This is a genomic window from Roseomonas sp. USHLN139, from assembly GCF_037145735.1.
Classification (GTDB): Bacteria; Pseudomonadota; Alphaproteobacteria; order Acetobacterales; family Acetobacteraceae; genus Pseudoroseomonas.
In genome coordinates, this window is sequence record NZ_JBBCWY010000003.1 from 1 (window position 1) to 221,281 (window position 221,281).

208 protein-coding genes, 1 tRNA gene and 1 pseudogene (1 of these 210 cut by a window edge) are annotated in these 221,281 nt (G+C 72.1%); 95 read left to right on the top strand and 115 right to left on the bottom strand.

Annotation, left to right across the window (positions count from 1 at the left end; translation table 11 throughout):
- Both WFI16_RS10470 and WFI16_RS10475 read right to left on the bottom strand, forming a co-directional pair.
- The coding region (locus tag WFI16_RS10470) for a hypothetical protein (protein WP_419897783.1) at positions 1-196 on the bottom strand (196 nt) is incomplete at its 3' end.
- Between the two features lie 1,392 nt (positions 197-1,588).
- Positions 1,589-2,926, bottom strand: coding sequence for a tyrosine-type recombinase/integrase (locus tag WFI16_RS10475; protein ID WP_419897784.1), 1,338 nt, complete (start codon positions 2,924-2,926; stop codon positions 1,589-1,591).
- Positions 2,927-3,545: 619 nt separating this feature from the next.
- Between WFI16_RS10475 and WFI16_RS10480 the strand changes: the two genes are divergently transcribed.
- Positions 3,546-4,520 carry a hypothetical protein gene (locus tag WFI16_RS10480; protein ID WP_419897785.1) on the top strand — a complete coding sequence of 325 codons (975 nt, stop codon included), beginning with the start codon at positions 3,546-3,548 and terminating at the stop codon, positions 4,518-4,520.
- Here WFI16_RS10480 and WFI16_RS10485 read toward each other — a convergent pair.
- Complete coding sequence (locus WFI16_RS10485; protein WP_419897786.1) at positions 4,517-6,280, bottom strand: methyltransferase domain-containing protein; 1,764 nt, start codon at positions 6,278-6,280, stop codon at positions 4,517-4,519. The genes WFI16_RS10480 and WFI16_RS10485 overlap by 4 nt on opposite strands.
- A 175-nt stretch (positions 6,281-6,455) precedes the next feature.
- Here WFI16_RS10485 and WFI16_RS10490 point away from each other — a divergent pair, with 175 nt between their 5' ends.
- On the top strand, positions 6,456-7,130 hold the full coding sequence (locus tag WFI16_RS10490) for a class I SAM-dependent methyltransferase (protein WP_419897787.1): 675 nt from the start codon (positions 6,456-6,458) through the stop codon (positions 7,128-7,130).
- Positions 7,120-8,769 carry a polysaccharide pyruvyl transferase family protein gene (locus tag WFI16_RS10495; protein WP_419897788.1) on the top strand — a complete coding sequence of 550 codons (1,650 nt, stop codon included), beginning with the start codon at positions 7,120-7,122 and terminating at the stop codon, positions 8,767-8,769. The genes WFI16_RS10490 and WFI16_RS10495 overlap by 11 nt, the downstream gene beginning before the upstream one ends.
- Before the next feature lie 10 nt (positions 8,770-8,779).
- Here WFI16_RS10495 and WFI16_RS10500 read toward each other — a convergent pair whose 3' ends face one another.
- From WFI16_RS10500 to WFI16_RS10545, 10 genes are all read right to left on the bottom strand, one after another.
- Positions 8,780-9,940, bottom strand: a complete 1,161-nt coding sequence (locus WFI16_RS10500; RefSeq protein WP_419897789.1) for a cytochrome P450 — start codon at positions 9,938-9,940, stop codon at positions 8,780-8,782.
- Entirely contained in the window at positions 9,937-10,821 is an 885-nt protein-coding gene (locus WFI16_RS10505) for a phytanoyl-CoA dioxygenase family protein (protein ID WP_419897790.1), read from the bottom strand. The genes WFI16_RS10500 and WFI16_RS10505 overlap by 4 nt, the downstream gene beginning before the upstream one ends.
- Positions 10,806-12,506, bottom strand: a complete 1,701-nt coding sequence (locus tag WFI16_RS10510; protein ID WP_419897791.1) for an AMP-binding protein — start codon at positions 12,504-12,506, stop codon at positions 10,806-10,808. The genes WFI16_RS10505 and WFI16_RS10510 overlap by 16 nt, the downstream gene beginning before the upstream one ends.
- Positions 12,455-13,294, bottom strand: a complete 840-nt coding sequence (locus WFI16_RS10515) for a phytanoyl-CoA dioxygenase family protein (RefSeq protein ID WP_419897792.1) — start codon at positions 13,292-13,294, stop codon at positions 12,455-12,457. The genes WFI16_RS10510 and WFI16_RS10515 overlap by 52 nt, the downstream gene beginning before the upstream one ends.
- Before the next feature lie 2 nt (positions 13,295-13,296).
- Positions 13,297-14,178 carry a glycosyltransferase family 2 protein gene (locus tag WFI16_RS10520; protein ID WP_419897793.1) on the bottom strand — a complete coding sequence of 294 codons (882 nt, stop codon included), beginning with the start codon at positions 14,176-14,178 and terminating at the stop codon, positions 13,297-13,299.
- The gene (locus WFI16_RS10525; protein ID WP_419897794.1) at positions 14,175-14,456 is read right to left on the bottom strand and encodes an acyl carrier protein; all 282 of its coding nucleotides are present in this window, start codon (positions 14,454-14,456) and stop codon (positions 14,175-14,177) included. The genes WFI16_RS10520 and WFI16_RS10525 overlap by 4 nt, the downstream gene beginning before the upstream one ends.
- Entirely contained in the window at positions 14,434-15,729 is a 1,296-nt protein-coding gene (locus tag WFI16_RS10530; RefSeq protein WP_419897795.1) for a polysaccharide pyruvyl transferase family protein, read from the bottom strand. Before WFI16_RS10530 ends, WFI16_RS10525 begins: the two co-directional genes overlap by 23 nt.
- On the bottom strand, positions 15,726-17,465 hold the full coding sequence (locus tag WFI16_RS10535) for a hypothetical protein (protein WP_419897796.1): 1,740 nt from the start codon (positions 17,463-17,465) through the stop codon (positions 15,726-15,728). Before WFI16_RS10535 ends, WFI16_RS10530 begins: the two co-directional genes overlap by 4 nt.
- 58 nt (positions 17,466-17,523) lie before the next feature.
- Positions 17,524-20,586 carry a glycosyltransferase gene (locus tag WFI16_RS10540; RefSeq protein WP_419897797.1) on the bottom strand — a complete coding sequence of 1,021 codons (3,063 nt, stop codon included), beginning with the start codon at positions 20,584-20,586 and terminating at the stop codon, positions 17,524-17,526.
- Between the two features lie 227 nt (positions 20,587-20,813).
- The gene (locus tag WFI16_RS10545) at positions 20,814-21,266 is read right to left on the bottom strand and encodes a hypothetical protein (protein WP_419897798.1); all 453 of its coding nucleotides are present in this window, start codon (positions 21,264-21,266) and stop codon (positions 20,814-20,816) included.
- Positions 21,267-21,333: 67 nt separating this feature from the next.
- On the opposite strand from WFI16_RS10545, the pseudogene WFI16_RS10550 reads away from it, so the two are divergent.
- Positions 21,334-21,516: pseudogene (locus WFI16_RS10550) on the top strand (Na+/H+ antiporter NhaA); the annotation flags it as partial.
- Positions 21,517-21,639: 123 nt separating this feature from the next.
- Here WFI16_RS10550 and WFI16_RS10555 read toward each other — a convergent pair.
- The 4 genes from WFI16_RS10555 to WFI16_RS10570 form a co-directional block, all read right to left on the bottom strand.
- Positions 21,640-22,944: a TRAP transporter large permease gene (locus WFI16_RS10555; RefSeq protein ID WP_419897799.1), complete on the bottom strand. Its 1,305-nt coding sequence runs from the start codon at positions 22,942-22,944 to the stop codon at positions 21,640-21,642.
- Positions 22,941-23,462 carry a TRAP transporter small permease subunit gene (locus WFI16_RS10560; RefSeq protein ID WP_419897800.1) on the bottom strand — a complete coding sequence of 174 codons (522 nt, stop codon included), beginning with the start codon at positions 23,460-23,462 and terminating at the stop codon, positions 22,941-22,943. Before WFI16_RS10560 ends, WFI16_RS10555 begins: the two co-directional genes overlap by 4 nt.
- A 62-nt stretch (positions 23,463-23,524) precedes the next feature.
- Positions 23,525-24,523: a TRAP transporter substrate-binding protein gene (locus tag WFI16_RS10565; RefSeq protein WP_419897801.1), complete on the bottom strand. Its 999-nt coding sequence runs from the start codon at positions 24,521-24,523 to the stop codon at positions 23,525-23,527.
- 485 nt (positions 24,524-25,008) lie between these two features.
- Positions 25,009-25,407 (bottom strand): (R)-mandelonitrile lyase, encoded by a 399-nt coding sequence (locus tag WFI16_RS10570; protein ID WP_419897802.1) that lies wholly within the window; start codon positions 25,405-25,407, stop codon positions 25,009-25,011.
- Positions 25,408-25,617: 210 nt separating this feature from the next.
- Between WFI16_RS10570 and WFI16_RS10575 the strand changes: the two genes are divergently transcribed.
- Positions 25,618-27,687, top strand: coding sequence for a GAF domain-containing protein (locus tag WFI16_RS10575; RefSeq protein WP_419897803.1), 2,070 nt, complete (start codon positions 25,618-25,620; stop codon positions 27,685-27,687).
- Positions 27,688-27,734: 47 nt separating this feature from the next.
- Here the strand turns inward: WFI16_RS10575 and WFI16_RS10580 are convergent, their stop codons facing one another.
- Both WFI16_RS10580 and WFI16_RS10585 read right to left on the bottom strand, forming a co-directional pair.
- Positions 27,735-29,084: a globin-coupled sensor protein gene (locus tag WFI16_RS10580; RefSeq protein WP_419897804.1), complete on the bottom strand. Its 1,350-nt coding sequence runs from the start codon at positions 29,082-29,084 to the stop codon at positions 27,735-27,737.
- A 193-nt stretch (positions 29,085-29,277) separates the two neighbouring features.
- A complete protein-coding gene (locus tag WFI16_RS10585; RefSeq protein ID WP_419897805.1) occupies positions 29,278-30,015 on the bottom strand; it encodes an SDR family NAD(P)-dependent oxidoreductase in 738 nt (245 codons plus the stop codon).
- Between the two features lie 187 nt (positions 30,016-30,202).
- Between WFI16_RS10585 and WFI16_RS10590 the strand changes: the two genes are divergently transcribed.
- The 8 genes from WFI16_RS10590 to WFI16_RS10625 all read left to right on the top strand — a co-directional run bounded on the left by WFI16_RS10590 (position 30,203) and on the right by WFI16_RS10625 (position 36,503).
- A complete protein-coding gene (locus tag WFI16_RS10590) occupies positions 30,203-31,393 on the top strand; it encodes a CaiB/BaiF CoA transferase family protein (protein ID WP_419897806.1) in 1,191 nt (396 codons plus the stop codon).
- A gap of 11 nt (positions 31,394-31,404) precedes the next feature.
- Entirely contained in the window at positions 31,405-32,565 is a 1,161-nt protein-coding gene (locus WFI16_RS10595) for an acyl-CoA dehydrogenase family protein (RefSeq protein ID WP_419897807.1), read from the top strand.
- A complete protein-coding gene (locus WFI16_RS10600; protein ID WP_419897808.1) occupies positions 32,562-32,972 on the top strand; it encodes a MaoC/PaaZ C-terminal domain-containing protein in 411 nt (136 codons plus the stop codon). Before WFI16_RS10595 ends, WFI16_RS10600 begins: the two co-directional genes overlap by 4 nt.
- On the top strand, positions 32,972-33,415 hold the full coding sequence (locus WFI16_RS10605; RefSeq protein ID WP_419897809.1) for a MaoC/PaaZ C-terminal domain-containing protein: 444 nt from the start codon (positions 32,972-32,974) through the stop codon (positions 33,413-33,415). Before WFI16_RS10600 ends, WFI16_RS10605 begins: the two co-directional genes overlap by 1 nt.
- Positions 33,412-34,326 (top strand): dihydrodipicolinate synthase family protein, encoded by a 915-nt coding sequence (locus tag WFI16_RS10610; RefSeq protein WP_419897810.1) that lies wholly within the window; start codon positions 33,412-33,414, stop codon positions 34,324-34,326. Before WFI16_RS10605 ends, WFI16_RS10610 begins: the two co-directional genes overlap by 4 nt.
- Positions 34,323-34,631, top strand: coding sequence for a hypothetical protein (locus tag WFI16_RS10615; protein WP_419897811.1), 309 nt, complete (start codon positions 34,323-34,325; stop codon positions 34,629-34,631). The genes WFI16_RS10610 and WFI16_RS10615 overlap by 4 nt, the downstream gene beginning before the upstream one ends.
- Before the next feature lie 45 nt (positions 34,632-34,676).
- Positions 34,677-35,534, top strand: a complete 858-nt coding sequence (locus tag WFI16_RS10620) for a LysR family transcriptional regulator (protein WP_419897812.1) — start codon at positions 34,677-34,679, stop codon at positions 35,532-35,534.
- Between the two features lie 117 nt (positions 35,535-35,651).
- Positions 35,652-36,503 carry an ABC transporter substrate-binding protein gene (locus WFI16_RS10625; protein WP_419897813.1) on the top strand — a complete coding sequence of 284 codons (852 nt, stop codon included), beginning with the start codon at positions 35,652-35,654 and terminating at the stop codon, positions 36,501-36,503.
- Positions 36,504-36,691: 188 nt separating this feature from the next.
- Here the strand turns inward: WFI16_RS10625 and WFI16_RS10630 are convergent, their stop codons facing one another.
- Positions 36,692-37,570, bottom strand: a complete 879-nt coding sequence (locus WFI16_RS10630) for a dihydrodipicolinate synthase family protein (protein ID WP_419897814.1) — start codon at positions 37,568-37,570, stop codon at positions 36,692-36,694.
- A 12-nt stretch (positions 37,571-37,582) separates the two neighbouring features.
- A complete protein-coding gene (locus tag WFI16_RS10635) occupies positions 37,583-38,515 on the bottom strand; it encodes a dihydrodipicolinate synthase family protein (RefSeq protein WP_419897815.1) in 933 nt (310 codons plus the stop codon).
- A 140-nt stretch (positions 38,516-38,655) separates the two neighbouring features.
- Here WFI16_RS10635 and WFI16_RS10640 point away from each other — a divergent pair, with 140 nt between their 5' ends.
- From WFI16_RS10640 to WFI16_RS10675, 8 genes are all read left to right on the top strand, one after another.
- A complete protein-coding gene (locus WFI16_RS10640; RefSeq protein ID WP_419897816.1) occupies positions 38,656-39,696 on the top strand; it encodes a LacI family DNA-binding transcriptional regulator in 1,041 nt (346 codons plus the stop codon).
- A 1-nt stretch (position 39,697) separates the two neighbouring features.
- A complete protein-coding gene (locus tag WFI16_RS10645; protein WP_419897817.1) occupies positions 39,698-40,075 on the top strand; it encodes a tautomerase family protein in 378 nt (125 codons plus the stop codon).
- 9 nt (positions 40,076-40,084) lie between these two features.
- Positions 40,085-41,227: an acyl-CoA dehydrogenase family protein gene (locus WFI16_RS10650; protein WP_419897818.1), complete on the top strand. Its 1,143-nt coding sequence runs from the start codon at positions 40,085-40,087 to the stop codon at positions 41,225-41,227.
- The gene (locus WFI16_RS10655) at positions 41,227-42,831 is read left to right on the top strand and encodes an acyl CoA:acetate/3-ketoacid CoA transferase (RefSeq protein WP_419897819.1); all 1,605 of its coding nucleotides are present in this window, start codon (positions 41,227-41,229) and stop codon (positions 42,829-42,831) included. The genes WFI16_RS10650 and WFI16_RS10655 overlap by 1 nt, the downstream gene beginning before the upstream one ends.
- Complete coding sequence (locus tag WFI16_RS10660; RefSeq protein ID WP_419897820.1) at positions 42,822-43,289, top strand: MaoC family dehydratase; 468 nt, start codon at positions 42,822-42,824, stop codon at positions 43,287-43,289. Before WFI16_RS10655 ends, WFI16_RS10660 begins: the two co-directional genes overlap by 10 nt.
- A 115-nt stretch (positions 43,290-43,404) precedes the next feature.
- Positions 43,405-44,256, top strand: a complete 852-nt coding sequence (locus WFI16_RS10665) for an ABC transporter substrate-binding protein (RefSeq protein WP_419897821.1) — start codon at positions 43,405-43,407, stop codon at positions 44,254-44,256.
- A gap of 23 nt (positions 44,257-44,279) precedes the next feature.
- Positions 44,280-44,996 (top strand): amino acid ABC transporter permease, encoded by a 717-nt coding sequence (locus WFI16_RS10670; RefSeq protein ID WP_419897822.1) that lies wholly within the window; start codon positions 44,280-44,282, stop codon positions 44,994-44,996.
- Between the two features lie 11 nt (positions 44,997-45,007).
- Positions 45,008-45,760, top strand: a complete 753-nt coding sequence (locus WFI16_RS10675; RefSeq protein WP_419897823.1) for an HpcH/HpaI aldolase family protein — start codon at positions 45,008-45,010, stop codon at positions 45,758-45,760.
- Here the strand turns inward: WFI16_RS10675 and WFI16_RS10680 are convergent, their stop codons facing one another.
- The 5 genes from WFI16_RS10680 to rpsU form a co-directional block, all read right to left on the bottom strand.
- The gene (locus tag WFI16_RS10680; RefSeq protein WP_419897824.1) at positions 45,761-47,140 is read right to left on the bottom strand and encodes an MFS transporter; all 1,380 of its coding nucleotides are present in this window, start codon (positions 47,138-47,140) and stop codon (positions 45,761-45,763) included.
- Positions 47,141-47,251: 111 nt separating this feature from the next.
- Positions 47,252-48,931 carry a solute carrier family 23 protein gene (locus tag WFI16_RS10685; RefSeq protein ID WP_419897825.1) on the bottom strand — a complete coding sequence of 560 codons (1,680 nt, stop codon included), beginning with the start codon at positions 48,929-48,931 and terminating at the stop codon, positions 47,252-47,254.
- A 96-nt stretch (positions 48,932-49,027) separates the two neighbouring features.
- Complete coding sequence (locus tag WFI16_RS10690; RefSeq protein WP_419897826.1) at positions 49,028-52,108, bottom strand: efflux RND transporter permease subunit; 3,081 nt, start codon at positions 52,106-52,108, stop codon at positions 49,028-49,030.
- A gap of 12 nt (positions 52,109-52,120) precedes the next feature.
- A complete protein-coding gene (locus WFI16_RS10695; protein ID WP_419897827.1) occupies positions 52,121-53,284 on the bottom strand; it encodes an efflux RND transporter periplasmic adaptor subunit in 1,164 nt (387 codons plus the stop codon).
- Positions 53,285-53,557: 273 nt separating this feature from the next.
- Positions 53,558-53,761: a 30S ribosomal protein S21 gene (gene rpsU, locus WFI16_RS10700; protein ID WP_007006360.1), complete on the bottom strand. Its 204-nt coding sequence runs from the start codon at positions 53,759-53,761 to the stop codon at positions 53,558-53,560.
- A gap of 239 nt (positions 53,762-54,000) precedes the next feature.
- Between rpsU and def the strand changes: the two genes are divergently transcribed.
- The 5 genes from def to WFI16_RS10725 all read left to right on the top strand — a co-directional run bounded on the left by def (position 54,001) and on the right by WFI16_RS10725 (position 58,179).
- A complete protein-coding gene (def, locus tag WFI16_RS10705; RefSeq protein ID WP_419897828.1) occupies positions 54,001-54,528 on the top strand; it encodes a peptide deformylase in 528 nt (175 codons plus the stop codon).
- On the top strand, positions 54,525-55,157 hold the full coding sequence (locus WFI16_RS10710) for a COQ9 family protein (protein ID WP_419897829.1): 633 nt from the start codon (positions 54,525-54,527) through the stop codon (positions 55,155-55,157). The genes def and WFI16_RS10710 overlap by 4 nt, the downstream gene beginning before the upstream one ends.
- A gap of 149 nt (positions 55,158-55,306) precedes the next feature.
- On the top strand, positions 55,307-55,762 hold the full coding sequence (gene purE / locus WFI16_RS10715; protein ID WP_419898196.1) for a 5-(carboxyamino)imidazole ribonucleotide mutase: 456 nt from the start codon (positions 55,307-55,309) through the stop codon (positions 55,760-55,762).
- Positions 55,759-56,895 carry a 5-(carboxyamino)imidazole ribonucleotide synthase gene (locus WFI16_RS10720; protein WP_419897830.1) on the top strand — a complete coding sequence of 379 codons (1,137 nt, stop codon included), beginning with the start codon at positions 55,759-55,761 and terminating at the stop codon, positions 56,893-56,895. The genes purE and WFI16_RS10720 overlap by 4 nt, the downstream gene beginning before the upstream one ends.
- Before the next feature lie 177 nt (positions 56,896-57,072).
- Positions 57,073-58,179 (top strand): OmpA family protein, encoded by a 1,107-nt coding sequence (locus WFI16_RS10725; RefSeq protein WP_419897831.1) that lies wholly within the window; start codon positions 57,073-57,075, stop codon positions 58,177-58,179.
- Positions 58,180-58,330: 151 nt separating this feature from the next.
- Here the strand turns inward: WFI16_RS10725 and WFI16_RS10730 are convergent, their stop codons facing one another.
- The 4 genes from WFI16_RS10730 to WFI16_RS10745 all read right to left on the bottom strand — a co-directional run bounded on the left by WFI16_RS10730 (position 58,331) and on the right by WFI16_RS10745 (position 61,414).
- Positions 58,331-58,867, bottom strand: coding sequence for a hypothetical protein (locus WFI16_RS10730; RefSeq protein WP_419897832.1), 537 nt, complete (start codon positions 58,865-58,867; stop codon positions 58,331-58,333).
- A gap of 149 nt (positions 58,868-59,016) precedes the next feature.
- Positions 59,017-60,249 carry a M20/M25/M40 family metallo-hydrolase gene (locus WFI16_RS10735; RefSeq protein ID WP_419897833.1) on the bottom strand — a complete coding sequence of 411 codons (1,233 nt, stop codon included), beginning with the start codon at positions 60,247-60,249 and terminating at the stop codon, positions 59,017-59,019.
- 78 nt (positions 60,250-60,327) lie between these two features.
- Entirely contained in the window at positions 60,328-61,182 is an 855-nt protein-coding gene (locus tag WFI16_RS10740) for a helix-turn-helix domain-containing protein (RefSeq protein WP_419897834.1), read from the bottom strand.
- A 31-nt stretch (positions 61,183-61,213) separates the two neighbouring features.
- On the bottom strand, positions 61,214-61,414 hold the full coding sequence (locus WFI16_RS10745; protein WP_419898197.1) for a YdcH family protein: 201 nt from the start codon (positions 61,412-61,414) through the stop codon (positions 61,214-61,216).
- 265 nt (positions 61,415-61,679) lie between these two features.
- On the opposite strand from WFI16_RS10745, the gene WFI16_RS10750 reads away from it, so the two are divergent.
- Complete coding sequence (locus WFI16_RS10750; RefSeq protein WP_419897835.1) at positions 61,680-61,850, top strand: YdcH family protein; 171 nt, start codon at positions 61,680-61,682, stop codon at positions 61,848-61,850.
- 228 nt (positions 61,851-62,078) lie between these two features.
- Positions 62,079-62,333 (top strand): DUF3126 family protein, encoded by a 255-nt coding sequence (locus tag WFI16_RS10755; protein ID WP_442970665.1) that lies wholly within the window; start codon positions 62,079-62,081, stop codon positions 62,331-62,333.
- 122 nt (positions 62,334-62,455) lie between these two features.
- Here WFI16_RS10755 and WFI16_RS10760 read toward each other — a convergent pair whose 3' ends face one another.
- Positions 62,456-63,019 carry a DUF1013 domain-containing protein gene (locus WFI16_RS10760; protein WP_419897837.1) on the bottom strand — a complete coding sequence of 188 codons (564 nt, stop codon included), beginning with the start codon at positions 63,017-63,019 and terminating at the stop codon, positions 62,456-62,458.
- Between the two features lie 188 nt (positions 63,020-63,207).
- On the opposite strand from WFI16_RS10760, the gene WFI16_RS10765 reads away from it, so the two are divergent.
- The 5 genes from WFI16_RS10765 to fzlA all read left to right on the top strand — a co-directional run bounded on the left by WFI16_RS10765 (position 63,208) and on the right by fzlA (position 71,935).
- A complete protein-coding gene (locus WFI16_RS10765; protein WP_419897838.1) occupies positions 63,208-64,158 on the top strand; it encodes a complex I NDUFA9 subunit family protein in 951 nt (316 codons plus the stop codon).
- 248 nt (positions 64,159-64,406) lie between these two features.
- On the top strand, positions 64,407-65,846 hold the full coding sequence (locus WFI16_RS10770; RefSeq protein ID WP_419897839.1) for an NAD(P)-dependent oxidoreductase: 1,440 nt from the start codon (positions 64,407-64,409) through the stop codon (positions 65,844-65,846).
- Positions 65,846-66,427, top strand: a complete 582-nt coding sequence (locus WFI16_RS10775; RefSeq protein ID WP_419897840.1) for a DUF2059 domain-containing protein — start codon at positions 65,846-65,848, stop codon at positions 66,425-66,427. The genes WFI16_RS10770 and WFI16_RS10775 overlap by 1 nt, the downstream gene beginning before the upstream one ends.
- Before the next feature lie 61 nt (positions 66,428-66,488).
- Entirely contained in the window at positions 66,489-71,090 is a 4,602-nt protein-coding gene (gene gltB / locus WFI16_RS10780) for a glutamate synthase large subunit (RefSeq protein WP_419897841.1), read from the top strand.
- Between the two features lie 176 nt (positions 71,091-71,266).
- Positions 71,267-71,935: an FtsZ-binding protein FzlA gene (gene fzlA / locus WFI16_RS10785; RefSeq protein WP_419897842.1), complete on the top strand. Its 669-nt coding sequence runs from the start codon at positions 71,267-71,269 to the stop codon at positions 71,933-71,935.
- A 212-nt stretch (positions 71,936-72,147) separates the two neighbouring features.
- Here fzlA and WFI16_RS10790 read toward each other — a convergent pair whose 3' ends face one another.
- Positions 72,148-73,035, bottom strand: coding sequence for a polysaccharide deacetylase family protein (locus WFI16_RS10790; RefSeq protein ID WP_419897843.1), 888 nt, complete (start codon positions 73,033-73,035; stop codon positions 72,148-72,150).
- A gap of 115 nt (positions 73,036-73,150) precedes the next feature.
- Between WFI16_RS10790 and cydD the strand changes: the two genes are divergently transcribed.
- Positions 73,151-74,830, top strand: a complete 1,680-nt coding sequence (gene cydD / locus WFI16_RS10795; RefSeq protein ID WP_419897844.1) for a thiol reductant ABC exporter subunit CydD — start codon at positions 73,151-73,153, stop codon at positions 74,828-74,830.
- 5 nt (positions 74,831-74,835) lie between these two features.
- Positions 74,836-76,494: a thiol reductant ABC exporter subunit CydC gene (gene cydC, locus WFI16_RS10800; protein ID WP_419897845.1), complete on the top strand. Its 1,659-nt coding sequence runs from the start codon at positions 74,836-74,838 to the stop codon at positions 76,492-76,494.
- Between the two features lie 67 nt (positions 76,495-76,561).
- Here the strand turns inward: cydC and WFI16_RS10805 are convergent, their stop codons facing one another.
- Genes WFI16_RS10805 through WFI16_RS10815 form a run of 3 tightly spaced genes read right to left on the bottom strand, consistent with a single transcriptional unit; the run spans position 76,562 to position 79,497 of the window.
- A complete protein-coding gene (locus tag WFI16_RS10805; RefSeq protein WP_419897846.1) occupies positions 76,562-77,323 on the bottom strand; it encodes a tetratricopeptide repeat protein in 762 nt (253 codons plus the stop codon).
- A 48-nt stretch (positions 77,324-77,371) separates the two neighbouring features.
- Positions 77,372-78,310: a hydroxymethylglutaryl-CoA lyase gene (locus tag WFI16_RS10810; RefSeq protein WP_419897847.1), complete on the bottom strand. Its 939-nt coding sequence runs from the start codon at positions 78,308-78,310 to the stop codon at positions 77,372-77,374.
- Complete coding sequence (locus tag WFI16_RS10815) at positions 78,307-79,497, bottom strand: CaiB/BaiF CoA transferase family protein (RefSeq protein WP_419897848.1); 1,191 nt, start codon at positions 79,495-79,497, stop codon at positions 78,307-78,309. The genes WFI16_RS10810 and WFI16_RS10815 overlap by 4 nt, the downstream gene beginning before the upstream one ends.
- Before the next feature lie 63 nt (positions 79,498-79,560).
- Here WFI16_RS10815 and WFI16_RS10820 point away from each other — a divergent pair, with 63 nt between their 5' ends.
- Positions 79,561-80,211, top strand: a complete 651-nt coding sequence (locus WFI16_RS10820; protein WP_419897849.1) for an IclR family transcriptional regulator — start codon at positions 79,561-79,563, stop codon at positions 80,209-80,211.
- A gap of 8 nt (positions 80,212-80,219) precedes the next feature.
- Here WFI16_RS10820 and WFI16_RS10825 read toward each other — a convergent pair whose 3' ends face one another.
- The 4 genes from WFI16_RS10825 to WFI16_RS10840 form a co-directional block, all read right to left on the bottom strand.
- Complete coding sequence (locus WFI16_RS10825) at positions 80,220-80,879, bottom strand: hypothetical protein (RefSeq protein ID WP_419897850.1); 660 nt, start codon at positions 80,877-80,879, stop codon at positions 80,220-80,222.
- 145 nt (positions 80,880-81,024) lie between these two features.
- Complete coding sequence (locus WFI16_RS10830) at positions 81,025-81,852, bottom strand: ABC transporter permease (protein ID WP_419897851.1); 828 nt, start codon at positions 81,850-81,852, stop codon at positions 81,025-81,027.
- Positions 81,849-82,793: an ABC transporter permease gene (locus WFI16_RS10835; RefSeq protein WP_419897852.1), complete on the bottom strand. Its 945-nt coding sequence runs from the start codon at positions 82,791-82,793 to the stop codon at positions 81,849-81,851. Before WFI16_RS10835 ends, WFI16_RS10830 begins: the two co-directional genes overlap by 4 nt.
- A complete protein-coding gene (locus tag WFI16_RS10840) occupies positions 82,778-84,448 on the bottom strand; it encodes a peptide ABC transporter substrate-binding protein (protein ID WP_419897853.1) in 1,671 nt (556 codons plus the stop codon). Before WFI16_RS10840 ends, WFI16_RS10835 begins: the two co-directional genes overlap by 16 nt.
- An 86-nt stretch (positions 84,449-84,534) precedes the next feature.
- Here WFI16_RS10840 and WFI16_RS10845 point away from each other — a divergent pair, with 86 nt between their 5' ends.
- Positions 84,535-84,948, top strand: coding sequence for a DUF4345 domain-containing protein (locus WFI16_RS10845; RefSeq protein ID WP_419897854.1), 414 nt, complete (start codon positions 84,535-84,537; stop codon positions 84,946-84,948).
- A gap of 161 nt (positions 84,949-85,109) precedes the next feature.
- Here WFI16_RS10845 and WFI16_RS10850 read toward each other — a convergent pair whose 3' ends face one another.
- Positions 85,110-85,823 carry an orotate phosphoribosyltransferase gene (locus WFI16_RS10850; RefSeq protein ID WP_419897855.1) on the bottom strand — a complete coding sequence of 238 codons (714 nt, stop codon included), beginning with the start codon at positions 85,821-85,823 and terminating at the stop codon, positions 85,110-85,112.
- A 53-nt stretch (positions 85,824-85,876) separates the two neighbouring features.
- Between WFI16_RS10850 and WFI16_RS10855 the strand changes: the two genes are divergently transcribed.
- The 3 genes from WFI16_RS10855 to WFI16_RS10865 all read left to right on the top strand — a co-directional run bounded on the left by WFI16_RS10855 (position 85,877) and on the right by WFI16_RS10865 (position 88,389).
- Positions 85,877-86,824, top strand: coding sequence for a mitochondrial fission ELM1 family protein (locus WFI16_RS10855; protein WP_419897856.1), 948 nt, complete (start codon positions 85,877-85,879; stop codon positions 86,822-86,824).
- A gap of 107 nt (positions 86,825-86,931) precedes the next feature.
- Entirely contained in the window at positions 86,932-88,005 is a 1,074-nt protein-coding gene (locus WFI16_RS10860; RefSeq protein WP_419897857.1) for a tartrate dehydrogenase, read from the top strand.
- Between the two features lie 144 nt (positions 88,006-88,149).
- Positions 88,150-88,389, top strand: a complete 240-nt coding sequence (locus WFI16_RS10865; protein WP_076955470.1) for a hypothetical protein — start codon at positions 88,150-88,152, stop codon at positions 88,387-88,389.
- A gap of 96 nt (positions 88,390-88,485) precedes the next feature.
- On the opposite strand, the gene WFI16_RS10870 is transcribed toward WFI16_RS10865, so the two are convergent.
- Positions 88,486-89,265 carry a hypothetical protein gene (locus tag WFI16_RS10870; protein ID WP_419897858.1) on the bottom strand — a complete coding sequence of 260 codons (780 nt, stop codon included), beginning with the start codon at positions 89,263-89,265 and terminating at the stop codon, positions 88,486-88,488.
- A gap of 63 nt (positions 89,266-89,328) precedes the next feature.
- Between WFI16_RS10870 and WFI16_RS10875 the strand changes: the two genes are divergently transcribed.
- Complete coding sequence (locus tag WFI16_RS10875; protein ID WP_419897859.1) at positions 89,329-90,915, top strand: YcjF family protein; 1,587 nt, start codon at positions 89,329-89,331, stop codon at positions 90,913-90,915.
- A 55-nt stretch (positions 90,916-90,970) separates the two neighbouring features.
- Positions 90,971-91,429: a MarR family winged helix-turn-helix transcriptional regulator gene (locus WFI16_RS10880; protein ID WP_419897860.1), complete on the top strand. Its 459-nt coding sequence runs from the start codon at positions 90,971-90,973 to the stop codon at positions 91,427-91,429.
- On the opposite strand, the gene WFI16_RS10885 is transcribed toward WFI16_RS10880, so the two are convergent.
- Positions 91,411-92,241 carry a sulfite exporter TauE/SafE family protein gene (locus tag WFI16_RS10885; protein ID WP_419897861.1) on the bottom strand — a complete coding sequence of 277 codons (831 nt, stop codon included), beginning with the start codon at positions 92,239-92,241 and terminating at the stop codon, positions 91,411-91,413. The two genes, WFI16_RS10880 and WFI16_RS10885, sit on opposite strands and share 19 nt — an antisense overlap.
- 124 nt (positions 92,242-92,365) lie before the next feature.
- Here WFI16_RS10885 and WFI16_RS10890 point away from each other — a divergent pair, with 124 nt between their 5' ends.
- Together WFI16_RS10890 and WFI16_RS10895 are read left to right on the top strand one after the other, a co-directional pair.
- Positions 92,366-93,130, top strand: coding sequence for a sulfite exporter TauE/SafE family protein (locus tag WFI16_RS10890; RefSeq protein WP_419897862.1), 765 nt, complete (start codon positions 92,366-92,368; stop codon positions 93,128-93,130).
- Entirely contained in the window at positions 93,127-93,843 is a 717-nt protein-coding gene (locus tag WFI16_RS10895) for an aspartate/glutamate racemase family protein (RefSeq protein ID WP_419897863.1), read from the top strand. The genes WFI16_RS10890 and WFI16_RS10895 overlap by 4 nt, the downstream gene beginning before the upstream one ends.
- Positions 93,844-93,846: 3 nt before the next feature.
- On the opposite strand, the gene WFI16_RS10900 is transcribed toward WFI16_RS10895, so the two are convergent.
- Entirely contained in the window at positions 93,847-94,341 is a 495-nt protein-coding gene (locus tag WFI16_RS10900) for an ankyrin repeat domain-containing protein (protein ID WP_419897864.1), read from the bottom strand.
- A 114-nt stretch (positions 94,342-94,455) separates the two neighbouring features.
- Between WFI16_RS10900 and WFI16_RS10905 the strand changes: the two genes are divergently transcribed.
- From WFI16_RS10905 to WFI16_RS10915, 3 genes are all read left to right on the top strand, one after another.
- Complete coding sequence (locus tag WFI16_RS10905; protein WP_419897865.1) at positions 94,456-95,205, top strand: gamma-glutamyl-gamma-aminobutyrate hydrolase family protein; 750 nt, start codon at positions 94,456-94,458, stop codon at positions 95,203-95,205.
- Positions 95,202-96,905, top strand: coding sequence for a gamma-glutamyltransferase (ggt, locus tag WFI16_RS10910; protein ID WP_419897866.1), 1,704 nt, complete (start codon positions 95,202-95,204; stop codon positions 96,903-96,905). The genes WFI16_RS10905 and ggt overlap by 4 nt, the downstream gene beginning before the upstream one ends.
- Positions 96,906-97,050: 145 nt before the next feature.
- Positions 97,051-97,938: a DMT family transporter gene (locus tag WFI16_RS10915; protein ID WP_419897867.1), complete on the top strand. Its 888-nt coding sequence runs from the start codon at positions 97,051-97,053 to the stop codon at positions 97,936-97,938.
- A 52-nt stretch (positions 97,939-97,990) separates the two neighbouring features.
- On the opposite strand, the gene WFI16_RS10920 is transcribed toward WFI16_RS10915, so the two are convergent.
- Positions 97,991-99,046: a glycosyltransferase 61 family protein gene (locus WFI16_RS10920; protein WP_419897868.1), complete on the bottom strand. Its 1,056-nt coding sequence runs from the start codon at positions 99,044-99,046 to the stop codon at positions 97,991-97,993.
- A 317-nt stretch (positions 99,047-99,363) separates the two neighbouring features.
- On the opposite strand from WFI16_RS10920, the gene WFI16_RS10925 reads away from it, so the two are divergent.
- The 4 genes from WFI16_RS10925 to WFI16_RS10940 all read left to right on the top strand — a co-directional run bounded on the left by WFI16_RS10925 (position 99,364) and on the right by WFI16_RS10940 (position 103,080).
- Positions 99,364-100,314, top strand: a complete 951-nt coding sequence (locus WFI16_RS10925; protein WP_419897869.1) for a 2-hydroxyacid dehydrogenase — start codon at positions 99,364-99,366, stop codon at positions 100,312-100,314.
- Positions 100,314-101,084, top strand: coding sequence for a class II aldolase/adducin family protein (locus WFI16_RS10930; protein WP_419897870.1), 771 nt, complete (start codon positions 100,314-100,316; stop codon positions 101,082-101,084). Before WFI16_RS10925 ends, WFI16_RS10930 begins: the two co-directional genes overlap by 1 nt.
- 104 nt (positions 101,085-101,188) lie before the next feature.
- A complete protein-coding gene (locus WFI16_RS10935; RefSeq protein ID WP_419897871.1) occupies positions 101,189-102,100 on the top strand; it encodes a hypothetical protein in 912 nt (303 codons plus the stop codon).
- A complete protein-coding gene (locus WFI16_RS10940; RefSeq protein WP_419897872.1) occupies positions 102,097-103,080 on the top strand; it encodes a glycosyltransferase family 2 protein in 984 nt (327 codons plus the stop codon). Before WFI16_RS10935 ends, WFI16_RS10940 begins: the two co-directional genes overlap by 4 nt.
- Before the next feature lie 125 nt (positions 103,081-103,205).
- On the opposite strand, the gene WFI16_RS10945 is transcribed toward WFI16_RS10940, so the two are convergent.
- Entirely contained in the window at positions 103,206-104,813 is a 1,608-nt protein-coding gene (locus tag WFI16_RS10945; protein WP_419897873.1) for an ABC transporter substrate-binding protein, read from the bottom strand.
- Between the two features lie 351 nt (positions 104,814-105,164).
- On the opposite strand from WFI16_RS10945, the gene WFI16_RS10950 reads away from it, so the two are divergent.
- The 8 genes from WFI16_RS10950 (at position 105,165) to WFI16_RS10985 (ending at position 114,757) form a co-directional block, all read left to right on the top strand.
- On the top strand, positions 105,165-105,947 hold the full coding sequence (locus WFI16_RS10950; protein WP_419897874.1) for a class II aldolase/adducin family protein: 783 nt from the start codon (positions 105,165-105,167) through the stop codon (positions 105,945-105,947).
- On the top strand, positions 105,944-107,605 hold the full coding sequence (locus WFI16_RS10955) for an amidohydrolase (protein WP_419897875.1): 1,662 nt from the start codon (positions 105,944-105,946) through the stop codon (positions 107,603-107,605). The genes WFI16_RS10950 and WFI16_RS10955 overlap by 4 nt, the downstream gene beginning before the upstream one ends.
- Positions 107,606-107,609: 4 nt before the next feature.
- The gene (locus WFI16_RS10960) at positions 107,610-108,551 is read left to right on the top strand and encodes an ABC transporter permease (protein WP_419897876.1); all 942 of its coding nucleotides are present in this window, start codon (positions 107,610-107,612) and stop codon (positions 108,549-108,551) included.
- A 3-nt stretch (positions 108,552-108,554) separates the two neighbouring features.
- Entirely contained in the window at positions 108,555-109,448 is an 894-nt protein-coding gene (locus WFI16_RS10965) for an ABC transporter permease (protein WP_419897877.1), read from the top strand.
- Positions 109,449-109,633: 185 nt separating this feature from the next.
- On the top strand, positions 109,634-111,226 hold the full coding sequence (locus tag WFI16_RS10970) for an ABC transporter substrate-binding protein (protein ID WP_419897878.1): 1,593 nt from the start codon (positions 109,634-109,636) through the stop codon (positions 111,224-111,226).
- A 32-nt stretch (positions 111,227-111,258) separates the two neighbouring features.
- Entirely contained in the window at positions 111,259-112,692 is a 1,434-nt protein-coding gene (locus WFI16_RS10975; RefSeq protein ID WP_419897879.1) for an amidohydrolase family protein, read from the top strand.
- Positions 112,692-113,693 (top strand): ABC transporter ATP-binding protein, encoded by a 1,002-nt coding sequence (locus WFI16_RS10980; protein ID WP_419897880.1) that lies wholly within the window; start codon positions 112,692-112,694, stop codon positions 113,691-113,693. Before WFI16_RS10975 ends, WFI16_RS10980 begins: the two co-directional genes overlap by 1 nt.
- On the top strand, positions 113,690-114,757 hold the full coding sequence (locus WFI16_RS10985; RefSeq protein WP_419897881.1) for an ABC transporter ATP-binding protein: 1,068 nt from the start codon (positions 113,690-113,692) through the stop codon (positions 114,755-114,757). The genes WFI16_RS10980 and WFI16_RS10985 overlap by 4 nt, the downstream gene beginning before the upstream one ends.
- A gap of 37 nt (positions 114,758-114,794) precedes the next feature.
- Here WFI16_RS10985 and WFI16_RS10990 read toward each other — a convergent pair whose 3' ends face one another.
- From WFI16_RS10990 to WFI16_RS11015, 6 genes are read right to left on the bottom strand one after another with little or no spacing between them, the layout of a single operon-like run.
- Positions 114,795-115,070, bottom strand: a complete 276-nt coding sequence (locus WFI16_RS10990) for a hypothetical protein (RefSeq protein WP_419897882.1) — start codon at positions 115,068-115,070, stop codon at positions 114,795-114,797.
- Between the two features lie 17 nt (positions 115,071-115,087).
- Positions 115,088-115,516, bottom strand: a complete 429-nt coding sequence (locus tag WFI16_RS10995) for a Nif11 family protein (protein ID WP_419897883.1) — start codon at positions 115,514-115,516, stop codon at positions 115,088-115,090.
- A 54-nt stretch (positions 115,517-115,570) separates the two neighbouring features.
- On the bottom strand, positions 115,571-116,734 hold the full coding sequence (lpxB, locus tag WFI16_RS11000; protein ID WP_419897884.1) for a lipid-A-disaccharide synthase: 1,164 nt from the start codon (positions 116,732-116,734) through the stop codon (positions 115,571-115,573).
- Entirely contained in the window at positions 116,731-117,618 is an 888-nt protein-coding gene (locus tag WFI16_RS11005; RefSeq protein ID WP_419897885.1) for a carbon-nitrogen hydrolase family protein, read from the bottom strand. Before WFI16_RS11005 ends, lpxB begins: the two co-directional genes overlap by 4 nt.
- A complete protein-coding gene (locus tag WFI16_RS11010) occupies positions 117,615-118,214 on the bottom strand; it encodes a GNAT family N-acetyltransferase (protein ID WP_419897886.1) in 600 nt (199 codons plus the stop codon). Before WFI16_RS11010 ends, WFI16_RS11005 begins: the two co-directional genes overlap by 4 nt.
- A gap of 50 nt (positions 118,215-118,264) precedes the next feature.
- Positions 118,265-119,869: an ABC transporter substrate-binding protein gene (locus tag WFI16_RS11015; RefSeq protein WP_419897887.1), complete on the bottom strand. Its 1,605-nt coding sequence runs from the start codon at positions 119,867-119,869 to the stop codon at positions 118,265-118,267.
- 225 nt (positions 119,870-120,094) lie between these two features.
- On the opposite strand from WFI16_RS11015, the gene WFI16_RS11020 reads away from it, so the two are divergent.
- Positions 120,095-120,766, top strand: a complete 672-nt coding sequence (locus tag WFI16_RS11020; protein ID WP_419897888.1) for a GntR family transcriptional regulator — start codon at positions 120,095-120,097, stop codon at positions 120,764-120,766.
- Positions 120,767-120,828: 62 nt separating this feature from the next.
- Complete coding sequence (locus WFI16_RS11025; protein WP_419897889.1) at positions 120,829-121,890, top strand: 2OG-Fe(II) oxygenase family protein; 1,062 nt, start codon at positions 120,829-120,831, stop codon at positions 121,888-121,890.
- 100 nt (positions 121,891-121,990) lie between these two features.
- Here the strand turns inward: WFI16_RS11025 and WFI16_RS11030 are convergent, their stop codons facing one another.
- The 5 genes from WFI16_RS11030 to hisI all read right to left on the bottom strand — a co-directional run bounded on the left by WFI16_RS11030 (position 121,991) and on the right by hisI (position 125,603).
- A complete protein-coding gene (locus WFI16_RS11030) occupies positions 121,991-122,422 on the bottom strand; it encodes a lysozyme inhibitor LprI family protein (protein ID WP_419897890.1) in 432 nt (143 codons plus the stop codon).
- 92 nt (positions 122,423-122,514) lie between these two features.
- Positions 122,515-123,198, bottom strand: coding sequence for an SDR family oxidoreductase (locus WFI16_RS11035; RefSeq protein WP_442970666.1), 684 nt, complete (start codon positions 123,196-123,198; stop codon positions 122,515-122,517).
- A gap of 113 nt (positions 123,199-123,311) precedes the next feature.
- Entirely contained in the window at positions 123,312-123,962 is a 651-nt protein-coding gene (locus tag WFI16_RS11040) for a GOLPH3/VPS74 family protein (RefSeq protein ID WP_419897892.1), read from the bottom strand.
- A gap of 152 nt (positions 123,963-124,114) precedes the next feature.
- On the bottom strand, positions 124,115-125,206 hold the full coding sequence (locus WFI16_RS11045) for a CobW family GTP-binding protein (RefSeq protein WP_419897893.1): 1,092 nt from the start codon (positions 125,204-125,206) through the stop codon (positions 124,115-124,117).
- Positions 125,196-125,603, bottom strand: a complete 408-nt coding sequence (gene hisI, locus WFI16_RS11050; protein ID WP_419897894.1) for a phosphoribosyl-AMP cyclohydrolase — start codon at positions 125,601-125,603, stop codon at positions 125,196-125,198. Before hisI ends, WFI16_RS11045 begins: the two co-directional genes overlap by 11 nt.
- A gap of 94 nt (positions 125,604-125,697) precedes the next feature.
- Here hisI and WFI16_RS11055 point away from each other — a divergent pair, with 94 nt between their 5' ends.
- Positions 125,698-126,198, top strand: coding sequence for a Fur family transcriptional regulator (locus tag WFI16_RS11055; protein ID WP_419897895.1), 501 nt, complete (start codon positions 125,698-125,700; stop codon positions 126,196-126,198).
- Between the two features lie 64 nt (positions 126,199-126,262).
- Positions 126,263-126,685, top strand: a complete 423-nt coding sequence (locus tag WFI16_RS11060) for a cupin domain-containing protein (RefSeq protein ID WP_419897896.1) — start codon at positions 126,263-126,265, stop codon at positions 126,683-126,685.
- Positions 126,686-126,721: 36 nt separating this feature from the next.
- On the opposite strand, the gene WFI16_RS11065 is transcribed toward WFI16_RS11060, so the two are convergent.
- Together WFI16_RS11065 and WFI16_RS11070 are read right to left on the bottom strand one after the other, a co-directional pair.
- A complete protein-coding gene (locus tag WFI16_RS11065) occupies positions 126,722-127,600 on the bottom strand; it encodes an NAD(P)-dependent oxidoreductase (protein WP_419897897.1) in 879 nt (292 codons plus the stop codon).
- Between the two features lie 74 nt (positions 127,601-127,674).
- Positions 127,675-128,622, bottom strand: coding sequence for a DMT family transporter (locus WFI16_RS11070; protein ID WP_419897898.1), 948 nt, complete (start codon positions 128,620-128,622; stop codon positions 127,675-127,677).
- 40 nt (positions 128,623-128,662) lie between these two features.
- Between WFI16_RS11070 and WFI16_RS11075 the strand changes: the two genes are divergently transcribed.
- The 6 genes from WFI16_RS11075 to glgX all read left to right on the top strand — a co-directional run bounded on the left by WFI16_RS11075 (position 128,663) and on the right by glgX (position 135,501).
- Complete coding sequence (locus WFI16_RS11075) at positions 128,663-129,307, top strand: NUDIX domain-containing protein (protein WP_419897899.1); 645 nt, start codon at positions 128,663-128,665, stop codon at positions 129,305-129,307.
- A complete protein-coding gene (locus WFI16_RS11080) occupies positions 129,304-130,017 on the top strand; it encodes an alanyl-tRNA editing protein (protein WP_419897900.1) in 714 nt (237 codons plus the stop codon). Before WFI16_RS11075 ends, WFI16_RS11080 begins: the two co-directional genes overlap by 4 nt.
- A 7-nt stretch (positions 130,018-130,024) precedes the next feature.
- Positions 130,025-130,867 carry a sulfurtransferase gene (locus WFI16_RS11085; RefSeq protein WP_419897901.1) on the top strand — a complete coding sequence of 281 codons (843 nt, stop codon included), beginning with the start codon at positions 130,025-130,027 and terminating at the stop codon, positions 130,865-130,867.
- On the top strand, positions 130,867-132,114 hold the full coding sequence (metC, locus tag WFI16_RS11090) for a cystathionine beta-lyase (RefSeq protein WP_419897902.1): 1,248 nt from the start codon (positions 130,867-130,869) through the stop codon (positions 132,112-132,114). The genes WFI16_RS11085 and metC overlap by 1 nt, the downstream gene beginning before the upstream one ends.
- Positions 132,115-132,241: 127 nt before the next feature.
- The gene (locus tag WFI16_RS11095) at positions 132,242-133,219 is read left to right on the top strand and encodes a Bug family tripartite tricarboxylate transporter substrate binding protein (RefSeq protein ID WP_419897903.1); all 978 of its coding nucleotides are present in this window, start codon (positions 132,242-132,244) and stop codon (positions 133,217-133,219) included.
- A gap of 128 nt (positions 133,220-133,347) precedes the next feature.
- Entirely contained in the window at positions 133,348-135,501 is a 2,154-nt protein-coding gene (glgX, locus tag WFI16_RS11100; protein WP_419897904.1) for a glycogen debranching protein GlgX, read from the top strand.
- A gap of 60 nt (positions 135,502-135,561) precedes the next feature.
- On the opposite strand, the gene WFI16_RS11105 is transcribed toward glgX, so the two are convergent.
- Positions 135,562-136,005 carry a GNAT family N-acetyltransferase gene (locus WFI16_RS11105; RefSeq protein ID WP_419897905.1) on the bottom strand — a complete coding sequence of 148 codons (444 nt, stop codon included), beginning with the start codon at positions 136,003-136,005 and terminating at the stop codon, positions 135,562-135,564.
- Between the two features lie 6 nt (positions 136,006-136,011).
- Entirely contained in the window at positions 136,012-136,644 is a 633-nt protein-coding gene (gene parA, locus WFI16_RS11110; protein ID WP_419897906.1) for a ParA family partition ATPase, read from the bottom strand.
- A gap of 119 nt (positions 136,645-136,763) precedes the next feature.
- Here parA and WFI16_RS11115 point away from each other — a divergent pair, with 119 nt between their 5' ends.
- Entirely contained in the window at positions 136,764-137,177 is a 414-nt protein-coding gene (locus tag WFI16_RS11115; RefSeq protein ID WP_419897907.1) for a rhodanese-like domain-containing protein, read from the top strand.
- 146 nt (positions 137,178-137,323) lie between these two features.
- Here WFI16_RS11115 and WFI16_RS11120 read toward each other — a convergent pair whose 3' ends face one another.
- Positions 137,324-138,169, bottom strand: coding sequence for a transporter substrate-binding domain-containing protein (locus WFI16_RS11120; protein ID WP_419897908.1), 846 nt, complete (start codon positions 138,167-138,169; stop codon positions 137,324-137,326).
- Positions 138,170-138,317: 148 nt separating this feature from the next.
- The gene (gene mtnA, locus WFI16_RS11125; RefSeq protein ID WP_419897909.1) at positions 138,318-139,424 is read right to left on the bottom strand and encodes an S-methyl-5-thioribose-1-phosphate isomerase; all 1,107 of its coding nucleotides are present in this window, start codon (positions 139,422-139,424) and stop codon (positions 138,318-138,320) included.
- Between the two features lie 144 nt (positions 139,425-139,568).
- On the opposite strand from mtnA, the gene WFI16_RS11130 reads away from it, so the two are divergent.
- On the top strand, positions 139,569-141,218 hold the full coding sequence (locus WFI16_RS11130) for a hypothetical protein (protein ID WP_419897910.1): 1,650 nt from the start codon (positions 139,569-139,571) through the stop codon (positions 141,216-141,218).
- A 14-nt stretch (positions 141,219-141,232) separates the two neighbouring features.
- On the opposite strand, the gene WFI16_RS11135 is transcribed toward WFI16_RS11130, so the two are convergent.
- Together WFI16_RS11135 and WFI16_RS11140 are read right to left on the bottom strand one after the other, a co-directional pair.
- A complete protein-coding gene (locus WFI16_RS11135; RefSeq protein WP_419897911.1) occupies positions 141,233-141,703 on the bottom strand; it encodes a UPF0262 family protein in 471 nt (156 codons plus the stop codon).
- The gene (locus WFI16_RS11140) at positions 141,696-142,181 is read right to left on the bottom strand and encodes a DUF983 domain-containing protein (protein WP_419897912.1); all 486 of its coding nucleotides are present in this window, start codon (positions 142,179-142,181) and stop codon (positions 141,696-141,698) included. Before WFI16_RS11140 ends, WFI16_RS11135 begins: the two co-directional genes overlap by 8 nt.
- A 130-nt stretch (positions 142,182-142,311) precedes the next feature.
- On the opposite strand from WFI16_RS11140, the gene WFI16_RS11145 reads away from it, so the two are divergent.
- Positions 142,312-142,992 carry an aspartate/glutamate racemase family protein gene (locus WFI16_RS11145; protein WP_419897913.1) on the top strand — a complete coding sequence of 227 codons (681 nt, stop codon included), beginning with the start codon at positions 142,312-142,314 and terminating at the stop codon, positions 142,990-142,992.
- 58 nt (positions 142,993-143,050) lie between these two features.
- Here WFI16_RS11145 and WFI16_RS11150 read toward each other — a convergent pair whose 3' ends face one another.
- The 5 genes from WFI16_RS11150 to WFI16_RS11170 form a co-directional block, all read right to left on the bottom strand.
- A complete protein-coding gene (locus WFI16_RS11150; protein WP_419897914.1) occupies positions 143,051-144,043 on the bottom strand; it encodes an N-carbamoyl-D-amino-acid hydrolase in 993 nt (330 codons plus the stop codon).
- Between the two features lie 77 nt (positions 144,044-144,120).
- The gene (locus tag WFI16_RS11155) at positions 144,121-144,333 is read right to left on the bottom strand and encodes a hypothetical protein (RefSeq protein ID WP_419897915.1); all 213 of its coding nucleotides are present in this window, start codon (positions 144,331-144,333) and stop codon (positions 144,121-144,123) included.
- Position 144,334: 1 nt separating this feature from the next.
- The gene (locus tag WFI16_RS11160) at positions 144,335-144,538 is read right to left on the bottom strand and encodes a hypothetical protein (protein WP_419897916.1); all 204 of its coding nucleotides are present in this window, start codon (positions 144,536-144,538) and stop codon (positions 144,335-144,337) included.
- Entirely contained in the window at positions 144,538-145,929 is a 1,392-nt protein-coding gene (locus WFI16_RS11165; RefSeq protein WP_419897917.1) for a dihydroorotase, read from the bottom strand. Before WFI16_RS11165 ends, WFI16_RS11160 begins: the two co-directional genes overlap by 1 nt.
- 157 nt (positions 145,930-146,086) lie before the next feature.
- On the bottom strand, positions 146,087-147,382 hold the full coding sequence (locus tag WFI16_RS11170) for a D-alanyl-D-alanine carboxypeptidase family protein (protein ID WP_419897918.1): 1,296 nt from the start codon (positions 147,380-147,382) through the stop codon (positions 146,087-146,089).
- A gap of 495 nt (positions 147,383-147,877) precedes the next feature.
- Between WFI16_RS11170 and WFI16_RS11175 the strand changes: the two genes are divergently transcribed.
- Positions 147,878-149,404 carry an MmgE/PrpD family protein gene (locus tag WFI16_RS11175; protein WP_419897919.1) on the top strand — a complete coding sequence of 509 codons (1,527 nt, stop codon included), beginning with the start codon at positions 147,878-147,880 and terminating at the stop codon, positions 149,402-149,404.
- 130 nt (positions 149,405-149,534) lie between these two features.
- Positions 149,535-150,659: a bifunctional 2-methylcitrate synthase/citrate synthase gene (locus WFI16_RS11180; protein WP_419897920.1), complete on the top strand. Its 1,125-nt coding sequence runs from the start codon at positions 149,535-149,537 to the stop codon at positions 150,657-150,659.
- A 265-nt stretch (positions 150,660-150,924) separates the two neighbouring features.
- Here WFI16_RS11180 and WFI16_RS11185 read toward each other — a convergent pair whose 3' ends face one another.
- The gene (locus tag WFI16_RS11185) at positions 150,925-152,121 is read right to left on the bottom strand and encodes a hypothetical protein (protein ID WP_419897921.1); all 1,197 of its coding nucleotides are present in this window, start codon (positions 152,119-152,121) and stop codon (positions 150,925-150,927) included.
- On the opposite strand from WFI16_RS11185, the gene WFI16_RS11190 reads away from it, so the two are divergent.
- The 4 genes from WFI16_RS11190 to WFI16_RS11205 all read left to right on the top strand — a co-directional run bounded on the left by WFI16_RS11190 (position 152,084) and on the right by WFI16_RS11205 (position 154,912).
- Positions 152,084-152,392 (top strand): hypothetical protein, encoded by a 309-nt coding sequence (locus WFI16_RS11190; RefSeq protein WP_419897922.1) that lies wholly within the window; start codon positions 152,084-152,086, stop codon positions 152,390-152,392. The genes WFI16_RS11185 and WFI16_RS11190 overlap by 38 nt on opposite strands.
- 142 nt (positions 152,393-152,534) lie before the next feature.
- Positions 152,535-153,521, top strand: a complete 987-nt coding sequence (locus WFI16_RS11195) for a 2-hydroxyacid dehydrogenase (RefSeq protein WP_419897923.1) — start codon at positions 152,535-152,537, stop codon at positions 153,519-153,521.
- Positions 153,515-153,979, top strand: coding sequence for a GNAT family N-acetyltransferase (locus WFI16_RS11200; protein WP_419897924.1), 465 nt, complete (start codon positions 153,515-153,517; stop codon positions 153,977-153,979). Before WFI16_RS11195 ends, WFI16_RS11200 begins: the two co-directional genes overlap by 7 nt.
- A gap of 33 nt (positions 153,980-154,012) precedes the next feature.
- A complete protein-coding gene (locus tag WFI16_RS11205; RefSeq protein ID WP_419897925.1) occupies positions 154,013-154,912 on the top strand; it encodes a diacylglycerol/lipid kinase family protein in 900 nt (299 codons plus the stop codon).
- A gap of 116 nt (positions 154,913-155,028) precedes the next feature.
- Here WFI16_RS11205 and WFI16_RS11210 read toward each other — a convergent pair whose 3' ends face one another.
- From WFI16_RS11210 to WFI16_RS11270, 13 genes are all read right to left on the bottom strand, one after another.
- On the bottom strand, positions 155,029-155,409 hold the full coding sequence (locus WFI16_RS11210) for a methylglyoxal synthase (RefSeq protein ID WP_419897926.1): 381 nt from the start codon (positions 155,407-155,409) through the stop codon (positions 155,029-155,031).
- Entirely contained in the window at positions 155,406-156,659 is a 1,254-nt protein-coding gene (gene otnK / locus WFI16_RS11215) for a 3-oxo-tetronate kinase (protein ID WP_419897927.1), read from the bottom strand. The genes WFI16_RS11210 and otnK overlap by 4 nt, the downstream gene beginning before the upstream one ends.
- An 89-nt stretch (positions 156,660-156,748) precedes the next feature.
- The gene (locus tag WFI16_RS11220; protein WP_419897928.1) at positions 156,749-157,585 is read right to left on the bottom strand and encodes a class I SAM-dependent methyltransferase; all 837 of its coding nucleotides are present in this window, start codon (positions 157,583-157,585) and stop codon (positions 156,749-156,751) included.
- A complete protein-coding gene (locus WFI16_RS11225; protein ID WP_419897929.1) occupies positions 157,582-158,631 on the bottom strand; it encodes a glycosyltransferase family 4 protein in 1,050 nt (349 codons plus the stop codon). The genes WFI16_RS11220 and WFI16_RS11225 overlap by 4 nt, the downstream gene beginning before the upstream one ends.
- A complete protein-coding gene (locus WFI16_RS11230) occupies positions 158,628-159,029 on the bottom strand; it encodes a 6-pyruvoyl trahydropterin synthase family protein (protein ID WP_419897930.1) in 402 nt (133 codons plus the stop codon). The genes WFI16_RS11225 and WFI16_RS11230 overlap by 4 nt, the downstream gene beginning before the upstream one ends.
- 21 nt (positions 159,030-159,050) lie before the next feature.
- Entirely contained in the window at positions 159,051-160,046 is a 996-nt protein-coding gene (locus WFI16_RS11235; protein ID WP_419897931.1) for a zinc-dependent alcohol dehydrogenase, read from the bottom strand.
- Positions 160,043-160,855: a RibD family protein gene (locus WFI16_RS11240; protein WP_419897932.1), complete on the bottom strand. Its 813-nt coding sequence runs from the start codon at positions 160,853-160,855 to the stop codon at positions 160,043-160,045. Before WFI16_RS11240 ends, WFI16_RS11235 begins: the two co-directional genes overlap by 4 nt.
- Before the next feature lie 55 nt (positions 160,856-160,910).
- Positions 160,911-161,468, bottom strand: a complete 558-nt coding sequence (locus WFI16_RS11245; RefSeq protein WP_419897933.1) for a VUT family protein — start codon at positions 161,466-161,468, stop codon at positions 160,911-160,913.
- Positions 161,461-162,195: a 7-cyano-7-deazaguanine synthase QueC gene (gene queC / locus WFI16_RS11250; protein ID WP_419897934.1), complete on the bottom strand. Its 735-nt coding sequence runs from the start codon at positions 162,193-162,195 to the stop codon at positions 161,461-161,463. Before queC ends, WFI16_RS11245 begins: the two co-directional genes overlap by 8 nt.
- A gap of 59 nt (positions 162,196-162,254) precedes the next feature.
- Complete coding sequence (locus tag WFI16_RS11255; protein WP_419897935.1) at positions 162,255-163,463, bottom strand: Zn-dependent hydrolase; 1,209 nt, start codon at positions 163,461-163,463, stop codon at positions 162,255-162,257.
- A gap of 104 nt (positions 163,464-163,567) precedes the next feature.
- The gene (locus tag WFI16_RS11260; RefSeq protein ID WP_419897936.1) at positions 163,568-164,338 is read right to left on the bottom strand and encodes an SDR family NAD(P)-dependent oxidoreductase; all 771 of its coding nucleotides are present in this window, start codon (positions 164,336-164,338) and stop codon (positions 163,568-163,570) included.
- On the bottom strand, positions 164,335-165,312 hold the full coding sequence (locus tag WFI16_RS11265) for a 3-hydroxyacyl-CoA dehydrogenase family protein (protein WP_419897937.1): 978 nt from the start codon (positions 165,310-165,312) through the stop codon (positions 164,335-164,337). The genes WFI16_RS11260 and WFI16_RS11265 overlap by 4 nt, the downstream gene beginning before the upstream one ends.
- Positions 165,309-166,988: a thiamine pyrophosphate-binding protein gene (locus WFI16_RS11270; protein WP_419897938.1), complete on the bottom strand. Its 1,680-nt coding sequence runs from the start codon at positions 166,986-166,988 to the stop codon at positions 165,309-165,311. Before WFI16_RS11270 ends, WFI16_RS11265 begins: the two co-directional genes overlap by 4 nt.
- 137 nt (positions 166,989-167,125) lie before the next feature.
- Here WFI16_RS11270 and queA point away from each other — a divergent pair, with 137 nt between their 5' ends.
- From queA to queG, 4 genes are read left to right on the top strand one after another with little or no spacing between them, the layout of a single operon-like run.
- Entirely contained in the window at positions 167,126-168,217 is a 1,092-nt protein-coding gene (queA, locus tag WFI16_RS11275; RefSeq protein ID WP_442970667.1) for a tRNA preQ1(34) S-adenosylmethionine ribosyltransferase-isomerase QueA, read from the top strand.
- Positions 168,214-169,338, top strand: coding sequence for a tRNA guanosine(34) transglycosylase Tgt (gene tgt / locus WFI16_RS11280; RefSeq protein WP_419897939.1), 1,125 nt, complete (start codon positions 168,214-168,216; stop codon positions 169,336-169,338). Before queA ends, tgt begins: the two co-directional genes overlap by 4 nt.
- A complete protein-coding gene (gene queF, locus WFI16_RS11285; RefSeq protein WP_419897940.1) occupies positions 169,335-169,799 on the top strand; it encodes a preQ(1) synthase in 465 nt (154 codons plus the stop codon). The genes tgt and queF overlap by 4 nt, the downstream gene beginning before the upstream one ends.
- Positions 169,800-169,842: 43 nt before the next feature.
- On the top strand, positions 169,843-170,871 hold the full coding sequence (queG, locus tag WFI16_RS11290; protein ID WP_419898199.1) for a tRNA epoxyqueuosine(34) reductase QueG: 1,029 nt from the start codon (positions 169,843-169,845) through the stop codon (positions 170,869-170,871).
- Positions 170,872-170,912: 41 nt separating this feature from the next.
- Here queG and WFI16_RS11295 read toward each other — a convergent pair whose 3' ends face one another.
- From WFI16_RS11295 to WFI16_RS11325, 7 genes are all read right to left on the bottom strand, one after another.
- A complete protein-coding gene (locus WFI16_RS11295) occupies positions 170,913-171,770 on the bottom strand; it encodes an SGNH/GDSL hydrolase family protein (protein ID WP_419897941.1) in 858 nt (285 codons plus the stop codon).
- Positions 171,771-171,777: 7 nt separating this feature from the next.
- The gene (locus WFI16_RS11300; RefSeq protein WP_419897942.1) at positions 171,778-172,971 is read right to left on the bottom strand and encodes an OpgC family protein; all 1,194 of its coding nucleotides are present in this window, start codon (positions 172,969-172,971) and stop codon (positions 171,778-171,780) included.
- A 166-nt stretch (positions 172,972-173,137) separates the two neighbouring features.
- Positions 173,138-173,998 carry a transglutaminase family protein gene (locus tag WFI16_RS11305; protein WP_419897943.1) on the bottom strand — a complete coding sequence of 287 codons (861 nt, stop codon included), beginning with the start codon at positions 173,996-173,998 and terminating at the stop codon, positions 173,138-173,140.
- Positions 173,995-176,532, bottom strand: a complete 2,538-nt coding sequence (locus WFI16_RS11310; protein WP_419897944.1) for a circularly permuted type 2 ATP-grasp protein — start codon at positions 176,530-176,532, stop codon at positions 173,995-173,997. Before WFI16_RS11310 ends, WFI16_RS11305 begins: the two co-directional genes overlap by 4 nt.
- 13 nt (positions 176,533-176,545) lie before the next feature.
- Positions 176,546-179,992 carry a transglutaminase family protein gene (locus WFI16_RS11315; RefSeq protein WP_419897945.1) on the bottom strand — a complete coding sequence of 1,149 codons (3,447 nt, stop codon included), beginning with the start codon at positions 179,990-179,992 and terminating at the stop codon, positions 176,546-176,548.
- Positions 179,993-180,120: 128 nt separating this feature from the next.
- A complete protein-coding gene (locus WFI16_RS11320; protein WP_419897946.1) occupies positions 180,121-180,648 on the bottom strand; it encodes a hypothetical protein in 528 nt (175 codons plus the stop codon).
- Positions 180,649-180,727: 79 nt separating this feature from the next.
- Complete coding sequence (locus WFI16_RS11325; RefSeq protein WP_419897947.1) at positions 180,728-181,384, bottom strand: hypothetical protein; 657 nt, start codon at positions 181,382-181,384, stop codon at positions 180,728-180,730.
- A 203-nt stretch (positions 181,385-181,587) separates the two neighbouring features.
- On the opposite strand from WFI16_RS11325, the gene WFI16_RS11330 reads away from it, so the two are divergent.
- From WFI16_RS11330 to WFI16_RS11345, 4 genes are all read left to right on the top strand, one after another.
- A complete protein-coding gene (locus WFI16_RS11330) occupies positions 181,588-182,733 on the top strand; it encodes an ATP phosphoribosyltransferase regulatory subunit (protein ID WP_419897948.1) in 1,146 nt (381 codons plus the stop codon).
- Positions 182,734-182,735: 2 nt separating this feature from the next.
- Positions 182,736-184,025 (top strand): adenylosuccinate synthase, encoded by a 1,290-nt coding sequence (locus WFI16_RS11335; RefSeq protein WP_419897949.1) that lies wholly within the window; start codon positions 182,736-182,738, stop codon positions 184,023-184,025.
- 262 nt (positions 184,026-184,287) lie between these two features.
- Complete coding sequence (locus tag WFI16_RS11340) at positions 184,288-184,788, top strand: hypothetical protein (protein ID WP_419897950.1); 501 nt, start codon at positions 184,288-184,290, stop codon at positions 184,786-184,788.
- Positions 184,785-185,144 carry a DUF3140 domain-containing protein gene (locus WFI16_RS11345; protein WP_419897951.1) on the top strand — a complete coding sequence of 120 codons (360 nt, stop codon included), beginning with the start codon at positions 184,785-184,787 and terminating at the stop codon, positions 185,142-185,144. The genes WFI16_RS11340 and WFI16_RS11345 overlap by 4 nt, the downstream gene beginning before the upstream one ends.
- A gap of 78 nt (positions 185,145-185,222) precedes the next feature.
- Here the strand turns inward: WFI16_RS11345 and rpoH are convergent, their stop codons facing one another.
- Both rpoH and WFI16_RS11355 read right to left on the bottom strand, forming a co-directional pair.
- Positions 185,223-186,110 carry an RNA polymerase sigma factor RpoH gene (gene rpoH / locus WFI16_RS11350; RefSeq protein ID WP_419897952.1) on the bottom strand — a complete coding sequence of 296 codons (888 nt, stop codon included), beginning with the start codon at positions 186,108-186,110 and terminating at the stop codon, positions 185,223-185,225.
- 227 nt (positions 186,111-186,337) lie between these two features.
- Positions 186,338-187,378, bottom strand: coding sequence for an RluA family pseudouridine synthase (locus WFI16_RS11355; protein WP_419897953.1), 1,041 nt, complete (start codon positions 187,376-187,378; stop codon positions 186,338-186,340).
- Between WFI16_RS11355 and WFI16_RS11360 the strand changes: the two genes are divergently transcribed.
- The 3 genes from WFI16_RS11360 (at position 187,365) to WFI16_RS11370 (ending at position 188,013) form a co-directional block, all read left to right on the top strand.
- Positions 187,365-187,652 carry a DUF6476 family protein gene (locus tag WFI16_RS11360; protein ID WP_419897954.1) on the top strand — a complete coding sequence of 96 codons (288 nt, stop codon included), beginning with the start codon at positions 187,365-187,367 and terminating at the stop codon, positions 187,650-187,652. The genes WFI16_RS11355 and WFI16_RS11360 overlap by 14 nt on opposite strands.
- Positions 187,653-187,706: 54 nt before the next feature.
- Entirely contained in the window at positions 187,707-187,892 is a 186-nt protein-coding gene (locus WFI16_RS11365) for a DUF2256 domain-containing protein (RefSeq protein ID WP_419897955.1), read from the top strand.
- A gap of 45 nt (positions 187,893-187,937) precedes the next feature.
- Positions 187,938-188,013: transfer RNA gene (locus WFI16_RS11370), tRNA-Glu, on the top strand.
- 91 nt (positions 188,014-188,104) lie between these two features.
- On the opposite strand, the gene WFI16_RS11375 is transcribed toward WFI16_RS11370, so the two are convergent.
- From WFI16_RS11375 to WFI16_RS11410, 8 genes are all read right to left on the bottom strand, one after another.
- Entirely contained in the window at positions 188,105-188,428 is a 324-nt protein-coding gene (locus WFI16_RS11375; protein WP_419897956.1) for a hypothetical protein, read from the bottom strand.
- A gap of 39 nt (positions 188,429-188,467) precedes the next feature.
- Entirely contained in the window at positions 188,468-188,704 is a 237-nt protein-coding gene (locus WFI16_RS11380; protein ID WP_419897957.1) for a hypothetical protein, read from the bottom strand.
- Positions 188,705-188,852: 148 nt separating this feature from the next.
- A complete protein-coding gene (locus WFI16_RS11385; protein WP_419897958.1) occupies positions 188,853-189,584 on the bottom strand; it encodes a M50 family metallopeptidase in 732 nt (243 codons plus the stop codon).
- A gap of 99 nt (positions 189,585-189,683) precedes the next feature.
- The gene (locus WFI16_RS11390) at positions 189,684-190,337 is read right to left on the bottom strand and encodes a hypothetical protein (RefSeq protein ID WP_419897959.1); all 654 of its coding nucleotides are present in this window, start codon (positions 190,335-190,337) and stop codon (positions 189,684-189,686) included.
- A gap of 317 nt (positions 190,338-190,654) precedes the next feature.
- A complete protein-coding gene (gene gltA / locus WFI16_RS11395) occupies positions 190,655-191,962 on the bottom strand; it encodes a citrate synthase (protein WP_419897960.1) in 1,308 nt (435 codons plus the stop codon).
- A gap of 224 nt (positions 191,963-192,186) precedes the next feature.
- Positions 192,187-192,747: a thermonuclease family protein gene (locus WFI16_RS11400; protein WP_419897961.1), complete on the bottom strand. Its 561-nt coding sequence runs from the start codon at positions 192,745-192,747 to the stop codon at positions 192,187-192,189.
- A 94-nt stretch (positions 192,748-192,841) separates the two neighbouring features.
- Positions 192,842-194,374 (bottom strand): CYTH and CHAD domain-containing protein, encoded by a 1,533-nt coding sequence (locus WFI16_RS11405; protein ID WP_419897962.1) that lies wholly within the window; start codon positions 194,372-194,374, stop codon positions 192,842-192,844.
- A gap of 5 nt (positions 194,375-194,379) precedes the next feature.
- Positions 194,380-194,913, bottom strand: a complete 534-nt coding sequence (locus WFI16_RS11410; RefSeq protein WP_419897963.1) for a SixA phosphatase family protein — start codon at positions 194,911-194,913, stop codon at positions 194,380-194,382.
- Between the two features lie 370 nt (positions 194,914-195,283).
- Between WFI16_RS11410 and WFI16_RS11415 the strand changes: the two genes are divergently transcribed.
- Both WFI16_RS11415 and WFI16_RS11420 read left to right on the top strand, forming a co-directional pair.
- On the top strand, positions 195,284-197,365 hold the full coding sequence (locus WFI16_RS11415) for a methyl-accepting chemotaxis protein (protein WP_419897964.1): 2,082 nt from the start codon (positions 195,284-195,286) through the stop codon (positions 197,363-197,365).
- 64 nt (positions 197,366-197,429) lie between these two features.
- The gene (locus tag WFI16_RS11420; RefSeq protein WP_419897965.1) at positions 197,430-198,980 is read left to right on the top strand and encodes a cryptochrome/photolyase family protein; all 1,551 of its coding nucleotides are present in this window, start codon (positions 197,430-197,432) and stop codon (positions 198,978-198,980) included.
- 45 nt (positions 198,981-199,025) lie between these two features.
- On the opposite strand, the gene WFI16_RS11425 is transcribed toward WFI16_RS11420, so the two are convergent.
- From WFI16_RS11425 to WFI16_RS11455, 7 genes are all read right to left on the bottom strand, one after another.
- Positions 199,026-200,204, bottom strand: a complete 1,179-nt coding sequence (locus WFI16_RS11425) for an alpha-hydroxy acid oxidase (protein ID WP_419897966.1) — start codon at positions 200,202-200,204, stop codon at positions 199,026-199,028.
- Positions 200,205-200,303: 99 nt separating this feature from the next.
- On the bottom strand, positions 200,304-201,038 hold the full coding sequence (locus WFI16_RS11430; protein WP_419897967.1) for a metallophosphoesterase: 735 nt from the start codon (positions 201,036-201,038) through the stop codon (positions 200,304-200,306).
- A complete protein-coding gene (locus WFI16_RS11435) occupies positions 201,035-202,465 on the bottom strand; it encodes a cryptochrome/photolyase family protein (protein ID WP_419897968.1) in 1,431 nt (476 codons plus the stop codon). The genes WFI16_RS11430 and WFI16_RS11435 overlap by 4 nt, the downstream gene beginning before the upstream one ends.
- Positions 202,462-203,190, bottom strand: coding sequence for a ligase-associated DNA damage response endonuclease PdeM (gene pdeM / locus WFI16_RS11440; RefSeq protein ID WP_442970668.1), 729 nt, complete (start codon positions 203,188-203,190; stop codon positions 202,462-202,464). The genes WFI16_RS11435 and pdeM overlap by 4 nt, the downstream gene beginning before the upstream one ends.
- Before the next feature lie 112 nt (positions 203,191-203,302).
- Entirely contained in the window at positions 203,303-205,852 is a 2,550-nt protein-coding gene (locus WFI16_RS11445) for a ligase-associated DNA damage response DEXH box helicase (RefSeq protein WP_419897970.1), read from the bottom strand.
- A 135-nt stretch (positions 205,853-205,987) separates the two neighbouring features.
- Positions 205,988-206,482 (bottom strand): hypothetical protein, encoded by a 495-nt coding sequence (locus WFI16_RS11450; protein WP_419897971.1) that lies wholly within the window; start codon positions 206,480-206,482, stop codon positions 205,988-205,990.
- Positions 206,479-206,976 (bottom strand): hypothetical protein, encoded by a 498-nt coding sequence (locus WFI16_RS11455; protein ID WP_419897972.1) that lies wholly within the window; start codon positions 206,974-206,976, stop codon positions 206,479-206,481. Before WFI16_RS11455 ends, WFI16_RS11450 begins: the two co-directional genes overlap by 4 nt.
- Before the next feature lie 168 nt (positions 206,977-207,144).
- Between WFI16_RS11455 and WFI16_RS11460 the strand changes: the two genes are divergently transcribed.
- Positions 207,145-209,202 carry a methyl-accepting chemotaxis protein gene (locus WFI16_RS11460; protein WP_419897973.1) on the top strand — a complete coding sequence of 686 codons (2,058 nt, stop codon included), beginning with the start codon at positions 207,145-207,147 and terminating at the stop codon, positions 209,200-209,202.
- Between the two features lie 39 nt (positions 209,203-209,241).
- Here WFI16_RS11460 and pcaB read toward each other — a convergent pair whose 3' ends face one another.
- The 7 genes from pcaB to WFI16_RS11495 all read right to left on the bottom strand — a co-directional run bounded on the left by pcaB (position 209,242) and on the right by WFI16_RS11495 (position 216,396).
- Complete coding sequence (gene pcaB, locus WFI16_RS11465) at positions 209,242-210,597, bottom strand: 3-carboxy-cis,cis-muconate cycloisomerase (RefSeq protein WP_419897974.1); 1,356 nt, start codon at positions 210,595-210,597, stop codon at positions 209,242-209,244.
- Between the two features lie 19 nt (positions 210,598-210,616).
- Positions 210,617-211,774: a bifunctional 3-oxoadipate enol-lactonase/4-carboxymuconolactone decarboxylase PcaDC gene (gene pcaDC / locus WFI16_RS11470; protein ID WP_419897975.1), complete on the bottom strand. Its 1,158-nt coding sequence runs from the start codon at positions 211,772-211,774 to the stop codon at positions 210,617-210,619.
- A gap of 69 nt (positions 211,775-211,843) precedes the next feature.
- A complete protein-coding gene (locus WFI16_RS11475; RefSeq protein WP_419897976.1) occupies positions 211,844-213,166 on the bottom strand; it encodes a TRAP transporter large permease in 1,323 nt (440 codons plus the stop codon).
- Positions 213,163-213,651 carry a TRAP transporter small permease gene (locus WFI16_RS11480; protein ID WP_419897977.1) on the bottom strand — a complete coding sequence of 163 codons (489 nt, stop codon included), beginning with the start codon at positions 213,649-213,651 and terminating at the stop codon, positions 213,163-213,165. Before WFI16_RS11480 ends, WFI16_RS11475 begins: the two co-directional genes overlap by 4 nt.
- Entirely contained in the window at positions 213,644-214,678 is a 1,035-nt protein-coding gene (locus WFI16_RS11485) for a TRAP transporter substrate-binding protein (RefSeq protein WP_419897978.1), read from the bottom strand. The genes WFI16_RS11480 and WFI16_RS11485 overlap by 8 nt, the downstream gene beginning before the upstream one ends.
- 85 nt (positions 214,679-214,763) lie before the next feature.
- On the bottom strand, positions 214,764-215,597 hold the full coding sequence (locus tag WFI16_RS11490; protein WP_419897979.1) for an ABC transporter permease: 834 nt from the start codon (positions 215,595-215,597) through the stop codon (positions 214,764-214,766).
- The gene (locus WFI16_RS11495; RefSeq protein WP_419897980.1) at positions 215,587-216,396 is read right to left on the bottom strand and encodes an ABC transporter ATP-binding protein; all 810 of its coding nucleotides are present in this window, start codon (positions 216,394-216,396) and stop codon (positions 215,587-215,589) included. The genes WFI16_RS11490 and WFI16_RS11495 overlap by 11 nt, the downstream gene beginning before the upstream one ends.
- 173 nt (positions 216,397-216,569) lie before the next feature.
- Between WFI16_RS11495 and WFI16_RS11500 the strand changes: the two genes are divergently transcribed.
- Both WFI16_RS11500 and WFI16_RS11505 read left to right on the top strand, forming a co-directional pair.
- Positions 216,570-218,018, top strand: coding sequence for an NAD(P)H-hydrate dehydratase (locus WFI16_RS11500; RefSeq protein ID WP_419897981.1), 1,449 nt, complete (start codon positions 216,570-216,572; stop codon positions 218,016-218,018).
- Positions 218,019-218,095: 77 nt separating this feature from the next.
- Positions 218,096-219,493, top strand: coding sequence for a malonyl-CoA decarboxylase (locus WFI16_RS11505; protein WP_419897982.1), 1,398 nt, complete (start codon positions 218,096-218,098; stop codon positions 219,491-219,493).
- 39 nt (positions 219,494-219,532) lie between these two features.
- Here the strand turns inward: WFI16_RS11505 and WFI16_RS11510 are convergent, their stop codons facing one another.
- Positions 219,533-220,312: an EAL domain-containing protein gene (locus tag WFI16_RS11510; RefSeq protein WP_419897983.1), complete on the bottom strand. Its 780-nt coding sequence runs from the start codon at positions 220,310-220,312 to the stop codon at positions 219,533-219,535.
- Positions 220,313-220,575: 263 nt separating this feature from the next.
- On the opposite strand from WFI16_RS11510, the gene WFI16_RS11515 reads away from it, so the two are divergent.
- Positions 220,576-221,281 carry the start of a 1-deoxy-D-xylulose-5-phosphate synthase N-terminal domain-containing protein gene (locus tag WFI16_RS11515; RefSeq protein ID WP_419897984.1) on the top strand. The gene runs 1,697 nt beyond the window's last position, so 706 of the gene's 2,403 nt are visible here — the first part of the coding sequence; its start codon is at positions 220,576-220,578; the stop codon falls past the right edge of the window.

The window sequence follows — 221,281 nt, forward strand, 5'->3', positions numbered from 1 at the left end:
CGTCGGCCATGGATGCCGTGGCTAAGTCCATCTTCTCCGAGGCCGCAGCGCGGGCCTCTGCGGAGCCCTGTTGCTCATTGCTGGCGGCCTGCAGGAACTGCCCGAGGTCATCGTGGAGGGTTTGCAAAGGAAGCGCAGGAGCCTCGGCGGCAGCGTCGCGGACGTCTGTTCTCGCAGCAGGTTGGCGATCGCGCACCTTGCCTCTGCGGCTCGCTGAGCGCTGCCCGTTCCCTGACTTCATGCTGTAACCGCCTCATGCCGGCTCCCCATACAGAAAGAGACGGCGCGGCGGGCCGGGCATGAGGAACCGGCTTTCGGCGGCCAAACCTAGCCGCGCCGGGGCAGAGCATAGTCAGCGGCAGCGAGAACGGGAAGGGAACTTGACACAGGGGCAGCGGTCCGACGTGTGCGGCCAGGGACCAGAAAAAAAGTTCTGCGGATATCGCGGGGCCGCACGGATGCCCCCAGCACGGTCCGGCCCCGTCTTCCGGCAGAGATTTATTCTCCCCCTCCGCGTCACGCCCGGGCCATGCACAGCAGTGGCTGGGCAGAGTTGGCTGCTGCAGGGCAAACAGGCCCGGTAAGGCATGGCGACAGCTGGCCGGAGGAATTCCGGCCATCAGTCCAAATTTCCGCACAGCAACAAGAACGGCAAGAGAAAGCCGAAATTTTTTCTACAAACTCCCCCTCTAACCGGGCCGCGAATTACTCCCGGTTGGGGACCTTGGCAGGAAGGACCCAAATGGGGGGGGTACCCCCTCTGAGGCCCCGCAAGCCACCCTGCCGTCAAATCGACAGCTGAGTACCCTGCCTTCGCGACACCACCACGGCGCGATGCAGCCAAACGGCTCTAGGTTCATACGGGCACTCAGCCAACCGGCTTAGCCGCAGCGATGTGCGGGCATGCAGGCAGCGGGGCATGAGGACATCGGGCGATGCGGGCACCGAGGCATACCCGCAAACGGCCACACGACGATGCAGCCATACGGCCATAGGTCCATACGCCCATACGGGGACACCGCAGCTGGCTTACGGCGCAGTGATGTGAGGGCATGCGGGCAGCGGGGCATGAGGGCATCGGGCGATGTGGACACTGAGGCATACCCGCATACGGCCACACCGCGATGCAGCCATACGGCCATACGTCCATACCGGCACACAGCCAGCTGGCTTGCGGTGCAGCGATGCGAGGACGTGCGGGCAGCGAGGCATGAACCCGTGGTTCGTGACAGACGGAGGCCCAGATGCTGAGCCGATAGACCCATGCGCCGAGTACGTGCCTTTGGGTGTCAGTCATGCAGGGAACGGATATCGGAACGGCTGGAACGGTAAATGAATTTTAACCGTTCCCGTATTTCGATGATTTATCAGTCTCTTGTCCTGTGGAGGAACGGCAGGAACGGCGGAACGGCACCATCTTTTTATAGTCTGGAAAGAAAGAGGGAGAGGGAAAGCAGGCCTAAACCCCGCCGGAACAACGCTCTACGTGTCGCCACACGGCCGAAAACCTCCCACCTTTTCTGGCACGGCCGAAGGCTTGGGTGGGGGCCGGGGAGGGAGATAGGAGCCGCAGCAGACGGTGAGCTGGTCAGGCCGGTCGGTGGCGGTGAATGACGACAAGCTCGCCTGGCGTCTTGCTGCACCACTCGCCCCAGGCGTCCATCAGGCCGCGTCGCCGGTCCAGCAGGTCGCTACGTGCATAGGCGGCTTCGGCCTTGTCCCGAACCACATGGGCTAGTGCAGCCTCGGCCACCTCTCGACCTTCCGGCCGCGTCTCTCCTGCCCAGTCCCGGAACGTCGAGCGGAAGCCGTGGGGGACGATGGATCGACCCTCGGCATCTCGCCACCGTGGCTGATCGCCACCGCAGCCGTCGTTCATTCGCCGCAGCACCGCACTCAGGGTCATGTCGCTCAGTGCCGCGCCGGCACGGGTAGCGCTAGGAAAGATCAGGCTGGAACTACCGCGGGCGTGCTGCTGGACGGCTTCCAGCACAGCCAAGGCGGCGGGTGAGAGGGGAACGCGGTGGCGACGCTTCGCCTTCATCCGCGCCGCCGGCACCGTCCACACCGCCTGTGCCCAGTCGATCTCGCTCCACCGAGCCAACCGCACCTCGCCCGTCCGCGCTGCTGTCAGGATGGCGAAGGTGAGCGGATGGATGCCCATGCCAGACCGTTCGCGGAGCGCGGCCATGAAGGCCGGCATTTCGCGCCAGGGCAGGGAAGGGCGATGCTCTGGCAGCTTCACCTTGCGTGGCTTGGGCAGGATCTCCGCCAGGTGTCCACGCCACCGAGCCGGGTTCTCTCCCTCGCGCCAGCCGCGTGCCCGAGCGAAGTCCAGAACAGCTTCGATGCGGCCCCGCACCCGGGAGGCCGTCTCGGGCGTCTTGGTCCAGATCCCCCGCAGGACGTTCAGCACGTCGTCGGTGCTGATGTCGTCCACCGACTTCGAGCCAAGGTGCGGGAAGGCAAGCGTTCGCAATGTGCTCTCCCACTGCGCCCGATGCTTCGAGCTGGACCAGCCGCCTTCCTTCTCCGCCAGCATGCCTTCGGTGACGGCTTGAAACGTCAGGGGCGTCGCAGCCAGAGCAGCTGCCTCTTCTGCCGCGCGTCTGGCGGCCTCTTCGGCCTGGCGCGTGTCGAGGGGATCGAAGCCATCCCGCACCAGCTTGCGAGCGGTGGCGGCCTTCTCCCGCGCTTCGGCCAGGGTGACGCCGCCGCTGCGCCCATCCGGGTCCGCACTGCCCAGCCCCATCTCCCTGTCGCGATCCCGGACCCGGTACCGGAAGAGCCAGGACTTGCCGCCGCCGGCAGCTATCTGGAGGTAGAGGCCGCCGCCATCGCCCAGCCGCACCGGCCGCTTGTGAGTGCCCGGATGCTTGGCGCTCGCCACCGCCCGCACCGTCAGTGCGTTTCCTTTGCCCGCCATGCCTACCCCCAATTCGTGGCTGCCGCCGTTGGGGGTAGAGGGGGGCATTTTCGAAGCTACCCCCAACGCTACCCCCAATGCGGCATGCGCTTCAGTGATAACAGGTGAGCCCCGATGATACGATATGAGGCGATAGGTCCCTGAAAAGGCTGAGGGTCATGCGTCTTCGTGAGCCTCGGTGAATATCGGTGATATTCGGGGATGGCAGACACCCTCTCCGCCAGCGGCCCGGCTTCCATCGGGCATGCCCTCTGGCTCCCTATTGGCCGGTTTCCCTTCGACGGTGGCGTTCCGCGTCTTTCCCGCGTCCAAAGCGCCCCGGATGCATTGTCAACGGCGGGCGTCCCGACAACGGGGCGGGTGACGTGCCCCGGCTGAGCCCCGCTACCCTTCGTTAGCCAAAAAGTGGTCTGCGCGCTCCGCGTCGCGGCCGGACCCCTTGTTCCGCCATCGTCCTTTGAGCGGGGGTATCCCGGCCCGACCGGAAGCGGCCGAGGCCAGGGCAAGGGCATGTCACCCGGCTGCGCTGGCGTCTCCCCGCCTGCCGCCTTCTTGAGCGCTGTCCCGCTGCCCTCTAGCGTCAGGTTCCCCTCCTTCCGGGCGGAGAGACCGCAGCAGCATGTCCCGCCTTCTTGTCATGGGTTTCTCCAACACGGCGCTGAACACGGGCTATACGGTGCCGCTGCGCCGCCTGCTGGCGCAAAGCCATACGGCGCTGGACGTGCGGGTCTGCGGGCTGGGCGGGCTGGGTCCGCAGGTCCTTCCCGTCATGTTCGACCGCCTGCATCGCCTGCATGGCCCGTTCACCCATGTGCTGCTGGAGGTCGCCACATCGGCCTATGCCACCAGCAGCCCGGATGGCCCGGCGCAGGCGGTGGACCTCATTGCCGACTGCCTGAACCGGGTGGCTGAAACCGGCGCCAGGCCGGCGCTGCTGCACCTGCTGCGCACCGATCTGGCCGGGGCACGGCTGCCCTTCACCGCCCTGCTGACCGCGGCGGCCGAGGCCCAGGGCTATCCCGTGGTCGATCTGGCGGAGGGGCTGATCGCCCGGAAAGGCCGCGATTTCGCCCTGGGGCTGCTGCGTGACACCGTCCACACCACGCCGGAGGGCAGCCTCTACCAGGCCACGGCAACCGCCGAGGCCCTGGCGGGCTGGCTGCGCCAGACCGAGCCTCCCTCGGTCCCCAAGAGGCCGCTTCGGCGGCGCCAGGCACTCTCCCTGGCCTCCTATGCCCGCGAGCAGGATCGCTATGTCTGGCAGGATCTGGACTGCGTGGTCGCGCTGCTCCGCGCCGACGAGACGCTCCGCGTGCCGCTGGCCGAACCGCTCCAGATCTGCGGCCTGAGCTACATCATGGGGCCGCGTTCCGGCCTGCTGGAGGTCCGGCTCGGCGAGCGCAGCCTGTCCGTGCCGGCCTATGACGAGCACTGCTTCTACCAGCGGCTGGGCTTCCGCCAGCTGCCGCCGGGGCCGCAGCGCGCCATCGCGATCCGGCAGGATCCGGCGCTGCCGACGCAGCCTTTGCGGCGCGGGAAGCCCGACTTGTCGCCGCGCGAGGCGCGGCCGGTCGATCTCTTCTACTTCGCCTAGGAGGCCGCTGGCGCCGGCCTGACCGAGATCAGCGTGGCGCCGGCCAGCCGCTCCTCCCTGCTGAGCAGCCGCTCGAAGCTCGTCGGCAATCCCTGTGCGGCCAGCAACCGGCCGATGTCGCGGCCAAAATCGGTATAGACCAGCGACAGGCCCGCGCCGCCCGAGCCATGATAGACCGGCGGCAGCAGCATCACATCCTCCGGCCCGCTGGTGTCGACGCGCGGGCGTGTCGCCTCCAGCCGCCAATCCAGCGGCACCGTCCAGACATGCAGGCCGCCCGGCCGCAGGATGCGGCGGATCTCCGCGAAGGCCGCAAAGGGCCGGCGCACATGCTCGAAGATGTCGGAGGTGACGACGAGGTCGAAACTGTTCTCGGCGAAGGAGGTCGCCATCAGGTCCTGGCAGGTCATGCCGTCGCGCGGCGTGCCGCTTCGCAGGTCAGGGTCATAGAAGGATTGCTCGTAGCGCCCGGCCTGGCGTAGCCAGGGCCGCAGCGGCCCGCTGATGCCCGGCTCGAAGATGGCGAGCGAGGCCAGCGCGCCGCCCTCCGCAAGCGCGGCCAGCGTCGCGAAGCGGCCGCCGCCCAGACGCTGGACCAGCACCTCCGCCTGGCCGCGATAGCGCAGCGTCGCGCGGCAGGAGCGGCAGGACAGCGTCTCCCGCTCGCTGCGATGGGTGCGGCGGAACCGCCCCTCCCAGCCGCACAGGCTGCAGCGGCCGGGCAGTTCATAGGCCTCGTAGCGCTCGGCGCCATTGGCGGCCTCCAGCCGCTGCAGGAAGGGGGCGGCGAGCAGCGGGCCGGAATCCGTGGCGGGCATGGCCGCGGGGCTGGCGGGGCAGAGGCGGATCTCGTTGCCGAGGCTGCGGCCCGGCCCGGAGACCAGCTCGGCCGGCGCGGCGCCGGCCGCGGCCGGGCGCAGCCGGATCGTGCTGTCGCGCAGGCCGAAGCCGCCCTTCAGCTGGACGGCCGGCGCTGATGGCGGGGCGGCCGGCAGCTGCAGCTCGATCTCCACCGCCCGGGCATTGGACAGCAGCACCGCGCAATCCTCCCAGGCGGCGGCCTCGATCCGCGCCCGCAGCCCGGTGGCCGGCCTGGGTGAACGTGCGATCACCGACAGCGCGCGCTGCACCTGCGCGGCGCGGATCCGCAGCCGGGCGTCGAGGCGGAGCGGCCCGGCCTCGCTCTGCTCGACCGTCACGGCGCTGCCCTGCGCCTGCTCGATCTCGGCCTCGACCGAGAAATCCGTGCAATCCACCAGGCGGATGGCCGGGGCGGCGACACGCCGGGCGATGTCCCGCCCGCGCAGGCGCAGGCGCAGCGCCTGGCAGCGCCGCGCCAGCACCGCCTCGCGGCCCAGCTCCCCGGCGATCAGCCCCTCGGCGACCAGGCCGCGGCAATCCTCCACGGTGATGCCGCTGCCCTGGGCGAGCAGCAGCGCGACCTGCTCCAGCCGGCAGTCATCCGCGCCGATGGCGAGCAGCGGCGCCTCGCGATGGCCGCTGGCGGTCAGCGCCACATCCTCGATCCGGCAGCCCGCCGCCGCGACCGACAGGCCGCAGTGGCCATGGGCCAGGTGCAGGATCGGCGTGCCGGGATACAGGCCGCGCAGCGTCAGCCGGCGGGCCAGGACCAGCGGCGCGGTGATGCGGTAATGCGCCGCGTCGAGGCCGATGACGGCACCCTCCGGCGCCTCCGCCACCAGCCGGGCCAGGGAGTCGCCGCAGCCGGCGGTCAGCGGCGGCGGCACCGTGCCGGGCATCAGCCGGCCGTCGCGGCGCCGGGGAAGGGGAGTGGCTCGGCCATGCGATTCCTGGGGCTGGGACAGGCAGGCTAGCGCGCCGCCCCTTGCCGGCCTAGCCGCGCGACGGCGATGGTTGACAAGGGTGGCAGGCCTGGAATGCTCGCCCGGCGCATCGAGAAGGAATCAGGCCGCCATGCTGGAGAAGCTGACCGACCCGGCCAACCGGCATATCTCCGAGCCGAACCGCCACGCCCTGATGCTGCTCGAGAAGGTGCTGGAGCAGGAGCCGCAGCCGGTGATCTGCGAGGTCGGTATCGGCGTCGGCGCCACCGTCTCGGCGATGTGCCGGGTGCTGGCCCATCGCGGCCAGTACCACCTGTTCGACTATTCCAGCCGGCTGGACGACCTGAAGCCGGATCTCGACGGGCTCGGCTTCACCAATGTAGTCTATCACGGCAACACCCGCCGCAAGCTGGACAGCTACAACTGGGCGCTGGCGCGCATGCTGCAGGCGCGGCGCGAGGCCGGCGGCGACGTGCCGCTGTTCGACTTCGCCTTCCTCGACGGCGCGCACGCCTTCCACCACGACGCGCCGGCGGCGCTGCTGCTGAAGGAGCTGCTGAAGCCCGGCGGCATCATCCTGCTCGACGACTACGACTGGTCCTTCGCCATCTCGCCCACCATGAATCCCTCGGTCATGCCGCGCATCCTCGAAGCCTATACCGAGGAGCAGATCGAGATGCCGCATGTGAAGCTGATCTGCGACCTGTTCTTCGACCACGACCCGGCCTACCGGAAGCTCGACATCGGCTATGGCGCGCGCGAGCACCGCCGCGCCTACCGCAAGCTCGCCCCGGATGCCGGCTGAGGCGCCGGCCGCCGGCGCCCCGGCTCCGGCTCTGAGCCTGGCCCCGGCGGGCCAGGGTGTCGCCCTGTTCGGCACCTTCGATGTCGCCAATTACGGCGACCTGCTGTTTCCGCATGTGGCGGCGCATCTGCTGCGGCTGGGGGAGGGGGCGCTGCGCTGCTACTCGCCGCGCGGCGGCGCGCCGGCCTGGGCGGAATGCTGGCCGGCCCGCCCGGTCGCCGGTTTCGCCGCCGATCCGCCGCCGGCGCTGTGCCTGATCGGCGGCGGCAACATCATCCACGCCAATGCGACGCCGCTGCCGGATTATGCCGGGCTCTTCGGCCGCTCCGACTTCGTCTATGCCTCGCTCTGGCTCGGCGCCTCGCTGCTGGCGGCGCGGGCGGGGGCGAGGCTGGCCTGGAATGCGCCCGGCCTGCCCCGGCCGGTCGAGGGCGGCTGGGCGCGCGCCCTGCGCGACCTCGCGCTGCCGGCGGCCGAGCATGTCGCGCTGCGCGACGCGGCCAGCCAGGTGTTCCTCGGCGCCCCGGACAGCCCGGCCGAGCGGGTGCCCGACACCGCGCTGGCGCTGGCCGAGGCCTGGCCGGCCGCGCCGCTGCGGGCGGTGGCGGAGGCCGCCTTCACCGCGCGTGGCCTGGCGGTGCCGGAGCGCTGGATCGCCGTGCATCTGAACGACCGCTACATCGGTGGCGACCTGCCCGCGGCCTGCGCCGCGGTGGGCCGCATCGCGGCGCGGCTGCAGGCGGTGCCGGTGCTGCTGGCGATCGGCCCCTGCCATGGCGACGACGCCCTGGCACGCCAGGCGGCGGCGCTGCTGGACGGGCCGGTATTGCTGGCCGACCGGCCGCAGGGGCTGCGCGAGATCGCCGCGCTGATCGCCCATGCCGTGGCCTATGCCGGCTCCTCGCTGCACGGGCTGATCACCGCGCTCTCTTATGGCCGGCCGGGCCTGGTCGTCGCCCAGCCGCGCATGGTGAAGTTCCTGGGCTTCCTGGAGCCGCTGGGCGAGGCGGCGCGGCTGCTGGAGAGCTGGGCCGAGGCGGCGGCAGCGGCGGCGCAGCTGCTGCGCCCGCTGCCGCCGCCGGTGCTGGCGCGGCTGGAGGCGGCGCGGGCGCGGATCGCGGCGCATGCCGCCGCGCTGCGCGGCGTGCTGGCAGCGCCGCCCCGGCCGGAGGCGGCCGCCGCCCGGGCGCGGCTGCTGGCCGCCGTCACGGCGGCGGACGCACCGCCGGAATGGGCGCGGCTGCACCAGGCGCTGGCCGGCGGCACGGCACTGCCGGACCAGCCGGACGCGCATGCCGAGGCGCTGGCCGTGGCGCTGCGCGGCCCGCCCGACGCAGCGCTGCAGGCGCGCATCGCCGCCGCGCGGCAGCGCTGGCCGCACCATCTGCGCCTGGCGCTGCTGGAGGCCGAATGGCTGGAACGCACGAGCCAGCCCGGCCTGGCGCGCGAACGCCTGGCCGGGCTGCAGCAGCGGCATCCGGAGAATCCCTGGCCCACGGTGCGGCTGGTCCGCCTGCTGGCGGCGCAGGGCGAACTGGAGGCGGCCCGCGCGCTGCACGACCAGCGGTTGCGCCAGGCCGGGCTGCCCGCCAGGCTGCAGCTGGAGCTGGCCCATTTGCTGGGCGGGAGGGCCGGGTAGGCCGCCCGGCCTAACCGGCGGCCGGCTCCAGCAGCAGCGGCAGATGGGTGAAGCTGCGCCAGTCCGGATGCGCCAGCAGCGCGCCACGCGCCGCCGCCGGGCGCGGCGCGTAGCGCGCCAGCACCGCGCGCAGCATCACCTCCGCCTCCTGCGTGCCGAGCAGCGGGCCCTGGCACATATGCGCGCCGCCGCCGAAGGCCAGCAGCGCCGCGCCGCGTCGCGCCGGGTCCACCATGCCGGGCTCGGGGAAGGCCGCCGGGTCGCGATGCGCGCGGTCGGTCGGCAGCAGCATCAGGTCGCCCGGCAGGATGCGGGCGCCGCCGATCTCTGCCTCGGCCACCGCGATGCGGCGGCTCAGGCGGCGGATCGGGCCGGCCAGGCGCAGCGTCTCGCGCAGGAAACCCGGCCAGAGCGCCGGCTCCTGCGCCAGCCGGACCTGCAGCGCCGGTTGCCGCGCCAGCATGTCCAGCCCGGCGGCGATGGTGCTGGCGACGGTGTGGCCGCCGGCCAGCAGCAGGAAGGCGGCGAGGTCGGCGGTCTCCGCCGGGTCCTCCGCCGCCAGCCCGGCGCAGCGCAGCGCGCCGGAGCCGGCGGCGTGCAGCGCGGCGCGCAGCTCCGCCGCCAGCGCCTCCAGCTGGTCCAGCTCGCGCAGCGCCACGACGTCGAGCCAGCTGCGGCTCACCGCCAGCGTCCGCTGCTGCAGATCGAGGCAGAGCGCGGGCGGCAGGCCGAGCAGCCCGGCCACCAGCCGGCTCGGCAGCGGCTCGGCCAGGCTGGCGACCACCTCGGTCTCGCCCGGCCGGTCGGGCAGGGCGGCGACGATGCGGTGCGCCTCCGCCGCCAGCCGCGCCGCCGGCCAGGCGGCCATCGCTGCCTCGACCACCCGGCGCATCCGGGCGCGACTGTCGCGATGCAGCGCGTCATTCTGGAAGATCATGCTGCCGCGCAGCACGGCGAGCAGGTTGCCATAGTCGCGGCCCGTGCGGCCGGCGATGCCCCGGATGCGCTCCTCCACCGAGGTGGCGCGGAAGGCGGGGGAGCGCAGCACCGCCAGCAGATCGGCATGGCGGCTCACCGTCCAGACGCGGCCGCCGCCGAGCGGCTTGACCTGCAGCCGGGGCGGCTCGGGCGGGGCGGGCGGCGCGTCCGGATCGGTGAGGGTGGCGCTCACCGCCCCGCCTCGTCCGGCGCGGCGCCCGGCGCGTTGCCCGGCGCGTTGCCCGGGGCGGCGCCGGTGCCGGGCCCGGGCCGGCCGAAGATCACCGCCATGCCGTGCCGGATCGACTGGGCATGGTGGCGCACCGCATCGGGATGGAAGGCGGCCTGCGGCGGCTGCTCCAGCGCGAAGGTCCCGTGCTCGCGGCCGCGCACCAGCGTCGCGTAGTTGCGCATCCCGTCGCGCTGGCCGATATCGGCCGGGATGTAGCGGATGGCGAAGCCGATGCGCCGCCCCGCCGAGCGGTTGGGCGGCGAGCCATGCACGATCAGCGGGTCGTGCAGCGACATCTCCCCGGGCGCCAGGGTGATGTCGATGGCCGCGGCCTCGTCCACCTCGGCCAGCACCTCCTCGCGCCGGCCGAGCATGTTCTGGCGGTCGCCATTGTCGCGGTGCGGCAGGATGGAGCGGTTGCTGCCGGGCAGCATGCGCATGCCGCCATTCGAGGTGTCGCTGGCGCTGAGCGCCAGCCAGGCGGTCACCGCGCGCGGCTCGGTCAGGCCCCAATGCGTCTGGTCCTGGTGCCAGGTGACGTAGCGGTCGCTCGGCCCGTTCTTGATGATGAAGCTGGTGCCGAAGCAGAGCAGGTCGGGGCCGAGCAGGTCCTCGACCGCGTCCAGGATCGCCGCGTGATGCACCAGCTGCCACAGCCAGGGCAGCAGCAGATGCGGCTTGGCGTTCATCGCCGGCGGCAGCCGCCCGGCGCGGCTGGCCTCCACCGCCTCCAGCGCGGCGCGGTGCCCCTCGGCCTCGGCCGCGGAGAGGATGCGCAGCGGGAAGACCACCCCGTCGCGCCGGAAGGTGGCGATCTGCTCGCCGGTCAGGCGCTTGCCCATGCCGCGTCCTCCATCGTCTCATCCGCCGCCAGCGGCGCCAGCCCGCCTGCCAGGAAGGCCGCGCGGGTCGCTTGGTGGCGGATCTTGCCGCTGGTGGTGCGCGGCAGCGCGCCGGCGCCGAGCAGCACCACCTCCGGCAGCAGGCCGCAGCGCAGCCCGACCTGCTCGGCGATGCGCCGGCGCAGCGGGCCGGCGGCGATCCCGCGCCGCCCGGCCAGCGGCAATTCGCAGAGCAGCACCAGCCGCTCGCCTGCCGGGCCGGGCAGGCCGATGGCGGCGGCGCCCGCCAGCGCCAGCCCGGCCGCCTCGAAGGCGGCGGCCTCGGCATCGGCGGCATAGACGTTGCGGCCATGCACGGTGACCATGTCCTTCAGCCGGTCCAGCACCACCAGCCCGGCCTCGGTCAGCGCGCCGACATCGCCGCTGCGCAGCCAGGTGCGGCCCTCGGCCTGCAGCAGCGCCGGCAGCGGGGCGATGCCGCCCGCCGCGCCGCGCCACAGGCCGGAGGCCAGATGCGGCCCGGCGATGCAGATCTCGCCCGCCGCGCCGGGCGGCAGGGCGGCGCCCGTCTCCGGGTCGCGGATGCTGACCGTGCCGCCGCCCGGCGGCACGCCGCAGGACACCTGCGGCCGGCCGGAGGCGCCGATCGTCACCTCGCGCAGCCCGGCGCCCTTCGGCATGCCGGTGACCAGCAGCGTCGCCTCCGCCATGCCGTAGCAGGGCAGCAGGCTGGACGGGTGGAAGCCGGCGGGGGCGGCGTGGGCGGCGAAGCGGCGCAGGCTGTCGGCGCGCACCGGCTCGGCGCCGCAGAAGGCGACGGAGAGGCTCGACAGGTCGAGCCCGGCCATCTGCTCGGCGCTGACGCGGCGCAGGCACAGCTCGTAGCCGAAATTGGGCCCCCCCGCGACGGTGCCGCGATGCGCGGCGATGGCGGCCAGCCAGCGCAGCGGCTTCTGCAGGAAGGCCATGGGCGGCATCAGCACCGCCGTGGCGCCGAGGAAGAGCGGCTGCAGGATGGCGCCGAACAGCCCCATGTCGTGATGCGGCGGCAGCCAGTTCACCGCCACGCTCTGCGGCCCCATGCCGAAGGCCTCGGCGATCATGCGGTGGTTCGCCAGCATGGCGGCGTGGCTGATCACCAGCCCGGCCGGGGCGCGGGTGGAGCCAGAGCTGTACTGGATGATCGCCGGCGCCTCCTGCGGCGGCGGCGGCTGGTCGGGCACTGCCTGCAGCGTGGCGGGGTCGAGCCGGCGCAGCCCGCCGGGATCGAGCGCCGCCTGCGGCGCGGCCAGCACCGCGCCATCCCCGCCCAGATCGGCGATCACCCGGCGCAGCCGGTCATGGCCCTCGCCGGTGGGCGGGAAGGGGACCGGCACGGCGATGGCGCCGGCGCGCAGGCAGGCCAGCAGCGCCACGACGAAGTCCAGCCCCGGCGGCAGCGCCAGCACCACCGGACGGCCGCGCAGCCCCTCCCGCAGCAGCCCGCCCGCCAGCGGCGCCAGGGCGGCGGCCAGGCCGGCATAGCTGGCCTCGGCCGTCACCGCCTCGCCGCGCGCCAGGAAGCGCAGCGCCGGATGGCCGCCGCGCGTGCGGGCGTGCTGCTCCAGCAGCTCCGGCAGGGTGGCGGCGGCGCTCACCGCGCGGCGCTCCCGCCGCCCATGCGCGGCATGACGATGCGCATCCATTGCCGGATCACCTGCTGGTAGCGGCGCAGCGCCTCCGGGTGGAACGGCGCCTCGGGCGGCTGCTCGCGTTCGAAGCCGCCATGGTCGCGGCCGCGCACCAGCGTGGCGCTGCCGCGCAGCCCCCCGGTGGTGGTGACATGGCCTGGGATGTAGCGGATGGCGAAGCCGCAGCGGCGCAGGGCGGAGCCGTTCGGCCGCGAGCCATGCACCAGCAGCACGTCGTGCAGCGACATCTCGCCTGGCCGCAGCACGATGTCGACGGCGCTGGCCTCGTCCACCGCGACCTCCACCGTCTCGCGCCCCGGCAGCATGGCGGTGTTGTCGCCGGTGTCGGCATGCGCCAGCACCGTGTGGTGCGTGCCGGGGCTGACCCGCATGCAGCCATTCCCGACCTGCGACGGGGTGAAGGCGACCCAGGCGGTGATCGCCTCGGGCGAGGACAGGCCCCAATAGGTGGCGTCCTGGTGCCAGGGCACGTGCTGCGGCGTGCCGGGCCGCTTGTCGAAGAAGCCGGCGCCCCAGCACAGCAGGTCGGGGCCGAGCAGGTCGGCCACGGGGCCGAGGATGGCCGGGTGGTGCACCAGATCCCACAGGAAGGGCACCAGCAGATGCGCCTTGACGTTCTGCGACGGCACCATGCGCCCGGCGCGCTGCGCCGTCAGCGCGTCGAGCTGCGCCAGCAGCGCGGCCATCGCCGCCTCCTCCATCACCCGCAGCGGCGAGAGGTAGCCCTCCTCGCGGTAGCGGGCGATGGCGGCGGCGTCGAGATGCGGTTCGGGCATGCTCATGCTTATGCTCTCGGCAGCGTGGCGAGGCAGGCGCCCTGGCGGGCATCGAACAGCCAGCCGGGGTCGCGCAGGGTGCGCAGCGGGCGGCCGCGCCGCCGCAGGTAGAGCCGGCTGCCCTGCTGCAGCACCGCCATGGCCGCGGCCGGGGTGCTGGTGGAGACGCCGCCATGGATCTGGTGGAAGGTGGCCTCGCCCAGCACGCGGATCTGCTGCGTGCCCGGCAGCGCGCAGGCGCGCAGATAGGTGTCGGGGTTGACCACGCCGCCGCCCGGCTCGGTGAAGGCCGGGTCGTAGCCGCCCAGCTCCTGCCAGAGCGCGCGCGGCAGGAACAGCGCGTTGCTCTCCAGCATCGGCCCGGCCGGGCCGGCGCGCAGCTCGCTGGTGGCGATGTCGAACAGCCGGTAGCCATCGGCGGGCCAGCCGATGCCCTCCAGCAGCCGGTCCTCCGCCGCCTGGTCGTAGCCGTGCCGGGCGCTGTCGAACTGCAGCGCGGGGCCGAGCTGGTAGTTCAGCGTGGCGATCACCGGGCGCGGATGCAGCCGCGCCGCCGCCAGGCAGGCGGCGACCAGCCCGGGCGAGGCCATGCGCGCGCCATCGATCCAGACGCCGACCAGCCCGCCGCGCGCCGCCGCTAGGCCGGTGTTGACCGCCGCCACCGGCGAGGCGCCGGGCGCCGCCTGGCGCAGGAAGCGGATCGTGGCGCCGAGCCCGGCCGCCAGCGCCGGCCCGGGCGGCTGGCGCGAGCCATTGTCGACCACGAGGATCTCCAGTGCCCCCGCCGCCAGCCCGGTCTGGTAGGGCGGGGTCAGCGAACGCAGCGTCCGCGGCAGCTCACGCCCCATCTCGTAGCAGACGAGGACGATCGACACCGCGGGGGCGGTCACGCGGCGGGCTCCGCCGGCAGCGGGCCGGTGCCGTCGCTGGCGAAGGCGGCGCAGAAGGCGTCGATGCTCGGATGCTCGAGCAGCTGCACCGGGTCCACCTGCACGCCGAACTCCTCCTCCATCACCCCCGCCATCACCACCGCCTCGACGCTGTCGAAGCCGTAGCTGTCGAAGGTGGCGGCGGTGGGCACGCCCTCCGGCAGGGTCAGCACCCCGCCGATATAGGCGACCATCCAGTCGCGCAGCGTGGCTTGGTCACAGGGCAGGCGCTGGTCCATCATCGGTCTCTCGGTGGGTCTGTGGAGCCGGCGGGCGGCGCATACGGCGGTTCAGGAAGGGGGCCATGGCCCAGGCCGGGCCCTCGGCGGCGACCGCCTCGCGCAGCAGCGCGGTGGCGAAGGCCTGGCGCGGCGCCGCCCGGGCGGCGGGGCCGGCGGCGAAGGCCGCGGCCACGCGCGCCCAATGCGTGTCCAGCGCGGCGGCCAGGGCCGCGGGCAGCAGCGCGCCCTCGTCCGGCCGGCGCGCCGCGGCCAGGCGCAGCGCCTGCGCCCAGTCCTGCGCCAGGTCCTGCGGCCGCCCGGCATGGGCGAGGAAGCCGGCGAACTTGTTGTAGCGTGGCCGCGCCACCAGCACGCCCGGCACGTCATAGGCGGTGGCGACGATGTAGCCGTGCAGCGAGGCGCCGACATAGAGCGCGCTGTGCGCCAGCGCGGCAGTGATCTCGCGCAGGCTGGCCGGATCGTCCAGCATCAGCACCGGGCCGCCCATGCGCGCCGCCAGCTGCCGCGCCACCGCCGGGTCGTCATGGCTCTCGCCCACCGCGACCAGCATCGGCAGCAGCCCCTGCGCCGCGGCGAAGTCGCGCAGGGAGGCGGCGATCGTGTCATGGTCGAGCCCGGCGATCGAGCGGTTGCGCAGATGCAGGGCCAGCAGCCGGGTCTCCGGCGGCACGCCCTTGCGCGCCAGCAGCGCGCGGTAATCGGCGGCCAGCGCGGCGCGCGGCCACAGCCGCGGCAGGCCGGCGATCGGGTCGGGCACCACCGGGACATCGGCCGCGCCCTGCGGGTCCAGCAGCCGCCGGCTGCCCGCGTCGCGCACCGAGACATAGGAGGCGGCGCGCAGCGCGGCGTCGACCAGGCGCTGCTGCCGGGCGGAGAAGGGATGCGGCACCCCGGGCGCGTTCCAGGCCAGCGGCACGTCGCGCAGCGCCGCCGCCAGTGTCGCGCCCAGCCACAGCCCGGCGCCGCACCAGCTGCCCAGCCCCTCGCCGGCATAGTGGTCGAGGAAGGCGAGCGAATGGGCGTGGATGATGTAGCCGCCGCCGATCAGGATGCCGGCGGCGGGCGCCCCCCCGGCGTCCAGCATCGCGGCGATGTCGAGGCAGGGCAGGGCGTCGGCGAAATCCGCCCGGCCGCCGGCCGGCGCCACCGGCTGCAGCGCGTAGCCGGCCTCGGCCAGGCGCTGCTGCGCCACCAGCGGGAACAGCAGGTCGCCGTAATTGTTCATGTCGAACATGCCGGAGACCAGGATGGTGCCGCGTGTCGTGCTCACGGCGCCGCCGCCCCGGCCAGCGCGGCATCGAGAATGGTGAAGAAGTTGCCGCTGGCGATGGCGTGCTCGATGGTGAAATGGTCGGCGCAGCCCGGCTCGGGGTGCAGCACCGCATTGGGCAGCGGCTGCAGCAGCCGCGCGGCGGCGACGTCGGGCTCGAAACCGGTGCCGAAGCACTGGTGCACCGTCAGGCCAGGATGGGCGCGCAGGGTCGCCACTATGTCGGCCTCCGCCCCGGTGAAATGGCTGAACAGCGCGGCCCGCGTGCCGCTGGGGGCCCCGGCCGGGGCCGCCTCCTCCTCGGTCATGTCCTGGCCGAGATTGACCGGCCCGGCGAAGGAGATCGCCACCTTGGCCGGCATCGCGGCGGCGGCGCGGATGGCGGCGACGCCGGCGATGGAGGATCCCATGGTGACCACCGGCACACCGAGCGGCTGTGTCATCCGCCGCAGGGCCGCGACCATCGCCGCATGGTCGGGGCCGAGGCCCTGCACGCCGCTGGTGAAGGCGCGGTGGTTGCGGTCGCGCAGATACAGCACATGCACCGGGCGCTGCCGCAGCAGCCCGTCGGCCATGCCGAAGGGCAGGTAGCCGAGCCCGCCGGCGACGCTGGAGAACAGGATCACGGTGGCCACCGCGCCGGGCTGGCGGAACAGCTGGACGTCATCGTCGCAGGCATTGCTGACGCCGCGCGGGTTCGACCAGCAATCCAGCGGCTGCGCCGCCAGCGCCGCGTCGAGCGGACCGGCCATGTGCCCGGTCGTCGCCGAGCCCACCAGCGGCCGCACCCTGGCCACGGCGTCCGCGGCGGCCTCGTGCCGCAGGCTGGCCAGGGCGTATTGGAACAGCCAGCGATCCTGGCCGGCCATGGCCGGCCGCCGTTCCGACAGGGCGGCGAACAGGGCGCGGTCGGCGGCGCCGGGCAGCGGGCAGCGATTGTAGCGGAACAGCAGCAGCCAATCCCCGGGCCAGCGTTGCAGCGCGGCCTCCAGCAGGGCCACCGCCTCCTCCGTGCGATCCAGGAACAGCGCCGCCTGGATGGCGCGGCGGGCGTATTCCACCCGCTGCGGATGGCGGGCGCAGAGATCCTGCGCCGTGGCATAGGCCTCGGCGAAGCGGGCGGCGGCGAAATGCAGCTCCAGCTGCACCTGCAGCGCTTCGTCGGTGATCGGGCCAAGCGCCGCGGCCTCGGCGAACAGCGCATCCGCCCCGGCGCGGTCCTTCTGACGGAAGCGCAGCAAAGCGAGCTTGGAGAGCGGGAAACGGTCCTCCGCATCCTGGCGCAGCAGGCCGCGCAGATGCGCCTCGCGCGCGGCCGGGTCCTGCAGCGCGGCGGTGGTCTGCGACAGCAGCCGCAGCCGGGTCGGCTCGGGCACCTTGCTGGCCCAGACCCGCTCGCGGAACCAGCGGCAGGCCGGCTCGGCGCGGCGCAGCTGCAGCAGCAGGTCGACCAGCCGCAGCGCCGGCCAGGGGCTGGTGGGATGCTCGGCGCAGGCCGTGGCGTAGCATTCGGCCGCCGCCTCGGCCTGGCCGGACGCTTCCAGCCAGCCGCCCTGCAGCAGCCGGGGGCGCAGCTCGCCCGGCCAGCATTCGCGGGCGGCCTGGATGCGGGCGCCGGCCGCGGGCGCCGCGCTGCCTTCGGTGGCGAGCAGCTGCTCGATCGCGGCGATCTCCGCCTGGAGGGCGCCGGTGCCGGATCGGCGCGCAGCCGGGGCGTTCTGCGTCGGGGCGGTCATGGGCAGACTGTCATCAAGAGGCCGGCGGCATGCTGCGCCGTCGCGCGGTGCTGCGGTGTCATCGCAGCAGGGCCTGCTGGCAGAGGCCGACCATCTCGGTCACGCGCTTCGGCCAGGAGATCGGCCACAGCGCATCGGGCGAGGGCGGCTGGCTCGGGCCGGTGAAGCCGCGCCGCGCCACCGCGGCGTCCAGCCGGGCCAGGAAATCCTGCGCATCGGCGGCGACCGCGATGCGGTCGCGCAGCTCGTCGATATTGGCGACGTCGCTGCTGACGACGGGAATGCCGAGGGCGACATAGACATAGAGCTTGAGCGGGTTCATGCGCTCGCTGATGGCGTTGCGCAGATGCGGCATGATCGCCACGTCGAAGCAGCGCATATAGCCCAGCGCCTGCTCGTAGACCTTCGGGCCGAGCAGCCTGACATTGGGATGGCGCCGCAGCCGCGGGATCTCGCTGTCGCCATGCGCCGAGCCGATCAGCACGAAGGTCCAGCCGGGCCGCGCGGCGATGATCGATTCCAGCAGGGCGGTGTCGATGCGGGCGCGCAGATTGCCGACATAGCCGATCACCGGGCCATCGATGCCCTCCAGCTCGGCCGGGCGGCCGCCGATCGCGCCGTAGAACTCGCAGGCATTCGGCACGACATGGACCGGCGCCGGGCTCAGCGGCGCGAAGGCCTCGCGCACCGCCTCGCAATTGGCGAAGACCAGGCCGGCGCCCTGCAGGGTGCGGCGATAGGCCTCCTCGGCGACGGCCGCGCGCGCCTCGTCGGTGGCCATGACGCGCTGGTCGTCGACCAGGTCGACGACCTGCAGGTCGAAGTCCAGCGCACCGGCGATGTCGGCATAGAGCGGCGCGATCGGCCAGCTCCAGCCCACGACATTGCCGGTGCAGTGCCGGGCGATCACCCCCGCCACATAGTCCTGGTATTCCTCCAGCTGCGGCAGGCCGCGGCCGAGATAGCTGGTGCCGCGCTCGCGCGAATGGACGAAGGTGCGGCGCAGCAGCCCCGGTTCGTCATCAAGCTCCAGGAAGCGGCGCGCGGTGGCGTCGGCGATCAGCTTGCCATGGTGGAAGGGCGAGCCCTGCGCCGCCTCCTGCTCCTTGCGCAGCCGGTCGACCCGCATCGGCGCGTCGAACTGAATGATGGTGCCGACATGCTCGCTGCGGCGGAGGTATTTCAGCAGCATGTCGTGGCGGCGGCCATAGATGCCGGTGTCGTTCTGCTTCCAGAAGCAAACCAGGTCGATGGGCCGCCGGCGGCGCAGCGCCGGCGCGGTGCGGGCGGGGCGCTGCGCCCAGGCCGGCGCTGCCTCCGGCAGGGTGCTGCCGAAGCGCCGGTTCAGCGCCTGGAACAGCTGTGTCCATTCCTCGCGCCAGACCACCGGCCGCTGCAGCGCGGTGGCCAGGGCGTGCCCGGCGCGGGCGGCATTGACGGCGTAGCTCAGCTCGGCGCCGAACCAGTCCAGCCGGCGCTGCCGCCCGGCCGCGCCCTCGCGCCCCTCGGCGATGCCGCGCAGCCAGTCCTGCAGCCCGGCCTCGTCCTCGATCAGCGTGACCAGGCCCTGCCGCCCCAGCTCGGCCACCGCCGGCACCGGCGTCGCCGCCACCGGGATGCCGAGCGACAGCGCATCGGAGAGCTTGGCAGGGGACTGGTAGTGCGAGACCGGGGAGTCGAGATCCTGCAGCAGGCAGACACCATCAGCGATCTGCAGCATGGCCGGCAGCTCGGCAAAGGCGATGTCGGGCAGCAGCCGCACCCGCGCGCCGGGCTGCGGCATCAGCTCCCGCGCCATGTCGCGGTCGCGCACCGAGCCGGCCACCACCAGGATCAGCCGCGGATCGGCCAGCGCGGCCATCGCCGCCACCAGCCGGCCCAGCCCCTTGTGGCGGCGCGGCGTGCCGGCGAACAGGATGACGCGGTCGGTGTCGAGCAGGCCGAGCCGGGCGCGCATCTCGGCGCGGCGGGCCGGATCGGGGTGGAACACCGCCTCGTCCCGCCCATGCCGCACCAGCATGCCGCCGAAACGATCGGCCAAGCTCGGCCCGGCGACGCTGCGGGTCTCGAAGCTCGGGATCAGCGCCTCGGCCACGGCGGTCCAGAAGCCGCCCTGCGGCCGGTCGAGCCCGGTGGCCTCGGCCTGCGCGGCGGCCGTGTCGATCTCCTCCAGCCCGATCGCCCCCGGCTGCGCGGCGAAGAAGGACAGCTCATGGTCATCGATGTCGAGGACGAGGGGGCAGCCCAGCCGGTGCACCACCAGCAGCGCCAGCACCATGCCGGGCAGCCGCGCCTTGGAGAGATAGGCGATCTCGCATTCGACGCCCTCGGCGAAGGCCTGCGCGGCGGCGAGGAAGGCGGCCATGCCGCCGCCGCCACGGAAAAACCGCACCGGCAGGCCGCAATCCTTCAGCGGCGGCCAGATGCCGGAATCCGCCCGCATGAAGTGGCTGCCGAGCAGCTCGACACCATGCTGACGGGCCAGCATGTCGGCCAGCACATGGGCGCGGCCGAAGGGGTTGTCGCCGACCTCCCAGGTCAGCACGGCGACGCGCAACGGCCGGCCCTGGCCCGGCTCGGCGGCTGGCCGGCGGCTGGAGCGCGCCGTGGCCGGGCGCAGCATGGCAGGCGCCGGCGTCGCCTCCAGCGTGGCACCGGTCAGGGTCAATGCCGGCTCGCCGGCGCGGAAGCGCAGCTCCAGCAGATGCTGCCCCTTGGCCGCCGGCCAGGCCAGGCTGGCGCGCAGCCGCAACCCATCCGCCCCGTCCGGCTCCGCCAGGTCGCCGCCGAGGGTGAGGAGCACCGTATGCCGCCCCTTGCTACGGATCCGCAGCAGCCGCGCCTGCTGCAGGGCGGCTTGCAGCTGGCGGGGTTCCGGCGAGCGCAGGGTGACGGTCAGCGTCAGGCCGGCGCCCTCTGCCTCGACCGGGATCGCCAGCTCCGCGGTCATCAGCACGGCCTTGGCTGCCGCTGAGGCGACCAGCTGCAACCCCGCCGGACCCTGCGTGACCTGCAGCGCTTCGTCGGTCATCTGGGGGGCCAGAGTCCAGACGCCGAACACCGGCGGGGTGGTGATGCTCTGGTCGCGTTCCGGATCGGCGGTGGTGGTCAGCAAAGCCATAGTAAGACGAAATCTCCCGGGGCACCCTGGACGGCTGACAACCAGGGTTGCGGGCACGGGCAGGCAGGCTGTGCCCGGCCGGGCCGTTGCCTCTTCGCTCTTTAACCAATTTCGTTAACCAATCGTGCGGCACGATGGTGAGCCGATCAAGATGCGAGGCCGGATTTTTGTGAGATGGAGCGAGGCTCCCCCTTGCCACGGCACCCGCTGCGACAAGCCCCGTCGGCTCAGCGGCGGCGACGGCCGTTCCGGCGCTTCGGCGTGGGCTTGGGCTTTTTTCCGGCCTTCCTCTCCCGCTTCGTCTCCCGCTCCGTCTCTGGCGGCGCCAGACGCAGCGGCTTGGCCTCCGGAATGCCCTCGGGCCCGGCATAGCGCTGCAGCGTGGCGCCGGCTGCCAGATGCGGATAGGCCTCAGACCCGGCCGGCCAGGTTCTGGCGAAGGAGGCGACCTCCGCCTGGTCATGCCGGCGGATCCCCTCGACCATGAAGCTCGCCGCCTGAGCCGGCCGCAGCCGGTGCTGGCGCAGCAGATGCTGGTGCCATTCCCGGGCGCGCAGCGGGCACCAATCCACCAGGGATTCCTGCAGCGCCCGCCGCACCTCGAAGGGCAGTTCCTCATAGGCGCGATAGGCATCGCCCTTCAGCGTGCTGTAGGGCCTGGTGGCCATGCTGTTGTCCATGGCCGCCTTCTAGCCAGGGCAGCGCCGGCGCGAAACAGGCGCGCCATCCGCCCGGCGCTCGGCACCCATGCGGCGCCGGCTCCTCCTCGGCCACGGCCCAGGCAGGCCGGGAGACGATCCGGCCGGCAACGCGCTGCTCTGCGGCATCGGCTTCACCATGAGCCTGTTCATCACCCTGCTGGCCTTCCCGGCCGACCCGCTGCTGCAGGCCGAGGCAACGATTGGCCTCCGGGGCGGCTCGCGGGTCGCGGGGCTGCCGGGCGACCTGGTGCGGCGGATCGCGCCGCAGGACTGGCCCTGCAGGCCTTCTCGCGGGCATGAAAAAAGGGGCGCCCGCCGGAAAGGGGGCGCCCCTCTGGTCCAGCGACCGCCTTCAGCCCAGCAGCAGCGAGGGCATGATGCTGACGATGCCGGGGAAGACCACCAGCAGGAACACGAACAGCATCATGATCAGCAGATAGGGCAGGGTGACGCGGGCGATGGTGCTCAGCGGCTCCCTGGTCAGCCCCTGGATGACGAAGAGGTTGAAGCCGACCGGCGGCGTGATCTGCGCCATCTCGACCGCGATCACCAGGTAGATGCCGAACCACAGCTTGTCGAAGCCGGCCGCCAGCACCAGCGGCAGCACCACCGGCAGGGTCATGACGATCATCGAGAAGCCGTCGAGGAAGCAGCCCAGCACCAAATAGAGCAGGGTCAGCGCCACGATCAGCATCAGCGGCGACAGGCCCCAGCCGCCGACGATCTCGGCCACCTGGCGCGGCACGCCCAGGATGGCGGCGACATTGCCCAGGATCGAGGCGCCCAGCACGATGATGCCGATCATGCCGCAGGTCTGCGCGGCGCCGAGGCCGATCGAGCGCAGCACCGGCCAGCTCAGCTCGCCCTGCATCCCGCTGACCAGCACGGCGCCGAGCACGCCGACCGCCGCTGCCTCGGAAGGCGTCGCGATGCCGGCATACATCGAGCCCAGTACGCAGACGATCAGGAACAGCGTCGGCGCCAGCTCGCGCAGGGCGGCGAAGCGCTGGCCCCAGCTGAGGCCGCGCTCCTCGGCGGTGGGCGCCGGCACCAGAGTCGGGTCCATCCGGCTGTGGATCATCACCCAGCCCATGAAGCAGGCCGCCAGCAGCAGGCCGGGCAGGAAGCCGGCGGTGAACAGCCGCAGCACCGATTCATCGGCCAGCACGCCATAGATGATCATCACGCTCGACGGCGGGATCAGGAAGCCCAGCGTGCCGGCGCCGGCCAGGCTGCCGATGGCGATGCGCTTGTCATAGCCGCGCTTGTTCAGCTCATCGAGCGCGATGCGCCCGACCACCTGGGTGGTCGCGGCCGACGATCCGGAGATGGCGGCGAAGATGGTGCAGCCGATGACGTTGACATGCACCAGCCGCCCCGGCAGCAGCGCGGCCCAGGGCGAGAGCCCGTTGAACAGCGAGCGCGACAGCCGGGTGCGGAACAGGAACTCGCCCATCAGGATGAAGAGCGGCAGCGCCACCAGCTCCGGCGTGGTCAGGATGTTGAAGGTGTATTGCGCCAGCAGCCGGTCGACGGGCAGGGTGCGGAAGCTCCAGAGCAGCACCAGCGAGGTCGCGATCAGCGCGACGCCGACCCAGACGCCCACGGCCAGCAGGCCGAACAGCGCGCCGAACAGCGCGCCCATCACCGCGGTCATTCGGTCACGCTCCCGGCCTTCAGGCTTTCATCCTCGGTCGCCTCGCCCAGCAGCAGGCGCAGCAGCCGCACCAGCATCTGCATCGCCAGCAGCAGCGCCCCCAGCGCCAGCGCGGCGTCGGGGATCCAGAGCGGCGTCAGGCTGCCGCTCGACAGCTGCCCGTTGCGGAAGGCGCGCAGCGTGAAGTTGAACAGCGACCAGGCCATGAAGCCGGTGACGAACAGCCCGATCAGCGTCGAGAGCATCTCCAGCACGAAGGTCGGACCGCGCCCGGCGCGCGCCAGCAGGATCGCGACCCGCACATGCGAGCCGGCGCGCAGCCCGGCGGCAGCGCCGAACATGAAGACGGCGCCCATCAGATAGGCGCTGTACTCCCAGGCGATCTCGATCTCGCCGCTCCATTCCGGGTTGATCTTGCCCAGGAGGCCGCGGCCGATGCCGGCCAGGATCAGCACCAGCAGCGCCACCAGGCAGAGCATGGCGAAGACGCCGCTGGCCGCGGCGATCCGGTCCGACACCTGCAGCAGCCCTTGCCCCCGCCCGACCGGGCGGGAGGGGGCGTGCAATTTGCCGGAAGCGCTCACGCGCGCCCCACGTCGCGCAGATAGGCCTCGATGATCGGCTTCGAGGCAGGGACGCGCTTGATGAAGTCGTCCTTCATGGCGGCGGTGCGCTTGCGCATCTCGGCCAGCAGCGGCGGCTCGACCGACAGCACCTGCATGCCGCCCTCGGTCAGCTTCCTGGCGCTGGTGGTGTCGTCATTGGCAGCGACGTCCCAGAACTGCGGCTGCATCGCCTTGGCCACCGCCTCGATCTTGGCGCGGTTGGCGGCCGAGATCCCGCCCCAGGTATCGAGATTGATGCTGACCAGCTGGCTGGAGAAGGTGTGGTTGGTGCGGTAGGCGACCTTCAGGAATTCCCAGAAGCGGCCGTCGACGCCGGAGGTCGCCGAGGTGCAGACGCCCTCGATGCGGCCCGAGGCGAGCGCCGGCACCACCTCGCCCCAGGGCATCATGGTGCCCGAGGCGCCCAGCATGTTGCACATGTCGGCGGTCGCCTTGTCGGAACTGCGGATGCGCTGGCCGCGCAGCCCCTCGATGCCGGCAATCGGCGCCTTGATGTGCAGGTACTGCGTGGGCCAGGGCACGATGTAGAGGAACTTCTGGTTGTTGGCCCGCGCCACCCGCTCGTATTCCGGCATCAGGTGCTTGTGCAGCACCTTCAGCTCGTCGAAGGAGCCGACCAGGAAGGAGATGCCCTCGATGCCCATCGTGGGCGCATCGCCGATCTGCTGGTTGTTCAGCACGTCGGCCATCGGCACCAGCCCGTCGCGCACCGAGCGCAGCAGCTCCGGCCCCTTGAAGCCCAGCGCGCCGCCGGCCTGGACGTTGATGGTGACGGCACCCTCGGTCGCCTTGGCCACTTCGGCGGCGAATTTGCGGGCATTCTGCGTATGGAAATTGCCGTCCGGCCAGACGGTCGCCAGGTCGAGGGCGGTCGCCGCGCGGGCCTGGCGCAGCACCGCCGGCGCCGCCAGCGCGCCAAGCATCGAGGACATCAGAATACGACGTGTGGTCATCCAAGTCTCTCCTGTGAAGCCTCGGCGCCGGCTGCATCGGCCTGGCGCCGTTGTTGCGGAGGGCAGTCTATCCCTGTTGCGCGAGGCCCGTCATGATGCCTTCGCCACGCGGCCGAAGCGGTGCGGCCCCGGGCGGTGGCGTCGCGCCATCGCTTCGATCGGGGCGGACCAGCAAAGCGCGTGCCATGGCGGCCCTGCGGCCGATGCGGCGCGGCACGGCCGGCGCGACACAGGGGAAGCGGCCGTCCGATCGGATCATGGAAAGCGGCCCTCGGCGCCGCGGGCGATCGCCGCTCCTGGTGCATGGCGGTGGCGCACCGCTCTCGCCTCCGGGCGGCCCGGAACGCGGCGACCGACAGGTCAGCGGCGGGGCGGCATCGGCGACGCGGCCCCCTCGAGGACGGCGCGCCGTCCCTTCCGGCCGCCGCCCGCCGTCTCGTCGCGGATCGCCCGGCTGCGACAGCGGCATCGCGCCGGGGGAGGGCTCAGCCGCCGGCGTATTCCGCGTCGGTGACCGGCTCCAGCCAGTCGACCGCCTTGCCGTCGAGGCGCTCCTGGATGGCGATATGCGCCATGGCGGTGCCCGGGGCGGCGCCGTGCCAGTGCCTTTCCCCCGGCGGGAACCAGACGACGTCGCCGGCATGGATCTCCTCCAGCGGGCCGCCCTCGCGCTGCACGCGGCCGCAGCCGGCGGTGACGATCAGGGTCTGGCCGAGCGGATGGGTGTGCCAGGCGGTGCGGGCGCCCGGCTCGAAGGTGACCAGCGCGCCGGCGCTGCGGGCGGGATCACCGGCCTGGAACAGCGGATCGATACGGACCCGTCCGGTGAACCACGCGGCCGGGCCGATATCCGAGGGCCGGCTGCCGTTGCGAAAGATCTCCATGGCGGGCCTCCTGTTTGCCGGGGCGCAGTCTAGGCGGGGCGGCCGGCGCTTGTTAGCCGTCTTCCCCAGTGCCCCGCCGGACCGGGACGGCCTCGGCCCTGCGCCAGGCCGGCGAGCCAGGGAGGCGGGCCGGGATTCGCTGGCGGGTCGTGGCCGGACCTGCCACAAGCCCCCGGCAAGGCATGGCGGAGCGTCGCCGGCCCGCCAGCCATGAAGAGAGCCGTCGCCCTGCCCGCTGTTCCGCCTGATGCCGCCGAGGCCGCCCGACTGGCTGCGCTGGACGAATGCGCGGTGCTGGACACGCCGCCGGAGCCCGCCTTCGACGGCATCGTGCAGCTCGCGGCGCGGCTCTGCGCCACGCCGATCGCCCTGGTCAGCCTGGTCGCCGAGCAGCGGCAGTGGTTCAAGGCGCGAATCGGCCTGGAGGTCCGCGAGACGCCGATCGGCCAGGCGGTCTGCGCCCATGCGATCCGTGGCGAGGGCGTGCTGGTGATCCCCGATCTGGCGGCCGATCCGCGCACCGCCGACAACCCGCTGGTCACCGGGGCGCGGGGGATGCGCTTCTATGCCGGGGCGCCGCTGCGCAACCGGGCCGGCCAGGCGCTGGGCACGCTCTGCGTCATCGACCTGGTGCCGCGGCCCGGCGGCCTGACCGCCGACCAGGAATTCGCCCTCCAGGCGCTGGCGGGGCAGGTGATGGCGCTGCTGGAACTGCGCGGCGCGGCGCAGGATCGCGGCCGCCTCGCCGTCGCCGCCAGCCGCGCCAAGGCCGCCGCCAGCCAGCGCGCGGCGCGCAGCGAGGCCGAGCGCCGCCTGGCGCTGGAGGCGGAGACCCGGGCCCGCATCGCCCAGGAGGCGGGCGGCATCGGCACCTTCGAGATGGCGGTGGGCAGCGGCCGGATGCAGGTCTCGGCCGAGTTCTGCCGGCTGTTCGGCCTGGCCGAGCGGCCCGGCTACGACGCCGCCGTGCTGGAGCAGCTGGTGCTGCCGGCCGACCGGGCCCGCCGCTCCAGCGCGGCCAGCCGCAGCGATGGCTCGGCCGAGGGCGATGTCGAATACCGCATCCACCGGGCCGATGACGGGGCCTTGCGCTGGCTGAGCCGCCGCGCCGTCTTCCAGCGCGACGAGGCCGGCCGGGTGGTCGCCATGTTCGGCACGGTGCACGACATCACCGAGCGCAAGCTGGACCAGATCCGCCTGGCGGCGACGGTGGCGCTGGGCGACGCGCTGCGCGACGCCGGCACCGCCGCCGAGGTGGCGCAGGCGGCCACGACGACGCTGGGCGAGGCGCTGGGCGCGCTGCGCGCCGGCTATGCCGAGTTCGACCTGCGCGCCGGCACCGCGCTGCTGCAGCAGGACTGGGTGGCCCCCGAGGCGGCCGGGACGGCGAGCCTGGCCGGGCGCCGCTCGATCGCCGGCTTTCCCGGGCTGGTGGCGCAGCTCTCCGCCGGCCAGGTCGCGGTCATGGCCGACCGCGAGGCCAGCGCGATTCCCGCCGCCGACCGGGCGGGCTTCGCCGCCATCGGCGTGAGCGCCCAGGTCACCGTGCCGCTGCGGCAGCGCGGCGAGCTGACGGCGGCGCTCTTCGTGCAGGACGGCCAGCCGCGGCGCTGGTCGCAGGGCGAGATCGACTTCGCCCGCGGCGTCGCCGACCGCTGCCACGCCGCCCTCGAACGGCTGCGCGGCGAGGCGGTGCAGGCGGTGCTGAACCAGGAGCTGAGCCACCGGCTGAAGAACAGCCTGGCGATGGTGCAGGCGATCGCGGCGCAGACGCTGCGGGGCGTGACGCCGCGCGCGCCGGTCGAGGCGCTGGAGAGCCGCATCCAGGCGCTGGGCGCGGCGCATGCCGTGCTGCTGCAGGAGCAGTGGCGGGCGGCGTCGCTCGACGCCGTGGCCGAGCAGGTGGCCGGGCTGATCGGCCAGCGCGACCGGCTGTGCATCCAGGGTCCGGCCGTGTCGCTGGGGCCGCGCTGCGCCCAGGGCGTGTCGCTGCTGCTGCACGAGCTCGGCACCAATGCGCTGAAATATGGCGCGCTCTCGCGGGATGAGGGGCGGGTCGCCTTGCGCTGGACGGTGCGCGGCGCGGGCGCGGCGGCCGAGCTGGTGGTCACCTGGCAGGAAAGCGGCGGGCCACCGGTGACGCCGCCGGCCCAGCGCGGCTTCGGCTCGATGCTGATCGGCCGCGGCCTGGTCGGCGAGGGCGGCACCCGGCTCGATTTCCTGCCCGGCGGCCTGCAGGTCGAGCTGGTGGCGCCGCTGGACGAGGTGCAGGCGATCTAGCCTGGCTTGTCCGGCGGGCGCTGCATCCCGCCGCGCCCCCGTCTGCTTCAGCCGGCGCGGATCTGCTGGACGAAGGCGGCGACCTCGTGGCGCAGGTTGGCGGCCTGGCGCTCCTGGTTCTCGGCGACGCGCAGCGCCTGGGCGGCGGCCTCGCCGGTCTGCTGCACCCCCTCGCCGACGCGGGAGATGTTCTCGGTGACCTGGCGGGTGCCGGCCGCGGTCTCCTGCACGCTGCGCGAGATCTCCCGCGTCGCCGCGCCCTGCTGCTCGACCGCGGCGGCGATGGCGGTGGCGACCTTGTTCAGCTCGTTGATGGCCGCGGTGATGCCGCCGATCGCCTCGACCACGTCGCGGGTGGCGGCCTGCATCTCGTTGACCTGCTGGCCGATCACCTCGGTCGCCGAGCGGGTCTGGCCGGCCAGCGACTTCACCTCGGAAGCCACGACGGCGAAGCCCTTGCCCGCCTCGCCGGCGCGGGCCGCCTCGATCGTGGCATTGAGCGCCAGGAGATTGGTCTGGGCGGCGACGGTGTCGATCAGCCCGACCACCTCGCCGATCTTCTGCGCGCCGGTCGCCAGGGCGCGGACGAAGCCGTCGGTGCGGTGGGTGGTCTCCACCGCCTGCTGCGTCATGGCCGAGGAATGCGCGACCTGGCGCGAGATCTCGTCGACCGAGCTCGACAGCTGCTCGGCCGCGGCGGCGACGGTGTTGACGCCGCCGGCGGCGTCGCGCGCTGCATTGGCGACCAGGCCGGCCTGCTGCGCCGCCTGGCGGGCGGTGCTGCTCATGGTTTCGGCGGCGCCCTTCAGCGCAGCGGCCTGGCTGGCCACCTCGCCGACCAGGGGGCCGACGCGGCTCTCGAAGGATTCCGACAGGCCGCCGATCTTGCGGTCGAAGGTGGCCTTGTTCTCCTCGAGATAGATGGAGATGGCCAGGTCCATGTCCAGCATCGCCGCCTGGTTCAGCGCGCGCAGCAGCGCCGCCGTCTTGGCCTGGGCGGCGGCGGGGTTCAGGCGGCTGGCATGGGTGCGGCAGGCCGCGGCATAGAGCTGGTTCAGGATGAAGGCATAGCCGCCGATGTAGAAGCGCGGCTCCAGCCCGATGCGGCTGTGCATCAGGCCGATGCGGCGGACGCTCTCGGTGTAGCCGGCGTCGAAGCGGCCGGAGAAGAGCTTGGTCCAGTGATCGGCCTGCGCCTTCTCGGCGCGGGCGGTGGAGGCCGGCCCGTCGAACATCCGCGTCAGCTCCGGCCAGCTCGCCAGATGCGCGTAGAAGCCCTTCAGGATCGCCGGCAGTTCGCGCTGGATGACCGGCATGAACTCGGCCAGAGCGCTGCGGGTGGCGCCGTCGATGCCCAGGAAGCGCAGGCGATCGCTGATGTCATGATGAGGGGCCACGGGCTTTGCCTTTTTTGGCGGAGGACGATCGGGCGGGACGGGGACGGAGCAAATCGTCCCCATGAAAGCAAAAATTCGTGAACGTCGCGTTACCCGCTCCGGCTCCGCTGCCAGTCTCCGCCGCCAGTCTCCGCCGCCCCTGGCCCTGGGGCGGCACCCGTCTCGACGGGCAGGCGCAAAGTTTAAGTAAGTATTACGGCATATAGCTGCCGCCGTTGATGTGATAGACCTGCCCGGTGATCCAGCCGGCCGCGGCCGAGGCCAGGTAGACCGCCATGGCCGCGATCTCCTCCGGCCGGCCCATGCGGCCGAGCGGCAGGGCGCGCGCCATCTCCGCCAGCTCGCCCTCGTCATTGCCGAAGCGCGGCTGCGCGGTGTCGGTCAGGCCGGGGGCGATGGCATTGACCCGGATGTTGTGCGGCGCCAGCGCCAGCGCCATGGCGCGGGTCAGGCCGACCAGCCCGGCCTTGCTCGACGAATAATGCGCGCCCAGCGGATTGCCGCGCACCGCGCCCGAGGAGAGGTTGATGATGCAGCCCGGCAGCCCGGCCTCGATCATCGCCCGCGCCGCCGCCTGGCCGCAGAAGGCGCTGCCCTTCAGGTTGACGTCCAGCACCGCGTCCCACTGCGCCTCCTCCATCTCCAGGAAGGGCACGCGCGGGAAGATGCCGGCATTGTTGACCAGCACCTCGGGCACGCCGAGCGCCTCGCTCGCCTGCCGCACCAGGGCGCGGGCGGTGGCCACCTCGCGCACGTCGCCGGGCAGCGCCACGGCGCGGCGGCCGCGGGCGCGGATCTCGGCGCAGACCGCCTCGGCGGCCGCGGCATCGTCGAGGTAGTTCACCGCGACATCCGCGCCGGTCGCGGCGAAGGCCAGCGCCATCGCCCGGCCGATGCCCTGCTGCGCCCCTGTCACCAGCACTGTGCCCATTCTTCCCTGCCTCCTGCTGCGCGACGCCACCTGCTGCGCCAGGCCGCAGTCTCGGCGGCGGCGGCGGCGGCGTCCAGGGCAGGGGAGGCGGGTATCAGCGGCGATTATACCCCGCGGCCATCTTCGAATTGGCCCGCCGCGGCACGGCGCGGCCATGCTGCCGGCCAGGGATCCGGGGATTGCCGCAATGAACCTCCTGGCCGGCGTGCGCGTCGTCAGCTTCAACCATTTCCTGGCGGGACCGGCGGCGGCGCAGGTGCTGGCCGATCTCGGCGCCGACGTCATCGCGCTCGAGCCAATCGAGGGCGCCTTCCACCGCAACTGGGCGGTGGCCGGGCATTTCGTCGGCGGGCAGAGCGTCAACTTCCTGACCACCGGCCGCAACAAGCGCAGCCTCTCGGTCGATCTCAAGCACCCCGAGGGCCGCGCGGCGGTGGCGAAGCTGATCGCCTCGGCCGATGTGGTGATGGAGAATTTCCGCCCCGGCACCATGGAGAAGCTCGGCTTCGGCGCCGCCGAACTGCGCGAGCGGCATCCTCGGCTGATCTATGCCGCGGCGACCGGCTTCGGGGCCAGCGGCCCCTATCGCGACCGGCCGGGGCAGGACCTGCTGCTGCAGGCGATGTCGGGCCTGGCCGCGCGCAGCGGCCGCGCCGACGGCCCGCCGACGCCGGCCGGCGCCGTGGTGGTCGACCAGCATGCCGCGGTGATCTACGCCATGGCAGTGCTGGCCGCGCTCTTCGCCCGCGAGCGGACGGGGCAGGGCCGGCTGGTCGAGGTCAATCTGTTCCAGGCGGCGCTCGACCTGCAGACCGAGGCGCTGACCGCCTGGATGAACGGCGCCCGCGCCGCCACGCCGCGCGCGCCGGGCGGCCTCGCCGCCTGGTTCAGCGCCGGGCCCTACGGGATCTATCCGACCGCCGACGGGCATCTGGCGCTGTCGATGTCGCCGCCCGGCGTGGTCGGCCAGGCGATCGGCTGCGCGGAGCTGGCCGCCATCCCGGAGGCCGAGGCGCTGGCCCGGCGCGAGGAGATCGCTGCCCTGGTCACGCGGACCCTGGCCACGGCGCCCACCGCCGCCTGGCTGCCGGCGCTGGAGGCAGCGCGGATCTGGCACGCGCCGGTGCAGGATTACGACGACCTGCCCGACGACCCGCAGCTGCAGCATCTGGGCGCCTTCGCCACCCTCGACGGCGCCGCCGGCGCGCCGGTGACGCTGGTGGCGCATCCGGCCCGCTATGACGGCGAGGTGCCGAAGGTGCGGCTGGTGCCGCAGCCGCTCGGCGCGCAGACCGCCGAGATCCTGGGCGAGCTCGGCTACGACGCCGGCGCCATCGCCGCCCTGGCCGCCTCCGGCGCCATCCGCACCGCCGGCTGAGGAGCAGGATCATGGATTTCACCACGCCCGAGCACATGCAGGACCTGGTCGCCACGGTGCGCCGCTTCGTGACGCAGGAGGTGCAGCCGCTGGAGGCCGAGGTCGAGGCCGCCGGCAGCGTGCCGCTGGACAGGCTTTCTGTCCTCAAGGCAAAGGCGAGATCGCTCGGCCTCTACGCGATGAACATGCCGGAGGAGGTGGGCGGCGGCGGCCTCTCGACGCTGGAGATGTGCCTGGTCGAGGAGGAGCTGGGAAAGACCTCGGACGCGCTGATCCGCCGCGTCTTCGGCCAGGTCTATCCGATGCTGCTGGCCTGCCAGGGCGCGCAGCGCGAGCGCTACCTGCTGCCCACCGTCGCCGGCGAGAAGATCTGCGCCATGGCGATCACCGAGCCGGGCGCCGGCTCGGATGCCGCCTCGATCGCCACCACCGCGCGGCTGGAGGGCGATGAATGGGTGCTGGATGGCACCAAGCACTATATCAGCGATGGCGACATCGCCGACTACACCATCGTCATGGCGCTGACCGACCGCGAGAAGCGGGCGCGCGGCGGCATCACCCTGTTCCTGGTCGACCGCGACACGCCGGGCTTCAGCATGACCCGCAAGCAGCCGATGATGGGCCATCGCGGCTATGGCCATGCCGAGCTGGCCTTCCAGGGCTGCCGCATCCCGCGCGATGCCGTGCTCGGCGAGGTCGGCGGCGGCTTCCGGCTGATCATGGGCACCGTCGCTGGCATCCGCCTGGCCCATATCGGCGCCCGCTGCACCGGCATGGCCAGCCGGGTCCTCGAGCTGATGCGCCATCAGGCAACCGAGAGAAAGCAGTTCGGCCAGCCGATCGGCGAGTTCCAGATGGTGCAGCAGATGCTGGCCGACAGCGCCGCCGAGATCTTCGCCACCCGGATGATGGTGCTGAACACCGCCTGGGAGCTCGATCAGGGGCGCGACCCGCGCGACAAGGTCTCGATGGTCAAGGTCTATGCCTCGGAGATGCTGGGGCGGGTGGCCGATCGCGCCATCCAGCTGTTCGGCGGCGCCGGCTATTCGAAGGACCTGCCGCTCGAGCGCATCTACCGCGATGCCCGCGTCACGCGGATCTATGACGGAACCTCGGAGATCCATCGCATGCTGATCGCCCGCGGCGTGATGAAGCACGGGCTGTCGCTGTGAGCGCGACCGTCCCCCCGGCGCTGCAGCCCGGCGCCCGCCTCGCCTTCCGCAAGACCCTGACCGTCGCCGAGCAGGCGATGTTCACCGGCATCTCCGGCAATCTGGCGCCGCTGCATGTCGATGCGGCGCGCGCCCGCGCCGCCGGCGCCCCCGACATGCTGGCCTTCGAGCTGGTGGTGGGCGCCCTGGTCACCACCTGCCTGAACCGGCTGGCCGGTCCCGGCCACCGCATCGCCGCGCTCTCCCTCGACTTCGCCGCCGCCGTGCCGGTCGGCGCCAGCATCGAGGCCAGCGCCGAATTCCTGGGCGAGGCGGATGGCGCGCTGGCTTTCCGCGTGGCCGCCAGCCAGGACGGCGCCGGCGCGGTGATGCAGGGCAGCGCCACGCTGGTCCCGGTCGCCTTCTGATGTACGACGCGAAACCCTTCGACAGCCTGGCCGTCGGCGACCGGGTCAGCCTGGCCAAGACGGTGACCGAGGCCGATGGCGCGCTCTACATCGCCGCCACCGGCGATTTCGGCCCGGTGCATATCGACGAGGGCTATGCCGCCGGCACCCGCTTCGGCCGCCGCCTGGCGCCCGGCATCATGGTGGCCGGGCTCTGCACCAGCGTGCTGACCGCCGAGCTGGCCGGCACGCTGGGCATCTCGATCGAGGACCGCTTCTGGTTCACCGGCCCGGTCTTCTACGGCGACACCCTGACCATCGAGGTCTGGATCGCCGAGCGCGACCCGGCCACCCGCACCCTGGTCTGGGAGGCCAGCGCCCGCAACGAGGCGGGGCTCGAGGTGCTGAAGGCCCGCGCCACGCTGAAATACCCGCGTCCCAGGCCAGGGGTGGCCGCCGCATGAGCGTCGACGGGATCTACGCCTCGATCATCTGCCCGATGACGCCGGACGGCGCCATCGACCCGGCGGCACTGCGCGACCATGCCGCGGCCGTGCTGGCCTGCCCGGGGATCCACGGCCTGCTGGTCAACGGCCATGCCGGCGAGAATTTCCTTCTCACCCCCGACGAGATGGCCCTCGTGCTGCGGGAGACGCGGGCGGTGGCCGGGGCCAGCCCGATCGTCGCCGGGGTGGTCGCCGACTCCTCTGCCGCCGCCGCCGCCCAGGCGCGCCAGGCCGAGGCGCTGGGCGCCGACGCGATCATGATCTTCGCGCCGTTTTCCTGGGCAATCGGCGTCGATCCGCGCCTGGTGATCGCGCATCACCGTGCCATCCACGACGCGACCGGCCTGCCGGTCTTCCTGTTCCAGGGGTCGCACCGCTCGGGCGGGCTGCATTTCCCGGCCGATCTGCTGCGCGCGCTGCTGGAACTGCCGCGGGTCGCCGGCATCAAGGAGGGCAGCTGGGAGACCGCCGCCTATGACCGCACCCGCCGCATCGCCGCCGCGGCGCGGCCCGATGTCGCGGTCATGGCCTCGGGCGACGAGCATCTCTTCCCCTGCTTCGCCATCGGCAGCCGCGGCAGCCTGGTCAGCCTGGCGGCGGTGACGCCGGAGCTGGTGGTCGCCCTCGACCGCGCCGTGCGCGCCGGCGACCTGGCCGCGGCCCGCGCCCTGCACGCGCGCATCACCCCGCTGGCCGAGGCGATCTACGGCGCCGCCCCGCCCGGCCTGGCGACGCCGCGGCTGAAGGCCTGTCTGCAGCTGCTCGGCCGGCTGGACAGCGCCACCTGCCGCGCGCCGCTGCCGGCGCTCGACGCCGCCGAGATCGCGGCGCTGCGGCGCGCGATGACCGAGGCCGGGGTGCTGCCGTGAGCGGGCCCTGGCTGCACATCGTCCGCGTCGATGTCGACCCGGCGCAGGAGGCGGAGTTCAACCGCTGGTACGAGGCGGAGCATATCCCGGCGCTGCTGGCCTGCCCCGGCTGGCTCTCCGCCCGGCGCTTCACCGTCGAGGATGGCGGCCCGCGCCATGCCGCCGTCTATGAGATCGCCGGCCCCTGGGTCTACGACACCCCCGAATTCCAGGCGGCCAAGGGCTTCTTCCACCTGACGCCACATGTGCGGAACTTCATGCGGCAGGTGCTGGCGCCGCTGCCTTCTGGCGTGGATCCTGCTTGACCCAAAGGGCGCGCCGGGGACGGCGCGCCGGCAGGGGAGGCGGCGATGCTCAATCTGCGACAGCTCGAGGTGCTGCGGGCGGTGATGCGGCTGCGCACCACGGTCGGCGCCGCCGCCGAGATCGGCATGTCGCAGCCGGCGGTCAGCAACGCCATCAAGAACATGGAGCAGCAGCTCGGCTTCCCGCTGTTCCACCGGCTGAACAACCGGCTGGTGCCGACCGAGGAGGCGACAAGCCTCTATCTCGATTCCGAGCCGCTGTTCCTGATGTTCCAGGGCATCCGCCAGAAGGCCGGCGACCTGCGCGCCAGCCGCAGCGGCCGGCTGCGCGTCACCGCCACCTCGGAACTGTCGGATTCGCTGGTGCCGCGGCTCTTCGCCCGCCTGGCACCTCGGCATCCGCAGGTGGCGCTGTCGATCGAGACCCGCTCGATGACCGAGATGCTGGATGCGCTGGAGGCCGGCATCACCCATCTCGGCCTGGTGATGGAGCCCGATCCGCGCCCCGGCATCGATGCCCGCCCGCTGCTGCAGCTGGAGATGGTCTGCGCCTGCCCGGCCGACAGCCCGCTGGCCGCGCTGCCCTTCGTCACGCCGCAGGACCTGCAGGCCAGCCCGCTGATCGCCGCCCCCGCCGGCACCCGCATCCAGGCGCTGGTGGCCGAGGCCTTCCGCCGCGCCGCACAGCCCTTCGCCCCGGCGATCGAGACGCGCTTCATGAATGTCGGGCTGCGCCTGGTCGAGCAGGGGCTGGGCGCCAGCATCGCCGATCCGCTGACCGCCGCCGCCGCCGATCCGCGCCGCATCGCCATCCGGCCGTTCCGTCCCGGCGTGCCGGTCACCCTCTATGCCGTGCTGGCGCTGCGCGAGGCGCTGCCAGAGGCCTATTCGCTGGAGGCATAGCGAGGCCCCGACTTCTGATAGAGCCGATGCTTGGGGTCGGCAAAGTTTCAGTCCTAGGCTGACATCTTGCGAAGCCGTGGCGGCCAGCACCTGGCCGCGCCAACCACCGGAGCTCCGATGCCGATATCCCGCATCCGCCTTAAGCTGGCGCTGGCCGCGGCGCTGCTGCTCGCGCCCGGCCTCGCCGTCGCGCAGGGCTGCACCCCCGTCGCCGCGGTGAAGCCCGAGGCGCTGGTCACGCCCGGCAAGCTGCAGCTCTCCATCAACCCGACCCTGCCGCCGCAGCAATTCGTCGACAGCAAGGGCGAGCTGCAGGGGCTGAATGTCGAGCTCGGCCGCGCCATCGCCGCCAAGCTCTGCCTCGAGATGAGCTTCGTGCGGATGGACTTCCCGCCGATGATCCCGGCGCTGCAGGCCGGGCGCTTCGACGGCATCCACACCGGCATGTTCTGGACCGAGGAGCGCGCCAAGCTCTTCGCGCTCGTCCCCTATTCGCTGCAGGCGATCAGCATCGCCGTGCCGGCCAATGGCAGCCTGCAGATGAGCGCGCCCGACGACCTGGCCGGCAAGGCGGTGGTGATCGAGGTCAATACCTACCAGGAGCGCTGGCTGCGCGCGCTGAGCGACGACCTGGTCAAGCGCGGCAAGCCCGCCGTCACCATCCGCGGCTTCACCACGGCGACCGAGGCGATGACCGCGCTGCGCGCCGGCCAGGGCGATGCCGCCGCGCTGCTGGACTACATGGCCGTCGACACCGCGCGCCGCGGCATGACCCGCACCGCGCTGGAGCGGCTGGGCGGCGCGCCGAGCGCCATGGCCTTCCGCGACCGCAGCGTCGCCGAGGCGGTGGCCAAGGCGCTGACCGCGCTGCGCGAGGATGGCACCTATGCCAAGCTGTTCGAGCGCTTCGGCCTGACGCCGCTGCCGGCGGACCAGGTCTTTGGCATTCGCGGACCGAGCGCTTCGTAAGGGAAGACCATGCCCACGTGCGGAGGGGGCGAAGCGGCCCGGCTGCAGTGCGACCTGCACTGCCGCCCCGCCATGATGCCCTCGTGTCGCTTTAGGTGAAGGCGCCGGTCATCAAACGGCCGGTGATCAGAAGGAAGAAGGGGGTTCGGGGGAATTCATTCCCCCGACCTGCCCCTGATCTTTCCGTGTCACAGCTTCAGTTTTTCCACGATCGCCTTCGCCAGCGCATCCCGATCCGCTGGCAGGGGGAGGCGGGGCGGCCGCGGCGCGCCGACCGGGCGGCCCATATGGCGCAGCAGGGCCTTGGTGCCGGCGACGTAGTACTGGCCACCGACGAACTCGATCAGCGGCAGGTAGCGCAAATAGAGCTCGCGCGCCTCCAGCAGCTTCTGCTCGTCGGCGACGAGGGAGAACAGCTTCGCCAGCGGCCCCGGCGCCAGGTTGGAGGCGACGGCGACCCAGCCCTCGGCGCCCTCGACGAAGCTCTCGAAGCCGAGGATGCCGCCGAACACCGTCATCCTGTCGCCGCAGAGCCGGATGATGTCGCGCACCCGCGTCACCTCCAGCGTCGATTCCTTGATGTAGAGGCAGTTCGGGATTTCGGCGAGGCGCGCGACCAGCGCCGGCTTCAGGTCGACATTGGCGGTCGCCGGGTTGTTGTAGACCATGATCGGCAGGCCGATGGCGTCGCCCACGGTGCTGTAGTGGTGGAACAGCTCGTCGTCGGTCGGCGTCGAATAGAAGGGCGGGATGATCATCACCCCGTCGGCGCCGAGTTTTTCGGCGCGACGGCTGAGGCGCACCACCTCGCGCGTGTCCTCCGCGCCGGTGCCGACCAGCACCGGCACGCGCCCGGCAGCCTGGCGGATGACGGTCTCGGCGACGGCGACATGTTCGTCGTCCGACAAGGACAAAAATTCGCCGGTGGAGCCGAGCGGGATCAGCCCGTGGATGCCCTGCGCGATCTGCCAGTCGACGAAGTCACGCAGGGCCGGCAGGTCGAGCGCCCCGTCCTCGGTGAAGGGGGTGATCATCACGGTATAGGTGCCGCGGAAGCTCTTGGTCACGGGTCGGTTCCTTCAGGCGGCCAGCAGGCCGGCGGCGACCAGGGCAGCGCGGATCTCCTCGCGCTCGGCCGCGGTGATCGGCAGCAGCGGCGGTCGCGGATCGGGATGCGGCAGGCGGCCCAGCAGGTGCAGCGCCGTCTTCATCCGGTTGTGCATGTCGAGCCCCGGACGGCGGTAGAAGACGCGGGCCAGCGGCAGCAGCCGGTCGTTGGCGGCGCGCGCGGCGGCGATGTCGCCGGCCTGGCTGGCCGCGAACATCTCCGCCAGAATGTCGCTGGCGACACTGCCGATGCCGGACAGGATGCCGTCGGCGCCGTAGCTCAGCGAGGCGAAGAGCCAGCCATTGTTGGTGGTCAGCACGGTGACCGGGCGGTCGCATTCCCGCAGCGCGCGCAGATTGTCCTCGTAGACGGCGGGGATGTCGCTGCCTTCCTTGACCGCGATGATCTGCGGCACCTCGGCCACCAGCCGCGCCAGCAGCGGCGTCGCATAGCCGAGGCCCGAGGCGCGGGAGAGCTGGAACAGCACGATCGGCAAGGGCGTCGCGGCGGCCACTTCCTTGACGAAGGCCAGCGCCATCTCCGGCCGCGCCTCGGCGCCATTGGCGAAGAGCAGCGGCGGGAACAGCAGCAGCGCGTCGGCCCCGGCCGCGGCGGCGTCGCGCGCCAGGGCGCAGGCGCCGCGCGTGTCCTCGGCGACGATGCCGGCGACGACGCCGACCGTGTCGCCGGCGGTGTTGCGCGCGGCGCGGATCACCAGCGCGCGCTCGGCGGCGTCGAGCGAGGTGGCCTCGCCGGCATGGCCGTTGACCACCAGGGCGCGCACGCCGGGCACGCCGGCAAGCTGTGCCAGATGCGCGGCGAGGGCGGCCTCGTCGATACGGCCATCCGGCGCGAAGGGGGTGAGGGAGGCGGGCCAGATGCCGCCAATTCCGGTCAGGTCCATGCCCCGCCTTTCAAGTCCGGTCGCAAACGTTTGCGGCGCCAGTCAAATTCATTTCCGCCAGAATGGTCAAGGGAGATTCCAGAGCGCCTCGAATGATTCGGACTTGCGCCCGCAAACGATTGCGAGCGATGCTGCGCGGCATGCAGGAGACGCTTCCTCCCTCCGGTCCGGCTGCGGTGACGCTGCGCGACGTGGCGCGGGCGGCCAAGGTGTCGGTCAGCACCGCCTCGCGCGCGCTGGCCGGCGGGCTGACCAGCCGCGCCACCGAGCAGCGGCTGCAGCGCATCGCCACCGAGATGGGCTACCGCCCCAACACCCTGGCGCGCGGGCTGAAGACGCGCTCCTCGCGCCTCGTCGGGCTGGTGGTGCACAACCTGACCAATGCCTCCTTCCGCGTGCTGGCCGAGGTGGTGCAGCAGCGGCTGCGCGCCGCCGGCTACCAAGCGATCCTCTGCATCACCGCCGACGATCCGGAGCAGGAGGCGGCGACCATCGCGACGCTCTCCGACCAGCGGGTCGACGGGCTGATCATCTGCCCGACCGGGCGCAACGGCGCGCAGCTGGCGGCGCTGGAGCGTGCCGGCGTCCCCGTCACCTGCGTCGTCCGCCGCGACGAGGGGACGCGGCTGGAGACGGTGCTGGCCGCCGATCCCGAGGGCGCCTATGCCGGCACGCAGCACCTGATCGGCCTTGGCCATCGCCGCATCGGGCTGATCGTCGGGCGGCAGGAGACCACCTCGGGGCGCGAGCGCCTCTCCGGCTATCGCCGCGCGCTGGAGGAGGCCGGCATCGGCTTCGATCCCAGCCTGGTGCATGCCGGGCGCTATGCCCCGGAGACCGGGCTGGCCGGCTGCCGGCAGCTGCTCGACCGCGACGACCGGCCGAGCGCGCTGTTCGTCGCCAACCATGAATCCGCGCTCGGCGTGCTGCGCGGCCTTGCCGAGCGCGACATCCTGGTGCCCGAGCAGCTGTCGTTGCTCTGCTACGAGGACATGCCCGGCTTCGCCTGGCAGCGCCCGGCGATCAGCGTGGTCGACAGCGGCGCCGAGGCAATGGCGGAGCTCGCCGCCGACCGGCTGCTGCAGCGGCTGCGCGGCGAGGGCGGCAGCCGCGCCGCGCCGGAATACCGCATCGGCGCCCGGCTGATCGAGCGCCAGTCCTGCCGCCGGCTGGAGGCGTGACATGCCCTATCTCGAACTGCTCGCCCCGCCGCTCGACGCCGCCAGCCGCGCCGTGGTGGTCGGCGAGGCGACGGTGGCGGTCTGCACGGCCTTCGGCGTCGGGCCGGAAACCGTCTCAATCTATTTCCTCGACGTGCCCGCCTCGCATTACGGCCATGCCGGCCGCATGGGGGAGGCCGGGCCGCAGCGCATCCTCGCCAAGCTGCACGCCTATCGCCGCGACGCCGCCGCGCGGCGGCGCGCGGCCGGGCTGCTGACCCCGCTGCTGGCGCGCCATTACGGCGTGCCGGCGCAGACGCTCGCCGTCTATTTCTTCGACCGCGCGCTGGACGAGGTGGCGCATGGCGGCCGCCTGTCCAGCGACGCCGAGCCAGGCTGAGATCTCGCCATGCACCGCTTCATGACCGACGCCGAGACGGCGCTCCGCGACACCGCCCGCCGCTTCGCCGAGAAGGAGATCCTGCCCCGCGCCGCGGCGATCGACCGCGAGGACCGCTTCGATCGCGGCCTCTACAAAGGCATGGCCGAGCTTGGCCTGTTCGGCGTGGCGCTGGAGGAGGCAGCGGGCGGCGCCGGCATGGGGGCGATCGGCGCCTGCATCGCCATGGAGGAGCTGGCGCGCTGCTCCGGCGCGGTGGCCAACGCCTTCGCCATCCCGGTCGAGGCGGCGGTGTTCCTGCATCAGCACGGCAACGAGCGGCACCGTTCGCTGATTCCTGGCATCCTGGCGGGCGACATCATCCCGGCGACCGCGGTGACCGAGCCCGACCATGGCTCCGACGTCGCCGGCCTGCGCACCACGGCGCGGCGCGACGCCGAGGGTTGGGTGCTGGACGGCACCAAGGCCTGGGTGACGCTGGGCGGCGTGGTCGATGCGCTGATGGTCTTCGCCCGCAGCGGCACAGAGGGCGGCCACAAGGCGATCAGCTGTTTTCTCCTCGATGGCGCCTCGCCGGGACTGATCCGCGGCAAGAACGAGGAGCTGCTCGGCATGCACGGGCTCGAGGATTGCATGATCACCCTGGACGGCGTGCGCGCGCCGCCGGACGCGGTGGTCGGCCCCGAGAACGGTGCCTTCAAGATGGCCATGGGCAACTTCAATTTTTCCCGCCTCATGATGTCGGCGATGGCCTTGGGCATGGCGCAGGCCGCCTTCGAGGACGCCGTCGCCTATGCGAAATCGAGAAAACAGTTCGGCGGGGCGATCATCGGCTTCCAGGCGGTGCAGTTCATGCTGGCCGATATGTCGACCGACATCGCCGCCGCCCGCCTGCTGATCCACCACGCGGCGCGGCTGCATGATGCCGGGCACGGCATCGCCAAGGAGGCGGCGCAAGCAAAACTCTTCACCACCGACATGGCGATGAAGCACGTCTCCAACGCGCTGCAGATCCATGGCGGCAACGGCTATTCGCGCGAGTACCGCGTCGAGCGGCTGTTCCGCGACGTGCGGCTGGCGCAGATCTACGAGGGCACCAACCAGATCCAGCGGCTGATCATCGCCCGCCAGGTCGAGAAGGAGATGGCCTGATGGGCGCCACTGCCCCGCGCGTCATCTCCGCCGAGGCCGCCGCCGCGCTGGTGCAGGATGGCGACTTCGTCATCATCGGCGGCAATGGCGGTACCGGCACGCCGGAGGCGGTGATCGAGGCGGTGGAGCGCCGCTTCCTCGACGGCCATGGCCCGCATGATCTGACGCTGTTCCACGTCACCGGCGTCGGCGCCATCAGCGAGCACGGCATGTGCCATTTCGCGCATCCGGGGCTGGTGAAGCGGGTCTATGGCGGCCATTACGGGCTGCAGGTGCCCTTCATGGCGCTGATCGACGGCAATCATGTCGAGGCCTACAACTTTCCCCAGGGCGTGATGACCGGGCTGTGCCGCGCGCTGGCGGCCGGGCAGCCGGGGGTGCTGACCCATGTCGGGCTCGACACCTACATGGATCCACGGCTGGGCGGCGGGCGGATGAACCCGCGCACCACCGAGGAACTGGTCGAGACCATCTCGCTGCGCGGCCGCGATTTCCTGTTCTACCGCGTCGCCGAGACGCCGCGCATCGCCCTGATCCGCGGCACCACCGCGGATGAGGACGGCTATGTCAGCATGGAGCACGAGGCGACCACCCGCGAGGACCTCTCGATCGCCCAGGCGGTGCACAATGCCGGCGGCATCGTTATCTGCCAGGTCAAGCGCATGGTCCGTCGCGGCAGCCTGCATCCGCAGATGGTCAAGATTCCCGGCTTCCTGATCGACTACCTGGTGGTCGAGCCCGGGCAGATGCAGACCTTCGGCACCGTCTTCGACCCGAGCCGCTGCGGCGAGACGCGCATCCCGACCTCGGCCATCCTGCCCGACCCGATGAGCGAGCGCCGCGTCATGGCGCGCCGCGCCGCGCTGGAGCTGCGCCCTGGCGACGTGGTCAATCTCGGCGTCGGCGTCTCGGCAATGATCCCGAATGTCGCGGCGGAAGAGGGCATCGAGGACCTGATCACCCTGACCGTCGAGGCCGGGGTGATCGGCGGCGTGCCCGGCCATGCCCGCGAATTCGGCACCGCGATCAATCCGCGGGCGATCCTCGACCAGGGCTACCAGTTCGATTTCTACGATGGCGGCGGCCTGTCCTGCGCTTTTCTGTCGTTTGCCCAGGTGGACCGCCACGGCAATGTCAATGTCACCCGCTTCGGCAACCGCTTCGCGGGCTCCGGCGGCTTCATCGACATCACGCAGAACACCCGGCGCCTGGTGTTCAGCGGCACGCTGACCGGCGGCGGCCTCGATCTCTCCGTTACCGGCGAAGGCATCGCCATCACTCAAGAAGGCAGAATCAAAAAGTTCCTGCAGGAGGTCGAGCAGGTCAGCTTCAGCGGCGCGCAGGCGCGGCAGAAGGGCCAGCAGGTCAGCTTCGTCACCGAGCGCGCCGTCTTCGAGCTGGTGGAGGAGGGCCTGCTGCTGACCGAGCTGGCGCCGGGCATCCGGCTGCAGGAGGATGTGCTCGACCAGATGGCGTTCCGCCCCGCCATCAGCCCGCAATTGCGGCCAATGGACGGCCGGCTGTTCCGCCCCGGCCCGATGGCGATCCGCGACGAGTTCCTGCGCCAGGCGGCGCGGCCAAGGGTGGCGAAGCCATGCGCCTGACCACCCCGCCCGCCTCCAGCCTGTTCCTCGAGGACATCGTCATCGGTCAGGAATGGCAGACGGCGTCGCACCGCGTCACCGCGGAGGATATCGCCGGTTTCGGCCGGCTGACCCTGGACGAGCATCCGCTGCACAAGGATGAGGCTTATTGCCGCAGCCGCGGCTTTTCGGCGGTCATCGCGCACGGTCTCTACGGCCTGGCGCTGATGGAAGGGCTGAAGACCGGGCTGCGGCTCTACGACGAGAGCTCGATCGCCTCGATGGGCTGGGACAAGGTGCGCTTCCGCCAGGCGGTGCTGGCCGGCGACGAACTGCATCTGCGCTTCCGCTTCACCGCCGCGCGGCCGAGCCGCCAGCCCGGCCGCGGCCTGGTCACCGAGTTCCTCGAGCTGGTCAACCAGGATGGCGCGGTGGTCATCGAGGCCGAGCATGTCGCGCTGATCCTGGCGCGCGGCTGATTCGCGAAGTTCCGTGCCGGTGGCACGCGGTTTGCTGGACCAACTGATTCCTGTCGTGAGTGGTGGCCGCAGCGATCGCGGGTGGCCAGGCAATTCGAGCAACGGGATACAAGCCATGCTGATGCGTCGCCTTTTCGCCGGTCTTGCCGGCGCCCTCCTGCTGGGCGGCGTCGCCCAGGCGCAAGCCCCCGCCGCCGCCTGCGCGCCCAGGGTGCCGGCGGCGAATCTGCTGGAAGCCGGCAAGTGGCAGATGTCGATCAACCCGACCCTGCCGCCGCAGCAATTCGTCGACCGCAGCGGCGAGCTGCAGGGCCTCAATGTCGAGCTGGCCCGCGCCGTCGCGCAGAAGCTCTGCCTGGAGCCGGTCTTCCTGCGCATGGATTTCCCGCCGATGGTGCCGGGCCTGCGCGCCAACCGGTTCGATACCATCAACACCGGCCTGTTCTGGACCGAGGAGCGCTCGCGCCTGTTCTACATGGTGCCGCATGCGCAGCAGGCGATCAGCGTCTACACCCTGCCCACCAGCACCCTCACCATCACCAGGTTCGACGACCTGGCCGGCCGCGTCGTCGGCATCGAGAGCGCGACCTACCAGGAGCGCAAGTCGCGCGAGGTGAATGCCGAGATGGTGGCGCGCGGGCTGAAGCCGATCGATTTCCGCACCTTCTCCACCGCCAGCGAGACGGTCGCCGCGTTGCGCGCCGGCCAGCTGGAGGCCGCGGTCAACATCGACGAGACCGCGAATGATCTCGTGCAGAAGAAGGTCGCAAAAATCCATCTGAGCGGCCTGTTCGGCACCGACATCACCTTCGCCTTCCGCGACCGGGTGATGGCCCAGGCCTTCGCCGATGCGCTGAACGCGCTGAAGGCCGATGGCACCTATGACCGGCTGTTCGACAAGTTCGGCATGACCCGGCTGGCCGGCAGCAGCTTCGCCATCCGCGGCCCCGGCCCCGGCGGCAGCTGAGGCAGGGGCAGGGGATCCGGCCGATGTTCGACGTCAACGCCTTCCTGTCCTATCTGACCAATGCCTATCTGCTGCAGGGCGTGCTGGTGACGATCGGGCTGACCGTCGCCACCATGGGCATCGGCCTGGTCCTCGGCACCGCGCTGGCCCTGATGCGGATGTCGCGCAGCGTGGCACTGTCGCTGCCGGCGCGCGGCTATGTCTGGGTGTTCCGCGGCACGCCGCTGCTGGTGCAGCTGGTGCTGATCTATACCGGCCTGCCGCAGCTGGGCATCAAGCTCGGCGTGCTGCCCTCGGCGCTGCTGGCGCTCAGCCTGAACGAGGCGGCCTATCTGTCGGAGACCATCCGCGGCGGCTTCCAGGGCGTCGCCAAGGGCCAGCGCGAGGCCGCCCATGCGCTCGGCCTGTCGCGCTGGAACACGCTGCGCCTGGTGCTGCTGCCGCAGGTGGCGCGGCTGATCATCCCGCCGCTGGGCAACTCGCTCAACGGCCTGCTGAAGGCGACCTCGCTGGCCTCCGTCATCTCGCTGGAGGAGCTGATGCGCCGCAGCCAGGTGCTGATGCAGGAGCGCTTCGAGGTGCTGGAGCTCTATTGCGTCGCCGCCGTCTACTACCTGGTGCTGACCACGCTGTGGAACCTGGTGCAGGTCCGGCTGGAGGCGCATTACGGCCGCGGCTATGCCGAGACTGCCTCGGCGCCGCGGCCCGGCGCCGCGGTGCCGGCGGCCAATCCGGCATGATGCGCCGCGCTTTGACAGGGCCGCGCCCGCTGCTCGGCCTCGCCGCCTGCGTGCTGCGCGAGCCGGAGATCGTCGCCATCACCCGCAGCGCCGGCCTCGACTGGCTGCTGGTCGATACCGAGCACGCCGCCTTCGACCTGGCCGCCATCGCCCGCATCACGCTGGCGGCGCGGCTGGCCGGGCTGCCCTGCCTGGTGCGCGCCACCGGCCCACGGCAGCCGGACCTGGCCCGGCTGCTCGACATTGGCGCCGAGGGGCTGGTGATCCCGCATGTCGACAGCGCCGCCGAGGCGCGCGACATCGTCGCCCGCTGCCGCTTCGCGCCCATTGGCGGGCGCTCGGTGCCCGGGCCGCTGGCCGGCTTCGGCTTCGCCAATCCGCCGGTGACAGCGATGATGGCCGCCGCCGAGGCGGAGACCACCCTGGTCGCCATGATCGAGAGCGCCAATGGCCTGGCCGAGGCCGCGGCCATTGCCGCGACCCCCGGGATCGACGCGGTGATGGTGGGCGCCAACGACCTGGCGAACGATCTCGGCCATCCCGGTCTGCTGGACCATCCGGCGGTGCGCGACGCCTTCCAGGCCATCGCCGCCGCCACCCATGCGGCGGGCAAGGTCTTCGGCGTCATCGGCCTGCCGCCGGCGCTGCTGCCCTCGCATGCGGTGGCACTCGGTGCCCGCCTGGTCGTCGGCACCAACGACATCAACCTGCTGGTCGACGGCGCCCGCGAGCTGGCCGGAAAACTGAAAGAAAACTTCGGCTGATCAGCGCTGCACGATGTCCTCGCCGGCCTCCTTTGGCAGGCGCATGGCCAGCGGCGCCGCCAGCAGGGTCAGCAGCGCGCCGGTCAGGAAGGCGGCGGTGAAGTCGGGCATCGCCGCCACCTCCCGCCCGCCCGCCGCGACGCTGATCTGCAGCGCCGCCGAGGCCACCACCACGCCGAGCGCCAGCGGCAGCTGCTGCGCCGTGCTGTAGAGGCTGGTCGCGGCCGAGAGCTTCTCCTGCGGCACATCGGCATAGGCCAGGGTGTTCAGCGTGGTGAAATGCAGGCTGCGGAACAGCCCGCCCAGCAGCAGCACGACGAAGACCGCCGCCATCGGCCAGCCGGGGCGGAAGGCGCCGCAGGCGGCGATGGTCAGCGCGGCGCAGACCGCGTTCCAGATCAGCACGTTGCGGAAGCCGAAGCGGCGCAGCGCGAATTTCGCCATCGGCTTCATGGCAAAGGCCCCGAGGGCGGTGGCGAAGCTGATCATGCCGCTCTGCGAGGCGCTGGCGCCGAAGCCCAGCTGCAGGGTCAGCGGCACCAGGAAGGGCACCGCGCCGGCACCGACCCGGAAGATGGTGCCGGCCACGTTCGGCACCCGGAAGCTCGGGATCGCCAGCAGGGAGAAATCGAGGGCGGGGTTGGCGGCACGCAGGCAGTGCCGCACCGCGACGAAGCTCAGCAGGAGGCCGGCGGCCAGCGCCGCCTCGGCCAGCCAGGGCGCGACCAGGCCGCGGCCCAGCGTCTCGAAGGCGAACATCAGCGCGGCCAGCGCGGCGCCGACCAGGGTCAGCCCGCGCAGGTCGGGCGGCGGCGGCAGGCTGCGCGGCAGCGCCGGGATGACCCGCCAGACCAGCAGCAGCCCGAGCAGCCCGACCGGGACATTGATCCAGAACACCGCGCGCCAGGAGATCAGGTCGGTCAGCAGCCCGCCCACCGGCGGCCCCAGCAGCGGCCCGAGCAGCCCCGGCATGGTCAGCCAGGTGGTGACCGAGAGCAGTTCCTCCTTCCGCACCCGGCGCAGCAGCAACAGGCGTCCGACCGGCACCATCATGGCGCCGCCCAGCCCCTGCAGCACGCGCGCCGCCACCATCTCGGCCAGGCCGCTGGACAGGCCGCAGAAGGCCGAGGCCAAGGTGAAGGTGGCGATCGCCACCATGAAGACCTGCTTGGCGCCGAAGCGGTCGGCGACCCAGCCGGAGAGCGGGATGAAGACGGTCAGCGCCACCAGGTAGGAGGTGATGGCGACGCCCATCACCAGCGGGTCCTCGCCCAGCGAGCGCGCCATGGCGGGCAGGGCGGTCGCCACCACGGTGCTGTCCAGGTTCTGCATGAACAGGGCGCTGGCGACGATCGCGGCCATCACCCGGGGGTCGGGCATCTTCGGTTCGGGTAGCGCGTCTTCCTGGGGCATCAGGCTCCGCCGGGCAGCTAGGATTGGTGCCAAGCTAGCCCTGTCGGCGGCGCCCGGCCAGACGCGGCGGCCGCAGGGCTAGTCCTCGATCTCCGCGGTGATCCGGCCCGGCGCCAGCTGCGTCCGGTCGGCCAGATGCTCCAGCAGGCGGCGGGCGAGGGCGATGGCGCCGCTTTCCTCCTCCAGCGACTCGGCACCCTGCCAGGGCGCCTCCGGCACCGCCTCGCCCTGCCAGGAGAGCGTCAGCCGCACCGTGGTGCCGAGCAGCGCCAGGTCGAGCCGCAGCGGCGTTCCCGGCGCCGCCAGCAGGGCGGCGACCTCGCCGAGCTCGGCCGCCACCATCGCCATGCGGGTCGCGGTGTCGGCGCGCAGCCCCCAGCCGCGCGCCGCACCCTCGGTCAGCGCGGCGAGGTCGGGGGGCAGGTCGCCGGCGCGCCACTCGAGCCGGCTGCGCGGCGCCGTGCCGATCTGCAGTACCGCGTTCAGCGCCAGCGCCACCACCACCGACAGCGCCAGCGAGGAGCTGACCAGGCCGCGCGCGAAATCCGGCAGTCCGGCATAGAAGCCGGGCAGGGCGTCGAAGGACAGGCCGAGGATCAGCGCCGCGCCGATCACCAGGATGCGCCGCGTGTCCAGCACGCGCTGCGTCAGGATGCCCATCCCGGCCATGACGATATGGGTCGCGGCGAAGAACAGGCAGGCGGCCACCACATGCAGCGGGATGGCCAGCAGCAGCCGCGCGCTGCCCGGCACCAGCCCGACCAGCAGCCAGCCGGCGGCGATGCCGAAGCCGACGCGGCGCGACAGCACCCCGGTGGCGCGGGCCAGGCCGACCGAGGCGGAATAGGTGTTGACGCCCACGGTGCCCAGGATGCCGGCCGCCAGCGTGCCCAGCCCGTCGGCCAGGACGCCGGCGCGGATCGTCTCGAAATCCGGCCGCCGCCAGCGCGGATCGGCCGCCTGCTGGCTGACCACGATGTCGCCCGCGGCGCGCAGCGTGCAGGCGACGGCGCCGACCAGCACCCCCGGCACCAGCACCAGGTCCAGGCTGGGCACCGCCAGCGGCCAGACCACCCATTCCAGCGGCAGGGCCGGGACCGCCGGCGTCGTGCCGCCGGCCAGCAGCGGCAGCAGCAGGTGGGTCGCCGTGCCGCCGGCCATGCCCAGCAGCATCGCCGCCCGCCGCCAGGCCAGCCCGCCCCAGACCGCGGCGCCGACGGTCAGCGCCAGCGTCACCCCGACCGTGGCGCCGTAGAACTCGGCCTGGCCGCGGCCGGCGACATCGCCGCCGGTCAGCATCAGCCGCACCGCGATCAGCCCCAGCGTGATGCCGATCTGCAGCACCACCAGCCCCATGATCTCCGGCGGCAGCAGCCGGCGGATGCGGAACAGCAGGCGCGACAGCAGGATCTGGGTCAGCCCGGCGACCATGATCAGCCCGGCCGCGGCGCCGAGGCCGCCGCCCTTCGCCGCGGCCAGCAGCGGCGGCAGATAGGCGGCGCTGAACACCGCCGGCAGCAGGAAGCCGCTGCCGATGCCGCGCCAGCGCAGGCATTGCAGGAAGCTGGCGACGCCGATGGCGATCATCGACAGCGTCACCAGCCGTGCGGTGGTCACCAGGTCCAGCCGCGCCGCATCGGCGACCAGCAGCGGGAAGATGAGGATGATGCTCATCAGCCCCATGTGCTGCAGCACGGCGACCAGCAGGGTGCCGAAAGGGACGGCGTCGTCGCGGCCGTAGCTGTCCAAGCGTGTCATCCCCCCGGGCTCTGGCGGCAGGATGGACCGGGACGCGCGGGCAGGGAAGGGTGGCCGGCAGCCGGGGGGCAGTGCCTCCCCCCGGACCGCTCTGGCCTATTCCGCCGGCTGCGCCGCCACGCCAGCGCGGCTGAACTTCCGCGCGAGGCCGTCGAAGGCGAGATAGAGCACCGGCGTCACGAACAGGGTCAGCGCCTGCGACACCGCCAGGCCGCCCACCACCGCGAGGCCCAGCGGCTGGCGCAGCTCGGCCGCGGCGCCCCAGCCGGCGGCGATCGGCACGGCGCCGGCGGCGGCGGCCAGCGTCGTCATCATGATCGGGCGGAAGCGCAGGATCGAGGCCTCGCGCACCGCGACCAGCGCATCCTCGCCGGCGCGCTGCCGGGCGAGGGCCACGTCGACCACCATGATGGCGTTCTTCTTCACCAGTCCGATCAGCAGCAGCACGCCGATCACCGCGATCACCGACAGGTCCAGCCCGAACAGCCACAGCGTCGCCAGCGCGCCCAGCGCCGCCGGCGGCAGGCCGGAGAGGATGGTCAGCGGATGCACCAGGCTCTCATACAGCACGCCCAGAACGACATAGACGATCAGCACCGCGGCGATCAGCAGCGCCCCCTGGCCGGCCAGCGCCTGCTGGAAGATCTGCGCCGTGCCGGCATAGCCGGAGACGATGGTCGGCGGCAGGCCGAGCTCGCGCTCCACCGCCGCGATGGCCTCGGTCGCCTGGCCCAGCGCGACCCCCGGCGCGGTGTTGAAGCCGATGGTCACCGCCGGCAGCTGGCCTTGATGCGCCACCGTCAGCGGCCCGACCCGGCGCTCCAGCGTGGCGATGCCGGCCAGCGGCACCAGCCGCCCGCCGCTGCCGCGCAGATAGATCTTGGACAGGCCGGTCTCGTCCATCTGGTCGCGCGGCAGCGCCTCCAGGATGACCGAATAGCTGTCCGAGGCGCCGAAGATGGTGCTGATCTGCCGCGCCCCGAAGGCGGAGTAGAGCGCCTGGCGCACCTGGTCGACGGTGACGCCGAGCGCCGCCGCGCGGTCGCGGTCGACATTCACCGAGAGGATCGGCGCCGCCATCTGCAGGTCGGTGTTGACGTCCTGCAGCATCGGCAGCCGGCGCAGCGCCTCGGTCATCCGCTCCGACCAGTCGTAGAGCTCCTCCGAGCGCAGCCCCTGCAGCGTGTACTGGTAGAGGGTGCGCGACTGACGGGCGCCGAAATTTAGGTTCTGGATCGGGTTGTAGAAGACCCGCATGCCGGGGATGCCGCCGGTCTGCCGCCGCAGCTCCTGGATGATCTCGGTCACCGGCTTGCGCTGGGCGCGCGGCTTCAGCTGCACGAACATGCGGCCCTGGTTCAGCGCCTGGCTGCTGCCGCTGATGCCGACGATCGAGTTCACCAGCTCCACCGAGGGGTGGTTGCGGATGATCTCGGCGATGCGCGCCTGGCGCTGGCCCATGTCGTCGAAGGAGGCGTCCTGTGGCCCCTCGGTGCCGACGCTGAGCAGGCCGGTATCCTCGACCGGGAAGAAGCCCTTGGGGATGGTCACCGCCAGCCAGACCGACAGGCCGATCGAGGCCAGGAACACCACCCAGACGCCGAAGCGGAAGCGCAGCGTCACGTCCAGCATCCAGCCATAGCCGCGCTCGACGGCGCGGAAGCCGCGCTCGAGGAAGGCGTCGAAGCGGCTGGGCTTGCCATGCGCCGGCAGGTAACGGGCCATCAGCGGCGTCACCGTCAGCGAGACGACGCAGGAGACGACCACCGCCAGCGAAACGGTGGCGGCGAAGGCGTTGAAGACGCGCCCCACCACGCCGCCCATCATCAGGATCGGCAGGAAAACCGCGACCAGCGACAGGGTGATCGAGATGATGGTGAAGCCGATCTCCTTGGCGCCGCGGATCGCCGCCGGGAAGGGGGCCATGCCCTCCTCCATGTGGCGGACGATGGCCTCCAGCATGACGATGGCATCGTCCACCACCAGGCCGACCGCCAGGGTCAGGCCGAGCAGGGTGATGTTGTCGATGCCGTAGCCCAGCGCGTACATGACGCCGAAGGTGCCGGCCAGCGAGATGGGCACGGCGATGCCCGGGATCAGCGTGGCGCTGACCTTGCGCAGGAACAGGAAGATCACCAGCACCACCAGGCCGATGGCGATCATCAGGTGGTGCTGCACGTCATGCACCGCGTCGCGGATCGAGACCGAGCGGTCCAGCATGACCGTGACCTCGGCCCCCGGCGGCAGCGCGGCCTGCAGGCCGGGCAGGGCGGCGCGGACGCCGTCCACCACCTCGACCGTGTTGGCGTCGGGCTGGCGCTGCACCGCCAGGGTCAGGCCGCGATCGCCGTTCATCCAGGCGGCGACCCGGTTGTTCTCCACCCCGTCGACCACGCGGGCCACGTCCTGCACGCGGATCGGCGACGTGCCGCGGCCGCCGATGATCAGCCGGCCGAAGGCCTCGGCATCCTGCAGCTGGTCATTGGCGCGCAGGGTCAGCTGCTGGCGCGGGCCGTTCAGCGTGCCGACCGGGGTGTTGCTGTTGGCGGCCGCGATCGCCCGCTGCGCCTCGTCGAAGCCGAGGCCCAGCGCCGCCACCCGGTCCGGGTCGAGCTGCACGCGCACGGCGTATTTCTGCTCGCCATAGGTCACCACCTGGGCGACGCCCGGGATGCGCGACAGGGCGGGCGAGATCAGCACCGCGGCGATCTCGTTCAGCCGGTAGAGGGGGACGTCGCCGCCGCGGAGATTCAGCAGCACCACCGGCGCATCCGCCGGGTTGGTCTTGCGGAAGCTCGGCGGGTTGGTCATCTCGGCCGGCAGCCGCCGCTGGGCGCGGCTGATCGCCGCCTGCACGTCGAGCGCCGCGGCGTCGATGCTGCGGCCGAGCACGAATTGCAGGGTGATCTGGGTGGTGCCCTGGCCGCTGGTGGACGACATCTGGTCGATGCCGGCGATGGTGGAGAATTCGCGCTCCAGCGGCAGGGCGACCGAATTGGCCATGGTCTCCGGGCTGGCCCCCGGCAGGTTGGCCGAGACCGAGATCACCGGGAAGTCGACCCGCGGCACCGCGGCGACCGGCATCTGGAAATAGGCGACGATGCCGGCCAGGATCGCGGCCGCCGCCAGCAGCCCGGTCATCACCGGGCGGCGGATGCAGAGCTCGGAGATATGCATCCCGGCGGTTCCTCAGCTCTGCGGTCGGCTGGCGGGGCGCTCGACGACGCGGGCGCCGTCGGAGAGCAGCTGCGCCCCCTCGATCACCACCTTGTCGCCGGCGGCGATCTCGGCCTGCAGCACGGCGCGGCCGCCGACCACCCGCTGCAGCGTCACGGCGCGGCGACGGGCGCGGCTCTCGCCATCGACCACATAGACGTAGCGGCTGTTGCCCGAGCCGGTCTGCACCGCCTGCACCGGCACGCTCAGCGCGTCCGGCTCGACCCGCGGCACCAGCACGACATTGACGTACTGGCCCGGCCACAGCGCGTTGTCCGGGTTCGCGAAGCGCGCCTTCATCTGCACCGTGCCCGAGGTGGTGTCGACCTGGCTGTCCAGGAAGACGACGCTGCCCTGCACCGGCGGGTGGCGGTCGCCCGGCGGATGCGCGGTGACCATCGGCCGGCCGCCACGCAGCGCCGCCTGCACCTCCGGCAGCCAGCGCTCGGGCACGGCGAACTGCACCTGGATCGGGTCGGTCTGGGTGATGGTGGCCAGCGGCGTGTTCTCGCCGGCGCGCACCAGGTTGCCCTCGGTCAGCGGCAGGGCGCCGAGCCGGCCGCCGATCTCGGCGCGGATGCTGGCGAAGTCGAGCGTCAGCCGGGTCTGGCTGATCAGCGCCTCGCCGGCCTTGACCGTGGCCTCGGCGGCGGCGGCATCGGCCTGCGCCTGCTCGTAGCGCTGGGCGGCGGTGAAGCCCTCGCCGCGCAGCGAGGCGTAGCGGTTGGCATCCGAGCGGGCGCGCACCGACTGGGCGCGGTCGCGCGCCAGCTGCGCTTCCTGCTGCGCCAGCAGCGCCTGGGTCATGCGCGAATCGATGGTGAACAGCAGTTGGCCCCGCTCCACCCGCTGGCCTTCCTCGACATGCTGCTTCTCGATCTGGCCGTCGACGCGGCTGCGCACCGAGACCGTGGCCTCGGCGACGACATTGCCGTTGACGGTGATCTCGAGCGGCACCGGGCCGCGCGCCGCCGGGCTGACCACCACCGGCAGGGTGGGGCCGGCAGAAGGGGCGGGGGTGGCGCTGGGCGCGGCGGTCTGCGCCCGCAGCGGGGTGGCGCCGCTGGCCAGCAGCGACAGGAGGCCGGCGCTGAACGCGCCCGCCAGGAGGGGGAGAAGCGAACGCGGGGGCATCATGACCCATGGCATTAGGCTGCCATGCCGGCAGCGCAAAGCGACGGTTGCCCGCTGTTACATTAAATCATCAAAATAACCGGAGCCGCAGCCGTTCCCGTGCTGCAGGCCTGCCATTCTGCGGAAACATGGCCGCCCGGATGGCCGATCCGGCCGAAAACGACAAAACCGCGGATGGCAGGCCCGGAAGGGCCCACCCCGCGGCTGTCGAGTCGCTCCCAGGACCTGGCCGGGTCCCCGCCTGCGGCAGGGGCGCCGGCCGGGTCCTGACGGACGTCAGAAGCCCTCGCGCTCCAGGCGCTTGCGCTCCACCTTGCGGGCGCGGCGGACGGCCTCGGCGGCCTCGCGGGCGCGGCGCTCCGACGGCTTCTCGTAGTGGCGGCGCAGCTTCATCTCGCGGAAGACGCCTTCGCGCTGCAGCTTCTTCTTAAGGGCCTTGAGGGCCTGATCGATATTGTTGTCCCGAACGACGACCTGCACGCTGTGCGGTCTCCTCTACTGAGCAAGTCCCGGCACCAGGTCCTGGCACGGCGGGGAATGTGGAAAAGGAAGCACGAAGCGCCGGTGCAAGCGCCGGTGCCTTCCTGCAAGGTGCCGCTGCCCTTAGCATGCCGGGCCGGCGGAATGAAAGCCCTTCCCGCGGGCGCGGCGGTTCCCAATCTAAGCCCATCGCCGCCCTGTCATCCGCACCCTGTCGCCCGCAACGGAGGACGTCCGCCATGGCCATCCTGAAAATCGCCCGCATGGGCCACCCCGTCCTGCTGCAGCGCGCGGCGCCGGTCGAGGATCCGCGCGATCCGGAGATCCGCCGGCTGATCGCCGACATGGCCGAGACCATGCTCGACGCCCAGGGACTCGGCCTGGCGGCGCCGCAGGTGCATGTGCCGCTGCGCCTCTTCGTCTGGCGCAACGGCGACAGTGTCGCCGCGCTGATCAACCCGGAGATCGAGCTGCTCGGCCCGCCCGACCAGCGCGGCTGGGAGGGCTGCCTCTCCATCCCCGGGCTGCGCGGCAATGTCGAGCGCGCGCACCGCGTCGCCTTCCGCGGCATCGATGTCGACGGCGATGCGGTGGAAGGCGAGGCCGAGGGCATGCTGGCCCGCGTCATGCAGCATGAATACGACCATCTGGACGGCATCCTCTATCCGAGTCGGATGACCGACCATGCCCTGTTCGGCTTCACCGAGGAGCTGGCCCGTGCCGCCGCCGCCCAGCACGTCCCGGCCCCGGCGGAGACCGCGCGGTGACCGGCATCCCGGATCCGCTCCCGGGCCCGGCGCCGAGGCGCTGCCCGGCCGGGGGGCTGGAGCGCAGCGCCGAGCGCGACGCGGCGCTGCGCGCCCTGCTGCCGGAGGTGCCGCGCCTGGGCTGGAGCCTGGCGGCCCTGCGCGCCGGCCTGCTCGCCGCGGGGCGCGACCCGGAGGGCGCCGAATCGCTGTTCCCCACCGGGCCCGTCGGCCTGGTCGAGGCCTGGTGCGACCTGGCCGATCGCGACATGGCCGCCGCCGCCGCGGCGCAGGGGCTGGAGACGCTGCGCATCCCCGCCCGCATCCGCGCCCTGGTGGTGCTGCGGCTGCAGCAGGCGGCGCCGCATCGCGAGGCGGTGCGCCGCGCCGGGGCGCTGCTGGCGCTGCCCTGGAATCTGGGCGCCGCCACCCGGGCCACCGCCCGCACCGTGGATGCCATCTGGCTGGCGGCGGGCGATGCCTCCACCGACCTGTCCTTCCACACGCGGCGGATGATCCTGGCCGGGGTCTATGGCAGCACCCTGGCCTTCTGGCTGCGGGCCGAGGACATGGCGGCGACGCTGGACTTCCTCGACCGCCGGCTGGCCGATGTCGCCCGGCTGCAGAAGCGGCGGCCCCGCGCCGCCTGACCAAGCCGTGCCGCGCAGGGCTTCCCGCGCTGAGCTTTCCCGCACGCTTTGGACTTGCAAGCAGGGGCGAGTCGCGGCACAGGCCGCCCCTTGCTGCAAGGATCTCCCGCGTGACCGAGACCTCCTCCGCGCCGCTGGTCGGCATCATCATGGGCAGCCGTTCCGACTGGGAGACCATGCGGCACGCGGCCGAGACCCTGGACAAGCTCGCCATCCCGCATGAGACGCGGGTGGTCTCGGCGCATCGCACGCCGCAGCGGCTCTATGACTATGCCCAGGGCGCGGCCGGGCGCGGCCTGCGCGCCATCATCGCCGGTGCCGGCGGTGCCGCCCACCTGCCGGGCATGGCCGCCGCCATGACCCGCCTGCCGGTGCTCGGCGTGCCGGTCGAGAGCCATGCCTTGAAGGGCATGGATTCGCTGCTCTCCATCGTGCAGATGCCGGCCGGCATCCCGGTGGGCACGCTGGCCATCGGCCGTGCCGGCGCGGTCAATGCCGCGCTGCTGGCCGCCGCCATGCTGGCCACCACCGATGCGGCGCTCGCCGCCCGCCTCGACGACTACCGCGCCGCCCAGACGGCGTCCGTCGCGGAGGAGCCGGCATGAGCGGCACCGCCCCCTCCGCGCCGCTGCCCCCCAATGCCACCATCGGCATCCTGGGCGGCGGGCAGCTTGGCCGCATGTCGGCGCTCGCCGCCGCCGAGCTCGGCTATCGCTGCCACATCTATGCGCCCGACGCCGATTCGCCCGGCATGCAGGTGGCCGCCGCCAGCACCGTCGCCGGCTACGAGGATGTCGAGGCGCTGCAGGCCTTCGCCGCCGCCGTCGATGTGGTGACCTTCGAATTCGAGAACGTCCCCGCCCGCACCCTGGAGATCCTTTCTCCTCTGGTGCCCTGCCGGCCGGGTTGGAAGGCCCTGGCGGTCTGCCAGGACCGTCTTCTGGAAAAGGAATTCCTGGAGAAGGCGGGGGTGCCCGTCGCCCCCTGGCGCGCGGTCCACAGCCTGGCGGAGCTCGAATCGGCGGTCGCCGAGATCGGCCTGCCGGCGGTGCTGAAGACCACCCGGCTCGGCTATGACGGCCGCGGCCAGGCGGTGCTGCGCGAGGCCGCCGACCTCGCCGCCGCCTTCGCCCGGCTCGAGCCCAAGCCGCTGATTCTCGAGGCTTTCGTGCCCTTCACCCAGGAGCTCTCGGCGGTCGCCGCGCGCGGGCTGGACGGCACCACGGCGGTCTATGACGCGGTGGAGAACCACCACCACCACCATATCCTCGACCTGTCCTTCGCCCCCGCCCGGGTGCCGCAGGCCGCCGCCGAGGCCGCCCGCCGCCATGCCGGCCGGGTCGCCGAGGCGCTGGAGCTGGTCGGCGTGCTGGCGGTCGAGTTCTTCCTGCTGCCCGATGGCAGCCTGCTGGGCAACGAGATCGCGCCGCGGCCGCACAATTCCGGCCACTGGACGATGGATGCCTGCCTCGCCAGCCAGTTCCACCAGCATGTCCGCGCCGTCGCCGGCCTGCCGCTCGGCAGCCCCGAGCGGCACTCCGACGCGGTCATGCGCAACCTGGTCGGCGCTGAGGGCATGGCAAAGCTGCCGGCGTTGCAGGGCGACCACAGCGTGGCCCTGCATCTCTATGGCAAGGCGGCCGCGCGCCCGGGGCGGAAGATGGGCCACGCCAACCGGGTCATCCCCCTTAATACTCTGAAAAATATGGAAGATTCCGAGGTGCTCGCGGGTCTGTGACCAAAATGCCCATGGTGCCTGTGGCGCGGATGCCACAGGTGGTGGGAAACGTGGCACAGCATACTGCAAGCGGCCGCAGAGAGTGCTACTTCAGGGTTCACGCGGCGCCGTGACTCGGGGGGGATCTTCGTGGATGCGCGCTGCGAGCATGCCTTTGGTGGATCGAGGAGAATTCTAATGAGCCTCAAGAAGGCGCTTCTGGCCGCGACGGTTCTGTCGCTGCCGCTCGCGGCTCAGGCGCAGCCGATCACTGGCGTCTATCTCGGCGCTGGCGCTGGCTACAACTACCTGCAGGACGCGGACATCACCGCTTCCGGCTCGACCGCTGCGATGCAGACGGCCCGTGGCGCCACCCGCAAGATCGAGGGTGAGTTCGAGCACGGCTTCGGCGGCGTTCTGAGCATCGGTTACGGCTTCGGCAACGGCCTGCGCGCCGAGGTCGAGGGCAACTACCGCCAGAACGACGTTGACACCCTGAAGGCCGGCGGCACGCTGCCGGGCATCGGTGGCACCGTCCGCACCTATGGCGCGATGGTCAACGCCCTGTACGACTTCAACCTGGGCCTCCCGGTTGTTCCGTATGTCGGCGCGGGCGTCGGCTATGTGTGGCACGACTACGACGTCGTCCGCAGCCGCGGCGCTGGCGCCTCGCGCGTGACGATCGATGGTGACGACGGCCAGTTCGCCTTCCAGGGCATCGCCGGCGCCGCCTTCCCGATCGCCGCCGTTCCGGGCCTGGCGATCACCGCCGAGTACCGCTTCCTGGGTTCGCTGGACCCGGAGTTCACCGCGGTCTCGCGTAACGCTGCTGGCGTGACCACGGCCCGCACCAAGGTCGACTCCGAGAACTACAACCACTCGGTGTTCCTGGGCCTGCGTTATGCCTTCAACGCCCCGGTCCCGCCGGCGCCGATCCCGGTGGCCGCCCCGGCCCCGGCCGCTGCCCCGGCCCCGGCCCGCACCTACCTGGTGTTCTTCGACTTCGACCGCGCTGACCTGACGGACCGTGCCCGCCAGATCATCGCCGAGGCCGCGCAGAACTCCGGCCGCGTGCAGGCGACCCGCATCGAAGTGGCCGGCCACGCCGACCGCGCCGGTTCGCCGCAGTACAACCAGCGCCTGTCGCAGCGTCGCGCCGACGCCGTGGCCGCCGAGCTGGTCCGCCTGGGCGTCGCCCGTTCGGCCATCACGGTCCAGGCCTTCGGCGAGAGCCGTCCGCTGGTCCCGACCGCCGACGGCGTGCGCGAGCCGCAGAACCGCCGCGTCGAAATCGTCCTGCGCTAATCCGCAGGCCGGTTTCCCGGCAAAGAGAAAGGGCGCCCCTCGGGGCGCCCTTTTTTTGTCTGGCCGCCGCCGTCTGGCGGCGAAGGTGGGACGCAAAAAGGGCCGCCCCTTCGCAGGGGCGGCCCTTTTGCCAGCGCGGCCGGGACGAGGCTTAGCGCGCCGCCACCTGGGTCGGCGTGGCCGGGCTGCTGCGGCGCGGCGCGCTGGCGCTGCGGACCGCCGGCGCCGGGCAGATCTGCGCCTCATAGGGGTTGGTCACCTGCTGCGACACCGACAGCGCCGCCAACTCGGCCATACCCGGCTGGGCCAGCGCCTGCTGGAACAGCGGCGCGACGTTCTGGCAGAAGAAGGAACCCTGGCGGATGCCCTCCTGGCTCTGCGCATTGGCCAGGCTGGTGATGTAGATGTCGAGCTGCTTCTGCGCGTTGCCGCCATGCACCCGGCGGAAATGGCCGCTGACCGCGCGATAGGCGGTGCCCAGCTCCTTCTGGTAGCGGGTGACGAAGGCATTGTACTGGTCATGCTGGCCGCAGCTCAGGGCGGCGACCATCAGCTGGCTCTGCAGCGCCCGCACATCCATCGCCGTCTTCTCGGCGGATTGCAGGCAGGTCTGCGCGGCGGCGGGCAGGGCGATGGCCACGCCGGCGGCGAGGGCAAGCCCCGCCAGACGCTGATGAATGCGGAACATGCGGCGAATCCCCCGACCCCGTGCGGGCCGGCTCGGCCCGTTACGAAGCTACATCAAGGCCGCAGGGTTACGGAAGCGTGATCGAAATGATGATTTGGCAATCTCTTGCGGGCGGTCCCGCAGATTCTGCCTGAAGGTCGGCCGGCCGGTCAGGCGCCGGCCCTGATGGCGGATTGCAGCGCCGCGAGACCGGCCAGGAAGTCCTCCAGCGCCATGGCCTCGGCCGGGTTGTGGGAGCCATGCTCGTTGCGGACGAAGACCATGGCCGCCGGCACGCCGCGCCGGACAAACTCGGCCGCGTCATGCCCGGCGCCCGAGGCCACCGGCTGGACCCCGGGCAGGGCGGCCTCCAGCGCCGCGCGGCCGCCGGCATCCAGCACCACCGGCGCCGCCGTCACGGGCGGGCCGAGATCGAAGGTGACGCCCCGCCGCGCGCCGATCTCGGCGCAGCGCCGCGGCAGCAGCGCCGCCAGACCCGCCAGGGTTTCCTTCTGCGTGCTGCGCAGGTCGAGGCTGAAGCTGACGACATCCGGAATGCGGGTGGTCGCCGCGGTCGTCGGGTCAACCAGCAGCTGCCCGGCGGTGAGCACCAGGTCGTCGCCCTCCTGCAGGCTGCGGGCCCAGAGCGTGTCGAGATCGTGCAGCAGCTCGGCCACGGCGAGCGCCGGGTCGCGCCGCAGATGCCGGGGCACCGCGCCGGAATGCCCAGCCTCGCCCCGGCAGCGGGCGGTGGGGAAGCGCAGATGCCCGCGCACCGCCGAGACCGGGGCGGCCGGCAGGGCGCGGTCGACCAGCACCGGCCCCTGTTCGATATGCAGCTCCCAGAAGAAGCGCGTTCGGGTGATCTCGGGCAGCGGGGCGCCGCTGCCGGCGGCGGCCGGGTCGCCACCCTGCTCGGCGATGTGCCAGGCCAGGCTCTGCCCCGAGTCGCGGCGCGGGATGGCCAGCTCGGCCGCCGAGAGCGCGCCGAAGGCCGCCCGCAGCCCGACATGCGGTGCGCCGAACCAGGGCGATTCCTCGCCGCGCAGCGCGACGGCGCGCAGCGCCCGGCCCTCGCGCATCGCCTGGCGGGCGCAGAGGAAGCCGGCCACCACCCCGGCGGCGCCGTCGAAATTGCCGCCCTGCGGCACCGAATCCATGTGGCTGCCGCAGGCCGGGGCCAGGACCTCGCCCAGCCCGGGCGGCTGCATCCAGAGATTGCCGGCAGCGTCCGACCAACTTTCCAGCCCCTGCTCGGCGGCGATCGCGGCCAGGGCCTGCAGGCAGGCGGTCTCGGCCACGCCATAGGCCGGGCGGGTGACGCCCTCGCCCTCCGCCGACAAGCGGCGGAACAGCGCCAGGAGATGGGCGGCCAGGGCAGAATCGGAATCGGGAGCCAGCATCGAATCCATTGAACCGGAAAAATCCATTTTGCTGGACTCTCCGGGCAAGTCAATGCTGGGCCGTGTCGCGCCGGCGGGTCAGCCGGCCAGCAGCTGGCGCAGCCGGGCCGCCGCGCGCTCGCCCTTCAGCGCCCCGTCCCAGAGCCGCCGCGCCAGCCCGGCATAGAGGGCGACGGTCGCCGGCTCGGCCGAGAGGGTGGCGATGCCGTCGGTGACATTGGGGTATTCGCCGAGGCGGAAGGGGCTGACCGCCACCCGCTCGGTCGGGCCGCCGAGCAGCACCTCGAAGGTCTGGCTGGGGGGGACCGCTTCCAGCAGGCCGATCTGCACGCCGATGGCGGGCGCTTCCAGCCGCGCGGCGATGGCGGCGACCTCCTCCCGGGCCCAGCGACGGCGTTCCGCCAGCGCGTCGGGCGACCCCCCGTCGCGGCCGACCAGCCCGGTCTGCAGCAGTTGCGCCAGCCGGGGCAGGGCGACCAGCGCGGTCAGCGGCCGCGGCCGGCCGGCCTGCTGGGCGCGACGTTCTTCCAGCATCGCCAGCGCGCGGGCCGTGGCGTCGCGGTCGCCGCCGGGGGCCTCCTCCAGCATCTGCCGCAGCCGCGCCGGATAGGCGGGGGAGGCGAGCAGGATCGAGATCGGGTCGAAACACGCCAGAATCTGGTCGGCCTCGGCCTCGGCCTGGCGCATCCGCTCGAAGAAGCCGGCACAGGAAGAAAAGTGCTCGACCTCGATGCCGATCAGCGCGGCGAGCGAGACGCCGAGCAGCGCCGCCGCCCGCTCCAGCAGGTCGAGCCGCGGGATGCCGTCCTTCTCATAGGTATAGAGCGCGGCGCGCGAGACGCCGAGCCGCGCCGCCACCACATCGGGCGCCAGGCCGGCGCCGAGCCGCCAGGCGCGCAGCCGCGCGCCGATCTGCCGCATATCCAGCGCCATGCCGCCGCCGCTTATCGTGATGGAAAGCCGTTCAGGCGATGATGTCGGGCACCAGCCGGCTTTCCAGCCAGGCGATCTCGTCCTTCAGCTTCAGCTTGCGCTTCTTCAGGCGCTGCACCTGCAGCTGATCGGGCAGCGACAGGGCCAGGGTGGCGATCACGGTGTCCAGATCGCGGTGTTCGCTGCGGAGCTCGTGCAGGCGACGGAGCAGGCTGTCACGGTCGGCCAGGATGGGCCTCATCGGTTGATCGGTTTGAGTCGCATCTGGGCGCAGAAAGGCCATATCATGTCCTGGCGTGGTCGCACAGCACGGTCTGACCATCAGCCCCGCTTCCTGTCGCGGTCTGGTTTGCGGCGTGGAGGAGGGGGCCTTCTGGCAGAGGGCTGGCGGCCCGTCCCGGGGGACGGCCCGGACCGGCTCACCCTGCCGCCAGGCGGGTCAAGGCCCGGTTTCCCCGTCCCTTTGGCTGTTTCAACCGCTGGAGGATCGTGTGCCGATGACGCAGCAGCCTCGCCTGCTCAGCCTGCAGGAACGCCATGCCACTCTCGAACGGCAGATCGCCGCCGAGGGGGCCCGGCCGCAGCCGGATGCCCTGTCGCTCGGCCGCCTGAAACGCGCCAAGCTGCGGCTGAAGGAAGAAATGCAAAGGCTGCGCCCCGCGCGCTGACGCCACTAGACGGCCCCCTTCTCGGGGGATTTCCGCGGGGCCGCCCTGGCCCCGCCCCACCGGGCCCGGCCCGGGGCTCCCTGGCGGGAAGCACCGGGCCACCCGGGCGAGGTCCCGCCCCGTCGCATGCCTGTGAAGGCGAAACGGCGAATGCGAAACGGTTGCAGGCACTAGGTGCCTCGCCGCGACGGGACTATAACCCCGGCTTCCCCTATGGCTTGGAGCTTGATGGACGGCATGGACGCCACCGATATCACGCGCGTGCAGACCTATCTGCGGCGCCTCTTCGGCACGGACCGCATCAACCTGATCCGCCCGGCCCGGCCGGGCCTGTCGGTCGAGGTCGCGGTCGAGGACGAGGTGGTCGGCACGCTGCACCGCGATGCCGAGGATGGCGAGGTCTCCTACGCCCTGCACCTGACGATCCTCGAGGAGGATCTGCCGCCGCCGCCGAAGAAGCCCGCCGCCGCCCCGCGCCGCTGAGCGGCCGCGCGGCCGTCCCCGCCCCGTGGCGGGGCGGCGCGCCGGGTCCGGAAGGCCGGACATGAAAAAGGGGGCACGCGGTGCGTGCCCCCTGGCAGCGTCATCCGGACCGGGCGGCGGAATCAGGCGACCTCGTCATCCTCGGCCGGGGCCAGCGGCGCCGAGGGATTGCCGCCCGAGGCCAGCACCGCCGCGTTCAGGTCGGACTGGCTGCACAGGCCCAGGATCACCGGGTCGCGCGGCTTGATATTGGCGCTGTTCCAATGGGTGCGGTCGCGCACCTTGGCGATGGTGTCCTTGGTGGTGCCCAGCAGCTTGCCGATCTGCGCCTCGGTCAGCTGCGGGAAGTTGCGCAGCAGGAAGGCGATGCCGTCCGGCCGGTCGTTGCGCTTCGAGACGGGGGTGTAGCGGGCGCCCTTGCCGCGCGCCTTCGGCACCGGCGAGGCCGTCTCCATCAGCCGCAGCCGGGCATTCGGATCGGCCTCGCAGCGCAGGATCTCCTCGCGCCGCAGCTGGCTGTTCTGCACCGGATCATAGCCGACGATACCCTGCGCGACTTCGCCATCGGCGATCGCCTGCACTTCCAGCGGATGCATGCCGACGAAATCGGCGATCTGCTCGAAGCTGAGGGACGTCTTCTCGATGAGCCACACAGCGGTGGCCTTGGGCATCAGCGGCAGGGTCATCGGAAACCTTACGAGTCGGTCGGGCTGGCGCGGGGACAGCCCCGGTTCGCACTGCATATAGAGAGGGGGAGGTATGGGGTCAAAGTCCTAGCGTCGCGGCCGGCCCGCCGCCAGCGTGGCACGGCATGCTTGGCGGCGCGGCATGGCAGGCCATATCGTTGCGCAGGGCTACCTCACAGGAGATCGGCATGGCGACGCGGCGACTGGCCACGGTGTTCGGCGGCACCGGCTTCATCGGGCGGCATCTGGTCTCCCGCCTGGCGCGGCTCGACTACGAGGTGCGCGTGGTCACCCGCCATGCCGAGGCCGTGCGGCCGCTGATGACCCAGGGCAATGTCGGCCAGGTGGTGGCGGTTCGCGCCGATCTCGCCCAGGACGCGGCGCTGGCGCGCGCGGTCGCGGGCGCCGGGCTGGTGGTCAACACGGTGGGCATCCTGGCCGAGCGCCGCCCGGGCGACTTCCAGCGGCTGCAGGGCGAGCTGCCGGGCCGGATCGGCCGCGCCGCCGCGGCGGCGGGGGTGGCGAAGCTGGTGCATCTCTCGGCGATCGGCGCCGATCCGGCGAGCGAGAGCGCCTATGCCCGCAGCAAGGCCGCCGGCGAGGCCGCGCTGCTGGCGGCCTTTCCGCGCGCCACCATCCTGCGGCCCTCGGTGATCTTCGGCCCCGAGGACCATTTCTTCAACCGCTTCGCCGGCATGGCGCAGCTGCTGCCCTTCATGCCGGTGGTCAATGGCGCCACCCGCTTCCAGCCGGTCTATGTCGGCGACGTGGCCGAGGCCGTGCTCGCCGCCGCCCGCCGCTCCGCCGCCGAGGGGCAGGTCTTCGAGCTGGGCGGCCCGCGCGTCGCCAGCTTCCGCGAGCTGATGGGCTATGTGCTGGAGGTGACCGGGCGGCCGAAGCGGCTGGTGGCGCTGCCGCCCGGGCTGGTGCGGCTGCAGGCCCGGCTGGGCGAGTTCCTGCCGAACCCGCCGCTGACCCGCGACCAGCTGATCCTGCTGCAGAAGGACAATGTGGTGTCGCCCGGGGCGAAGGGCTTCGCCGAGCTGGGCATCGCGCCGCAGGCGATGGAGGCGGTGGTGCCCGCCTATCTGACGCGGTTCCGCCCCGGCGGGGGACGCCGCGCCGCCTATCCGGTCTGAAAGTCCGGATCGGACCTTTATATCCGGATGTTCCGGCGGGAGGGCCAGGGTAGGAACAGGGCTCTAGGAAATAGGGACAGTAATGCTGTCCTTATGGCGTAAATAGGACTGGCAACCCCTGGGTGAGTGTGGCAAAGCTGCGCGCAACGGGGTGGCAGCCCCGCATGGCCTCGCAGGGCCCTGCGGCGGGCGCCCCCTGGCTCCGCCTGACCTGAAAAGAAGCCTTCCTGCCCGAAGGAACCCGCCCGATGGCCGAACGCATGCTGCAATTCGTGCGCTTGTCGCAACAGACGCCGGACAAGCGCAAAGCCACCGAGCGCCGGGCCGATTTCGGCGAGATCTACCAGCGTTTCAGCGCCGAGCGCGCGACCGAGCAGGCCAGCCGCTGCAGCCAGTGCGGCGTGCCCTTCTGCTCGATCCACTGCCCGCTGAACAACAACATCCCCGACTGGCTGAAGCTGACCGCCGAGGGCCGGCTGGAAGAGGCCTATGAGGTCTCCTCGGCCACCAACACCTTCCCCGAGATCTGCGGCCGCGTCTGCCCGCAGGACCGGCTCTGCGAAGGCAATTGCGTCATCGAGAAGGGGTTCGACAGCGTCACCATCGGCGCGGTCGAGAAGTACATCACCGACACCGCCTGGGAGCAGGGCTGGGTCAAGCCGCCGAAGCCGCGGCGCGAGGTCGACCATTCGGTGGGCATCATCGGCGCCGGCCCCGCCGGCCTGGCGGCGGCCGAGCGGCTGCGGCTGCGCGGCTGGAAGGTCACGGTCTATGACCGCTACGACCGCGTCGGCGGGCTGATGATCTACGGCATCCCGAACTTCAAGCTGGAGAAGGAGGTCGTCCTCCGCCGCCACGCGCAATACGCCGAGGCCGGCATTGAGTTCGTCCTCAACTGCCGCGTCGGCATCGACATCTCCATGGCCGATCTGCGGGCCAAGCATGATGCGGTGCTGGTGGCGACCGGCGTCTACAAGGCGCGCGACATCGGCGGGCCGGGCTCGAACCTGGCCGGCATCGTCCCGGCGCTGGACTACCTGACCGCCTCCAACCGCGAGAATCTGGGCGACCAGGTGCCGGAATTCATCGACGGCACGCTGAACGCCGCCGGCAAGAAGGTCGTGGTCATCGGCGGCGGCGACACCGCCATGGACTGCGTCCGCACCGCCATCCGCCAGGGCGCCGCCGCGGTCACCTGCCTCTATCGCCGCGACAAGGCCAACATGCCCGGCTCGATGCGCGAGGTCGCCAATGCCGAGGAAGAAGGCGTCGTCTTCTCCTGGCTCTCCGCCCCGGAAGGTTTTGAGGGTGAGGGGCATGTCACCGGCGTCCGCGCGGTGAAGATGCATCTCGGCCTGCCGGATGCCACCGGCCGCCAGCAGGTCGAGCCGATCCCCGGCAGCGGCTTCACCGAGCCGGCCGACCTGGTGATCAAGGCGCTGGGCTTCGACCCCGAGGACCTGCCCAGCCTGTTCGGCGAGCCCGGCCTGACGGTCAGCCGCTGGGGCACGCTGACCATCGACCGCCGCAGCATGATGACCAAGCTGGAGGGCGTCTTCGCCGCCGGCGACATCGTCCGCGGCGCCTCGCTGGTGGTCTGGGGCATCCGCGACGGCCGTGACGCCGCCGACCAGATCGAGGCCTATGTGCTGGCGAAGAAGGCCGCCCCCGCCATGGCGGCCGAGTGATGCGCGCGCTCGTCCCGGGCCTCGCCCTGCTGCTCGCCGCCGCACCGGCCTTCGCCCAATCCGGCCCGTCGCAGTTCCAGGGGCCGGGCGCGACCCCGGCGCCCCAGGCTGCGCCGGCCCCCAAGCCCGCCCCGCCGGCGGCCGCGCCGCAGGGCAGCGACCGCGCCGAGGCGCTGGCCGCCGCGAGAGAACTGATCGAGGCCAGCGGCTCCCAGGCGCAGGCCGAGGCCGGCATCCATGGCAGCATGGCGCAGATGGCGCAGATCGTGGCGCAGCAGAGCGGCCAGCCGGTGGCCCGCGTCACCGAGATTTTCGAGGGCATCCTGCTGCCCGAGTTCCGCGCCCGCCTGCCGGAGCTGCTCGATGCCATGGCCGCTTCCTGGGCCAGCCATCTGGGGGCGGCCGACCTGCGCGCGCTGACCGAATTCTACCGCTCGCCGCTGGGCGAGCGGCTGAAGGTCGCGACCCAGGCGGTCACCCAGGAAAGCCTGGCCTTCGGCGCGCAATGGGGCCAGCGCATCGGCCTCGAGGCGCTGACCAAGCATCGCGAGGCGCTGCGCGCCCGCGGCCTGAAGATCTGAACCGAACACGACGTCGTTCCGGGCTCCCCTGTCCCGGCCGCGAATCCAGAGGGATCGCACCATGAGCCACCTGCCTTTGAACGGCCAGACCGACGCCCTGTCCAAGACCGGCGACCTGGCCGAGACCGATGCCCTGTCCGAGACGGGCGCCGCCTTCGCCGAGCGTTTCCGCCGCAATGCCGATCTGCTGAACAGCGCGGCGCATGTCGACACCATGGAGCATGATGCCTGCGGCGTCGGCCTGATCGCGGCGCTCGACGGCCGCCCGCGGCGCGACGTGGTGCAGGCCGGCATCGACGCGCTGAAGGCGGTCTGGCACCGCGGCGCGGTGGATGCCGACGGCAAGACCGGCGACGGCGCCGGCATCCATATCGAGATCCCGCAGGATTTCTTCGCCGAGGTTGTCGAGCGCGGCGGCGACCGGCTGCGCCCGGGCCGCATCGCGGTCGGCCAGGTCTTCCTGCCGAAGACCGATCTGAGCGCGCAGGAACGCTGCCGCCAGATCGTCGAGACCGAGATCCTGAACGCCGGCTACAGCATCTATGGCTGGCGCCAGGTGCCGATCGACGTCTCCTGCATTGGCGAGAAGGCCAATGCGACGCGGCCCGAGATCGAGCAGATCCTGATCTTCGACCCCGAGCAGCGCGACCCGGCGACGATGGAGCGCGACCTCTACGTCATCCGCCGCCGCATCGAGAAGCAGGCGATCGCCGCCCAGGTGCCGGAGCTCTATCTCTGCAGCCTGTCGACGCGCTCGATCGTCTACAAGGGCATGTTCCTGGCGGAGAACCTGACCGACTTCTACCCGGACCTGCTGGACGAGCGCTTCGTCAGCCGCTTCGCCATCTATCACCAGCGCTATTCGACCAACACCTTCCCGACCTGGCGCCTGGCGCAGCCGTTCCGGATGCTCGCCCATAACGGCGAGATCAACACCGTCCACGGCAACATCAACTGGATGAAGAGCCACGAGACGCGGCTCGCCCATGACCTGCTCGATCCCTTCATGGAGGACATCAAGCCGGTCGTGCAGGCCGGCGGCTCCGACACCGCGACGCTCGACAATGTCTTCGAGCTGCTGGTGCGCGGCGGCCGCGACGCGCCGATGGCCAAGGCGATGCTGATCCCCGAGAGCATCGGCAGCAACGCCACCATGCCGCAGGCGCATCGCGACCTGTTCATGTATTGCAACGCGGTGATGGAGCCCTGGGACGGGCCGGCGGCGGTCTGCGCCACCGATGGCCGCTGGTGCATCGCCGGCCTCGACCGCAACGGGCTGCGGCCGATCCGCTACAATGTCACCGCCGACAGGCTGCTGATCGTCGGCTCCGAGACCGGCATGGTGAAGCTGGCCGAGGGCGACATCGTCGCCAAGGGCCGCGTCGGCCCCGGCCAGTGCATCGCCGTCGACCTGGAAGCGCCGCGCTTCTACGCCGATACCGAGCTGAAGGACATGCTGGCCGCGCGCCATCCCTTCGGCGACTGGGTCAACCGCACCACCAAGATCGACAGCATCGTCCGCGCCGAGGTGGACGAGATCCCGGTGCTCTCGACCGAGGAACTGCGCCGCCGCCAGCTGGCGCTGGGCATCACGCTGGAGGATCTCGAGACCATCCTGCACCCGATGGCCGAGGACGGCGCCGAGGCGGTGGGCAGCATGGGCGACGACACGCCGATCGCCGTGCTCTCCGCCCAGTATCGCGGGCTGCACCATTTCTTCCGCCAGAGCTTCGCCCAGGTCACCAACCCGCCGATCGACAGCCTGCGCGAGACGCGGGTGATGACCATCAAGACCCGGCTGGGCAATCTGGGGAACATCCTCGACGAGGATCCGACCCAGTGCGACATGCTGCAGCTGGAGAGCCCGGTGCTCTCCAACGCGGAATTCGCCGCCATGCAGGAATACATGGGCAGCACCGCCTGCACGGTCGACGCCACCTTCCCGGTCTCCGAAGGCGAGCCCGGCCTGCGCCGCGCCCTGGAAAGAATCCGGCGCGAGGCGGAGGAGGGGGTGCGCTCCGGCTGCGCCCATGTCGTGCTGACCGACGAGGCGCATGACAGCGAGCGCGCCGTCATCCCGATGATCCTGGCGGTCGGCGCGGTGCACACGCATCTGGTGCGCCACAGCCTGCGGACCTTCACCAGCCTGAACGTGCGCTCCGGCGAATGCATGGATGTGCATTACTTCGCCGTGCTGATCGGCGCCGGCGCCACCACGGTGAATGCCTATCTGGCGCAGGAGAGCATCGCCGACCGGCATCGCCGCGGCCTCTTCGGCGGCGATTCCATGGCGGATTGCGTGGCCCACTACCGCAAGGCGGTCGACAAGGGCCTGCTGAAGGTGATGTCGAAGATCGGCATTTCCGTCCTGTCCTCCTATCGCGGCGGCATGAATTTCGAGGCGATCGGGCTGTCGCGCGCCCTCGTCGCCGAATTCTTCCCCGGCACCCAGTCGCGCATCTCCGGCATCGGCCTCTCCGGCATCGCCCGGCGCGTGCTGGGCATGCACCGCAAGGCCTGGGGCGCCGACACGGTGACGCTGCCGATCGGCGGCCTCTACAAGCTGCGCCGCAAGGGCGAGGCGCATGCCTTCGACGGCAGCCTGATCCACCTGCTGCAGAACGCGGTGGAGTCCGACAGCTACCAGACCTTCAAGCGCTATTCCGAGGCGGTGCGGAAGCTCCCCCCCGTGGCGCTGCGCGACCTGCTGGACTTCCGCGCCGAGGTGGCCAAGCCGATCGCCATCGAGGAGGTCGAGAGCATCACCGAGATCCGCAAGCGCCTGATCGCGCCCGGCATCTCGCTCGGGGCGCTGAGCCCCGAGGCGCATGAGACGCTGTCCATCGCCATGAACCGCATCGGCGCCCGTTCCGACAGCGGCGAGGGCGGCGAGGACCCGGAGCGCGCCAAGCCGCGCGCCAATGGCGACAACGCCAATTCGGCGATCAAGCAGATCTCCTCGGGCCGCTTCGGCGTCACTGCCGAGTACCTGAACAACTGCCGCGAGATCGAGATCAAGGTCGCCCAGGGCGCCAAGCCCGGCGAGGGCGGCCAGCTGCCCGGCTTCAAGGTCAGCGGCATCATCGCCCGCCTGCGCCACTCGACGCCGGGCGTCACGCTGATCTCGCCGCCGCCGCACCACGACATCTATTCGATCGAGGATCTGGCGCAGCTCATCTACGACCTGAAGCAGATCAACCCCGAGGCCTCGGTCTGCGTGAAGCTGGTCGCCCGCTCGGGCATCGGCACCATCGCCGCCGGCGTCGCCAAGGCCAAGGCGGATGCCATCCTGGTCTCCGGCCATTCGGGCGGCACCGGCGCCTCGCCGGTCAGCTCGATCAAGTATGCCGGCCTGCCCTGGGAGATGGGGCTGTCCGAGGCGCACCAGGTGCTGCTGCTGAACCGGCTGCGCCACCGGGTGAAGCTGCGCACCGATGGCGGGCTGAAGACCGGCCGCGACGTGGTGATCGCCGCCATGCTGGGCGCCGAGGAATTCGGCATCGGCACCGCCAGCCTGGTCGCCATGGGCTGCATCATGGTGCGGCAGTGCCATTCCAACACCTGCCCGGTCGGTGTCTGCACCCAGGACGAGGAGCTGCGGAAGAAGTTCGAGGGCTCGCCCGAGAAGGTGATCAACCTCTTCTCCTTCATCGCCGAGGAGATCCGCGAGATCCTGGCGGGCCTCGGCTTCCGCAAGCTGGAAGAGGTGATCGGCCGCACTGAGCTGCTGAAGCAGGTCAGCCGCGGCGCCGAGGATCTCGATGACCTCGACCTCAACCCGCTGCTGGTCCAGGCCGATGCCGGGCCCTTCCCGCGCTACTGCACGCTGGAAGGCCGCAACGAGGTGCCGGAGACGCTGGATGCCGACATGATCCGCGACGCCGCGGCGCTGTTCGAGCGGGGCGAGAAGATGCAGCTCGCCTACAACATCCGGAACACCCACCGCGCCATCGGCACCAAGATCAGCAGCAAGATCGTCCGCAAGTTCGGCATGAACGGGCTGCAGCCGGGCCATCTGACGGTGCGGCTGCGCGGCAGCGCCGGCCAGTCGCTCGGCGCCTTCGCGGTGCGCGGGCTGAAGCTGGAAGTCCTGGGCGACGCCAACGACTATGTCGGCAAGGGCCTCTCGGGCGGCACCATCGTCGTCCGCCCGGCGCCTTCCTCGCCGCTGGTCTGGAACGAGAACGCCATCGTCGGCAATACCTGCCTCTATGGCGCGACCGCCGGCGAGTTCTTCGCCGCCGGCCAGGCCGGCGAGCGTTTCGCGGTGCGCAATTCCGGCGCCACCGCGGTGGTCGAGGGCGTCGGCGCCAATGGCTGCGAATACATGACCGGCGGCACGGTGGTGATCCTCGGCGCGGTCGGCGACAATTTCGGCGCCGGCTTCACCGGCGGCCAGGCCTTCATCCACGACCGCGACGCCACCTTCGAGCACCGGCTGAACCCGGACACGCTGCTGTGGAAGCGGCTCTCCTCCGCCCATTGGGAGAGCGTGCTGCAGGGTCTGATCGGCCGCCACGCCGCCGAGACCGGCTCGCGCCACGCCGCCCGCCTGCTGAACGACTGGGCCTCGGAGCGCGGCCATTTCTGGCACGTGGTGCCGAAAGAATACGCCAAGTACCTGCCCCAGCCGATGGAGCAGGTCGCCATCGCCGCCGAGTGATTTCTGTCGGTTCGACCGGTCCCGCCGGGACCGGTCGCCACCCGAGCGCCCGTGTCAAACAGCCCGGCTAACGCCTTAAAAATGTTAAGCCTGGGCAAGATGGCGTGATGCTCGGCTAGGCGCTCACGGATGGGCATGCGATAAGCGCCCCCCCTGACCTTGCCGCGGCGTTGTGCATGAGAATCCTCTATCACCAGCCCCTCTGCCCCTATTCGCGCAAGGTTCGCCTTGTCCTGAGCGAGAAACGCATCCCCTTCGAGGTGCGGATCGAAAGGGTCTGGGAACGGCGGGAGGAATTCCTGGAAATGAACCCCAGCGGCACCGTGCCCGTGCTGGTGGAGGAGAACGGCCTGATCCTGGCCGACAGCTACGCCATCTGCGAATACCTCGACGAGGCCTATCCGGACCTGCCGCTGATGGGCCGGACGCTGGGCGAGCGCGCCGAGGTGCGCCGCCTGGTCGCCTGGTTCGACGGCAAGTTCGCCCGCGAGGTCACCGACAACCTGCTGGTCGAGAAGCAGTGGAAGCGCCTGATGGGCCGTGGCAGCGCCGATGCCGCCGCCCTGCGCGCCGGCTATGCCAATCTCAAGCCGCATCTGGACTATCTCGGCTGGCTGGCCGAGACCCGCCTCTGGCTGGCCGGCAATTCGCTGTCGCTGGCCGACCTGGCGGCCGCCGCGCATCTCTCGGCGCTGGACTATATCGGCGACCTCGACTGGTCGCTGAACGATGCCGCCAAGGACTGGTACGCCCGGGTGAAGTCGCGTCCGGCCTTCCGCCCGCTGCTGGCCGATCGCGTCAGCGGGGTGAACCCGCCGCCGCATTACGCCGACCTGGATTTCTGATTCTTTTTCGGACTGCCGTGTCCGGGTGGTGACGGTCGGTGAAACGGCCCCTCAACAGCGCGACCTGTGAGGGCGCGCTGTTCTTAGGTCAGGCGTCCCACCGTGATGCCCGGGTGACGGCACCGATGATGCGCAGGCCCCCCACGGCCGTTGATCAGAAAGAAGAAGGGGTCCAGGGGAATTCATTCCCCTGGCCTGCCCCTTGCTTCTCTTCAGGGCACCAGCCCTTCCTTCAGCCCATAGACATGCTCGCAGATCGCCCCCGCCGTGGTGATCCAGACCGTGTCGCGCTGCGCCGCGATATGCTGCAGGGCCTCGCGCAGCGCGCGCAGGCGGTAGGGCTGGCCGACGATATAGGGGTGCAGCGCGATGCCCATCACCTGCGGGCGGTTGTCGCGCACCTGGCGGCGGCGTTCCTCGAAATCGGCCAGGATCATGGCGGCGAACTGCTCGGCGCTGTCCTTGCGGGCGCCGATCGCGGGGATGTCGTTGATCTCCTGCGGATAGGGGATCGAGAGCAGCCGGCCCTCGCGGGTCTTCAGCCAGGTCGGCTGGTCGTCGTGGCACCAGTTCAGGGTGTAGCGGTAGCCGGCCTCGACCAGCAGCTCGGGCGTCGACAGGGTCTCGGCGATCCAGGGGGAGAGCCAGCCGACGGGGGGCTTGCCTTCCGCCTCGGTGATGGCGGCGGTGGCCTCGGCGATCAGGGTGCGCTCCTCCGCCTCGCTCATCAGCGACTGGCGCTCGCTGTTGGTGCGGCCATGGCCGGCGATCTCGTCGCCGCGGGCGCGATGGGCGGCGACCAGGCTGGGGGCGTGGTCGTACATCGCGCTGTTCAGCAGCACGGTGGCGGGCAGCTTCAGCTCGTCCAGCATCTCCAGCAGCCGCCAGGCGCCGACCCGGTTGCCATAGTCGCGCCAGGCGTAGTTCAGCACGTCCGGCTGCGGTCCGCCGGGGGCCAGCGACATGCCGAGGCCTTCGCCGAAGGCGAAATGCTCAAGATTGATGCCGAGATACACCGCCAGCTTCTTGCCGGCCGGCCAGCCATAGGCGGCCCGCGACGGCCAGGAATGGTAGTCGTAGCGGCCGTGGATCGGCAGCATCGGGGGCCTCCTCGAAGATATCCGGTGCGGCGGCATAGCAAGCGCCGGACCAGCCTGAACCAAGCTTCTTGCTGCGCGGTTCCCGCGGCGCCAGAAACCCGCTAGAAGCCGCTGCATGTCCAAGCCCCCGCCGGCCGAGGCGGCGTCGGCGCGTGCCCTGCTTTCAGCCACCGCCCGTCAGGGCCGGTCGCGGCTGGCGCGCCCTGTTCTGCTCGGCCTTGCCTCGATCGCCTGCGGCCTGGCCCAGGCCTGGTTCATCGCCACGCTGCTGGCCGCGCTGCTCGGCCATGGCACGGCCGGGTGGGGCGAATTCGCCGCCGCCGCCAGCCTGGCGCTGCTGTCGATCGCGCTCGGCGTGGCGCAGGAGCGGGCCCAGGCCGCCGCCGGCGCCGCGGCGCGCGCCGATCTGCGCCGCCGCGCCTTCGACCAGCTGCTGCAGGCGGGCCCGGCCGATGAGCGCCCGGTCGGCGAGCGCGCCGCCCTGGTGGTCGACCGCATCGAGGCGCTGGACGGCTATTTCTCCCGCTGGCTGCCGGCGGCGGTCCTCGCCGCGGCGGGGCCGCTGCTGATCGCCTGCGTGGTCGCGCTGGAGGACCCGCTGAGCGGGCTGATCCTCTTCGTCGCCGGCGCCATGGTGCCGGTGGGCATGGCGGTGACCGGCATCGGCGCGGCGCTGGCCAGCCGGCAGCAGTTCGACGCGCTGCAGGCGCTGTCCGGCCGCTTCCTCGACCGCATGCGCGGCCTGCCGCAGCTGGTGCTGTTCCGCCGCGAGGCGGCCGAGGCCGAGGCGCTGGGCCAGGCCGCCAATGAGCTGCGCCGCCGCACCATGAAGGTGCTGCGCGTCGCTTTTCTGTCCGGCCTGACGCTGGAGGTGATCGCCGCCGCGGTGCTGGGCTGCCTCGCCTGGCGGCACGGCAACCTGCTGGTCGGCGGCCATCCCGACCCGGCCGCCGCGCTTTTCTGCCTGTTGATGGTGCCGGGCTTCTTCGCACCGTTGCGGGCGTTTTCCGCCGCCTATCACGAGCGCATGGCGGCCAATGGCGCCGCCGCCGCCCTGGCCCCGCTGCTGGCCGCCCCCGAGTCGGAACCCGGGCTGCAACTGGCCGAGATCCCGCCGACGGTGGTGGTGACCTTCGAGCAGGTCGGCCTGACCTATGACCCGGCCCGCGGCCCGGCCCTGACCGATCTCTCCTTCAGGGTCATGCCGGGGGAAACCCTGGTGCTGGCAGGCCCCTCGGGCTCCGGCAAGTCGTCGGTGCTGCGGCTGCTGATGGGTTTCTGCCAGCCGGATGGTGGCCGCATCGCGCTGAACGGCCGCGACGCCACCGCGCTGCGCCCCGAGGAGCTGCGTCGCCTGTCCTCCTATGTCGGCCAGAAGGCGCATCTGTTCCGCGACACCATCCGCGCCAATATCGCCATGGCCCGGCCGGACGCCGCCGACGCCGAGGTCGAGGCGGCGGCCAGGGCGGCCCATGTCGCCGATTTCGCGGCCAGCCTGCCCGAGGGGCTGGACACCATGATCGGCGAGGGCGGCTACGGCCTCTCCGGCGGCCAAGCGCAGCGGGTCGCCATCGCCCGCGCCTTCCTGCGCAACCGGCCGCTGGTGCTGCTGGACGAGCCCACCGCGCATCTCGACCCGGCGACCGAGGGCGAGCTGCTCGACAGCCTGCGCCGCCTCTGCGCCGGGCGCACCGCCATCATCGCCACCCATTCCCCCGCCTTGCGCGCCCGCTTCGGCCGCGTGCTGGAGCTGGAGAAGGGCCGCGCCGGCCTGCCGCGGATGGCCGGGGAGTGAGCCGCATGATGCTGACCGATCTCCGCCGCGTGCTGGGCCTCTGGCACGCGCGCCGCGCCTGGCTGTGGTCGGGCGCGCTGGTCGCCGTGCTGGCGACGCTGGCCGGGGTGGCGCTGCTGGCGCTGGCCGGGCGCGGCGTCTCCGAGGGCCTGCGCACCGGCGCGCTGGCCGGCATCGCCGTGGGTTCCCTGCTGCTGCTGCGACCGCTGATCTTCCTCCGCCCGGCCGCGCGCTATCTCGAGCGGCTGGTGACACATTCGGCGACCTTCCGGGCGCTGGCCGATACCCGCATCTGGTTCTTCCGCCGGCTGGCCGAGCGGCTGCCCGGCGGCATCGGCCATCGCGGCGCCGGCGACCTGCTCGGCCGGCTGGTCGCCGATGTCGAGGCGCTGGACGGGCTCTATCTGCGCGCGCTCATCCCCGGCATCGCGGCGCTGGCCGTCGTCGTCGCCGTGGCCGTGCTGCTGGGCGTCGCCGGGCCGGGCCTCGCCGTGCTGGTGGCGCTGCCGCTGGCGCTGGCGCTGCTGCTGCCGCCGCTGCTGGCGCCGGGCGCGGCGCGGGCCGCCGGCGAGGTCGCCGAGGCGCAGGGCGCGCTGCGCAGCGCCGCCGTCGATCCGCTGCTCGGGCTGGAGGACGTGCTGGCCGCCAATGCCGAGCCGCGCGTCGCCGCCCGCCTGGCCGAGAGCGGCGCCGCCCTGGCCGCGACGCAGAACCGCCTGGCCCGCCGCGGCGCCTGGGGTGGCGCCGCCGGCAGCCTGCTGGCCCAGGCCGCGCTCTTCGCCGCGCTGGGCTATGGCCTGGCCGGCGGTCCCGGCGCGGTCGGCGGCACCATCATCGGGCTGTTCCTGGCGCTGGCCGCCGGCGAGGCCCTGGCCGGGCTGCCGCGCGCCGGCGCCGCGCTGGCCGCCGCCGGCGCCAGCGCCCGCCGCCTGTTCGAGGCCGCCGACACCCCGCCGCCGGTGGCCGAACCCGCCATCCCGGCCGAGGCGCCGCGCGGCCATGCGCTGCGCGCCGAGGGCGTCCGCTTCGCCTGGACCGCGGACCGCGAGCCGGTCTTCACCGATCTCAGCTTCGACCTGCCGGAAGGCGGGCGGCTGGCGCTGCTCGGGCCCTCGGGCGCCGGCAAGTCGACGCTGGCGGCGCTGCTGCTGAAGCTGGCGGCCCCCCAGGAAGGCCGGCTGCTGCTGGGCGGCGTCGATCTCGCCGCCCTCCCGGCCGATGCGGTGCGGGCACGCATCGCCTGCCTGACCCAGGATGCTCGGCTGTTCGACGACAGCATCGCCGCCAATCTGCGCCTTGCCGCGCCCGAGGCCGATGACGCCGCGCTGTGGCAGGCGCTGGAGCGGGCCGGCGTCGCCGATGTGGTGCGCGTCTTGCCGGAAGGCCTGGCGACGCGCTGCGGCGAGGGCGGCGCCCGCTTCTCCGGCGGGCAGGGGCGGCGGCTGGCGCTGGCGCGCGCCCTGCTGGCGCCGGCCGATATCCTGATCCTGGACGAGCCCGGCGCCGGTCTCGACCCTGAGGCCGAGCGCGCCTTCCTGGAGACGCTGGAGACGGCGACCGCCGGCCGCAGCGTCATCCTGATCGCGCACCGGCTGCTCGGCGTCGAGCGGCCGACCCGCATCCTGCGGCTGATCGGCGGCCGCGCCATGGCGGCAATGGGCTGAACGGGCGCGGCGCTGGAGACGGCGCCGTTCGCGGCGGCCCTGGCCGCATTGGTGTATCGCCGCCTGATCAGGCGCCGAGCTTCCGCCGGATCTCGGCCGACAGCGCCTGCAGTTCCGGCTCCGGCCGCTGGCCCAGCGCCGCGGCCATCTGACCCAGGAAGCCCGGCGATCCGGTGGCGGCGGCCTTGGTGAACCAGTCCAGCGCCGCTTCCGTGGTCGTGGCCAGCGTGCCCATGTTGAACTGCGCCCGGAAATCGCCGAGCGCCGCCGCCCGGGCATAGAGCGCCCGCGCGGCTTCCGGGTCGCGCGGCGTCTCCCAGCCTTCCTCCAGGTAGCGGCCGAGCACGGTCATCGACTTGGCATGGCTCTGCTCGGCGGCGGCGCGGAACCAGCGGAAGGCCTCGGCCCGCTGCCCGTCGCGGGCCAGCAGGCTGGCCAGGTTGTATTGCGCCCAGTCATAGCCGCGCTGGGCGCCGGCCGCGTAGATCGCCAGCGCCTTCGGCAGGTCGATGGGCGTGCCCCAGCCGAGCTCGTGGCAGCGGCCGAGCATGGTCTCCGCCTTGATGTCGCCGGTGCTCGCCGCGGTCCTGAACCAGCCGAAGGCGGCGGCCGGGTCGGCCGGGACGCCACGGCCTTCCAGCAGGATCTGCCCGAACAGGATCTGCGCCTCGACCATGCCGGCGCGGGCGGCGGCGGCGATCCAGCGGGCGGCCTCCTGCGGTGGGCCGGCGAAGGCGGCGGCCAGCTGCGCGGCCGTCGCCTCGCGCACCACGGCGGGGGCGAGGGGCGGCAAGGCGGGCGCGGGGGCGGGACGGCGGCGGCGGAACATGGCAGGGGTTATGCTGTTGCGATCCACTCGCAACAAGAGGCAGAAAGTTCAGACCGCCAGCAACCCGCCCTGCTTGGCGCGGCCGGGCAGGGGATGGCCGACCACCTCCTCGGCCAGCCGGCCGCATTCCAGCAGCGCCGCCAGGTCGAGCCCGGTCTCGATGCCGGATTCGGCGCAGAGCAACGCCAGGTCCTCGGTGCAGATATTGCCCGCTGCCCCGGCATGCTTGCCGAAGGGGCAGCCGCCGAGGCCGGCAATGGCGGCATCAAACCGCGCCACGCCGAGCCGCATTCCCTCCCAGGCATTCACCATGGCCAGGCCGCGGGTGTCGTGCAGATGCAGCGACAGTTCCAGATCCGGCCATTTGTCGCGCACCGCGCCGACGACTTCAGCAATCCGGCGCGGCGTGGCCCAGGCCATGGTGTCGGCGAGGGAAATGACCGGCGGCGCCAGCCCGACGCCGCCCGCCAGAGCGAGGATCGCGGCGATGCGGTCGATGACGGCGGCGACCGGCACCTCGCCCTGAAAATTGCAGCCGAAGGCGGCCATGATGGTGGCGCGGGCGAAGGGCACGCGGTGCTCGGCATAGAGCGCCATCAGCGCCGCGGCGGCGGCCAGGTCCTCCTCGCGGTCGCGATTCTGGTTGCGCTTGCCGAAGGCCTCGGAGGCGGAGACCGAGACGCTGCCGTCGATGGTGAGGTGCGGCGCGACCAGGGCCCGCAGAAAACCCTTGGCATTGAGCCAGAGCGCGCCGAAGGTCACGCCCTCGACGTCACGCAGCCCCTGGCAGACCATCTCGGCATCGGCCATGCCGGGCACGCGGCGCGGATCGACGAAGGAGACGGTCTGGATGCGCCGCAGCCCGGTCCCGGCCAGGGCCTGGATCAGCCGCAGCTTGTCGGCCGTGGCGATCGGGCCCTTCTCGAACTGGAAGCCTTCGCGCGGGCCTTCCTCGCGGATCTCGATGCGGGCGGGCAGCTGGGTCATGGCGCGTCGTCCGGAAGGGTCAGGATGCCCCGCTCGGCCAGGGCCTGTCGTTCATGCGCCCCGATGCCGAGGCTGTCGAGCAGCGCCGCCCCCCCTTCGCCCACCGCCGGCGGCTGGCGGTCGAGGCGGATCTGCGCCGCCTCGAAATGCAGCGGCGTCATCGGCAGGGCGGCGGTCAGCCCCTCGGCCAGCCGGGTCGCGCCCATGATGCCGCTGGCCGCCAGATGCGGGTCGTCGAACAGGTCCTCGGGATGGGCGACCGGGGCGCAGGGGATCAGCACCTCGCGGCCCAGCGCCTGCACCTCGGCCACCGTCATCGCGCCGAAGATCCTTTCCAGTTCCGGCATGATGCGCTCGCGCCCGGCGACGCGACCGGCATTGGTCGCCAGCGTGGCATCGGCCGCGAGATCGTGCAGGCCGAGGCGGGGCGCCAGCCGCTGCCAGTGCTGGTCGCTGGTGACGCCGACGAAGACCTGGCCGTCGCGCGCCTGGAAGACGTCGTAGATGCCCCAGGTGATGCGCCGCGCCGTCATCGGCGGCACCCGCTGCCCGGCGATGGCGCCGGCGGCCATGTGCTGGCCGACCATGAAGGCGACGCTCTCGAACAGCGCCGACTGCACCTTCTGGCCAAGCCCGGTGGCCTCGCGCTGGCGCAGCGCCGCCAGGATGCCGACCACGCCGAAGACGCCGCCCATGATATCGACCACCGAGGTGCCGGCGCGCAGCGGCCGCCCCGGCAGGCCGGTCATGAAGGCGAGGCCCCCCTGCATCTGCACCACCTCGTCGAGGGCGGGCAGGTCCTCGTAGGGGCCGGGGAGAAAACCCTTCAGCGCGCAATAGACCAGGCGCGGATTCTGTCCGCGCAGCTGCTCCCAGCCGAGGCCGAGCCGCTCCATCGTGCCGGGGGCGAAATTCTCGATCAGCACGTCGGCGGTCGGGATCAGTCTTTCCAGCACCGCCTTGCCGTCGGGGTGCTTCAGGTCGAGCGCCAGACTGGTCTTGTTGCGGTTGTAGGTGGCGAAGAAGCCGGTGCCGAAGCCGCCCAGCCGCCGGGTACGGTCGCCCTCGGGCGGCTCGATGCGGATCACCTCGGCGCCGAGATCGGCCAGCACCACGCCGCAGGAGGGCCCCATCACCGTATGGCCGAAATCCAGCACGCGCAGCCCGGTGAGCGGCAGGGGGTTCATTGACACAGCGGCGTTCCGTCTGACAGAATTTCTTTTCGTCAGACAGAATGAGGGTTTCTGGCCATGGCCGTCAAGCCGGCAGCCCCCCCGGAAGGGGTGGGCGCGGTCGACCGCGCGCTGTCCATCCTGCTGGCTTATCGCGCCGGCGAGGCCGCGCTGTCGCTGGCCGAGCTGGCCCGCCGCACCGGCCTGTACAAGAGCACGCTGCTGCGGCTGATGGCCTCGCTCGAACGGGCGGGGATGCTGCTGCGCGAGGGGAGTGCGGCGGAATGGCGGCTTGGCCCGGCGCTGGTCGGGCTCGGCCTGCGCGCCGCCGCGTCGGAGTCGCTGCTGGAGGCGGTGCTGCTGCCGGTGCTGCGCCGCCTGGCCGAGGAGACCGGGGAAAGTGCGAGTTTCTATGTCCGCGACGGCGAGAACCGCCTCTGCCGCTTCCGCATCGAAGGACGCCATGCGGTGCGCGACCACCTGCCGCCGGGCAGCCTGCTGCCGCTGGACCGCGGCGCCGCCGGCCATGTGCTGCGCGGCGCCGGGCTGACGGTGACCATCGGCGAGCGCGACCCGGAACTCGCCGCGGTGGCGGCCCCGGTCCATTCCGCGAGCGGCGCCCTGCTGGGCGCGCTGTGCCTGTCGGGGACGGCGACCCGCTTCATGCAGAAGCGGGAGGCCCTGTCCGCCACCCTGGCCGCGGCGGTGGCGGCGCTGCGCGGGCTCTGAGCCCCCGGTCAGACCGGCTTGGCGGGCGGCAGCACCTCGGTGATCAGGTTCGAGGCGAGCATGAAGGCGACGGTCGCGCGGTCGCGCAGAGTCACCCGCGTCTTGACGAAGCGCCCGTCGCGCACCGTCAGGCAGACCGCCTCGCCGACCCGGGTGCCGCTGTCCGCCAGCGTGGCGGCAAAGGCGCGGCAGCGCGTGCTGCCAGGGCCGGTGGCGGGGCCGCCGGACAGGATCTCGCTGGGCGGGCCGTCATTGACGCTGGCCGTGACTCTGCTGACGTCACGCAGGCGACCGGCCCTGGCGACGGCGAGGATCTCGGCGGCGCTGACTTCCAGCTCCCGCAGCACCTGCGGATTGTCGGCGCCTTCGGCGCTCAGGGTGTGGCCGCGGTCATAAACATAGACAGTGGCATGGCCGGGCAGGCCGTTGATGCCAACATAGCGTACCGCGGCGCCCAATCCGCGCAGGCCGCCCGCCTCTAAGTCGATCACCGGCTCGGTACGCTGCAGGAAGGGCATCTGCTGGCGGAAGCCCTGCACGACGGCCAGCGGGCTGGGCCGGCCAGCGGCATTGGCCGCGGTCTCCGGTGCGGCAGGGGCGCCCGGTGTGGTGCCCGGGGTCGTGCAGGCGGCCAGGGCAAGCAGGCCAAGAAGCAGGGCAGGGCGCATCGACGGTCGGTTCCGGAATGATCCGGGCCGTGATCTAGCCGCCGCGCGGCACGGCGTCCAGGCGACCGGGCTCAGCCCGCCGCCAGCCCAGCCGCGCCGTCCAGGGCGGTCATCCAGGCCCCTGGCGCCGCACCCCGCAGGCCGTTCAGCGCCGCCCGCGCGACAGCCCGTCGGCCACCAGGCTGCAGCCGGCGACGGCCGCCAGGATGGCCAGGCCCGGCCAGAGCGCGGCCAGCGGCGCCTCGAACACCGCCTCCTGCGCATTCGCCAGCATGTTGCCCCAGGAGGGTGCCGGCGGCTGGATGCCGAGCCCCAGGAAGCTGAGCACGCTCTCGGCCAGGATGGCGCCGGCGACGGCGAGCGCGCCGGCGACGGCGACCGGCGCGCGCAGCCCCGGCAGCACATGGCGCAGCAGCAGCCGCCGCTCGGAGACGCCGAGCGCCCGCGCCGCGCGCACATAGTCGCTGGCCAGGATGGTGATCGCCCCGGCCCGGGCGAGGCGCGCCACGCCGACCCAGCCGAACAGCACCAGGATGGTGGTGATGCGGATCATGTCGGTCATCGCCTCGCCGCGCGGCAGGCCGAAGCGCGCCGGGTCGATGGCCGCCAGCAGCACCAGGATGGGCAGCGCCGGCAGCGCCAGCAGCCCGTCGGCCAGCCGCATCAGCAGGGCGTCGACCCAGCCGCCGCGCCAGGCCGCCAGCAGCCCGATCGCCGTGCCCAGCAGGGTCGCCGCCAGCGCCGCCGCCAGCCCGACGCCGAGCGAGACGCGCGCGCCATAGAACAGCCGCAGCAGCAGGTCGCGCCCCAGCTCGTCGGCGCCGAGCGGGAAGTCCGGCCCCGGCGGCGCGTAGCGGGCGAAGAGGTCGGGCGCCAGCGGGTCGCGCCCCAGCCAGCCGGCCAGCCAGGGGGCGGCCATGGCGGCCAAGGCCAGCAGGACGAGGAGAAACAGCCCGAGGCGCAGCCGGGTCATCGCGCCTCGATCCGCGGGTCGAGCCAGAGCTGCGCCAGGTCGGCCGCCAGCGTCGCCAGCATGGTCATCAGCGCCACCAGCAGCAGCGCCAGCAGCGCCAGGTTGTAGTCGTTGCCCATCACCGAATCGTAGAGCAGCTTGCCCATGCCGGGCCGGGCGAAGAGCGTCTCGGTGACCAGCGCGCCGGAGACCAGGGCGCCGGCATCCAGCGCCAGCAGGGTCAGCAGCGGCACGGCGGCATTGGGCAGGGCATGGCGCCAGACCACCCGCGCCTCGCCGGCGCCGCGGGCACGGATGCTGGTGATGAAGGGTTTTTGTAATTCGGCGCCCAGCGCGGCGGTGGCGTGGCGGGCGTAGCCGGCCAGCTGGCCGAAGGCGATGGTGGCGACCGGCAGCACCAGGAAGGGCAGGGCGGACGACCCCGGCTCCGGCAGCCCGCCCGCCGGCAGCCAGCCAAGCTGCACGGCGAAGAAGATGATGAGAAGAATACCGAGCCAGAAGCTGGGCACCGCCTGGCCGAGCAGCGCGAGGCCATCGACCAGCGGCGCCAGCCGCGGCCGCAGCGCCGCCAGCGCGCCCAGCACCACGCCGATCACGGCGGCCAGGGCCACCGCCGTGCCGACCAGCGCCAGGGTCGAGAGCAGCGCCGGCCAGAGCACCGTCCAGACCGGCTGGGCGAACAGCCGGGAGAAGCCGAGCTCGCCACGCAGCAAGCCGCTCGCCCAGGCCGCGTACCGGGCGAGCAGGGGCTGGTCCAGGCCATGCAGCGCCCGCAGCCGCTCGACATCGGCCGGCGTCAGCTTCGGGTCGGCCATCATGGCCAGCGAGGCCGGGTCGCCCGGCATCAGCCCGATGGCGAACCAGGCCGCCAGCGACAGCAGCACCAGGGTGAGCGCGATCTGCGGCAGCCGCGCCGCCGCGAGCCTCAGCGCACCCGCCATTCGGTCACCCACAGCGAGGAATAATTCTGGTGGCCGGTGGGGCGAACGCCCTCCAGCCAGCGCGGCCAGACATGCGCATCCGAACGGTGCCAGAGCGGCAGCGCCGGCAGGTCGGTGGCGATCCTGCGCTGCAGCGCCGCCCACATCGGCTGGCGCTTCGCCGGATCGAGCTCGACGGGGATCGCCTCGATCAGCCGGTCGACCTCGGCATCGCGATAGCCGGTGTAGTTCTGGCCGGACCAGTTGCGCTCGGCGCGCGGGATCTCGTCGGAATGGAACAGGCTGCGCGGCACATTGGCCGGGCTGCTGACCCAGGCGAACATCGCCAGCGCCTCGAAGCGGCGGCGGCTGACCGTCTCGGCGAAGAAGACGCGCGGCGGCTCGTTGCGGATGCGCGCCTCGACGCCGATCGCCCGCCACATGCCGGCCAGCACCTGCTGCACCTGCTCGCGCGCCCGGTTGCCAGCGGTGGTCATGAACTCGAAGGACAGTTTCTGCCCCTCGGCATTGCGGCGGATGCCGTCGGGCCCGGCCTTCCAGCCGGCTTCCTCCAGCAGCGCCACGGCGCGGGCCGGGTCGAAGGGGTATTGCGGCACGTCGGGGTCATAGACGGTGTCGCGCGGGTGCACGCCGCCGGCCGCCACCTGCTGCCGGCCCTGGTAGAGCCGCTCGACGATCTGCGCCCGGTCGGCGCCGTGCAGCAGCGCCTGGCGCACCCGGCGGTCGGCCAGCACCGGATTGTCCAGGTTGAGGTCGATGTGCTCATAGGTCAGGCCGGGGACGTATTCGACCCGGAAGCGGTCGCCGGTGCGGCGCTGCAGCGCCACCGCCTGTTCCAGCGGCAGGCCGAGCTCGCCGGCCACCATGTCGAGCTGCCCGGCCAGCAGCTGCGCCTCCAGCGCCGCGCTGTTCTCCACCGTGCGGATGGCGATGCGCTCGAAGGCCGGCGCCGGGCCTGACCAGTGCGCGTTGCGCTCCAGCGTCACCCCGGCGCCGGGCTGCACGGCGGTGATGCGGTAGGGGCCGTTCCACAGCCCGGGATTGGTGGTCTCGGTGTCGTAGGCAGTGCGGCTGCGATAGGTCTTCGGGTCGGATTCCCAGCGCGGCCGCTCGATCCGGGCGGGCAGCGGCTGGAAATCGCCCATCGCGGCGAAGTCGTAGGTCACCTTGTCCAGCCGCAGCGTCACCGTGCGCGGATCGACCACGATCAGCTCATAGGCCGAGCGGTAGAATTCGGCGCCGCCGAAGCCGGTCTCGAAGCTGCGCCCGGCCTCCCAGGCGAAGCGCAGATCCTCGGCCGAGACCGGCGTGCCATCGGCCCAGCGCTCGCCCTCGCGCAGGCGATAGGTCAGGCGGATGCCATCCTTGCCGTCCGGCGTGCGCTCCAGCACCGCATCGCCATTCTCCAGCGTCGGCAGCCGCTCGCAGGCCAGGCAGGTCAGCTGCCAGTCGGCGTCATAGGCGGTGATCGGCCGGCGCGCGAAGCCCAGGATATAGGACTTGGCCGCCATCGCCTCGATATTGGGGTGGAAGGTCGAGGGGTATTGCGCCAGGCCGATGGTCAGCCGCTCGCGCGGCGCCTGGGCGGCGGCCGGAAGCGCCAGGCCGAGCGGCACCAGGCTGGCCAGGATCGCGCGACGCCAGGCATGAGCCATCCAGCAAACCTCCTGCTTGCGGCAACCGCAGGCCGCGCTGCCTGCTTACCCGGATAGCGTCAGCGCCGAAGGAACGCCAAGCCCGAATGACCGCATCGCAACACAGGCGCTGGCTGCGCGCTGCCGTGGCCCTGGCCGGGCTGGTGCCCGTCAGCGCCGGCCTGGCCGGGCTGGTGCTCGGCACCGCCATGCTGCCGGAGAATGCCGCGCCGCAGCCGGTCAACCTCGACAGCCACTACCGCTACCTCTCCGGCCTGCTGCTGGGGATCGGCCTGGCCTTCTGGTGGAGCCTGCCGCGCATCCACCAGCACGGCGCCCGCTTCCGCCTGCTGGGCTTCATCGTCTTCCTCGGCGGCATCGCCCGGCTGTTCGGCCTGGTGATCGACGGGAATCCGGGGGCGGGGATGCTCTTCGGGCTGGCGATGGAGCTGGGGGTGACGCCCCTGCTCTGCCTCTGGCAGTGGAAGGTCAGCCAGATCAGCCAGGAGGAACTTCTTTGAGACTGCCGTGTCCAGGTGGAGACAGGCGGTGAGGCGGCCAATCGGCAGCGCGACCTGTGGTGTCGATGCCGGCGAGGCGCCGGTCTCCAAACGGCCGGTGAACAGAAAGAAGAAGGGGGTTCGGGGGAATTCATTCCCCCGACCTGTCCTTCCTCGTCGCGTCAGCCCGCCGCCTTGATCTCGTCGACGCTGCCGATGCCGCCATGCTCCTTCGACCACCCCGTCGGGTTCTCCAGGAACTTGCGCACTTCCTTCAGCGCGTTCTCCGAGAAATACGGCCGCTCGCGGCAGACCTCGAGCACGTCCCACCAGGTGCAGAGATGCAGCAGGTTCAGGTTGATCTCCTTCAGCCGCTCCTGGCCGCCCGGGAAGACGCCGTAGAAGAACACCACGAAGGTGTGGTCGCAGATCGCGCCGGCATCGCGCAGCGCCTGGGCGAAGCGGATCTTCGAGGCGCCGTCGGTGGTCAGGTCCTCGACCAGCAGGGTGCGCTTGCCCTCCGGCACGTCGCCCTCGATCTGGGCGTTGCGGCCGAAGCCCTTGGGCTTCTTCCGGACATAGGACATCGGCGCCATCATGCGGTCGGCGATCCAGGCCGCGTAGGGGATGCCGGCCGTCTCGCCGCCGGTCACCGCCTCGATGGTCTCGTAGCCGATGTGGCGGCCGATCTTCTCCACCGCCAGGTCGCAGATGCGGTTGCGGGCGCGCGGGAAGGAGATGATCTTGCGGCAGTCGATATAGACCGGGCTCTTCCAGCCCGAGGTGAAGGTATAGGGCTCCTCGGGCCGGAAGTTGACGGCCTTGATCTCCAGCAGGATGCGGGCGGTGGTGAGCGCGGCGTCGCGGTCCCAGTCGGAGGCGTGGGTCGAGGGCATGGCAGGGGGTCTCCTTTGGTCGGGGTTGGTAACGCCGGGCGCGCGGCGCGTCCATGACGGAAGCGATTCTGCGTGCCGAGTCGCGCCTCTGGGTCCTGGCTGATCCGCGGGCCGGCACGGCGGCCCAGGCGCTGGGCATCGCCGAGCGGCTGGACCGGCCGTTCCGCACGATTCCGCTGGAATGGGGGCGGCTGGCGGGGCTGCCCTGGCCCTGGCCGACACGGGCCGGGCTGACTGCCAGCGCGCAGGCGCGGCTGGTGGCGCCCTGGCCGGAGCTGGTGATCTCGGCCGGGCGGCGCTCGGTGCCGGTGGCGCGCTGGCTGGGGCGGCGCGGGGCGCGGCTGGTGCATTGCATGCGCCCCGGCACGGGGGCGGCCGATTTCTCCCTGCTCGTGCTCGGGCGGCATGACGCGCCGAAGCCGGCCGGGAATGTCCTGCCGATCCTCGGCGCCTGCCACCGGGTGTCGCCGGCGGCGCTGGCGCGGGCGCGGGCCGAATGGCCGGCGCTCGGCGCGCTGCCGGGGCCGCGCGTCGCGCTGCTGCTGGGCGGCGCGGTGCGCGGGCAGGGGCTGGACCCGGCGCTGGCCGCGACCCTGGCGGCGCAGGCGGCGGGCTTCGGCGGCAGCGTCCTGGCCACCACCTCCCGCCGCAGCGGCGAGGGCGCCACGGCCGCGGTGGCGGCGGCGCTGCAGGGCGTGCCGCACCGGCTGCACGGCTGGGGCGCTGACGGGCCGAACCCCTATCTCGGCTTCCTGGCCTGGGCGGATGCCATCGTGGTGACGGGCGATTCGGTCTCGATGCTGAGCGAGGCGCTGGCCACCCGCGCCGCCCTGTTCATCGCCGAGACCACCGACGCCCCGCGCCACCGCCGGCTGTGGCAGAGCCTTTTCGACAGCGGCCAGGCAAGACCCTTCGGTGCGGCGGCGGCGCTGTTCGACCGCGCCCCGCTGGACGAGCCCGCGCGGGTCGCCGCCGAGATCCGCGCGCGCGGCTGGGCCTGAGGCAGCGGCCGCCGACACGGCCATGCCCGGCGGGCAGGGGAGACCTTGCCCTGCCGCCCCGGCCCGGTCACCTTCGCGGCCCTGATCAGGATCGGAGGGAAGCCCGCATGTCGCGCAAGTACCGCATCGCCGTCGTGCCCGGAGACGGCATCGGCAAGGAAACCGTGCCCGAGGGCCTGCGCGTGCTGGACGCCGCGGCGCGCCGCTTCGGCTTCGAGATCAGCCTGAGCCATTACGACTGGTCCTGCGAGACCTATGCCCAGACCGGCCGCATGATGCCGGAGGACGGCATCGACCAGCTGCGCCAGAGCGACAGCATCTTCCTGGGTGCCGTGGGCTGGCCGGGCGTGCCCGACCATGTCTCGCTCTGGGGCCTGCTGATCCCGATCCGCCGCGAATTCGACCAGTATATCAGCCTGCGCCCCTGCAAGCTGATGCCGGGCGCCAAGACGCCGCTGGCCAACCGCACCCCGGCCGAGATCGACTTCTACGTGGTGCGCGAGAACACCGAGGGCGAGTATTCCTCCTCGGGCGGCAGGATGTTCGCCGGCACGGACCGCGAATTCGTCAGCCAGGATGCCGTCTTCACCCGCAAGGGCGTCGACCGCGTGCTGAAATACGCCTTCGAGCTGGCGCAGACCCGGCCGCGCAAGAAGGTGACCAGCGCCACCAAGTCGAACGGCATCATCCACACCATGCCCTATTGGGACGAGCGCTTCGCCGAGATGGCGAAGCACTACCCGGGCATCGCCACCGACCAGTTCCACATCGACATCCTCTGCGCGCATTTCGTGCAGCATCCGGACTGGTTCGACGTGGTCGTCGGCTCCAACCTGTTCGGCGACATCCTTTCGGATCTGGGCCCGGCGGTGGCGGGGTCGATCGGCATCGCGCCGTCCGCCAACATCAACCCCGAGAAGGCGCATCCCTCGATGTTCGAGCCGGTGCACGGCTCGGCCCCCGATATCGCCGGCAAGCACATCTGCAACCCGATCGGCCAGATCTGGTCCGGCGCCATGATGCTGGAGCATCTGGGCGAGAAGGAAGCCGCCGACGCCATCACCCGCAGCATCGAGAAGCTGCTGGCCGAGGGCGGCCCGCGCACCCGTGACATGGGCGGCCAGGCGGCGACCTCGGATGTCGGCCGCGCCCTGGCCGAGGCGGTTGCCCAGGGCGGCTGAGGGGGCGGCTGAGTCGCCGTTGCGCGCCAAGGGCTTAGGGGGAGGGTGGAGAGCGAACTTGAACCCTCCCCCGGATGGGCCTATAAAACGGCGGGATGAGTTGCGAGTTATTCTCAATTGGCTCGCAACTGCAGGAGAATGCGGATGGGCAATGACTTCAGCCACATCACCCGCCGTTGCGAGCGGGCTGTGGTGACCGCGTACCGCGAGCTGCGGGAAACCGGCAACAACGACCTGTCGTCGTTCCGGGCCTGCACGGCGCTGTACCGGATCCACCACCCCGAGGCCTCGGTGAACGAGGCGCGCCGGCTGGTCTCCGAGTGGATCGACCACCATATCGTGCGCGGCGAAGCCGGGCCGACCGACGGCTGCGAATGCCCGTGAGCTGAGCTGCGCCGCGCCGGTGGCGCGGCGCATCAGGCCGCAGGATGGAACCGCCCGCGAGGGCGGTTTTTTCGTCTCTGGCCCTCGCCGCCGGCCTCAGGGCACCGGGGAGGGGCGCAGCAGCAGGGTGCGCAGGCCGGTATCGGCCACGGCATCGACCAGGGCGGCGAAGGGATAGACGGCGATCGACCAGGGCCCCGCCCCGGTGAAGGCCAGCAGCCCCGGATAGATCGCCAGCCGGTAATACAGCAGCGCCCCCGCCACCGGTGCGGCGAGCAGGAAGATCCGGCCGAGCAGATGGCCGAGCAGGATCGGCGCCAGGTGGTCGGCCAGCGCATAGGCGGCGCGGTCCGGCGTCAGGCCCAGCCGGCGCTCCAGCACCAGCAGCGTCTCCTGCAGCACCTGGGCGCCGAAGCCCTCGCGCGGCAGCTCGTCGCGCAGCTCGCGATGCTGGGCGCGGATCAGCTGGAACAGCAGCAGCCGCGTCTGCGCCACGGGCGGCAGCCGGGTGACCAGCCAGAATCGAAGCTGTGGCCAGGCCAGGCGGGCGGCGGCGACCAGCCCATAGGCGGTCCAGGCCAGCGCCGCGAAGACCACCAGCCCGGTGCAGATCCGCTCCACCTCCGGCAGGCCCAGCGCCACCGTGCCGCCATGCAGCAGCAGCAGCGCCGCCAGCAGCGCGAAGGAGGGCCAGAGCGCGCCGACCACCTGGTCGACCACCACCGTGTCCAGCAGCGCGCGGGCCAGCGGGCCGGTCAGCCCCTTGCCGTTCTCGAAGGCGTCCTTCAGCTGCCCGCCCCAGCGGGCGGCCAGCCAGTCGCCCAGCTGCCGCCCGGCCGCGGCCGCCGCCGCCCCCGTCAAAGCCCCATCCGCCATGCCGGCTCCTCGACCTTTCGACCCAGTTTGCTAGCCTGGGGGCTGAACGCAACCGGCTGGCCGATGGATCACCCTGCTTCGCTGCTGCTCGACCTGCCTGGCCTGTTCCTGGCCGTCCCCGCCGCCGCCCTGGCGCCGGTCGAGGCGGCGCTGCGCCGGCTCGGCCCCGACCCCGCCCATCCGCCGCCGCCGCCCGGCGCGCCGCATCTGCTGGCCGAGGCGCTGGAGCATCTGGGCCGCGGCCTCGCCGAGGCCGGCGGCTTCGGCGAGCCGCAGGCCGATCTCGCCGCCGCCGCGCTGCTCGCCGCCGACCAGCCGGTGCCGGGCCGCGCCACCCTGGCCGAGCTCGAGGCCGAGGTGCTGGCCCGGCTGTCGATCACCGACCCGGCGCCGCTGCAGGCCCTGGCGCTGGCGGTGGCCGGGCTGCGGCAGGAGCGGCTGCGGCGGGCGCAGCGTCTGGGCCTGGCGCCGCCGGCGCCGGTGCTGGCGCGCAAGGCCGGCGCGGGCCGGCGGCTGGCCTCGGCGACCGCGGTCTTCGAGGCGTTGCGCGGCCTGGTCGGCAACAACCCGCTGTTTGCGGATTTCCAGCAGAAGGCCGAGGAGGAGCGACGCCGCATGGGACGGGTGAACATCCTGATCGCCGGCAAGACGGGCGTGGGCAAGAGCACGCTGGTCAATGCCGTCTTCGGCGACCAGGTGGCGCTGACCGGCATGGGCCGCCCCGTCACCCAGGACATCGCCTGGTACGAGCCGCCGCAGCTGCCGCTGCGGCTCTGCGACACCAAGGGGCTGGAGATGGCGGAGTTCTCCGCCACCCTGGCCGCCCTGGAGGCGGAGATCGAGAAGGGCAATGCCTCCGGTGATTTCGACCAGCGGCTGCATATCCTGTGGCTCTGCATCTCCGAGCCCGGCGCCCGCGTCGAGGCGGGGGAGCGCGCCGTGGTCGAGCTCTGCGCCCGCCACGGCATCCCGGCGCTGGTCATCCTGACCAAGGCGATCGGCCCGCGCGCCTTCGAGGAGGTGGTGCGGCGCGAGCTGCCGGCCGCCCGCGCCATCGTCCGCGTGCTGGCCGAGAACTGGGACGACCGCCCGCCCTTCGGCCTCGACGCCCTGATCCAGGCCACCGAGCGGATCCTGCCCGAGGCGCGCCAGGCCGCCTTCATCGCGGCGCAGCGGGTCGATGTCGAGCGCAAGCGCAAGCGCGCCATGAAGATCGCGGCCGGCGCCGCGGCCTCGGCGGCCGGCGCCGCGGCGGTGCCGATCCCGCTGGCGGATGCCGCCGGCATCTTCGCCATCAATGTCGGCATGGTGGCCGGCATCGCGGTGGCCATGGGCGTCTCGATGGACCGCGACAGCATGATCGCCATGGCGGCGAGCCTGGCCGGCGCCCTGGCCACCTCGGCCGGCGGGCGGATGATCGCCGGACAGGTGCTGAAGCTGGTGCCCGGCATCGGCAGCATCGCCGGTGGCGCCATCACCGCCGCCGTCGCCGGCAGCGCCACCTATGGCCTGGGCTACGGCTTCACCGAATATCTCTGCCGCTTCCATGCCGCGAAAGGCCACATGCCGGCCGGCGACGAGCTGCGCGAGGGCTTCCGCAAGTTCTGGGAAAGCTGGGGCGAGAAGGAGAAGGCACCCCCGCGCGGCTGAAGCCGTGCTAGGCTCGCCGGCGTCGGGGAGACGCATCGGGCCAGCGGAGGCTTGCATGACGGTCGAGGACCAGGAGGCCGCGGCGATCCTGCGCGCGGTGCTCTCGCTGGCGCGGCGGCTGCGCACGGAGCAGCCGGCCGGCGGCCTCTCGCTGTCCGGCATGGCGCTGCTCGGCACGCTGAGCCGGCAGGGGCCGATGCCGGCGACCCGCCTGGCCGAGGCCGAGGGGCTGCAGGCGCAGTCGCTGACCCGGCTGATCGCCGGGCTGGAGCGCGGCGGCTGCATCGCCCGCCGCCGCAGCCAGGCCGACCGGCGGGAGATCGTCATCGCGCTCACCGATCGCGGCCGCGGCGCTCTGGCCGAGGATCTGGCGGCGCGCTGCGCCTGGCTGCAGCGCGCCATGGCCGAAATCCTGGCGCCGCCCGAGCGCGCCGCCCTGCAGCAGGCGGCGGCGGCGATGAGCAAGCTCGCCGGCCACCGCCCCGGCCTGCCGCGTCAGGAGAACAGCGCGTAGAACATCCGCACCGCGGTGATCGCCAGGAAGACGGCGAAGGCGCGCTTCAGCATCAGCGGCGGGATGGTGTGCGCCAGGTGCACGCCCCAGGGCGTCGCCAGGATCGAGCTCGGCACGATCAGCGCGAAGCCGACCAGGTTGACATAGCCGACCGAGAAGGGCGGCAGGTCCGCCACCCCCCAGCCGCCGTAGAGAAAGCCGAGCGTCGCCGGGATCGAGATGATCAGCCCGAAGACCGAGGCGGTGGCGACGGCCGAGCGGATCGGCGTGCCGAACATCGACAGGATCGGCACGCCGACCGTGCCGCCGCCGATCCCCATCATCGCCGAGACCGTGCCGATGAAGCCGCCGATGCCCCAGAGGCCGGGGCCGCGCGGCGTGGTCTCGCGGATTTTGAAGTCGACCCCGGTCAGCCCCATGTTGAGCGCCACCAGCAGCGCGATGGTGGCGAAGACCGCCGACAGCGCATCGCCCTTCAGCCAGATCGCCAGGATGGTGCCCAGCACCACGCCGAGGATCATCGACGGCCAGATCGCCTTCAGCAGCGCCATGTCGATGGCGCCCTTGGCGTGGTGCTTGCGCGCCGAGACAATCGAGGTCGGGATGATGGTGGCCAGGCTGGTGCCCACCGCCAGCTTCATCTGCACCGCCTCGGGGATGCCGAGCAGCGGGAAGACGTTGAACAGCACCGGCACGATGACGATGCCGCCGCCGACGCCGAGCAGCCCCGCGAGGGTGCCGGAGAGCAGGCCGGTCAGCGCCATGGCGAGCGCGAGGCCCGCGAGCCAGAGCGGGTCGGACATATGTTCCATGCAGGGGATACCTTGGCGGCGGGGTCTGGACGTTGCAGGCTGGGCTGCAGTTTCGTGGTTCGCGGGCTTCGCCGCCTGAGCTGCTTACACCCCCTGTCCGGTTCCGTCAGCCCGTGCCCTCCCGATGCCTCCCCTGATCACCGATCCCTGGTTCTACGCGCTCGCCGTGCCCGCCCTGCTGCTCACCGGCATCAGCAAGGGCGGCTTCGCCTCCGGCGGCGGTAATCTCTCGGTTCCCGCCATGGCCCTGCTGCTGCCAGCGCCGCAGGCCGCCGCCATCTCGCTCCCCGTGCTCTGCGCCATGGATATCGCCGGGCTGCGCGCCTGGTGGGGGCGCTGGAGCAAGCGCGAGATGCTGGCGATCATCCCCGGCGGGCTGCTCGGCATCCTCCTCGGCAGCCTGGCCTTCGGCGCCATGAGCGACCGCATGACCCGGCTGATGGTGGGCGGCATCGCGCTGGCCTTCCTGGCGCGCAGCCTGTGGCTGGCACGGCGCGGGACCCTGCCGCCGCCGGCAGCCCCCAGCCGCTGGCGCGGCGGCTTCTGGTCGACCGTCTCCGGCTTCACCAGCACCATCGCCCATGCCGGCGGGCCGCCGCTGGCCGTCTATCTCTACCCGCTGCGGCTGGAGCGCGCCCAGCTGGCGGCCACCACCGTCGTCTTCTTCGGCGTGGTGAACTACGTGAAGCTTGTGCCCTATGCGGCGCTCGGGCAATGGAGCGCCACCAACCTGCTGACCAGCCTGGTGCTGCTGCCGCTGGCGCCGGTCGGCGTCCGGCTCGGCGTCTGGCTGCAGGGTCGCATCAGCGACAAGGTCTTCTATCGGGTGATCCATGTTCTTCTGGCGGTCACCGGCATCAAGCTGGTGGCGGATGGGGTGGGGCTGTGAGCGTTTTTCCTGAGACGGCTTTTCTCGGCGTGCTCGGCGGCATGGGGCCGCTGGCCAGCGCGCAGTTCATGCTGCGCCTCACCCTGCTGACGCCGGCGGCGCGCGACCAGGACCACCTGCCGGCGCTGCTCTGGTCCGATCCGCGCATCCCCGACCGCAGCGCCGCGCGCCTGGCGGGCGGCGAGGACCCGCTGCCCTGGCTGGTGCGCGGCATCCGCGGGCTGGAAGCGGCCGGCTGCGGCGCCATCGCCATCCCCTGCAACACCGCGCATGGCTGGTTCACGGCGATGCAGGCGGCGACCGCGCTGCCGATCCTGCACATCGTCGACGCCGCCGCCGACGAGCTGGCGCGCCAGGGCATCCTGTCCGGGCCGATCGGGGTGATGGGCACCGCCGGCACCCTGGCGATGCGCCTCTACCAGGACCGGCTCGAGGCCCGCGGCTATTCCTGCCTGTTGCCGACCGAGGCGGAAATGGCGGCGCTGGTCTCGCCGGGCATCGCCCTGGTCAAGGCCAATGACGTCCAGCAGGCCTATGCGCCGCTGGCCGAGGCGGCCTCGGCCCTGAAGGCGCGCGGCGCCGCGGCGGTGGTGCTGGGCTGCACCGAGATCCCGCTCGGCATCCTGGCCGGTCCGCATGCCGAGATCGGCCTGCCGCTGATCGACACCATCGACGCCCTGGCCCTGGCCGCGCTGCGCTGGGCCGGCCGGTAGGGGCTATTCCAGCAGGGCGAGGGCGTTCCTCGCCCCCATCGACCGCGCCATCTCGGCCGCCGTCTTGCCGGAGGCATCGCGCCGCTCCTTGTCCGCCCCGGCATCGAGCAGCCGCTGCACCAGCATGTCGCGGTTGAACATCGCCGCCAGCATCAGCGCGGTGCGCCCGTCCGGCCCCACCGCGTCGGGCTGCGCGCCGCCCTGCAGCAGCGCCTCGACCACGCCCGTCGCCTCCTTGAAGACGGCGCCGGCCAGCGGCAGCTGGCCCTGGTCGTTCGCCCGGTTCGGATCGGCCCCGCGCGCCAGCAGCAGCCGCACCGCCGCCTCGCGCCCGTGATAGGCGGCGAGCATCAGCAGCCCGTCGCCGCGCTCGTTGCGGATCTCCAGCGGCAGGCCATGCGCCAGCGCATCCTCGAGCAGCGCCGTGTCGCCGGCCCGCGCCGCGTCGAAGATCCTGCCCGCCAGCGCCTGGAGGGCGGCGGTGTCGTCCTGGCTCATGCGAGCGGCTCCGTGGTCATTGCCCGGCCAGATGTAGCGAGGCGCCCCCCCTGGACAAGCCGGCAGCGCGGCGCGAGCCTGTCTGCCCTGCCGATCCGCGGAGACGCCGCCGCCTTGACCGCCCTCCCTGCCGCCCGCCGCCCCTGGGTGGGCGTGCCCGCCTGCCACCGCGAGCTCGGCGGCCATTGGCAGCACGCCACCCCCTCGCGCTACATGACCGCCCTGGCCGAGGGCGCCGGCGTCCGCCCGGTGCTGCTGCCGCCGATGGGCGCCGAGGAGGCCGAGGGCTATCTGGAGCGCCTCGACGGGCTGCTGGTGCCGGGCTCGCCCAGCAACGTCCAGCCCGCCCTCTACGGCGGCCCCGCCGCGCCCGAGGGCGAGCTGGAAGATCCCGACCGCGACGCCAGCAGCCTGCCGCTGATCCGCGCGGCGCTGGCCCGCGGCCTGCCGGTGCTGGCGATCTGCCGCGGGCTGCAGGAAATGAACGTGGCCTTCGGCGGCAGCCTGCATGGCCGGCTGCACCAGGTCGCGGGCCGCCAGGATCATCGCGGCCAGGGCAGCACCGCCGCCGAGCGCTATGCCCACCGCCACATGGTCGCGACCGAGGGGCTGCTGCGCGCCGTCACCGGGCTTGCCGCCATGCCGGTCAATTCGGTGCACATGCAGGGCGTCGACCGCGTGGCCGATGGGCTCGCCGTCGAGGCCCTGGCCCCCGATGGCACGGTCGAGGCGCTGCGGCCCATCGCGGCCACCGGCTTCCAGCTCGCGGTGCAATGGCACCCCGAATGGCGCTTCGACCAGGATGCGCCGAGCACCGCCCTTTTCCGCGCCTTCGGCGCCGCCTGCAGCGGGATTGCCCCATGACCTCTTCGCCCTCCACCGCCTGGCGCGACCGCGCCGGCAGCCTCTTCGCCCGCGAGAAGCAGCCGGCGCTGGCCAGCAAGGGCATGGTGGTGACCAACCATCCGGTGGCCTCGGCCGCCGGCGCCGAGATGCTGCTCTCCGGCGGCAATGCCATCGACGCCGCCATCGCCGCGCTGTTCACCCTGACCGTGGTCGAGCCGATGATGGTCGGCACGCTGGGCGGCGGCGTCGCCCATCTCCGCCTGGCCGATGGCCGGCATGTCGTGCTGGACGGCCTGTCCACCGCGCCGGCGGCGGCGAGTGCCGACATGTACCGCCCGCTCTCCGACACGCTGCCCGACTACCAGGAGACCGAGGGGCGGAAGAACGCGGTGGGCGTGCTCGCCATGGGCGTCCCCGGCGCGCTGGCCGGCTGGTGCAAGGCGCTGGCCGAGCACGGCAGCCTGCCGCTGGCCGAGGTGCTGCGCCCCGCCATCCGCGCCGCCGCCGAGGGCTTCCGGGTCACCGCCTATCTGACCGGCGCCATCACCGACGCGGCGGCCGACCTGGCGCGCGATCCCGGCCTCGCCGCCACCTTCCTGCCCGGCGGTGCGCCGCCGCAGCCCGGCAGCCTGCTGCGCCAGCCGCAGCTCGCCGACAGCCTGCGGATGATGGCGGAGCAGGGGCCCGCCGTCCTCTATGGCGGGCAGATCGGCCGGGCTTTGGCGGACCACATGGCGGCCAGCGGCGGCCTCATCACCCTGGCCGACCTCGAGGCCTATGCCGTCATCGAGCGCGCCCCGATCGTCGGAAAATATCGTGGCTTCGAGGTGCTGGCGCCGCCGCCGCCCTCTTCCGCCGGCGTGCACATGACGCAGATGCTGAACCTGCTGGAGGGCTACGACCTCGGCGCGCTCGGCTCCGGCAGCGCGGCCACCATCCATCTCCTGGCCGAGGCGCTGAAGATGGCCTTCGCCGACCGCGGCGTGGCGACGGCCGACCCGGCCTTCATCAAGGTCCCCGTCGAGCGCCTGACCGCGAAGGACTACGCCGCCGAGCGCCGCGCCCTGCTGAAGCTCGATGCCGCGCAGGACTGGACCCCGGGCATTCCGCCGGCGGAATCGGCCAACACCACCCATGTCACGGTGGCCGATTCCGCCGGCAACATCGTGGCCACCACCCAGACGATCAACAGCCTGTTCGGCGCCCGCTTCTCGATCCCCGGCACCGGGCTGATCGCCAACAACTACATGTTCAATTTCGACCCGCATCCGGGCAAGGCGCTCTCCGTGGCGCCCGGCAAGCGCGTCTTCACCTCGATGGCGCCGACCATCGTCCGCCGCGACGGCAAGCCGGTCTTCGCGCTCGGCCTGCCCGGGGGCCTGCGCATCTTCGGCTCGGCGATGCAGGCGGTGATCAACCTGATCGACCACGGCATGGAGCTGCAGGACGCCGTCGAGGCGCCGCGCATCTGGACCAATGGCCATACCCTGGAGCTCGAGCCCACCATCGACACCCGCCGGGACGCCGAACTCTCGGCGCTCGGCCACAAGGTCCAGCGCATGAAGCATATCGGCGGCGGCATGGGCGCGGTGCGCTTCCATGATAACGGCATGATCGAGGGGGCGGCCTGCTGGCGCGCGGATGGGACGCCGGTCGGCATCTCGGGCGGGCTGGCGCGGGCGGATGTGCGCTTCGATCCGGAAGTCGGGCGCCGCTAGAAAGCAAAGGCCAGGGGGAATGAATTCCCCCTGGAACCCCCATCTTTTTTCTGTCCGTGCTGCCGCGCGCCAGCATTCCACGCTAAGCACCACCTCGTCGGCTCCCCCCAACGCCGGGTGAGAAGGGCCGCACGGGAAGATCGCTGTGTCTCTACGCCTGCGCCTGCCTTCCGGCGCCTCCGGCGGCATCGCCCTGATGCTGCTGGGGGTGCTGTTCTTCGCCGTCAACGACACCCTCGGGAAGTGGCTCGTCGGCGCCTATTCCGTCGGCCAGCTGCTGCTGGTGCGCAGCATCTCCGGCCTCTGCGTCATGGCGCCCTTCATCCGCCGCGTCGGGCCCATCCCCTTCCTGCGCCCGGCCCGCCCCGGCATCCAGCTGCTGCGCATCGCCTTCTCGACGCTGGAAACCTCGCTCTTCTTCTGGGCGCTGACCGAGCTGCCGCTGGCCGAGGTGATGACCTACTACATGGCCGGCCCGATCTACGTCACCGCGCTCTCGCCCTTCCTGCTCGGCGAACAGGTCGGCTGGCGCCGCTGGACCGCGGTGGCGGTCGGCTTCGGCGGCGTGATCCTCGCACTCCACCCCTCGCCGGGCAGCCTCGGCTTCGGCGCGGTCTGCGCGCTCGCCGGCAGCTTCAGCTACGCCTGCTTCATGGTCGCCACCCGCAAGCTGGCCAGCACCCGCGGCGAGGTGCTGATGACCTACCAGCTGACCGCGGCGCTGCTCTTCGGCGCCGTCTTCGTCGCCCTCGAAGGCTGGGTGGCACCGGGTCCGGTCGATCTGGTGCTGATGCTGTTCCTGGGCGTCGGCTCGCTGGTCGGCAATCTCTGCGTCAACCAGTCGCTGCGCATCGCGCCGGCCTCCGCCGTGGTGCCCTACCAGTACACGCTGATCCTCTGGGGCATGCTGTTCGGCTTTGTGTTCTTTGACGAGGTGCTGAGCCCGCTCACCATGGCCGGGGCCGCCATCATCATCGGCGCCGGGCTGTTCATCTTCCTGCGCGAGCAGCAGCTGCGCGGCAGGCCGCGCTGACCGCATCAGGGTTGCGCGAGGCCCTGCGCTCCGGAGCGTCCCGGCCGCTGTCCTAAGGCTGGGCCTGCCGGATGGCCGAGAACCCCTGGCGAAGGGAATCGAGGCTGCAGGTGAAGGCCCTGACAAAGCCGGGCGAAGGCGCGACCTTCTCGGAGTCCACGAGGAAGAACCTGTCCCCGAACGCCAAGGCCACGTCCAGATTGAGGAAATTGATGTGGAGTGCTTCCTCGACCGAGGGGATCAGGAAGTACAGCGGCGTGCTGAACCGGGACAATATCTTCAGGTGGAAGAAGGAGCTCGGCATGCCGCATACGTAATCATGGTCGCTCAGGATCTGCATCTGCTCCCTGAAGCTCATGGTTTCGGGATGGAAGACGGCGAGCCCGTGGTCACGCGCGCAGGCATCGACCTCCAGCGAGTTCCTGACCTCGGAGGTACCGGCCTTGAGGTGGGAGCGTGAGATGAAGGCTCCCCCCCGGCCTGTCGCGCCGCCCGCGCTCCTGGCGGTCCTGAAGAAGTTCCTGGCTGCGAACAGCCCGTCGAAGAACATCGAATCCGAAAGGACGAGGTTCCGGATCTTCACCGGCTGCTCGATCGTCCGCACCCTGCCGGCGTCCAGGCCGATATGCTCGAGGATGTCGATATACTTCTGGCTGAGCAGCAGGCTCGGCCGTCCATGGGGCCGGTATTCGTGGAACAGGATGTCCATGCCGTCGAAGCGCGCCGAGCTGACGATGTTGTAGACCCGCGACAGGGAATCCAGCAGGAAATGGCCGAAATGGTCGTAGATCGTCCCGCCATAGATGGCGGCTTCTTCCGTCCTGGGTGACGCGTCCTGCTTCAGGCGCTTGGCGATCGCGGCGCCGGGCCACCAGATGAGGCGGTCCTGCCGGCGATCCGACTGGCTTTCGATATGGTTGAGGTCGCTGTCGAAGACGCCCTGTTCCCGCCGCAGCCACCACTGCGGCACTTCCTCGGCGTAGATGTTGGGAAACAGCAGGCAGTCGCGCGCATGCTGGATCGGACCGGCCGCCGACACGCAGATCCGGTCGCCGAAGACGACCTGCCTATGCCGTTCGAGAAAATCGGTCGCGCTCAGCAGCATCATCGGCCCCCCGCTAAAAGTTGTTCAATCGAAATGATGATTAGCAGACCCTCCGCGGGGGAAATAGATCGGATGTCTTGCCGGGCCGCCGATCCACTTCCTGGTTGGCGGCGGCTTCGCCCGCCATCCTCATGCCGGAAGCGGCGGGGCAGGGGATGCCGGTACGGCGGCGCCGGCCGCATTGCCCATATTTTGTCCATCCTGGGCAGAGCGCTGGCGGCACGCCACGCGCGGAGGCGAGAAAGCCCCGCTGCCCCGCCCCCCGGCCCCTGGACGCGGCGGCGCCCCGCGGGCAGGCTCCGGCCGCTTGAGGAGAGGGTATGCGGGACGTGGTGACGGTGCTGGTGAAGTCGGGCGGCGAGGCGGCCGTGCCGGAATGGCGCGAGGGATTCCAGGCCCATGACCCGCGGGTCAGTGCGCATTGGTGGGAAGATGCCGGCGTGGCGCCGGAGGCGGTGGACTATGTGGTCGTCTGGGAGCCGAAGCCCGGCTGGCTGAAGACCCTGCCGAACCTGAAGGTGGTGTTCTCCTCAGCCGCCGGCGTCGACCACATCACCTGCGACCCTGACTGGCCGCGCCACCTGCCGCTGGTCCGCATGGGCGGCGACGCGGTCGCCCAGCGCATGGGCGAGTTCATCGTCTGGTCCTGCCTGTCGCTGCTGCGCGACACCCGCCACTATGCCATCGGCCAGGCGATGAAGACCTGGTCGGTGCGCGAGGGCTGCTTCACCGCGCCGCAGCGTCGCGTCGGCATCATGGGGATGGGCAATCTGGGCAGCCAGGCGGCGCGCATGCTGCAGGGCGTCGGCTTCCAGGTGCAGGGCTGGGCGCGCTCGCGCAAGGAGCTGCCGGGCGTGGTCAGCTTCGCCGGCGCGGCCGAGCTGCCCGCCTTCCTGGCCAGCACCGACATCCTGGTCTGCCTGCTGCCCTCGACCCCCGAGACCGCCGGGCTGATCAATGCCGGCCTGCTGGCCCAGCTGCCGAAGGGCGCGGCGGTGGTCAATGCCGGGCGTGGCGCGCATCTGGTGGTGCCCGACCTGCTGGCGGCGCTCGATTCCAACCATCTCTCGGGCGCCGTGCTCGATGTCTTCGAGGTCGAGCCGCTGCCGGCCGACAGCCCGCTCTGGGCGCATCCGAAGATCATCGTCACGCCGCACGCCGCCTCGCTGCCCAGCCGCATGGACCGCGCCCGCTACGTCGCCGGCGCCATCGCCGATTTCGAGGCCGGCCGGCCGCTGCCCAATCTCTTCGATCCCGAGCGAGGCTACTGATGCCGCTGCCCCCGCCACCCGTCCGCCCCGACCCGAACCGCCAGGCCACCGAGCAGGAGCTGCGCGAGGACCTCGCCTGCGCCTACCGGCTGCTGGCGCATTTCGGCATGACCGACCTGGTCTATACCCATCTCTCGGTGCGGATCCCGGGGGAGGGGCACCGCTTCCTGGTCAATCCCTACGGGTTGATGTTCGAGGAGATCACCGCCTCCAGCCTGGTCGCGGTGGATGCCGAGGGCGAGCCGCTGCAGCCGACCAGCTGGCCGGTGAACCCGGCCGGCTTCGTCATCCACTCCGCCGTGCACCGCGCGGTGGAGCGGGCGCAGTGCGTGATGCACACCCACACCCTGGCCGGCATGACGGTGGCCGCCCAGGCCGGCGGGCTGCTGCCGCTGAACCAGATGAACATGGAGCTGCACGACCGGGTCGCGATCCATGACTACGAGGGCATCGCCGCCGACGACAACCTGGGCGAGCGCGAGCGGATCGTCGCCGACATGGGCGACAAGCCCTGCCTGATCCTGCGCAACCACGGGCTGCTGACCATCGGCCGCACGGTGGGCGAGGCCTTCTACTGGATGTACTACCTGGAGCAGTCCTGCCGCATCCAGGTCGCCGCCCAGTCCACCGGCGTCGCGCTCTCCCTGCCGCCGGCCGAGATGGTCGAGCGCGTGCGCGCCCAGGCGAAGGACTCGCCGGTGAAGGGCTGGCTGCCGTGGCAGGCGCTGAAGCGGAAGATGGACCGGGAGCAGCCGGACTATCGCGACTGAGGCGCGGAAAGCGGCAGCAGCGCGGCCCCGGCCGCGCTGCGCCTCCTCTCCCCGGGGAGCGCCGTGCTAGGGAGGCAGGCGCCCCAGGGGAAACATCCCGCATCATGCCTGCCGACTTTGCCCCCTCCGTCGCGGGGCTGCCCCTGACGACCCTGGCCTATTGCCGGTCGCTGCCGCATCTGGGCGAGGCGCGCGACCCCGGCGCATCCGGCATGCCGCTGATGATCCGGGAGATCCCCGGAACCGGCCTGCGCGATGCCGTCGGCCCCTGGCCCTATGGCGGCGCGCCGACCGCGCAGGCCTTCGCCGGGCTGCTCGCCCGCCTGCGCGAGGAGGGGCTGGTCTCCCTCACCCTGTTCATCCGTCCGGACGAGGACGAGGCCGCCCTGGCGGCGCTGCGCCGCTGGGCGGAGGTCCGGCCGCTCAAGGAGCATTTCGTGCTGGACCCGCTGCTGCCGCGCCCCGCCCCCGGGCCCAGGACCCGGCGGAACCTGGCCCGGGCCGGCCGCTGTTGCAGGATCGAGGCCCTTCCGGCCCATCGGCTCGCGGCGCTGGGCCCCGTCTTCCAGGCCGCGTTGCGGGCGCGGCGCGTGCTGAGCGGCTATGCCGACGTGCCGCCCGAGCACTTCGCCGCCCTGGCCGGGATGGAGGGCGTCGCCGTCATGGCGGCGGTGGATGCGGAGGGGCCGGCCGCCCTGCTGGTGGCCCTCCGCGCGGCGGGGGAGACGCATCTGCTGCATCTCCTGTCCCTGCCGCGCGCCGTGCCCAGCTGCGCGACCTATCTGCTGGTCGAGACCGCCCTGCGCGACTGGTCGCGGGACGGGCGGGTCTATCTGGGGGGCGCGCCATCCTCCGCCGACGGGCCGGGCATTGCGCGCTTCAAGTCCCGGTGGTCGAACCGGACGGCGCCCGTGCATCTCCTGGGCGCGATCCTCGACCCCGCGGCCTATGCCTCCCTGGCCCGTGGCCGGTCGCCGGGCTCGTTCTTTCCGGCCTACAGGGACATGCGGCGATGAAGCCTGGCGCGGAAATCCTCCGGCACGAACCGGCCGCCCCGCCGGAGCTCACCGTGCTGATGCCGGTCTACATGTCCGAGAGCATGGTGGCGGAGGCGATCGCGTCGGTCCTGGCGCAGCAGGGCTGCGTGATGGAGGTGATCATCTCCGACGACGCCTCGACGGATGGCACCCTGCAGCGGGCGATCGAGGCCTGCCGGGACTATCGCGGACCGCATGCCCTGCGGCTGCTGGCATCCCAGGAGAGGGCCGGCATCGATCATCTGGGCCGGCTGATCGGGCTGGCCCGCTGCGACTTCCTGGTCGAGGCGCATGGCGATGATGTCAGCCTGCCCGGCCGGATGGCCCGGCTGCTGGCGCTGCATCGCGAACAGGGCGCCGCGCTGATCGTCAGCGCGGTCGAGGTGCGGGACGGCGCCACGGAGACGGTCACGCCGGAAGCGCCGGTGGAGGGCTTCCGGACCGGCTGGCTCGCCGTCGATCGCTGCATCCCGCCGCAGGGGAACGGGGTCCTCGTCGGCGCCCGCTATGCCTTCCACCGGATGATCCACGACGCCTTCGCCCCGCTGGACTCGCGTTTCATTCCCTCGAGCCATGACCGCGTGCAGGCCTTCCGCGCGGCCCTGCTGGGGAAGCTCTGGCTCACCGAGGAGCCGCTGCTGCAGTACCGCCGGCACGACCGGCAGGGCTCCAAGGCGCTGGCGGACCTGCAGAACAGGTCGACGCGGAGCTTCGGCTGGAGCCTGCGGCACCTCTCGGCCCTCCGGGCGATGCAGAAGGACACCCGCCATGCCGGGCAGCGGGGCCTCATCCCGCCGGAGGAGGTGGAGCGCGTGACGGCGCTGCTGCAGGCAGGGTCGGCGACCTTCCTGTCGCAGCTGCTCGACAGCCGCGATGCCCTGGTGCGCGCCCGGCAGCAGGCGATGTGGGTCTCCGAGGATGCCTTGCGGGAGAACAACACGCGCCCGCCCAGGCCCTGACGCGCCCCGCCGCGATGCCCGGGCGACAGCGCCGTTGATGCGCCGGTCGCCGAACCGCCGACAGACAGAAAGAAGATGGGGGTCTGGGGGAATTCATTCCCCCAGCCTTTTCCAGAAACCTGCCCCTACTTCCGCTCGACGTTCCAGAACACCGGCACCGTGGCGGCGAGGATCCCCGAGAGGTTGCTCCGCCAGGCCGAGCGCGTGCGGAACTGGCCGGCATTGATATAGGGCAGCACCTCGTAGGCGCGGGCATGGACCGCCTCCAGGAGGGCGGCGCGCTTGGTCGCGTCGGCCTCTTCCCACCAGGCGCGGCGCAGCTCTTCCAGCTTGGTGTCGCAGGGCCAGCCGGTCAGCCCGCCCTCGCAGGGGCTGGCCAGGTAGAAGTTGGACAGCGGGTTGCCGGCGTCCAGCGCGTTGGCGATGGTGACGAAGGCGTTCCAGCCGCCCTGGCCCGGCGCCTCGCGCCGGTTGCGGCGGACGGTGACGGTGGCCCAGTCCAGCGTCTGCACGTCCATGGCCAGGCCGGCGCGCTTGAACTGCTCGGCCAGCACCAGGGTGGCGCCGTGGTTCAGCGGGTTGTCGGCGGCGTCGAGGAAGACCACCGGCTGGCCGGCATAGCCAGCCTCGCGCAGCAGGCTGCGGGCCTTCTCCGGATCGGCGTCGCGCAGGCCGACGGCGCCGGCGGCGCTTTCGATCGGCGTGCCGCACATGAAATAGGCCGGGCAATAAGGCACCTGGTCGGCGGCCGGGATGCCCATGCCCTGCAGCACCTCCTTCTGGTCGATGGCGTGCAGCAGCGCCTGGCGCACCCGCGGGTCGTTGAAGGGCGGCTGGCTGTGGTTCAGGCGCAGCCAGACCATGCTGCCGATCGGGTTGATCAGGCCGACGGTGACGCCGCGGGAGCGCTGCAGGAGCGGCAGCAGGTCGGGGGCGGGGTGCTCGATGAAGTCGATCTCGCCATTGGTCAGCGCGCTGCCGGCGACGGCGGCGTCCGGCATGGCGATCCATTCCAGCCGCTCGATCTTCACCACCTTGCCGCCGGCCAGGCCGCTGGCGGGCTCGGGGCGCGGGCGGTAGTTCGGGTTGCGGCGATAGACGGTGCGGTCGCCGATGCGCCAGGCGCCGGGATCGAGGATGAAGGGCCCGGAGCCGGTCGGATCGGTGATCGCGGTGGTGGCCGGCGTCTGCGCGATGCGCTCGGGCATGACGAAGAGGGCGCTGCCGGTGGCGCGCGCCAGGGATTCGACGACCGGGCCGAAGGGGCGCGACAGCTTCAGCTCGAAGGTCCGCTCGTCGACCACGTCGAGCGAGGCGGTGGCGGCGAGCAGCGCCTTGCCCACCACGTCGCGGGCGCCCCAGCGGCGGATCGAGGCGACGGCATCGGCGGCGCGCACCGGCTGGCCGTCATGGAAGGCCAGGCCCTCGCGCAGGGTGAAGCGATGCGTCATGGCATCGGCCGAGACGGTGTGGGCGCCGACCATCTGCGGCTGCGGCAGGCCCTTGCCGTCGAGCGCGAAGAGCTGGTCGTAGACCATGAAGCCGTGGTTGCGCACGAAGGCGGCGGTGGAGACCACCGGGTCGATGCTGGTCAGCTCATTGCTGAGCACGACGCGCAGCGTGCCGGTAGGCGCCGGCGCGGTCTGGGCCTGCGCCAGGGCGAAGGGCAGCGTGGCAGCGAGGCCGACTGACAGAAGCGCGCGGCGCGACGCGGAGTGAAGGCGCTGGAGCACGGCGAGGGGCATCCTTGCGAGAGGCTGGCGAGGGGGCGGCGATTCCGCGTCGTTTCACCCTATCAGGGTCGCGAAGTTTGCAGCAGGGTGGCAGCAACTTGGGGCCCGACAAAAATGTTGCGCTGCCGGTTGCGGGATTGGCCGGACGGGTCCATCCTCGGGCGGTATCGCAGGGCGCGCAGCCTGTTTCGCCGCAGTGCAGCGAAATGCCCCTGCCTTGGGCGCGTAAAGCACGGATTTGCCTGGAGCACGGGCAAGTCCGTTTCGTGCTGCGTTGCACAACTCCCAAGCCCGGTTGACGCGGCCAAGCGCGGCGTTGGACAGTCCCTCCGACAAAGGGAGTTGGGGCTCATGAACATCGCAACGCCGCCGGCACGGCTTGCCTGCTCCGAGGAAGAGTGGCGCGTCCGCTGCGACCTCGCGGCGCTGTATCGCCTGGTCGCGCATTTCCGCATGACGGACTTCATCTACACCCATATCAGCGCGCGCGTGCCGGGCCCCGAGCACCACTTCCTGATCAACAAGTATGGCGTGCTGTTCGACGAGATGCGCGCCAGCGACCTCGTCAAGATCGACCTGCACGGCAATGTCGTCGAGGAAGACGGCGAGTCCAAGCCGGTCAATGCCGCCGGCTTCACCATCCATTCCGCACTGCACATGGCGAAGGAGGACGCCTTCTGCGTCGTCCACACCCACACCGCCGCCGGCATCGCCGTCTCGGCGCAGAAGCACGGGCTGCTGCCGATCAGCCAGCATGCGCTGAAGTTCTACGGCCATCTCGCCTATCACGGCTATGAGGGCATCGCGCTGGACCTCGACGAGCGCGACCGGCTGGTCGCCGATCTCGGCCCGCACAAGGCGATGATCCTGCAGAACCACGGCCTGCTGGTCGCCGGGCGCAGCATCCCCGAGGCCTTCAACCTGATCTACTACCTGGAGCGCGCCTGCCAGGCGCAGGTGGCCGCCCTCTCTGGCAGCGGCCTCGACCAGCTGGTGCTGCCGCCCGAGGAAGTCCGCCAGCGCACCGCCGCGCAGTTCAACGGCAATCCCGAGAAGTCGCTGGCGCACAGCGAATGGGCCTGGGCCTCGGCGCTGCGGCTGATCGAGGGCAGCAGGCTGGACTGGCGCGCATGAGCGCCGACCTCCTCATCACCGGCGGCCGCATCTTCCGCGGCCTGAACGGCGGCTTCGCCGAGGCCATCGCCATCAAGGACGGGCGCGTTCTGGCGGTCGGCGATGCTGCCAGCGTCGCGGACGCCGCCGGTGCGGCGACGAAGCGCATCGACCTGGCCGGCCGCGTCGCCGCCCCGGCGCTCAATGAAGCGCATATGCACCTGCTCTCCTACGGCCTCGGCCTGAGCCAGGTGAACCTCCGCGCCGAGGAGGTCCGCACCCTCGACGAGGTGCTGTCGCGCATCGCCAAGGCCGCCAAGGCGACGCCGAAGGGCCAGTGGATCCTCGGCCGCGGCTATGACCATGGCGAGCTCGATATCGGCCGCCACCCGCTGGCCGAGGAGCTGGACCGCGCGGCGCCGGACCATCCGGTCTTCATCACCCGCACCTGCGGCCATGTCGCCGTCGCCAATACCGCGGCGCTGCGCCTGGCCGGCGTCAGCCACAACACCCCCGACCCCGAGGGCGGCGCCATCGAGCGCAAGGGCGGCAAGCTCACCGGCCTTTTCGCCGAGCGGGCGATGCGCCTGGTGCGCGACAGGATGCCGCCGCCGTCGGAAGCGCAGATGGTCGATGCCATCGAGGCGGCCGGGCGCAACCTGGCGGGGATGGGCTTCGCCTCGGCCTCCGACATGAATGTCGGCATGACCGCCGGCATGGCCGAGATCGGCGCCTTCCGCCGTGCCGCCGCCGACGGGCGCCTGCTGCAGCGCATGTGGCAGGTGCTGGCCGGCAATCCGGAAGGCATCGCCGACGAGGCCTATGCCGCCGGGCTCCGCCCCAATTTCGCCCGCGGCGAGGCGGCCGAGGAGCTGCTGGCCTGGGGCGCCGTCAAGGTGTTCGGCGACGGTTCCGCCGGTGGCCTGACCGCCGCCTTCTTCGATCCCTATCTGGAAAGCGCCGGCGGCGGCACCGGCATCTTCTGCTTCCCCGACGACAAGATGCACGCCCTGCTGGCCAAGTTCCACGCCCAGGGCTGGCAGCTCGACATCCACGCCATCGGCGATGCGGCGATCGAGCAGGTGCTGGTCGGCATGGAGCAGGCGAGCTCGGCGGAGATGCCGATCGACGGCCGCCGCCACCGCATCGAGCATTGCGGCTTCCTCAACCGCGACCAGCGGCGGCGGATGCTGAAGCACGGCATCATCCCGGTGCCGCAGCCGGTCTTCATGTACGAGTTCGGCGATCTCTACGTGAAGAACCTCGGCCTCGAGCGCACCGAGGTGGCCTATCCGATGCGCACCTGGCTCGATGAGGGCCACCATCCGGTCGCCTCCTCGGACAGCCCGGTCTGCACGGTGGACCCCTTCATCAACCTCTATGCCATGGTGACCCGCAAGACCAACCGCGGCACCGTGCTCGGCGCCGACCAGGTGCTGACGCCGGAGCAGGCGATGCATTGCTACACCTGGTGCGGCGCGCATGCCCAGTTCGCCGAAGGCGACCGCGGCACGCTGGAGCCGGGCATGCAGGCCGATATCGCCGTCTTCTCGCGCGATCTTTTCGCGTGTGCGCCGGAAGACATTCTCACGACCAAGGCGGACATCACCCTCCGCGGCGGCCGTGCCATCTTCGATCGCCATGGCGAAGCCGCGGCGCTGGCTGGGGCTGCGGACTAAATCCATGTTGCGTCATGTGCTGCAACGCCTGCTGCTGACCGTCCCGGTCATGCTGGGCGTGTTGTTGATCGGCTTCCTGCTGATGCAGGTGGTGCCGACGGACCCTGCCATCGTCCGCGCCGGCCCCACCGCCACGGTGGAGCTGGTCAACGAGATCCGGCGCGAGCTCGGCCTCGACCAGCCGCTCTACGTCCAGTTCGGCATCTATCTGTGGAAGCTGCTGCAGGGCGACCTGGGCGTTTCCATCATCAACAATGTCTCCGTCACCCAGGAGCTGGCGGGGACCATCGGCCCGACGCTGGAGCTGATGTTCGCCTCGCTGTTCTGGTCGATCCCGATCGGCATCAGCCTCGGCACCGTCGCCGCCTATTGGCGCGGCTCGGTGCTGGACCGCGCGGTCACCGCCTTCTCGGTGGCCGGCGGCTCGGTGCCGGTGTTCTTCCTCGGCCTGATGCTGATCTGGTATGTCGGCTTCCAGTGGCAGCTGCTGCCCTTCACCGGCCGCGGCGGTCCGCTCTGGACGGTCGAGGGCTGGCAGGCCATCGCGCTGCCGGCGCTGACGCTCGGCGGCACCTTCATCGCGCCGGTGGCCCGCATGACCCGCACCGCGGTGCTGGAGGTGCTCGGCGCCGAGCATGTCCGCACCGCCCGCGCCAAGGGCCTGGGCGAGGGCGCCGTGGTGCTGCACCACGCGCTGCGCAACGCGCTGATTCCGGTCGTCACCCTGATCGGCCTGCAGATCGGCTTTCTGCTCGGTGGCGCGGTGGTCACCGAGACGGTCTTCTCCTGGCCGGGCGTCGGGCGGCTGGCGGTCGGCGCCATCCTGTCCTCCGACTTCCCGATGGCCCAGGGCACCATCATCGTGCTGTCGCTCGGCTTCATCATCGTCAATCTGGTGGTCGATGTGCTCTATGTCGCGCTCGATCCGCGCATGCGGGGGCACTGAGTCATGGCCAGCGTGAACTCCACGGCGGCCACGGCGGCGACCCCCGTTGCGGCCTCGATGCCGAAGCGCCCGGGCATGCTGAAGCGCCTGCTGCGCGAGCCGGTGGCGGCGATCGCCTTCGCCCTGGTCGTGCTGCTGATCGCGGCGGCGGTCTTCGCCCCCTGGCTGGCGCCGACCGATCCCTTCGACAACGACCTGGCGAATGCCATGGCGGTGCCGGGGACCGAGGGCCTGCCGCTCGGCGCCGACAGCCAGGGCCGCAACATGATCACCCGCCTGCTCTACGGGCTGCGGGTGACCATGACGATGGGCCTGGCCTCGGTGGTGCTGGGCGGGCTGGTCGGCGCGCTGATCGGCTTCACCGCCGCCTTCTACAGCCGCATCGACGGGCTGCTGATGCGGCTGATGGACGTGCTGCTCTCCTTCCCGGCGATCCTGTTCGGCTTGGCCATCGCCGCCATCTTCGGCCCCGGCATCCCGGCGGTCGTGCTGGCGCTCTCGGTCGCGACCGTGCCGCTGATGGCGCGTATCGTCCGCGGCGCCGCGCTGGTGGTCATGCGCATGGACTATATCGAGGCGGCGCGCTCGACCGGCATGAGCGACGCGCGGCTGATCCTGCGGCATCTGGCGCCGAACTGCCTGTCGCCGATCTTCGTCTTCGCGACGCTGCGCTTCGGCCAGGTGATCCTGCTGGGCTCGGCGCTGTCCTTCCTCGGCCTCGGCGCCCAGCCGCCGCTGGCCGAGCTCGGCGCCATGGCCTCCGAGGGCCGCAACTTCCTGTTCTTCGCCCCGCATATCGCGGTCATCCCCTGCGTGCTGATCTTCGTGGTGGTGCTGGCCTTCAACGTGCTGGGCGACGCGCTGCGCGACGCGCTCGACCCCCGGCTGCGCAGCTGATTCCTTTTGCGGGTCCGGTCCGCCTGTCGGCGGACCGGACCATCGAGCTTTCCGGCGGGGCTCGCCCCGATCCCCGCCGGCACCAGGGTCAAGAAGGCCCGGACGGTTTGGCGCGGCCCGCGCGGGTGGGCCCGATCCTTTCAGCGAGAACGGGTCCCCTGAGAGGGATCCGCAGGAGAGGCGTGATGAAGAAGACCCTGGCGGCAGCCATGCTGTCGCTGGCCGCGGTGGCGCCCGTCGCCGATGCCCTGGCCCAGGCTGCCCCGCGCGACACGCTGGTCGTGCTGCGCGAATACGATGCCGACCGCTACGACCCGGCGCGCTCCACCGCGCGCAGCGCCGGCGAGGTCATCTACATGATGTCCGACACGCTGGTCTCGCTCGACTTCGACCAGAAGACGGTGCGCCCCGGCCTGGCCGAGAGCTGGACGGTCAGCCCGGACGGCAAGCTCTACACCTTCAAGCTGCGCCAGGACGTCACCTTCTGCGACGGCAAGAAGATGACCGCGGCCGACGTGGTCTACACGATCAACCGCTGGATCGCGCCCGAGACCCGCAGCCCGGTGCGCTGGCGCGCCGGCCCGGTGAAGGAGGTGCGCGCCGTCGACCCCTACACCGTCGAATACGAGCTGACCGAGCCCTATGGCGAGCTGCTCTACCAGCTCACCCTGTTCTTCGCCTCGATCGTCGACAAGGACAATGTCGAGAAGCTGGGCGCCAATTTCGGCGTGCAGGGCTTCAACGGCACCGGCCCCTATTGCTGGGCCAGCTGGACGCCGCGCCAGGACATGGTGCTGACGCGCCACCCCAACTACACCTGGGGCCCGCCGATCTACCAGAACCGCACGCCGCAGATCGGCCGGGTGATCTGGCGCATCATCCCCGAGGCGAACACCCGCCTCGCCGCGCTGCAGACCGGCCAGGGCGACATCACCCAGTACATCCCGCCCTTCGCGGTGGCCCAGCTGCAGCGGGTGCCGACCGTCAAGGTGGCGACCCAGCCGAACTACTTCTGGGACTTCTTCCTGGGCTTCAAGGTCGACAAGCCGGTGGTCGACGACCCGGTGATCCGCCGCGCCGTCAACATGGCGATCAACCGCGAGGCCATGGTCAAGGCCGTGTTCTTCGGCGCCGCCCAGCCGGCCGACGCCTATGTCAACCCGAACACGCTGGGCTATGACGCCGAGGCCGCCAAGCTGGTGCCGGGCTTCGACCCCGAGGCCGCCAAGAAGCTGCTCGACCAGGCCGGCTGGGTGCCGGGCCCGGATGGCATCCGCTTCAAGGATGGCGAGCGCGCCTCCTTCAACGTCTATGGCATCCAGAACGCCGAGTGGCGCCGCCTGACCGAGGCGATGCAGGCCGACCTGCGCCGCGTCGGCATCGAGCTGCGCATCCAGCTCTGGGACGCGACGGTGGCCTGGGGCAAGCTGGCGACGCAGGAATTCGACAGCTTCGTCATGTCCTATCCCTATATCTCGGCGACCGACGGCTTCGCGCTCTACTTCGACGGCGCCAACCGGCCGACGCCGAACCGCATGAACTGGAACGACCAGCGCACCAACGAGCTGCTGGCCACCGCCAAGACCGCGCTGGCCCCCGAGGCGCGCGCCGCCGCGATCGGCGAGGCGCAGCGCATCATCGCGCAGAACAACGTCTGGTTCCCGATCGCGCGGGAGAACCTCTACGTGGCCTCCTCCCAGCGGGTCGAGGGCGCGCGGGCGCACGGCATCTACGGCGCGGGCCTCTACAAGGGCCTCGACCTGCGGCTGACGCGCTGATCTAGAAGCAAGAAGAAGGAAAGGGCAGGGACATGGCCACCACCGTCATCCGCAACGCCGACCTGGTCATCGCCTGGGACGCGACCGAGAAGCAGCACATCTATCTCACGGATGCGGAGGTGGCCTACCGCGACGGCCAGATCACCTTCGTCGGCCGCGGCTATGACGGCCCGGCCGACGAGGTGCTGGACGGCAAGGGCATGATGGTCATGCCCGGCCTGGTGAACATCCACTGCCACCCCTCCTCCGAGCCGATGAACAAGGGGCTGATCGACGAGATCGGCTCCCCCGGCCTCTACAATTCCTCGCTCTACGAATACATGCCGATCTTCCGGGCGGATGCGGAGGCGGTGCCCTCCTGCGTCCGCGTGGCCCTGTCGGAGCTGCTGCTCTCCGGCGTGACCACGGTGGCCGACCTCTCCATGGCGCATCCCGGCTGGCTCGACCTGCTGGGCGAGAGCGGCATGCGGGTCTGCATCGCGCCGATGTTCCGCTCGGCGCGCTGGGCCACCAAGAACGGCCACACGGTCGAATATGCCTGGGACGAGGCCGCCGGCGAGAAGTCGATGGCCGAGGCCTTCAGCCTGATCGAGCGCGCCGAGCAGCACCCCTCGGGCCGGCTCTTCGGCATGGTGGTGCCGGCGCAGATCGACACCTGCTCCGAGACCCTGCTGCGCGAGAGCTTCCAGGAAGCCGCCAAGCGGAACCTGTCCTGGCAGATCCACGCGGCGCAGAGCGTGCACGAATTCCACGAGATCACCCGCCGCAGCGGCTTCACGCCGATCGGCTGGCTCGACAGCATGGACCTGCTCTCCGAGCGCTCCATCATCGGCCACGGCATTTTTCTGGACGATCATCCGCGCACCAAGTGGCACACCGAGAACGACCTGGATCGCCTTGCCGCGACCGGCACCACGGTGGCCCACTGCCCGACGGTCTTCGCCCGCCGCGGCATCGCCATGCGCAGCTTCGGCCGCTACCGCAAGCGCGGCGTCAACATGGGCGTGGGCACCGACACCTATCCGCACAACATGCTCGATGAGCTGCGGCTGGTCTCCTACCTGGCCCGGACCCAGTCCGAGGACCCGCGCAGCCTGAGCTCGACCGACCTGTTCGATGCGGCGACCATCGGCGGCGCCCAGGCGCTGAACCGCGACGATATCGGCCGGCTCGCCCCCGGCTGCCGCGCGGATTTCGTCATGGTCGATGTGACGCATCCGCAGATGCGCCCGGCCCGCGACCCGATGCGCAGCCTGATCTACGCGGCGGGCGACCGCGCCATCCGCTCGGTGCATATCGACGGCCAGGCTGTCGTGAAGGATGGCAAGGTGCTGACCATGGACTACGAAGGTGCCGCCGCGCATCTCGATGAGGCCCAGAAGAGAATCATCGCGCGGGCGCCGCAGCAGGACTGGGCGCATCGCCCGGTCGACAAGATTTCCCCTCCCACTTTTCGATGGGCGTGATGCAGCCGGATCTTCTGCGTATCGAAGGCCTTCGCACGGTCTTCAAAACCTCCTCCGGCCTGGTGCGTGCGGTCGACGGCGTCGACCTGTCGGTCCCCCGCGGCCGGACCCTGGGCATTGTCGGCGAGAGCGGCTGCGGCAAGTCGATGCTGTCGCTCTCGATCATGCGGCTGGTGCCGCCGCCGGGTAAGACCATTGAGGGCCGCGTGCTGCTGGAGGGCCGCGACCTGCTGCAGCTCTCCACCAGCGAGATGCGCCAGGTGCGCGGCGGCCAGATCGCCATGATCTTCCAGGAGCCGATGACCTCGCTGAACCCGGTGCACAGCATCGGCCGCCAGCTGGTCGAGGCGATGCAGGTGCATTCCGGCCATCTCTCGGCCGCCGATCTGCGCGCCAAGGGCATCGCCGCCCTCAAGCGCGTGCGCATCCCGTCGCCCGAGCGGCGCTTCGACGAGTACCCGCACCAGCTCTCGGGCGGCATGCGCCAGCGCGTCATGATCGCCATGGCGCTGGCCTGCGAGCCGCGGCTGCTGATCGCCGACGAGCCGACCACGGCGCTCGACGTCACCGTGCAGGCGCAGATCCTCGACCTGCTGCGCGAGCTGCAGCAGGAGACGGGCATGTCGATCATCCTGATCACCCATGACCTCGGCGTCATCGCCGAGATGGCCGACGAGGTTGCCGTCATGTATGGCGGCCGGGTGGTCGAGCGCACCACGGCGCGCGAGCTGTTCGAGGACCCGCAGCACCCCTATACGCTCGGACTGCTCGGCTCGGTGCCGCGCCTCGACGAGGATCGCGAGCGGCTGCTGGCGATCGACGGCTCGGTGCCGCCGCCCTTCGCCTTCCCGCCCGGCTGCCGCTTCAACCCGCGCTGCCCCTTCGCGATCGGACCCTGCCGCACCGACATGCCGAGCCTGCGCGAGATCGCGCCCGGCCACGAGGCCGCCTGCCTGCGCGCCCCGGTCGAGAATTCCCTGGCCATGGAGATGCCGGCATGAGCACCCCCCTGCTCGAGGTCACCGGCCTGGAGAAGCACTATCCGGTCAAGAAGGGCCTGATCCTGCAAAAGCAGGTCGGCGCGGTGAAGGCGGTGGACGGCGTCTCCTTCAGCGTCGGGCGCGGCGAGACCCTGGCGCTGGTGGGCGAGAGCGGCTGCGGCAAGTCGACCACGGCGCGGTTGGTGCTGCGGCTGATCGAGCCCACCGGCGGCCGCATCCGCTTCGACGGCCAGGACGTCACCAAGGTCACCGGCGGCGCCATGCGGCTGCTGCGCCGGCGCATGCAGATCGTCTTCCAGGACCCCTATGCCAGCCTCAATCCGCGGCTGACTGTGGGCGATGCCATCGCCGAGCCGATGGTGGTGCATGGCATCGGCAATGCCGCCAGCCGCGCCGCCAAGGTGCAGGAGCTGCTGCGGCTGGTCGGCCTGCAGCCCTTCCATGCCGAGCGCTACCCGCACGAGTTCTCCGGCGGCCAGCGCCAGCGCATCGGCATCGCCCGCGCCCTCTCGGTCGAGCCGGAGCTGGTGGTCTGCGACGAGCCGGTCTCGGCGCTCGACGTCTCGATCCAGGCGCAGGTGGTCAACCTGATGAAGGACCTGCAGGCCCGGCTCGGCCTGTCCTATCTCTTCATCGCGCATGACCTGGCGGTGGTGAAGCACATGGCCGACCGCATCGCCGTCATGTATCTCGGCGCGGTGATGGAGATCGGCACCAAGCGCGAGCTCTTCGCCATGCCGCGCCACCCCTATACGCGGGCGCTGCTGGCCGCCATCCCGCATCCCGATCCGGCGCGGCGCGGGCGGGTGACGCCGCTCGGCGGCGACGTGCCCAGCCCGATGGCGGTGCCGCCGGGCTGCCGCTTCCACACCCGCTGCCCCTTCGCGCAGGAGCGGTGCCGCCAGGAGGTGCCGCAGCTCCGCCCGATCGGCGAGGGCCAGCAGGTGGCCTGCCACTTCTCGGAGACGCTGCCGGATGCCGGGCTCGACTATACCGGCGGGCTGACCGAGGCGGCCTCGCGCCGGCTCGCGCTCTACGACGCGGCGCGGCGCAAGGCGGCCTGAACCAAGCCGGGGCGGCGGCGTGGCGCCGCCGCCGGCCTCAGGCCCCGCGCCAGCGCAGCAGCCAGGCGGCGCCCGCGCCCGTGCCGGTGGAGGGCAGGCCGCCGCCGGCCAGCGCATCCAGCTCGGCCTCGCTGAGCGCGCCCTGGCGCGACAGGATCCAGCTCTGCACCGCCCCGCGATCGATGGCATAGCCGGCGGCGCGGGCATGGCTGAGCGCCTCGTCCAGCGTCACGCCGGGGCGGGTCATCGCCTCGCGCAGCGCCAGCTGCGCCTCGAGCTCCGCCAGCAGCCGGTCGATCTCGGCATGGCTCATCGCGCCCCCCTCGCGGACTACTTGTTGAACAGCGGCTGGTCGAGCAGGTCGCCGGCGGACAGCCGGTCGAGCTCCTCGGCCGAGAGCTCGCCCTCGCGCGCCGCCAGGAGACGCTGCGCCTCCCCGGCATCGACGGCGTAGCCGGCCGCCCGGGCGGCGGCGAGGCCCTGCTCCAGCGTCAGGCCGGGGGCGGCCAGGCTGGCCTGCAGGGCGGGGTTCTGCGGCAGGTCCTGCAGCAGGCGTTGCAGCTCGGTCATCGGCGGTTCCTGGCGGGGAGAGGGGCAGGCACGGCGGGCGCGGCCGGCGTCGAGAAAGGCATGGACGCTGGCCAGATCCACCGCATAGCCGGCGGCCCGCAGTGCCGCGAGCGATTCGGCCGGCGCCGGCGCGGCCGGGGCTCCGCCGGGCGGCAGGCGCATCAGCAGGGCAGGCAGGCGGCGGGTCATGGCGGCAGCCTATCCAGGCAGCCGGGGCATGTCCCCGCGTTCTTGTCTCAAACCCTAGGCGTTTTGTCTCGCATCCAGCATCTCCAGCACGGCGGCGGCGGCGGCGGCGCTGGACCTGCCCTCGGCCGGCCGCAACTGGCCCAGCACCCGGGCGAAGCCGTCGCGCTGCGCCGCGGCGGCGGCCGGGTCGGTCAGCAGCCGCGTCAGGCAGGCGGCGAGCAGCGCCGGGGTGCAGCGCTCCTGCAGGAATTCCGGGATGATCGGCGCATCGCCCAGCAGGTTCACCAGGCTGACATACTTCACCTTGATCAGCCGGCGGGCGATGGCGGCCGTCACCGGGTTGACGCGGTAGCCGACGGCCATGGGCACGCCCGCCAGCGCCACCTCCAGGGACGAGGTGCCGGACTTGATCAGCCCGGCGCCGCCCTGCCGCGCGGCGGCATAGGCGTCGAATTTTTCCTGGATGTCCTCCACCAGGATCGGCGCCGGGTGCCAGTGGCTGGCCGCGGCGCGCACCGCCTCGGCCACCGGGCCGGCGATCGGCACCACCGGGCGCAGGCCGGGCACGGCGGCCTCGGTCCGGCGCAGCGCCTCGCCGAAGACCGGCAGCAGGCGGCCGACCTCGCTGCGGCGGCTGCCGGGCATCACCAGCACGACGCGCTCCTCCGGCGCCAGGCCGTGGCGGGCGCGGAAGCGGGCGGCATCGCCCTGCTCGGCGCCCGATTCCAGGATGGAATGGCCGACGAAGCGCACCGGGATGCCGGCGCTTTCGAAGAAGGGGGCCTCGAAGGGCAGCAGGGTCAGGATGCGGTCGACCTGGGTCGCGATCTTCTTCACCCGGCCCTGGCGCCAGGCCCAGACCTGCGGGGCGACATAATGCAGCACCGGGATGCCCAGCGGCTTCGCCCGCGCCGCCACCCGCAGCGTGAAGCCCGGGCTGTCGATGGTGACGATCAGCGCCGGCCGCCTTGCGGCGATATCGGCGATGGTCTGGTCCAGCCGCCGCGACAGATTCCTGATGTTCGGCAGCACTTCCAGCAGCCCCATCAGCGCCAGCTCGCGCATCGGGAACAGGCTGGAGAAACCCTGTTCCGCCATGCGTTCGCCGCCCACGCCGGCGAAGTCCAGTTCCGGCCGGGCTGCTTTCAACGCCGCGATCAGCCGGGCGCCCAGCGCGTCGCCCGAGGCCTCGCCGGCCACCAGATAGACCAGCGTCATGCGAAGCGCGCCGGAACCGCTTCGCCGAAGCGCTGCTGCGGCCAGTCGCGGTGGTTGAAGACGGCGCCCTCACGGCGGACGGTGTCGATCCGCGCCGGATCGAGCTCGGCATAGACCCATTGGGCGGCGTCGAGCGTCCCCTCGATTACCACGCCATCGGCGGCGAAGCCGCGATCGACCGGGCCATAGACGCCCGCCAGGCCGCGGTTGACGTCGAGCGCCGCCGACCAGGGCGCCTCGCCGACCGTCGCGCAGATGGCGACGAAGCACTGGTTCTCCAGCGCCCGCGCCTGGGCGGCAATGCGGATGCGGTGGAAGCCGTGCAGCGTGTCGGTGCAGCTGGGCACCAGCACCAGCCAGGCGCCGGCCTCGACCTGGCGGCGGACATGCTCGGGGAATTCGCTGTCGTAGCAGACCGAGATGCCGATGCGGCCCCAGGGCGTGTCGAAGACCGAAGGCGCGGCGCCGGGCGAGACGCCCCAGCGCTCGGCCTCGAAGCGGGTCATGGCGTGCTTGTCCTGGAAGGCCAGGCGGCCCTCGGGATCGATCAGCGGCGCCCGGTTGACGATGTTTTCGCCGATGCGCATCGCCAGCGTGCCGGGCTGCAGCCACAAGCCGTGGCGGCGGGCGGCAGCACGCATCTCGGCCAGGATGCCGTCGGCGGCGGCGACCATGGCGGCCAGCTCTTCCGCCTCCTCGGCCGGCGCCTTGCCGACCAGGGCGGCGCCGAGCTCGACCGAGGCATATTCCGGCAACACCGCCAGCTCGGCGCCCTGGGCGCGGGCCTCGGCCAGCCAGCGGTCGAGTTTCTTTCCCCAGTCCGCGATGCTCGATGGCCGCTCGACCGGATATTGCAGCAGGGCGAGGCGCAGCGGGCGGGTCATGCCAGCGCCTTGTGCCAGAAGTCCAGCCGATGCTCCTGTTCAGCGGCCTCGCCGGGGCCCTTCCAGGAGAAGCGGCAGGAGACGCCCTCCAGCGGCGCATAGCCGCGCTTGCGCCAGAAGCCGTCGAGCGGGGTGTAGTCCGCCGGCCTGCGCGGATCGGCCGGATCGCGGGCGACGGCGCAGAAGGCGGTGCGGCGCAGCCCGAGGCTGGCGGCATGCGTCTCGCGCCGGTGGAAGAACTCGACGCCCGCGCCACGGCCGCGATAGGGGGCGAGCAGGACGCTCTCGCCGAAATAGCAGTAGCCGGCAGGGTCGAGGCCGGCGGCGGTGAAGCTGTCCCGCACCGCGGCATGGGTCTCGGCCATCGGCTCGCAGGTGGCGGCGCCGACCGCGCGGTCGCCGTCGAGGCAGGCGATCACTGCGGCACCCTGGCCGGCGGCATAGCTGGCCATGTAGCGCCGCTCATAGGCCTCGTCGCCGTCGTAGAGATAGGGCCATTCGCGGAAGACGGCGATGCGCAGCCGCGCCAGCTGCGGCAGCCAGGGCTGCAGGCCGTCGCCGCGCAGCGTCTCGAAGCGGAGGGGGAGGGGGGCCATGGCCCCCCGGATAGCGCAGAATGCCGAACGGCGCGAGGCGACCCGGCCCGTCAGCCCTTCTCCAGGTTCCAGAAGAACTGCACCGGCGACAGCACCATGCCCTTCAGGTTGCTGCGGAAGGCCATCGGCTGCTCGACCAGGCCGCCGGGGACATAGGGTACCGTCTCGAAGGCGCGCCGCTCCATCTCGGCGGCGATCGTCTTCTGCCGGCCAGTGTCGGCGGTGGCCAGCCACTGGTCGCGCAGGCCTTCCAGCGTCGGGTCCTCCGGCCAGCCGAACCAGGCGGTGGCGCCATTGGCGCGGACCAGCGGATGCAGCGCCGGGTTCAGCGTGTCGGCGCAGGACCACAGCGTGTGGAAGACCGACCAGCCGCCCTGGTCGGGGCCGCCGCGATTGGCGCGCTTGCCGATGAAGCTGGCCCAGTCGGTGGAGATCAGCTCGACATTCATGCCCAGCTTCTGCAGCAGCGCCTGGCTGACCAGCGACTGGTTGTAGGCGATCGGCTGGTCGGCCGGGGCCAGCAGCACCACCTTCTCGTTGTTGTAGCCGGCGGCCTTCAGCATGGCCTTCGCCGCCTCGAGGTCGCCCTTCATCGCCTCGGCGCCGCCGGCGCCGGAGGACATCGGCGAGCCCGGGGTGAAGAAGGTTTTTGCCTGTTTGTAATAGTCGGGGCTGCCGACCACGGCCTGCATGTAGTCTTCCTGGCGCACCGCCATCATCACGGCGCGGCGGATGGCGGGGTTGTTGAAGGGTGGCTGCAGATGGTTGAAGCGCATCAGCAGGAACAGGCCGAGCGGCACGTTCTGGATGGTGATGTTGCGGTCGCGCTTCAGCACCGGCAGCAGGTCGACCGGCGGCTGCTCGTACCAGTCGACCTCGCCCTGGACCAGGGCGCCGACGGCGGCCGCCGGCTCGGTCAGCGCCAGCCATTCGATGCGGTCGATCTTGGCGACCTTGCCGCCGGCGGCCCAGGAGGGCGCCTCCTCGCGCGGCACGTATTTGTCGAAGCGGGTGTAGATGGCGTTCTGGCCGGGCACCCATTCGCGCTGCTGGAACATCCAGGGGCCGGAGCCGATGGCTTCCGAAATCGGCTTCGAGGCATCGGCCGCGGCGATCCGCTCCGGCATGATGAAGGGCACGTTGGAAGAAAGCTTGCCCAGCGCATCCGGCAGCAGCGGGAACGGCTTCTTCAGGTTGATCCGGAAGGTCCGCGCATCGACCGCTGCATAGCTTTCCACGAAGGTCGCAAAAGTCTGGCCGAAGGCGTCGCGCTTCGACCAGCGCTGGATCGAGGCGATGCAATCCGCCGCGCCGACCTTCTGCCCGTCATGGAAGACCAGCCCGTCGCGCAGATGGAAGGTCCAGGACAGCTGGTCCGGCGCCGTCTCCCAGGCCTGCACCATCTGCGGCCGGATCTGGAAATTGGCGTCGGTGGCGAACAGCGTGTCGTAGATCAGGTAGCCGTGGTTGCGGATGACATAGCTGGTGGCGACGATCGGATCGAGCGAGGGCAGCGGCGTCGAGGGGATGAAGCGCAGCGTCGCGCTGCGGCTGGCAGCCGTGCCCTGGGCGCGGACGACATGCGGGGTGGCCATGCCCCCCGCGGCGGCGAGGCCCGCGGCCCCGGCAAGCAGGTGGCGACGGTTCAGCGTCATCAGGGAACTCCTCGGCGGCGGCCGGCGCAGCGGCCAGGGCTCGTTTGGGTGCAGCAGGAGGCGGGTTCAGCAGGATCGGGCCGGGCAGGATGGCGGCGGCGCGGTTTCGCGCGGCAGTGTTCCTGGAACGGTAGAATTTATACAATCTATCCGTCAACAATGTCGGCGGGGCTGGCCGCCTGCCGCCGCTGCGGATACACCGCCGCCGGCCCGACAGGAGAGCGCATGACCACCCTGAAGCACCGCACCGTCTCGGCGGCGCTGCTGGAGGAGATCCGGCGCCGCGTGCTGGACGGCCGCTATCCCGCCGGCAGCCAGCTGCGCCAGGACATGCTGGCCGAGGAGTTCGGGGTCAGCCGCATCCCGGTGCGCGAGGCGCTGTTCCAGCTGGAGGCGGAGGGCTTCGTCCGCATCTCGCCGCACAAGGGGGCGACCGTCGCGGCGCTGTCGATCGCCGAGCTGGAAGAGGCCTTCGAGCTGCGCGCCCTGCTGGAGCCGCGGCTGCTGCGCCATTCCGCCCCGCAGCTGACCGAGGCCGATTATGCCGGGATCGAGACGGTGCTGGCCGATTATTCCCGCGCCCTCGACGCGCGCGACACCGCCCGCTGGGGCGAGCTGAACACGGTGCTGCACCTGGCGCTCTATGCCAAATCCGGCAAGCCGCGCACCGCGGCGCTGGTCGCCAGCCTGCTGCAGGAATGCGACCGCTACACCCGGCTGCAGCTCTCGACCGAGCCGGCCGGCCTGCAGCGCGCCGATGCCGAGCATCGCGAGCTGGTGCGGCTGTGCCGCGCCGGCCAGTGGCGCGAGGCCGGGCTGCTGCTGAAGGCGCATGTCGAGCATGTCGGCCGGGCGCTGGCGGTGTTCCTGCGGCAGCAGGGCAGGCTGCCCGGCTGAACCCCCAGGGTGTGAACCCCCCAGGGTGGCGCGTTACAAGGCTTCGGGGCACAAGGGCCGGCATGTCGAGCACCACCGCGCCCCAGCCCCCGATGGTCCCCCTGATCGCCGGCGACCTGCTGCCGCCGATCGCCCTGCCGGATGCCGAGGGCCAGGCCTTCGACCTGTTCCACCAGAGCCTGGCCGGCCTGCACCTTCTGCTGGTGCTGGGCCGCGCCCCCGGGGCCGAGCGCCTGGCCGCCCTCGAGGCCGCCGCCAGCGCCCGCCAGGGCCGGGTGATCCTCGTCACCGCCGCCAGGCCGGACGGCGCCCGGCGCCGCCACGGCCCGGTGCGGCTCTTCGATCCCGAGCGGCGCTTCTTCAATGCGCTGGGCGTGGCCGACAGCGCGGTCGCCATCCTCTCGCCACGCGGCCGGCTTTCTTTTCTTCGCGCCGGCGAGGGGGCGCTGGAGATGGCGCTGGACCTGCTGCCGGAAGCATCGGCCGCGCCGTCCGAGATCCGCCGCAGCGGCGCCCCGGCGCTGCTGATCCCGGGGGTGCTGGAGCCCGATTTCTGCGCCACCCTGATCGCGCACTGGAAGAAGGGCGAGAAGACGCGCGACCGCGTCGCCTCCGCCGAGGGGGCGGCGGGGGCGGCGCAGCAGATCAAGCGCCGCACCGATGTCTGGCTGGATGACCGCGCGCTCTACGCCACCTATCGCCAGCGGCTGGAGCGGCGCGTGCTGCCGGAGCTGTGGCGCGCCTACCGCTTCCGCGCCGCCAGCTTCGAGGCGCCGCGCATCGGCTGCTACGCGGCCGAGGACCAGGGCGGCTTCGGCGCGCATCGCGACAACCGCACCCCCTTCACCGCGCATCGCCGCTTCGCCATGAGCCTGAACCTGAACACCGGCGCCTATCGCGGCGGGGCGCTGCGCTTCGCCGAATTCGGCCCCGAGCTCTACGAGCCCGAGGCCGGCGGCGCGGTGCTGTTCTGCTGCGACCTGATGCACGAGGCGCTGCCGGTGACCGAGGGCGAGCGCTTCGCCATCTTCACCTTCCTGACCGATGCCGAGGGCGCCCGCCAGGAGCAGGCGCTGATCGCCCAGCGCCAGGCCGCCGGCGAGCGGGGCGTCGCGGTGCGCTAGAGCGGTTTCCGTTCGCCACGGCTCACTTCAACCACTCTAGCTTTTTGTTTTTGCGAGCATCTTCACCCGATCTGGTGATTCCACCCGATCGGGATCTGCTCTAGTCCAGGAAGTCTTTGCGGATCTGCTCGAGCCCGCGGTTGCGCGCGACATAGTGCTTCACCGCGCAGTCGGCCGAGGCCAGGGACTGGGCATTGCCGTCGCCGAACACCGTCTCCAGCAGGCGGCAATCGGCGGCGACATAGGTTTCCCAGGCGGCCTGGCCTTCCTCCAGCAGCCGGATGGCGGCGGGATAGTCAGTGCCGGAAGGGCCGGGGCGCGACAGCCGGGCGCGCAGGGCGGCGAGCAGCCGGGCCTGCTGCGCCTTGGCCTGCTCCTCGGCCTCGCCATAGCACTGGGCGGATTCGATGCCGCCCTGGGCAGCGCGCAGGCAGCGCGAAAGGTAGACGTCCGGCGCCGGCGGGGTCGCGGCCGCGGCGGGCAGCGCGGCCGCGATCAGCAGCGGGATGGCACAGAAAGAAAGACGGATCATGGGCAGAGGGCTCGTCGGTGGTCGGGCGCGCAGTCCATGCCTGCCGCGCCACCCGGGCAAGGCTGGCGGCCATCACCTCCGCGTGCGAGGAGTTACTCGGCGTAGATCATCTTCCGCGTCATGCCGCCATCCGACAGGAATTCGGCGCCGGTGACGAAGCCGGCCTCGGGCCCGGTCAGGAAGGCGACGAGGGAAGCGATATCCTCGACCTTGCCGACGCGGCCGGCGGGGTGCTGGGCGTGGTCTTCGGGGCGGAGGTCTTCGCCCTGCACGTCGATCCAGCCGGGGCTGACGCAGTTGACGCGGATCGCCGGGCCCAGGCTGACCGCCAGCGCATGGGTCAGCGCCAGCAGCCCGCCCTTGCTGGCCGAATAGGATTCCGTGTCGGGCTCCGACTGGTGCGCGCGGCTGGAGGCGATGGTGACGATGCTGCCCTGCGCCGCCGCCAGCATCTTCTCGGTCGCCCTGGCCAACAGGAAGGCGCTGGTCAGGTTGATGTCGAGCACCCGGCGCCATTCGGCCAGCGACAATTCGGCGATCGGCTTGCGGATCATGATGCCGGCATTGCAGACCAGCGCGTCCAGGCGCTTTTCTGTCTGTGCGATGCCGGCGACCAGGGCGTTCACCGCCGCCTCGTCGCCGACATCGGCGATGACGTGGCGGGTGCCGGCATCGCCCGGATTGATGTCGGCGGTGACGACCTGCCAGCCGTCGCGCTTCAGCCGGGCGGCGATGCCGGCGCCGATGCCCTGCGCCGCGCCAGTCACCAGGGCCACTTTTCTGTCTGTCGGGATGCTGCTCATGCTGCCCGGCTTAACACGGGCCGCGGCGGCGCGTTGCGCCCGCGTGGACGTCCGGGGGGAGGGCGAGCCCGCCCCCCGGCGTCGTGTCACATCATCGGGGCGTAGCGGGCCACTTCGGTGAAGATGTCGCGCACCGCATCCGACAGGGTGCGGTTCAGCTCTTCCAGATTGGCGACCTGGTCGATGCGGACCTGGGCGCGGTCCAGCTCGGCCGGAGCCAGCAGCAGCGGGAACAGGCCGGCGGCGCGGGTCAGGCCGATCAGCAGCGAATCGCGCGGGTCGGGGATCTCGTCGTTGAAGATCACCGCCATCAGGCGGGCCTTCACCTCGCGCTCCTCCTTGTCCGAGATCACCGGGTAGCGGCGCTCGGCGAAGAACCACAGGAAGCGGCCTTCCTCCAGCTTCAGCACGCCGCGCTGCACCAGCCGGTCGAAATACAGGTCGCGGTAGCGGTCGGCGTCCTTGGCAAGGGTCTCGATCCACCAGCGGCTGTCATGCGGCTCGGCCTCGGCCATGATCTGCTGCACCACGCCATCCAGCACCTGGTCGCCGGTCGGCTTGGTGTCGCCGACGAAGAGGCGCTTGGGATCGGTGTCGATGCGGTTGGCCAGGGCCAGCTCCGCCAGGATGGCGCCGGCGAGCGCATAGTCGCCCGAGGGGGCGGCGCGATCGATCAGCCTGCCGGTCTCGTCATCGAGCATGAGCAGGAGGATTTCCTCCGGCATGGTCAGCGACATCGGGGCGCACTCCGCTCTGGGTTGTGGTCGTTGCAGCGAAGGGAAGCGCGCGGAACCCGGCGCGTCAATCGCCGCGGGCCGGCTGGCGCGGAAACTGCGAAGATAATGAGACGCGGCGCGGGGTCGGGCGGCCCGCGCCGCGTCTCCGGGGCTCAGCGGCGGGCGATGGCGGCCTCGCCCTCGGCGGCCTGGCAGAAGGCGGCCAGGCCCTCCTCCACCACGCTGCGCGGCAGGTCGCGCAGGATGAAGACCAGGCGGGATTCGCGCGGCGCGCCGGCCGGCCAGGCGGGCAGCGGGGTGGGGCGGTGCCAGGTGCCCTGCACGCCATGGATCACCACGGGGGTGTCCTGGCCGGCCAGGTCCAGGATGCCCTTCACGCGGAGGACCGAATCGCCGCGGGTGGCGGTCAGCATCTCCAGCCAGGTGGCCAGCCCTGCCCAGGGCAGCGGCTTGTCGAAGCGCAGGCAGAAGGCCTGGATGCGGGCGTCGTGCCGGTTCGGGTCGTGCTGATGATGGTGGTGGCCGTGGCCGTGGCCGTGATGGTGGCCGTGGTCATGGTCATGCGCCGGGGCGGCGTCCCAGGCGGCCGGGTCCAGCCAGGCGGCGAGATCCGGATGGCGGCCGGACGGGTCGAAGGGGCCGCAATCCAGGATCGCCGCCGGGTCCACCGCGCCCTCGGTGGCGGTGATCGGGGTCACGCCGGGATTCAGCGCGCGCAGCCGGTCGGTCAGGGCGGCCAGGGCCTCGGGCGTGGCCAGGTCGGCCTTGGTCAGCAGCAGCCGGTCGGCCACCGCCACCTGGCGCTGCGCCTCGAGCTGGGCGTCGAGGGTCGCGATGCCGGCCACCGCATCGACCAGGGTGACCACCCCGTCCAGCACGAAATGCCGCTGGGTGGCCGGGTCGGCCATCAGCGTCTGCAGGATCGGCAGCGGGTCGGCGAGCCCCGTGGTCTCGATGATGACGCGGCGGATCTTCTGGCCATCGCGGGCGCGCTGCACCAGCCCCGCCAAGGCGCCGGCCAGGTCGCCGCGGATGGTGCAGCAGAGGCAGCCGGCCTGCAGCAGCACGGCATCCTGGTCCAGCGTCTCGACCAGCAGGTGGTCCAGGCCGATCTCGCCGAACTCGTTGATCAGCACCGCGGTGCCGGCGAGGGCCGGCTGGCGCAGCAGCCGGTTCAGCAGCGTCGTCTTGCCGGCGCCGAGGAAGCCGGTCAGCAGCGTGACCGGGATCAGGTCAGCGGCCATAAAGCACCGCCGGGTCGATCTCGGGCGCGGTGATCGGCACCAGCTCGCCCTCGCGCAGCGCCTGGTAGAAGCAGGACCGCCGTCCCGTGTGGCAGGCGACGCCCTTCTGCTCGACAAGGGCGAGAATGGTGTCGCCGTCGCAGTCCAGCCGCAGGTCGACCAGCTGCTGCATCTGGCCAGAGGTCTCGCCCTTGCGCCACAGCGCGTTGCGGCTGCGGCTGAAATAGACCACACGTCCGGTGGCGAGCGTCTCCTCCAGCGAGGCCGCGTTCATCCAGGCCATCATCAGCACCTCGCCGGTGGCATGGTCCTGGGCGATGGCCGGCACCAGCCCGTCCTGGTTGAAGCGGGTGGCGGCCAGGAAGCGGGCGCGGGCGGCAGGATCGGCGACCGGCATGGGGGCGGCTCCTCAAAGCGAATTCGGTTACTATATAACGCGGGTGCGGCAGAGGAGAGAGGGCATGGCGGCAGGTCAGGGTCGTGCGACGGAAATGACCCACGCGCTGGCGGCGGCGGAGGCGCGCTGCCTGCGCTCCGGTGCCCAGCTGACCGAGCTGCGCCGCCAGGTGCTGGCGCTGGTGCTGGAGGCCGACCAGCCGCTCGGCGCCTATGCGCTGCTCGACCGGCTGAAGGCGCAGCGGCCGGGGGCGGCGCCGCCCACCGTCTACCGCGCGCTGGACTTCCTGCTGGAGCAGGGGCTGATCCACAAGGTGGAGCGGCTGAACGCCTTCATCGGCTGCGTCGAGGCCGGGCACGACCATGGCCATGACCACGGCCACGGCCACGGCCATGCGCATGACCACCAGTTCCTGATCTGCGGCAGCTGCGGCGCCACCATCGAGCTCAGCGACCATGCGGTGGCGCATGCCCTGGCGGATGCGGCGCGGCGGGTCGGCTTCCAGCTGCGCAAGACCACCGTCGAGGCCGAGGGGCTCTGCGCGGCCTGCCTGGCTGCCGGCGCCGGCGCCACCGTGGCGGCCTCCCCCGGCTGAAGGGCTGCCGCCGGGGCGGTTCTTGCGCTATCGAGACGGTGCAGCACCGCCGGGGAGCGCCGCCATGCCGGAGATCATCGATTTCGGGTCCTTCCGCCTCAACTTCCTGCGCGACAGGCATGCGACGGGCGGCAGCCTCGATCTGTTCGAGCTGATCCTGCAGCCCGAGGGCCGCATGCCGGTGCCGCACCACCATGAAAGCTGGGAGGAGACGGTCTATGGCCTGTCGGGGACCCTCCGCTACACGGTGGAAGGCGTCGACCACGACATCGGCCCGGGCGACAGCCTGTTCATCCCGCGCGGCAAGGTGCATGGCTTCAGCAATCCGAGCGGGGCGGAGGCGCGCTGCCTCTGCGTGCTGACGCCGGGCGTGCTGGGGCCGGAGTATTTTCGGGAGCTGGCCGCGCTGCTGACCGGCGGCGGCAGGCCGGATCCGGCCAAGGCGCGCGAGATCATGCGGCGCCACGGGCTGGTGCCGGCGGCGTGATGCCGGGGGGCACAGCGTGCCCCCCGACGGACAGAATCATTTCTTCAGCAGGGCGGCGAGCTGCGGCACGTAGTCCTGGCCATGCCCCTCGGCGACGATGCGGTCCAGGATGGTGCTGACCGCGCCGGCGATGCCGCGCTCGACGCCGGAGGCCGTCGCCGCCTGGTTGTAGTAGCCCAGGTCCTTGGCGGCGTTGCTGATGTAGAAGGGCACGCTGGACGGATCGCCGTTCAGCAGAAACGGAGAAATCCGCTGCAGCGCGGCACCGCCGCCGCCGCCCTGGTTCAGCACCTCGACCAGGGTCTGCATCGACAACCCGGCCTTCTCGCCATGCGCGGCGACCTCGGCCAGCAAAGCGATGAAGCCGAGCGAGACATAATTGTGCATCAGCTTCATCAGGTGGCCCGCGCCGACGCCGCCGATATGGGTGATGTTCTCGGAGAAGGTCTCCAGCAGCGGGCGCAGCCGCTCCAGCAGCGCGGCCTCGCCGCCGATCAGCAGGTTCAGCGTGCCGGCGCGGGCATGCTGCGGCAGGCGGGTCATGGCGGCGTCGAGGAATTCGCCGCCGGCAGCCTGGATGGCGGCGGCCATGCGGGCACTGGACTCGGGCAGAGCGGTCGAGCAGTCGACCACCACCGTGCCGGGCCGCAGGTTCTCGATGACGCCGCCGGGCCCGGCCAGGATGGCCTCGACCTGGGGCGAGCCGGTGACGCAGAGCACGATCACCTCGGCCGCCCGGGTGACCTCGGCGATGCTGCCGGCGGAGGTCGCGCCCATCGCCTTCAGGTCGTCCACCGGCTGGTTGCCCGGATGGTCGAGCAGGGTCAGCGCATAGCCCGCATGGGCGATGTTCCAGGCGATGCCGTGGCCCATCAGGCCGATGCCGATCATGCCGATGGCGGGCTTCTTGCTCATGGTCGCTCCAAGATGTCTGGATGTCGGGACGCCGGGGACCGGCAGCATAGGCGCAAGGCCGGGGACGCGACAGGCTAGCGCCGCCGCCCCAGCCGCACCTCGCGGTGCCAGATATAGAGGCCGGAGGCGACCAGCACGAAGATGCCGACGAAGTCGAAGGGGCGCGGCAGCTCGCCCCAGAACAGCGCGCCGAAGCTCATGGTCCAGAGGATGCCGGAATATTCGAAGGGCGCGATCAGCGTGGTCTCGCCGCTGCGATAGGCGGCCGTCATCAGCAGCTGGGCCAGCGCCGAGACCAGCCCGACGGCGGCCAGCAGCGCCCATTGCTCCGGGCTCGGCCAGACCCAGCCGGGGATCGCCGCCAGCCCGCCGACCAGCGTGCCGCCGATGGCGAACCACAGCACGATGGCGGCGCCCGATTCCCCGGCCTCGCCCATCTTGCGGATGGTGATCATCGCCATCGCCCAGGCGACGGCGCCCAGCAGCACCAGCCCGACCGCCAGCCCGTCCAGATGCGCGGTGCCGCCGAAGCCCGGCCGCAGCAGCAGCAGCACGCCGGCAAACCCCACCAGCACCGCCGAGAGCCGCCGCCAGCCAACCTTCTCGCCCAGCAGCGGGATCGACAGCGCGGTCAGGAACAGCGGCATGGTGAAGCCCAGCGCCGTGACGGTGGCCAGCGGCAGGTGGACATAGCCGTAGAAGCTGCCGACCATGCCGGTCAGCCCGTAGAGGATGCGCTGGGCATGCGACCAGGGGTTGCGGGTGGCCAGCACCGACAGCCGCGCGCCCTTCGGCGCCCCCCACAGGGCGAGGGCCAGCAGCGGCGGTATCGCGAACAGATTGCGGAACAGCACCACCTGCATGATCGGTATGCGGTCGTCGAGCAGCTTCACCGCGACCGCGGCCAGCGCGAAGGTCGCCGCCGCGCCCAGCACGCAGAGGATGGCGCGGCTGCGCTGGGCGGCCTGGCCGGCCCCGGGGGCGGACGGGGGGGCATGGACGATGGGAATGGACCGGCTCATGATCTGGCGTTCGTTCGAGAGAGGTTAGGCGCCCCCCCGCATGAAGGCCAGACCCAGCAAGGCGCCGGAGATCCCGGCGCATCCCCTGTTCCAGCCCGAGAGCGACGAGATCGCCTGGTCCGGCCGCTTCCCGCTGCAGCGGGTCCGCTTCCGCTACCGGCGCAGCGACGGCACGCCCTCGGCCCTGCTGACCTGGGAGCTGTGGCGGCGCGGCCAGGGGGTGGTGATGCTGCCCTACGACCCCTGGACCGGCCGCATCGCGCTGGTCGAGCAGTTCCGCCTGCCGGCGCTCGCCGCCGGCGAGGAACCGATCATGCGCGAATGCCCGGCCGGCCTGCTGGAGGCCGGCGAGGACCCGGCGGATGCCGTGCTGCGCGAGACCGAGGAGGAGACCGGCTTCACCCCCGACCGGGTGGAGAAGATCGGCGAATTCATGCTGATGCAGGGCGGCAGCGACGAGCGCATGCATTTCTACGCCGGCCGCGCCCACCTGCCGGAGCCCGGCCTGGTCGGCACCCGCGGGCTGGAAGACGAGGGCGAGGAGACCCGTGTGCTCGTGGTCACCGCCGAGGACGCCTTTGCCCAATTGGCGCGCGGGGAAATCCGCAACGTCACCGCGGCGCTGTGCCTGATGTGGCTGCAGCTGAACCGCGAACGCCTGAACCGCGAATGGACCGCCGCATGACCGAGCTGCTTTACCGCACCGACGCCTATCTGCGCGACGCCCAGGCGACCGTCCTCGCCGCCGGCCCCGAGGGCGTGGTGCTCGACCGCACGCCCTTCTACGTCCAGGCCGGCGGCCAGCCCGGCGACACCGGCACGCTGCGCTGGGAGGGTGGCGAGATGGCCATCGCCAACACCGTGAAGGGGGAGGCCGGCCCGCTGCATGTCCCGGCCGAGGGTTCCTCCCTGCCGCCGGTCGGCGCCACCGTCACCATCGCGCTGGACTGGGAGCGCCGGCACCGCCTGATGCGGATGCACACGGCGATGCACCTGCTCTGCAGCCTGATCCCCGGCGCCGGCGTCACCGGCGGGCAGATCGGGCTGGAGCGCTCGCGCCTCGATTTCGACCTGGCCGAGCCGCCGGCCAAGGAATGGCTCTCCGAGCAGCTGACCGCGCTGGCGGCGGCCGACCATGCGGTGACCGATGGCTGGATCACCGACGAGGAGCTCGATGCCAATCCGTCGCTGGTCCGCACCCTGTCGGTGAAGCCGCCGCGCGGCTCGGGCCAGGTGCGGCTGGTGCGCATCGGCGCCGAGGAAAGCCCGGTCGATCTGCAGCCCTGCGGCGGCACGCATGTGCGCCGCACCGGCGAGATCGGCCCGATCACCGTCACCAAGCTCGAGAACAAGGGCAAGCAGAACCGGCGCGTCTATCTGGTGCTGGAAGGGTAGGGAAACGATGCAGGACCTGGTCACCACGGAATGGCTGGCGGCGGAGCTCGGCGCGCCCGATCTGCTGGTCTTCGACACCACCAAATACCTGCCGAACGAGCCGAAGGATGCGCTGGCCGAATATGCCGCGGCGCATATCCCCGGCGCCGGCTTCTTCGACATCGACCAGGTGGCCGATCCGGAGACCGACCTGCCGCACATGGCGCCGACCCCGGGGCGCGCCTCGCGCGAGCTGGGGCGGCTCGGCATCAGCAACCGGCACCGCGTCGTCTTCTACGACCAGAAGGGGCTGTTCTCCGCCGCCCGCGGCTGGTGGCTGATGCGGCTCTTCGGGCATGAGCGCGCCGCCGTGCTGGATGGCGGCCTGCCGAAATGGCTGGCCGAGGGGCGGCCGACCGCCGCCGGCCCGGTGCCCGCCGCGCCGGAGGAGAATTTCTGGGCGGATTTCATCACCCGCCGCCTGGCCGGCATCGGCGACATCAAGCGCATCGTGCACGACCGCTCGGCGCTGATCCTCGATGCGCGGCCGAAGGGCCGCTTCGACGGCACCGCGCCGGAGCCGCGGCCGGGCCTGCCCTCGGGCCACATGCCGGGGGCGGCCAGCGTGCCGGCCAGCAGCCTGCTGGCGCCCGACATGACCATGCTGCCGCCCGCGGAGCTGCGCGCCCGCTTCGCCGCCGTGGGCGTCGATGGCAGCCGCGCCCTGGTCGCCTCCTGCGGCACCGGCGTCACCGCCTGCATCATCGCCCTCGGCCTGGTGCGCGCCGGCCTGCCGGAGCCGGCGGTCTATGACGGCTCCTGGACCGAATGGGCCGCGCGGCCCGAAACCCCGAAGCAGAGCACGCCCTGATGCCCGACGACCTGCCCCCGGCCCCGGGCCATTCCAACAGCGGCCATTCCAACAGCGGCCGTTCCAACAGCGGCGAGGGCTTCGCCACCCGCGTCACCCATGGCGGCCGCCCCGGTGTGCGCGAGCATGGCTTCGTCAACACCCCGGTCTATCGCGGCTCGACGGTGCTCTACCCCTCCTGCGCCGAGGGAAGGGCGGTCAACCAGCGCTCCTTCGAGCAGGTGATGACCTATGGCACCGCCGGCGGACCCACGCATTTCGCGCTGGAGAACATGGTCGCCGAGATCGAGGGCGGCAGCCGCGCGCTGATCGTCGGCACCGGCCTCGCCGCCTGCTCGCTGCCGCTGATGGCCTATCTCTCGGCCGGCGACCACTGCCTGATCCCCGACAGCACCTATGGCCCGACGCGCCGCGTCGCCAATGGCGTGCTGGCCCGCTTCGGCATCACCGTCGACTACTACGACCCGATGGTCGACGGCGCCGGGCTGGAGCGGCTGATGCGGCCCAACACCAAGGTCCTCTTCGTCGAGAGCCCGGGCAGCCACACCTTCGAGCTGCAGGACATCCCGGCCCTGGCCGAGGTCGCCCATGCGCATGGCGCCAAGGTGATCATGGACAACACCTGGGGCATCCACCACTTCCAGCCCTTCACCAAGGGCGTGGATGTCTCGATCCAGGCGCTGACGAAATATGTCGGCGGGCATTCCGACGTGCTGCTCGGCAGTGTCACGGTGAACAGCGAGGAGGACTGGCTGACCATCGTCACCGCGGCGCGGCAGATCGGCCATTATGCCAGCCCGGATGATTGCTGGCTGGCGCTGCGCGGGCTGCGCACCATGGCGCTGCGGCTGAAGCACCAGCAGCAGGCGGGGCTGGCCGTCGCCCGCTGGTTCGAGAGCCGGCCCGAGGTCGCCCGCGTGCTGCACCCGGCGCTGCCCAGCCACCCGCAGCATGCGCTGTTCCGGCGTGACTTCACCGGCGCCTGCAGCCTGTTCGGCGTGGTCTTCCAGCCGCGCTACAGCACGGCGCAGATCGAGGCGGCGGTGGACGGGCTGAAGCTGTTCGGCATCGGCGCCTCCTGGGGCGGCTATGAAAGCCTGGTGCTGCCGACCACCAACGGCATCACCCGCACGGCCACCAGCCTCGACGTGCTGGAAGGCCCCACGGTGCGCTTCCATGTCGGGCTGGAGGAGCCGGCCGACCTGATCGCCGATCTGGAGGCCGCGCTGGACTCCCTGCCGCGCTGAACCGGCGGCCCGGCCGCGGCCGGGCCTGTCCCGGTCGCGCCCGCTTCCCGCTGCTGTTGCGCGGCCCGCCATTTGATGCGGCGGGCCGAAGCGATCTAGCCTCATCCCCGAGATGGGGAACGATCCAATGCACAAGACACGCCGCCGCCTGCTGGCGGGCGCCGCCACCCTGCTGGCCGCGCCACTGATCCTCCGGCCGGCCAGGGCCGCCTATCCGGACCGCCCGGTCAGCCTGCTGATCGGCTATGCCCCCGGCGGCCTGACCGACGTCATGGTGCGGCTGGTGGCCGAGCGGCTGGCGCAGGAGCTGGGCCAGCCGGTGGTGGTGGAGAACCGCACCGGCGCCGCCACCGCCATCGCGGCGACCGCCGTGGCGCAGGCGCGGCCCGACGGCCAGACCCTGCTGATCGGCACCAACAGCTTGGCGATCAACCCGGCGCTGACCCCGGGCGCCACGCCGCGGGACCCGTTGGCCGCCTTCGCCCCGGTCGGCGAGGTCTATTACAGCCCCTTCGCCCTGCTGGTGCGCGATGGCATCCCGGCCACCGACCTGCCCGGCCTGGTCGCCCTGGCACGGGCCGAGCCGGGGCGCCTGAACTACGGCAGCTCCGGCTCCGGCTCGGTCAACCACCTGCTGACCGAGCTGCTGTTGCAGCGGGCCGGGGTGCGCATGGAGCACATCCCGTTCCGCGGCGCCGGCCCGGCGCTGCTCGAGCTGCAGGCCGGCCGCATCGACGTCTTCTACGCGACGCCGCTCGACGCGCGGCCGCTGGTGGCGGAGGGCCGGGCGCGCATGCTGGCGATCTCCTCGCCCGAGCGCATCGCCAGCCTGCCGCAGCTGCCCTCGGTGGCGGAGAGCTTCGCCGGCTGCGCCGGCGTGCTGTGGCAGGGGTTGTTCGCGCCGGCAGGCACGCCGGCGCCGGTGCTGGCGCGGCTGCACGCGGCGCTGCGCGCGGCGCTGGCCGATCCCGCGCTGCGCGCCCGCGTCGAAAGCCAGGGCGTGGTGCTGATGGACGGCGACGCGGCGGCGCTGCGCCAGCGCCTGGCGGCGGAGCTGGAGGTCTGGCCGCGGGTGATCCGCGAGGCCGGCATCACCCCCGGCTGAGGCGTGGCCGGCGGGGTCGCCAGGGCGTTTGGCAGGGCGTCTGGCAGGGCCGTTTGAATCGGCCTTGCCGCGCAACTTCGGGTGAGGCTCGGACGCTACTGCAGCACCTCCCCGTTAAGGAAACCCCCGTGCCGCCCGCGATCAACACCTCCCGCGTCACCGAGGGGCGTCCCAACCCGCTCGGCGCCACCTGGACCGGCCTCGGCGTCAATTTCGCGCTGTTCTCCGCCCATGCCACCAAGGTCGAGCTCTGCCTGTTCGACGCCAGCGGCGAGACCGAGCTGGAGCGGATCGAGCTGCCCGAATACACCAACGAGGTGTTCCACGGCTTCCTGCCCGATGCGCGGCCGGGCACCATCTATGCCTATCGCGTGCACGGTCCCTACGAGCCCGAGGCCGGCCACCGCTTCAACCCGAACAAGCTGCTGCTGGACCCCTATGCGCTGAGCCATGTCGGCGACCTGAAATGGGACCACGCGCTGTTCGGCTACACGATCGGCCACAAGGACAAGGACCTGTCCTTCGACGAGCGCGACAGCGCCGTCTTCATGCCGAAATGCCGCGTCGTCGACCCGGCCTTCACCTGGGGCAATGACCGCCGGCCGCGCATCCCCTGGGAGCGCACCATCTTCTACGAGACCCATGTGAAGGGCATCACCAAGCGGCATCCGCTGGTGCCCGAGGACCAGCGCGGCACCTATGCGGGTCTCGCCAACCGCGACGTCATCCGCCACATCAAGTCGCTGGGCGTCACCTCGGTCGAGCTGCTGCCGATCCACTTCTTCCTGAACGACGACTACCTGCTCGAGAAGGGCATGATCAACTACTGGGGCTACAACAGCCTCGGCTTCTTCTCGCCGGCGCGGCGCTATGCCCGCACGCCGGACTTCGCCTTCTCCGAGTTCAAGGAGATGGTGGCCCGGCTGCACGATGCCGGGCTCGAGGTCATCATGGACGTGGTCTACAACCACACCGCCGAGGGCAACGAGCAGGGGGCGACGCTGTCCTTCAAGGGCATCGACAATGCCAGCTACTACCGGCTGCTGCCCGACCAGAAGCGCTACTACATCAACGACACCGGCACCGGGAACACGGTGAACCTGTCGCACCCGCGGGTGCTGCAGATGGTCACCGACAGCCTGCGCTACTGGGTCAACGAGATGCATGTCGACGGCTTCCGCTTCGATCTCGGCACCATCCTGGCGCGCGAGCCGGACGGCTTCGACAACCAGTCCGCCTTCCTCAAGGCCTGCAACCAGGATCCGCTGCTGGCCGACGTCAAGCTGATCGCCGAGCCCTGGGACATCGGCCCCGGCGGCTACCAGGTCGGCAATTTCTCGCCCGGCTGGGCCGAGTGGAACGACAAGTACCGCGACACCGTGCGCGGCTTCTGGGTGGGCGAGGAAGGCAAGGCCGCCGATCTCGGCAACCGCCTGGCCGGCTCGGCCGACCTGTTCGACCACAATGGCCGCAAGCCCTGGGCCAGCGTGAACTTCCTGGCCGCGCATGACGGCTTCACGCTGAACGACCTCGTCACCTATGACGAGAAGCACAACGAGGCGAATGGCGAGGACAACCGCGACGGCCATTCGCACAACATCTCGCACAATTACGGCGTCGAGGGGCCGACCGACGACCCCGAGATCAATGCCGTGCGCGAGCGGCAGATCCGCAACATGCTGGCCACCCTCTACCTGAGCCAGGGCACGCCGATGCTGCTGGCCGGCGACGAGTTCGGCCGCACCCAGCAGGGCAACAACAACGCCTATTGCCAGGACAACGAGATCTCCTGGCTGGACTGGGACTGGAAGGAGAAGGGCGAGCGCCTGGTCGCCTTCACCCAGCGCCTGGCCGCGCTGCGCGACCGCTTCCCCGTGCTGCGCCGCGGCCGCTTCCTGTCAGGCGAGTTCCACGAGGCCAGCGGCGTCAAGGGCCTGTCCTGGCTGAAGCCCTCGGGCGAGGAGATGGACAGCGCCGACTGGGAGGATCCCAACACCCGCTGCCTGGCGCGCCTGCTGGATGGCCGGGCGCAGGAAAGCGGCATCCGCCGCCCCGGCCACGACGCCACCCTGCTGATGATCATGAACGCCTATCACGAGGCGGTGGAATTCACCCTGCCGGCCTCGCAGGACGGCACCGCCTGGGTGCGCCTGCTCGATACCAATATCGAGGAGGAGGACGAGGACGAGGAGGCCAGCTTCGATATCGGCCACACCTATACCGTCACCGGCCGCTCGCTGCTGCTGTTCTCGCTGAAGACCCGCAAGCGCAAGGCGCGCTGAGCGCTGCTGGTCTGGTGACCAGCCCCGGGGCACCGCGTGCCCCGGGGCTTTCCGCCTGCCTCAGAAGCGCTTGGCGAACCACAGCCGGTCATGCCCGGCGGGGCGGCCTTCCAGCCGGCCGATCTCCACATAGCCCTGCGCCCGGTAGAAATCCGGCGCCTGGAAGCTGCTGGTGTTGAGATGCGCGCCGATGGCGCCGAGCCGCTGCGCCTCCAGCTCGGCGGCCGCCAGCAGCCGCTTGCCCAGGCCCTGGCCGCGCAGACTGTCATCCACCCAGAACTTGTCGATATAGAGCCAGTCGAGCGCCACCTCGCCGACCAGCCCGGCGACGACGCGGCCCTCGGCGTCGCGGCGGGCGAAGGCCAGCGGCCGGCCGGCCCCGCCATCTCGCCGCTCCGACAGCAGGGCGCGGCGATGCGCCACCAGCCCGGCGCGCAGCGCGGCATCGACCTCGGCGATATCCTCGGGCGGGATCGGCGGCATGGCGGCGGGGCGTGGCGGCATCCGGGTCTATCCCTTGGCGGCGTCGAGCACGGCCTGCGCCAGCGCGCGGGCCTCGGTCGCCGCCGTACCACGCGGGGCCGCCTCTGCCACCCCCAGCCCCTGCGCGAAGGCGCTGGCGAAGGCGGTGCGGTTGCCCAGGGTCGGCGCCAGCAGCGGCAGCTGGCGGCGGGTCAGCTCGGCGGTGATCTCGTCGCGCAGCCGCCCGGTCGCCGGCACCCGGTTCAGCAGCAGCCGCACCGCGCGCTTCTCCGCCGCCGCCATGTCCAGCGTCGCCTCCATCGCCCAGAGGTCGGCGGCCGAGGGCTGCAGCGGCACCAGCACCAGGTCGGCGGCGCGGATGGCGATGCGGGCGTCGCTGTCGGCATGCGGCGGCGTGTCGATCACCAGCATGTCATGCGCGCCGCGCAGCCGGTCCAGCGCCGCCGGCATGCGCCAGCCGGAGATCGCCTCGACATGCAGCGGCGCCGCCAGCGTCTGGCCCTGGCGCTGCTGCTGCCAGCGCGCCAGGCTCTGCTGCGGATCGCTGTCCAGCAGCGCGACGCGGTGGCCCGCCCGCGCCAGGGTGGTGGCCAGCGTCGCCGCCACCGTGGACTTTCCCGCACCGCCCTTGCGCTGCGCCACCGCCACCACGAATGCCATGCAGGATGCCCCCCGGCTGAACCCGGGCGTCATCCTGCCTGTCGCGCGGGCATCCGGCCAGCATGGACGTCAGGCCCCCGCCACCCCACACTAGGGGAGACCGTCCGAGGAGAGAGATGATGGCCGTCGACGACATCACCCCGCGCGCTACCTGGGAGGCGCTGCGCAGCGACCCGGAGGCGGCGCTGATCGACGTGCGCACCAATGCCGAATGGAATTTCGTGGGCTTCCCCGATCTGAGCGAGGCGGGGAAGGAGCCGCTGATGATCTCCTGGCAGGTCTTCCCCTCGATGCAGGTCAACACCGCCTTTGCCGACCACCTGCGCAAGGCGGGGCTGACGCCGCTGCACAAGCTCTACTTCCTGTGCCGCTCCGGCGCCCGCAGCCTCGCCGCCGCCCAGGCGGCCCAGGCCGCCGGCTTCGCCCAGTCCTTCAACATCTCGGATGGCTTCGAAGGGCCGCCGGATGCGGAAGGGCATCGCGGGCAGGTCGCCGGGTGGAAGGCCGAGGGGCTGCCCTGGCGGCAGCGCTAAGACAGGGGCAGGGCAGGGGAATGAATTCCCCTGCACCCCTTCTTTTTTCTGTCAGAGGGCCCTGTCGCCGTGGCGACGGCGGGCGAAACGGTCCTGCAGGCTGGCGGGGGAATTCCTTTTCCCCGACCTGACGTGCCGTCTCCTCGTCAGTTGCAGCGCAGCTCGTGCGGGGTCGGGTCGTAGCCGGGCAGGCCGGGCACGCCATAGCCGGGGAAGGGCGTGTTCTCGGCGTCGTCGGCAGCCGGCTTCACGCCGAACCACTTCTCCGACAGGGCGGCCAGCGAGCCGTCCTTCTTCATGCATTCCAGCACGTTCTCGACGGCGTTGCGCAGCTCGGCATTGTCGCGGCGGAACGGCGCGGCCCAGTGGGCGCGGGTCTCCTTGATGGTGAAGTCGGGCACCAGCATCGGCGCGCGGGTCGCGGCATAGCGGATGGTGGTGTTGCCGCCGAGCGTCGCGAAGACCCGGCCGGTCACCACCGCCTGCACCGCGTCGGGCTGGCTGTCGAAGGTCTGCACGGTGAAGCCATAGGTGGCCGCGTTCTTCTGCGCCCAGGCGTCATAGGCCGAGCCCTTGTTCACCGCGATCGCCTTGCCGCGCAGATCGGCCAGCGAGGTGATCGGCGTGCCGCCCTTGCGGATGCCGAACTGGAACTCGGTGTAGAGATAGCCCTCGGTGAACAGCAGGTTCTCGGCGCGCTCCGGCGTCACCGTCACCGGCGCGGCCAGGAAGTCGTAGCGCCCGGCGTTCAGCGCCGGCACCAGGCCGGAGAAGCTGGCGCTGTCGATGGTGATCGGCCGGCCCATGCGGCGGGCGACCTCGGTGAACAGGTCGACATTGAAGCCCTGCACGCCGCCATCGAGCTTCGGGAAGGCGTGCGGCGCGAAGGTGCCGTCGACGGCGGAGCGCAGCGGCTGGGGCTGGGCATTGCCCGGCGCTGCCGCAAAGCTGAGCGGCAGGGCGCAAAACAGGGCAAGGGCGAAGGAACGCATAGGCGGAGACTCTCCCTGAGGCCGCATTGTCGGCCGGAATGGCCGCATTGCTTGCAAGAAGCGTGCAACGGGATCGCCGCCAGCGCCAGCCCCCTCCGGTGGGGGCGGCGGGGCATGGCCGCCCGAGAGGGCGGCCATGCCGGTCAGGTCAAGCCGCCTGGGCGGCGAATTCCGGATAGAGGCCGAGCAGCCCGGCCTCGGAGGCCTCGCAGCGGCCGCGCTCGGTGATCAGGCCGGTGACCAGCCGGGCCGGGGTCACGTCGAAGGCCGGGTTGGCGCCGGCGCTGCCGGGGGCGGCGGTGCGCACCGTCTCGATGCGGCCGTCCCAGGTCTGGCCGGTGACCTCCAGCACCTCGCGCGCGTCGCGCTCCTCGATCGGGATCTCCTTCACCCCGTCGCGCACGCTCATGTCCAGCGTCGAATGCGGCAGGCCGACCCAGAAGGGGACGTTGTTGTCATGCGCCGCCAGCGCCTTCAGATAGGTGCCGATCTTGTTCGCCACGTCGCCCTGGCGGGTGACGCGATCGGTGCCGACCAGCACGATATCGACCTCGCCATGCTGCATCAGGTGGCCGCCGGCATTGTCGGCGATCACCGTGTGCGGCACGCCGTGCTTGCCCAGCTCCCAGGCGGTCAGCGCCGAGCCCTGGTTGCGTGGCCGGGTCTCGTCCACCCAGACATGCACCGGTAGGCCGGCATCATGCGCCTGATAGACCACCGACAGCGCGGTGCCGTAGTCGACCGTCGCGATCCAGCCGGTGTTGCAATGGGTCAGCACGTTGACCGGCCGGCCCGGCTTGCGCGCGGCGATTTCCTGGAGGAGGGGAAGACCGTGCTGGCCGATGGCGCGGCAGGTCTCGACATCGTCCTCGGCGATGGCGGCGGCGGCGGCATAGGCGGCGTCGACCCGCTTCTCGGCCGCGACCGGGCGCAGCGCGTCCAGCATCCGCGCCAGCGCCCAGCGCAGGTTGATCGCCGTCGGCCGGGTGCGGCCGAGCATGGCGGCCACGCTTTCCAGCGCCGCGTCCGAGGCGTCGCGCTTCAGGGCGAGCGCCAGGCCATAGGCGGCGACCGCGCCGATCAGCGGCGCGCCGCGCACCTGCATCGACTTGATGGCCTGCGCCACCTGCTTCTCGTCGGTCAGCCGCAGGATCTCGACCGCCCAGGGCAGCCGCGTCTGGTCGATGATGCGCACCGACCAGCCATCCTCCGGGTCGACCCAGACGCTGCGATAGGGAACGCCGTCGATCTTCATGCGGGCAGTCTCCGTCCTTGTGGCCGCGCGCCGGCGGAGTGAGGCAAGCGGGGTGGGAAAGCGTGGCTTGCGCATATAGTCGTTTCCGGCCCCCCGCGTCATGCGACAAGCGGGGGGGAGACCCGAGCTGGAGCCGACCCGTCGATGCCCTCCGAGACCACCGCACCCCCGATGAGCCGCGCCGCCGCCCTGCTGCCGGCAATCGGGCTGGGGCAGGGCATCGCGCTGCACCTGCTGCTGCTCGATGCGCCGCGCGGCCTGCCCGGCTGGCTGACCGCGCCGGGGCCCTATGCGCTGGGGCTGACGGGGATGCTGCTGCTGCCGGTCTCGCTGATGCTGGCGCTCGGCCGCTGGCCGGGGCGCCTGCTCTGGTCCTGGCTGGCCGCGGCGACGGCGCTGCTGGCGGCGATGGCCTGGCACGATGCCGGCTGGTGGGGGCCGGGCGGGCCAGAGGCGCCCTCGGCCCGGCTGCTCGGCAGCGCGATGGCCATGGTCTTCCTCGGCCATCACCTGCTGGGTGCCGCGGCGCGGGGCGGGCGCTGGCCGCCGCCCTATGCCGACTGCTTCGAGCAGGCCTGGCAGGACAGCCTGCGCCTGGCGCTGGCCTTCGCCTTCCTCGGCGCCTTCTGGCTGGTGCTGGAGGCCGGCGCCGCGCTGTTCTCGCTGATCGGCCTCGAGGGGCTGGAGCGGCTGGTCAACCGGCGCAGCTTCGCGCTGCCCGCCTCCGGGCTGATCCTGGGGCTGGGGCTGGCGCTGCTCGGCCTGCGCGAGCGGCTGTCGCTGGCGCTGCGCAGCCTGCTGCTGACCCTGCTGGCCTGGCTGATGCCGCTGCTGGCCCTGCTCGCCGCCGGCTTCCTGCTCGCCCTGCCGCTCACCGGCCTCGAGCGGCTGTGGCACACCCAGCTCGCCGCCGGCGGGCTGCTCGGGGCGGCGGCGCTGCTGATCCTGCTGATCAATGCCGTCCACCAGGACGGGCTGGTGATGGCCACGGCGCCGCGGCTGCAGGCGACGGCGGCCCGGCTCGGCGCCCTGGTGCTGCCGGTGCTGGCGCTGCTCGCGCTCTGGGCGCTGGCGCTGCGCGTCGGCCAGTACGGGCTGACGCCGGACCGCGTGCTGGGCCTGGCGGCGGGCGGGGTGGCCGCGCTCTACGCCGCCGGCTACCTGGCCGCCGCGGCGCGGCCGGGCATGGCGCCGCTTGGCGCGGTGAACCAGGTGATGGCCTGGGCGAGCCTCGCCCTGCTGGTGCTGCTGAATTCCCCGCTCGCCGCGCCGGAGCGGCTGTCCTTCAACGACCAGCTGGCGCGGCTGGCGGATGGGCGCACCGCGCCCGGCCGCTTCGACCGCGGCCTGTTCCAGCGCGAGCTCGGCCCCGCCGGCCGTGCCGCGCTGCTGCACCCGCCCTTGCGCGACATGGTGGAGGCCGGGCCCCCGGCGCTCGGCCTGCCCGAGCCGCAACTGCGCTTCGTGCCGCCGGCCACCCGCCTGCCGGACTCCTTCGCCGAGCAGCAGCAGGAGACGCTGCGCAGCGGCTGCTGGCGCGGCTGCGACGTGATGGTGCTCGATCTCGACGGCGATGGCCGGCCGGAGGTGCTGCTGGGCAGCACGCTGCGGCTGCGCGTCTGGCGCGAGGCGGCGGAGGGCTGGAGCGAGCTCGGCAGCTACAACCGCTGCGCCCAGGAGGCCGCCGAGGCGAGCCGGGAAGGGCGCTACAGCCTCGAGCCCTCGCCCTGGCGCGACCTGGTGGTGGAAGGGCGGCGCTTCCGGCTGGAGCTCCGCCAGCCTTGCGGCTTCTAGATCCCTTGCGGATTCTAGATCCGCTGGTGCAGCGCGCAGACCAGGGTGAAAAGCCGCCGCGCCGTCTCGAAATCGAGCGCCACCCGGCCGTCGAGGCGCTGGCACAGCAGCTCGGCACCCTCGTTGTGCAGGCCGCGCCGGCCCATGTCGATCGCCTGGATGCGCGCCTCCGAGCCGCCCTCGGTCACCGCCTGCTCATGGCTCGCCACCACCAGGTGGTAGTCCTTGATCAGCCGGCGGAACGGCCCGAGCGCCAGGGCGATCACCCGCAGCGGCGCCTCGGCCGCGTCATGGATGGCGAAGACCAGCCGCCCGTCGCGGATCTCCAGGTGCAGCGCATAGGGCCCCGGCGGCAGCCCGGCCGGGTCGAAGCTGTTGCCAGCCAGCAGGTCGGCCACCGCCTGGGCGCGATCGGCCTCGGCATAGGGGTTGGGCAGCGGCGGCCCCTCGGGCAGCGCGATGCTCTGCAGCCGCTGCTCAGCCATCGCGGCCAGGACCCGGCTTGTCCCGATCCGGCTTGCCCCGATCCGGCTGGCCCTGCGGCGCCGCTTCCTCCTCGCCGCCGAAGCCGAGCCGCAGCATCAGCCCGACCGTCGCCCCCTTGATCGGCCGCAGCAGCACCAGGCAGGCCAGCGTGAAGAGCGGCAGCCAGACCACCATGTGCAGCCACATCGGCGGCTGATAGGCCTTCTCGACCCAGAAGACGCCTGGCAGCAGCACATGGCCGACGATGAAGATGGTGAAATAGGGCGGCGCGTCATCCGCCCGCACCTGGCCGAGCGGCGCCGCGCAATGCCGGCAGGCCGGCACCACCGCGAGATAGCCCCGGAAAACCTCGCCCACCCCGCAGACCGGGCAGCGATTCATCGCCCCCCGCTTCAGCATGGTCGTCAGGGGCGGCAGCGCGGCGACCCGTTCCGCCTGGCTGCGGTTCGGCTCCCAGCGCTGCGGCTGGTGGTCCATGGGCTTCTTCCTGGTTTTGCTGGCCGGCGCGGGGCGGGCCCCGGCGCCAAGCCGTTTCCGTGTGCAACGCAATATCGGCACGTTGCGCCATGCGGATCAAGTGAAGCCTCCTGACCGGCAGGGGCGCGGCTTGCAGGCCCGGCCCCCCGGCGCGATGCTGCGCGCCATGGTCAAGCGCATCCTCGTCATCAACCCCAACACCTCGGCCAGCTGCACCCGCGGCATCGCCGAGAGCATCGCCGGCTTCGCCCTGCCGGGGCAGGCCGCCTTCGAGACCGTCGCGCTGCCCGGCGGCCCGCCGGCCATCGTCACCTGGCGCGACTGGTATTCGGTGGCCGAGCCGCTCTGCCGCCTGGTCGAGGCGACGCCGGCCGATGCCTATATCCTGGCCTGCGTCTCCGATCCCGGGCTGGAGGCGGTGCGCACCGCGACCGACAAGCCGGTCTTCGGCCCCTTCCGCTGCGCCGTCGCCGCCGCGCTGACGCGGGCCGAGCGCTTCGGCGTGATCGCCTTCGTCGAGGCCTCGAAGCCGCGCCAGCGCCGCGCGCTGCAGGCCATGGGCGCCGAGGGGCGGCTCGCCGCCAGCATCGCGCTGAACCTGCCGATGGAAACGCTGACCGATCCCACCGCCGCCCGCGCGGCGCTCTGCGACACGGCGCGGGAGCTGGTCAGGCAGGGCAGCGAGGCCGTCATCCTGGGCTGCGCCGGGATGGCCGGGCACCGCCAGGCGGTCGAGGACGCGGCGGGGGTGCCGGTGATCGAGCCCTGCCAGGCCGCCGCCGTTCAGGCGCTGCTCAGCGTTGCTGCATGAAAAAAGGCCGGGGGAAGGAATTCCCCCGGACCCCCATCTTCTTTCTGTCAGGCAGCGATCAGCCGGCTTTCGGCGTCCACTCGGCCGGCGCCACGCTGCCGGTCTGCTCCAGGATGCGGCCATAGGCCTCCGGGCGGCGATGCGCGGCGAAGTTGAAGATCGTGCTGCGGCCCAGCGTGCACTGGTCCAGGTTGCAGTCGGCCACGATCAGCTCGTCGTCCCAGGTGGTCGCCATCGCCACGATCTCGCCCTGCGGGTTGACGATGATCGAATGGCCGAACAGCTCGTTGCCGTCCTCGACGCCCGCCTTGGCGACGCCGGCGGCGAAGCAGGCATTCTGGTAGCAGCCGGCGCGGATCGAGAGGTGGCTGTGCTCGACCCGCAGGTGATGCGCCTCGAAGCCGCGGGCATCCTGGTTGATCGAGGGGGTGTTGTAGCCCAGCATCACCAGCTCGACCTGCTGCAGCCCGAGCACGCGCCAGGATTCCGGCCAGCGGCGGTCGTTGCAGATCATCATGCCGATATTCACCGGACCCGCCTGGCCGATCGGCGCCCGCACCACCGGGAAGCCCAGGTTGCCGACCTCGAAATACCGCTTCTCCAGGTGCTGCACCTTGCGCTTCGGGTCGAACTCCTTGTGCCCGGGCAGGTGGATCTTGCGGTACTTCAGCACCACCTCGCCGGTCGGGTGGACATAGACGGCGGTGTTGAAATGGCGCTTGCGGACCACGCCGGTCTCATCCGCCTCATGCGCGATCTCGCCATAGCCGAGGTGGAAGCCGATGTTGAACTTCTTCGCCGCCTCGAACAGCGGCGCGGTCTCGTTCGATGGCAGCGCCTGCTCGTACCAGTGGTCGGCGTTGTTGATGTCCTCCTCGTACCAGCGCGGGAAGAAGGTGGTCAGCGCCAGCTCGGGGAAGACGACGACCTCGGCGCCGCGCTGATGCGCGCGTTCCATCAGCCGCACCATGCGGCCGACGACGACGTCGCGCCCCTCGGCCTTCTGGATCGGGCCGAGCTGCGCGGCGGCAAGGGTGAGCATGCGGGACATGAAGGGCTCCGGCTGGACTGCGTGATCGCCCGCGGCGGATCGGCCGACAGGCGTGGATCACCCACGCGGTAAAAGGTTCAGTTGGTGGTCGGCGGCAGCGGGTCGATGAAATCGGCGCCGTGCTCTTCCTGGGTCTCGGCGACGGCGCGCAGGAAGGCGTCGTCCCAGGCATCCTCCAGCGCGTCGACCAGGGCGTCGGCCGCCTCCTGGCTGCGCAGCATGGCGACGCGCTCGCGCCCGGCGATCCAGACGGCGAAGCTGCCGTCCTTCTCCTCGCGTACTTCGAACATGTCAGGTCTCTCCTCGGCTGTCGGGGGAGGGGGCGGTATCGGGATCGGTCTCGCGCGGCGTCAGCAGGCGATAGGCGAGGCGGCTGGCCAGGATGGCGCAGAGCCCGCCCCCCAGCGCCAGCGGCAGGCTGGTGCCCGGGCCGGTGGCCCAGACCCAGAGCGCCAGCGCGCCGATGCCGGCCCCCATCACCAGCAATGCCCGCATCAGCCGATATCGAGCTCGACCAGGGCGCTCTCGCGGTGCTGGCGCGGCACGAAGCGGCCCTGGCCGGGGCGGGCCAGCACGGCGGTGCCGTCCCAGACGCAGCTGCCGCGCAGATAGGTGGCGGCGACGCGGCCCTTCATCGGCCGGCCGTGATAGGGCGACCAGCGCGCATCCGGCCGGTCCTGGATCGAGGCCTCGTCGAAGACGAACTCGCCCTCCTCCATGACCAGGAAGTCGGCATCCGAGCCCAGCCGGATGGCGCCCTTTTTCGGGAACAGCCCGTGGTAGCGGGCGGTGTTCTCGGCGCAGTACTTGGCCATCAGCGTCAGCGGCAGGCCGCGCTCGCGCAGCATGGTGAACATCAGCGGGGCATAGGACTGCATCCCCGTCAGCCCGGCGCCACAGGCAAAGATATCGTCGCCGAGCTTCTTCTCGCGCTGCCAGGGGGCGTGGTCGGTCGAGACATAGGCCATCTGCCCGTTGACCAGCGCGCCCCACATCCGCTCGACCTCCTCGGCCGTGCGGAAGGGCGGGTTGCACTTGCCGAAGCCCTTGAGGCGGACCAGGTCCTCCTCGGTCATGCAGAGATACTGGATGCAGGCCTCGCCCGAGGCGCGGCCGCCCATGGCGCGGAAGGCCTCGGCGATCTCGAAGCCGCGGGCGACCGAGGAATGCGCGATATGGACGTGCGCGCCGGTCTCCAGGCCGATCTCGAAGATCTCCAGGTCGGCCATGGTCTCGGCCAGCGGCGGCCGGGTGCGGGCATGCATGATCGGATCGACCCGGCCGGACGCCTTCGCCTCCGCCGTCAGCCGCTCGACCAGCTCCTGGTCCTCGTTGTGGACGGCGACCATCAGCCCGGTCTTGGCGATCTCGCGGAAGGCGGCCACCATGGTCGGGTGGTCGATGCGCGGGAAGCGCACCGCGTCATATTCATAGGTGGAGAGCTTGAAGGCCGAGGCGCCCGCCTCCGCCAGCCCGGCGATGGCGTCCACGCCGCCGGTCTTGGTGATGGTGCCGTAGAGCGCCACGTCGACATGCGACAGCTGGTGCACCGCCTCCACCTTCTCGGCGAAGATGCCGGCATTGGTCACCGCGCGCGGCACGTCATAGGGCATGTCGCAGACGGTGGTGACGCCGCCGGCGGCGGCCGACATGGTGGCGCCCTCGATGCCCGGCCAGCCGATGGCGCTGCCGGTGTGCATGTGGCCGTCGACCAGGCCGGGCAGGATGGCGCGGCCGGCGAAATCGTCGACCTGGCGGGCCGGCGGCAGCTCACCCTGGCCGATCGCCGCGATCACCTCCCCCCGCACCGCGACATAGCCATCCTTCAGGATGCCGTCGGTCAGCACGAGATCGCCGCGCAGCACGCGGTCATAGGGGAGTTGCATGGCCCTGGGCTCCAATCGGCTGGGAGAAGGGCGGGAGACTAGGGCGAGAGCGGCAGGCCCTCAACCGGCCGCGGCGGCGTGGCGGCCGGAAAAGCCGCGGCGGCAGCGCGGCGTTTTCCAGTTTCCGGCACAGGGCCGGCCGGCCCTGTCCCCTGCCTCAGGGCGCGATCACCATGCAGGGGCCGCTGGTGGCGCGGCAGAAGGCGCGGGCAGAGGTCGCCGACAGCCCGGTCACCCGGGCGCGATAGAGCGTCTTGCCGCGGCTGCGCACGCTCTCGACCTCCGGCTTGCCACCGCGCCGGGCGGCCCGGCTGGCCGCACTGCGCGCCGCGGCGACGGCGTCGAAGGCGCCGACCTGCACCGCCCAGGGCCCGCCTGCGGGGGCAGCGCGGCGGGCGGGCGCCGGGGCCGGCGCGCGGCTGGCGACAGGGCGCGGCGGCTCGCGCAGGCTGGGCGCGGCGCGGGCCACGGGCGCGGCCAGCGAGGCGGCGCTCGCCGTGCCGACCAGCCGCGGCGTGCCCATCGGCGCCGGCGTATAGGGGCGCTCGGCCATCAGCATGCCGTCGCGCGGCGCGGCGCCGCGCTCGGCGAAGCCGCGGTCCATCAGCGCCATGATATGGTCGTCGCGCTCGCGGCTGGTGGCGCCGCCGAAGACCACGGCGATGATCCGCACCCCGTCGCGCGCCGCGCTGGCCGCCAGGTTGAAGCCGCTGGCGCGGATGAAGCCGGTCTTCAGCCCGTCGGCGCCGTCGTATTCGGTCAGCACCCGGTTGTGGCCGGTCACCGTGCGGCCGCGATACTCGAAGCTGCGCGCCGAGAAATAGCCATAGCGGTTCGGGAAGTGGCGGATCAGCGCGCGGCTGAGGATCGCCATGTCGCGCGCCGTGGTCACCTGGTTGGCGTCGGGCAGGCCGGAGGCGTTGCGGAAGCTGGAATTGCGCATGCCGAGCTGCTCGGCCTTGCGCGTCATCATGCGGCCGAACTGCACCTCGCTGCCGCCCAGATGCTCGGCGATGGCGGCGGCCGCGTCATTGGCCGACTTGGTGACCAGCGCCAGGATGACGTCGCGCACCGCGATGCTGCTGCCGGGCTTCAGCCCGAGCTTCGACGGCTCCTGGCCGGCGGCATGGCGCGAGACCGGGATGCGCGTCGCCGCGGTGATGCGGCCCTGCTGCATGGCGTCGAAGACCATGTAGAGCGTCATCATCTTGGTCAGCGAGGCGGGGTAGCGCGGCTCGTCGGCATTGACCGAGACGATCGCTTCCCCCGTGGTGCCGTCCATGACGAAGGCGGCATAGCGGCTGCCGCCGATCTGCGCCTGGGCGGGCGTGGCCAGCAGGACCAGGCCCAGCGCCACCGTCAGCGCGCCCTGCAGACCCAGCCGCGCCACCCATCGCTGCGTGAAGGCTTCGATGGCCGCGCGCGTCCGCGCGGCGAAGATGTGCTGCGGCATGGCTGCCCGCTCCCCCTGTTGCGGCCAGCGCCCCCCGGCGCCGCCGCGACCCTCGGCGCCGTGCCGGAGCGTGGCGCCGTTCCCCCAACATGCGACACCGGCGACCCCCGCCGCCGGCGCAGCACCCGCATCGGTCGCGCCAATCTCCCCCGGCGCAACCGGACAGTCGCTGCAACATGCCGAGATATCGCGTGAGAAGAAAGCGCTTATCTGTTGTTCAGCCTGGAAAATTTTGGCGGCCAGGCTTCAGTATCGCCGCCGGGCGAGGGGTTGAAATGCGGCAAGTCCGTGGCCAGGGGCCGTCCTCTGGCCGGGGTGGCGCACCAGGTCGAAGCCGCGCGGCAGGCGCCCGGCGGCCGGTGCCCTGCGGTCCTGCCGGGACAAGCCGGCGTGGGACCGTGTCAAACCGCATGGACGCTGGCGCGAGGGCAGCGCACAACAAGGCACCCGTGCGAAACGGTCCGCGACCAGCGGAGAAAGGGAGAAAGACCGACCATGAAGCTGCATGCCGTGAAGGTGCATCCGTCCAAGGCGCTGCTGCCGAGGGAAGAGCAGCTGGCCTGGAAGATCGCCGGCGTCGCCGCCGACCGTGTCGCCGTGCAGAAGCCGGTGGCCGAGATGATCATCAACCGCATCATCGACAACGCGGCCGTCGCCATCGCCGCGATCAACCGCAGCGCGCCCACCACGGCGCGCGCCATGGCGATCGGCCATGCCAAGAAGGCCGGCGGCGCCTCGGTCTTCGGCCTCGCCGCCAGCAAGACGGTCTCGCCGGAATGGGCGGCCTGGGCGAACGGCACGGCGGTGCGCGAGCTCGACATGCACGACACCTTCCTGGCCGCCGACTATTCGCATCCCGGCGACAACATCCCGCCGGTGCTGGCGGTGGCCCAGGCGATGGAGCGCTCGGGCCGCGACCTGATCCGCGGCCTGGCCACCGGCTACGAGATCCAGGTCGACCTCGTGAAGGCGATCTGCCTGCACGAGCACAAGGTGGACCACATCGCCCATCTCGGGCCCTCGGCCGCGGCCGGCATCGGCACGCTGCTCGGGCTGAAGCAGGAGACCATCTTCCAGGCGGTGCAGCAGGCGCTGCACACCACCATCACCTTCCGGCAGAGCCGCAAGGGCGAGATCTCCTCCTGGAAGGCCTTTGCGCCGGCGCATGCCGGCAAGCTGGCCGTCGAGGCGGTGGACCGCGCCATGCGCGGCGAGGGCGCGCCGAGCCCGATCTACGAAGGCGAGGATTCGGTGATCGCCTGGGTGCTCTCGGGCCGCAGCAACCGCCAGGACGTCTATGGCCCGGACTACTACCAGGTGCCGCTGCCGGAGAAGGGCGAGGCCAAGCGCGCCATCCTCGATACCTATACCAAGGAGCACTCGGCCGAGTACCAGAGCCAGGCGCTGATCGACCTGGCCTTCCGCATGCGGGAGCGGATCGCCGACCAGGAGGCGATCGAGAAGATCGTCATCCACACCAGCCACCACACCCACTACGTCATCGGCACCGGCGCCAACGACCCGCAGAAGATGGACCCCAAGGCGTCGCGCGAGACGCTGGACCATTCCATCATGTATATCTTCGCCGTCGCCCTGCAGGACGGCAGCTGGCACCATGTCGACAGCTACGCGCCGAAGCGGGCCGGCCGGGCCGACACCGTGCGCCTCTGGCACAAGATCGAGACGCGCGAGGACCCCGAGTGGACCCGCCGCTACCACTCGACCGACCCGGCCGAGAAGGCTTTTGGCGCGCGGATCGAGATCCTGTTCAAGGATGGCACCACGCTCGTGGACGAAATGGCGGTCGCCAATGCCCACCCCCTCGGTGCCAAGCCTTTTGGCCGCGAGGATTACGTCAGAAAATTCCGCATCCTGACCGACGGCATCCTGGCGCCGAAGGAGAGCGAGCGCTTCCTCGAGGTGGTGCAGGACCTGGCGCGGCTGGAGGCGGGCGCGCTGCACCACCTCAACATCGCGCTGCCCCGCGGCACGCTCGCCGAGGGCAAGCCGGGCATCTTCTGATGCGACGGGCGGCGCGGCCGCGGCCGCGCCGCCGCAACCCGCCGTGGCCGGCGGGACCGATCATGAGGAAAGGGGGCCGCACCTCCCGCCGAACGGGATGGCGAGCCCCCGCAACGGAGGAAGTCTGTCAATGAGCGAAACCGAGCCCGACATCCGCAAAGGCCTGGTCGGCGTGGTGGCCGATGTCTCCGCCGTCTCCAAGGTGATGCCGGAGACCAACAGCCTGACCTATCGCGGCTATGCCGTGCAGGACCTGGCCGAGAATTGCAGCTTCGAGGAGGTCGCCTACCTCCTCTGGAACGGCGAGCTGCCCGACGCGGCCCAGCTCGCCGCCTTCCGCGCCGAGGAGGCGGCCAACCGCACCATCAGCCTGGCGCTGCACGAGGTCATCCGCGCCTTCCCGAAGGACGCGCATCCGATGGACGCGATCCGCACCGCGGTGAGCTTCCTCGGCCTCGAGGATCCGGAGACGGCCGATGTCTCCGAGCCCGCCACCCGGCGCAAGGCGATGCGGCTGCTGGCGAAGATCCCGACCGCCATCGCCGCCGCCCACCGCGCCTCCAAGGGGCAGGCGCCGGTCGCCCCGGACCCGAAGCTGACCTTCGCCGAGAACTTCTTCCACGTCGTCCTGGGCAAGGTGCCGGCGCCCGAGGTGGTGAAGGCCTTCGATGTCTCGCTGATCCTCTATGCCGAGCATGGCTTCAACGCCTCCACCTTCACCGCCCGCACGGTGACCAGCACCGGCGCCGACCTGCACGGCGCCATCACCGCCGGCATCGCCGCCCTGAAGGGGCCGCTGCATGGCGGCGCCAATGAGGCGGTGATGCACATGCTGGCCGAGATCGGCGAGCCGTCGAAGGCGGTCGCCTGGCTGGAGGGCAAGTTCGACCATAAGGCGCTGGTGATGGGCTTCGGCCACCGGGTCTACAAGAACGGCGACAGCCGCGTGCCCACCATGACCAGGTATGCCGAGAAGATGGCCGAGGTGGTCGGCGACCGGCGCTGGATGGAGATGAGCCGCCTGCTGGCCGCCGAGATGCTGGAGAAGAAGAAGATCCACCCCAACCTGGATTTCCCGGCAGGCCCCGCCTACCACCTGATGGGCTTCGACATCCCGCTGTTCACCCCGATCTTCGTCGCCAGCCGCATCACCGGCTGGGCGGCGCATGTTATCGAGCAGGCCGCCGACAACCGGCTGATCCGGCCGCTCTCCCACTACACGGGTGCGGCGCAGCGCAGCATGCCGGGGCACTGACCCGGCCGCGGGATTGCAGGACTCCGCTGCGAGGATGACGAGGCGGCGCCGCATTGCGGCGCCGCTTTTTTGTCGCCCGGCGCCGGCCGCAATGTCGCCACGAAGCAGGCGCGGAAAGCGGGCTTCCGCGCCGTCGCGCAGGGATCGCGCATTTGCTGCGGCGATTTGCAACGTCATGGCGCGGATTTCGTTGACAAGCAGATTGCGCGTGAAGATAGCGTGTCTCACGCGCGCATCGGACAAGCGCGATTCGCAGGAAGCACTGTCAAGAGGCGGGCATGCGGATCGGGATGAGGCGAGGTGCCGCGGTTCGGAAGGATGACGGTACGGCATGCGGAGTGGGATGGCGGGACGATGATCCGCCATCACGGGACCTGGCAGGCGGGAGAGGCAGGCAGGGCAGACGCAGGCAGTCGTGGAAAGGGTCGTCGCGGGCGACAGGCATTTGCGCAGCAGGGCACCGGTGATCCGGCGGCAGGAATGTCCGCCGCCGCGTCGGGGACCTTGCGCAGCGACCGGTTGCCATCGCCGCCCATCCTCTTCGCTGCAGCAGGCGCCATCGCAGCATTCCGTCCGGCCCGGTCGCTCTGCACCGGCTGCGCTGACCGGCACGGCATCCATCTTTGGGTAAGGAGATCCAGCACATGACTGACGAGACCGAGACCTCGCTGCGGGCGCAGCCCATGGCGATGAGCACGACGCGCCGCACCGCCGCCACGCGCAAGGCGAGCACGGCCGGCCGCAAGCCCGCCGCCGCCAAGACGGCCAGCAAGGCGACCGCCACCAAGAAGCCGGCGGCGAAGAAGGCGGCGGCGCCGAAGAAGGCCGCTGCCAAGACCGCTTCGACCAGGACCGCTTCCGCCAAGGCGGGCGCGACGAAGGCGGGCACCACCAAGGCTGCCGCGGCGAAGAAGCCGGCGGCGAAGAAGGCCGCCGCGCCGAAGGCGACCGCCGCCCGGAAGCCGGCCGCCAAGAAGGTTGCCGCGCCGAAGAAGGCCGCGACCAAGACCGCCGCCGCGCGCAAGCCGGCTGCCAAGAAGGCCGCTGCGCCGAAGAAGGCGACCGCCGCGCGCACCGCCGCGGCGAAGAAGCCGGCGGTGAAGAAGGCGGCCGCGCCGAAGAAGGCCGCGACCCGGACCACAGCCAAGGCCGCGACGACCAAGACCGCCGCGAGCAAGACGGCGGCGAGCAAGACGGCGGCGAGCAAGACGGCGGCGAAGAAGCCGGCGGCGAAGAAGGCCGCGGCGCCGAAGAAGGCGGCGACCAGGACGGCTGCGGCGGCGAAGAAGCCGGCGGCGAAGAAGGTTGCCGCGCCGAAGAAGGCCGCGACCAAGACCGCCGCCGCGCGTAAGCCGGCCGCCAAGAAGGCCGCCACGCCGAAGAAGGCGACGACCGTGCGCACCGCTGCGGCGAAGAAGCCGGCGGTGAAGAAGGCGGCCGCGCCGAAGGCCGTCGCCGCCAAGAAGCCCGCTGCCCGCAAGGCCGCGGCGCCGAAGGCCGCCGCGCCGAAGAAGGTCGCCGCCCCGCGCAAGCCGCGCGCGGCGAAGGCCGCTCCGGCCGCCGCCCCGGTCGCCGAGCCCGTGGCCGCCGCGCCGAAGGCGAAGAAGCCGGCGGCGCCGCGCAAGCCGCGTGCCCCCAAGGCCGCGCCGGCCGCGGTGGAGATGCCGGAGCTCGACGCCACCCTGGCGCCGGTGCCGGCGCCGGAGACCCCGGCCGAGGCCAGCGGCAACTAACCCGCGGAACGCGCCCGACATCGTCGGGCGCACCGGACAGAAAAGCGTCGTCCCGGAAGGGGCGGCGCTTTTTTTCTGGGTGGATTGGCCGCGCGCCCGCCCTGGCCTAGCCTCGGCCCCGGAAAGACGCCGAGGAAACGACATGTCCGAGAACCTGCACCGCATTCTCTATCTCAGCCACGCGCCGGAGGCGGTCTATGCCATGTGGCGCGCCCGCCTGCCGGAAGGCTGCGAGCTGCTGACGCTCTCGGCCAATGACGATGCCGAGCGGCTGGCGAAGCTGGCCGAGGCCGATGCGGTGATCGTGGCCCCCCATGTGCTGCGCCCCGAATGGGTGGCGCTGGCGCCGCGCCTCAAGCTGGTGCAGCACCAGGGCGTCGGCTGGCAGGGCGAGACGCCGATCGCCGAACTCCGCGCCCGCGGCATCCGGCTGGCCATCAACCCGTCCGGCACGGCGGATGTGGTCAGCGAGCACACGCTGTCGCTGATGCTGGCCTGCCTCAAGCACATCCCGCGGGTCGATGCGGCGATGCGGCGCGGCGAATGGATGGGCACGGCGCTGCGCACCGTCTCGCGCAACCTGCGCGGCCGCACCGTCGGCATCGTCGGCATGGGGCGGATCGGCTCGGCCGTCGCGGCGCTGCTGCAGCCATTCCGCGTGCGCGGCCTCTATGTCGATCCCTACAACAAGCTGCCCGAGGGGCTGGAGCTGGCGCTGGGCTTCCGCCGCGTCGAGCTGCCCGAGCTGCTGCGCGAGTCCGAGGTTGTCACCCTGCACCTGCCGGCGACGCCGGAGACGCATCACCTGTTCGACGATGCGGCGTTTGCCGCCATGCGCCGCGACGCGGTGCTGATCAACTGCGCCCGCGGCCCGGTGCTGGATGAGGCGGCGCTGGCCCGCGCGCTGAAGAACGGCACCATCCGCGCCGCCGGCATCGACGTCTTCGACCCGGAGCCGCCGCGCCCCGACAACCCGCTCTTCGCCCTCGACAATGTGGTGCTGACGCCGCATGTCGCGGCCGGCACCTACGACGCCATGCAGGCCAAGGTCGAGGGCGCCACCGCCAACCTGGCCCGCTTCTTCCGCGGCGAGGCCCTGCACGACGAGATCGACCTGACCGCATGCTGACCATCGCCCCCGTCGAGGCCGGACAGCGGGGCGCGCTCGCCCCGCTGCTCGGCGCCTATGCCGCCGAGATGCGCGGCGTCCTCGAAGGCAGCCAGGCCGCCGACGGCGCCGGCATCGCGGCACTGCTCGATGCCGATCCGCGGACGGAGATCCTGGCGGCCTCCCGCGACGGGGCGCTGCTCGGCTTCGCGCTGTTCTACGACCTGCCCGAGGCGGTCTTCGCCCGCCGCTGCGGCCAGCTCGACGACCTTTTCGTGGCACCGGTTGCCCGCGGCCAGGGCATCGCCCGCGCGCTGATCGGCGCGCTGCGGACGCTCGGCGAAGGGCGCCGCTGGTCGCATCTGCGCTGGTTCGTGCCCGAGGCCGACCAGGCCGCCATCGCCCTCTACGAGCGCATCGCCGAGCGCGCCGACTGGCGCAGCTACATCCAGCGTCTGGACAGGTCGGCCTCCCTCTAGGCAACTTCGCGCCGCAGAGGGGCTTGTTCCGCCATGCGCCTGAAAATCCTGCTCAACGCCGCCGGCGGCAGTGCTGGCGATGCCGGCCTGCCCGGCCGCATCGCCAGCGCCTTCACCCGGCACGGGGTGACCGCCGAGGTCGTCTCGCTGCCCGGCCCTGCGCTGCAGGCGGCGGCCCAAGAGGCGCTGGAGGGCGGCTATGACGGGGTGGTGGCTGGCGGCGGGGACGGCACCATCAACGCCGTGGCGGGCGTGCTGGCGGGCAGCGGGCGGCCCTTCGGCGTGCTGCCGCTCGGCACGCTGAACCATTTCGCCCGGGATCTGGGGATGCCGCGCGATCTGGAGGAGGCCGTGGCGGTGATCGCCGCCGGCGCCACCCGCCCGGTCGACGTGGCCACGGTGAACGGCCGGACCTTCGTCAACAATTCCTCGGTCGGGCTCTATGCCGACATGGTGGCCGACCGCGACCGCCGCCGCCGCCAGCGCGGCTGGCGCAAGGGGCCGGCCATGCTGATCGCCGCCTGGCGCGCCTTCCGCCGCTTCGCCCGCCGCCGCCTGGTGGTCCGCGCCGAAGGCCAACAGCAGGTGCTGCGCTCGCCGCTGGTCTTCATCGGCAACAACCTCTACGAGACCAGCCTGCCGCGCCCCGGCACCCGCGCCGCGCTGGACCGCGGCGAACTCTGCCTCTGCGTCGCCAAGCACCAGAGCCGTCTGGGCCTGCTGCGCATGGGGCTGCGCGCCATGCTGGGACGCCTGCGCGACGAACGCGACCTGGTCTATTCCAGCGTCACGGCGGTGGAGATCGACAGCCGCCTGCCGGTGCTGCGCGTTTCCTTCGACGGCGAGGTGACGACCATGGCGCCACCGCTCCGCTACCGCAGCCTGCCGGGGGAATTGCTGGTGTTCGCGCCAAAAGCGGAGAAGGCAGGCTGAAGGCCAGGGGAATGAATTCCCCTGGACCCCTTCTTCTTTCTGTCAGATTGCCATGTCCACGAGGAGACGGGACGTGGCCCCGCCCAGCGTCAGCGCGACCCCTGGGCGGGCCTGTCCTACCGCTTCAGCAAGCCACCGGCGACGAGCAGATCGGCCGTCGCCGGGCTGAAGGCGCAGGGGACGTCATAGACCAGGGCGATGCGCAGCAGGGCCTTCACGTCGACATCGTGCGCCTGCGGCGCCAGCGGGTCGGGAAAGAAGATCAGCGCCTGCACCTCGCCCTCGGCGATCATGCCGCCGATCTGCTGGTCGCCGCCCAGCGGGCCGCTCTTCACCGTGCGGATGGAGAGCTCCGGGTTGCGCTCGCGCAGCACGCCGCCGGTGGTGGCGGTGCCGATGATCCTGTGCGGTGCCAGCTCGGCGGCATGGCGCGCCGCCCATTCGGCCAGCGCCGGCTTCATGCGGTCATGCGCCACCAAAGCCAGGGTGATGCTCATGCGAAGGCCCTCAGGAAGAAGTCGCGGGCGCCGAAATTGCCCGATTTGAGCGCCAGGTGGATGCCTGCCGGCTCGGCATGGGTCCAGGGCACGCCGGGATCGATCTGCGGCCCGATGCGGAGGCGCTCGATGCCCAGCGCCTGCACCACGGCGCCCGAGGTCTCGCCGCCCGCCACCACCAGCCGGCCGACGCCACGCGCGACCAGGGCCTTCGCGATGCCGGCCAGCGCGGTCTCCACCAGCGCGCCGGCCTCGTCGCGGCCCAGCCGTGCCTGCAGCGCCGCGACCTTCTCCGGCGCGGCGGAAGCGGCGATGACGACGGGGCGCTGTTCGGAGAGGTGGCCGGCCTGCAGCCATTCCTCCGCCTGGCGCAGCAGCGCGGCGGCGTCGGGCGTGGCGAGGACGTCGAGTTCCAGCGTCGGCACGTAGTCGCGCGCCAGGCCGATCTGGCCGAGCGTGGCGCGCGAGCAGGAGCCCGCCAGCACCGCCATGGCGCCGCGCGGCTCGGGCAGGGCATCGGCGTCGTGGCGGTCGGGCAGCAGGCCCTGGTCGCGGAAATTCTGCGGCAGGCCCATCGCCAGGCCGGAGCCGCCGGTGACCAGCGCATGATTGGCGACCGCGGCGCCAAGGGCGTGCAGATGCGCCTCCGTCACCGCATCGGCGATGGCATAGCGGCGGCCGCCGTCGCGCAGGCGGTTGATCGCCTGGCGGATGGCGCCGGCGCCTTCCTCCACGGTGGCGAAGGGGATCAGGCCGACGCCGCCCTCGGTCTGACGCGAGAGGACGCGCACCAGGTTGGGGTCGCGCATCGGCGTCAGCGGGTGGTTCTCCATGCCGCTCTCGCTGAGCAGCGACGTGCCCACGAAGAGATGGCCGTGGAAGACCGAGCGGTTGTTGGCCGGGAAGGCCGGGCAGGCGAGGGCGAAGCCGGATTGCAGCCGGTGCAGCAGGGCGTCGGCGACCGGGCCGATATTGCCGGCATCGGTGCTGTCGAAGGTGGAGCAGTATTTGAAGAAGATCTGCTTGGCGCCGGCGGCGAGCAGGGCGTCGCAGACGGCCAGGCTGTCGGCGATCGCTTCGCCCGCCGGCGCGGTGCGCGACTTCAGCGCGACGACGATGGCATCGGCCTCGGGCAGCGGGCCTTGCGGCACGCCGATGACCTGGATGGTGGTCATGCCATGGGCGACGAGCATGGCGGCGAGGTCGGTGGCGCCGGTGAAATCGTCGGCGATGCAGCCCAGCAATGGCATTGGCGTACTCCTTGGCCGGGCCTCTACACCGTGCGGCCTCCTGCGCCAATGAATCTGGGGGTCCGGGGGCCTTCAATGCCCCCGGATTCTTACTGGCTTCGGGGCAGCGCCAGCAGGTCGGTATGCCCGATGCGCGCGCCCAGTTTCCCGCGTCTGGCCTGGTGGCTGCGGTCCCTGGCCCATGGCGCGGCCTTGGCGGTCGAAGCGTGCCCTTGTGCGAGGGTATGGGCAAAGACCGAGGCCGAGGGATGGACGATCCAGGGGCTGGCGGCGGTGACGACGTCGAAGTTCCGGGCGCGGAATTCGCGCGCCATGGCGGCAGGCGCGGAGGGCCCGAGGGCGCGCCCGGCAAAGCCCTTGTTCCGCTGCTGGTCGCGGCGGAAGGCATTGGCGATGACGCGGTCCAGCGGATGCGGCGGCAGGAAGGCCTCGCGCCCGTCGACATTGAGCGTGGCGTAGAAGGGCACCTTCAGCGAGGCCGCCATGCCGCGCACCCAGCGCGCCGAGACCAGGTCGCAGAGCGCCGAGCAGACCACCGCATCGGCCTTGTCGAGCGGCAGGCCGTGCGGCTCCGCGAGGTCGGCGACCAGCGCCTCGACGCGCCAGGCGCCGGCCGGGCTGTGCACCAGCAGCGTGGTGCTGCGCGGCCAGGTGGTGGCCCAGCCGGCGAGGATGGCGCGTTCCTCGATCTCGGCGAAGGCGCGCTGCAGCAGGGTCGCATCGGCGTCGACCAGGGTCCAGTGCTGGGCGCGGTTCAGCTTCGGCGCCAGCCAGCGCAGCATCGAGCCGGTGCCGGCGCCGAGGTCGTAGAGATGCGGCCGGGAGGGCAGCACCGCCGCCAGGCGGGCGGCCAGGCGCGGGTCGCGGGCGCGGGCGTCGAAGGGCTCGCGCAGCGCCAGCCAGTCGCCGTCGAAATTCTCCGTCATGCGGAGGCCTTGTCGATCTCGGCGGCGAAGGCCTCGGCGCGGTCGGTCCAGCGCGGCAGGCGCTGGCCGGCGGCCCAGGCGGCATCCGCCATCTCGGCGCGCAGCGCGCGGTCGAAGATCGGCCGCCGCATGGCGCGGGACAGCGAGGTGACGTCGCCGGGCGCCGCCATGACGCCGGCCTCCTTCGGCATCAGGTCGGCGATGGCGCCGCCGGCGGTGATAGCCAGTGGCAGGCCGCGGGCCAGGGCCTCGGCGGCGGCCATGCCATAGCCCTCCCAATGGGTGGCGAGAGCGAACATGTCGGCGCGGGCATAGAGGGCTTCCAGCGCCTCGGCGGTGACCTCGCCGGCGAAGGTGACGCGCTGGTCGATGGCCAGCTCCCGCGCCAGCGCCGCCAGCCCTTCGGCATGCACCGGGTCGCGCGGCCCGCCGGCGATGGTCAGCGTCCAGTCGAGGTCGGGCAGGCGGGCCAGGGCGCGCATCAGCACGTCATGGCCCTTGCGCTTCGTCAGCACGCCGACGGCCAGGATGGCACAGCCGGGGCCGCCCGAGCCCTGGCTGCGGGGCGCCGGGTCGGTGCCGGGCTCGACCACGCCGATGCGCGCGGGATCGGCGCCGAATTCCAGCGGCAGCCGGTCGGCGGTCAGGCGCGAGGTGGCGACCAGCCGGGGAAGCCGCTGGAAGAGGGCACTTTCGCGTTGCTTCAGCGCCGCGTGTTCCTGCTCGGTGAAGCCGGGCTCGATAGCCGTCGGGTGATGGATCAGGCCGATGCCGCCGCGCGCCACCAGCTGGTCCAGGACCGGCGCGAAGGCGGGCAGGCCGAGCCCGTCGACGATCGGCCGCACGCCCTCGGGCAGGGCCTCCAGCGCCGCGCGGGCCGAGGCCTCGGCCGCCTCGTCCGGCAGCGGGTGGCGGCCTTCGAGCTCGACCACCTCGATCTCGTGGCCGCCGGCCCGGAAACCCTCGACCAGGCGGCGGTCATAGCCATAGCCGCCGGAGATGCTGCCGAAGGGCCCCGGCACCAGGAGCGCGAGGCGATGGCTCATGCGACGGCGGCCTCATAGGCGGCCCAGGCGAGCGGGCTCTCGCGCAGCAGCACCTTGATCGCCTCGACCTTGCGGCCGCTCTCGCCCAGCCGGCCATCCTTCACCGCGGCGCAGAGCAGGCCGTGGATGTGGTGGCAGAGGAACTCGGTGCTGGTGTTCTGCCCGGCGAATTCCGGCACGGTGTCCAGGTTGCGATAGTCGATGGCGTCGAGGATTTTTCTCAATTCGACCCGGGCGGCGGCGATGTCGACCAGCAGGTTGGCCTCGTCCAGCCGGGCCGCGCGGAACTCGGCCTCGACGACGAAGGTGGCGCCATGCACGCGCTGGGCGGGGCCGAAGCCTTCGCCGCGGAAGCTGTGGGCGACCATGATGTGGTCGGCGACCGTCAGGCTGAACATCGTGCGGGCGATCCTGTCTGTTTACGAAGCGTAGGTGATGACGGGACAGAGCGGCGCAAGCTGCCCGGGCGGCGGCGCGCCGAGGATTTCCTGCATCCGCCCCGGCAGGTCGTCGAAGCGGATCGCCGGGCCGGCCAGCGCATCCAGCAGCGGGCTGTTCAGCAGCGACAGGGCCAGCGCCATGCGGTCGGCATAGCTGCGGCGGTGGCGCATCACCGGCGAGACGGCGCCGACCTGGGTCGAGCGCAGGGTCAGCCGCCGCGAATGGAAGGCCTCGCCCAACGGCAGCGACACGGCGCGGTCGCCGAACCAGGAGGCCTCGAGGATGCGGGCCTCGAAGGCGGCATGGCTGAGCGCCTGGCGCAGCCCGGCCGGATTGGCCGAGGCATGCACGATCAGCTCCTGCTCGTCGGGGCCGTCTTCCGGCAGGGCGAAGCGGGCGCCGAGCTGCTCGGCGACGGGCCGCCGCCCTTCGTCGGTGTCGACCACGGTGACCACGGTGCCGGGGATGCGCGCCATCAGCCAGGCGGCGAGCAGCCCGACCACGCCGGCGCCGATCACCAGGATGCGCTCGCCGGGCAGCGGCGCGGCGTCCCAGGTGATGTTCAGCGCGGTTTCCAGATTGGCCGCCAGCACGGCGCGGCGGTCGGGCACGCCGTCGGGCACGGCATGGCACATGGCGGCCGGCGCCAGGAACAGGTCCTGGTGCGGATGCAGGCAGAAGACGCGCTGACCGAGCCGCTCCGCCGGCCCGGCCTCGACGCGGCCGACGGCGGCGTAGCCGTATTTCACCGGAAAGGGGAAATTCCCGTCCTGCAGCGGGGCGCGCATCGTCTCCCACTGGCCCTCGGGGACGCGGCCGGCATGCACCAGCCGCTCGGTGCCGCGGGAGATGCCGGTGGCGAGCGTCCGGACCAGCAGCTGGTCGGGGGCGGGCGCGGCCAGCGTCTCCTCGCGGATTTCCGCGACACCGGGCGCGACGGCCCAGAGAGCCCGCGCCTTCGCCCACGCCTTCACTGGCACACCCCAGGGCGGGCGCGGTGCAGCGCGATATCGAACAAAACGTCGCGGCCGAGGCGGTGCAGCTCCCAGTCGAAACGCAGCCCATCGGCGATGCGGGCGGCCTCGGGCAGGGTGAAGGCGGGGATGCCGCTGCCCAGCAGCACGGGCGCCACGGTGACATGCAGCCGGTCCAGGCAGCCGGCGGCCAGGAAGCGCGAGACGGTCAGCCCGCCGCCCTCGACGAACAGCCGCTTCAGGCCGCGCGCCGCCAGCAGCGGCAGCAGGGCGCAGATGTCGAGCCCGCCGATCGCCGAGCGCGGCGCGCGCAGCACCGTGGCGGCGCCATGGCGGTCCGGGCCTTGCGCGTCCTCGGCGCAGACCAGCAGGGTGGGCGGGCCGCCGGCGGTGAAGACGCCGTAATCGGGGCCGAGGCGGCGGTCGGTGTCGAGCACCACGCGGGTCGGGCTGGGGCCCGGGCAGTTGCGCGTGGTCAGGCGGGGATCGTCATGCTTGACCGTGCCGGCGCCGACCACCACGGCGTCGCAGAGGGCGCGCAGGCGGTGGGTGTGCAGCAGGTCGCCCTCGCCGCCGATCCATTGGCTGGAGCCGGAGGCGGTGGCGATCCGCCCGTCCAGCGTCTGCGCCAGCCGCCCCAGCACCAGGCATCCATCGGCCGCGGCGGGCGGGGCCAGGACCGGGGCAAAGAGCGCGGTCAGCGGATCGGCGGGAAGGGGTGCCGCGCCCCCCTGGTCGCGATGCCGCAGCAGCGCCGACCAGATCGGGTCGACGCCAGGGGGGGCGAGGGGCGGTTCGGTGTCGGCCATTGCCCCTCTCTATGCCTGAGGGACGGCCTGGTTGCCAGCTTGGGGGATTGCCAGCTCAGGCCGGCTGGATGCCCCGGCGGGCATCGGCGCGGCGCAGCCAGGCGGTCAGCGGCAGGGCGAGGGCCACCATCCAGAACTTGCCCATCACCTGGCCCGGGAGATAGCCGAGGTCGCCGAAGGCGATCCACAGGAAGAAAACACTGTCGACCACCAGCCCGACCAGACCGGAGGCGGCCACCGCCAGCACCAGGTTGCGCTTCTGCAGCGGGGTATAGACGGCGAGGTCGGCGGTCTCGCTCAGCAGGAAGGCGGCAGCCGAGGCCATGACCAGGGCCGGCGGTGCCAGCAGGGCGGAGAGCGCGGTGCCGGCGACGATCGCCATCCAGGCGAAGCCCAGGCCGAGGCGGCGCTGCACCAGGTCGCGCAGCACCAGGGCGAGCCCGATCATCAGCACGCCGGAGGGCGCCATGACCCCCGGCGCCACCGGGATCAGGCAGGGGCCGCCGGGCACGCAGACCGTGCCGGCATGGCCGATCAGCCAGTTGGCGGCGGGAATGGTCAGGCCGAAGCCAAGCAGCGCCAGGAAGCCTTCCAGGCGGCGGGGGTCAGTCATCTGCGAGTTTTCCATTTCTGGGCGGGAGCATCCGCGCGTGAGCGCGGCTCTCGTACTCCGCCCATCCCCTGGCGCGCAACTCGCAAGCCGGGCAGGCACCGCAGCCATGTCCCCAGGGGTGGAGCGCGCCGCGCTCGCCCTTGTAGCAGGTATGGGTCTTCTCGACGATGTCGCAGACCAGCTTCCGCCCGCCCAGCTGTTCCGCCAGTTCCCAGGTCTGCGCCTTGTCCAGCCACATCAGCGGCGTGTGCAGCACGAAGCGCTGGGCCATGCCGAGGTTCAGCGTCACCTGCAGCGCCTTGATGGTGTCGTCGCGGCAGTCGGGGTAGCCGGAATAGTCGGTCTCGCACATGCCGCCGACGACGTGGCGCAGCCCGCGGCGATAGGCCAGCGCCGCCGCGAAGGTCAGGAAGACGATGTTGCGGCCGGGGACGAAGGTGTTGGGCAACCCGTCCTCGCGCATCGCGATCTCGGTCTCCCGGGTCAGCGCCGTGTCCGAGATTTCTTTCAGTGCATCGAGGGCGAGGGTGTGGTCGGGGCCGAGCTTTGCCTGCCAGTCTGTTGGCAGGGTGTCGCGGAAGGTCTGGCGGCATTCCAGCTCGATGCGGTGGCGCTGGCCGTAATCGAAGCCGAGGGTCTCGACGTGGTCGAAGCGGGAGAGGGCCCAGGCCAGGCAGGTGGCGGAATCCTGTCCACCGCTGAACAGGACGAGGGCGCTCTCGGTCATTGTGGAATTCTTTCTGAAGGCGGGGTCCGGGGCGATACTATCCCCCCGGCCTTTTCTTGTCAGTTGGCCCCCTTCAGGAAGCGGTCCGCCGCTTCGACGAGCACCTGCGCGCCGAGCGCGAGATCGGCCTCCTTGGTATCTTCCGCCCAGTGATGGCTGATGCCGCCGATCGAGGGGACGAAGAGCATCGCCGCCGGCATTGTCTTGGCGATGTATTGCGCGTCGTGCCCGGCGCCGCTGGGCATGACCTGGCTGCAGCCGGGATCGAGGCTCTCGGCCGCGGCGGAGAGTGCCCGCATCATGCCGGGGTCGCACAGCGCCGGTGTCGCCTTGCTGACGGCGATCAACTGGATGCTGCAGCGCTCGCGGCGGTTGGCCTCCTGCACCAGGGCGCGCAGCGTCGCCTCCATCTGCTCCAGCTTCTCCATCGACACGTCGCGGAACTGGAACAGGACATCGGCGCGGCCGGGGATGATGCTGGGGGCGCCAGGCTCCAGGGTGATGCGGCCGGTGGTCCAGGTGCTGCGCGGGCCGCAGACGCGCGGGAACTCGGCGTCGATGGCGGCGAGCAGGCGCACCGCCGCCAGGCCGGCATCCTTTCGCTCGGCCATGGTGGTGCCGCCGGCATGGTCCTGCTGGCCCTCGATCACCAGGCGCCACTGCCAGATGGCGACGATGCCGCTGACCACGCCGATGCGCAGATTGGCCTGTTCGAGCTGGGTGCCCTGCTCGATATGCATCTCGAAGAAGCCCTTGTAGCGGGACGGGTCGATCTGCAGCCGCGGCAGGCCTTCGAGCCCGGCGGCCTTCAGCGCGTCGCGCAGCGGCGTGCCGTCGCTGCGGTTGCGGCTGCGGTCCATCTCTTCCTCGGTCAGCTCGCCGATGATCGACTTGCTGCCGAGGAAGCCGCCCTCGAAATGGCCTTCCTCATCGGCGAAGGCGCAGACATCGACCGGCAGGCCGGCACGGGCCATGGCCAGCGCGCCGACCACGCCCAGCGCGCCGTCGAGCCAGCCGGCCTCGTTCTGCGTCTCGATATGGCTGCCGGCCAGCAGATGCGGGCCCGGCCCCTTGTGGCGGCCGAAGACATTGCCGATGCCGTCGATCGAGGCCTCCAGCCCGACCTCCTCCAGCTTCGCCACCAGCCAGCGGCGGGATTCCATGTCCTGCGGCGAATAGGTCGGCCGGTGCACGCCGGTCTTGAAGCGGCCGATCTGGCGCAGCTCCTGCAGGTCCTGGAGGAAACGGGCGGTGTCGAGCTGGGGCATGGCATGCATCCTGCGCGGTGGGGCAGGCATGGTGCGGCGCGACATCCGAAGCATCAAGGCGGCGGCGGGGGATTTTCGGCCCCATCGCCGCCGCCCTGGATCGCTCAGCGGGATTCCAGCGTCAGCCCGCCATCGACCACCACGGTCTGCCCGGTCACCATCCCCGCGCCGGCCAGGAGGAAGAGAATAACGTCGGCGAGGTCGTCGGGCTGGCAGCGGCGCTTCAGCAGCGCCTTGGCGGCGGAGGCGGCGCGGCGCTCCTCGGTCCATTCGACCATCCAGGAGCTGTCGACGGCGCCCGGAGCCACCGCATTGACCCGCACCTCGGGCGAGAGGCCGCGCGCCAGGTTCTTGGTCAGGCTGACCACGCCGGCCTTGGTGGCGCCATAGGCCATCGAGCTGCCCGGGCTGTCGAGCCCGGCGATCGAGGCGACGTTCACCACCGCGCCCCGCGCTTCCTTCAGCGCCGGCGCTGCCGCCTTGGCGCAGCGGAAGACGCCCAGCAGGTTGACCTGCAGCACGGTCGCCCAGAGCTCTTCCGTCAGGCGGTCGAGGGCGCTGGGCGGGATCAGCGTGCTGGTGCCCGGCGTGCCGGCATTGTTGACCAGATAGTCCAGGCCACCCAGCGCGGCGATGGCGGCTTCCACCATGCGCGGGCCGTCGGTGGCATCGCCGACATTGCCGGGGGCGGCGATCACGTCATGGCCGGCGGCCTGCAGCTCGGCCAGCACGCCGGCGGCGCGGGCATCGTCCGCCAGGTGGTTGACGGCAACGCGGCAGCCGGCGGCGGCCAGCTGCTTCACGGTCGCCAGACCGATGCCGGAAGCGCCGCCGGTGACCAGGGCGCGCTTGCCGGTAAGCTCGTAGCGGATCATGCCTTGTCCTTCTCCTGAACCGTCATCGGGTCGAGGCCGGCCATCGGACCGATCTCGCGCACCGCCTTCTTCAGCGCCAGCAGCCGGCGGTCGCGCTCGGCCAGCAGGGCAGCCGGATCGGCGCCGCCCCAGTCATAGAGGCCGCGACCGGCCATCACGCCGCTATGGCCCTGGGCGAGGGCCGCGTTCAGCGCGTCGCTCTGGCCGCGGATCGGCGGCGGTGCATACATCCTGTTGGCCAGCGCATGGGCGGAGAGCTGCAGCCCGGTGAAGTCGCCCTTGGCCATCTGGCCGAGCAGCAGCAGCCGCAGGCCGAGGCCGTGGATGATCGCCTCGTCGATCTCCTGCGGGCTGGCATAGCCTTCGTCGAGCAGGCGGTAGCATTCCAGGCTGAGCGCGGATTGCAGCCGGTTGGCGATATAGCCGGGCAGGAAGCGGCGCATCACCAGCGGCACCTTGCCCATGGCGCGCAGCATGGTCGCGACGTCGTCCACCAGCTCGGGCGGGCATTCGGGGCTGCCGACCAGGTCCACCAGATCGACCAGATAGGGCGGCGTGTACCAGTGCATGATGATCGCCCGCGGCAGCCGCGCGGCCGGCATCAGCGGGAAGACATCGAGGTAAGAAGTATTGCTGGCCAGGATGGCGCCGGGCGGCATCACCGCGTCGAGCTCTGCGAACAGGGCGCGCTTGGCGTCGGGCTTCTCGATGATGGCCTCGATGACCAGCTCGGCCTCGGCCACCGTCTCGGCCAGCGCGGCATGCAGGGTGACACGCTCGCGCAGCCCCTCGGCCGAGAGCACCCCGGCCTCGTCGGCGGCGGCCAGGGTCTGCCGCGCCTTCTCCATCAGGGCGGGCGCGCGGGCCAGGGTTTCCGGGTTGCTGTCGTTCAGGCGCACGCGATGGCCGCCGATGGCGAAGACCAGCGCCAGGGCATGGCCCATCAGCCCGGCGCCGATGATGGCGATCCTCATGCCGAAACCTCCGGCGCCCAGGGTTCCGGCGCGCGGTGGTCGATGCCGGTCATCACCTCGACGACAACGGTCTCGTCCGCGGCCATGGCCTCGCGCAGCGCCGGGCCGATCTCCTCCGGGCGTTCCACGCGGATGCCGCGCAGCCCGAAGCCCGCGGCGATGGCGCAGAAATCGGTGTGCTCGCCGAAGCGCAGCAGGGTGCCGGCGACCTCGGGCCGGTTGCCGGCGGCGCGCACCAGGTTGGGCCAGCCCTGGCCGAAGCCGCGGTTGTTGTTGATCACCAGGGTGATGGCGATGCCGCGGCGCTTCGCCGTCTCCAGCTCGGTCAGGTGGTAGTAGAGCGCGCCGTCGCCGCTGTAGCAGACCACCTTGCGCGCGCCCGCCGCGCATTTGGCGCCGAGGGCCGCGGGAAAGGCCCAGCCCAGCGAGCCCGCCGCCCGCAGGTAGCGCTGCCCGCTGCCGTTGAAGTCGATCAGCGTGCCGGTCCAGATGCCGGAATAGCCGGTGTCGGCGACCAGCACGCCATCCTCGGGCAGGTTGGCGGAAATCTCGGCGCAGAGGCGAGCGGGGTCGATCGGCGCCTCGGTGCTGGCCAGGCGCGGGGCGATGGCCGTGCGCCATTCCTGCATCTGCCGGCCGGCCGCCGCCGCATAGCCGCCATCGCGCGGGGCGGTGCCGAGCAGCGGCAGCAGCGCCTCCAGCGCCGTGCGCGGATCGGCCTGCAGCGACAGCGCGGCCGGGCAGCGGTCGAGCTCCAGCGGGTCGGCGTCGATCTGCAGCAGGGTGGTGGCGGGCCCCGGGATGCGCCAGGCATGGGTCACCTGGTCGCCCATGTCGCAGCCGACCAGCAGCACCAGTTCCGCCTCATGCAGGATGCGGTTGGCCGGGGGGGCGGAGTAGCTGCCGGCGACGCCGATATTGAGCGGATGCCGGCTGGGCAGCAGGTCGCGGGCGCCGAGGCTGGTCGCGATCGGCGCCTGCAGCCGCTCGGCCACCGCCAGCAGCGCCTCGCCGCAGCAGGAGAGCGCGGCACCGTCGCCGGCCAGGATCGCCACCTTGCCGCCGGCGTTCAGCCGTTCCGCCAGATCGGCCAGGATGGCGGCGTCCGGCGCCGGGCGGTGGCGCGGGGCGTTCCATGCGGAAAAGTTGCCGGGCTCGGCCTGGCCGGTGTCGCCCTGCTCGATCACCTCGCCCATCAGCCCGTTGAGATCCAGATGCACCGGGCGCGGCGGCGCGACGGTGGCCGCCGACCAGGCCTGGCGGAACAGCCGCGGCAGGTCGGAGGCCGCCTCGACGGCGACCGAGGAGCGGGTGACCGGGGCGAAAAGCGGCCCGTGCGGCACTTCCTGATAGGCGTTGCGGTGCTGGGCCGCGGGCTGCTTGCGGCCCGACAGCGCGATCATCGGCGCCCGGCCGAGCCAGGCATCCTGCAGCGCGGCGGCTAGGTTGGCCGCCCCCACCGACTGGGCGGCGACCACCCCGGGGCGGCCGGACATCCGGGCATAGCCATCGGCCATATAGGCCGCGCCCTTTTCCGAATGGGCCAGCACCGGCTGGACGCCCAGCGCCTCCAGCCGCATCAGCGTCGGCCGCAGCACGGCATCGATGAAGAAGACATGGCTCTGGCCGGATTGCGCCAGGCTGCGCGCCATCCATTCCGCCCCGTTCAGGCTCATTCCCGGACCCCATTCCCTCGTTTTGCCGGCGAGCCTGCCCCCGTTGGCCGCCCAGGACAAGGCACCCCCGGCAAGCGCGGCAGCCCTGCTTTGCTTGCCTTTGCGCGGCCCCTCCGCTACCGCCCGGCGGCAAAGCCATGACCCAAGCGCCCCCCGCCCCGACACCCCCGCTGCCCGAGCTGCGCGCGAGCGATTTCGACTTCGAGCTGCCCGAGGCGCTGATCGCCCAAGGTCCGGCGCGGCCGCGCGACTCTGCCAGGATGCTGGTGGTGGGCGAGGACGGCCCGGTGGATGCCGGGGTCGCCGCGCTGCCCGACTGGCTGCGGCCGGGCGACCTGATGGTGGTGAACGACACCCGCGTCATCCCGGCGCGGCTGCGCGCCCGGCGCGGCCTGGCGCAGGTCGAGATCATGCTGAACCGGGCCGAGAGCGGCGGCCTCTGGCACGCGCTGGTGCGCAACGCCAAGAAGCTGCGCCCGGGCGACCTGCTGGACATCGAGGGCGCGCCGGAGCTGCGCCCCCGGGTGGTCGAGCGGCAGGAGGGCGGCGCCGTGCTGCTCGATTTCGGCCCCGACCAGGCGCTGCTGGCCGCCGTGCTGGAGCGCGCCGGGGAGATCCCGCTGCCGCCCTATATCGCCCGTCCCGGCGGGCCGCGGCCGGAGGACCGGGAGGACTACCAGCCGATCTTCGCCCGCCAGCCCGGCGCGGTGGCCGCACCCACCGCCAGCCTGCATTTCACCCCGGCGCTGCTGGAGGCGCTGCGGGCCCGCGGGGTGGGGCAGGTGGCGCTGACCCTGCATGTCGGCGCCGGCACTTTTCTGCCGATCCGCGGCGACAACCCGCGCGAGCACAAGCTGCATGCCGAATGGGGCGAGATCTCTGCCGAGGCGGCGGCGGCCATCAACGCGACGCGGGCCAAGGGCGGGCGCATCGTCGCCATCGGCACCACCGCGCTGCGGCTGCTGGAAAGCGCCGTCGACGACCAGGGCGTGGTCCACCCCTTCCGCGGATTAACAGAGATATTTCTGCTGCCGGGGCATGTCTTCCATTCGGCCGACCTGCTGCTGACCAATTTCCACCTGCCCAAATCCAGCCTGTTCATGCTGGTCTCGGCCTTTGCCGGGCAGGCGCGGATGCGCGACGCCTATGCCCATGCGGTGGCCGAGGGCTACCGCTTCTATTCCTATGGCGATGCCTCGCTGCTGTTCCGGGAGATTTCCGCGCCATGACCCTCTCCTGGAGCTGCCAGTGCCAGGACGGCAAAGCCCGCGCCGGCACGCTGCACACCGCGCATGGCGAGGTCGCCACCCCGGTCTTCATGCCGGTCGGCACCGCCGGCACGGTGAAGGGGATGACCGCCGATGCGGTGCGCTCGACCGGCGCGCAGATCGTGCTGGGCAATACCTATCACCTGATGCTGCGGCCGGGGGCGGAGCGGGTCGGCCGGCTCGGCGGGCTGCACAGGATGATGGATTGGCACGGGCCGATCCTGACCGATTCCGGCGGCTTCCAGGTCATGTCGCTGTCGCAGCTGCGCAAGCTGGACAAGGACGGCGTCACCTTCCAGAGCCATATCAATGGCGAGCGCTTCCGCGTCACGCCGGAGCGCTCGATCGAGATCCAGCACCTGCTGGATGCCGACATCACCATGTGCTTCGACGAATGCACGCCCTTCCCGGCGACGCATGAGGTCGCGGCCAAGAGCATGCGGCTGTCGATGGACTGGGCCGCCCGCTCGCGCGCCGCCTTCGTCGAGCGCCCGGGCTACGGCCTCTTCGGCATCCAGCAGGGCAGCGTCTTCGAGGATCTCCGCGCCGAGAGCGCCCGCGCGCTGCGCGAGATCGGCTTCGAGGGCTATGCGCTGGGGGGCCTGGCCGTCGGCGAAGGCCAGGAGGAGATGTTCCACGTGCTCGACTTCGCCGTGCCGATGCTGCCGGAGGAGAAGCCGCGCTACCTGATGGGCGTCGGCACGCCGTCCGACCTGATCGGCGCGGTGTCGCGCGGCGTCGACATGTTCGACTGCGTCATCCCGACGCGCTCGGGGCGGACCGGGCGGGCCTATACCAGCCGTGGCGTGATCAACATCCGCAACGCCCGCCATGCCGAGAGCCTGGCGCCGCTGGACCCCGACTGCGACTGCCCGGCCTGCACGAAGCATTCGATCGGCTATCTGCACCACCTGTTCAAGGCGGGCGAGATGCTGGGGCCGATCCTGCTGACCTGGCACAATATCCGCTACTACCAGGCGCTGATGGCGCGGCTGCGCCAGGCCATCCTGGAGAACCGCTTCGCCGCCGAGGCCGAGGCGATCCAGGCCGGCTGGGCCAAGACGGAGGAGATCCCCGCATGACCACCCATGATGTCTCCGGCCTGACCATGCTGGGCCGCCAGGTCGCCGCCCCGGCCAGCCCGGAAGAGGCGGTGCTGGAGCGCGTGCCCAATCCGCATCCCGGCACGCGCTACTGCGTCCGCTTCGTCGCGCCCGAATTTACGTCCCTGTGCCCGCTGACCGGGCAGCCGGATTTCGCGCATCTGGTGATCGACTACGTGCCGGGTGACTGGCTGGTCGAGAGCAAGAGCCTGAAGCTGTTCCTGACGTCGTTCCGCAACCACGGCGCCTTCCACGAGGCCTGCACGGTCGGCATCGGGCTGAAGCTGGTCGAACTGCTGGACCCGGCCTGGCTGCGGATCGGCGGCTACTGGTATCCGCGCGGCGGCATTCCGATCGACGTCTTCTGGCAGACGGGCACGGCGCCGGAGGGGGTGTGGATCCCCGCCCAGGACGTGCCGCCCTATCGTGGCCGGGGGTGAGACCCCGCCGCGCCTGACGCGGCCGCCGCTGACGCCCGAGGGCATGACGGCGGCGATCCGCGACCAGGCGCTGGCGCTGGGCTTCGATGCGGTGGGCTTCGCGCCGGCGCATCTGGGGCCGGAGGTGCGCGCCCGGCTCGACGCCTTCCTGTCAGCCGGGATGCAGGGCGAGATGGGCTGGCTGGCGGATAGGGTGGAGCAACGCGCCCATCCGCAGTCGCTCTGGCCCGAGGCGGTCTCCGTCGTCGCGCTGGGGATGAATTACGGGCCGGATGTCGACCCGCTTTCTGTCCTGGAACAGCGCGACCGGGCGGCGATCAGCGTCTATGCGCGGAATCGCGACTACCACGATATTGTCAAGAAGAAGCTCAAGGCGCTGGCGCGCTGGATGGCGGAGAGCTGGCGCGGCAGCGACGTGAAGGTGTTTGTCGATACCGCGCCGGTGGCGGAGAAGCCGCTGGGGCAGGCCGCCGGCCTTGGCTGGCAGGGTAAGCACAGCAACCTGGTCTCCCGCGACTTCGGCTCCTGGCTGTTCTTGGGCGAGGTCTTCACGACGCTCGACCTGACGCCGAGCGGCGCCGAGACCGACCATTGCGGACGCTGCAGCCGCTGCCTCGCGGCCTGTCCGACGCAGGCCTTCACCGGGCCGTACAAGCTCGATGCGCGGCGCTGCATTTCCTACCTGACCATCGAGCACAAGGGCCCGATCCCGGAAGAATTCCGGGTGGCGATGGGCAACCGCATCTATGGCTGCGACGATTGCTTGGCGGTGTGCCCGTGGAACAAGTTCGCCTCCGCGACCGCCGAGCCGGGCCTGGTCGCGCGGGACGACCTGACCGCACCGCGTCTGGCCGAGCTGGCGGTGCTGGACGACGCGGCCTTCCGGGCCATGTTCAGCGGCTCGCCGATCAAGCGGATCGGGCGCGACCGCTTCGTGCGCAACGTGCTGAACGCCATCGGCAATTCGGGCGATGGGTCGCTGCTGCCGGTGGCCTCGGCGCTGGTGGAGGACGCGGCCGAGGTGGTCGCCGATGCGGCCCGCTGGGCCGTCTCCCGTCTCACTGCTGTCTGACAAAAAAAGAAGGGGGGGCGGGGGAATACCTTCCCCCGCGCTTACTGGCCTTCCTGCGTCACCCGCCGCGCGATCCCGCCCGCCAGCACTTCCGCCATGCACTGGTAGCCCAGGTCGTTCATGTGGAACCCGTCTTCCGACAGCATGAGCACCGGCTGCGGCAGGGCCTGCCAGTAGCGCATGATGGCGTAGCGCCGCATCATCGGCACGCGCTTCTCCACCGCCACGCGCTCGATGCTCTGCACGAAGGTCATGTAGAGTTCCTCCTTCGGCGTGCTCGGGAAGTATTGCGGGTTGATCAGCACCAGATCGCGGCCCTGCTCGAGCACGAAGTCGATGCCTTCGCGCAGGATGCCGGTGAAGGCCTGGGCGGTGATGCCCTGCAGCGCGTCATTGGTGCCGAGCTGCCACAGCACCACGTCGGGCGCCCAGTCCAGCACCGCCCGCTTCATCCGGGCCAGGGTGGTCGAGGCGACCTCGCCGCCGATGCCGTCATTGCGCACGGTGACGTCTGCGCCGGGCAGCAGGCGCTTCAGGGCGGCCGCCAGCCGCGGCGGATAGGCATGCGAAGGCACCGAGGCGCCGATCCCGGCGGTGGAGGAGGAGCCGATCGCCAGGATGCGGACCGGCTGCCGCTCGCGGATCAGCGTCGCCATGCGGGGCAGGGCGAAGCGCAGCGCGCGCAGCTCGTCGGGGACGGTGCAGGCGGCGGGGACGTTGTCGGTGGTCACCGGCGGCGGTGGCGCGGCGGCGGTCGCCGGGGGGGCGGCCGGCGCCTGGCGCGGGGGCGGGACTTCCGTCGGCAGCTCGGCCAGGGCGGCGGCGGGGGCCAGAGCCAGCGCCGCCAGCAGCAGGAGGCGCGCGACGCGGATCAGCAGGCTCGGCGATCGGTGGCGCATCCCGGCGTCACACCGCCGCCGGCAGCGGGGCGGCGGGCGGCTTGCTGCCGCGCCGCTTCTCGGTGACGCAGAGCATGGCGGCGACCAGCACCTGGGTGCCGACGCCGGCGGTGACATAGGCGATGTCGAACAGCGCGCCGTCGAAGCCGGTCTGCTTGAAGGCGACGCCGGTGATGCTGACCACCAGCCCGGTGCAGAAGACCGGCAGCGAATGGCGCCCCATCATCGCCAGCGGATGCAGCCGCGGCAGCGCGCGGGCCCAGGCCTGCAGCGGCGAATGCACCACGACATAGCACAGCGCCAGCACGTGCAGCAGGCGCGGGGCGGAGAGGAACTGCTTCTCCGGCACCGTCAGGAAATCCGGCAGCGGCGCCAGCCAGCCCGGCGCCGGCAGGCCGGTGCCCCGGGCCACGAGCAGGCCGAGCAGCAGATAGGCCAGCGCCGCCCACCACCACAGCCGGTGGTAGGTGGTGGCGGCGCCCAGCCGGTTGCGCCGCGCCCCCATGGCGAAGCCCAGCACGAAGAGGAACTGCCAGGCCAGCGGGTTGAAGAACCAGCCGCCGGGGATCGGATAGGTGTGGAAATTCGTCCCCGTCAGCCCGGCCGCCAGCCAGAGCGCGGCCGAGACGGCGATCGCCGCGCCCATGCTGCGCGCCGCCAGCGCCATCAGCAGCGGCAGGGTGCCGATCAGCACGCAGTAGAGCGGCAGGATGTTGAGGAAGCCGGGCTGGTAGCGCAGCGTCACCGCATCGACCAGCGCGCCGGCCGGGTCGAGCATCAGCGGCTCCAGCGCCATCACCGAGAACAGGCCGAGATCGCCCTTGCTGATCGCCATGGTGGCGAAGACCGCGCCGCCGAGCACCACCAGCGCCAGATGCGTGGTGTAGAGCTTCACCGAGCGGCTCAGCACCTTGCAACTGGTGCTGAGCTTCTCCTGCGCCAGGTACTTGCCGAAATAGGCCGAGGCCGCGGCATAGCCGGCGAAGAAGACGAACAGGTCGGCGGCGTCGGAGAAGCCGAAATTCTTGTGGGTGAACTGCTCCAGCACATTGCCGGAGACGTGATTGACGAAGATCGTCACCAGCGCGAAGCCGCGCCAGACGTCGAGCGCGGTGTCGCGCCCGGGGGCGGCCAGGCTGCCGGCCGTGGCGGCAAGCGGGGAGGCGACAGGCGGGATGGGCGTGGCGCTGGCAGCCGCCATAGCGCAGACTCCTGGACGTTCCGGTCCGGCCGGAGCCTGGTCGGCCGCGAGGGGCCCAGCTCGCCGGGGGCGCGCGCGCGATTCCGCGGCACCGCAGCAACAACCCGGCGTTGCAGCAGAGGTTGCCTTCACGCTGCCGCGTGGCGCGCCGGCCGGTTCGCCCAGCTCAGGCCGGGGAGAGGTCCACCGAGACCTCGAGGGCGTGCTGGCCGCCGCCCAGGATGATGCCGCGCAGCGGCGAGATGTCGTTGAAGTCGCGGCCCCAGCCGAGCACGACGTGCTCCTCCCGCACCACCAGGTCGTTGGTCGGGTCCAGGTCGATCCAGCCCAGCCCCGGCCCCAGCCAGGCGCCGACCCAGGCATGCGACTGGTCGGCGCCGAGGCGGGCCACCGCCCCCGGCGGCGGCAGGGTGCGGATATAGCCGGAGACATAGCGCGCCGGCAGGCCGAGGCCGCGCAGCCCGCAGATCATCAGCTGGGAGAAGTCCTGGCAGACGCCGGCGCGCTGCGCCAGCAGCTGGCCGACCGTGGTGCCGATCGAGGTCACGCCGGCGCGGAAGGTGAATTCGCGGCGGATGCGGGCGTTGAGGTCGAGCAGCCCCGCCAGCAGCGGCCGCCCCGGCCAGAAGGAGGGCAGCACATAGTCGCGCGCCCCGGCATGCTCGGGCAGCAGCGGCGAGGGCAGGGTGAACTCGGCGGCCTCCGGGTCGCGGGCGGCGGCGCGGGCGACCGCTTCCCAGGGGGCGGAGGCCTCGACGGGCGGCGGCGGCGGGAAGGCGACCTCCACCTCCGCCTCGGCCACCACCTCGAAGCGGGCATGCGGCCGGTCGAGGAACAGCCAGGTCACCCGGTTGCCGAAATGGTCGATGTCGGTGGCGACGCGGGCCGGCTCCGGCGCGCAGGCGACGCTGTCCCACAGCACCTGCTGCTGCGGCAGGGCGCGCGGCGAGAGGTGCAGCATGTGGGTCGCGATATCCACCGGCTCGGCATAGCGATAGGCGGTGGCATGGCGGATGCGCCACCTCATGCGGCACCCCAGAACAGCACGGCGGGCTCGGCGGCGGGCTCGAGGCCCAGGCTCTGCGCCGGCGGCAGCAGGGCGAAGAAGCGGCGGGCGATGGCGTCCGAGATGGCGGCCATCTCGCCCTCCAGCGCGGCGATGCGCGGCGCCAGCTGGGCGGCCGCCTGGGCCTGGTCGGCCGCCGCCAGCAGGGCGCGGGGAATGCCCTCCACGGTCGCCATCAGCGCCTCGACCGCCGGCAGCAGGCCTTCCTCGGTGCCCCCCTCGAGGTCGGTCAGGCGGCGGCGCAGGGCGGCCAGCTGGTAGCCCAGGCCGCGTGGATTGCCCGGATCGGCCAGCACCAGGTCGAGCGCCGGGGCCGGCTGCAGCACGCCGAGGTAGCGGCTGCGATAGGTGATGACCGAATCGCAGAGCTCGAGCGCCAGCCGCAGCCCGCCCTCGATCCGGCTGGCCGGCTGGGCGAGCGCGAAGCCCAGCTGCGCCGCGATGGTCTGGCCACGCTCCACCCGGCGGCCGAGGTCGAGGAAGGCATAGCCGCCGGCGCGCACCATGTTCTCGGCCGCGGCGCCGGCGACGCCGGCGCTGTAGCGCAGGATGCCGCCGAGCACCGCCTCCAGCCCCGCCATGCCGCGATGCGGGGCGGCGGCCTGCAGCTGGATGGCGCGCAGCGGCAGCGAGAACAGGGTGTGCATGTCGCCGGTCAGCCGGTCGCGCACGCCCTCGACCAGCCGGCCGATCTCGGCCATCAGCCAGGCCACGCTGCCGCCCTCGCGCAGCGCCCGCCACAGCGCCGCCTGCAGCGCCGAATGGGCCGCCGCATTGGGCAGGTCCTCGGCCTCGGCCAGGCCGGCATGGCGCAGCGCCGCGGCCAGCGCCGCCAGCTCCGCCAGCTCGCGCGGCAGCAGCGGGCCGCGGTCGAGGCGGGCCAGCACGGCGCGCATCAGCCGGGCGGCGCCCTCCAGCCGCTCCACGTAGCGGCCGAGCCAGAACAGGTTGTCGGCGACGCGGGAGGGCAGCTCGCCGGCGGCGCGGCGGATCGGCAGCGGCGGCAGCGGCAGGGCGGCCGGCCCGGTGATCTGCGTGCCATCCTCGCTCAGCACCCAGACATCCTTGGCGGTGCCCTGGCGCGGCAGGCGGCCGGCCAGCCCCTCGCCGGGCTCGGGCGAGCGCGCCAGCCCCCCCGGCAGGGCGCGCCACTGCCCGCCCTCCTGCACCAGGAACAGGCGCAGCACCACCGGGCGCGGCGCCAGGCCCTCGCCCACCGCGCTGGGCGCGACCGAGGGCGGGATGTCGCGCAGGGCGACATAGTCCTGCGGCCGCTCGGCAATGCGGGCCAGCTGCCCGGCCAGCGCCGCGTCGGAGAGCTGGCCGAGCGCCTGCCCCGCCATGGCGCCGTCGAAGGCGGGGCGGATGGTCCAGTCGGCCGGCGCCTGGCGCAGCAGGGCGAGCGCCTCGGGCTGCGCCAGCCAGTGCGATTCGACGGCGGGCAGGGCCAGCGGCGCGCCGAGCAGCCGCCCGGCCAGGGCGGGCAGGAAGGGGCCGAGCGCCGGCGCCTCGACCATGCCGCAGCCCGGGGCATTGACGATGCGCACGGCGCCGTTGCGCATGGCGTCCAGCAGGCCGGGCACGCCGCCCTGCGACCCGCCGAATTCCAGCGGGTCGAGGTTGCGGCCATCGACCCGGCGCAGCAGCACGTCGACCGGCTGCAGCCCCTTCAGCGTCTTCAGGAACAGTGCGCCGCCGCGCACCGTCAGGTCGCCCGGCTCGACCAGGGCGCAGGACAGCTCGCTGGCCAGCAGCACATGCTCGAACCAGAGCGGGTGGTGCACGCCGGGGGTCAGCAGCGCGACGGCGGCGTTGTCGGAGCCCTGCTGCGCCTTCGGCGGCGCCAGGCGCTGCAGGCTGTCCTGCCAGAAGTCGAAGAAGGGCCGCAGCGGCGTCACCTGCTGGCCACGGAACAGGTTGGGCAGGACGCGGCCCAGCATGCGCCGGTTCTCCTGCGCATGGCCGATGCCGGCGGCGCGGCTGGTGCGGTCGGCCAGCACGTGCCAGCGGCCGTCGGGGGCGCGGATCAGGTCGGCGGCATAGGTGTGCAGCAGCGGCGCCCGCGGCGGATGCGCGGCGCTGCGGCAGGGGCGCAGAAAGGCCGGGTTGGCGAAGACCAGGGCCGGCGGCAGCAGCCCCTCGGCCAGCAGCCGCTGCTCGCCATAGACGTCAAGCAGCACCGCCTCCAGCAGCCGCGCCCGCTGCGCCAGGCCGGCGGCCAGCTGCGCGAACTCGCCGGCCGGCAGCACCAGGGGCACGGGATCGCAGCGCCAGGCGCGCGCCGCGCGGCCGGCGCCGGGCAGCAGGGCGCCGACCCCCTCATCCTCGAAGGCGCGGTCGAGGCGGCGCGCGGCCTCGGCGACGGCGCTGCCGCGCGGCGCCGCCTCCGCGGTCAGCGAGGGCGGCAGGTCGGAGAAGGCGGCCAGGATGCCGCGCCAGTGCGGTCGCACATGGCCACGGCCATCGACCATCTCATCGGGCGGAGCGGCGTTCACCCGCCCGGCGGTATCATGCCAGACGGCGCAGGTCGAGCGTCCGGCGCAACTCGGGCGCCTCCACCGGACGCGGCGCGGCGCTGGCGCCGGGGCGGTGGCCCAGCGGCATGAAGCGGGCGCGGCGGCGCGCCTCGGCCTCGTTGGCGTTCACCGGGAAGCGCTCGTAGTTGCGGCCGCCCGGATGCACCACATGGTGGCTGAAGCCGCCCAGCGCCCGGCCGGTCCACTGGTCCCAGAGCTCGAAGACCAGCGGGCCCTGCGCCGGGATGGTCGGATGCAGCGCGGAAGCGGGCGCCCAGGCCTTGAAGCGCACGCCGCCGATGAATTCGCCGGCGCGGCCGGTGGGCGCCATCGGGATGGCATGGCCGTTCACCGCCAGGGTCAGCCGCTCCGGCGCCAGGCCGGTGGCGCGGATCTGCAGCCGCTCGGTCGAGCTGTCGACATAGCGCGCGGTGCCCGAGCCGGTGCTCTCCTCGCCCAGCACGTGCCAGGGCTCCAGCGCGTGCCGCAGCTCGAGGCCGACGCCCTGCAGGCTGGTCTCGCCCAGCAGCGGGTAGCGGAAGGCGAAATGCGGCGCGAACCATTCTTTTTCCAAAGGCGCGCCAAGGGCCTTCAGCTCTTCGATGGCGTCCCAGAAATCCTGCTCGGCATAGTGCGGCAGCATGAAGTCGTCGTGCAGCCGGGTGCCCCAGCGCACCAGCCGGCGCTCATAGGGCGTCTGCCAGAAGGCGGCGATGGCGGCGCGCATCAGCAGCGTCTGCGCCGCCGACATCTGCGGGCTGGGCGGCATCTCGAAGGCGCGGAACTCGACCAGGCCGCGGCGGCCCGAGGCACTGTCCGGCGAGTACATCTTGTCGATGCAGAACTCGGTCCGGTGGGTGTTGCCGGTCATGTCGCAGAGGATGTTGCGGAACAGCCGGTCGGTGATCCAGGGCGCCACGCTTTCGAAGGGGCGGACCTGCTGGAAGGCGATCTCCAGGTCGTGCAGCGAATCCTGCCGCGCCTCGTCGATGCGCGGATGCTGGCTGGTCGGGCCGATGAACAGGCCGGAGAACAGGAAGGAAAGGCTCGGGTGGTTGTGCCAGAAGCCCAGCAGCGACTTCAGCAGGTCGGGCCGGCGCAGGAAGGGGCTGTCCTCCGGCGTCTCGGCGCCCATCACCACGTGGTTGCCGCCGCCGGTGCCGACATGGCGGCCATCCAGCATGAACTTCTCCGCCGCCAGCCCTTCCTCCCGCGCGACCGCATAGAGCTGCTCGGTGCGGGCGACATAGTCGGGCCAGGAATGGGCGGGGTGGATGTTCACCTCGATGACGCCGGGATCCGGGGTCACCGAGAAGCTCAGCAGCCGCGGGTCGGCGGGCGGGCCATAGCCTTCCAGCACCACCTTGCGGCCCTGGCTGGCCGCCGTCCGCTCGACCGCGGCGCAGAGCTCCAGCCAATGCTCCAGCAGGGCGAGCGGCGGGAAGAAGACATGCAGCTTGCCGCCCCTAGCCTCGACGGTCAGCGCGGTGCGGACCAGCTTCTCGGCCTCCTCAGGGGTGCCGGGGAAGGGGGCGCCGGGCAGGCCGCCGGAAGCGCCGCCAGACTTGCCCCCCGTCGGGCGTGGCGGCAGCGGCGGGATGCCGATTCCGCCGCCATGGCTTGCGCGGGCGGCCGGGCCGATGCCGGTGTCCGGCCAGGGCTGCTCGAGCCGCTGTTCCTGGGGCGCGAAGCCGCCGACGGCCGGCTGGGCGACCAGCGCCGGCTGCGGCCAGGCGCGCTGCGGCAGGCGGTGGGCGGGCGGCAGCAGCGCGCGCGGGGCGAAAGGATCGGCCTCGACCGGCAGCTCGATGCGCGCGGGATCGGCCCAGGGCAGGCTGTCCAGCGGCAGCCGCAGCCCGATCGGCGAATCGCCCGGGATCAGGAAGAGCGGCGCGTCGCGGAAGAACCAGCGGGCGGTCTCCCAGCCCTGCGCGCCGCGCTTCAGCGGCAGCACGGCGCCGACGCTCGCCGCCAGCCCCTCGCCGAAGAGACGCGCCAGGCGCGCCCGCTCCAGCGGGTCGCGCAGCTTCGAGTCTTCCGCCAGCACATTGGCCGGCAGCCGCTTCTCCTTCCACAGGTAGTAGTGGATGTCCTCATGCGCGGGCAGCACGCGCTCGGGGTCGATGCCCAGGCGGAAGGCCAGCGCCTGCGCGAAGGCCTCGGCATCGGCCGCCGTCGCGTCGTCGACATCGTCGTCATGGGCGAGGAGGGAAGGATCATCCCAGACCGCCTCGCCATCGGCGCGCCAGAAGGCGTTCAGCGCCCAGCGCGGCAGCGGCTCGCCCGGATAGTGCTTGCCCACCGCGTATTGCACGATCGCGCCCTGGGTCCAGAGCGGCAGCAGCCGCTGCAGCAGCCGCGCCGCCAGCCTGCGCTTGGTGGGGCCGAGGGCGGCGGTGTTCCACTCCGCCCCTTCCTGGTCGGTGGCCGAGACGAAGGTCGGCTCGCCGCCCATGGTCAGCCGCACGCCGCCGGCGGCCAGCTGCCCGTCCACCATGTCGCCGGCCGCCAGGATCGCCTGCCACTGCGCCTCGGAATAGGGCTTGGTCACCCGCGGCGTCTCGCGGATGCGGGTCACGCCCATCGCGAAGTCGAATTCGACCTCGGCCTTGCTCATCAGCCCGGAGATCGGCGCGGCCGATTGCGGCTCCGGCGTCGCGGCCAGCGGGATATGCCCCTCGCCGGTCAGCAGGCCGGAGGTGGCGTCGAGCCCGACCCAGCCGGCGCCGGGCAGATAGACCTCGGCCCAGGCATGCAGGTCGGTGAAGTCGGTGGCCGGGCCCTCGGGGCCGGTCAGCGGCTTCTGGTCGGCGGTCAGCTGGATCAGGTAGCCGGAGACGAAGCGCGCCGCATAGCCCAGGTGGCGCAGCGCCTGCACCAGCACCCAGGCGCTGTCGCGGCAGGAGCCGCGGCCTTCGCCCAGCGTCTGCTCGGGGTCCCAGACGCCGGGCTCCAGGCGGACGATATAGGCGATGCGCTCGGCCAGCATCTGGTTGATGCCGGTCAGCATGGTGACCGTGCCCTGCTCCCCTGTCGGGATTTTCTTCAGGAATTCCGCGAGCTCCGCCCCGACCGGCGCGGCGCGGCGGAAGGGGGCGAGCTCCTGCTCCAGCGCCGGGTCATAGGCGAAGGGCCAGATCTCCGCCTCGGGTTCCAGGAAGAAGTCGAAGGGATTGATGGTGGCCATGTCGGCCACCAGGTCGACCGTCACCTCGAAATGCCGCACCGGCTCGGGGAAGACGATCCGGGCCAGGAAATTGCCCTGCGGGTCCTGCTGCCAGTTCAGGAAATGCGGCTTCGGGGAGATGTTCAGGCTGTAGGACAGCACCGGGGTCCGCGCATGCGGCGCCGGCCGCAGCCGGATGGTCTGTGGCCCGAGACTCACCGGCCGGTCATAGGCGTAGCGGGTGCGGTGGGTCAGGGCGACATGGATCGACATGCAGGATTCCGGCTCTCGTTCCTGCGCCGCAGCATTACCCAGGCCCTAAGGCATGGCTATCCTTTTCCGGGGATGTTTCTGCGCCGGCCGGACGCGCCCTGCCGCGCAACCGGGCGCCGCCGGCCGGATCAGCGCGGCGTTTGGGCAAGCTCGGCGGCGGTCATCTGCGCCGCGCGCTCGGCCTCCGGCAGGCGGGGCAGGGAGGACAGGCGGCGGAGCGTCTCCGCCGCGCCCAGCCGGAAGGGGGCGGCGCCCAGCCACTGCTCGGCGGCGGCGCGATCGCCCATCTCCAGCGCCGCGGCGACGGCGTCGAGCGCCGGGATGGTGACATCGGCCAGGGCCTCGGGGTCGATGCCCAGCGCGGCGCGGGCCTCGTCGCGGCCCTTGCGCAGCTGGAAGGCGGTGGTGACCGAGAATTCCGGCGTCCAGAAGGGATCGTTGGCGAAGCTGGCGGCCAGATGCTCCAGCGCCGCCACCGCCCGCGCCGCCGCGGCCGGCTGCCCGTCGAAGCGCGAGAAGTCGCCGAAGGTCCAGGGCGCCGCCAGGCCGGGGCGGCGGATGCTGTCGCCGAAGCCGACCGGGCTGGTGGTCTTGCCCTCGCCGCAGGCGGCGAGCGGCAGGAGGGGGAGGAGGGCGAGGAGCGTGCGGCGATGCATGGCGCCCAGCCTAGACCCGCGCGGCGCGGCGCGGGAGGCGGCCCGAGGCGCCTGGACAATTCGACACGAAGAGTTGGTCTCACCCGCCCGGCGGCGGCGGCATCGGGACGGCCGAGGGCACGGCCAGTGCGCGCCGCGCCATCTTCGCCAGATCCTCGTCCGGGAAGGCGGCCAGCCGGCGCAGCCAGGTGCCGCGCTCCGGCAGCTGCCGCAGGTGGAAGACCAGCCAGAGCAGCGATTCCCGCTCCGCCGGCCGCGCCATGGCCACCGACAGGCGGGCGGGATCGAGATGCGGCAGCAGCCGGATCAGCAGCGGCAGCAGCTCGGCCCCGGCCCGCCAGTCGGACAGATAGCGGTCCATCAGCCAGCCGGCATCCGTGCGGTCGACCAGCGGCGCCAGCAGCCGCCGCGCCGTGCCGGTCTCCAGCGCCGCCCAGCGCAGCGGGTCGCCGCGCCGCGTCCGTTTCAGCGCGGCATGGCCGGGCAGGGGGCGGTCGGCGCGGTCCACCAGCCAGGCCTTCCACCGCGCCCCGCCCCAGCCGGCCAGTGCCCGCATGGCCAGGACGCGCAGCCCCCAATAGGGCAGGGCCAGCGCCAGCCCGACCTCCGCCCGGCGCGGCGCCGTCTCGTGGCCCCCGGCCAGCAGCACCAGCCGGTCGGCCAGCCGGCGGAACCGGTCGGGCGTGCCGGGAGCGGCCAGCAGGGCCTGCAGCGTCGGGCCGGTGTCGCGCGTCATCCCGCTCTGCTGGCCCGGCCGCGGCCGGGCGGCAAGCGCCGCGCCGGTCAAGCCTTCGCGCAGGACCGAGGGCGCGGCATGCCCCGCCTGCGCGATCCGCCCTTGCCCCCGGCCGCCGGCGCTGCCACACACCGCCGCGTTTGCCGTCGCACCGCCGCGGCGCCCCAAGCCGGGCCCCAGCCCGGCACCCTGGCCCTGGACGCATGACCGAAGACCTGCCCAACCCCGCGCTGCTGCCTTCCGGCCTGACCGACCTGCTGCCGCCCGAGGCGGCGCATGAGGCGGCGCTGGTCGAGGCGATGCTCGCGGTCTTCGCCGGCCATGGCTATGAGCGGGTCAAGCCGCCGCTGCTGGAATTCGAGGATTCTCTCCTCGCCGGCTCCGGCCATGCGGTCGCCGACCAGACCTTCCGGCTGATGGACCCGGACAGCCACCGGATGCTCGGGCTGCGCGCCGACACCACGCCGCAGGTGGCCCGCATCGCCGCCACCCGGCTGGCCGATGTCGCCCGGCCGCTGCGCCTGTCCTATGCCGGGCAGGTGCTGCGCATCCGCGGCACCCAGCTGGCGCCCGAGCGGCAGATCCCGCAGGCCGGCATCGAGCTGATCGGCCCCGACAGCCCCGAGGCCGATGCCGAGGTCGCCCTGCTCGGCGTCGAGGCGCTGGCCGCCATCGGCATCCATGGCGGCAGCCTGGACATCACCCTGCCGACCATGGCGCCGGCGCTGCTGGACGCCGCCGGCGTGCAGGGCGAGCAGCGGCTGCGCCTGGCCCGCGCGCTGGACCGCAAGGACGCCGCCGCGGTGCGGGAGCTCGCCGCCATCGCCGGGCCGCCGGCCAACCGGCTGACCGCGCTGCTGACCGCCGCCGGCCCCGCCGATGGCGCGCTGGCCGCGCTGGAGGCCGCCGAGCTGCCGCCCGCCGCCCGTGCCATCGCCGACAACGCGGCGGCGGTGATCGCCGCCATCCGCACCCGCGCGCCGGATCTGCGCATCACCCTGGACCCGGTCGAGTTCCGCGGCCTGCAGTATCACGTGGGCGTCGCCTTCACCCTCTATGGCCCCGGCAATGCCGGCGAGCTGGCCCGCGGCGGCCGCTACCGCAGCGGCGGAGAGGCGGCGACCGGCATGACCCTCTATCCCGACGCGCTGCGCCGGGCGGCGCCGGCCGCTGCCGCCGCGCCGCGCGTCTTCATCCCGCTCGGCACCGATCCGGTGGCGGCGGCGCGCCTCAGGGCGCAAGGTTTCATCACGGTGGCGGCGCTTTCGGCCGCCGACACGCCGCAGCGCCTGCGCTGCGGCCACATCCTGCGCGGCCAGGATGCCGCGCCCATCGAGGAGATCGCGTAGCCATGGCCAATGTCGCCGTGATCGGCGCCCAGTGGGGCGACGAAGGCAAGGGCAAGGTCGTCGACTGGCTGGCCAGCCGGGCGGATATCGTCGTCCGCTTCCAGGGCGGCCACAATGCCGGCCATACCCTCGTCGTGGGCAACCAGACCTACAAGCTGTCGCTGCTGCCCTCGGGCGTGGTGCGCGGCAAGCTGGGCATCATCGGCAACGGCGTCGTGCTGGACCCGGATGCGCTGCTCTCCGAGATCGCCAAGGTGCGCGCCCAGGGCCTCGATGTCGGCCCGCACAACCTGCGCATCGCCGAGAACACGCCGCTGATCCTGCCGCTGCACCCGGCGATCGACAAGGCGCGCGAGGAGGCCCGCGGCGAGGCCAAGATCGGCACCACCGGCCGCGGCATCGGCCCGGCCTATGAGGACAAGGTCGCCCGCCGCGCCATCCGCCTCTGCGACCTGGCCGAGCCGGAGACGCTGTCGGCCAAGCTCGACGAGCTGCTGCTGCACCACAACACCCTGCTGAAGGGCCTGGGCGCGCCCACCTTCGAGAAGCAGGACCTGCTGGACAAGCTGCTGACCCTGGCCCCGCAGCTGCTGCCCTTCGCCGAGGCGGTGTGGGAGCGGCTGGACCAGGCCCGCCATGAGGGCAAGCGCGTGCTGTTCGAGGGCGCCCAGGCGGTGATGCTGGACGTCGACCACGGCACCTATCCCTTCGTCACCTCGTCGAACACGGTGGCCGGCAATGCCGCCGCCGGCGCTGGCGTCGGGCCGCATGGCATCGGCATGGTGCTGGGCATCGCCAAGGCCTACACCACCCGCGTCGGCTCGGGGCCCTTCCCGACCGAGCTGAAGGACGACATCGGCAAGCGCCTGGGCGAGGTCGGCCACGAATTCGGCACCGTCACCGGCCGGCCGCGCCGCTGCGGCTGGTTCGACGCCTGCCTGGTGCGCCAGGCGGTCAAGGTCGGCGGCGTGCAGGGCCTGGTGCTGACCAAGCTCGACGTGCTCGACGGCCTGACCGAGCTGAAGATCTGCACCGGCTACGAGATCGACGGCGAGGTGTTCAAGCGCCTGCCCGCCGCCGCCGCAGCCCAGGCCAAGGCGAAGCCGATCTACGAGACGCTGGAAGGCTGGACGCAGTCGACCCGCGGCGCGCGCTCCTGGGCGCAGCTGCCGGCCACCGCCATCAAGTACGTCAAGCGCATCGAGGAGCTGGTCGAGGCGCCGGTCACCCTGCTGTCGACCTCGCCGGAGCGGGACGACACCATCCTGGTCAGCGATCCCTTCGCGGGCTGATTGGAAGATCGGGAAGGCCGGGGGAATGAATTCCCCCGGACCCCCATCTTTTTTCTGATCTGTCGGCTGTTGGAGGGGCAGTCCTTCTCCGGCATCGATACCAGGGCGTCCCGGCGGGGCGCCCTTTTTCATGTCCTGACGGTCGCGCTGCCGCTGGGCCGTTTCACGTCCCGTCACCACCTGGCCTGCCCCTGTCTTCCCTTCCCGAAACCGCTCTTCCGGCTTCGTTGTTCTCCCTGTGTCCAACAGGGAGAGTCGGCAGATGGCGGCGGCGGCGCAGAAGAGTGATCCCGCGCTCTGGGACAAGGTGAAAGCCCGCGTCACCCAGGGCGAGAAGGGTGGCAAGGCCGGGCAATGGTCGGCGCGCAAGGCGCAGCTGGCGGTGCAGGAATACAAGAAGGCCGGCGGCGGCTATCGCGGCAAGCGGGATGGCGACAACCATCTGCGGCAGTGGGAGGCCGAGGGCTGGGGCACCAAGTCGGGCCGCAAGAGCGGCGAGACCGGCGAGCGCTACCTGCCGCGGCGGGCGCGGGAGACGCTGTCCGACGCCGAGTATGACCGCAGCACGGCGAAGAAGCGCGCCGACACCGCCAAGGGCCAGCAGTTCAGCCGGCAGCCGGTGGGCGCGGCGCGCAAGGCCGCGGCGGCGCGCAAGGGCGTCACCAAGGAATCGCTGATGGCGGAGGCGCGCAAGCGCGACATCCCCGGGCGGTCGCGCATGACCAAGGTGCAGCTCGAGGCGGCGCTGGGGCGGGCGGCATGACGGCGCAGAAGGATGGCGACGACAGCTATGCCGAGTTCCGCCGGGTGGTGAACATGCCCCCCGCCCGGCTGCGCAAGTGGCTGGATAGCGAGGCCAGCCGCTCGGTCGGCATGACCAGGGGCGGCGAGAAGGTCACCAGGGCCGGGGAGGGGGAGGCGGTCGGCCACCACATGGGCGAGCGCATCCTGGAGATCCGCGCCACCGCCAAGGCGGCGCTGACCGAGCAGGACAAGGCCGACATGCGCAAGGTCATCGGCTATGTGCACCGCCACCTGGCGCAGCGGCCCTCCGGCGAGGTGAAGGATAGCCGCTGGCGGCATTCGCTGATGAACTGGGGGCACGACCCGCTGCGCTGAGCCCGCGCCACGAAAAACGGCGCGGCCCCGTGTGGAGCCGCGCCGTTGGTTCGTCTGGGATCCCGGAGGGCCGGACGGTCAGTCGACCGCCAGGCGACGCTCCATGATCTGGGTCTTCATGCTCTTCTGCAGCTTCTCGAAGGCGCGCACCTCGATCTGGCGAACGCGCTCGCGCGAGATGTTGTACTGCTGCGAGAGCTCCTCCAGCGTCGTCGGCTCGTCCTTCAGGCGCCGCTCGATCAGGATGTGGCGTTCCCGCTCGTTCAGCGTCTTCAGCGCGGCGCCGAGCAGCTCGCGGCGGTTCGACATGTCCTGCCGGTCCGCGATCTCGGTCTCCTGGCTCTCGGACTCGTCGACCAGCCAGTCCTGCCACTCGCCCTCGCTGTCGGCGCGCACCGGCGCGTTCAGCGAGTTGTCGGGCGAGGCCAGGCGGCGGTTCATCGAGACCACGTCCTGCTCGGGCACCTGCAGCACGCGGGCGATCTTCTCGACCTGCTCAGGCTGCAGATCGCCTTCCTCGAGCGCGGCCATCTGCCCCTTCAGCCGGCGCAGGTTGAAGAACAGCTTCTTCTGCGCGGCGGTGGTGCCCATCTTCACGAGCGACCAGGAATGCAGGATGTACTCTTGGATCGCCGCACGGATCCACCACATGGCATAGGTGGCCAGGCGGAAGCCGCGGTCGGGATCGAAGCGGCGGACCGCCTGCATCATGCCGACATTGCCTTCGCTGATCAGCTCGCCCACCGGCAGGCCGTAGCCGCGGTAGCCCATGGCGATCTTGGCCACGAGACGCAGATGCGAGGTGACGAGCTTATGCGCGGCCTGCTGGTTGCCCTGATCCTTCCAGTCTTTCGCCAGGCGGAATTCCTCCTCCGGCGACAGCATGGGAAACTTGCGGATCTCCTGCAGATAGCGGGAGAGGTTGCCCTCGGGGGCCATCGGAATCATCGAAGTAGTGGAAGCCATAACGGGTAACTGCCTCCTGCACCGGCCGGGAGCCCCTGTGACGGCGATCCCCAGCATGGGTCCTGGGTCGCTTCCGTTCGGGCCCTGACGCGCCGCCCTACCCCTGAGTCACGGACAGGGGCAGGCTCGGCGACCGCGCCATGGTGTCGGCACCCGGCGTTGGCGACAGGGAAACGCTACCCCTTGTTCGAAGGTTGCGCAAGAAAATCCCGACTGTAATAGTCGGGTTACGGCGGGTTACCATCCAGCAATGTCAGCAGGGCCTGCATGTCCGGCGGCAGCGGCGCGTGGAAGCGCAGCATCTCGCCCGAGACCGGGTGGCGGAAGCCCAGCGTCTCGGCATGCAGCGCCTGGCGCGGGAAGGCCAGCAGCGCGTCGCGCGCCGGCTGCGGCACGGCCTTGGCCGCCCCCGGCAGACGACGAAGATAGACCGGGTCGCCCACCAGGGGATGGTTGATGTGTGCCATGTGCACGCGGATCTGATGCGTCCGCCCGGTCGCCAGGTTGCAGCGGACCAGGGCGCAGCCGGCACCCCAGGCCCGTTCGGTGGCATAGCGGGTCAGGGCGTGCTTGCCGTTGCGCGTGACCACCGCCATGCGCTTGCGGTCCATCGGATGGCGGCCGATCGCCGCCTCGACCTCGCCGGCGACCGGGGCGGGCAGGCCCCAGACCAGCGCCAGATAGGCGCGCTCCAGGTCGCGGCTGGCGAAGGCGGCGGAGAGCGCCTGGTGCGCCGTGTCGCTCTTGGCCACGACCATGACGCCGGAGGTGTCCTTGTCCAGCCGGTGGACGATGCCCGGCCGCTTCTCGCCGCCGATGCCGGTCAGCTCGTCGCCGGCATGCGCCAGCAGCGCGTTGACCAGGGTGCCGTCCAGATTGCCCGGCGCCGGGTGCACCACCAGGCCGGCGGGCTTGTCCAGCACGATCAGGTGGCGGTCCTCGAAGAGGATGGTCAGGTTCATCGCCTGGGCGGCCGGAGTCGCCGCGACGGCCGGCGGTGGCAACAGCGTGTAACGGGCGCCGGCGCGAACCGATTCGGACGGGTCCGTCACCACCGTGCCGTCGCGCGTCACATGGCCCGCCTCGATCAGCGCCTTGACGCGGGAACGCGACAACGTGCCTATCGCCCCGGCCAGCAGACGGTCCAGCCGGGTGCCTGCCTGCTCCGCCGCGACGCTGACGTGGAAGGGGCCTGCGGCAGTTGCCGTCGGATCGGGCGCCGTCGGATCGGGCTGGGTAGCAGAGGGGTTTTCGGTGCGCGGGCTCAAGATTCTGGTTTCGGTGATGGGGGTGCTGATCATCGTCGGCACCGTGGGGCTGGTCGTGGCGCTGGTGCAGCGCATGAACACGGCCGCCAGCGGGCTGACGGCCGCCGTTAGCACGGATCTGGCGCTGCGGCAGCCGGCGGGCACGCGCATCGGCCAGATCGCCGTGCTGGAGGGCCGCCTGGCGGTCTGGGTCGAGCGTCCGGATGGCGGCCGCATCCTGCTGCTCGACCCGCGCACGGTGAAGCAGGTGGGCGAGATCCGCCTGGGCGACTAGCCGGGGCGGGGGCGGCGAGCGGAAGGCCGGGCTCGCAGAACAGGGAAGAAGGCCATGGCGCATCGCAAGCCGAACCTGCCGGAGAAGCCCTGCGCCGCCTGCGGCCGGCCCTTCGCCTGGCGGCGCAAATGGGCGGCGGTCTGGGAGGAGGTGCGCTTCTGCAGCGACGCCTGCCGCAGCGGCCGGCGCCAGGCCGCGCAAAAGCATTGCGCGCGCGGAAATATGAAATCCCCCCCTTGATCGGTCGGCGCCGCGCCGATAAAAGCCCCCTCACACGACGCCTCAGTCCCCTTCGTCTAGAGGCCTAGGACACCGCCCTCTCACGGCGGTAACAGGGGTTCGAATCCCCTAGGGGACGCCACTCTCGCAAGAGATCATGTGGCGTTATGATACGGAGCAGGGGTTACCCCTCAGACGGCGCCCTCGGGGCGCCGTTTCCGTTTCTGGCGTCATCAGCATCGCGGTTCCACAAGACACTCCTGCGCCTGCTCCCGCGCGGTCGCCGTCACCCAGCTGCGCCGGTAGCGCGCGGCGATGGTGCTGGCGAGGCTGTCGGTGCGGGCTCTGCCGTCGCGCCGCTTCACCCAGGGGCCCTGCCGGAACTTGTCGGCCACCGGGCGGAGCACGCTCCGGTCCTCGACCCGCAGGCGATCGATGGCCCTTTGCAGAAGGTCGAAGGCCTCCTCGCGCCGCACACCCCCCTTGCGGACCAGCGCCTCGATCTCGAGAACCAGCGCCTCGACCGCTGCCCGCGCCGCGTTTGACGGCTCCGTCATGGCTGCATCCCACGTTCCGCCCCACGCAGGATGGCCGCATCAGGTGGCGGACTGCCACTCCAAATTTTCGCTGCGATTCATCCAGCGCCGGTGCGCCTCGAAGCGCACCATCTTCTGGGCGCCCGCGGGCAGCCGGGCGATGGCCGCGTCCAGCAGCTGCGACGCCGCGCCCGGATGAACGTCTCCCAGCAGGACCAGGGAGGCAACGGCCTCCACCATGGCATCGGCCACATCCTGCATGACGGCCGAGTGTCGAAGATCGGGTTCCAGGAACACGCATCACCCCCCGGGACATGATTGACGAGGCGAGAGACGACCCCGGCAGGAAGTTTCGGTCTAGACACGAATCCGCGATCAAAGCCTTGACAAACATAGGTTAATCCTCATCGGGAGGATGCCTCGATCGCCTCGCAGCCCGCTACCGTCAATCGCCCGCCTTCGCGGCGCGCAGCGCGGCCAGGTTGGCGCCGAAGCCCGGCGGCAGCCAGAGCGGCACGCCGCCGGCCAGGCTGACGAGGAACCCCAACCCCATGAGCGCGGCCAGGACCAGCCCGCTGCGGGCCACCCAGCGGGTGGCGCGGGGCGGGCCCAGCCGCGGCGCCAGGACCAGCAGGGCCAGCCTGCCGCCATCCAGCGGGAAGGCCGGCAGGAGATTGGCCAGGCCGAGCAGCAGATTGCCCCAGCCGAGCCAGGCGAGGACAAGCGGCGCCGCCCCGGGTGCCGCGGGCAGCGGGCGGGAGAAGCCGGGCAGCTGCAGCGGGGGCGGCGCCGGCCAGACCGCCAGGGCGGCCAGGAACAGCGCCGCCAGGGCGAGGTTGGCGGCCGGGCCGGCCAGGGTGATCCACAGCTCCTGGCGGCCGCTGACCGTGCCGCTCAGCTCGGCCACGCCGCCATCGGTCTGCAGGAGGATGCGCTGAGGCAGCAGGCCGCAGCGCTGCCCGGCCCAGGCATGGCCGAGCTCATGCGCCAGCAGCGACAGCAGCAGCCCGGGATAGATCCAGGCCAGGGCCTCTAGCCGCACCCCCTGCAGCCCGCGCCAGAGCGGCAGGGTCAGCACGAAGAGGGTGACCAGCACCCCGGGTTCCAGCCGGATCGGCGGCAGCCCGGGCAGGTGGAGCCCGATCCCGCCGCCATCGATGGTCAGGCGTCGCGTCATCGCCAGCAGTCTGCCCGAGGCCGCGCGCGGCCGGGAGGCCGGGCCCGATCATCTCGGCGCCAGGACCAGCCGCCGGCCGGCCGGGTCAGGCCGCCGCCGTCACGGCAGCAGCATGAAGTTCGCCGCCCCCGAGGCGCGCGAGATCAGCGCCTGCATCGCCGGGTTGTTCGCGCCCTGCTCGTCGATCAGCGCGTCCATCGGACAGAAATACTCGTGCGGCTGCGGCATCTGGTGGCGGGCGAAGCCGTCATACTGGCGGCTCTTCAGCCCGTAGAGCACGCGGACGTCGCGCACCGGCAGTACCAGCGGCTGCACCGGCGCGGCGCGCAGCAGCTTGATCTGGCGCCAGCGCGGCAGCTTGTCGCCGCTCTGCACCGGCGCCGTCAGCCAGGTCACCGGGCAGACCGCCAGCAGCGAGGTGGTCGAAGGCGCGAAGCGCGACCGCTTGTCGAGCAGGTTCTGCAGCGTCGAGCAGGCCTCGATGCAGAGGATGTCGACATAGGCATCGTCCGGATCGTGGCTGAAATGCAGCCAGAGCCCGTCGGGCACGGTGCGCAGCCGGTTGGAGCCGGGGAGCTTCAGGAAGGGATAGGCGGTGGTATCCGCCTCGCCGGGGCGGGCGCGCATCCAGGTGCCGCGCTGCTTCGAGCTTTCCAGCGCTCCCGGCGGGCGTTGTGGCCATTTGCGCAACCGGCGCCGCACCAGGTCATCCAGCGAATGGTGGACGAGTGCCGGGGGAAGGGACGCGCTCATCGCAGGAATTCCGATCAGGGTTATGCAACCAACGATGCGTCATAGTGACGATCACGTATCCGTGATCAAGAGGAAAATGCAACGAAATGCCATTTCCCGAGGGCTGTCTTGCGCGCGCTGGTTGAGCGAATGCGGCTCATTAGCTGGGAGCCTGCGAGGCGACTGCCGGAACTCTTTCGGCGCTGCGGGGCCTTGGCCGCTTTCTCTGACAGGGTATTGAAACGAAAAACCCCGCCCGGCAGCAGCCGGGCGGGGTGGATCGGGGCAGCACGAGGTCCGGAGCAGGCGGCCGTGGCCGCGCCGCTCCGGCCGCCGCGTCAGCCGCGCTGGTCGATCGGCTTGATGTCGCGCGAGGTGGCGCCGGTGTAGATCTGCCGCGGGCGGCCGATCCGCTGCGACGGATCCTCGATCATCTCCTTCCACTGGCTCACCCAGCCCACGGTGCGCGCCACCGCGAAGAGCACGGTGAACATGTGGGTGGGGATGCCCATCGCCTTCAGGATGATGCCCGAATAGAAGTCGACGTTCGGATAGAGCTTGCGGCTGACGAAATAATCGTCCTCCAGCGCGATCTTCTCGAGCGCCATAGCCAGGTCGAGCAGCGGCTCGTCCTTGATTCCGAGCTCGGCCAGCACCTCGTGGCAGGTCGCCTGCATGATCTTCGCGCGCGGGTCGAAGTTCTTGTAGACCCGGTGCCCGAAGCCCATCAGCTTCACGCCGGAGTTCTTGTCCTTCACCTTCTCGATGAAGGCGGGGATGTTCTCGACCGAGCCGATCTCGGCCAGCATCTTCAGCACCGCCTCATTGGCGCCGCCATGCGCGGGGCCCCAGAGGGCGGCGATGCCGGCGGCGATGCAGGCGAAGGGATTGGCGCCGGTCGAGCCGGCCAGCCGAACCGTCGAGGTCGAGGCGTTCTGCTCGTGATCGGCGTGCAGCACCAGGATGCGGTCCATGGCGCGCGACAGGATCGGGTTCGGCTTCCAGTCCTCGGCCGGCACCGCGTTCAGCATGTACAGGAAGTTCTCCGCGTAGGAGAGGTCGTTCCGCGGGTACATGAAGGGCTGGCCGATGGAGTACTTGTAGGCCCAGGCCGCGATCGTCGGCACCTTGGCGAGCAGGCGGAAGGCGCTGATCTCGCGCTGCGCCGGATCGTTGATGTCGAGGCTGTCGTGGTAGAAGGCCGAGAGCGCGCCGACCACGCCGCAGAGGATCGCCATCGGATGGGCGTCGCGGCGGAAGCCGTTGAAGAAGCTGCGCAGCTGCTCATGCACCATGGTGTGCATGGTGACGCCGTGGCTGAATTCCTTGAGCTGCTTGGCATTCGGCAGCTCGCCGTTCAGCAGCAGGTAGGAAACTTCCAGGAAGTCCGACTTCTCGGCCAGCTGCTCGATCGGATAGCCGCGATACAGCAGCACGCCCTCGTCACCATCGATATAGGTGATGGCGCTTTCGCAGGCGGCCGTGCCACCATAGCCCGGGTCGAAGGTGAAGACGCCCAGTTCGCCGTAGAGCTTGCGGATGTCGAAGACGTCGGGGCCGATGGCGCCGCCGATCAGTGGCAGTTTGGCGCTTTTCCCAGTGGCGTCGAGCGTGACGGTGACGGACCCTTTGGCCGTGCTGCTCATGGCGTCTTCCTCTGTCGGGGAGGGCGGCGCCATTGATCAAGGCGCCGTCTATGATGCAGCGCAAGATTAGGACGGGGCCCTGCCCTTGTCCATCCGCGCCCGGCCAGGCCGGTGCCCCGCTCCAGCTTCGCCGCCCATTCGGGCAATTTTTTGTCGGCGTGCCGCGCCGCGGGCCGGCGTCCGCCGGCAATCAGAAGCGGCCGGCAATCAGAAGCGAGGGGCGATCAGAAGCGGCCCTGCCAGCTCGACGGCGCGCCGGCCTGGTTCGACCACAGCCCGCGCTGCGCGGCGCGGGCCGCCTGCTCGGCCGCCACCAGCTCGGCCGCGTCCGGCTCGGCCAGCGCCCAGCCAGCGGCCACCATGGCGGCATTGGTCTCGACGCCGCCGGCCTGGCAGGTGCCCAGCGCCCGGCCGAAGCGGTCGCGACCCTGCACCCGGCAGGCGATGTCGCGGTTCTGCACCAGCCGCGCCAGCGCCTCGGCCGCGGCGCCGCCGCAATCGAAGCCGACGCCGTTCGCGGTGCTGCAGGTCTGGCCGCGCACCGGTGAGATCACCCCGGCCAGGCGCAGCGTCCGCTCGCCCAGGCGCAGCGTGTCGCCATCGACCACGCGCAGCTGCGCGCTGCTGGCGCTCCAGTCCTGCTCGCGCGGTGCGGAGCCGAAGAGATTGGCCGGCAGGCCGAGCCCGATGCCGGCAAGCGCCAGCACGGTCAGCAGGCTGCCCAGGGCGACCCCGGACCAGCGGCGCGGGGCGGGGGCGGGGCGGAAGAGGCGGCGACGGGTCAACACGCGGCGAAGCGTTAGACGAGGCCAAAAGCCTGTTCAAGCATTGAGAAAGGCTCCGGCCGGTCTGGCCTGCAGGAAGCTGGCAGGTCGGCCATCAGCCATGCTCCCAGAACGGGTCGAGCTTGCTGAACCCCTTCCAGGCGGTCAGCGCCTCCGCCCGCATGCCGCGGCTGGCCGCCAGCGCCCAGCCCTCGGCCAGGCCGATCGCCCAAGGCGGCGCCGCGGCGGAGCCATCCTCCGCCCGGGCCAGCGACGCCATCAGCGCCCGCGCCGTCACCGTGTCGTTCGACAGGCCCAGCGCCTCCTGCAGCGCCGAGAGCCGCTTCAGGAAGCGTTTCGTCGCCTTGCCGGGCCAGAGCGGCGCGAAGAGCTCTGCGGCATAGCGCAGGCGCTTGGCCTCGAGCCGCAGCGCGTGCAGGTCGGCATCCGACAGCGCAGCGATCCCGGCGCCGCCGCGCAGCAGCTTGCGCCGCCGCTTGCCGAGTACCGTCCGCGCCTGCTCGCGCAGCCCCGGCACCGGGCGCGACTCGATGGGCACCGGACCCTGCACGGCCTCGCCCGGGCCCGCCTCGCCGGGGGCCGTCTCGGCCGGGGCCGGCAGCGGCGGCACCAGCAGCGCCGGCTGCGCCGCCGCCTGCAGCGCCAGCCAGAGGGTGGCGCGGAAGTCCGGCCCGGCCAGCATGGCCTGGACCGCGGCATAGGCGGCCAGCCGCCGCTCCGCCGCGCGGGCTAGCAGCTTCTGCCAGCGCCGGTCCTCCTCGCCCAGCGCGGCGGTCAGCTCCCGGCCGAGGCCGCCCAGGAAGACATCCCATTCCCGCGCCGCGCCCAGCGCCCGCGCGGTGTCGCGCAGGCCGGCATCGATGCCGCGCAGCAATTCGTTGTCGACGACCTTGCGGAACACCTTCAGGCAGGAGCGCAGCCGGCGGGCGGCGACCCGCAGCTGATGCACTGCCTCCGGCCCGGCATCCGGGCGGGCCTGCGGCGCCTGGGCCAGCAGCACCCCCGCCAGGTGGCCGATGGCGATCGACAGCGCCTCGGGCACCGTCGCCGCCTCGCCCAGATCCGGCGCCCCCTTGTGCCGCGGCGTGACCGGGCGGCCGGCGGCGAGCGCCACCGCCGTCTCGTCCAGCCCGGCGACGGCGGGCAGCAGCGGCAGGGTGGCGGCCAGCGCCTGGGCCAGCGCCAGCACCGGCTGGGCCGGGCCCTGCAGGCGCAGCAGGCACCAGCCCTGCTGCGCGGCGCCGGCCTGCAGGCTGCCCTGCTCCAGCGTCAGCAGCACCTCGCCGGCCCGGCTCTCGATCCGCTTGCCGGCATAGCGCGCCACCGGGTGCAGCGCGGCGCCGCCGGCCTCCTCCGGCGCGGCCTCGCCCTCCAGCAGGCGCGGCGGCGGCGGCGGCGCGCCGGGCAGGCTGCCGGCGGCGGGGCGCAGCGCCTGCAGCCGCCGCGCGCCGGCCGGCGTCGCCAGCAGGCGCAGCGCCAGCCCGGCCCGGTCCAGTGCGCCCTCCGTGCTGTCCAGCCAGTGCCATTGCTCGGCGGCGGCGCGCGACCGCGTCGTCCCGGCGAGGGCGGTGTGCCGCCACAGCCGGGCCACGGCCGTGGCCGGCAGGGAAAGCTCGAGGATCAGCATCGGTGTCAGGCCGCCATTTCGGGCAGGTCGTTGGGGGCGACGAAGCGGACCAGCCGGCCGCCGCCGGGCTGCAGCCCCGACCAGGCGCTGGCCACGGCGAATTCCGCCAGCGCCCCGGTGGGATAGCCATCGGCCAGGCGCTGCGTGCCGGGCGCCTTGCCGGCCATCCCGGCCGGGCCGGCCAGCGACAGCGCCAGGTCGTGCAGACCCGGGTTGTGGCCGATCAGCAGCAGGCTGCGTGCCGTCACCGGCGCCTGGCGCAGCACCTCCAGCAGCCGCGACCACGGCGCCAGATAGAGGTCGTCCAGCGGCTCGACCATCGGCGAATCGGGCAGCGGGGTGAGCGCTTCCAGGGTCTGCAGGGTGCGCCGGGCGGAGGAGACCAGCACGATGTCGGGCGCCAGGCCGAGCCCCTGCATCACCCCGGCCATGGCCATGGCGGCGCGTTTGCCGCGCGCATTCAGCGGGCGGGCATGGTCCGGCAGGCTGGGGTCGTCCCAGGACGACTTGGCGTGCCGCAACAGGAGCAATTGCCGCATCCGGACACTCTGCCACGGCCGCGCGCGGCTGTCGCGGGGGGAGGGGGCGCCGGCCGGCAGGCTTCACAAAAGCTTACGAGGCCGCGCCGGGATTTTTTCCGCTGGCCGGCAGGGGCGTGCAACTTTCGTTGTGCGCCGGCGTCTCTACCTGCGACCAGCCAGCCCCTAGCCGTCCGGTCGGCCGGCGGCCTTGCCTGGAAATGCTGGTCCATCGCCGCCGGGCACGTCTGAAATAAAGAAAAAAGTTTCTTTATTTGATACAATTCTCCGGTGGGCGCGGCATTTTCATTTAATGAGGCGTTAACATCACTTCGGCAAGCAGGGGCCGGAGACCGGTTGCATCCCGCGCCGGCCCGGGGCCGGAGCTTCCATGACCATCAGCCACCGTATGATTGCCGGCTTCGCCGGCCTGCTGCTGCTGTTCGGCGCCAGCATTGGCATCACCTGCTGGCAGATCGGCCTGGTGCAGGATGATGCCGAGCGCGTGGTGGTCGAGGATGCGCCGCTGAGCCAGTCCGCCGCCTCGCTGGTCAGCGAGGTCAATGACAGCCTCTCCGCGCTGCGCGGCTGGATGATCGAGGGCCAGGCCGCCAGCCGCGAGCGGCGCGCCGCCATCTGGCAGGAGCTCGATCAGGAGCAGGCGCGGCTGGCGCGGCTGATCGCCGAGAGCGGCTCGGCCACGCTGCAGGCCGACTGGCGCCCGGTGCCGCCGCTGCTGGCCGAGCTGCGCCGCACCCAGGACGCGGTCGAGCGCCTGGCCAATTCGCCCGAGGAACAGCCCGCCGCGACCCTGCTGCGCCGTGACGTCGCGCCGCTGATGGCCAGCATGGGCGCCGCCCTGACCGCGATGATCGACGAGGAAGCCAGCCTGCCGGCGACGCCCGAGCGCAAGGAGCTGCTGCGCCAGATGGCGGATTTCCGCGGGCCGCTGGGCCTGGCCGGGGCCAGCCTGCGCGCCTATGCCGCCGCCGCCGACGCCGAGTCCAAGGCCAGCTTCGCCACCTACTCCGCCCGCGCCGCCACCGGCCGCGATTACCTTCAGCGCCATCGCGCGCTGCTGACGCCGACGCAGGCGGCGGCGCTCGACAAGGTGGAGGCCGCCTGGACGCAGTACCAGCCGCTGCCGGCCCGCATTATCGCCATCCGCGAATCCGATGGCTGGAACGTCGCCCGCCAGCAGCTGCGCGACGAGGTGGTGCCGCGCGTGGTCGAGCTGCGCCGCGCCCTGCTCGGCACCGAGGTGGCCGGCGTCGCCGGCGGCCTGGTCGGGCATGCCTCGCAGGCGTTGGAGAGCCATTCGCGCGGGCTGATCAGCCGGCTGGACTGGCTGATGGCGCTCTCGGTCGGCATGCTTCTCGCCGGCCTGGCGCTGGCGGCGCTGCTCGGCACCCTGACCGTGCGCAGCATCGTCCAGCCGCTGCGCGCCCTGACCGCGGCGATGCGCCGGCTGGCGGCGAAGGACCTGCAGGCCGAGATCCCCGGCACCGGGCGCCGCGACGAGGTGGGCGAGATGGCCGGCGCCGTCGAGGTGTTCAAGGAAGGCCTGGTCCGCGCCGAGGCGCTGGCCGCCGGGCAGGCCGCCGAGCAGGCCGCCAAGGAGCGCCGCGCCGGCCGGCTCGCCGAGCTCACCCGGAGCTTCGAGGCCCAGGTGAGCGGCCAGGTGCACCAGCTCTCGGTCGCCGCCGGCGAGCTCGAGGCCACCGCGCGCTCGATGACCGGCACCGCCGGGCAGACCGGCACCCGCTCCGCCACGGCGGCGACGGCCGCCGACACCGCCAATGACGGCGTCCGCACGGTCGCCGCCGCGGCCGAGGAGCTCAGCGCCAGCATCGCCGAGATCACCCGCCAGGTGACGGCGCAGAGCCGCATGACGGGGGAGGCGGCGCAGGAGGCGCGGCGCACCGACGGCATCGTCCGCGCCCTGGCCGATGGCGCGCAGAAGATCGGCGACGTGGTGCAGCTGATCAGCAGCATCGCCGGCCAGACCAACCTGCTGGCGCTGAACGCCACCATCGAGGCCGCGCGCGCCGGCGAGGCCGGCAAGGGCTTCGCCGTCGTCGCCTCCGAGGTGAAGAGCCTGGCCAGCCAGACCGCGCATGCCACCGGCGAGATCGCCGCCCAGATCGGCCAGGTGCAGGCCGCGGTGCAGGAGGCGGTGGCTGCCATCCAGGGCATCGTCAGCCGGGTCGAGCAGGTCAGCGGCGTCTCCACCTCGATCGCCTCGGCGGTGGAGCAGCAGGGGGCGGCCACCGCCGAGATCGCCCGCACCGTGCAGCAGACCGCGCGCAGCACCCAGGACGTGGCGGCCAATGTCTCCGGCCTGACCGCGGCGGCCGCCGAGACCGGCGCCGCGGCGCGCCAGGTGCTGGGCTCGGCCGCCGCCCTCTCCTCCCAGGCGGAGCAGCTGACCGGCGAGGTCAACCGCTTCATCCAGGGGGTGCAGGCGGCCTGAGGGCAGCCGGGCGGCCGGCCGGGGTGGGGGTTACGCAATCGCGGCCCGCCCCCATCTCCCGGCCATGACCGCGCTGCGCATCATCCTCGGCGACCAGTGCAGCCGCAGCATCGCGGCGCTGCGCGACCTTGATACGGCGGCGGATGTGGTGCTCAGCATGGAGGTGGCGGAGGAGGCCGAGGCGGTCCGCCACCACCGCCAGAAGATCGCCTTCCTGTTCAGCGCGATGCGGCATTTCAGCGCGGCGCTGCGGGCGCGCGGCATCGCCGCCGAGCACATCACCCTCGACGACCCGGACAACAGCGGCAGCTTCACCGGCGAGGTGCTGCGCGCCGTCCGCCGCCACCGGCCCGGGCGGATCGTGGTGACCTTCCCCGGCGAATGGCGCGTGCTCGAGATGATCCGCGGCTGGGAAGCGGCCGCCGGCATCCCGGTCGAGATCCGCGAGGACGACCGCTTCCTCTGCACCCGCGCCGAATTCGCCCGCTGGGCCAAGGGCCGGCAGCAGCTGCGGATGGAGTTCTTCTACCGCGAGATGCGCCGCCGCCACGGCATCCTGATGGAGCCCGACGGCACGCCGACCGGCGGCGCCTGGAATTTCGACCCGGAGAACCGCAAGGCGCTGCCGCGCGGGCTGGTGCCGCCGCCGCCGCCCGCCTTCCCGCCGGATGCGACGACGGAGGCGGTGCTGGAGCTGGTGCGACAGCGCTTCCCGACCCGCTTCGGCGGCCTCGACTCCTTCGGCTGGCCGGTGACCGCCCGGGACGCCGCGCGCGCGCTGCAGGCCTTCATGGCGGAGCGGCTGCCGCGCTTCGGCGACTACCAGGACGCCATGGCGATCGGCCAGCCGGTGCTGTTCCACAGCCTGCTCTCGGTGCCGCTGAATGCCGGGCTGCTCGACCCGCTGGAGATCTGCCAGGCCGCCGAGGCCGAGTACCGCGCCGGCCGCGCGCCGCTCAACGCCGTCGAGGGCTTCATCCGCCAGATCCTCGGCTGGCGCGAATATGTCCGCGGCCTCTACTGGCTGCGCATGCCGCACTACGCCACCGGCAATGCGCTGGCGACGGAGCGCCCACTGCCCGACTTCTACTGGACCGCCGAGACGCCGATGCGCTGCGTGCGGGAAGCCACGGAACAGACCCGCGACCACGCCCATGCGCACCACATCCAGCGGCTGATGGTCACCGGCAATTTCGCGCTGCTCGCCGGCATCGCGCCGGCGGCGATCAACGAATGGTATCTGGCGGCCTATGCCGACGCCTATGAATGGGTGCAGCTGCCCAATACCCAGGGCATGGCGGTCTTCGCCGACGGCGGCATGATGGGCAGCAAGCCCTATGCTGCCTCCGGCGCCTATATCAACCGGATGAGCGACTATTGCCGCCACTGCGCCTATGACGTGAAGGCGCAGACCGGCAAGGACGCCTGCCCCTTCAACTTCCTCTACTGGGACTTCATCGCGCGCCACGCCGAGCGGTGGGCCGGGAATGCGCGGATGAGCCTGCCGCTGCGCAACCTGGAAAAAATGGACGCCGCGAAGCTCGAACAGATGCGCCGGCAGGCCAGGGACTTTCTCGGGGCACTCAGGCCGACGCCGCGGGACGCCTACAAGTAGGCAAGGCCAGGGGAAGGAATTCCCCTGGACCCCTTCTTTTTTCTGTCAGTTTTCGCGGCCGCCAGCCGGCAGAACGACGTCCCCATGGCGCGGGGCATGCAGCACATTCGGCGAGAGGTCGCGCACGTCGCGGGTGCCGGTCAGCGCCATGCTGACATCCAGCTCCTTGCGGATGATCTCCAGCATCTGCGCCACGCCCGCCTGGCCGCCGGCGGCCAGGCCATAGAGCCAGGCCTTGCCGATCATGCAGCCCTTGGCGCCCAGCGCCATCGCCTTCATCACGTCCTGGCCGGAACGCACCCCGCCATCGAACAGCACCTCGGTGCGGTCGCCCACCGCCTCGGCCACCGAAGGCAGCAGCGAGATCGAGGAGGGCGCGCCATCCAGCTGCCGCCCGCCATGGTTCGAGACGACGATGGCATCCGCGCCCGTCTCGGCGGCGATCCGCGCATCGTCGACATCGCAGACGCCCTTCAGGATCAGCTTGCCCGGCCAGATCGAGCGGATCCAGGCCACGTCCTTCCAGGACAGCGACGGGTCGAACTGCCCGGCGATCCAGTGCGACAGCGTGGTCAGCCCCGAGCCCCCGGTCGGCGCATTGGTCAGATTGCCAAAGGTCTTGCGCTTGCCGCGCAGCACTTCCAGCGCCCAGCGCGGCTTGGTGGCGATGTCCAGCGCGTTGCGCAGCGTCAGCTTCGGCGGCACCGCCAGCCCGTTCTTGATGTCGCGGTGCCGCTGCCCCTGGATCTGCAGGTCCAGCGTCAGCACCAGCGCCGAGCACTTGGCGGCGATCGCCCGCTCCACCAGCGACTTCGAGAAGCCGCGGTCGCGCATGACATAGAGCTGGAACCAGAACGGCTTCTGCACCGCCTCGGCGACATCCTCGATCGAGCAGATCGACATGGTCGACAGCGTGAAGGGGATGCCGAAGGCATGGGCGGCGCGGCAGCCATGGATCTCGCCATCGGCGTGGAACAGGCCGGTCAGGCCGGTGGGCGCGATGGCCACCGGCATGGTGACCGGCTCGCCCAGCATGGTGCTGGCCGTGCTGCGCTCCGAGACATCGACCATCACCCGCTGGCGCAGCTTCAGCCGGGCCAGGTCCTCGCGGTTGGCGCGCAGCGTCGCCTCGTCATAGGAGCCGCGATCGGCATAGTCGAAGATGGCGCGCGGGATGCGGCGGCGCGCGATGTCGCGCAGATCCTCGATATTGGTGGCGATCACGGCATTTCCCCCAGCCTACGGCGCAATCCTAGGGGGTCAGTGTCGCGCTGCCGCTGCCGGGCCGCAAGCGTCCTGCCAGGCGGTGGCTACAGGCTGTGGCTACCAGGGCAGATCCATCCAGGAGAGATGGCCGCCCTTGCCCGCCCCGGTGTCCAGGAACACCGCGCGTCCCCCGGCGGCCGAGACCGCCACATAGGGCCGCCCGTCCTGGCTGCGCAGCTCATGCCCGCAATAGACGGTGATGCCCGAGGGGATGCGGTGCACCCAGTTGTGCAGCCGCTCGGGATAGCCGTCGGGCCGCGCCCGGCTGGTCACCTGGCCGAACAGCGCCCGCGGCACCAGCCCCTCCGGCTTGGCCGCGCCGGCATCCGGCGGCGAGGGCTCGCGCAGCATCCGCGGATGGAAGCCGCCATGCACGAACAGCCAGGAGCCCAGCCGCAGCCAGGCCGGCGCCGCGCCGATCGCCGCCATGGCGCGGGCCTTCAGCGCCTCGCCATCGGCGGCCGCGTCGAGCTGGGCCAGCGTCACCCCGAGCCCTTCCGGATCGGGGCGCACCAGCGCGCCGCCCAGCGCCCGGCGCAGCTTGTGGTCGTGGTTGCCCAGGATGAACAGCCCGGTGCCGCCCTCGACCATGTCGAAGGCCAGCCGCAGCGTGCCGGGATTGTCCGGCCCGCGATCGGTCAGGTCGCCGAGCTGCAGCACGAAGAAACGCTTCTCCGCCGCGCCCTCGACCGCGGCGCCGAAGGCGCGGGCATCGCCGTGGACGTCGCCCACCACGCGCAGCCCCTTGAAGTCCCGCTTCAGCCGGGCGAGCAGCGCCGTCCCCAGGCTCATGCGCGGCCGCCCCGCAGCGCGGCGAAGGCGGCCAGCGCCCGCGCCCGCGCGCCGCCATGCTCGACCAGCGGCTGCGGATAGGTCTTCCCCAGCACCACGCCGGCGCCGCGCAGCACCGTCTCCGGCGCCGCCCAGGGCTGGTGCAGCCATTTGTCGGGAAGCTTCGCCAGCTCGGGCACGAAGTGCCGCACATAGGCGCCGTCGGCGTCGAATTTCTGGCCCTGCAGGATCGGGTTGAAGACGCGGAAATAGGGTGCCGAATCCACGCCGCAGCCGGAGACCCACTGCCAGTTCTGGCTGTTGCTGGCGAGATCGCCATCGACCAGCGTGTCGAGGAACCAGGCCGCGCCCTGCTGCCAGGGCTGCAGCAGGTGCTTCACCAGGAAGCTGCCGGTGATCATCCGCACCCGGTTGTGCATCCAGCCATGTTGCCAGAGCTGCCGCATGCCGGCATCGACGATCGGATAGCCGGTGCGCCCGCGCTGCCAGGCCGCCAGCATCCGGTCGTCCGGCTGCCAGGGGAAAGCCGCGAATTCCGCGCGCAGCGGCTGGTCCGGCAGCTCCGGCCGGTGCCACAGCGTGTGGTAGGAGAATTCGCGCCAGAGCACTTCCTTCAGCCAGGTCTGCCGGCCTGCGTCGCGGCCGTGCCCGGCCACCGCATGCCAGACCTGGCGCGGCGACAGCTCGCCCCAGTGCAGGCAGGGCGACAGGCGCGAGGTGCCGTCGATGCCGGGAATGTCGCGGCCCCTGCCGTAGTCGCCCGCCTCCTCGGCGGCGAAGTCGGCGAGGCGGGCCTGCGCGGCAGCCTCGCCCGGGGTCCAGAGCGCGGGGAAGGCGGCGGCCCAGTCGGGCTCCGGCGCCTGCGGCAGCAGCGCCAGCGCGGCGAGGCTGGCCCCGCCCGGCGGCGGCTCGACCGCGTCCAGCCGATCGGGGGCCGGGATCGCCGGCGGCGGCTCGCCCATCGCCATGATCGCCCGGGCGAAGGGGGTATAGACGGCATAGGGGCGGCCCTGGCCGCTGCGCAGCCGCTCCGGCTCCAGCAGCACCGAGGCGGTGTGCAGCACCAGCTCGCGGCCATCGGCCTGCAGCCCCTTGGCCACCGCCTCGTCGCGCGCCCGCGCCCAGGGGGCGTAGAGCCGCCCGGCCTGGACGCTCTGCGCCCCGATCGCGCGGGCCAGGGCCGGGATTTCCGTCGCCGCCTCGCCGCGGAGCAGGTGCAGCCTGGCGCCGCGGGCCTCCAGCGCCTGGGCCAGGGCGGCCAGGCTGTGGTGCAGCCACCAGCGGTTCGCCCCGCCATAGCGGTAGGCGGCATCGTCCAGCACATAGACGGCCAGCATCGGCCCGCCGGCGGCGGCATGCAGCGCCGGGTTGTCGGCCAGGCGCAGGTCCTGGCGGAACCAGACCAGGCTGGGCGCGGCCGCCGTCATGCCGCGCCGACCGGCGCCATGCGCCCCGCGCCGACGGGGGCCATGCGCCCGGTCGCGGCGGCGGCCATCTGCCGCATCGGCCCGGTGGCGGCGCTGTAGAGCCGGTCGCGCCCGAGCAGGAAGGCGCGCCCGCCGCGCGGGAACAGAGCGGCGATCGGCGGCGCGGTGATGGCGAGGCCGCCGGTATAGGCGCCGAAGGCCGGCAGCAGCACGCGCCGCGCATCGGCCAGGAAGCAGGGCCGCTCGACCGGGCCGCAGCGCGTCGCCAGCGCCGCCTTGGGATGGAAATGGCCGCTCAGCTCGAAGCCCGCGGCATTCCCGGGGCGGCCCTCGTGGCGGAAGGTCAGCGGCCCGAGCTGCAGCTCATCGACCGCGGTGCCGGGCAGGCCCTCGGGCGGCACGGGATCGTGGTTGCCCAGCACCCAGGTGACCGCGCGCCCGGCCAGCAGCGCCAGCAGCGCCTGGCGGTCGGCGGGCGCCAGCCGCGACGGGCCGGCGGCGTCGTGGAAGGAATCGCCCAGGAACAGCAGATGCGCCGGGGCGAAGCGGCGCAGCAGCGGCTGCAGCCGCACCAGCGTCTCGCGCGTGTCATAGGGCGGCACCAGCTGGCCGCGGGCGGCGAAATGGCTGCCCTTCTCCAGATGCAGGTCCGCCAGCACCAGCAGACGTTGGGCGGGCCAGAACAGGGCCCCGGCGGGATCGAGCAGCAGGCGTTCGCCGGCCAAATGAAAGGGCGCTGAAATCATTGCTTCCCCTGCGTTACCGGAGTGAGGGAGAGGCGGGAAGGGGGAAAGCTGCCGCAAGCCGTGGAAATGCGGCGGAATTCTGGCAGCCGACTCAACCCCCGCCGGTCCTGCCCGGACGCGCCGTGACGGCCCGTGGCGCGCGGCGGACGAAGCGGGCGCGGCGGTCGCGCTGGGGGCGCGGGGCCGGGGGCGGGCCGAGCTGCTCCTCGAGCCCCAGTGCGCCAGTGAAATGCTCGGCGCCCTCGGTGGCTTCCTCGACCAGGGCGACGGCCTCGGCCAGCAGCGCCTCCTCGGCATTGCCGGAGACCCATTCGCGCCCCTCCTCGATCAGGGCCGGCACGGCGAGGGGAGAAACCCGGTCGAGCGCGCGGTGGCGGATGCGGCCCTGGATGCGCGCCAGCAGGCTGCCGATGCGGCCGACATCGGTCAGGCCGGCCGCCGCCTCGGCCCGCGTCGCGCGCAGCAGGATGTGGTCGGGCTCGTGCTTGCGCAGCACGTCATAGACCAGGTCGGCGCTCATGGTCATCTGCCGCCCCGACTTCTCGGCGCCGGGGTGGTGCTTCTCCAGCAGCCCGGCGATGGTGGCGATGTTGCGGAAGCTGCGGCGGAGCATCGAGCTCTCCGCCATCCATTCCTCCAGCTCCTCGCCCAGCAGGTCCTCGGTGAAGAGTTCCTCGACATCGGTGACCGGGAAGGCCGACCAGGCGGCCAGCACATAATCGGTGCCGAGGAAGCCGAGCGGTCCGAGCCCCAGCCGCTCCATCCGCCGGGTCAGCAGCATGCCCAGCGTCTGGTGCGCCAGCCGCCCCTCGAAGCAATAGGCGACCAGGAAGAAGCGGCCGCCGCGCGGGAAGGTCTCGACCAGCAGGCCTTCCGCCGGCGGCAGCTCGGAGGCGTGGTCCTGCAGCCGCAGCCATTCGCGCACCGGCGCGGGCAGGGCGCGCCAGGCCTTCGGGTCGGACAGGATCGCCCGCACCCGCCGCGCCAGGTCGGTCGACAGCGGCATGCGCGAGCCGGCATAGGTCGGGATGCGCGGCTCGCCCTCGCCGCCGGGGGAGACGACGGCGGCGGTCGGATCGAGCCGCTCGTATTTCAGCACCCGCCCGGCGAACAGGAAGTTGTCGCCGGGCTCCAGGGTGGAGATGAACCACTCCTCCACCTCGCCCAGCACCGGGCCGCCGCGCAGCCGCACCTTCAGCAGCGGCGTGTCGACGATGGTGCCGAGATTCATCCGCGCCTGCCGCGCCACCTGCGGCCCGCGCACATGCACCAGCCCCTCGGCATCGCGGAACAGTTTCCTGAACCGCTCATAGGCGGTCAGCGCATAGCCGCCATCCTCGACGAAACGCAGCGTGTCGTCGAAGTCACGCCGGCTCAGCGTGGCGTAAGGCTGCGCCCGCCGCACCTCCTCGAACAGATCGTCGGGGTGGTAGGGGGCGTGGCAGGCCATGGCCAGCATGTGCTGCGCCAGCACGTCGAGCCCGCCTGGCCGCGGCGGCTCGCCATCCACCTCGCCGGCGGCCACCGCCTGGATGGCGGCGCGGCATTCGATCACCTCGAAGCGGTTGGCCGGCACCAGGATGGCGCGGCTGGCCTCGTCCATCCGGTGGTTGGCGCGGCCGACCCGCTGCAGCAGCCGGGCGACGCCCTTCGGCGCGCCGACCTGGATCACCTGGTCGACCGCGCCCCAGTCGATGCCGAGGTCGAGCGAGGCGGTGGCCACCACCGCGCGCAGCTTCCCCGCCGCCATCGCCGCTTCCACTTTGCGGCGCTGCTCGACGGTGAGGGAGCCGTGGTGCAGCGCGATCGGCAAATTGTCCTCGTTCAGCCGCCAGAGCGCGGCGAAGCAGAGCTCCGCCTGCGCCCGGGTGTTGACGAAGATGATGGTGACACCCGCCGCGCCCAGCCGCGCATAGACATCGGGCATCGAGGCCAGGCCCATATGCCCGCCCCAGGGCAGGCGCCCGGCGGGCAGCATCACCTCCAGCGCCGGGGCGGCGCCGCCGCGCTCGCGCACCAGCCGCACGCCCTCGGGCCGGGCCGTGGGAGAAACCCAGGCGGCGATCGCCTCCGGATGCGCCACCGTGGCCGACAGCCCGACCCGGCGCGCCCCCGGCGCCAGCCGGGTCAGCCGCGACAGGCAGAGCGCCAGCTGGTCGCCGCGCTTGCCACCGGCCAGCGCATGCACCTCGTCGATGACGACGCAGGACAGGCTGCCGAAGATCTCCTGCGCGTCGGGCAGCGACAGCAGCAGGGTCAGGCTTTCCGGCGTGGTCAGCAGGATCTGCGGCGGGTCCTGCCGCTGCCGGGCGCGGCGGTTGGCGGGGGTGTCGCCGGTGCGGGTCTCGATGCGGAGGTCAAGCCCCATCTCCTCGACCGGGGCCAGCAGGTTGCGGGCGATGTCCACCGCCAGCGCCTTCAGCGGCGAGACATAGACGGTGTGCAGCCCGGGCCGCGGGTCGCGATGCAGGTCGATCAGGCTGGGCAGGAAGCCGGCCAGCGTCTTGCCGCCGCCGGTGGGCGCAATCAGCAGCGCCGATTCGCCGGCCTCCGCCGCCGCCAGCATGGCCAGCTGGTGGGCGCGCGGGCGCCAGCCGCGACGGGCAAACCAGGCGGCAAACGGTTCTGGCAATGTTCGCATCGGTCCCGCCGATATGCCGCAGCTTCGGGCCGGTTCCAAGCGTGGCGCTTTTCGTGCCGGGCCGTGGCCAGGGGGCGCTGCCCCCTGGACCCCCGCCGGGGTGACAAGGGTCACCCCGGACCCCGCCATCAGTGGTTACTGCAGATAGCCCCAGCGCGCGGTTGCCGGCTCGGCGCTGGCCCAGCGCCAGCCGGCCGGGCTGCGGCAGGCGGTGGCCAGGAAGATGCCTTCCGGCGGCTTCTCCGGCTTGTCGACGACAGAGAAAAGTATCTCGCGGCACTGGGTCAGCGGGGTGTCGATGACGCGGGTCACCTCCAGCTGGCCCTGCTGGTCGCGCCAGCCGAAGGGCAGTTCGTGCTTGACCTGCCAGGGCCGCGGCGCGTTCAGCGGCAGCGTGCTGGCGGCCTCGGCGATGGCGGTCTGCTCCTCGTTCTGCAACCCGCGCATCCAGCGCGCCAGCGCCGCATCGGCCGCCGCGCGCACGCCAACGCCGACGGCATAGCCCACCGCCGGATTCGAGGTGATGGTGCCGGTGGCCGCGCCGCTGAGGCCGCCGGCGATGCCGCCGGCCAGCTCGCATCCGGCCAGCAGCGGCGCCAGCAGCAGCAGCGCCGCGGCGCGCCGCCTCACTGCAGGGCGCCCCAGCGCGCGGTCGCGGGCTCGGCGCTGGCCCATTTCCAGCGCTCGCCGTTGCGGCAGATGATGGCGGTGAAGAACTCGGTCTCGACCGGCTTGTCGGTCTCGATCGAGAAGACGATCTCGCGGCAGGCGATGCCGAGGCCGCCGATCTCGCGCGACACGGTGACCTGGCCGGCCGGGTCGCCAACCGGCAGGCTGTGCTTGACCTGCCAGCGGGCGACGGCGCCGGGGCGCAGCGGCCCGGCGGCATTGGCGATGCCGTCCTGCTCGGCCGCCTGCAGCCGGCGGCGGGTATAGTCCAGCCCGGCGCGGGCGGCGGAGAGCACGCCGACGCCGATGCCGGCGGTCACTGCGGTGTCGCGGGTGACGGCGCTGGCGAGCGCCGCGCCGCTCAGGCCGGCGACCTCGGCCGAGCCTTCGGTGACCAGCGCGGCGCAGCTGGGCAGGGTGGTCAAGGCTGCCAGCAGCAGCAGGGCCGGCTTCATCCTCGGGCGTCCTCCTCGTGCCTTGCGCGGTGCTCTTCGCATAGCGCGACAGTTACGAGGGGTCTAATCCCGGTCACGTCATCGAAACTTCATTGCGGCGCAGCAAAGCCCGCGCACGTGGTTAATATACCTTTTGGTATCCGGCCCGGGATTGGCTGGGAGAACCCGATGACCATCCGCACTCGTCTGCTCGCCGCGCTGCTGCTGATCGGCGGGCTGACCGCGGCGCTGGCCTCCTGGCTGGCGGCCGGGGCCTGGGCGGATGTGCAGGGCGCGCGCCGGGTGGAGGCCGCGGCCGCCACCCTGGCCCGCCTCGCCGCCGCCCGCCAGGCGGTGGTGGAGGAGGCGGCGCGGCTGACCGACATCGCCATCGCCGCGCCGGGGGCGGCCGACCAGGCTACGCAGGAGGGGCTGCAGGCGGCTGCCGAGGCCAGCCGCAGCGCGGTGCGGCGCCTGCCGGGGGCGGCGGCGCAGGCCGATGCCACGCTCGCGGCGCTGCGCGGCCCGCTGCTGCAGGCCGCCCGCCTCCCGCGCGACGAGCGCGAGCGTGCTGTCGCCGACGAGTTGGCCCAGGCGCTGGCCGCGACCTTGGGCCAGCTGCGCCAGGCGGCGGCGACCCTGTCGCGCGAGGCCGCGGCGGGCGCCCCGGCGGCGGCGGCGGCGCTCGGCATGGCCGAGGAATCGCAGACCCTGTTCGAGCTGATGAGCGAGCGCTCGATGACCCTGTCGCAGGGCATCGCCGGCGGCGCGCTGGGCTATGACAAGGCGGTGGCGGCCACCGCCCTGGGCGGCCGCGTCGCCGAGGCCTGGTCGCGGCTGCAGGCCGCCGCCGGCGAGGCCGGGCTGGGCGCCCCGGTGCTGGCGGGGGCGGCGGCAAGGCTGGCCGAGGGGCTGATGAACGAGGGCGAGCGCAGCTTCGCCGAGCTGGTCGCCGCCGCCCGCGACGGGCTGCCGGCGCCGATGAGTTATGCCCAGTTCCGCGACTGGACCGGCCCGACCATCGCCGCGGCGCTGGCCCCGCGCGACCTGGCGCTGGCCGAGGCGCGCCGCCTTTCCGACGCGCTGGCCGCCGCGGCGCAGCGCCGGCTGGTGATGGCCGGGGGCGCGATCCTGCTGACCGCGCTGGCGGTGGCGCTGGCCGCCCTGCTGCTGGTGCTGCGCGTCGCGCGGCCGCTGCACGCCCTGACCGAGGCGGTGGGACGCATCGCCCGGGGCGAGCTCGACACGCCGCTGCCCGGCGACGGCGCGGCGCGGGCGCGCAACACCCGCGACGAGATCGCCGGCATGGCCGAGGCGCTGCGTCAGCTGCGCGCCGAGGCGGTGACGGCGCGCCGCCTCTCGGCCGAGGCCGCCGCCGAGCAGGCGGCCCGCATCCGCCGCGGCCAGCGGCTGGAGGCGCTGCTGGCCGGCTTCGAGGCGGATATCGCCAGCGGGCTGCAGGCGGTGGCGGAGGCGGCGCAGCGGCTGGACGGCACCGCCCTCGGCGTCACCGGCACGGCGGCGGAGGGGGCACGGGCCGCCCTGGCCGCCGCCGGCGCCAGCCAGGGGGCGAGCGGGCATATCGGCGCCGTCGCCGCCTCGGCCGAGGAGCTGGCGGGCTCGATCGACGCGGTGGCGCGCGAGGTGAGCGCCTCGGCCGGGGCGGCGGCGCGCGCGGCCGGGCTGGTGCGCGCCGCCGAAGCCGAGGTGCAAAGCCTGGCCGGGGCGGCCGAGGCGGTGACGCCGGTGCTCGGCCTGATCGACGCCATCGCCCGGCAGACCAATCTGCTGGCCCTGAATGCCACCATCGAGGCGGCGCGCGCGGGCGAGGCGGGCCGCGGCTTCGCCGTCGTGGCCGGCGAGGTGAAGGCGCTGGCGCAGCAGACCGCGCAGGCGACCGAGCGGATCGTGGCGCAGGTCGATGCCATGCGCGCCGGCAGCGGCAGCGCGGTGCGCGCCATGGGCGCCATCGCCCAGGCGATGCAGGAGCTGGACGTCATCGCCGGCCAGGTCGCCGCCGCTACCGAGCAGCAATCCGCCGCCACCCGCGGCATCGCCGGCGCCGTCGCCCATGCCGCCGCCCAGGCGGAGGAGGCCAGCCTGCAGGCCGGCGGCACGCGCGCGCGGCTGGACGCGATGGGCAGCGCCTTCGCCGCGCTGCGCCAGGATGCCGGCCAGCTGGCCGGGCAGAGCAGCGCCATGCACGAGCGCACCGACCGTTTTCTCACCGCGGTGCGGGCCGCCTGATGCCCTGACGCCGCCAGCGGCGCCGGCCGCCGGCTCCGGTCAGCCCGGCAGCCGCGCCAGCACGCGGTCGATGAAGGCCTGGGTGCTGCCGAGATAGCCCGCCGGATCGGTCAGCCGGGCGATCGCGGCGGCGTCGAGTTTCTGCGTCACCGCCGGGTCGCGCGACAGCGCCTCAGCCAGCGACACGCCCTCGGCCAGCGCGACGTCGCAGGCATGGTGGACCGCGTCATGCGCCGGGCCGCGGCCGAGCTGCGGGGCGAGCCCCATCATCACCGCCTCGGCGACGATCAGCCCGCCGGTGGAATCGAGGTTGCGGCGCATCCGGGCGGCATCCACCGTCATGCCCTCGGCGATGGCGATCGCCTGGGCCAGCGCGCCATGCGCCAGGGTGAAGGCCTGCGGCAGGGCCAGCGGCTCGGCCTGCCAGGGGCCGGTGCCGCGCTCCTGGTCGACCGCCATGGCGCCCAGCATCTGCGGCACCAGCGCCTGCACGCCGCGCGCCTGGGCCAGGACGTATTCGCAGGCGATGGGGTTGCGCTTCTGCGGCATGGTCGACGACCCACCGCGGCCGGGGGCATGCGGCTCGAACACCTCCGCCACCTCGGTCTGCATCAGCAGCATCACGTCGGTGGCGAATTTTGCCAGCGCCCCGGTCAGCAGGCCGAGGAAGCAGACCGCCTCGGCCATGCCGTCACGCGCCACATGCCAGGGGGCGTCGGGCAGGGCGAGGCCGAGCTCCTCCGCCAGCGCCTCCGACACCGCCAGCCCCTGCTCGCCGAGCGAGGCCAGCGTGCCGACGGCGCCACCGAATTGCAGCTTCAGGACGCGCGGGCGCAGCTGGCGCAGCCGCTCGGCCATGCTGATCAGCGGCGACAGCCAGATCGCGCATTTATAGCCGAAGGTCACCGGCAGGGCGTGCTGCAGATGGGTGCGGCCGGCCATCACCAGGTCGCGGTGTTTTTCTGCCTGTGCCGCCAGCGCGCGGGTCAGCCGGTCGAGATCGTCCTCGATCAGGGCGAGGGCCGCGCGCAGCTGCAGCACGATGGCGCTGTCGATGATGTCCTGGGTGGTGGCGCCCCAATGCGTCCAGCGCCCGGCCTCGGCCCCCGCCAGGGCCGAGAGCTGCCTGACCAGCCCGACCACCGGATAGCCGGTGTTGCGGGTGGCGACCGCCAGGGCGGCGAGGTCCAGCTTCTCCGGCTGCTGCGCGGCGGCGCTGATGGCTTCTGCCGCCGCGGCCGGGATGATGCCGAGCCGCGCCTCGGCCCGCGCCAGCGCGCCCTCGACCTCCAGCATGCGGGCCAGGAAGGCGGCCTCGCCCATGATGCCGCGCATCGCCTCGGTGCCGTAGAGCGCCGAGAGCACCGGGCCGTCGGCGGGATTGACGGTGAACATGGGCAGCGGGCCTTTCAGCTCAGGCGGCTTCGTCGAGCAGGCGGTAGGTTTCCTTGGCCAGCTTCAGCGCGTGGTTGGCCAGCGGCACGCCGGCATAGGCGCCGACCTGCAGCAGCACCTCCGACAGCTCCTCCGGCGTCACCCCGGTCTGCCGGGTCGCCTTGACGTGCAGCACGAATTCCTCGTGCCGGCCGAGCGCGGCCATCATCGCCAGGGTCAGCAGGCTGCGGGTGTGCCGCGCCAGGCCCGGCCGGGTCCAGATCTGCCCCCAGACATTGCGCGTGATGTAGTCCTGGAAGGGCTGGTCGAGCGGCGTCACCGCCAGGCTGGCGCGGGCGACATGCGCCTCGCCGAGCACCGCCTTGCGGACCGCATAGCCGGCCTCAAGGAAATCCGCCGGCGGCCGCCACTGCGCGTCGAGATGGGCGAGCATCGCCGCCGTCAGCGCCCCGGCCGCCTCGTAGTTCGGGATGTGGCTGGCGCCTTCCAGCACCACCAGCTCCGCGCCGTCGAAGCGGGCGCGCACCGCCTCGGTGGCGGCGGGGGGCGCGGCCGGGTCGTGCTCGCCCCGGATCAGCGTCGCCGGCAGGGCGAAGCGCGCCGGCAGGTCGTCCGGCCCGGCATCGCGCAGCGCGGCGCCGGCGGCGGCATAGCCCTCGCGGTCGGTGCGCAGCAGCATGGCGCGCAGGCCCTGGCCGGCCGGCGTCTCGGGATGCGACACCCAGCGCGGCATCACGGCATCGGCCAGCACCTGCGTCCCCCCCGCCCGCACCGCGTCGATCCGCGCCTGCCAGGTGGCGGCGTCGGGATAGGCCAGCGCCGTGCCGACCAGGATCAGCGAGGCGACGCGTTCGGGGGCAAGGGCGGCCAGCTGCAGCGCGATCCGCCCGCCGATCGAGCAGCCGGCGACATGCGCGCAGGGGATGTCGAGCGCATCCAGCAGCGCCAGCGCGTCGGCCGCCAGCAGCGCCATCGAATAATCGCCCGGCGTGACGCCGGACAGGCCATGGCCGCGCAGATCCGGGCGGATGACGCGGAACCGGCGCGACAGCACCACCGCCTGCGGGTCCCAGATGTGCTGGGTGGTGCCGATGGAATGCAGCAGCAGCAGGGGCGGGGCCTCCTCCGGCCCCTCCACCACGCAATGCACCAGGTGATCGGCGATCTGGACGAACATGCTGAGCCTACCCCGAGAGTGTCCGGTCGGCCGCCGCCGCCTTCCCGGCGCGAGCTTAGCCTGATGCGGCTAGCCGAGCCAGCGCACCAGCAGCAGCGACAGCGCCGGGAAGGCGGCGCAGGTGAGCAGCCGCAGCAGGTCCATCGCCAGATAGGGCAGCACGCCGCGATAGATCCGCCCCATCGGCACGTCGCGCGCCAGCCCGGCGACGACGAAGACGTTCAGCCCGATCGGCGGCGCGGTCAGGCCGATGCCGACGACGATGAGGACCAGGACGCCGAACCAGATCGCCGTCTCCTCCGGCCCCAGGCCGAAATCGAGCGCGGTGACGACGGGGAAGAACACCGGCAGGGTCAGCAGGATCATCGCCAGCTCGTCCATCACCGCGCCCAGCACCAGGTAGCTGGCCAGCAGCAGCGCCAGCACGCCATAGGCCGGCAGCGACTGCTCGGCGATCCACAGCGCCAGCAGGTCGGGCGCCTGGGTCAGCGCCAGGAAGGCATTGAACACCTCGGCGCCGAGCAGGATGGCGAAGATCATCGCCGTGGTCTCGGCGGTGCCGCGCAGCGCGGCGACGAGGCCGGCCAGTCCCAGGCTGCGCCGGGCCAGCGCCACCGCCAGCGTCGCCATCACGCCGACGGCCGCGCTTTCGGTCGGCGTGAAGATGCCGCCATAGATGCCGCCGATGACGGCGACGGCGATCGACAGCACCGGCAGCACCCGCAGCAGCGCCTGTCGTTTCTCGGCGCCCGACATGGCCGGCGCCGGCGGCATCAGGTCGGGCCGCAGCCGCGCCTGGATCATGATGGCGATGACATACGACAGCGTCGCCAGCAGGCCGGGGATCAGGGCGGCCATGAACAGCTTGGCGATGTTCTGCTCGGTGCTGATGGCATAGACCACCAGGATGACGCTGGGCGGGATCAGAATGCCGAGCGTGCCCCCCACCGCGATGGTGCCGGTCGCCAGGCCGGGCGCATAGCCGTAGCGGCGCAGCTCCGGCAGGGCGGCGCGGGCGAAGGTGGCGGTGGTGGCGACCGAGGAGCCGCAGACCGCGCCGAAGGCGGCGCAGGCGCCGATCACGCCGATCGCCAGCCCGCCGCGCCGGGTACCGACCAGCGCCTGGGCGGCGGTGAACAGGTCGCGCGCCAGCCCGCCGCGCTCGGCGATCGCGCCCATCAGGATGAACAGCGGGATCACCGACAGGGTGTAGCTGGCGAAGAGGTGGTAGGGGGTGGCCTTCAGGTAGTTCAGCAGCACGTCGAGGCCGACGATCTGCTGGTAGCCGACCGCGCCGACCAGCAGCATGGCCAGCCCGACCGGCGCGCGCAGCACGATCAGCAGCAGCATGGCGCCGAAGCCGAGCCCGGCCTGCAGGAATTCCTCGCTCATCCGGCGCGGCCCTGCAGCAGCCGTTGCGCGGCGAGCCCGGCGGCCAGCGCGGTCGCCAGGAAGCCCAGCGCGCCGAGCCCGATGCCCGGCCAGATCGGCACCGAGAGCACCATGCTGCGGGTGTCGCTGGCGTAGGAGTCCAGCGTGCCCAGCGCCATGCGCCAGGCCAGGGCGAGCGCCACCAGCCCCCAGACGAGGTTCCAGAAAGCGTCGATCGCCGCCTGGAGGCGCGGCGGCAGCCAGGTGGTGAAGCTGTCGACCAGGATGTGGCTGCCGGCCAGCGTGCCATGCGCCAGGAAGCCGAAGACGGCGATGCCGGCGCCCATCTGCACCAGCTCGAAATCGCCCGGCACCGGATGGCCGGTCAGCCAGCGCCGCAGCACGCTGGCGGTGGTCAGCAGCGCGATGGCCAGCAGCAGCAGGCTGCCGCCCAGCATCAGCGTGGCGGCGAGGCGGGCTGCCGGCCCGCGCGGCTGGTCAGGCATGCCGGGCGAAGCTGGCGCGGGCGTCGTTCAGCAGCGCCGCGGCGTCGAAGCCGCGATCCTTGCCCTGGGCCAGCCAGGCCTCGGTCACCGGCCGGCAGGCGTCGCGCCAGCGGGCGACTTCCTCCGGCGCCAGCTCGATCATGGTGTTGCCGCGGCGGCGGACCATCTCCGAGACCGTCACGCCCTGCTCGTCCAGCATGGCGCCGACCAGGCTGGCGGCGGCCTCCCCCGACTGCGCGTCGAGCACGGCGCGCAGATCGGCCGGCAGCGCTTGGTACTTCGCCTTGTTCATCGCCAGCACGTTGGAGGCCGTGTAGAAGGTCGGGCTGCCGGGGAAGGCGGTGTGGTTGCGCACCAGCTCCTGCAGCTTGAGCGAGGGCACCACCTCCCAGGGCAGCACGGTGCCGTCGAGCACACCCTGGCTCAGCGCCTCGGGCACCTGCGGCACCGGCATGCCGACCGGCGCGGCGCCGAGCGCGCGCAGCGCCTCGCCGGCTTGCCGCGTCGGGAAGCGCAGCTTCATGCCCTGCAGGTCGGCCAGTTGCCGGACCGGGCGCCTTGCATGGATCAGCCCGCCATCATGCGACCAGAAGCAGAGCGGATGCACCTCCCCGAACTCGGCGGCGAGGTGTTTCTGGGCGAATTCCTGGGTGACCTTCGCGTTCACCAGCCCGCTGCGGCTGGCGATGAAGGGCAGCTCCAGCACCTCGATGCGCGGGAAGCGGCCGGGGGTGTAGCCGGGCAGGGTCCAGGCGATGTCGGCGACGCCGTCGCGCGCCTGGTCGAACAGCTGCGGCGGCGCGCCGCCCAGCTGCATCGCCGGGAAGATGCGGATCTTCAGCCGGCCGTTCGACGCCTCCTCCACCTTGCGCGACCAGGGGAGGAGGAAATTGCGGTGGACGTTGGAGACGGCGGGCAGGAAGTGGTGCAGCCGCAGCGTCACCTCCTCGGCCCGGGCGCCGCGGGGCAGCAGGGCCGGCGCCGCGAGGCCCGCGGCCAGCCCGAGCAGATGGCGACGTTGCACCATGATCCGTTCCTCCCTGGGAAGCATCTGCTTAGCCCGTGCTGCGGGCGGCCCGCAACAATCCAGCCGCCGGAGGCGAGGGGCCCGGCTAGATCGGGCCCTGCTGCCCGCGCATCGCCCAGCCGGTGGTGCGCGCCTCGATGGCGGCGGCCACGACATACATGGCGACCCCCATCGCCGCGGTGACCAGCAGGCCGGCGAAGACCAGCGGCACGTCGAAGCGGCTGCTGGCCAGCATCATCAGCTGGCCGATGCCGCTGTTGGCGGCGACCGTCTCGGCCAGGATGGAGCCGACGAAGGCCACCGTGATGGCGATCTTCAGCGAGGCGAAGAAATAGGGCATGGCCCGCGGCAGCCCCACCTTCCGGATGATGTCGATGGGCCGGGCGCCGAGCGCCCGCAGCACGTCGCGCAGCTCCGGCTCCACCGTCGCGATCCCCGTCGCGACGTTGACGACGATGGGGAAAAAACTGATCAGGAAAGCGGTGATGATGGCGGGCACGGTGCCGATGCCGAACCAGATCACCAGCACCGGCACCACGGCGACCTTGGGCACCGAGTTGAAGCCGATCAGCAGCGGATAGAGCCCGTGATACAGCAGCGTCGAGCTGCCGATCGCGACCCCCAGCGCCAGGCCGAAGACGATGGCCAGCGCGAAGCCGGCCAGCGTCGTCATCAGCGTCTGCCCGGCATTCTCCAGCAGCGGCTGCCACCATTGCAGCATGCTGCCGAAGATCACGCTCGGCGCCGGCAGGATGAAGGGATCGATGCGGAACAGCCGCACCACCCCCTCCCACAGCAGGAAGGCGGCCAGCACCACCAGCCAGGGCAGCACCCGCTGCAGCCGGCGGCGGCGGCGGGCGCGCGCCACCATCGTCGCGACGCGCCGGGCATTGGCGGCGCCCTTCTGCTCAGCCGACATGGGCCACCTCCTCGCCGTGCCGCGCCGCGCTGATCTCGGCGCGCAGCCGGTGCTGCAGCGCCTGGAACTCGGCGCCATAGGTGTCCTCCAGCCGGCGCGGGCGCGGGAAGGGGACGGTGTGGTCGGCGATGATCCGCCCCGGCCGCGCCGACATCACCAGCACCCGGTCGGCCAGGAAGGCGGCCTCCTTCAGGTCGTGGGTGACCAGGATGACGCTGGGCTTCAGGTCGGCGCAGAGATCCTGCAGCTGCACCCAGAGATCCTCGCGGGTGAAGATGTCGAGCGCGCCGAAGGGCTCGTCCAGCATCAGCAGCTTGGGGTCGTGGATCAGCGCGCGGCACAGGCTGGCGCGCTGCTGCATGCCGCCCGACAGCTGGTGCGGGAATTTCTTCTCAAATCCCGACAGGCCGACCAGGGACAGCAGGTGGCGGGCCTTGGCCTCATAGGTCGCGCGCTCGGCGCGCAGGCGGCGGCGATGCGGCTCCACCACCTCGAGCGGCAGCATCACATTGTCCAGGATGCTGCGCCAGGGCAGCAAGGTCGGGTTCTGGAAGGCCATGCCGACCGAGGAAAGCGGCCCGTCCACCTCGCGCCCCTCGACGGTGACGCTGCCGGCGGTCGACGGCCACAGCCCGCTGACCAGCTTCATCAGCGTCGACTTGCCGCAGCCCGAGGGGCCGACCACGGCCACGAACTCGCCCCGCGCCAGGCTCAGGCTGGTGTGCTGCAGGGCGAGCGTGCCCTCCGCCCCGCCATAGCGCATGGCGACATCCTCGATCTCGACGAATTTCTCTTCCAATGGTCGGCATCCCCGGCGGCGGGGCCCCCTTTGCCAGGAAATGCCCCGCCGCCGCGAGAGGCGATTGCGCGGGGCTGCATGCTTTTCGTCACATTTCTCCCGCCCGCATTGCGGCAACGCCGGCGGCGCGCCGGGCGTTCCGCCCGCGGATGCCCTGCACTAGCCTCGCGGCCATGAACCGTCTCGCCCTGCTCACCCCGGAAGAAATGGGCCGCGCCGATGCCGCCGCGCTCGCTGGCGGCTGCTCCGGCGAGGCGCTGATGCTGGCCGCCGGCCGCGCCGTCGCCGAAGCCATCCGCCGGCGCTTCCGGCCCTGCCGCACCGTGGTGCTGGCCGGCCCCGGCAACAATGGCGGCGACGGCTATGTGCTGGCGCGGCTGCTGGAGCAGGCGGGCTGGCCGGTCGCCGTCGCGCCGCTCGCCCCGCCGCGGCCGGGCAGCGATGCGGCCGCCGCCGCCGCCCGCTGGCGCGGCCCGATTCTGCCCTTTGCCGCCGCGGAGGTCGGGCGGGCCGCGCTGGTGGTTGATGCGCTGTTCGGCGCCGGCCTGTCGCGGCCGCTCCCGCCGCCGGTCGTGGACCTGCTGCAGGCGGTGCGCGCGCCGCTGGTGGCCGTCGACATCCCTTCCGGCGTCGATGGCGGCACCGGCGCGATCCTCGGCCATGCCCCGCAGGCGGCGCTGACCGTCACCTTCTTCCGCCGCAAGCCGGGCCACCTGCTGCTGCCCGGGCGCGACCGCTGCGGCGAGACGGTTCTCGCCGGGATCGGCCTGCCCGATGGCGTGCTGGAGGCGATCGGGCCGCGCGCCTTCCACAACGCGCCCGGCCTGTGGCGGCCGCCGCTGCGCGGCAGCGACAGCCACAAATTCAGCCGGGGCCATGTCACGATTCCCTGCGGCGCGGCGCTGCCCGGCGCGGCGCGGCTGGCGGCGGGGGCGGCGCGGCGGGCCGGCGCCGGGCTGGTCAGCCTGGCAACCGACGATCCGGGCACCGCGGCCGTGCTGCGGGGCGGCGAGCCCGGGCTGATGGTCACGACCGAGGCGGTGGCGATCCTGCTGCAGGACCGCCGCCGTAATCCCTGGCTGCTTGGCCCCGGCCTGCCGCCCGATGATGCGACCCGCGCCCTGCTGCGCCGGGTGATCGAGGCCGGCCGCGCCGTGGTCGCCGATGGCGGGGCGCTGACCGCCTGTGCCGGCGATCCCGCGGCGCTGCGCGGCGCCGCCCTCCTGACGCCGCATGCCGGCGAATTCGCCCGCGTCTTCGGCGAGGCCGGGTCCGACCGGCTGGCGGCGGCGCGCCGCGCGGCGGAATCGACCGGCGCCGTCATCATTCTGAAAGGCTCCGACAGCATCATCGCCGCACCCGACGGACGGGCGGCGATCAACGACAACGCGCCGGCGGCGCTGGCCACCGCCGGCAGCGGCGACGTGCTGGCGGGGCTGGCGGCGGGGCTGCTGGGGCAGGGCATGGCGCCGTTCGAGGCGGCCTGCGCCGCCGTCTGGCTGCATGGCGACGCCGCGCGGCGGGCGCTGGGCGGCCGGCCCGGAGGCGCGCCGCTGCTGCCCGAGGATCTCTTTCCGGAAATCGGAAAAAGCCTTGCCTCGGCCCTTCCCAGCGGCCCCTAGGCTGGGGCAAGCTGCTCACCATATGTTTCTGCGGATTTCACTCCCGGCCCGCTGCCGGGAGCGCTGAAGGAGGCACCATGTCCGACATCGCCGTGGCGGAAGCCGGCCTGTTCGATCGCGCCCTGAAGCGCGTCGCCCTGCTCTGGCGCGACATGGCCTCCTCCGTCTCCTCGCCGGCGGAGGATGCCAGCTGGGAAGCGCGGATGCGCGCCTGCCTGGAGGCGCGCGGCGGCGAGATCTCGGCCCGTGCCCGCGCCGCCGGCCTGGCGCAATCCTATACCACGCTGGACGAGGCCGGCCGCATGGCCTTCTTCCAGGCGCTGGCCGGCTTCGACTCCGATCCGGCGGCGGTGGAAGCCGCGATGCGCGAGGTCAGCGCCGCCCCCGACACGGCGGCGCGCGCGGCGGCGAAAGCCAAGCTGCGCCGCACGCTGGAGCCGCCGCGGCTGCGGCTGCTGACCCAGCTGACCACCATCCCCGACGGCGTGAAGTTCCTGGTCGACCTGCGCGCCGACCTGCTGCGCGGCATGGGGCGCGACCCGATGCTGCAGGCGCTCGACGCCGATCTGCGCGGGCTGCTGGCCAGCTGGTTCGACCTCGGCTTCCTGGAGCTCCGCCGCATCGACTGGCAGTCGCCCGCCGCCCTGCTGGAGAAGCTGGTCGGCTACGAGGCGGTGCACCGCATCCGCACCTGGCGCGACCTGAAAAACCGGCTGGATTCCGACCGCCGCTGCTATGCCTTCTTCCATCCGCGCATGCCGGAGGAGCCGCTGATCTTCGTCGAGGTGGCGCTGGTCCAGGGCCTCTCCGGCTCGGTGCAGACCCTGCTGGACGAGCGCGCGCCGGTGCAGGACCCGCGCGCCGCCGACACCGCCATCTTCTACTCGATCAACAACTGCCAGCGCGGGCTGGACGGTATTTCCTTCGGCAATTTCCTGATCAAGCGGGTGGTGGCCCTGCTGTCGGAGGAGCTGCCGAAGCTGAAGACCTTCTCCACGTTGTCGCCGATCCCGGGCTTCCGCCGCTGGCTGGAGGAAGCGCTGATCGAGTCCGATCCGAAGCTGCTGACCGAGGAAGAGAACAAGCTGCTGACCGAGGCCTCGGGCCTGGCCGATGGCGCCGCGGCGCTGCGGGCGCTGCTGGCCAACCGCCGCCCGCTGGCGGAGAGCTGGTGCGCCAAGGCCGAGCCGGTGCTGACCCGGCTCTGCGCCCGCTACCTGGTGCTGGAGACCGGCCGCGGCGGCCGCCGTGCGCGCGATCCGGTGGGGCATTTCCACCTGTCCAACGGCGCCCGGGTCGAGCGCATCTGCTGGCGCGGCGACATCTCGGAGAAGGGCATCCGCGAGAGCCTCGGCTTCATGGTCAACTATCTCTACGATCCCGCGAAGATCGAGGACTACCACGAGGCCTATGTCGGCGAGGGCAGCCGTGCCGCGCCGACGGCGCTGCGCAAGCTGGCCCGCAGCGGGGCTTAGGACGGGCCGTCAGGACTCGGGCCGTCAGGACTGGGGCCCTCAGGACTGGGGCGGCAGCACCGGCACGGGCAGCTGCTCGAAGCCGGGCCGCCCCAGCAGGTAGCCCTGGAACAGCGTGACGCCGAGCTGCCGCAGCATGCGGAACTCGGCTTCCGTCTCCACCCCCTCGGCGACCACGGCGCAGCCGAGCTCGGCGCAGAGCGCGGCGGTATGGCGGATGATGATCTGGCGCGGCCGGTCATGGTCCACGCCGCGGATCAGTGCCATGTCAAGCTTCACCGTGTCGGGCTGGAACTCGGCCAGCAGGCTCAGGCCGGAGTGGCCGGCGCCGAAATCGTCGATCGCGGTGCGGAAGCCCATGGCGCGGTAGCTGGCCAGGATGCGCAGCAGGTGGCCTGGATCCTCCATGGCCTCGTTCTCGGTGAACTCGAAGATCAGCCGCTCGCGCGGCAGGCCGACCCGCTGGGCCGCTTCCAGGCTGGCACGGATGCAGGCGCGCGGCTCATAGACCGCGTTGGGCATGAAGTTGATCGACAGGGCCGCCGGCGTCGCCAGCAGCCCGAGCCGGGTCGCCAGGGTGATGGCCGTGGTGCGGCACTGCTGGTCGAAGCCATAGCGGTTGTCGGCCGAGATCTGCCCCAGGACGCTGGCGGCACTCTCGCCGGCGGGCCCGCGCACCAGGGCTTCATAGGCGTAGAGGCCGTGGCCGGAGGGGTCACAGCGCAGGATCGGCTGGAAGGCCATCGACAGGGCGGGAGCGGCCGGTGCCGCCGCGCCGCAGCCCTGGCAGCCGCGCGGGCGGGAATCAGGCTCGGGCATGCGTCAGGCTCCTGTCGGGGCGCTGCTTCTGCACCCAAGTCATTACCTGTTTCCTTCTCTTAAGATAAGCGGGTTCTTAAGATAAGCCCGCCGGCTCCGGTTGCGCCGCTGGGCTGAGCTCGCCGTGCGGCTGCCGCGGGGCTGGGCTGCGCGGCCGGGCGGCGCCTGCTGGGCACTGGCGGTGGGCGCCCGTTCCGGTCCACCATGGACGCGTCCAAGGAATGTCGCGAGCCAGGGGGGCGAACCCCCGGGGAGAGAAGCCGATGAACGCCACGCCCGACCCGCGCGGCCTGCGCGCCGAAACCGGTGCCGCCCTGGAGCCCGAGCGTCGCCTGGCCCTGCTCAAGGCGCTGGAAAAGAAGCTGCTCTGGCTCTCCGCCTGGACCATCCACAATGCCAATCACATCCGTCCCAATCGCGACGGGCTGAAGGTGGGCGGGCATCAGGCCTCCTCCGCCTCGGTCGCCGCCATCATGACGGCCTTGTATTTCGATATTCTGCGTCCCGAGGACCGTGTCGCGGTCAAGCCGCATGCCGGGCCGGTGTTCCACGCGGTCAACTACCTGCTGGGGCGGCAGGAGCGGGAAAAACTGGCGACGCTGCGGCAGTTCGGCGGCATCCAGCCCTATCCCAGCCGGGTCAAGGACGGGGCGGAGGTGGATTTCTCCACCGGCTCGGTGGGCCTCGGCGTCGCGCTGACCAGCTTCGCCGCCCTGGTGCAGGACTATGTCCATCTGCAGGGCCTGACGCGGCCCGGGATGCAGCGGGGGCGCCATGTCGCCATCGTCGGCGATGCCGAGCTCGACGAGGGCAATATCTACGAGGCCCTGCTGGAAGGCTGGAAGCACGACATCCGCGATGTCTGGTGGGTGATCGACTACAACCGGCAGAGCCTGGACAGCGTCGTCCCCGACCGGCTCTTCGGCCGGATCGAGGGGCTGTTCCGCGACATGGGCTGGAACGTCGTCA

Excerpts from the sequence above, each read along its gene's own strand:
- WFI16_RS10605 (WP_419897809.1), top strand. The coding sequence starts at position 32,972 with ATGTACGACGCGAAACCCTTCGACAGCCTGGCCGTCGGCGACCGGGTC.
- WFI16_RS11120 (WP_419897908.1), bottom strand. The coding sequence starts at position 138,169 with ATGCGTTCCTTCGCCCTTGCCCTGTTTTGCGCCCTGCCGCTCAGCTTT.
- WFI16_RS10820 (WP_419897849.1), top strand. The coding sequence starts at position 79,561 with ATGGCCGTCAAGCCGGCAGCCCCCCCGGAAGGGGTGGGCGCGGTCGAC.
- WFI16_RS10860 (WP_419897857.1), top strand. The coding sequence starts at position 86,932 with ATGTCGCGCAAGTACCGCATCGCCGTCGTGCCCGGAGACGGCATCGGC.
- WFI16_RS10950 (WP_419897874.1), top strand. The coding sequence starts at position 105,165 with ATGAACATCGCAACGCCGCCGGCACGGCTTGCCTGCTCCGAGGAAGAG.
- WFI16_RS11300 (WP_419897942.1), bottom strand. The coding sequence starts at position 172,971 with ATGGCGGCTGCCAGCGCCACGCCCATCCCGCCTGTCGCCTCCCCGCTT.
- WFI16_RS10970 (WP_419897878.1), top strand. The coding sequence starts at position 109,634 with ATGAAGAAGACCCTGGCGGCAGCCATGCTGTCGCTGGCCGCGGTGGCG.
- WFI16_RS10490 (WP_419897787.1), top strand. The coding sequence starts at position 6,456 with ATGCTGGAGAAGCTGACCGACCCGGCCAACCGGCATATCTCCGAGCCG.
- WFI16_RS11325 (WP_419897947.1), bottom strand. The coding sequence starts at position 181,384 with ATGACGCGCGACACCGGCCCGACGCTGCAGGCCCTGCTGGCCGCTCCC.
- WFI16_RS11435 (WP_419897968.1), bottom strand. The coding sequence starts at position 202,465 with ATGACGGCGGCCGCGCCCAGCCTGGTCTGGTTCCGCCAGGACCTGCGC.
- WFI16_RS10545 (WP_419897798.1), bottom strand. The coding sequence starts at position 21,266 with ATGGACAACAGCATGGCCACCAGGCCCTACAGCACGCTGAAGGGCGAT.
- WFI16_RS11150 (WP_419897914.1), bottom strand. The coding sequence starts at position 144,043 with ATGTCCCGCATGCTCACCCTTGCCGCCGCGCAGCTCGGCCCGATCCAG.
- WFI16_RS10670 (WP_419897822.1), top strand. The coding sequence starts at position 44,280 with ATGTTCGACGTCAACGCCTTCCTGTCCTATCTGACCAATGCCTATCTG.
- queG (WP_419898199.1), top strand. The coding sequence starts at position 169,843 with ATGACGGCGGCGATCCGCGACCAGGCGCTGGCGCTGGGCTTCGATGCG.
- WFI16_RS10725 (WP_419897831.1), top strand. The coding sequence starts at position 57,073 with ATGAGCCTCAAGAAGGCGCTTCTGGCCGCGACGGTTCTGTCGCTGCCG.
- WFI16_RS11405 (WP_419897962.1), bottom strand. The coding sequence starts at position 194,374 with ATGCTGATCCTCGAGCTTTCCCTGCCGGCCACGGCCGTGGCCCGGCTG.
- WFI16_RS10875 (WP_419897859.1), top strand. The coding sequence starts at position 89,329 with ATGGATCACCCTGCTTCGCTGCTGCTCGACCTGCCTGGCCTGTTCCTG.
- WFI16_RS11095 (WP_419897903.1), top strand. The coding sequence starts at position 132,242 with ATGCACAAGACACGCCGCCGCCTGCTGGCGGGCGCCGCCACCCTGCTG.
- WFI16_RS10660 (WP_419897820.1), top strand. The coding sequence starts at position 42,822 with ATGCGCCTGACCACCCCGCCCGCCTCCAGCCTGTTCCTCGAGGACATC.
- WFI16_RS10650 (WP_419897818.1), top strand. The coding sequence starts at position 40,085 with ATGCACCGCTTCATGACCGACGCCGAGACGGCGCTCCGCGACACCGCC.
- WFI16_RS11180 (WP_419897920.1), top strand. The coding sequence starts at position 149,535 with ATGAGCGAAACCGAGCCCGACATCCGCAAAGGCCTGGTCGGCGTGGTG.
- WFI16_RS11045 (WP_419897893.1), bottom strand. The coding sequence starts at position 125,206 with ATGGCCGCTGACCTGATCCCGGTCACGCTGCTGACCGGCTTCCTCGGC.
- WFI16_RS10565 (WP_419897801.1), bottom strand. The coding sequence starts at position 24,523 with ATGACCACACGTCGTATTCTGATGTCCTCGATGCTTGGCGCGCTGGCG.
- WFI16_RS11165 (WP_419897917.1), bottom strand. The coding sequence starts at position 145,929 with ATGCAACTCCCCTATGACCGCGTGCTGCGCGGCGATCTCGTGCTGACC.
- WFI16_RS11030 (WP_419897890.1), bottom strand. The coding sequence starts at position 122,422 with ATGATCCGTCTTTCTTTCTGTGCCATCCCGCTGCTGATCGCGGCCGCG.
- WFI16_RS10585 (WP_419897805.1), bottom strand. The coding sequence starts at position 30,015 with ATGGGCACAGTGCTGGTGACAGGGGCGCAGCAGGGCATCGGCCGGGCG.
- WFI16_RS10880 (WP_419897860.1), top strand. The coding sequence starts at position 90,971 with ATGACGGTCGAGGACCAGGAGGCCGCGGCGATCCTGCGCGCGGTGCTC.
- WFI16_RS10590 (WP_419897806.1), top strand. The coding sequence starts at position 30,203 with ATGAACCTCCTGGCCGGCGTGCGCGTCGTCAGCTTCAACCATTTCCTG.
- WFI16_RS10610 (WP_419897810.1), top strand. The coding sequence starts at position 33,412 with ATGAGCGTCGACGGGATCTACGCCTCGATCATCTGCCCGATGACGCCG.
- WFI16_RS11270 (WP_419897938.1), bottom strand. The coding sequence starts at position 166,988 with ATGAGCCTGAACGGGGCGGAATGGATGGCGCGCAGCCTGGCGCAATCC.
- WFI16_RS10755 (WP_442970665.1), top strand. The coding sequence starts at position 62,079 with ATGGACGGCATGGACGCCACCGATATCACGCGCGTGCAGACCTATCTG.
- WFI16_RS10925 (WP_419897869.1), top strand. The coding sequence starts at position 99,364 with ATGCGGGACGTGGTGACGGTGCTGGTGAAGTCGGGCGGCGAGGCGGCC.
- WFI16_RS11365 (WP_419897955.1), top strand. The coding sequence starts at position 187,707 with ATGGCGCATCGCAAGCCGAACCTGCCGGAGAAGCCCTGCGCCGCCTGC.
- WFI16_RS11320 (WP_419897946.1), bottom strand. The coding sequence starts at position 180,648 with ATGCATCGCCGCACGCTCCTCGCCCTCCTCCCCCTCCTGCCGCTCGCC.
- WFI16_RS11210 (WP_419897926.1), bottom strand. The coding sequence starts at position 155,409 with ATGAGCATCACCCTGGCTTTGGTGGCGCATGACCGCATGAAGCCGGCG.
- WFI16_RS10695 (WP_419897827.1), bottom strand. The coding sequence starts at position 53,284 with ATGATGCCCCCGCGTTCGCTTCTCCCCCTCCTGGCGGGCGCGTTCAGC.
- otnK (WP_419897927.1), bottom strand. The coding sequence starts at position 156,659 with ATGCCATTGCTGGGCTGCATCGCCGACGATTTCACCGGCGCCACCGAC.
- WFI16_RS11140 (WP_419897912.1), bottom strand. The coding sequence starts at position 142,181 with ATGGACCACCAGCCGCAGCGCTGGGAGCCGAACCGCAGCCAGGCGGAA.
- WFI16_RS10510 (WP_419897791.1), bottom strand. The coding sequence starts at position 12,506 with ATGGATGCGCATCGTCATGCCGCGCATGGGCGGCGGGAGCGCCGCGCG.
- tgt (WP_419897939.1), top strand. The coding sequence starts at position 168,214 with ATGACCCTCTCCTGGAGCTGCCAGTGCCAGGACGGCAAAGCCCGCGCC.
- WFI16_RS10540 (WP_419897797.1), bottom strand. The coding sequence starts at position 20,586 with ATGGCTTTGCTGACCACCACCGCCGATCCGGAACGCGACCAGAGCATC.
- WFI16_RS10645 (WP_419897817.1), top strand. The coding sequence starts at position 39,698 with ATGCCCTATCTCGAACTGCTCGCCCCGCCGCTCGACGCCGCCAGCCGC.
- WFI16_RS10525 (WP_419897794.1), bottom strand. The coding sequence starts at position 14,456 with ATGGACCAGCGCCTGCCCTGTGACCAAGCCACGCTGCGCGACTGGATG.
- gltB (WP_419897841.1), top strand. The coding sequence starts at position 66,489 with ATGAGCCACCTGCCTTTGAACGGCCAGACCGACGCCCTGTCCAAGACC.
- WFI16_RS11410 (WP_419897963.1), bottom strand. The coding sequence starts at position 194,913 with ATGCGGCAATTGCTCCTGTTGCGGCACGCCAAGTCGTCCTGGGACGAC.
- WFI16_RS10870 (WP_419897858.1), bottom strand. The coding sequence starts at position 89,265 with ATGGCGGATGGGGCTTTGACGGGGGCGGCGGCGGCCGCGGCCGGGCGG.
- WFI16_RS11345 (WP_419897951.1), top strand. The coding sequence starts at position 184,785 with ATGACGGCGCAGAAGGATGGCGACGACAGCTATGCCGAGTTCCGCCGG.
- WFI16_RS10775 (WP_419897840.1), top strand. The coding sequence starts at position 65,846 with ATGCGCGCGCTCGTCCCGGGCCTCGCCCTGCTGCTCGCCGCCGCACCG.
- WFI16_RS11255 (WP_419897935.1), bottom strand. The coding sequence starts at position 163,463 with ATGCCCCAGCTCGACACCGCCCGTTTCCTCCAGGACCTGCAGGAGCTG.
- WFI16_RS10990 (WP_419897882.1), bottom strand. The coding sequence starts at position 115,070 with ATGAGCCATGCCGAGATCGACCGGCTGCTGGCGGAGCTCGAGGCGCAG.
- WFI16_RS10620 (WP_419897812.1), top strand. The coding sequence starts at position 34,677 with ATGCTCAATCTGCGACAGCTCGAGGTGCTGCGGGCGGTGATGCGGCTG.
- WFI16_RS11260 (WP_419897936.1), bottom strand. The coding sequence starts at position 164,338 with ATGATCCGCTACGAGCTTACCGGCAAGCGCGCCCTGGTCACCGGCGGC.
- WFI16_RS10575 (WP_419897803.1), top strand. The coding sequence starts at position 25,618 with ATGAAGAGAGCCGTCGCCCTGCCCGCTGTTCCGCCTGATGCCGCCGAG.
- WFI16_RS10965 (WP_419897877.1), top strand. The coding sequence starts at position 108,555 with ATGGCCAGCGTGAACTCCACGGCGGCCACGGCGGCGACCCCCGTTGCG.
- WFI16_RS11295 (WP_419897941.1), bottom strand. The coding sequence starts at position 171,770 with ATGCGCCACCGATCGCCGAGCCTGCTGATCCGCGTCGCGCGCCTCCTG.
- WFI16_RS10935 (WP_419897871.1), top strand. The coding sequence starts at position 101,189 with ATGCCTGCCGACTTTGCCCCCTCCGTCGCGGGGCTGCCCCTGACGACC.
- WFI16_RS10570 (WP_419897802.1), bottom strand. The coding sequence starts at position 25,407 with ATGGAGATCTTTCGCAACGGCAGCCGGCCCTCGGATATCGGCCCGGCC.
- WFI16_RS10535 (WP_419897796.1), bottom strand. The coding sequence starts at position 17,465 with ATGACCGCCCCGACGCAGAACGCCCCGGCTGCGCGCCGATCCGGCACC.
- WFI16_RS11200 (WP_419897924.1), top strand. The coding sequence starts at position 153,515 with ATGCTGACCATCGCCCCCGTCGAGGCCGGACAGCGGGGCGCGCTCGCC.
- WFI16_RS11015 (WP_419897887.1), bottom strand. The coding sequence starts at position 119,869 with ATGACGCTGAACCGTCGCCACCTGCTTGCCGGGGCCGCGGGCCTCGCC.
- WFI16_RS11135 (WP_419897911.1), bottom strand. The coding sequence starts at position 141,703 with ATGGCTGAGCAGCGGCTGCAGAGCATCGCGCTGCCCGAGGGGCCGCCG.
- WFI16_RS10485 (WP_419897786.1), bottom strand. The coding sequence starts at position 6,280 with ATGCCCGGCACGGTGCCGCCGCCGCTGACCGCCGGCTGCGGCGACTCC.
- WFI16_RS11505 (WP_419897982.1), top strand. The coding sequence starts at position 218,096 with ATGTCCGACATCGCCGTGGCGGAAGCCGGCCTGTTCGATCGCGCCCTG.
- WFI16_RS11230 (WP_419897930.1), bottom strand. The coding sequence starts at position 159,029 with ATGTTCAGCCTGACGGTCGCCGACCACATCATGGTCGCCCACAGCTTC.
- WFI16_RS11445 (WP_419897970.1), bottom strand. The coding sequence starts at position 205,852 with ATGCGAACATTGCCAGAACCGTTTGCCGCCTGGTTTGCCCGTCGCGGC.
- WFI16_RS11205 (WP_419897925.1), top strand. The coding sequence starts at position 154,013 with ATGCGCCTGAAAATCCTGCTCAACGCCGCCGGCGGCAGTGCTGGCGAT.
- WFI16_RS11105 (WP_419897905.1), bottom strand. The coding sequence starts at position 136,005 with ATGCCGCCACGCCCCGCCGCCATGCCGCCGATCCCGCCCGAGGATATC.
- WFI16_RS10730 (WP_419897832.1), bottom strand. The coding sequence starts at position 58,867 with ATGTTCCGCATTCATCAGCGTCTGGCGGGGCTTGCCCTCGCCGCCGGC.
- cydC (WP_419897845.1), top strand. The coding sequence starts at position 74,836 with ATGATGCTGACCGATCTCCGCCGCGTGCTGGGCCTCTGGCACGCGCGC.
- WFI16_RS11475 (WP_419897976.1), bottom strand. The coding sequence starts at position 213,166 with ATGAGCGAGGAATTCCTGCAGGCCGGGCTCGGCTTCGGCGCCATGCTG.
- WFI16_RS10655 (WP_419897819.1), top strand. The coding sequence starts at position 41,227 with ATGGGCGCCACTGCCCCGCGCGTCATCTCCGCCGAGGCCGCCGCCGCG.
- WFI16_RS10960 (WP_419897876.1), top strand. The coding sequence starts at position 107,610 with ATGTTGCGTCATGTGCTGCAACGCCTGCTGCTGACCGTCCCGGTCATG.
- rpoH (WP_419897952.1), bottom strand. The coding sequence starts at position 186,110 with ATGGCTTCCACTACTTCGATGATTCCGATGGCCCCCGAGGGCAACCTC.
- WFI16_RS11020 (WP_419897888.1), top strand. The coding sequence starts at position 120,095 with ATGACCACCCTGAAGCACCGCACCGTCTCGGCGGCGCTGCTGGAGGAG.
- WFI16_RS10995 (WP_419897883.1), bottom strand. The coding sequence starts at position 115,516 with ATGACCCGCCGCCTGCCTGCCCTGCTGATGCGCCTGCCGCCCGGCGGA.
- WFI16_RS10865 (WP_076955470.1), top strand. The coding sequence starts at position 88,150 with ATGGGCAATGACTTCAGCCACATCACCCGCCGTTGCGAGCGGGCTGTG.
- WFI16_RS10625 (WP_419897813.1), top strand. The coding sequence starts at position 35,652 with ATGCCGATATCCCGCATCCGCCTTAAGCTGGCGCTGGCCGCGGCGCTG.
- WFI16_RS10495 (WP_419897788.1), top strand. The coding sequence starts at position 7,120 with ATGCCGGCTGAGGCGCCGGCCGCCGGCGCCCCGGCTCCGGCTCTGAGC.
- WFI16_RS11085 (WP_419897901.1), top strand. The coding sequence starts at position 130,025 with ATGCAGGACCTGGTCACCACGGAATGGCTGGCGGCGGAGCTCGGCGCG.
- WFI16_RS10515 (WP_419897792.1), bottom strand. The coding sequence starts at position 13,294 with ATGAGCATGCCCGAACCGCATCTCGACGCCGCCGCCATCGCCCGCTAC.
- purE (WP_419898196.1), top strand. The coding sequence starts at position 55,307 with ATGGGCAGCCGTTCCGACTGGGAGACCATGCGGCACGCGGCCGAGACC.
- hisI (WP_419897894.1), bottom strand. The coding sequence starts at position 125,603 with ATGCCGGTCGCCGATCCTGCCGCCCGCGCCCGCTTCCTGGCCGCCACC.
- WFI16_RS10980 (WP_419897880.1), top strand. The coding sequence starts at position 112,692 with ATGCAGCCGGATCTTCTGCGTATCGAAGGCCTTCGCACGGTCTTCAAA.
- WFI16_RS11430 (WP_419897967.1), bottom strand. The coding sequence starts at position 201,038 with ATGAGCCTGGGGACGGCGCTGCTCGCCCGGCTGAAGCGGGACTTCAAG.
- WFI16_RS10835 (WP_419897852.1), bottom strand. The coding sequence starts at position 82,793 with ATGGCGGGTGCGCTGAGGCTCGCGGCGGCGCGGCTGCCGCAGATCGCG.
- def (WP_419897828.1), top strand. The coding sequence starts at position 54,001 with ATGGCCATCCTGAAAATCGCCCGCATGGGCCACCCCGTCCTGCTGCAG.
- WFI16_RS11415 (WP_419897964.1), top strand. The coding sequence starts at position 195,284 with ATGACCATCAGCCACCGTATGATTGCCGGCTTCGCCGGCCTGCTGCTG.
- WFI16_RS11060 (WP_419897896.1), top strand. The coding sequence starts at position 126,263 with ATGCCGGAGATCATCGATTTCGGGTCCTTCCGCCTCAACTTCCTGCGC.
- WFI16_RS10665 (WP_419897821.1), top strand. The coding sequence starts at position 43,405 with ATGCTGATGCGTCGCCTTTTCGCCGGTCTTGCCGGCGCCCTCCTGCTG.
- WFI16_RS10475 (WP_419897784.1), bottom strand. The coding sequence starts at position 2,926 with ATGGCGGGCAAAGGAAACGCACTGACGGTGCGGGCGGTGGCGAGCGCC.
- WFI16_RS10770 (WP_419897839.1), top strand. The coding sequence starts at position 64,407 with ATGGCCGAACGCATGCTGCAATTCGTGCGCTTGTCGCAACAGACGCCG.
- WFI16_RS10740 (WP_419897834.1), bottom strand. The coding sequence starts at position 61,182 with ATGGCGCTGGATATGCGGCAGATCGGCGCGCGGCTGCGCGCCTGGCGG.
- cydD (WP_419897844.1), top strand. The coding sequence starts at position 73,151 with ATGTCCAAGCCCCCGCCGGCCGAGGCGGCGTCGGCGCGTGCCCTGCTT.
- pcaB (WP_419897974.1), bottom strand. The coding sequence starts at position 210,597 with ATGTTCACCGTCAATCCCGCCGACGGCCCGGTGCTCTCGGCGCTCTAC.
- WFI16_RS10765 (WP_419897838.1), top strand. The coding sequence starts at position 63,208 with ATGGCGACGCGGCGACTGGCCACGGTGTTCGGCGGCACCGGCTTCATC.
- WFI16_RS11195 (WP_419897923.1), top strand. The coding sequence starts at position 152,535 with ATGTCCGAGAACCTGCACCGCATTCTCTATCTCAGCCACGCGCCGGAG.
- WFI16_RS11075 (WP_419897899.1), top strand. The coding sequence starts at position 128,663 with ATGAAGGCCAGACCCAGCAAGGCGCCGGAGATCCCGGCGCATCCCCTG.
- WFI16_RS11485 (WP_419897978.1), bottom strand. The coding sequence starts at position 214,678 with ATGGTGCAACGTCGCCATCTGCTCGGGCTGGCCGCGGGCCTCGCGGCG.
- WFI16_RS10830 (WP_419897851.1), bottom strand. The coding sequence starts at position 81,852 with ATGACCCGGCTGCGCCTCGGGCTGTTTCTCCTCGTCCTGCTGGCCTTG.
- WFI16_RS11155 (WP_419897915.1), bottom strand. The coding sequence starts at position 144,333 with ATGTTCGAAGTACGCGAGGAGAAGGACGGCAGCTTCGCCGTCTGGATC.
- WFI16_RS10480 (WP_419897785.1), top strand. The coding sequence starts at position 3,546 with ATGTCCCGCCTTCTTGTCATGGGTTTCTCCAACACGGCGCTGAACACG.
- WFI16_RS11460 (WP_419897973.1), top strand. The coding sequence starts at position 207,145 with ATGACCATCCGCACTCGTCTGCTCGCCGCGCTGCTGCTGATCGGCGGG.
- WFI16_RS11500 (WP_419897981.1), top strand. The coding sequence starts at position 216,570 with ATGAACCGTCTCGCCCTGCTCACCCCGGAAGAAATGGGCCGCGCCGAT.
- WFI16_RS11245 (WP_419897933.1), bottom strand. The coding sequence starts at position 161,468 with ATGACTGACCCCCGCCGCCTGGAAGGCTTCCTGGCGCTGCTTGGCTTC.
- WFI16_RS11305 (WP_419897943.1), bottom strand. The coding sequence starts at position 173,998 with ATGAGGTGGCGCATCCGCCATGCCACCGCCTATCGCTATGCCGAGCCG.
- WFI16_RS10840 (WP_419897853.1), bottom strand. The coding sequence starts at position 84,448 with ATGGCTCATGCCTGGCGTCGCGCGATCCTGGCCAGCCTGGTGCCGCTC.
- WFI16_RS11390 (WP_419897959.1), bottom strand. The coding sequence starts at position 190,337 with ATGAGCGCGTCCCTTCCCCCGGCACTCGTCCACCATTCGCTGGATGAC.
- mtnA (WP_419897909.1), bottom strand. The coding sequence starts at position 139,424 with ATGAAGATCGACGGCGTTCCCTATCGCAGCGTCTGGGTCGACCCGGAG.
- WFI16_RS11335 (WP_419897949.1), top strand. The coding sequence starts at position 182,736 with ATGGCCAATGTCGCCGTGATCGGCGCCCAGTGGGGCGACGAAGGCAAG.
- WFI16_RS10850 (WP_419897855.1), bottom strand. The coding sequence starts at position 85,823 with ATGCCCTCGACCCACGCCTCCGACTGGGACCGCGACGCCGCGCTCACC.
- WFI16_RS10735 (WP_419897833.1), bottom strand. The coding sequence starts at position 60,249 with ATGCTGGCTCCCGATTCCGATTCTGCCCTGGCCGCCCATCTCCTGGCG.
- WFI16_RS10855 (WP_419897856.1), top strand. The coding sequence starts at position 85,877 with ATGACGGAAGCGATTCTGCGTGCCGAGTCGCGCCTCTGGGTCCTGGCT.
- WFI16_RS10720 (WP_419897830.1), top strand. The coding sequence starts at position 55,759 with ATGAGCGGCACCGCCCCCTCCGCGCCGCTGCCCCCCAATGCCACCATC.
- WFI16_RS10505 (WP_419897790.1), bottom strand. The coding sequence starts at position 10,821 with ATGGGCAAGCGCCTGACCGGCGAGCAGATCGCCACCTTCCGGCGCGAC.
- WFI16_RS11115 (WP_419897907.1), top strand. The coding sequence starts at position 136,764 with ATGGCCGTCGACGACATCACCCCGCGCGCTACCTGGGAGGCGCTGCGC.
- WFI16_RS10815 (WP_419897848.1), bottom strand. The coding sequence starts at position 79,497 with ATGAACCCCCTGCCGCTCACCGGGCTGCGCGTGCTGGATTTCGGCCAT.
- WFI16_RS11080 (WP_419897900.1), top strand. The coding sequence starts at position 129,304 with ATGACCGAGCTGCTTTACCGCACCGACGCCTATCTGCGCGACGCCCAG.
- WFI16_RS11490 (WP_419897979.1), bottom strand. The coding sequence starts at position 215,597 with ATGTCGGCTGAGCAGAAGGGCGCCGCCAATGCCCGGCGCGTCGCGACG.
- WFI16_RS10890 (WP_419897862.1), top strand. The coding sequence starts at position 92,366 with ATGCCTCCCCTGATCACCGATCCCTGGTTCTACGCGCTCGCCGTGCCC.
- WFI16_RS10825 (WP_419897850.1), bottom strand. The coding sequence starts at position 80,879 with ATGCGCCCTGCCCTGCTTCTTGGCCTGCTTGCCCTGGCCGCCTGCACG.
- WFI16_RS10900 (WP_419897864.1), bottom strand. The coding sequence starts at position 94,341 with ATGAGCCAGGACGACACCGCCGCCCTCCAGGCGCTGGCGGGCAGGATC.
- WFI16_RS11025 (WP_419897889.1), top strand. The coding sequence starts at position 120,829 with ATGTCGAGCACCACCGCGCCCCAGCCCCCGATGGTCCCCCTGATCGCC.
- WFI16_RS11170 (WP_419897918.1), bottom strand. The coding sequence starts at position 147,382 with ATGCCGCAGCACATCTTCGCCGCGCGGACGCGCGCGGCCATCGAAGCC.
- WFI16_RS11130 (WP_419897910.1), top strand. The coding sequence starts at position 139,569 with ATGCCCTCCGAGACCACCGCACCCCCGATGAGCCGCGCCGCCGCCCTG.
- WFI16_RS11005 (WP_419897885.1), bottom strand. The coding sequence starts at position 117,618 with ATGACCCGCCCGCTGCGCCTCGCCCTGCTGCAATATCCGGTCGAGCGG.
- WFI16_RS10750 (WP_419897835.1), top strand. The coding sequence starts at position 61,680 with ATGACGCAGCAGCCTCGCCTGCTCAGCCTGCAGGAACGCCATGCCACT.
- WFI16_RS11240 (WP_419897932.1), bottom strand. The coding sequence starts at position 160,855 with ATGGCCGACACCGAACCGCCCCTCGCCCCCCCTGGCGTCGACCCGATC.
- WFI16_RS10930 (WP_419897870.1), top strand. The coding sequence starts at position 100,314 with ATGCCGCTGCCCCCGCCACCCGTCCGCCCCGACCCGAACCGCCAGGCC.
- WFI16_RS11065 (WP_419897897.1), bottom strand. The coding sequence starts at position 127,600 with ATGAGCAAGAAGCCCGCCATCGGCATGATCGGCATCGGCCTGATGGGC.
- WFI16_RS10635 (WP_419897815.1), bottom strand. The coding sequence starts at position 38,515 with ATGGACCTGACCGGAATTGGCGGCATCTGGCCCGCCTCCCTCACCCCC.
- WFI16_RS11375 (WP_419897956.1), bottom strand. The coding sequence starts at position 188,428 with ATGACGGAGCCGTCAAACGCGGCGCGGGCAGCGGTCGAGGCGCTGGTT.
- WFI16_RS10805 (WP_419897846.1), bottom strand. The coding sequence starts at position 77,323 with ATGTTCCGCCGCCGCCGTCCCGCCCCCGCGCCCGCCTTGCCGCCCCTC.
- WFI16_RS10595 (WP_419897807.1), top strand. The coding sequence starts at position 31,405 with ATGGATTTCACCACGCCCGAGCACATGCAGGACCTGGTCGCCACGGTG.
- queF (WP_419897940.1), top strand. The coding sequence starts at position 169,335 with ATGACCACCCATGATGTCTCCGGCCTGACCATGCTGGGCCGCCAGGTC.
- WFI16_RS10955 (WP_419897875.1), top strand. The coding sequence starts at position 105,944 with ATGAGCGCCGACCTCCTCATCACCGGCGGCCGCATCTTCCGCGGCCTG.
- WFI16_RS10940 (WP_419897872.1), top strand. The coding sequence starts at position 102,097 with ATGAAGCCTGGCGCGGAAATCCTCCGGCACGAACCGGCCGCCCCGCCG.
- WFI16_RS11265 (WP_419897937.1), bottom strand. The coding sequence starts at position 165,312 with ATGAGGATCGCCATCATCGGCGCCGGGCTGATGGGCCATGCCCTGGCG.
- WFI16_RS10920 (WP_419897868.1), bottom strand. The coding sequence starts at position 99,046 with ATGATGCTGCTGAGCGCGACCGATTTTCTCGAACGGCATAGGCAGGTC.
- WFI16_RS11510 (WP_419897983.1), bottom strand. The coding sequence starts at position 220,312 with ATGCCCGAGCCTGATTCCCGCCCGCGCGGCTGCCAGGGCTGCGGCGCG.
- WFI16_RS10680 (WP_419897824.1), bottom strand. The coding sequence starts at position 47,140 with ATGCCCGACCCCCGGGTGATGGCCGCGATCGTCGCCAGCGCCCTGTTC.
- WFI16_RS10790 (WP_419897843.1), bottom strand. The coding sequence starts at position 73,035 with ATGCTGCCGATCCACGGCCGCTACGACTACCATTCCTGGCCGTCGCGG.
- WFI16_RS11070 (WP_419897898.1), bottom strand. The coding sequence starts at position 128,622 with ATGAGCCGGTCCATTCCCATCGTCCATGCCCCCCCGTCCGCCCCCGGG.
- WFI16_RS10685 (WP_419897825.1), bottom strand. The coding sequence starts at position 48,931 with ATGACACGCTTGGACAGCTACGGCCGCGACGACGCCGTCCCTTTCGGC.
- parA (WP_419897906.1), bottom strand. The coding sequence starts at position 136,644 with ATGGCATTCGTGGTGGCGGTGGCGCAGCGCAAGGGCGGTGCGGGAAAG.
- WFI16_RS11315 (WP_419897945.1), bottom strand. The coding sequence starts at position 179,992 with ATGTCGATCCATGTCGCCCTGACCCACCGCACCCGCTACGCCTATGAC.
- lpxB (WP_419897884.1), bottom strand. The coding sequence starts at position 116,734 with ATGACGCTGGTCTATCTGGTGGCCGGCGAGGCCTCGGGCGACGCGCTG.
- WFI16_RS11420 (WP_419897965.1), top strand. The coding sequence starts at position 197,430 with ATGACCGCGCTGCGCATCATCCTCGGCGACCAGTGCAGCCGCAGCATC.
- ggt (WP_419897866.1), top strand. The coding sequence starts at position 95,202 with ATGACCTCTTCGCCCTCCACCGCCTGGCGCGACCGCGCCGGCAGCCTC.
- WFI16_RS10975 (WP_419897879.1), top strand. The coding sequence starts at position 111,259 with ATGGCCACCACCGTCATCCGCAACGCCGACCTGGTCATCGCCTGGGAC.
- WFI16_RS10845 (WP_419897854.1), top strand. The coding sequence starts at position 84,535 with ATGACCGCATCGCAACACAGGCGCTGGCTGCGCGCTGCCGTGGCCCTG.
- WFI16_RS10985 (WP_419897881.1), top strand. The coding sequence starts at position 113,690 with ATGAGCACCCCCCTGCTCGAGGTCACCGGCCTGGAGAAGCACTATCCG.
- WFI16_RS11455 (WP_419897972.1), bottom strand. The coding sequence starts at position 206,976 with ATGAAGCCGGCCCTGCTGCTGCTGGCAGCCTTGACCACCCTGCCCAGC.
- WFI16_RS10810 (WP_419897847.1), bottom strand. The coding sequence starts at position 78,310 with ATGACCCAGCTGCCCGCCCGCATCGAGATCCGCGAGGAAGGCCCGCGC.
- gltA (WP_419897960.1), bottom strand. The coding sequence starts at position 191,962 with ATGAGCAGCACGGCCAAAGGGTCCGTCACCGTCACGCTCGACGCCACT.
- WFI16_RS11010 (WP_419897886.1), bottom strand. The coding sequence starts at position 118,214 with ATGGCCCCCCTCCCCCTCCGCTTCGAGACGCTGCGCGGCGACGGCCTG.
- WFI16_RS11330 (WP_419897948.1), top strand. The coding sequence starts at position 181,588 with ATGACCGAAGACCTGCCCAACCCCGCGCTGCTGCCTTCCGGCCTGACC.
- metC (WP_419897902.1), top strand. The coding sequence starts at position 130,867 with ATGCCCGACGACCTGCCCCCGGCCCCGGGCCATTCCAACAGCGGCCAT.
- WFI16_RS10640 (WP_419897816.1), top strand. The coding sequence starts at position 38,656 with ATGCAGGAGACGCTTCCTCCCTCCGGTCCGGCTGCGGTGACGCTGCGC.
- WFI16_RS10760 (WP_419897837.1), bottom strand. The coding sequence starts at position 63,019 with ATGACCCTGCCGCTGATGCCCAAGGCCACCGCTGTGTGGCTCATCGAG.
- WFI16_RS11040 (WP_419897892.1), bottom strand. The coding sequence starts at position 123,962 with ATGTCGCTGACCATGCCGGAGGAAATCCTCCTGCTCATGCTCGATGAC.
- WFI16_RS11340 (WP_419897950.1), top strand. The coding sequence starts at position 184,288 with ATGGCGGCGGCGGCGCAGAAGAGTGATCCCGCGCTCTGGGACAAGGTG.
- fzlA (WP_419897842.1), top strand. The coding sequence starts at position 71,267 with ATGAGAATCCTCTATCACCAGCCCCTCTGCCCCTATTCGCGCAAGGTT.
- WFI16_RS10885 (WP_419897861.1), bottom strand. The coding sequence starts at position 92,241 with ATGGAACATATGTCCGACCCGCTCTGGCTCGCGGGCCTCGCGCTCGCC.
- WFI16_RS11220 (WP_419897928.1), bottom strand. The coding sequence starts at position 157,585 with ATGACGGAGAATTTCGACGGCGACTGGCTGGCGCTGCGCGAGCCCTTC.
- WFI16_RS11055 (WP_419897895.1), top strand. The coding sequence starts at position 125,698 with ATGACCCACGCGCTGGCGGCGGCGGAGGCGCGCTGCCTGCGCTCCGGT.
- WFI16_RS11480 (WP_419897977.1), bottom strand. The coding sequence starts at position 213,651 with ATGCCTGACCAGCCGCGCGGGCCGGCAGCCCGCCTCGCCGCCACGCTG.
- queC (WP_419897934.1), bottom strand. The coding sequence starts at position 162,195 with ATGACCGAGAGCGCCCTCGTCCTGTTCAGCGGTGGACAGGATTCCGCC.
- WFI16_RS10690 (WP_419897826.1), bottom strand. The coding sequence starts at position 52,108 with ATGCATATCTCCGAGCTCTGCATCCGCCGCCCGGTGATGACCGGGCTG.
- WFI16_RS11225 (WP_419897929.1), bottom strand. The coding sequence starts at position 158,631 with ATGAGCCATCGCCTCGCGCTCCTGGTGCCGGGGCCCTTCGGCAGCATC.
- WFI16_RS11175 (WP_419897919.1), top strand. The coding sequence starts at position 147,878 with ATGAAGCTGCATGCCGTGAAGGTGCATCCGTCCAAGGCGCTGCTGCCG.
- WFI16_RS11160 (WP_419897916.1), bottom strand. The coding sequence starts at position 144,538 with ATGCGGGCATTGCTGGTGATGGGGGCCGGCATCGGCGCGCTGGCGCTC.
- WFI16_RS11385 (WP_419897958.1), bottom strand. The coding sequence starts at position 189,584 with ATGACGCGACGCCTGACCATCGATGGCGGCGGGATCGGGCTCCACCTG.
- queA (WP_442970667.1), top strand. The coding sequence starts at position 167,126 with ATGACCCAAGCGCCCCCCGCCCCGACACCCCCGCTGCCCGAGCTGCGC.
- WFI16_RS10555 (WP_419897799.1), bottom strand. The coding sequence starts at position 22,944 with ATGACCGCGGTGATGGGCGCGCTGTTCGGCGCGCTGTTCGGCCTGCTG.
- pcaDC (WP_419897975.1), bottom strand. The coding sequence starts at position 211,774 with ATGTTCGTCCAGATCGCCGATCACCTGGTGCATTGCGTGGTGGAGGGG.